General features: G+C 70.6%; 223 protein-coding genes, 6 tRNA genes and 2 pseudogenes (1 of these 231 cut by a window edge). 165 read left to right on the forward strand and 66 right to left on the reverse strand.

The window, feature by feature from the left end; genetic code table 11:
* Positions 1–17: 17 nt before the first annotated feature.
* From HCT63_RS16135 to HCT63_RS16145, 3 genes are all read right to left on the reverse strand, one after another.
* Entirely contained in the window at positions 18–641 is a 624-nt protein-coding gene (locus HCT63_RS16135; protein WP_167007275.1) for a hypothetical protein, read from the reverse strand.
* Positions 642–743: 102 nt separating this feature from the next.
* Positions 744–1,445 carry a hypothetical protein gene (locus HCT63_RS16140; protein ID WP_167007278.1) on the reverse strand — a complete coding sequence of 234 codons (702 nt, stop codon included), beginning with the start codon at positions 1,443–1,445 and terminating at the stop codon, positions 744–746.
* A 20-nt stretch (positions 1,446–1,465) separates the two neighbouring features.
* On the reverse strand, positions 1,466–1,684 hold the full coding sequence (locus HCT63_RS16145; RefSeq protein ID WP_167007280.1) for a hypothetical protein: 219 nt from the start codon (positions 1,682–1,684) through the stop codon (positions 1,466–1,468).
* 240 nt (positions 1,685–1,924) lie between these two features.
* Here HCT63_RS16145 and HCT63_RS16150 point away from each other — a divergent pair, with 240 nt between their 5' ends.
* Positions 1,925–2,731 (forward strand): hypothetical protein, encoded by an 807-nt coding sequence (locus tag HCT63_RS16150; protein WP_167007282.1) that lies wholly within the window; start codon positions 1,925–1,927, stop codon positions 2,729–2,731.
* Between the two features lie 101 nt (positions 2,732–2,832).
* Here the strand turns inward: HCT63_RS16150 and HCT63_RS16155 are convergent, their stop codons facing one another.
* Entirely contained in the window at positions 2,833–3,462 is a 630-nt protein-coding gene (locus HCT63_RS16155) for a hypothetical protein (RefSeq protein ID WP_167007283.1), read from the reverse strand.
* A 696-nt stretch (positions 3,463–4,158) separates the two neighbouring features.
* Between HCT63_RS16155 and HCT63_RS20725 the strand changes: the two are divergent.
* The 11 genes and pseudogenes from HCT63_RS20725 to HCT63_RS16210 form a co-directional block, all read left to right on the forward strand.
* A pseudogene (locus tag HCT63_RS20725) lies at positions 4,159–4,647 on the forward strand (ATP-binding cassette domain-containing protein); the annotation flags it as partial.
* A gap of 537 nt (positions 4,648–5,184) precedes the next feature.
* The gene (locus tag HCT63_RS16165) at positions 5,185–5,934 is read left to right on the forward strand and encodes an ABC transporter permease (RefSeq protein WP_243843143.1); all 750 of its coding nucleotides are present in this window, start codon (positions 5,185–5,187) and stop codon (positions 5,932–5,934) included.
* Between the two features lie 5 nt (positions 5,935–5,939).
* Positions 5,940–6,794, forward strand: coding sequence for an ABC transporter permease (locus HCT63_RS16170; RefSeq protein WP_167007284.1), 855 nt, complete (start codon positions 5,940–5,942; stop codon positions 6,792–6,794).
* Positions 6,791–8,080: an MCE family protein gene (locus HCT63_RS16175; RefSeq protein WP_167007285.1), complete on the forward strand. Its 1,290-nt coding sequence runs from the start codon at positions 6,791–6,793 to the stop codon at positions 8,078–8,080. Before HCT63_RS16170 ends, HCT63_RS16175 begins: the two co-directional genes overlap by 4 nt.
* Positions 8,077–9,084 carry an MCE family protein gene (locus HCT63_RS16180; RefSeq protein WP_167007286.1) on the forward strand — a complete coding sequence of 336 codons (1,008 nt, stop codon included), beginning with the start codon at positions 8,077–8,079 and terminating at the stop codon, positions 9,082–9,084. The genes HCT63_RS16175 and HCT63_RS16180 overlap by 4 nt, the downstream gene beginning before the upstream one ends.
* The gene (locus HCT63_RS16185; protein WP_243843082.1) at positions 9,084–10,115 is read left to right on the forward strand and encodes an MCE family protein; all 1,032 of its coding nucleotides are present in this window, start codon (positions 9,084–9,086) and stop codon (positions 10,113–10,115) included. The genes HCT63_RS16180 and HCT63_RS16185 overlap by 1 nt, the downstream gene beginning before the upstream one ends.
* Positions 10,112–11,146 (forward strand): MCE family protein, encoded by a 1,035-nt coding sequence (locus HCT63_RS16190; RefSeq protein WP_167007288.1) that lies wholly within the window; start codon positions 10,112–10,114, stop codon positions 11,144–11,146. Before HCT63_RS16185 ends, HCT63_RS16190 begins: the two co-directional genes overlap by 4 nt.
* Positions 11,147–11,232: 86 nt before the next feature.
* Complete coding sequence (locus HCT63_RS16195) at positions 11,233–12,543, forward strand: MCE family protein (RefSeq protein ID WP_208322487.1); 1,311 nt, start codon at positions 11,233–11,235, stop codon at positions 12,541–12,543.
* Complete coding sequence (locus HCT63_RS16200; RefSeq protein ID WP_167007291.1) at positions 12,543–13,709, forward strand: MlaD family protein; 1,167 nt, start codon at positions 12,543–12,545, stop codon at positions 13,707–13,709. The genes HCT63_RS16195 and HCT63_RS16200 overlap by 1 nt, the downstream gene beginning before the upstream one ends.
* A complete protein-coding gene (locus HCT63_RS16205) occupies positions 13,706–14,317 on the forward strand; it encodes a nuclear transport factor 2 family protein (protein WP_167007294.1) in 612 nt (203 codons plus the stop codon). The genes HCT63_RS16200 and HCT63_RS16205 overlap by 4 nt, the downstream gene beginning before the upstream one ends.
* Positions 14,314–14,838 carry a hypothetical protein gene (locus HCT63_RS16210; RefSeq protein WP_167007297.1) on the forward strand — a complete coding sequence of 175 codons (525 nt, stop codon included), beginning with the start codon at positions 14,314–14,316 and terminating at the stop codon, positions 14,836–14,838. The genes HCT63_RS16205 and HCT63_RS16210 overlap by 4 nt, the downstream gene beginning before the upstream one ends.
* Here the strand turns inward: HCT63_RS16210 and HCT63_RS16215 are convergent.
* On the reverse strand, positions 14,825–17,635 hold the full coding sequence (locus HCT63_RS16215) for an FAD/NAD(P)-binding protein (RefSeq protein ID WP_167007300.1): 2,811 nt from the start codon (positions 17,633–17,635) through the stop codon (positions 14,825–14,827). The genes HCT63_RS16210 and HCT63_RS16215 overlap by 14 nt on opposite strands.
* Positions 17,636–17,789: 154 nt before the next feature.
* Between HCT63_RS16215 and HCT63_RS16220 the strand changes: the two genes are divergently transcribed.
* Positions 17,790–19,064 carry a chloride channel protein gene (locus tag HCT63_RS16220; RefSeq protein ID WP_167007303.1) on the forward strand — a complete coding sequence of 425 codons (1,275 nt, stop codon included), beginning with the start codon at positions 17,790–17,792 and terminating at the stop codon, positions 19,062–19,064.
* Between the two features lie 50 nt (positions 19,065–19,114).
* Positions 19,115–19,188, forward strand: a tRNA-Met gene (locus HCT63_RS16225).
* A 234-nt stretch (positions 19,189–19,422) separates the two neighbouring features.
* Here HCT63_RS16225 and HCT63_RS16235 read toward each other — a convergent pair.
* Positions 19,423–20,310 (reverse strand): SGNH/GDSL hydrolase family protein, encoded by an 888-nt coding sequence (locus HCT63_RS16235; RefSeq protein WP_167007306.1) that lies wholly within the window; start codon positions 20,308–20,310, stop codon positions 19,423–19,425.
* A gap of 217 nt (positions 20,311–20,527) precedes the next feature.
* Between HCT63_RS16235 and HCT63_RS16240 the strand changes: the two genes are divergently transcribed.
* The 5 genes from HCT63_RS16240 (at position 20,528) to HCT63_RS16265 (ending at position 25,974) form a co-directional block, all read left to right on the forward strand.
* Complete coding sequence (locus tag HCT63_RS16240) at positions 20,528–21,652, forward strand: helix-turn-helix domain-containing protein (RefSeq protein ID WP_208322488.1); 1,125 nt, start codon at positions 20,528–20,530, stop codon at positions 21,650–21,652.
* 242 nt (positions 21,653–21,894) lie between these two features.
* A tRNA-Met gene (locus HCT63_RS16250) sits at positions 21,895–21,968 on the forward strand.
* A gap of 88 nt (positions 21,969–22,056) precedes the next feature.
* A complete protein-coding gene (locus HCT63_RS16255) occupies positions 22,057–22,698 on the forward strand; it encodes a TetR/AcrR family transcriptional regulator (protein ID WP_167007309.1) in 642 nt (213 codons plus the stop codon).
* Between the two features lie 36 nt (positions 22,699–22,734).
* On the forward strand, positions 22,735–24,444 hold the full coding sequence (locus tag HCT63_RS16260) for an NAD(P)/FAD-dependent oxidoreductase (protein ID WP_167007312.1): 1,710 nt from the start codon (positions 22,735–22,737) through the stop codon (positions 24,442–24,444).
* Positions 24,445–24,480: 36 nt separating this feature from the next.
* On the forward strand, positions 24,481–25,974 hold the full coding sequence (locus HCT63_RS16265) for an SDR family NAD(P)-dependent oxidoreductase (protein ID WP_243843083.1): 1,494 nt from the start codon (positions 24,481–24,483) through the stop codon (positions 25,972–25,974).
* On the opposite strand, the gene HCT63_RS16270 is transcribed toward HCT63_RS16265, so the two are convergent.
* A complete protein-coding gene (locus tag HCT63_RS16270; protein ID WP_167007315.1) occupies positions 25,953–27,200 on the reverse strand; it encodes a sigma-70 family RNA polymerase sigma factor in 1,248 nt (415 codons plus the stop codon). The two genes, HCT63_RS16265 and HCT63_RS16270, sit on opposite strands and share 22 nt — an antisense overlap.
* Complete coding sequence (locus HCT63_RS16275) at positions 27,197–27,565, reverse strand: YciI family protein (RefSeq protein WP_167007318.1); 369 nt, start codon at positions 27,563–27,565, stop codon at positions 27,197–27,199. The genes HCT63_RS16270 and HCT63_RS16275 overlap by 4 nt, the downstream gene beginning before the upstream one ends.
* A 143-nt stretch (positions 27,566–27,708) precedes the next feature.
* Here HCT63_RS16275 and HCT63_RS16280 point away from each other — a divergent pair, with 143 nt between their 5' ends.
* Both HCT63_RS16280 and HCT63_RS16285 read left to right on the forward strand, forming a co-directional pair.
* Positions 27,709–29,220 (forward strand): MFS transporter, encoded by a 1,512-nt coding sequence (locus HCT63_RS16280; protein WP_167007321.1) that lies wholly within the window; start codon positions 27,709–27,711, stop codon positions 29,218–29,220.
* Complete coding sequence (locus HCT63_RS16285; RefSeq protein ID WP_167007324.1) at positions 29,217–30,230, forward strand: beta-propeller fold lactonase family protein; 1,014 nt, start codon at positions 29,217–29,219, stop codon at positions 30,228–30,230. Before HCT63_RS16280 ends, HCT63_RS16285 begins: the two co-directional genes overlap by 4 nt.
* Positions 30,231–30,248: 18 nt before the next feature.
* On the opposite strand, the gene cls is transcribed toward HCT63_RS16285, so the two are convergent.
* The 4 genes from cls to HCT63_RS16305 form a co-directional block, all read right to left on the reverse strand.
* Positions 30,249–31,691 (reverse strand): cardiolipin synthase, encoded by a 1,443-nt coding sequence (gene cls / locus HCT63_RS16290; protein ID WP_167007327.1) that lies wholly within the window; start codon positions 31,689–31,691, stop codon positions 30,249–30,251.
* A 98-nt stretch (positions 31,692–31,789) separates the two neighbouring features.
* A complete protein-coding gene (locus HCT63_RS16295) occupies positions 31,790–35,179 on the reverse strand; it encodes a S8 family serine peptidase (RefSeq protein ID WP_167007329.1) in 3,390 nt (1,129 codons plus the stop codon).
* Between the two features lie 111 nt (positions 35,180–35,290).
* Positions 35,291–36,289: a helix-turn-helix domain-containing protein gene (locus tag HCT63_RS16300; RefSeq protein ID WP_167007332.1), complete on the reverse strand. Its 999-nt coding sequence runs from the start codon at positions 36,287–36,289 to the stop codon at positions 35,291–35,293.
* Positions 36,290–36,343: 54 nt separating this feature from the next.
* A complete protein-coding gene (locus HCT63_RS16305) occupies positions 36,344–37,300 on the reverse strand; it encodes a calcium/sodium antiporter (RefSeq protein ID WP_167007334.1) in 957 nt (318 codons plus the stop codon).
* 74 nt (positions 37,301–37,374) lie between these two features.
* On the opposite strand from HCT63_RS16305, the gene HCT63_RS16310 reads away from it, so the two are divergent.
* Complete coding sequence (locus HCT63_RS16310; RefSeq protein ID WP_167007337.1) at positions 37,375–37,962, forward strand: TIGR00730 family Rossman fold protein; 588 nt, start codon at positions 37,375–37,377, stop codon at positions 37,960–37,962.
* Between the two features lies 1 nt (position 37,963).
* Here the strand turns inward: HCT63_RS16310 and HCT63_RS16315 are convergent, their stop codons facing one another.
* Positions 37,964–38,947 carry a helix-turn-helix domain-containing protein gene (locus HCT63_RS16315; protein WP_167007340.1) on the reverse strand — a complete coding sequence of 328 codons (984 nt, stop codon included), beginning with the start codon at positions 38,945–38,947 and terminating at the stop codon, positions 37,964–37,966.
* A gap of 94 nt (positions 38,948–39,041) precedes the next feature.
* On the opposite strand from HCT63_RS16315, the gene HCT63_RS16320 reads away from it, so the two are divergent.
* Entirely contained in the window at positions 39,042–39,863 is an 822-nt protein-coding gene (locus HCT63_RS16320; RefSeq protein WP_167007344.1) for a dienelactone hydrolase family protein, read from the forward strand.
* Between the two features lie 12 nt (positions 39,864–39,875).
* On the opposite strand, the gene HCT63_RS16325 is transcribed toward HCT63_RS16320, so the two are convergent.
* Positions 39,876–40,511, reverse strand: coding sequence for a maleylpyruvate isomerase family mycothiol-dependent enzyme (locus tag HCT63_RS16325; protein WP_167007347.1), 636 nt, complete (start codon positions 40,509–40,511; stop codon positions 39,876–39,878).
* 43 nt (positions 40,512–40,554) lie between these two features.
* On the opposite strand from HCT63_RS16325, the gene HCT63_RS16330 reads away from it, so the two are divergent.
* Both HCT63_RS16330 and HCT63_RS16335 read left to right on the forward strand, forming a co-directional pair.
* Complete coding sequence (locus HCT63_RS16330; RefSeq protein WP_243843084.1) at positions 40,555–41,814, forward strand: multidrug effflux MFS transporter; 1,260 nt, start codon at positions 40,555–40,557, stop codon at positions 41,812–41,814.
* A gap of 58 nt (positions 41,815–41,872) precedes the next feature.
* Complete coding sequence (locus HCT63_RS16335) at positions 41,873–42,415, forward strand: dihydrofolate reductase family protein (protein WP_167007353.1); 543 nt, start codon at positions 41,873–41,875, stop codon at positions 42,413–42,415.
* Here HCT63_RS16335 and HCT63_RS16340 read toward each other — a convergent pair.
* A complete protein-coding gene (locus HCT63_RS16340) occupies positions 42,412–43,035 on the reverse strand; it encodes a TetR/AcrR family transcriptional regulator (RefSeq protein ID WP_167007356.1) in 624 nt (207 codons plus the stop codon). The two genes, HCT63_RS16335 and HCT63_RS16340, sit on opposite strands and share 4 nt — an antisense overlap.
* A gap of 73 nt (positions 43,036–43,108) precedes the next feature.
* Here HCT63_RS16340 and HCT63_RS16345 point away from each other — a divergent pair, with 73 nt between their 5' ends.
* Positions 43,109–44,509: a cytochrome P450 gene (locus HCT63_RS16345; protein WP_167007359.1), complete on the forward strand. Its 1,401-nt coding sequence runs from the start codon at positions 43,109–43,111 to the stop codon at positions 44,507–44,509.
* Positions 44,510–44,516: 7 nt separating this feature from the next.
* Here the strand turns inward: HCT63_RS16345 and HCT63_RS16350 are convergent, their stop codons facing one another.
* Entirely contained in the window at positions 44,517–45,449 is a 933-nt protein-coding gene (locus HCT63_RS16350) for a DUF808 domain-containing protein (RefSeq protein ID WP_167007362.1), read from the reverse strand.
* A 129-nt stretch (positions 45,450–45,578) separates the two neighbouring features.
* Between HCT63_RS16350 and HCT63_RS16355 the strand changes: the two genes are divergently transcribed.
* On the forward strand, positions 45,579–46,793 hold the full coding sequence (locus HCT63_RS16355) for a dipeptidase (protein WP_167007365.1): 1,215 nt from the start codon (positions 45,579–45,581) through the stop codon (positions 46,791–46,793).
* Here HCT63_RS16355 and HCT63_RS16360 read toward each other — a convergent pair.
* Entirely contained in the window at positions 46,741–48,063 is a 1,323-nt protein-coding gene (locus HCT63_RS16360; protein WP_167007368.1) for an LssY C-terminal domain-containing protein, read from the reverse strand. The two genes, HCT63_RS16355 and HCT63_RS16360, sit on opposite strands and share 53 nt — an antisense overlap.
* 84 nt (positions 48,064–48,147) lie before the next feature.
* Between HCT63_RS16360 and HCT63_RS16365 the strand changes: the two genes are divergently transcribed.
* From HCT63_RS16365 to HCT63_RS16375, 3 genes are read left to right on the forward strand one after another with little or no spacing between them, the layout of a single operon-like run.
* Complete coding sequence (locus tag HCT63_RS16365) at positions 48,148–49,533, forward strand: AAA family ATPase (protein WP_167007371.1); 1,386 nt, start codon at positions 48,148–48,150, stop codon at positions 49,531–49,533.
* 16 nt (positions 49,534–49,549) lie between these two features.
* Positions 49,550–51,571, forward strand: a complete 2,022-nt coding sequence (locus tag HCT63_RS16370; protein WP_167007374.1) for a VWA domain-containing protein — start codon at positions 49,550–49,552, stop codon at positions 51,569–51,571.
* Between the two features lie 26 nt (positions 51,572–51,597).
* The gene (locus HCT63_RS16375) at positions 51,598–52,152 is read left to right on the forward strand and encodes a DinB family protein (RefSeq protein WP_208322489.1); all 555 of its coding nucleotides are present in this window, start codon (positions 51,598–51,600) and stop codon (positions 52,150–52,152) included.
* A gap of 4 nt (positions 52,153–52,156) precedes the next feature.
* Here HCT63_RS16375 and HCT63_RS16380 read toward each other — a convergent pair whose 3' ends face one another.
* Complete coding sequence (locus HCT63_RS16380) at positions 52,157–52,906, reverse strand: IclR family transcriptional regulator (protein ID WP_167007377.1); 750 nt, start codon at positions 52,904–52,906, stop codon at positions 52,157–52,159.
* A 171-nt stretch (positions 52,907–53,077) separates the two neighbouring features.
* On the opposite strand from HCT63_RS16380, the gene hutH reads away from it, so the two are divergent.
* The 5 genes from hutH (at position 53,078) to hutI (ending at position 59,910) form a co-directional block, all read left to right on the forward strand.
* Complete coding sequence (gene hutH / locus HCT63_RS16385; RefSeq protein ID WP_167007380.1) at positions 53,078–54,670, forward strand: histidine ammonia-lyase; 1,593 nt, start codon at positions 53,078–53,080, stop codon at positions 54,668–54,670.
* Complete coding sequence (gene hutU, locus HCT63_RS16390; protein WP_167007383.1) at positions 54,667–56,364, forward strand: urocanate hydratase; 1,698 nt, start codon at positions 54,667–54,669, stop codon at positions 56,362–56,364. The genes hutH and hutU overlap by 4 nt, the downstream gene beginning before the upstream one ends.
* The gene (locus tag HCT63_RS16395; protein ID WP_167007386.1) at positions 56,361–57,536 is read left to right on the forward strand and encodes an allantoate amidohydrolase; all 1,176 of its coding nucleotides are present in this window, start codon (positions 56,361–56,363) and stop codon (positions 57,534–57,536) included. Before hutU ends, HCT63_RS16395 begins: the two co-directional genes overlap by 4 nt.
* Positions 57,533–58,672: a formimidoylglutamate deiminase gene (locus tag HCT63_RS16400; RefSeq protein WP_167007389.1), complete on the forward strand. Its 1,140-nt coding sequence runs from the start codon at positions 57,533–57,535 to the stop codon at positions 58,670–58,672. Before HCT63_RS16395 ends, HCT63_RS16400 begins: the two co-directional genes overlap by 4 nt.
* A 107-nt stretch (positions 58,673–58,779) precedes the next feature.
* Entirely contained in the window at positions 58,780–59,910 is a 1,131-nt protein-coding gene (gene hutI, locus HCT63_RS16405) for an imidazolonepropionase (RefSeq protein WP_167009188.1), read from the forward strand.
* Positions 59,911–59,959: 49 nt separating this feature from the next.
* On the opposite strand, the gene HCT63_RS16410 is transcribed toward hutI, so the two are convergent.
* Positions 59,960–60,211 carry a DUF2000 family protein gene (locus tag HCT63_RS16410; RefSeq protein WP_208322490.1) on the reverse strand — a complete coding sequence of 84 codons (252 nt, stop codon included), beginning with the start codon at positions 60,209–60,211 and terminating at the stop codon, positions 59,960–59,962.
* Between HCT63_RS16410 and HCT63_RS20545 the strand changes: the two are divergent.
* From HCT63_RS20545 to HCT63_RS16435, 6 genes and pseudogenes are all read left to right on the forward strand, one after another.
* Positions 60,210–60,455, forward strand: a pseudogene (locus tag HCT63_RS20545) (AraC family ligand binding domain-containing protein); the annotation flags it as partial. The gene HCT63_RS16410 and the pseudogene HCT63_RS20545 sit on opposite strands and share 2 nt — an antisense overlap.
* A gap of 103 nt (positions 60,456–60,558) precedes the next feature.
* Positions 60,559–60,981 carry an AraC family transcriptional regulator gene (locus HCT63_RS20550; RefSeq protein ID WP_243843085.1) on the forward strand — a complete coding sequence of 141 codons (423 nt, stop codon included), beginning with the start codon at positions 60,559–60,561 and terminating at the stop codon, positions 60,979–60,981.
* Positions 60,982–61,121: 140 nt separating this feature from the next.
* Positions 61,122–61,259, forward strand: coding sequence for a hypothetical protein (locus tag HCT63_RS16420; RefSeq protein WP_167007392.1), 138 nt, complete (start codon positions 61,122–61,124; stop codon positions 61,257–61,259).
* Positions 61,260–61,310: 51 nt separating this feature from the next.
* Positions 61,311–62,264: a non-homologous end-joining DNA ligase gene (ligD, locus tag HCT63_RS16425; protein ID WP_167007395.1), complete on the forward strand. Its 954-nt coding sequence runs from the start codon at positions 61,311–61,313 to the stop codon at positions 62,262–62,264.
* A gap of 52 nt (positions 62,265–62,316) precedes the next feature.
* The gene (locus tag HCT63_RS16430; protein WP_167007398.1) at positions 62,317–62,622 is read left to right on the forward strand and encodes a hypothetical protein; all 306 of its coding nucleotides are present in this window, start codon (positions 62,317–62,319) and stop codon (positions 62,620–62,622) included.
* Between the two features lies 1 nt (position 62,623).
* The gene (locus HCT63_RS16435; protein WP_208322491.1) at positions 62,624–63,337 is read left to right on the forward strand and encodes a DNA alkylation repair protein; all 714 of its coding nucleotides are present in this window, start codon (positions 62,624–62,626) and stop codon (positions 63,335–63,337) included.
* Between the two features lie 69 nt (positions 63,338–63,406).
* Here HCT63_RS16435 and HCT63_RS16440 read toward each other — a convergent pair whose 3' ends face one another.
* Positions 63,407–65,347, reverse strand: coding sequence for a glycoside hydrolase family 3 N-terminal domain-containing protein (locus HCT63_RS16440; protein ID WP_243843086.1), 1,941 nt, complete (start codon positions 65,345–65,347; stop codon positions 63,407–63,409).
* Positions 65,348–65,772: 425 nt separating this feature from the next.
* Here HCT63_RS16440 and HCT63_RS20730 point away from each other — a divergent pair, with 425 nt between their 5' ends.
* The 3 genes from HCT63_RS20730 to gndA all read left to right on the forward strand — a co-directional run bounded on the left by HCT63_RS20730 (position 65,773) and on the right by gndA (position 71,058).
* Positions 65,773–68,652, forward strand: a complete 2,880-nt coding sequence (locus HCT63_RS20730; RefSeq protein WP_167007406.1) for an AAA family ATPase — start codon at positions 65,773–65,775, stop codon at positions 68,650–68,652.
* A 63-nt stretch (positions 68,653–68,715) separates the two neighbouring features.
* On the forward strand, positions 68,716–69,579 hold the full coding sequence (locus HCT63_RS16450; protein WP_167007409.1) for a class II glutamine amidotransferase: 864 nt from the start codon (positions 68,716–68,718) through the stop codon (positions 69,577–69,579).
* Positions 69,580–69,606: 27 nt separating this feature from the next.
* Positions 69,607–71,058, forward strand: a complete 1,452-nt coding sequence (gndA, locus tag HCT63_RS16455; protein WP_208322492.1) for an NADP-dependent phosphogluconate dehydrogenase — start codon at positions 69,607–69,609, stop codon at positions 71,056–71,058.
* A 382-nt stretch (positions 71,059–71,440) separates the two neighbouring features.
* Here the strand turns inward: gndA and HCT63_RS16460 are convergent, their stop codons facing one another.
* The 4 genes from HCT63_RS16460 to HCT63_RS16475 are packed head-to-tail and all read right to left on the reverse strand — an operon-like array spanning position 71,441 to position 74,308.
* Positions 71,441–72,115: a pyridoxamine 5'-phosphate oxidase family protein gene (locus HCT63_RS16460; protein WP_167007412.1), complete on the reverse strand. Its 675-nt coding sequence runs from the start codon at positions 72,113–72,115 to the stop codon at positions 71,441–71,443.
* A 4-nt stretch (positions 72,116–72,119) separates the two neighbouring features.
* Positions 72,120–72,557 carry a CBS domain-containing protein gene (locus HCT63_RS16465; RefSeq protein WP_167007415.1) on the reverse strand — a complete coding sequence of 146 codons (438 nt, stop codon included), beginning with the start codon at positions 72,555–72,557 and terminating at the stop codon, positions 72,120–72,122.
* Positions 72,558–72,617: 60 nt separating this feature from the next.
* The gene (locus HCT63_RS16470) at positions 72,618–73,367 is read right to left on the reverse strand and encodes a hypothetical protein (RefSeq protein WP_167007418.1); all 750 of its coding nucleotides are present in this window, start codon (positions 73,365–73,367) and stop codon (positions 72,618–72,620) included.
* A 38-nt stretch (positions 73,368–73,405) separates the two neighbouring features.
* Positions 73,406–74,308 carry an inositol monophosphatase family protein gene (locus HCT63_RS16475; protein ID WP_167007420.1) on the reverse strand — a complete coding sequence of 301 codons (903 nt, stop codon included), beginning with the start codon at positions 74,306–74,308 and terminating at the stop codon, positions 73,406–73,408.
* Between the two features lie 56 nt (positions 74,309–74,364).
* Here HCT63_RS16475 and HCT63_RS16480 point away from each other — a divergent pair, with 56 nt between their 5' ends.
* A complete protein-coding gene (locus HCT63_RS16480; protein WP_167007422.1) occupies positions 74,365–74,859 on the forward strand; it encodes a DUF2231 domain-containing protein in 495 nt (164 codons plus the stop codon).
* Positions 74,860–74,948: 89 nt separating this feature from the next.
* Here HCT63_RS16480 and rsgA read toward each other — a convergent pair whose 3' ends face one another.
* The 5 genes from rsgA to HCT63_RS16505 are packed head-to-tail and all read right to left on the reverse strand — an operon-like array spanning position 74,949 to position 81,210.
* Positions 74,949–75,941 (reverse strand): ribosome small subunit-dependent GTPase A, encoded by a 993-nt coding sequence (gene rsgA, locus HCT63_RS16485; protein ID WP_167007424.1) that lies wholly within the window; start codon positions 75,939–75,941, stop codon positions 74,949–74,951.
* The gene (gene aroA, locus HCT63_RS16490; protein ID WP_167007426.1) at positions 75,938–77,209 is read right to left on the reverse strand and encodes a 3-phosphoshikimate 1-carboxyvinyltransferase; all 1,272 of its coding nucleotides are present in this window, start codon (positions 77,207–77,209) and stop codon (positions 75,938–75,940) included. The genes rsgA and aroA overlap by 4 nt, the downstream gene beginning before the upstream one ends.
* Before the next feature lie 44 nt (positions 77,210–77,253).
* Positions 77,254–77,784, reverse strand: a complete 531-nt coding sequence (locus HCT63_RS16495; RefSeq protein ID WP_167007429.1) for a DoxX family protein — start codon at positions 77,782–77,784, stop codon at positions 77,254–77,256.
* A gap of 29 nt (positions 77,785–77,813) precedes the next feature.
* A complete protein-coding gene (locus HCT63_RS16500; protein WP_167007432.1) occupies positions 77,814–79,049 on the reverse strand; it encodes an FAD-dependent oxidoreductase in 1,236 nt (411 codons plus the stop codon).
* Between the two features lie 49 nt (positions 79,050–79,098).
* Entirely contained in the window at positions 79,099–81,210 is a 2,112-nt protein-coding gene (locus tag HCT63_RS16505; protein WP_167007435.1) for a sigma-70 family RNA polymerase sigma factor, read from the reverse strand.
* 101 nt (positions 81,211–81,311) lie between these two features.
* On the opposite strand from HCT63_RS16505, the gene HCT63_RS16510 reads away from it, so the two are divergent.
* From HCT63_RS16510 to HCT63_RS16540, 7 genes are all read left to right on the forward strand, one after another.
* Positions 81,312–82,049 (forward strand): hypothetical protein, encoded by a 738-nt coding sequence (locus HCT63_RS16510; protein ID WP_167007439.1) that lies wholly within the window; start codon positions 81,312–81,314, stop codon positions 82,047–82,049.
* Positions 82,050–82,150: 101 nt separating this feature from the next.
* On the forward strand, positions 82,151–82,939 hold the full coding sequence (locus HCT63_RS16515; protein WP_167007441.1) for an SOS response-associated peptidase: 789 nt from the start codon (positions 82,151–82,153) through the stop codon (positions 82,937–82,939).
* Complete coding sequence (locus tag HCT63_RS16520) at positions 82,939–83,595, forward strand: alpha/beta family hydrolase (protein WP_167007444.1); 657 nt, start codon at positions 82,939–82,941, stop codon at positions 83,593–83,595. The genes HCT63_RS16515 and HCT63_RS16520 overlap by 1 nt, the downstream gene beginning before the upstream one ends.
* Before the next feature lie 156 nt (positions 83,596–83,751).
* Entirely contained in the window at positions 83,752–84,399 is a 648-nt protein-coding gene (locus HCT63_RS16525; protein WP_167007447.1) for a sigma-70 family RNA polymerase sigma factor, read from the forward strand.
* On the forward strand, positions 84,396–84,698 hold the full coding sequence (gene rsrA, locus HCT63_RS16530; RefSeq protein WP_167007450.1) for a mycothiol system anti-sigma-R factor: 303 nt from the start codon (positions 84,396–84,398) through the stop codon (positions 84,696–84,698). The genes HCT63_RS16525 and rsrA overlap by 4 nt, the downstream gene beginning before the upstream one ends.
* Positions 84,695–85,081 (forward strand): hotdog domain-containing protein, encoded by a 387-nt coding sequence (locus HCT63_RS16535; RefSeq protein WP_167007453.1) that lies wholly within the window; start codon positions 84,695–84,697, stop codon positions 85,079–85,081. Before rsrA ends, HCT63_RS16535 begins: the two co-directional genes overlap by 4 nt.
* The gene (locus HCT63_RS16540) at positions 85,078–85,587 is read left to right on the forward strand and encodes a GNAT family N-acetyltransferase (RefSeq protein ID WP_167007457.1); all 510 of its coding nucleotides are present in this window, start codon (positions 85,078–85,080) and stop codon (positions 85,585–85,587) included. The genes HCT63_RS16535 and HCT63_RS16540 overlap by 4 nt, the downstream gene beginning before the upstream one ends.
* A gap of 310 nt (positions 85,588–85,897) precedes the next feature.
* Here HCT63_RS16540 and HCT63_RS16545 read toward each other — a convergent pair whose 3' ends face one another.
* Together HCT63_RS16545 and HCT63_RS16550 are read right to left on the reverse strand one after the other, a co-directional pair.
* Positions 85,898–87,592 (reverse strand): acetolactate synthase, encoded by a 1,695-nt coding sequence (locus HCT63_RS16545; protein ID WP_167007460.1) that lies wholly within the window; start codon positions 87,590–87,592, stop codon positions 85,898–85,900.
* 69 nt (positions 87,593–87,661) lie between these two features.
* A complete protein-coding gene (locus HCT63_RS16550; RefSeq protein WP_243843087.1) occupies positions 87,662–88,588 on the reverse strand; it encodes a DUF2785 domain-containing protein in 927 nt (308 codons plus the stop codon).
* Between the two features lie 101 nt (positions 88,589–88,689).
* On the opposite strand from HCT63_RS16550, the gene HCT63_RS16555 reads away from it, so the two are divergent.
* Entirely contained in the window at positions 88,690–90,171 is a 1,482-nt protein-coding gene (locus HCT63_RS16555; RefSeq protein WP_167007463.1) for a PAS domain-containing sensor histidine kinase, read from the forward strand.
* An 85-nt stretch (positions 90,172–90,256) separates the two neighbouring features.
* On the opposite strand, the gene HCT63_RS16560 is transcribed toward HCT63_RS16555, so the two are convergent.
* On the reverse strand, positions 90,257–90,508 hold the full coding sequence (locus HCT63_RS16560) for a WhiB family transcriptional regulator (RefSeq protein ID WP_167007466.1): 252 nt from the start codon (positions 90,506–90,508) through the stop codon (positions 90,257–90,259).
* 249 nt (positions 90,509–90,757) lie between these two features.
* Here HCT63_RS16560 and HCT63_RS16565 point away from each other — a divergent pair, with 249 nt between their 5' ends.
* The 3 genes from HCT63_RS16565 to HCT63_RS16575 all read left to right on the forward strand — a co-directional run bounded on the left by HCT63_RS16565 (position 90,758) and on the right by HCT63_RS16575 (position 93,549).
* A complete protein-coding gene (locus HCT63_RS16565) occupies positions 90,758–91,162 on the forward strand; it encodes a hypothetical protein (RefSeq protein ID WP_167007469.1) in 405 nt (134 codons plus the stop codon).
* 253 nt (positions 91,163–91,415) lie between these two features.
* The gene (locus tag HCT63_RS16570) at positions 91,416–92,528 is read left to right on the forward strand and encodes an NADP-dependent malic enzyme (protein ID WP_167009197.1); all 1,113 of its coding nucleotides are present in this window, start codon (positions 91,416–91,418) and stop codon (positions 92,526–92,528) included.
* A gap of 52 nt (positions 92,529–92,580) precedes the next feature.
* Complete coding sequence (locus tag HCT63_RS16575; RefSeq protein ID WP_167007472.1) at positions 92,581–93,549, forward strand: zinc-binding dehydrogenase; 969 nt, start codon at positions 92,581–92,583, stop codon at positions 93,547–93,549.
* A 69-nt stretch (positions 93,550–93,618) separates the two neighbouring features.
* Here HCT63_RS16575 and HCT63_RS16580 read toward each other — a convergent pair whose 3' ends face one another.
* The gene (locus tag HCT63_RS16580) at positions 93,619–93,795 is read right to left on the reverse strand and encodes a DUF6104 family protein (RefSeq protein WP_167007475.1); all 177 of its coding nucleotides are present in this window, start codon (positions 93,793–93,795) and stop codon (positions 93,619–93,621) included.
* A gap of 9 nt (positions 93,796–93,804) precedes the next feature.
* Positions 93,805–97,485, reverse strand: coding sequence for a multifunctional oxoglutarate decarboxylase/oxoglutarate dehydrogenase thiamine pyrophosphate-binding subunit/dihydrolipoyllysine-residue succinyltransferase subunit (locus HCT63_RS16585; RefSeq protein ID WP_167007477.1), 3,681 nt, complete (start codon positions 97,483–97,485; stop codon positions 93,805–93,807).
* Between the two features lie 197 nt (positions 97,486–97,682).
* Here HCT63_RS16585 and HCT63_RS16590 point away from each other — a divergent pair, with 197 nt between their 5' ends.
* Entirely contained in the window at positions 97,683–97,964 is a 282-nt protein-coding gene (locus HCT63_RS16590) for a hypothetical protein (RefSeq protein ID WP_167007480.1), read from the forward strand.
* A gap of 4 nt (positions 97,965–97,968) precedes the next feature.
* Here the strand turns inward: HCT63_RS16590 and HCT63_RS16595 are convergent, their stop codons facing one another.
* Complete coding sequence (locus tag HCT63_RS16595) at positions 97,969–98,571, reverse strand: hypothetical protein (protein WP_167007483.1); 603 nt, start codon at positions 98,569–98,571, stop codon at positions 97,969–97,971.
* 119 nt (positions 98,572–98,690) lie between these two features.
* Between HCT63_RS16595 and HCT63_RS16600 the strand changes: the two genes are divergently transcribed.
* Together HCT63_RS16600 and HCT63_RS16605 are read left to right on the forward strand one after the other, a co-directional pair.
* Entirely contained in the window at positions 98,691–99,551 is an 861-nt protein-coding gene (locus HCT63_RS16600; protein WP_167007485.1) for a 3-hydroxyacyl-CoA dehydrogenase, read from the forward strand.
* 25 nt (positions 99,552–99,576) lie between these two features.
* Positions 99,577–99,879, forward strand: a complete 303-nt coding sequence (locus HCT63_RS16605) for a DUF2510 domain-containing protein (protein ID WP_167007488.1) — start codon at positions 99,577–99,579, stop codon at positions 99,877–99,879.
* Between the two features lie 52 nt (positions 99,880–99,931).
* On the opposite strand, the gene HCT63_RS16610 is transcribed toward HCT63_RS16605, so the two are convergent.
* Positions 99,932–100,006: transfer RNA gene (locus HCT63_RS16610), tRNA-Arg, on the reverse strand.
* A 79-nt stretch (positions 100,007–100,085) separates the two neighbouring features.
* On the opposite strand from HCT63_RS16610, the gene HCT63_RS16615 reads away from it, so the two are divergent.
* From HCT63_RS16615 to HCT63_RS16735, 25 genes are all read left to right on the forward strand, one after another.
* On the forward strand, positions 100,086–100,499 hold the full coding sequence (locus HCT63_RS16615; RefSeq protein WP_167007490.1) for a response regulator: 414 nt from the start codon (positions 100,086–100,088) through the stop codon (positions 100,497–100,499).
* A gap of 30 nt (positions 100,500–100,529) precedes the next feature.
* Complete coding sequence (gene argS / locus HCT63_RS16620) at positions 100,530–102,191, forward strand: arginine--tRNA ligase (RefSeq protein ID WP_167007493.1); 1,662 nt, start codon at positions 100,530–100,532, stop codon at positions 102,189–102,191.
* A 3-nt stretch (positions 102,192–102,194) separates the two neighbouring features.
* The gene (lysA, locus tag HCT63_RS16625) at positions 102,195–103,592 is read left to right on the forward strand and encodes a diaminopimelate decarboxylase (RefSeq protein ID WP_167007495.1); all 1,398 of its coding nucleotides are present in this window, start codon (positions 102,195–102,197) and stop codon (positions 103,590–103,592) included.
* Positions 103,593–103,666: 74 nt separating this feature from the next.
* The gene (locus HCT63_RS16630) at positions 103,667–104,980 is read left to right on the forward strand and encodes a homoserine dehydrogenase (RefSeq protein ID WP_167007498.1); all 1,314 of its coding nucleotides are present in this window, start codon (positions 103,667–103,669) and stop codon (positions 104,978–104,980) included.
* A complete protein-coding gene (gene thrC / locus HCT63_RS16635; RefSeq protein WP_279587745.1) occupies positions 104,977–106,056 on the forward strand; it encodes a threonine synthase in 1,080 nt (359 codons plus the stop codon). Before HCT63_RS16630 ends, thrC begins: the two co-directional genes overlap by 4 nt.
* Positions 106,053–106,973: a homoserine kinase gene (thrB, locus tag HCT63_RS16640; RefSeq protein WP_167007501.1), complete on the forward strand. Its 921-nt coding sequence runs from the start codon at positions 106,053–106,055 to the stop codon at positions 106,971–106,973. The genes thrC and thrB overlap by 4 nt, the downstream gene beginning before the upstream one ends.
* Positions 106,974–107,486: 513 nt before the next feature.
* On the forward strand, positions 107,487–109,292 hold the full coding sequence (gene rho, locus HCT63_RS16645; RefSeq protein ID WP_167009203.1) for a transcription termination factor Rho: 1,806 nt from the start codon (positions 107,487–107,489) through the stop codon (positions 109,290–109,292).
* Entirely contained in the window at positions 109,292–109,771 is a 480-nt protein-coding gene (locus HCT63_RS16650; protein ID WP_167007503.1) for a glutathione peroxidase, read from the forward strand. Before rho ends, HCT63_RS16650 begins: the two co-directional genes overlap by 1 nt.
* A complete protein-coding gene (locus tag HCT63_RS16655; RefSeq protein ID WP_167007506.1) occupies positions 109,768–109,947 on the forward strand; it encodes a hypothetical protein in 180 nt (59 codons plus the stop codon). Before HCT63_RS16650 ends, HCT63_RS16655 begins: the two co-directional genes overlap by 4 nt.
* A 140-nt stretch (positions 109,948–110,087) precedes the next feature.
* A complete protein-coding gene (gene rpmE / locus HCT63_RS16660; protein ID WP_039342141.1) occupies positions 110,088–110,294 on the forward strand; it encodes a 50S ribosomal protein L31 in 207 nt (68 codons plus the stop codon).
* Between the two features lie 93 nt (positions 110,295–110,387).
* Positions 110,388–111,473 (forward strand): peptide chain release factor 1, encoded by a 1,086-nt coding sequence (prfA, locus tag HCT63_RS16665; protein ID WP_167007508.1) that lies wholly within the window; start codon positions 110,388–110,390, stop codon positions 111,471–111,473.
* Positions 111,470–112,321 carry a peptide chain release factor N(5)-glutamine methyltransferase gene (gene prmC, locus HCT63_RS16670; protein WP_167007511.1) on the forward strand — a complete coding sequence of 284 codons (852 nt, stop codon included), beginning with the start codon at positions 111,470–111,472 and terminating at the stop codon, positions 112,319–112,321. The genes prfA and prmC overlap by 4 nt, the downstream gene beginning before the upstream one ends.
* Before the next feature lie 60 nt (positions 112,322–112,381).
* The gene (locus tag HCT63_RS16675) at positions 112,382–113,023 is read left to right on the forward strand and encodes an L-threonylcarbamoyladenylate synthase (protein WP_243843088.1); all 642 of its coding nucleotides are present in this window, start codon (positions 112,382–112,384) and stop codon (positions 113,021–113,023) included.
* 3 nt (positions 113,024–113,026) lie between these two features.
* Complete coding sequence (locus HCT63_RS16680; RefSeq protein WP_167007517.1) at positions 113,027–114,148, forward strand: MraY family glycosyltransferase; 1,122 nt, start codon at positions 113,027–113,029, stop codon at positions 114,146–114,148.
* Between the two features lie 81 nt (positions 114,149–114,229).
* Entirely contained in the window at positions 114,230–114,664 is a 435-nt protein-coding gene (locus tag HCT63_RS16685) for a hypothetical protein (protein ID WP_167007519.1), read from the forward strand.
* A gap of 27 nt (positions 114,665–114,691) precedes the next feature.
* A complete protein-coding gene (locus tag HCT63_RS16690; RefSeq protein WP_167007520.1) occupies positions 114,692–114,892 on the forward strand; it encodes an AtpZ/AtpI family protein in 201 nt (66 codons plus the stop codon).
* A gap of 76 nt (positions 114,893–114,968) precedes the next feature.
* Positions 114,969–115,763 (forward strand): F0F1 ATP synthase subunit A, encoded by a 795-nt coding sequence (atpB, locus tag HCT63_RS16695; protein ID WP_167007521.1) that lies wholly within the window; start codon positions 114,969–114,971, stop codon positions 115,761–115,763.
* Positions 115,764–115,827: 64 nt separating this feature from the next.
* Complete coding sequence (gene atpE / locus HCT63_RS16700; RefSeq protein ID WP_149769333.1) at positions 115,828–116,037, forward strand: ATP synthase F0 subunit C; 210 nt, start codon at positions 115,828–115,830, stop codon at positions 116,035–116,037.
* 28 nt (positions 116,038–116,065) lie between these two features.
* Entirely contained in the window at positions 116,066–116,611 is a 546-nt protein-coding gene (locus tag HCT63_RS16705; protein WP_167007522.1) for a F0F1 ATP synthase subunit B, read from the forward strand.
* Positions 116,611–117,420 (forward strand): F0F1 ATP synthase subunit delta, encoded by an 810-nt coding sequence (locus HCT63_RS16710; protein ID WP_167007523.1) that lies wholly within the window; start codon positions 116,611–116,613, stop codon positions 117,418–117,420. Before HCT63_RS16705 ends, HCT63_RS16710 begins: the two co-directional genes overlap by 1 nt.
* Before the next feature lie 66 nt (positions 117,421–117,486).
* Entirely contained in the window at positions 117,487–119,124 is a 1,638-nt protein-coding gene (atpA, locus tag HCT63_RS16715) for a F0F1 ATP synthase subunit alpha (RefSeq protein WP_167007524.1), read from the forward strand.
* A gap of 6 nt (positions 119,125–119,130) precedes the next feature.
* Positions 119,131–120,063 (forward strand): F0F1 ATP synthase subunit gamma, encoded by a 933-nt coding sequence (locus HCT63_RS16720; RefSeq protein WP_167007525.1) that lies wholly within the window; start codon positions 119,131–119,133, stop codon positions 120,061–120,063.
* A 3-nt stretch (positions 120,064–120,066) separates the two neighbouring features.
* The gene (gene atpD / locus HCT63_RS16725; protein ID WP_167007526.1) at positions 120,067–121,506 is read left to right on the forward strand and encodes a F0F1 ATP synthase subunit beta; all 1,440 of its coding nucleotides are present in this window, start codon (positions 120,067–120,069) and stop codon (positions 121,504–121,506) included.
* Positions 121,507–121,528: 22 nt separating this feature from the next.
* Positions 121,529–121,921 (forward strand): F0F1 ATP synthase subunit epsilon, encoded by a 393-nt coding sequence (locus HCT63_RS16730; RefSeq protein WP_167007527.1) that lies wholly within the window; start codon positions 121,529–121,531, stop codon positions 121,919–121,921.
* Positions 121,922–121,969: 48 nt separating this feature from the next.
* Entirely contained in the window at positions 121,970–122,434 is a 465-nt protein-coding gene (locus tag HCT63_RS16735; protein WP_167007529.1) for a DUF2550 domain-containing protein, read from the forward strand.
* Positions 122,435–122,462: 28 nt separating this feature from the next.
* Here the strand turns inward: HCT63_RS16735 and HCT63_RS16740 are convergent, their stop codons facing one another.
* Both HCT63_RS16740 and HCT63_RS16745 read right to left on the reverse strand, forming a co-directional pair.
* Positions 122,463–123,035 carry a cob(I)yrinic acid a,c-diamide adenosyltransferase gene (locus HCT63_RS16740; RefSeq protein WP_167007531.1) on the reverse strand — a complete coding sequence of 191 codons (573 nt, stop codon included), beginning with the start codon at positions 123,033–123,035 and terminating at the stop codon, positions 122,463–122,465.
* Between the two features lie 55 nt (positions 123,036–123,090).
* Entirely contained in the window at positions 123,091–123,405 is a 315-nt protein-coding gene (locus HCT63_RS16745) for a hypothetical protein (protein WP_167007533.1), read from the reverse strand.
* Between the two features lie 95 nt (positions 123,406–123,500).
* On the opposite strand from HCT63_RS16745, the gene HCT63_RS16750 reads away from it, so the two are divergent.
* The 3 genes from HCT63_RS16750 to HCT63_RS16760 all read left to right on the forward strand — a co-directional run bounded on the left by HCT63_RS16750 (position 123,501) and on the right by HCT63_RS16760 (position 127,092).
* On the forward strand, positions 123,501–125,513 hold the full coding sequence (locus HCT63_RS16750) for a methylmalonyl-CoA mutase family protein (RefSeq protein WP_167007535.1): 2,013 nt from the start codon (positions 123,501–123,503) through the stop codon (positions 125,511–125,513).
* 99 nt (positions 125,514–125,612) lie between these two features.
* The gene (locus tag HCT63_RS16755) at positions 125,613–126,137 is read left to right on the forward strand and encodes a ferritin (RefSeq protein ID WP_167007537.1); all 525 of its coding nucleotides are present in this window, start codon (positions 125,613–125,615) and stop codon (positions 126,135–126,137) included.
* Positions 126,138–126,165: 28 nt separating this feature from the next.
* A complete protein-coding gene (locus HCT63_RS16760; RefSeq protein WP_255490715.1) occupies positions 126,166–127,092 on the forward strand; it encodes an FAD-dependent oxidoreductase in 927 nt (308 codons plus the stop codon).
* 24 nt (positions 127,093–127,116) lie between these two features.
* Here the strand turns inward: HCT63_RS16760 and HCT63_RS16765 are convergent, their stop codons facing one another.
* On the reverse strand, positions 127,117–127,680 hold the full coding sequence (locus HCT63_RS16765; protein ID WP_167007541.1) for an SLATT domain-containing protein: 564 nt from the start codon (positions 127,678–127,680) through the stop codon (positions 127,117–127,119).
* A gap of 113 nt (positions 127,681–127,793) precedes the next feature.
* Between HCT63_RS16765 and HCT63_RS16770 the strand changes: the two genes are divergently transcribed.
* On the forward strand, positions 127,794–128,318 hold the full coding sequence (locus HCT63_RS16770; protein WP_167007542.1) for a hypothetical protein: 525 nt from the start codon (positions 127,794–127,796) through the stop codon (positions 128,316–128,318).
* Between the two features lie 4 nt (positions 128,319–128,322).
* Here HCT63_RS16770 and HCT63_RS16775 read toward each other — a convergent pair whose 3' ends face one another.
* Entirely contained in the window at positions 128,323–128,832 is a 510-nt protein-coding gene (locus HCT63_RS16775) for an O-acetyl-ADP-ribose deacetylase (RefSeq protein WP_167007544.1), read from the reverse strand.
* 99 nt (positions 128,833–128,931) lie between these two features.
* On the opposite strand from HCT63_RS16775, the gene HCT63_RS16780 reads away from it, so the two are divergent.
* On the forward strand, positions 128,932–129,795 hold the full coding sequence (locus HCT63_RS16780) for an SDR family NAD(P)-dependent oxidoreductase (RefSeq protein ID WP_167007546.1): 864 nt from the start codon (positions 128,932–128,934) through the stop codon (positions 129,793–129,795).
* Positions 129,796–129,907: 112 nt separating this feature from the next.
* Here the strand turns inward: HCT63_RS16780 and nucS are convergent, their stop codons facing one another.
* Both nucS and HCT63_RS16790 read right to left on the reverse strand, forming a co-directional pair.
* Positions 129,908–130,585, reverse strand: a complete 678-nt coding sequence (nucS, locus tag HCT63_RS16785; RefSeq protein WP_167007548.1) for an endonuclease NucS — start codon at positions 130,583–130,585, stop codon at positions 129,908–129,910.
* A 19-nt stretch (positions 130,586–130,604) separates the two neighbouring features.
* Positions 130,605–131,147, reverse strand: a complete 543-nt coding sequence (locus HCT63_RS16790; protein WP_167007551.1) for a hypothetical protein — start codon at positions 131,145–131,147, stop codon at positions 130,605–130,607.
* Positions 131,148–131,305: 158 nt separating this feature from the next.
* Between HCT63_RS16790 and HCT63_RS16795 the strand changes: the two genes are divergently transcribed.
* From HCT63_RS16795 to HCT63_RS16830, 8 genes are all read left to right on the forward strand, one after another.
* Positions 131,306–133,087, forward strand: coding sequence for a 3-hydroxybutyryl-CoA dehydrogenase (locus HCT63_RS16795; protein WP_167007554.1), 1,782 nt, complete (start codon positions 131,306–131,308; stop codon positions 133,085–133,087).
* A 20-nt stretch (positions 133,088–133,107) separates the two neighbouring features.
* Positions 133,108–133,389, forward strand: coding sequence for a hypothetical protein (locus HCT63_RS16800; RefSeq protein ID WP_167007557.1), 282 nt, complete (start codon positions 133,108–133,110; stop codon positions 133,387–133,389).
* A gap of 63 nt (positions 133,390–133,452) precedes the next feature.
* Positions 133,453–134,331, forward strand: a complete 879-nt coding sequence (locus tag HCT63_RS16805; RefSeq protein WP_167007560.1) for a YihY/virulence factor BrkB family protein — start codon at positions 133,453–133,455, stop codon at positions 134,329–134,331.
* On the forward strand, positions 134,328–135,137 hold the full coding sequence (locus HCT63_RS16810; protein WP_167007563.1) for a tyrosine-protein phosphatase: 810 nt from the start codon (positions 134,328–134,330) through the stop codon (positions 135,135–135,137). The genes HCT63_RS16805 and HCT63_RS16810 overlap by 4 nt, the downstream gene beginning before the upstream one ends.
* A gap of 98 nt (positions 135,138–135,235) precedes the next feature.
* Positions 135,236–135,673, forward strand: a complete 438-nt coding sequence (locus tag HCT63_RS16815; protein WP_167007566.1) for a DUF6325 family protein — start codon at positions 135,236–135,238, stop codon at positions 135,671–135,673.
* 13 nt (positions 135,674–135,686) lie between these two features.
* The gene (locus tag HCT63_RS16820; RefSeq protein WP_167007568.1) at positions 135,687–136,040 is read left to right on the forward strand and encodes an SHOCT domain-containing protein; all 354 of its coding nucleotides are present in this window, start codon (positions 135,687–135,689) and stop codon (positions 136,038–136,040) included.
* Between the two features lie 126 nt (positions 136,041–136,166).
* Positions 136,167–136,574 (forward strand): hypothetical protein, encoded by a 408-nt coding sequence (locus HCT63_RS16825; protein WP_167007571.1) that lies wholly within the window; start codon positions 136,167–136,169, stop codon positions 136,572–136,574.
* A 26-nt stretch (positions 136,575–136,600) separates the two neighbouring features.
* Entirely contained in the window at positions 136,601–136,831 is a 231-nt protein-coding gene (locus HCT63_RS16830; RefSeq protein WP_167007573.1) for a hypothetical protein, read from the forward strand.
* Here the strand turns inward: HCT63_RS16830 and HCT63_RS16835 are convergent.
* The 4 genes from HCT63_RS16835 to HCT63_RS16850 all read right to left on the reverse strand — a co-directional run bounded on the left by HCT63_RS16835 (position 136,828) and on the right by HCT63_RS16850 (position 142,011).
* Positions 136,828–138,165: a hypothetical protein gene (locus HCT63_RS16835; protein ID WP_167007575.1), complete on the reverse strand. Its 1,338-nt coding sequence runs from the start codon at positions 138,163–138,165 to the stop codon at positions 136,828–136,830. The genes HCT63_RS16830 and HCT63_RS16835 overlap by 4 nt on opposite strands.
* The gene (locus HCT63_RS16840) at positions 138,162–139,244 is read right to left on the reverse strand and encodes an AI-2E family transporter (RefSeq protein ID WP_167007577.1); all 1,083 of its coding nucleotides are present in this window, start codon (positions 139,242–139,244) and stop codon (positions 138,162–138,164) included. Before HCT63_RS16840 ends, HCT63_RS16835 begins: the two co-directional genes overlap by 4 nt.
* A gap of 67 nt (positions 139,245–139,311) precedes the next feature.
* On the reverse strand, positions 139,312–139,530 hold the full coding sequence (locus HCT63_RS16845; RefSeq protein ID WP_167007580.1) for a hypothetical protein: 219 nt from the start codon (positions 139,528–139,530) through the stop codon (positions 139,312–139,314).
* Between the two features lie 60 nt (positions 139,531–139,590).
* Positions 139,591–142,011 carry a LuxR C-terminal-related transcriptional regulator gene (locus HCT63_RS16850; protein WP_167007583.1) on the reverse strand — a complete coding sequence of 807 codons (2,421 nt, stop codon included), beginning with the start codon at positions 142,009–142,011 and terminating at the stop codon, positions 139,591–139,593.
* Between the two features lie 122 nt (positions 142,012–142,133).
* On the opposite strand from HCT63_RS16850, the gene HCT63_RS16855 reads away from it, so the two are divergent.
* Positions 142,134–142,943: an alpha/beta hydrolase gene (locus HCT63_RS16855; protein ID WP_208322493.1), complete on the forward strand. Its 810-nt coding sequence runs from the start codon at positions 142,134–142,136 to the stop codon at positions 142,941–142,943.
* Here HCT63_RS16855 and HCT63_RS16860 read toward each other — a convergent pair.
* The gene (locus HCT63_RS16860) at positions 142,931–144,271 is read right to left on the reverse strand and encodes a hypothetical protein (RefSeq protein ID WP_167007586.1); all 1,341 of its coding nucleotides are present in this window, start codon (positions 144,269–144,271) and stop codon (positions 142,931–142,933) included. The two genes, HCT63_RS16855 and HCT63_RS16860, sit on opposite strands and share 13 nt — an antisense overlap.
* A 97-nt stretch (positions 144,272–144,368) precedes the next feature.
* On the reverse strand, positions 144,369–145,706 hold the full coding sequence (gene ccrA / locus HCT63_RS16865; RefSeq protein WP_167007589.1) for a crotonyl-CoA carboxylase/reductase: 1,338 nt from the start codon (positions 145,704–145,706) through the stop codon (positions 144,369–144,371).
* 230 nt (positions 145,707–145,936) lie between these two features.
* Here ccrA and HCT63_RS16870 point away from each other — a divergent pair, with 230 nt between their 5' ends.
* From HCT63_RS16870 to HCT63_RS16880, 3 genes are read left to right on the forward strand one after another with little or no spacing between them, the layout of a single operon-like run.
* Positions 145,937–146,695 carry a 5-oxoprolinase subunit PxpA gene (locus HCT63_RS16870; protein WP_208322494.1) on the forward strand — a complete coding sequence of 253 codons (759 nt, stop codon included), beginning with the start codon at positions 145,937–145,939 and terminating at the stop codon, positions 146,693–146,695.
* Positions 146,696–146,708: 13 nt separating this feature from the next.
* Positions 146,709–147,338, forward strand: coding sequence for a 5-oxoprolinase subunit PxpB (gene pxpB, locus HCT63_RS16875; RefSeq protein WP_243843090.1), 630 nt, complete (start codon positions 146,709–146,711; stop codon positions 147,336–147,338).
* Positions 147,335–148,189, forward strand: coding sequence for a biotin-dependent carboxyltransferase family protein (locus HCT63_RS16880; RefSeq protein ID WP_167007592.1), 855 nt, complete (start codon positions 147,335–147,337; stop codon positions 148,187–148,189). The genes pxpB and HCT63_RS16880 overlap by 4 nt, the downstream gene beginning before the upstream one ends.
* A gap of 15 nt (positions 148,190–148,204) precedes the next feature.
* On the opposite strand, the gene mce is transcribed toward HCT63_RS16880, so the two are convergent.
* Positions 148,205–148,645 carry a methylmalonyl-CoA epimerase gene (mce, locus tag HCT63_RS16885; protein ID WP_167007595.1) on the reverse strand — a complete coding sequence of 147 codons (441 nt, stop codon included), beginning with the start codon at positions 148,643–148,645 and terminating at the stop codon, positions 148,205–148,207.
* 166 nt (positions 148,646–148,811) lie between these two features.
* On the opposite strand from mce, the gene HCT63_RS16890 reads away from it, so the two are divergent.
* The 4 genes from HCT63_RS16890 to HCT63_RS16905 all read left to right on the forward strand — a co-directional run bounded on the left by HCT63_RS16890 (position 148,812) and on the right by HCT63_RS16905 (position 151,792).
* Positions 148,812–150,002 (forward strand): acetyl-CoA C-acetyltransferase, encoded by a 1,191-nt coding sequence (locus HCT63_RS16890; protein WP_167007598.1) that lies wholly within the window; start codon positions 148,812–148,814, stop codon positions 150,000–150,002.
* A 40-nt stretch (positions 150,003–150,042) separates the two neighbouring features.
* A complete protein-coding gene (meaB, locus tag HCT63_RS16895; protein WP_167007601.1) occupies positions 150,043–150,999 on the forward strand; it encodes a methylmalonyl Co-A mutase-associated GTPase MeaB in 957 nt (318 codons plus the stop codon).
* 96 nt (positions 151,000–151,095) lie between these two features.
* The gene (locus HCT63_RS16900; RefSeq protein ID WP_167007602.1) at positions 151,096–151,254 is read left to right on the forward strand and encodes a hypothetical protein; all 159 of its coding nucleotides are present in this window, start codon (positions 151,096–151,098) and stop codon (positions 151,252–151,254) included.
* Positions 151,255–151,267: 13 nt separating this feature from the next.
* Positions 151,268–151,792, forward strand: coding sequence for a PH domain-containing protein (locus HCT63_RS16905; RefSeq protein WP_167007605.1), 525 nt, complete (start codon positions 151,268–151,270; stop codon positions 151,790–151,792).
* Between the two features lie 333 nt (positions 151,793–152,125).
* Here HCT63_RS16905 and pepN read toward each other — a convergent pair whose 3' ends face one another.
* Entirely contained in the window at positions 152,126–154,672 is a 2,547-nt protein-coding gene (gene pepN / locus HCT63_RS16910; protein WP_167007608.1) for an aminopeptidase N, read from the reverse strand.
* Between the two features lie 56 nt (positions 154,673–154,728).
* Positions 154,729–155,520: a helix-turn-helix domain-containing protein gene (locus tag HCT63_RS16915; RefSeq protein ID WP_167007611.1), complete on the reverse strand. Its 792-nt coding sequence runs from the start codon at positions 155,518–155,520 to the stop codon at positions 154,729–154,731.
* Positions 155,521–155,587: 67 nt separating this feature from the next.
* Between HCT63_RS16915 and HCT63_RS16920 the strand changes: the two genes are divergently transcribed.
* From HCT63_RS16920 to HCT63_RS16950, 7 genes are all read left to right on the forward strand, one after another.
* Positions 155,588–156,025, forward strand: coding sequence for a DUF3224 domain-containing protein (locus HCT63_RS16920; protein ID WP_167007614.1), 438 nt, complete (start codon positions 155,588–155,590; stop codon positions 156,023–156,025).
* Positions 156,026–156,055: 30 nt separating this feature from the next.
* Complete coding sequence (locus tag HCT63_RS16925; RefSeq protein WP_167007617.1) at positions 156,056–156,505, forward strand: hypothetical protein; 450 nt, start codon at positions 156,056–156,058, stop codon at positions 156,503–156,505.
* Positions 156,506–156,544: 39 nt separating this feature from the next.
* Positions 156,545–157,684: a glutamate--cysteine ligase gene (locus HCT63_RS16930; RefSeq protein ID WP_167007620.1), complete on the forward strand. Its 1,140-nt coding sequence runs from the start codon at positions 156,545–156,547 to the stop codon at positions 157,682–157,684.
* Positions 157,685–157,740: 56 nt separating this feature from the next.
* Positions 157,741–158,346: a DsbA family protein gene (locus HCT63_RS16935; RefSeq protein ID WP_167007623.1), complete on the forward strand. Its 606-nt coding sequence runs from the start codon at positions 157,741–157,743 to the stop codon at positions 158,344–158,346.
* A gap of 136 nt (positions 158,347–158,482) precedes the next feature.
* Entirely contained in the window at positions 158,483–159,331 is an 849-nt protein-coding gene (locus HCT63_RS16940) for an alpha/beta hydrolase (RefSeq protein WP_167007626.1), read from the forward strand.
* Positions 159,332–159,335: 4 nt separating this feature from the next.
* Complete coding sequence (locus tag HCT63_RS16945) at positions 159,336–159,818, forward strand: ribose-5-phosphate isomerase (RefSeq protein WP_167007629.1); 483 nt, start codon at positions 159,336–159,338, stop codon at positions 159,816–159,818.
* 3 nt (positions 159,819–159,821) lie between these two features.
* Complete coding sequence (locus HCT63_RS16950; RefSeq protein ID WP_167007631.1) at positions 159,822–160,691, forward strand: Fpg/Nei family DNA glycosylase; 870 nt, start codon at positions 159,822–159,824, stop codon at positions 160,689–160,691.
* A 3-nt stretch (positions 160,692–160,694) separates the two neighbouring features.
* Here the strand turns inward: HCT63_RS16950 and HCT63_RS16955 are convergent, their stop codons facing one another.
* On the reverse strand, positions 160,695–160,871 hold the full coding sequence (locus tag HCT63_RS16955) for a hypothetical protein (RefSeq protein ID WP_167007633.1): 177 nt from the start codon (positions 160,869–160,871) through the stop codon (positions 160,695–160,697).
* 302 nt (positions 160,872–161,173) lie between these two features.
* Between HCT63_RS16955 and HCT63_RS16960 the strand changes: the two genes are divergently transcribed.
* The gene (locus HCT63_RS16960) at positions 161,174–161,665 is read left to right on the forward strand and encodes a hypothetical protein (protein ID WP_167007635.1); all 492 of its coding nucleotides are present in this window, start codon (positions 161,174–161,176) and stop codon (positions 161,663–161,665) included.
* A gap of 52 nt (positions 161,666–161,717) precedes the next feature.
* Here HCT63_RS16960 and HCT63_RS16965 read toward each other — a convergent pair.
* Positions 161,718–161,791: transfer RNA gene (locus tag HCT63_RS16965), tRNA-Gly, on the reverse strand.
* A 181-nt stretch (positions 161,792–161,972) separates the two neighbouring features.
* Here HCT63_RS16965 and HCT63_RS16970 point away from each other — a divergent pair.
* The 7 genes from HCT63_RS16970 to clpX all read left to right on the forward strand — a co-directional run bounded on the left by HCT63_RS16970 (position 161,973) and on the right by clpX (position 168,073).
* Positions 161,973–162,046 (forward strand) — tRNA-Pro (locus HCT63_RS16970).
* Between the two features lie 62 nt (positions 162,047–162,108).
* Positions 162,109–163,470 carry a trigger factor gene (tig, locus tag HCT63_RS16975; RefSeq protein ID WP_167007637.1) on the forward strand — a complete coding sequence of 454 codons (1,362 nt, stop codon included), beginning with the start codon at positions 162,109–162,111 and terminating at the stop codon, positions 163,468–163,470.
* A 112-nt stretch (positions 163,471–163,582) separates the two neighbouring features.
* A complete protein-coding gene (locus HCT63_RS16980; protein WP_167007639.1) occupies positions 163,583–164,818 on the forward strand; it encodes an alpha/beta hydrolase in 1,236 nt (411 codons plus the stop codon).
* A complete protein-coding gene (locus HCT63_RS16985; RefSeq protein WP_167007641.1) occupies positions 164,815–165,291 on the forward strand; it encodes an SRPBCC family protein in 477 nt (158 codons plus the stop codon). The genes HCT63_RS16980 and HCT63_RS16985 overlap by 4 nt, the downstream gene beginning before the upstream one ends.
* Before the next feature lie 108 nt (positions 165,292–165,399).
* The gene (locus HCT63_RS16990) at positions 165,400–166,005 is read left to right on the forward strand and encodes an ATP-dependent Clp protease proteolytic subunit (protein ID WP_167009215.1); all 606 of its coding nucleotides are present in this window, start codon (positions 165,400–165,402) and stop codon (positions 166,003–166,005) included.
* Between the two features lie 44 nt (positions 166,006–166,049).
* Complete coding sequence (locus HCT63_RS16995; RefSeq protein WP_255490699.1) at positions 166,050–166,685, forward strand: ATP-dependent Clp protease proteolytic subunit; 636 nt, start codon at positions 166,050–166,052, stop codon at positions 166,683–166,685.
* Between the two features lie 113 nt (positions 166,686–166,798).
* The gene (gene clpX, locus HCT63_RS17000; protein WP_167007643.1) at positions 166,799–168,073 is read left to right on the forward strand and encodes an ATP-dependent Clp protease ATP-binding subunit ClpX; all 1,275 of its coding nucleotides are present in this window, start codon (positions 166,799–166,801) and stop codon (positions 168,071–168,073) included.
* Between the two features lie 34 nt (positions 168,074–168,107).
* On the opposite strand, the gene HCT63_RS17005 is transcribed toward clpX, so the two are convergent.
* Positions 168,108–169,103, reverse strand: a complete 996-nt coding sequence (locus tag HCT63_RS17005) for a putative sulfate exporter family transporter (RefSeq protein WP_167007645.1) — start codon at positions 169,101–169,103, stop codon at positions 168,108–168,110.
* 70 nt (positions 169,104–169,173) lie between these two features.
* Between HCT63_RS17005 and HCT63_RS17010 the strand changes: the two genes are divergently transcribed.
* Both HCT63_RS17010 and HCT63_RS17015 read left to right on the forward strand, forming a co-directional pair.
* Entirely contained in the window at positions 169,174–170,070 is an 897-nt protein-coding gene (locus HCT63_RS17010; RefSeq protein WP_167007648.1) for a LysR family transcriptional regulator, read from the forward strand.
* A 50-nt stretch (positions 170,071–170,120) separates the two neighbouring features.
* Positions 170,121–171,260, forward strand: a complete 1,140-nt coding sequence (locus tag HCT63_RS17015; RefSeq protein WP_167007651.1) for a saccharopine dehydrogenase NADP-binding domain-containing protein — start codon at positions 170,121–170,123, stop codon at positions 171,258–171,260.
* An 88-nt stretch (positions 171,261–171,348) separates the two neighbouring features.
* Here the strand turns inward: HCT63_RS17015 and HCT63_RS17020 are convergent, their stop codons facing one another.
* From HCT63_RS17020 to HCT63_RS17030, 3 genes are read right to left on the reverse strand one after another with little or no spacing between them, the layout of a single operon-like run.
* Entirely contained in the window at positions 171,349–171,801 is a 453-nt protein-coding gene (locus HCT63_RS17020) for a GNAT family N-acetyltransferase (RefSeq protein ID WP_243843091.1), read from the reverse strand.
* Positions 171,798–174,443, reverse strand: coding sequence for a valine--tRNA ligase (valS, locus tag HCT63_RS17025; protein ID WP_167007654.1), 2,646 nt, complete (start codon positions 174,441–174,443; stop codon positions 171,798–171,800). Before valS ends, HCT63_RS17020 begins: the two co-directional genes overlap by 4 nt.
* Positions 174,444–174,497: 54 nt before the next feature.
* Positions 174,498–176,639, reverse strand: coding sequence for an MMPL family transporter (locus HCT63_RS17030; protein ID WP_167007657.1), 2,142 nt, complete (start codon positions 176,637–176,639; stop codon positions 174,498–174,500).
* Positions 176,640–176,726: 87 nt separating this feature from the next.
* Here HCT63_RS17030 and HCT63_RS17035 point away from each other — a divergent pair, with 87 nt between their 5' ends.
* The 5 genes from HCT63_RS17035 to HCT63_RS17050 are packed head-to-tail and all read left to right on the forward strand — an operon-like array spanning position 176,727 to position 179,472.
* Positions 176,727–178,070: a folylpolyglutamate synthase/dihydrofolate synthase family protein gene (locus tag HCT63_RS17035; RefSeq protein WP_167007659.1), complete on the forward strand. Its 1,344-nt coding sequence runs from the start codon at positions 176,727–176,729 to the stop codon at positions 178,068–178,070.
* Complete coding sequence (locus tag HCT63_RS17040) at positions 178,070–178,408, forward strand: DUF4233 domain-containing protein (protein WP_243843092.1); 339 nt, start codon at positions 178,070–178,072, stop codon at positions 178,406–178,408. The genes HCT63_RS17035 and HCT63_RS17040 overlap by 1 nt, the downstream gene beginning before the upstream one ends.
* Before the next feature lie 36 nt (positions 178,409–178,444).
* The gene (gene ndk / locus HCT63_RS17045) at positions 178,445–178,855 is read left to right on the forward strand and encodes a nucleoside-diphosphate kinase (protein ID WP_167007662.1); all 411 of its coding nucleotides are present in this window, start codon (positions 178,445–178,447) and stop codon (positions 178,853–178,855) included.
* 9 nt (positions 178,856–178,864) lie between these two features.
* Entirely contained in the window at positions 178,865–178,987 is a 123-nt protein-coding gene (locus tag HCT63_RS20735; protein ID WP_255490700.1) for a hypothetical protein, read from the forward strand.
* Between the two features lie 8 nt (positions 178,988–178,995).
* Complete coding sequence (locus tag HCT63_RS17050) at positions 178,996–179,472, forward strand: hypothetical protein (protein ID WP_208322495.1); 477 nt, start codon at positions 178,996–178,998, stop codon at positions 179,470–179,472.
* 24 nt (positions 179,473–179,496) lie between these two features.
* On the opposite strand, the gene HCT63_RS20295 is transcribed toward HCT63_RS17050, so the two are convergent.
* Complete coding sequence (locus HCT63_RS20295; protein WP_208322496.1) at positions 179,497–180,186, reverse strand: NIPSNAP family protein; 690 nt, start codon at positions 180,184–180,186, stop codon at positions 179,497–179,499.
* 107 nt (positions 180,187–180,293) lie between these two features.
* On the opposite strand from HCT63_RS20295, the gene HCT63_RS17060 reads away from it, so the two are divergent.
* The 7 genes from HCT63_RS17060 (at position 180,294) to HCT63_RS17090 (ending at position 188,502) form a co-directional block, all read left to right on the forward strand.
* Positions 180,294–181,328 (forward strand): rod shape-determining protein, encoded by a 1,035-nt coding sequence (locus tag HCT63_RS17060; RefSeq protein WP_167007665.1) that lies wholly within the window; start codon positions 180,294–180,296, stop codon positions 181,326–181,328.
* Positions 181,329–181,332: 4 nt separating this feature from the next.
* Positions 181,333–182,184: a rod shape-determining protein MreC gene (mreC, locus tag HCT63_RS17065; RefSeq protein ID WP_167007668.1), complete on the forward strand. Its 852-nt coding sequence runs from the start codon at positions 181,333–181,335 to the stop codon at positions 182,182–182,184.
* Between the two features lies 1 nt (position 182,185).
* On the forward strand, positions 182,186–182,701 hold the full coding sequence (gene mreD / locus HCT63_RS17070) for a rod shape-determining protein MreD (protein ID WP_167007671.1): 516 nt from the start codon (positions 182,186–182,188) through the stop codon (positions 182,699–182,701).
* Between the two features lies 1 nt (position 182,702).
* Positions 182,703–184,820, forward strand: a complete 2,118-nt coding sequence (gene mrdA, locus HCT63_RS17075; protein WP_167007674.1) for a penicillin-binding protein 2 — start codon at positions 182,703–182,705, stop codon at positions 184,818–184,820.
* Positions 184,817–186,025 (forward strand): rod shape-determining protein RodA, encoded by a 1,209-nt coding sequence (gene rodA, locus HCT63_RS17080; protein WP_167007676.1) that lies wholly within the window; start codon positions 184,817–184,819, stop codon positions 186,023–186,025. Before mrdA ends, rodA begins: the two co-directional genes overlap by 4 nt.
* Positions 186,026–186,088: 63 nt before the next feature.
* On the forward strand, positions 186,089–188,041 hold the full coding sequence (locus HCT63_RS17085; protein WP_167007679.1) for a TIGR03960 family B12-binding radical SAM protein: 1,953 nt from the start codon (positions 186,089–186,091) through the stop codon (positions 188,039–188,041).
* Entirely contained in the window at positions 188,038–188,502 is a 465-nt protein-coding gene (locus HCT63_RS17090; protein ID WP_167007682.1) for a GNAT family N-acetyltransferase, read from the forward strand. The genes HCT63_RS17085 and HCT63_RS17090 overlap by 4 nt, the downstream gene beginning before the upstream one ends.
* Here the strand turns inward: HCT63_RS17090 and HCT63_RS17095 are convergent.
* Complete coding sequence (locus HCT63_RS17095) at positions 188,447–189,670, reverse strand: MFS transporter (RefSeq protein WP_167007685.1); 1,224 nt, start codon at positions 189,668–189,670, stop codon at positions 188,447–188,449. The genes HCT63_RS17090 and HCT63_RS17095 overlap by 56 nt on opposite strands.
* Before the next feature lie 176 nt (positions 189,671–189,846).
* Here HCT63_RS17095 and HCT63_RS17100 point away from each other — a divergent pair, with 176 nt between their 5' ends.
* The 21 genes from HCT63_RS17100 (at position 189,847) to HCT63_RS17200 (ending at position 210,905) form a co-directional block, all read left to right on the forward strand.
* Complete coding sequence (locus tag HCT63_RS17100) at positions 189,847–191,388, forward strand: ABC transporter substrate-binding protein (protein WP_167007688.1); 1,542 nt, start codon at positions 189,847–189,849, stop codon at positions 191,386–191,388.
* Between the two features lie 2 nt (positions 191,389–191,390).
* A complete protein-coding gene (locus tag HCT63_RS17105; protein ID WP_167007691.1) occupies positions 191,391–192,383 on the forward strand; it encodes an ABC transporter permease in 993 nt (330 codons plus the stop codon).
* Complete coding sequence (locus tag HCT63_RS17110) at positions 192,380–193,255, forward strand: ABC transporter permease (protein WP_167007694.1); 876 nt, start codon at positions 192,380–192,382, stop codon at positions 193,253–193,255. Before HCT63_RS17105 ends, HCT63_RS17110 begins: the two co-directional genes overlap by 4 nt.
* The gene (locus HCT63_RS17115) at positions 193,252–194,256 is read left to right on the forward strand and encodes an ABC transporter ATP-binding protein (protein WP_167007697.1); all 1,005 of its coding nucleotides are present in this window, start codon (positions 193,252–193,254) and stop codon (positions 194,254–194,256) included. Before HCT63_RS17110 ends, HCT63_RS17115 begins: the two co-directional genes overlap by 4 nt.
* Positions 194,253–195,194: an ABC transporter ATP-binding protein gene (locus HCT63_RS17120; RefSeq protein ID WP_167007701.1), complete on the forward strand. Its 942-nt coding sequence runs from the start codon at positions 194,253–194,255 to the stop codon at positions 195,192–195,194. The genes HCT63_RS17115 and HCT63_RS17120 overlap by 4 nt, the downstream gene beginning before the upstream one ends.
* A gap of 34 nt (positions 195,195–195,228) precedes the next feature.
* Positions 195,229–196,002 carry a TIGR03936 family radical SAM-associated protein gene (locus tag HCT63_RS17125; protein ID WP_167007704.1) on the forward strand — a complete coding sequence of 258 codons (774 nt, stop codon included), beginning with the start codon at positions 195,229–195,231 and terminating at the stop codon, positions 196,000–196,002.
* A gap of 197 nt (positions 196,003–196,199) precedes the next feature.
* Complete coding sequence (locus tag HCT63_RS17130) at positions 196,200–199,085, forward strand: Rne/Rng family ribonuclease (RefSeq protein WP_167007707.1); 2,886 nt, start codon at positions 196,200–196,202, stop codon at positions 199,083–199,085.
* Positions 199,086–199,239: 154 nt separating this feature from the next.
* A complete protein-coding gene (rplU, locus tag HCT63_RS17135; RefSeq protein WP_167007710.1) occupies positions 199,240–199,548 on the forward strand; it encodes a 50S ribosomal protein L21 in 309 nt (102 codons plus the stop codon).
* Between the two features lie 21 nt (positions 199,549–199,569).
* Positions 199,570–199,824, forward strand: a complete 255-nt coding sequence (gene rpmA, locus HCT63_RS17140) for a 50S ribosomal protein L27 (protein ID WP_139085531.1) — start codon at positions 199,570–199,572, stop codon at positions 199,822–199,824.
* A 137-nt stretch (positions 199,825–199,961) separates the two neighbouring features.
* Positions 199,962–201,455 (forward strand): GTPase ObgE, encoded by a 1,494-nt coding sequence (gene obgE / locus HCT63_RS17145; protein WP_167007713.1) that lies wholly within the window; start codon positions 199,962–199,964, stop codon positions 201,453–201,455.
* Between the two features lie 24 nt (positions 201,456–201,479).
* A complete protein-coding gene (gene proB, locus HCT63_RS17150; protein WP_167007716.1) occupies positions 201,480–202,565 on the forward strand; it encodes a glutamate 5-kinase in 1,086 nt (361 codons plus the stop codon).
* Between the two features lie 81 nt (positions 202,566–202,646).
* Positions 202,647–203,009 (forward strand): hypothetical protein, encoded by a 363-nt coding sequence (locus tag HCT63_RS17155; RefSeq protein ID WP_208322497.1) that lies wholly within the window; start codon positions 202,647–202,649, stop codon positions 203,007–203,009.
* A gap of 17 nt (positions 203,010–203,026) precedes the next feature.
* Complete coding sequence (locus HCT63_RS17160; protein WP_182397152.1) at positions 203,027–204,286, forward strand: glutamate-5-semialdehyde dehydrogenase; 1,260 nt, start codon at positions 203,027–203,029, stop codon at positions 204,284–204,286.
* A gap of 50 nt (positions 204,287–204,336) precedes the next feature.
* A complete protein-coding gene (locus HCT63_RS17165; RefSeq protein WP_167007260.1) occupies positions 204,337–204,495 on the forward strand; it encodes a hypothetical protein in 159 nt (52 codons plus the stop codon).
* On the forward strand, positions 204,495–205,169 hold the full coding sequence (nadD, locus tag HCT63_RS17170; RefSeq protein WP_167007721.1) for a nicotinate-nucleotide adenylyltransferase: 675 nt from the start codon (positions 204,495–204,497) through the stop codon (positions 205,167–205,169). The genes HCT63_RS17165 and nadD overlap by 1 nt, the downstream gene beginning before the upstream one ends.
* Positions 205,166–205,627, forward strand: coding sequence for a ribosome silencing factor (gene rsfS, locus HCT63_RS17175; protein WP_167007724.1), 462 nt, complete (start codon positions 205,166–205,168; stop codon positions 205,625–205,627). The genes nadD and rsfS overlap by 4 nt, the downstream gene beginning before the upstream one ends.
* Positions 205,624–206,325 (forward strand): histidine phosphatase family protein, encoded by a 702-nt coding sequence (locus HCT63_RS17180; RefSeq protein WP_167007727.1) that lies wholly within the window; start codon positions 205,624–205,626, stop codon positions 206,323–206,325. The genes rsfS and HCT63_RS17180 overlap by 4 nt, the downstream gene beginning before the upstream one ends.
* A gap of 38 nt (positions 206,326–206,363) precedes the next feature.
* Positions 206,364–206,436: transfer RNA gene (locus tag HCT63_RS17185), tRNA-Ala, on the forward strand.
* 209 nt (positions 206,437–206,645) lie between these two features.
* Positions 206,646–207,407, forward strand: coding sequence for an MBL fold metallo-hydrolase (locus HCT63_RS17190; protein ID WP_167007730.1), 762 nt, complete (start codon positions 206,646–206,648; stop codon positions 207,405–207,407).
* A gap of 46 nt (positions 207,408–207,453) precedes the next feature.
* On the forward strand, positions 207,454–209,520 hold the full coding sequence (locus HCT63_RS17195) for an ATP-binding protein (protein WP_167007733.1): 2,067 nt from the start codon (positions 207,454–207,456) through the stop codon (positions 209,518–209,520).
* A 47-nt stretch (positions 209,521–209,567) separates the two neighbouring features.
* The gene (locus HCT63_RS17200; RefSeq protein WP_167007736.1) at positions 209,568–210,905 is read left to right on the forward strand and encodes an FAD-binding protein; all 1,338 of its coding nucleotides are present in this window, start codon (positions 209,568–209,570) and stop codon (positions 210,903–210,905) included.
* A gap of 11 nt (positions 210,906–210,916) precedes the next feature.
* On the opposite strand, the gene HCT63_RS17205 is transcribed toward HCT63_RS17200, so the two are convergent.
* Together HCT63_RS17205 and HCT63_RS17210 are read right to left on the reverse strand one after the other, a co-directional pair.
* On the reverse strand, positions 210,917–211,687 hold the full coding sequence (locus tag HCT63_RS17205; RefSeq protein ID WP_167007739.1) for an MBL fold metallo-hydrolase: 771 nt from the start codon (positions 211,685–211,687) through the stop codon (positions 210,917–210,919).
* Positions 211,687–213,042, reverse strand: coding sequence for a TrpB-like pyridoxal phosphate-dependent enzyme (locus HCT63_RS17210; RefSeq protein ID WP_167007742.1), 1,356 nt, complete (start codon positions 213,040–213,042; stop codon positions 211,687–211,689). Before HCT63_RS17210 ends, HCT63_RS17205 begins: the two co-directional genes overlap by 1 nt.
* 114 nt (positions 213,043–213,156) lie before the next feature.
* Between HCT63_RS17210 and HCT63_RS17215 the strand changes: the two genes are divergently transcribed.
* Both HCT63_RS17215 and HCT63_RS17220 read left to right on the forward strand, forming a co-directional pair.
* Positions 213,157–213,618: an ATPase gene (locus HCT63_RS17215; protein ID WP_167007744.1), complete on the forward strand. Its 462-nt coding sequence runs from the start codon at positions 213,157–213,159 to the stop codon at positions 213,616–213,618.
* Positions 213,615–213,938, forward strand: coding sequence for a metalloregulator ArsR/SmtB family transcription factor (locus HCT63_RS17220; RefSeq protein ID WP_167007746.1), 324 nt, complete (start codon positions 213,615–213,617; stop codon positions 213,936–213,938). The genes HCT63_RS17215 and HCT63_RS17220 overlap by 4 nt, the downstream gene beginning before the upstream one ends.
* A 42-nt stretch (positions 213,939–213,980) precedes the next feature.
* Here HCT63_RS17220 and HCT63_RS17225 read toward each other — a convergent pair whose 3' ends face one another.
* Both HCT63_RS17225 and HCT63_RS17230 read right to left on the reverse strand, forming a co-directional pair.
* Entirely contained in the window at positions 213,981–214,289 is a 309-nt protein-coding gene (locus HCT63_RS17225; protein WP_167007748.1) for a zf-TFIIB domain-containing protein, read from the reverse strand.
* A 39-nt stretch (positions 214,290–214,328) separates the two neighbouring features.
* Positions 214,329–214,517: a hypothetical protein gene (locus HCT63_RS17230; RefSeq protein WP_167007750.1), complete on the reverse strand. Its 189-nt coding sequence runs from the start codon at positions 214,515–214,517 to the stop codon at positions 214,329–214,331.
* A gap of 45 nt (positions 214,518–214,562) precedes the next feature.
* On the opposite strand from HCT63_RS17230, the gene HCT63_RS17235 reads away from it, so the two are divergent.
* A complete protein-coding gene (locus HCT63_RS17235) occupies positions 214,563–214,943 on the forward strand; it encodes a nitroreductase family deazaflavin-dependent oxidoreductase (protein ID WP_167007753.1) in 381 nt (126 codons plus the stop codon).
* 93 nt (positions 214,944–215,036) lie between these two features.
* Positions 215,037–215,573, forward strand: coding sequence for a DUF3060 domain-containing protein (locus tag HCT63_RS17240; protein ID WP_167007756.1), 537 nt, complete (start codon positions 215,037–215,039; stop codon positions 215,571–215,573).
* 7 nt (positions 215,574–215,580) lie between these two features.
* Here HCT63_RS17240 and HCT63_RS17245 read toward each other — a convergent pair whose 3' ends face one another.
* Entirely contained in the window at positions 215,581–216,459 is an 879-nt protein-coding gene (locus tag HCT63_RS17245; RefSeq protein ID WP_167007759.1) for a LysR family transcriptional regulator ArgP, read from the reverse strand.
* A 70-nt stretch (positions 216,460–216,529) separates the two neighbouring features.
* Here HCT63_RS17245 and HCT63_RS17250 point away from each other — a divergent pair, with 70 nt between their 5' ends.
* Positions 216,530–217,150 carry a LysE/ArgO family amino acid transporter gene (locus tag HCT63_RS17250; RefSeq protein WP_167007762.1) on the forward strand — a complete coding sequence of 207 codons (621 nt, stop codon included), beginning with the start codon at positions 216,530–216,532 and terminating at the stop codon, positions 217,148–217,150.
* A 78-nt stretch (positions 217,151–217,228) separates the two neighbouring features.
* A complete protein-coding gene (locus HCT63_RS17255; protein ID WP_167007765.1) occupies positions 217,229–218,866 on the forward strand; it encodes a serine/threonine-protein kinase in 1,638 nt (545 codons plus the stop codon).
* A 12-nt stretch (positions 218,867–218,878) separates the two neighbouring features.
* Here the strand turns inward: HCT63_RS17255 and HCT63_RS17260 are convergent, their stop codons facing one another.
* Entirely contained in the window at positions 218,879–219,133 is a 255-nt protein-coding gene (locus HCT63_RS17260) for a metal-sensitive transcriptional regulator (RefSeq protein WP_167007768.1), read from the reverse strand.
* A 77-nt stretch (positions 219,134–219,210) separates the two neighbouring features.
* On the opposite strand from HCT63_RS17260, the gene HCT63_RS17265 reads away from it, so the two are divergent.
* Positions 219,211–219,381, forward strand: a complete 171-nt coding sequence (locus tag HCT63_RS17265; protein WP_167007771.1) for a hypothetical protein — start codon at positions 219,211–219,213, stop codon at positions 219,379–219,381.
* Positions 219,378–221,033 carry an FAD-dependent oxidoreductase gene (locus HCT63_RS17270; protein ID WP_243843093.1) on the forward strand — a complete coding sequence of 552 codons (1,656 nt, stop codon included), beginning with the start codon at positions 219,378–219,380 and terminating at the stop codon, positions 221,031–221,033. Before HCT63_RS17265 ends, HCT63_RS17270 begins: the two co-directional genes overlap by 4 nt.
* A 181-nt stretch (positions 221,034–221,214) precedes the next feature.
* Here the strand turns inward: HCT63_RS17270 and HCT63_RS17275 are convergent, their stop codons facing one another.
* Positions 221,215–221,715 (reverse strand): MarR family transcriptional regulator, encoded by a 501-nt coding sequence (locus HCT63_RS17275; protein WP_167007774.1) that lies wholly within the window; start codon positions 221,713–221,715, stop codon positions 221,215–221,217.
* A 78-nt stretch (positions 221,716–221,793) separates the two neighbouring features.
* Here HCT63_RS17275 and HCT63_RS17280 point away from each other — a divergent pair, with 78 nt between their 5' ends.
* Positions 221,794–224,013 carry an LLM class flavin-dependent oxidoreductase gene (locus tag HCT63_RS17280; RefSeq protein WP_167007777.1) on the forward strand — a complete coding sequence of 740 codons (2,220 nt, stop codon included), beginning with the start codon at positions 221,794–221,796 and terminating at the stop codon, positions 224,011–224,013.
* Positions 224,014–224,064: 51 nt separating this feature from the next.
* Positions 224,065–224,383, forward strand: partial view of a DNA starvation/stationary phase protection protein gene (locus HCT63_RS17285; RefSeq protein WP_167007780.1) — the 5' portion only. 209 nt of this gene lie beyond the right edge of the window; only the first 319 of its 528 coding nucleotides appear in the window; its start codon is at positions 224,065–224,067; its stop codon lies beyond the right edge, outside the window.

A 224,383-nucleotide genomic window follows, 5' to 3' on the forward strand; every position in this document is an offset into this window, starting at 1 on the left:
TGACGCCTGGCTTTGTGTTAGCCGAGGATGCGGCCGTTGGTGACGTTGATGTTGAGGGTGTTGCCTGATCCGGGGACGAGGAGGTTGATGAGCCAGGTGTTGAGGCCGCAGTGCTGGAAGTCTCCGATGGTGTAGGTGCCGCCGAGGGTGCCGCCGGTGATGAGGTTGAAGTTGCCGCCGGCGGGGGTGTTGGCGGGGATGGTGACGGGGTCCTTGGTGCGGCAGAAGGGGCCGGCGAAGGTCGGGAAGCCGGCGATCTTGATGTTGGAGAGTTTGATGTAGTAGCTGGCGGTGGAGGTGACGGGGGTGTTGTTGTTGACGATGTCGATGCGGCCGGTGATGGGGGCGGCTTCGACGAAGGTGACGTCGGCTTCGACGGGGATGAAGCCGATGACTTCGAATTTGGTGCGGGTGCCGGGTAGGGGCATGTGGCCGGTGAAGTCGCCGGTGTTGACGTCGAGGTTGGTGGTCAGTGTGGTGGGTCCGACGTTGATGGTGGAGTCGGTGGAGTTGATGTAGGAGGTGCCTTCGGCGTCGTGTTCGAGGCCGAGGGCGTTGGCGGCGGCTGCGGGGGCGATGGTCAGGGCGGCGGCGGCGCTGATGGTGGCGGCCCGACGAACCCAACGTGCAATACCGTTCATAGTGTGCTCCTTTTCGAGTGGGTGGCGCGTCTAGCGGGATATGGGTGGAGGGTGTGCCGGGCAGCTGCCCGGCACACCCTCTGGTGTAACTCGTCTGAGTGATCAGAAGATGTTGATGTCCCGGTTTCCGGGGCCATTGGTGTCGACGTTGTAGACCCCGTTGAAACTGGCACCGTTTCCGTTGGTGATGGCGCCGAGGCAGCCGGCGACGCCGCTGACGGTCAAGTTCGTGCCGGGCTCGGCGACTGTCAGGTCTTGCGTGCCGTTGGCCTTCGCGGCCTCGTTGAAGGAGCCCACGGCGCGGCCCTGGACGTTGAAATTACAGATCGCACCGTTGGTTGCGGTGTCCTTGACGTTGGCCATCACGGCTGTGCCGTTGCAGTTCTTGATCACGCCATTGAAGACGTTGGTCAGCGGCGCGGTCGAGGCCTGCGAGTACGGGTTGAGGTAGAGGCACCAGGCCGAGCTCTGGGTGACGGTCATCGCCAGGCCGCCCGGACCGATGCAGCCGGTCCAGGTGGTCGTAGCAAGGACGGCGACGTCCTCACCGAGCGTGTCGGGAGCCACGGGAGCCGTGAGCGCGCCGGAGTCGATGGTGCCAGCGGCGGTCGCGCCGGTGCAGCCCATGTTGACGCCGTTCACGACGAAGGTGACGGCACCCTTCGACGTTCCTGTCACGTTGTAGACGGTGCCTGAAGAATTTCCGCCGACGGCGACTGTGTGGTTCGGGCCGGCGACGGCCGGTCCGCCGAGAATGACGAGGGCGGTGGCGCCGAGGAAAGCGGCTGTCTTCTTGAATCGCATGGTGCGATCCCCCTTCGAACTCATGTTGTGACGGGCGTCACAACTGAGGCCACCTTGGCGATCCGGGTTGAGCGGTGTCTAGGGGAGCGGACGAGAAGTTGGCCGAAGCCGGCGCCGATGCTCAGGGCGGTGAGCATCGGACGCCCGTGATGCGCATCGGTGATGCGCTCGGCGGTAGAGCGTGTTGGGTGTGAGCGCTCGTTGAGCGCGCAGCCGTGGATGTTCACATACGTGAACATCCACGGGTCACGGTGAGGTCGGGGAGGAGCCCGTTGTGCCGTTTCCTTGCCCGCCTCCCCGGGGCATGCGAGCCTGTCGCCGTGTGGAAGATGTCACGCCGTCGCGGCGTTCGCCTGGTTGTTGTAGCCCCAGTTCTCGCTGTGCTGCTCGGTGGTTTCGCCGCGCGAAGCGCCGCGGAGGTCCCCTACCCCGGCCTCCCAGATCAAGAGCCGGAATATCCCGGCGGGGGATGGATTGGGGTGGCCCAGACCGCCATGACCCACATGGTTCGAGCGAAGCAGTGGGTGCGGATTCCCACTGTTCCGACGGCCGCGTGGAGCCAGTTGTCGTTCTCGAACTACCCGCCCGAGCATCAATGGTCAAGCACGAACCATTTCAGGAACTTCGTGTATTTCGTGTCTCCGCCTGGTTCCAGGCACAATTACGGAGACATGGAGCCTGTGACGGTCAGGACTGTCGCTTTCGGTGCGATTCCCGTCGAAGCGGTCGTCCAGATCAGTCAGCGGCGAGGCCCGGACGGGCTGCCGATTGGGCTCACCTTCACGACCGACCATGATGTTGACACCGGCACGCCGGGGGTGGTCGTCAACTTCTACCATGACTCCCAGATCGACGACGTGCTCTGGGTGAAGGTGCTGGCCGTCAAGGTGGATGGCAAGGATCTCCGACTTGCCGGGCAATGCCGGACTGTGCGGCCAGCGAAACTCTCCGTGTTGGGCGATGGCGGCGGCGATCTATCGGAGACGGAGATGGACCTTAGCAAGCACTACCGAGTCGCCGTTGGTGGACGACTTGCCGGGACGGTCGACGTTCCTGCGTTCTCGGGTTGCGTAACCAAGAGTGGCGACGACGTGTCGCGACTTGTGACGGCAACGGTCTCGGGTCCTGGCAACCCGATCAAGCTCCAGGTCAGTGCGGGGATCTGCACGAAGAAGTCGCCACTGGGAGGTCTTCCGCCGGCGCCGGGAGAGTCGACACCAGAAGCGGCGGGCTGCGAGATGGATCAGCTTCCTGCGGAGTTTCCGTATCCGAAGCGTGGCGACTGAGGTCCACGGCCATGTCGTAGGTGCGCTCTCGTCTCAAGGAAGAGAGCCCGGGAGTCTGTCATCAGACTCCCGGGCTCTCCTTCGTGACGCCTGGCTTTGTGTTAGCCGAGGATGCGGCCGTTGGTGACGTTGATGTTGAGGGTGTTGCCTGATCCGGGGACGAGGAGGTTGATGAGCCAGGTGTTGAGGCCGCAGTGCTGGAAGTCTCCGATGGTGTAGGTGCCGCCGAGGGTGCCGCCGGTGATGAGGTTGAAGTTGCCGCCGGCGGGGGTGTTGGCGGGGATGGTGACGGGGTCCTTGGTGCGGCAGAAGGGGCCGGCGAAGGTCGGGAAGCCGGCGATCTTGATGTTGGAGAGTTTGATGTAGTAGCTGGCGGTGGAGGTGACGGGGGTGTTGTTGTTGACGATGTCGATGCGGCCGGTGATGGGGGCGGCTTCGACGAAGGTGACGTCGGCTTCGACGGGGATGAAGCCGATGACTTCGAATTTGGTGCGGGTGCCGGGTAGGGGCATGTGGCCGGTGAAGTCGCCGGTGTTGACGTCGAGGTTGGTGGTCAGTGTGGTGGGTCCGACGTTGATGGTGGAGTCGGTGGAGTTGATGTAGGAGGTGCCTTCGGCGTCGTGTTCGAGGCCGAGGGCGTTGGCGGCGGCTGCGGGGGCGATGGTCAGGGCGGCGGCGGCGCTGATGGTGGCGGCCCGACGAACCCAACGACGTGTGGTCTTCATGGTCATGAACGTGTCCTCCTGCGACAGGTGAAGGCAGCCTCATGCATGCCTTCCGAACTGGCGTAACTGGAGTTCACACTGGCGATACGGGGATTGACCTGTCCAGATGTGTGCAGCCCTGTCCGTGTGCCACGTCGGTGGATGTTCAGGTACCTGAACATCCACCGACGTGGCGGGTCGCGAAGGTAACGCGAAGCCCACGCGATGCCGTCAGCGATGCGGGGCGTGGTAGCGGTGCTGAGGGCAACCGCGCCTCAACAGGCAGAAATCTTCGTGAATCGCATCGAGACTCCTCGAGGTCGGTCCGGGCGCGTCCCCCCGCGCCCGGCTCCATTGTGACCATGCCGGGCGTACGACGGGCGTGTCGAGACTCGCGACGGTCGGATGCTTTCTGGTCGGCCTGGATGTTCAGTCCCATGAGCATCCAGATGGTCAGTTGAGGGCCAGTGTGGCGGGCTCGGCGGAGGGGCTGCGGAGCGTTGGAGCGGCGGGCCTCCGCACGGTTCGGAAACCTTGTGAGCCAGGTGACAAGAAATGGTCACGAAAGGGTCACGAAGGGGCCCTCTTTGGTCAACCCTCTGTTGCGTGACCGGGACCACACCTAACTTCATCGCAGGCGCCGGTCACCTGAGGGGGCGGCCCGGCGCCGCCTACTTATCAAGGGCGCGCCGTCGCGTGCTCAGGGAAACCGACGGAGGACGCATGGGTGGGACGGTCGAGGTCGAGGGCCTCACGAAGAGCTTCGGGAGCCAGAACATCTGGCGTGACGTGACCCTGACTCTCCCGCCCGGCGAGATCACCGCCTTGCTCGGCCCTTCGGGGACGGGCAAGTCGGTGTTCCTCAAGTCGCTGATGGGCTTGATCCAACCGGAGGCCGGTGTCGCCCACATCGACGGCGTCGACATGTGCCGCGCCAAGGAGTCGCAGCGCCTCGAGCTGCGCAAGAGCTTCGGCGTCCTCTTCCAGGACGGCGCCCTCTTCGGCTCGATGCCGGTCTACGACAACGTCGCGTTTCCTCTGCGCGCCCACACCAACAAGACCGAAAAGGAGATCAAGCAGATCGTCTCCGAGAAGCTGGAGATGGTCGGCCTCCTCGGTCAGGAGCACAAGCTCCCCGGCGAGATGTCCGGCGGCATGCGCAAGCGCGCCGGCCTCGCCCGCTCGCTCGTCACGGAGCCGTCGATCATCCTCTGCGACGAGCCGGACTCGGGCCTCGACCCGGTCCGTACGGCGAACCTCGCTCAGCTCCTCCTCGACGTCAACACGCAGACCGACGCGACGATGCTCGTCGTCACCCACAACATCGAGCTCGCGCGGACGTTGCCGGATAACCTCGGCATGCTCTATCGCCGCGAACTCGTCATGTTCGGCCCGCGCGAGGAATTCCTCCTGACCGACCATCCCGTCGTGTCGCAGTTCATGAGCGGCGACCCCGACGGGCCGATCGGGATGAGCGAAGAGGTCGACCACAGCACGGTCCACGAACGTCCGGAGGAGCCGGTCTACGGCTACCCCGACGGCGGGGGGACCGCGACGATGGTGCGCGCCGGGGCGCGCGCCATCGAAGTGCTACCGCGCCAGCTCGTCCCGACGTCGGGGGCGGTACGAGCTGGCGCGGTTCGCCACGGCGGGAGGGTCTCGTCTGGCAAGGCGCCCCTCATCGTCGCCGACGACGAGGAGACTGACCCAGTAGCCCCACTCCGCAAGAAGCCCGCCGTCGTCCGGGGTCTGGACGAGATCGGCAACCTCTTTGCCCTGGGCCTGGACACGATCCGCGCGACCTTCCGTCGCCCGTTCGCTGCCCGTGAAGCGCTCGAGCAGTTCTGGTTCGTGGTGTCGGTGTCGTGGGTCCCGGCGATGCTCGTCGCCATCCCGTTCGGCGCCGTCATCGCACTCCAGCTCGGCACACTGACCATCCAGGTCGGCGCGCAGTCGTTCACCGGCGCGGCGAGCGTCCTCGCGGTCGTTCAACAAGCGGCACCGATCGTCACGACTCTCGTGATCGCGGGTGCGGGCGGTGCGGCCATCTGTGCCGACCTCGGTGCACGGACGATCCGCGATGAGATCGACGCGATGAAGGTGACCGGGGTGTCACCGATCCAGCGACTCGTCGTGCCACGCGTGCTCGCCTGCATGGGGGCCGCGGTCCTGCTCAACGGTCTGGTCTCGGTCGTCGGTGTCCTCGGTGGCTACTTCTTCAACGTCGTCGTGCAAGGCGGCACCCCCGGGGCCTACCTCGCCAGCTTCACCGCCCTCGCGCAGATCTCCGACCTGTGGGTCGGCGAGCTGAAGGCCGTCATCTTCGGCTTCATCGCCGGCGTCGTCGCGGCGTACCGGGGCCTCAACACCCGCCCCGGACCCAAGGGTGTCGGCGACTCGGTGAACCAGTCGGTCGTCATCACCTTCCTCCTGCTCTTCTTCGTCAACTTCGTCCTCACCACGCTGTATCTCCAGCTGGTGCCCGGCAAGGGAGCCTGACCGTCATGACCTCCACCCCCGACATCGCGCCTCGTGTCCGCCGACGGCGGCCGTGGGACAAGGCACTGGACGCGCTGGCCGACACCGGGCAGGACATCCGCTTCCACGGGCAGGTGATCGCCGCCATTCCGACCGCGATCCGCCGCTACCCGAAGGAGGTCCTCAAGCTCCTCTCCGAGGTCAGCTTCGGATCCGGTGCGCTCGCCGTCATCGGCGGCACCGTCGGCGTGATGGTCGGGATGAGCCTGTTCGTCGGCACCGTCGTCGGCATGCAGGGCTACGCCGCGCTCGACCAGATCGGCACGTCCACCCTCAACGGGTTCATCTCGGCTTACTTCAACACCCGGGAGATCGCCCCGCTCGTCGCCGCACTCGCACTCTCGGCGACCGTTGGCGCGGGCTTCACCGCTCAGCTCGGCGCGATGCGGATCAGCGAGGAGATTGACGCGCTGCAGGTGATGGGTGTCGGTGCGGTCCCGTTCCTCGTCAGCACCCGGGTGGTCGCCGGATTCATCGCGATCATCCCGCTGTACGTGATCGGCCTGCTCACCTCGTACGCGGGCTCGCGGATCGTCACCGTCTTCTTCCGAGGGCAGTCGGCGGGCACGTACGACCACTACTTCAACCTGTTCCTGCCACCGATCGACATCTTGCTGTCGTTCGCCAAGGTGCTCGTGTTCGCGGTGCTGATCATCTTGATCCACTGCCGGCTCGGCTTCAAGGCGAGCGGCGGTCCGGCAGGCGTCGGCACGGCGGTCGGTCACTCCGTGCGCCGCAGCATCGTCACCGTCGCCGTCCTCGACCTCGTCCTGTCGATGGCGATGTGGGGCACGACGACGACGGTGAGGATCGCCGGATGAGGTCGACGCGACTGCTCGACAGCCTCCTCGGCGTCGGCTACTTCCTGCTCATCGCGGCGTTCGTCACTGCCGCGATGCTCGTGTACAACAAGGCGTTTGTGTCGAGCACCGACGTCCGGCTGACGACCGGGACGATCGGCAACGCCCTCCAGAAGGGGTCCGACGTCAAGCTCAACGGTGTGCCCGTGGGGACGGTGACGTCGGTCGAGGCCGCTGAGGAAGGGGCCACGCTCACCCTCGCGCTCGAGCCCGAGATCGCCGACGAGCTCCCGCCGGACACGGTCGCGCGGCTGCTCCCCAAGACACTGTTCGGTGAGCGATACGTGGCGCTCCAAGCACCCGAGGAGTCCCTTGGCGGCGCGCTCTCGTCGGGGGACACGATCCGCCAGGACACCTCAGACGAGGCGATCGAGCTGGAGGAGGTCTTCGACGAGCTCCTCCCGCTGCTCCAGTCGATCCAGCCCGAGAAGCTGTCCGCCACCCTCGGCGAGCTGGCCGCGTTCCTGCGCGGACGCGGCACCGAGATCGGCGACTCGATGTCGAGCTGGGCCGGCTACATGGACAAGATGAACCCGTTGGTGCCGCAGATGGCCGAGGACTTCGGCAAGCTCGGTGAGCTCGCGGTCGAGTACGAAGAGGCGCTGCCCGACCTCATCAACGCGCTCGACACGATGACGACCACCTCCAAGACCCTGACCGAGCAGCGCACCGAGCTCGGCGAGGTGTATGCGAACGTCATCGCCGCCGGAGACGAGACCACCGGCTGGGTCAAGGACAACAAGAAGACGATCATCGTCCTCTCGGAGGAGAGCCGCGTCGCGCTGAAGGCCACCGCCCCGTACGCCTCGCAGTTCCCTTGCCTGCTCCGGGCCACCAGCGCGTTCGTCCCGCAGATGGACGACGTGCTCGGCGCCGGGACGGACGAGCCGGGCATCCATGTCGTGCTCAACGTCGTCGAGTCCCGCGGCAAGTACCTGCCAGGCAAGGACCGCCCGCGCTACCGCAGCAACGGCAAGCCGCGGTGCCCGTACATGAACGGCCAGACCGGTACGACCCCCGTACGGGCCGCGGACGAGCCACCGGCGATCCCCGCGCCGCCGTCGAGCCGCCTCGAGCAGCAGTTCGCGGACGGCGGCGGGCTCGGTGAGGCCAACTCGCCCGGCGAGAACCAGCTCATCGCCGAGCTCGTCGCGCCGACCCAGGGCCTGGCGCCGGCCGAGTACCCGTCCTGGTCGAGCCTTCTCGTGGGCCCCACCCTCCGCCACACGAAGGTGACGCTCAAATGACCTCGACCCTGATCAAGAGCATCGTGTTCACGGTGGTCACGGTCCTGGCGACCCTCGCGCTCGCCGGCACGATCCGCAACAGCACGAGCGGCGAGTCCACGGTCTATACGGCGCTGTTCTCCGACGCGACCAGCCTCAACCGGGGTGACGACGTACGGATGGCGGGCGTCAAGGTCGGCACCGTCGAGACCATCGAGGTCGCCGACCGCAGCGTCGCCAAGGTGACCTTCACGATCTCCGACACCGTCACGCTGACGACCGGCGCGACCGCACAGCTGCGGTTCCGCAACCTCGTCGGCCAGCGCTACATCTCGCTGATGCCGGCGGAGACCACCGGCGCGCCGTTGCCCGAGGGGCACACCTTCACCGTGAGCGAGACCCGGCCGGCGCTCGACCTGACGATGTTGTTCAACGGGTTCCAGCCGCTGTTCAAGATGCTGAACCCCGACGACGTCAACCAGCTCAGCTCGGAGATCATCGCCGTCTTCCAGGGTGAGGGCGCGACCGTCGAGGGGCTGCTGTCGAGCACGGCCAGCCTCACGTCGACGCTCGCCGAGCGCGACGAGGTGATCGGTCAGCTCGTGACCAACCTCAACGACGTGCTGACGGTCGTCAATGACCGTACGGACCAGCTCGACACGACACTGGTGACCCTCCAGAAGCTCGTCAGCGGGCTGGCCGCCGACCGCGCCGCGATCGGCGACTCGATCGCGGGGATCGGGGCCCTGACCACGAGCGTCAGCGGGTTGCTCGAGGAGACACGGCCGCCGCTCAAGGGCTCGATCGCGGCGCTCGAGGACGTGTCGGCCGTGCTCGCCGACAACGAGGAGGTCGTCGACACCTTCCTCCAGCGGCTCCCGGCCAAGCTCGACAAGATCGGTCGCCTCGCGAGCTATGGCTCCTGGCTCAACTTCTACGTGTGCTCCATCGAGGGCCGCATCCCGATGCCGGAGGGCTACATGGGTGATCTCGGCGTGAAGCCGGTCGCAGGGAGGTGCCGCTGATGAGTCGGGTGAAGCGCAGATATCCCACGTCGTTCGCGGAGCGCAACAAGGTCGTCCTCGCGATCGTGGGCATGCTCTCGATGGCGCTGATCTTCCTCGTGACGTTCAACGCCGACGCCATGCCGGTGATCGGCGGCGGCGACATCCGCGAGGCGCGCTTCGCCGAGGGCGGCGGCCTCAAGAAGGGCAACGAGGTCAGGGTCGCCGGCGTCAAGGTCGGCAAGGTCACCGAGATCTCGCTCGACGGCGCCCAGGTCGTCGTGAAGTTCCGGATCAAGGACGTCGAGCTCGGCAGCGAAACGCGGGCCGCGGTCAAGGTCAAGACGATGCTTGGCCAGAAGTACTTGGCGCTCGAACCGGCCGGGACGACGCCGCTGGACGGAGCGATCCCGGTCGAGCACACGATGACCCCGTACGACGTCAACGCGGCGTTCTCCGACCTCTCGACGACGATCGACGAGATCGACACGGAGAAGATGGAGGAGAGCTTCCTGACGCTCGCCGACGCCTTCCGTGACACCCCGGAGTCGGTGCAGACCATGGTCGCGGGACTGACCGACCTGTCGCGGACGATCTCGAGCCGCGACGAAGAGCTCGCCGAGCTGTTCGCGTCGACGACGCAGGTCACGAGCACGCTGCGCAACCGCAACGATGAGTTCGAGAAGATCATCACCGACGGCAGCGACCTGCTCGGCGAGCTCCAGGCGCGGCGCGACGCGGTCAAGGCGATGTGGGAGGGCACGGCGTCTCTCAGCCGTGAGATGAAGGGGCTCGTCGCCGACAACGAGGAGCAGCTGCGCCCGGCGCTCGCCAAGCTCGACGAGGTCACCGAGATCCTTCAGCGCAACCAGGACAACCTCAACGCCGCGCTGGCCAAGATCGGCCCGTACTACCGGATGCTGGCGACTTCGATGGGCAACGGACGGTGGGTCGACTCGTACATCTGCGGCCTCTTCGACGCCCAGGGCAGGCCGGTCCTCGACAACGACGTCCTCCGCAACTGCTCGCCGAAGGCTGGAGGTGCCCGATGAGGATCAACCTCAAGCAGTGGACGATCGGTGCGGTCATCATCGCCGCGCTCGGGCTGTCCGGCTTCGCGTCCGACCGGGTGATCGCCGCGGGCGGCACCGAGGTGACCGCGTTGTTCGACGCCACGATCGGCCTCTATCCAGGATCGGACGTGCAAGTCCTCGGCGTCGCGATCGGCACCGTGACGGCGGTGGAGCCCGAAGGCGGTCAGGTCCGCGTGTCGATGAAGCTCGACCGGGGCCAGCACGTCGCCGCGGACACGAGCGCCGTGATCGTCGCGCCGACGCTGGTCAGCGACCGGTTCGTCCAGCTCACCGAGCCGTACGTCGGGGGAGCGAAGCTCGAGTCCGGCGACGAGATCACGAAGACCGCGGTGCCGGTCGAGATCGACGAGCTCTACGCGAGCCTCAACGACGTCGGCCAACGCCTCGGCCCCGAGGGCGCCAACCGCAACGGTGCGCTGTCCGAGCTGCTCACGGTCGCCGCGGACAACCTCAAGGGCCAGGGCGCCGACATCAACGAGATGTTCGGCGAGTTCGGCAAGGCCACCAAGACGCTGTCGAACTCCGACGACGACCTGTTCGCGACGATCGCGAACCTCAAGGAGTTCAACGACATGCTCGTCGAGAACGACACGTCGGTGGCCCAGGTCAACCGGCAGTTCGCCGAGGTCGCCGACTACCTCGCCGAGGACCGCGAGAGCATGGCCGGCGCGATCGCGAGCCTCGGTGACTCGCTGGCCGTCCTCGACGACTTCATCCGCGACAACCGGGGCAACCTCAAGACCAGCGTCGACAAGCTGAAAGGCCCGACCCGGGTGCTGGTCAACCAGCAGAAGTCGCTTGAGGAGGCGGTGCAGACCATCCCGCTGGCCCTCCAGAACTTCCTCAACGCGTACAACATCGAGACGAACACCGTCGACGGGCGCGGCAACCTCAATGAGCTGTCGCTGTGGTCGACGAACGGCCTCGACGCCCAGTCGTCCGACGACGCGCCGCCGGTGCTCCTGCCCGGGCTAGGGGAGGACCGATGAAGCCGCATCGCTGGTTGAGCTTGTCGCAGCCCCGCCGCTGGTTGAGCTTGTCGAAACCGAGCCTGTCGAAACCGAGCACCCGCTGGTTGAGCCTGTCGAAACCGAGCCTGTCGAAACCCGCTGTCCTCGCTGCCGTCGCGACGTTGACGCTCACCGGCTGCAGCGTCGGCAGCGTGTACGACGCGCCGCTGCCCGGCGGCGCGGACGTCGGCTCTGACCCGGTCACGATCACTGCCGACTTCGACGACGTGCTCGACCTGGTCCCGCAGTCGAGCGTCAAGGTGGACAACGTCGACGTCGGTCGTGTCTCCAAGATCGCGCTGAATCCCGGCGGCCGCAGTGCCAAGGTGACGCTCGTCGTCAACGACAGCGTGCGGCTGCCCGCAGGGACAACCGCCCGGCTCCAGCAGACCTCGCTGCTCGGCGAGAAGTACGTGGCGCTGGTACGCCCGGCCGCCGCCGAGCCAGGCGACCCGGTCGGCGACGGCGACGAGATCCCGCTCGCGGCGACCTCCCAGGCCGCGCAGGTCGAGCAGGTGCTCGGCGCGCTCTCGATGGTGCTCAACGGCGGCGGGATCGGGCAGTTCCAGGAGATCTCCCGTGAGCTGCAGGCCGTGAGCAAGGGGCGCCCGGAGGAGATCAAGGGTTTCCTCCGTGAGATGGAGGGATTCGTCACCGCGCTCGACGAGCGCAAGGGCGCGATCACCGATGCCATCGACGGGCTCGCCTCGCTGTCGCAGACGCTCGAGCAGGACACCGACAAGATCGCGTCGGCGCTCGACGGGCTGAGCCCCGGCATGGAGGTCCTGGTCGAGCAGCGGACGCAGCTCGTCGCGATGCTCGAGGCGCTCGACCGTCTCTCGGACGTCACGGTCGACACGCTGGACAAGGCGCAGAAGGACATCGTTGCCGACTTCGAGCTGCTCGAGCCGATCCTCGAACAGCTCGCGAAGGCGGGCGAGGACCTCCCGAAGTCGCTGGAGATCCTGCTGACGTACCCGTTCCCGGACTCGGTGCTCGGCGCGATCAAGGGCGACTACATGAACGTCTTCATCACGACGAACTTCCGGACGCTTCCGGCGGGCTGCAAGGCGGCCGGGTGCTCGTGGCCGCAGGTGCCGGGCAGCGCTCAGACCGGATCCGCGCCGAGTCCGGTGGACGCGGACCGCCTGACCGTACGGAACGACCCGCCGACGCTGCTGCCGCCCACGGACTCGCCGACGCCGGGTGCGCCCGGGCCGACGATCCCCGTACCGACTGACAGTCCGGCGTCGCCGTCGCCGTCGCCGTCGCCCTCACCCTCGCCGTCTCCGGAGTCGCCGTCGCCGACGGCCCCGGAGTCGCCGAGCGCGACGCCGGACGACCCCGCGACCCCACCGAAGGAGGGTGACGACTGATGCTGACCGGTCGTACGAAGACCCAGCTCGTCGCGTTCGTGGTGGTCGCGCTGCTCGCCACCACATACCTCGGGGCGAAGTACGTGGGGATCAACCTGTTCGGCTCCGGCTACACGATCACCGTGTCGCTGCCCGAGACGGGCGGCATCTTCACCAACGGCGAGGTGACCTACCGCGGGGTGCCGATCGGGCGCATCGAGAGCTTGAAGGCCACGGACGACGGCGTCGAGGCCGTTCTCAAGATCGACGCCGACGCGCCCGACATCCCGGCCGACGTCACCGTCAAGGTCGCGAACCGCTCGACGATCGGCGAACAGTACATCGACCTGCGGGGCGACACCGGGGGCGAGACGCTCGCCGCGGGCGCTCAGCTCAGCGCGGGCCAGGAGGCGATCCCGCAGCCGATCGACGTGCTCCTCCGTACGTCCCGCGACTTCGCAGACTCGGTGCCCCAGGAGGACCTGACGACGGTCATCGACGAGGGGTACAACCTCTCGCAGGGGGCCAGCGGAGACCTCACGCAGCTGCTCGACGCGTCGCTGGAGTTCCACGAGATCGCCGACAAGAACTTCCTCGTCAGCGCCGCGCTCATCCGCAACTCCGAGACGGTGCTCGACACGCAGCTCGCTGCCGCCGACAGCATCAAGAGCTACAGCGAGAGCCTCGACCTCCTCGCCACCACGCTCGCCGATGCCGACGGCGACCTGCGTGCGCTGATCGCCAGCTCGCCGGTCGCGGCCCAGGAGATCAACCAGCTCTTCAAGGACGTCGGGGTCCCGCTGGGCGTCCTCATGAGCAACCTCGTCTCGACGGCACAGGTCTTCGGCACGAACTCCCAGGGTGTCGAGGACGCGCTCATCCGCATCCCCGAGGCGATCAGCATCGGGTGGGCGGTCAACGGCTCGAAGGGCCTGAACCTCGGGCTCACTCCCACGTTTTTCGACCCGCTGCCCTGTGTGGCGGGCTACGGTGGCACCGAGCTGCGCGAGGGGACCGACACGAGCGCGGGCAAGCCCTTCAACAAGAAGGCGCGCTGCACCGCGAGCCCGAGCTCAGGGAAGAACGTCCGCGGACCTCACAGCTTGCCGAAGAAGAGCAACGGCTCGGCCGCGGCGAAGGTGACCGTCCCGTCGACGATGGGCGACCTCCTGGGAGGGAGCGAATGACCGTGGACCAGATCGAGGAGCCGGCCGACACGGACGAGGCGAACGACCCGTCCGACCCGTCCGACCCGTCCGAGGCGACGGCGGCGAGCGACACGACGACGGCGGCCGCGCCGCGTTGGCGACGGTTCGTCCTGCCGGCTGCGGCGGCCCTCGTCTTCGCCGTCGGCGTCTTCCTGTGGTGGAGCGCCGCCACGGACGAGCAGCTCAGCCAAGCCGAGGTTCGTGACGAGGTGCTGATCGCGGCGACCCACCACATCGAGACCATGAACACCCTCGACTACCGCGAGGTGGACGCTGGCCTCGAGGCATGGATGGACGTCACGACCGGCACGCTCCACGACCAGCTCGCCCAGGTCGGTGACGACGAACGCCAGCTGCTCGCCGACCAGAAGAAGATCTCGACGGGCAAGGTCGTCGACAGCGCTGTCTTCTCGCTCGACGGCGACACGGCGACCGTCGTCGCCTCGGTGGAGGTGACGGTCAAGGACGATGCCGACCCGGACGCCGAGCCGACCCTCAAGCGCAACCGGTTCAGCGCCGACGCCGTGAAGGTCGGGGACCAGTGGCTCCTCGAGAACCTCCAGCAGGTGGCGGTGAACCTCTCGTGACGACCGTGCGTACGCGGCTCTCCGTACTGCGCCCGCACCTCGTGCTGGCCCTCCTGGTCGCCCTGACCGTCTTCGGGCTCGTCGGTGTCTGGATGGCGTACGACATCCGTTCGACACCCGCCGCCCAGAACCTCGCCGTCGTCGACACGACCGCGACGGCCGAGGTCCAGTCGGAGGTGTCGCGGGCGCTCACCCGGGTGCTCAGCTACAGCTACGACGACCCGACGACGACCGAGCAGGCTGCCGACGAGGTGCTGTCCGGCGACGCGCGCAAGGAGTACGACACGTTGTTCGCGTCGCTCCAGGAGCGCGCTCCCGGTCAGCAGCTCGTGCTCACCGCCCAGGTCCAGATGGCGGCGGTCAAGGAGCTCACCGACGACACCGCCACGCTGCTGGTCTTCCTCGACCAGTCGTCTCAGCGCGTCGACGACAAGGAAGCGAGCGTCTCGGCGGCGCAGCTGGCGGTCGAGGCCAAGAAGGTCGACGGCGCCTGGACAGTCACGGGCCTCACCCCACTGTGACGGTGAGGTTGGCGCGACGGCGCTGGTCGAGCGGGTACGCCCGCCGGTCGAGGCGAGCGTCGAGCAGCGCGCACGCGCGCTCGGCCTGACCGGCGCTGACGAGGCAGAAGAGCAGCGTCTCCTCGACGACCTCGCGCTGCGCGGCAGAGCCACCCACCTGGACGAGCACGGGCAGGACGTCGTCGAGCAGCGCGATGGCGTCGGTCCAGCGCCGCTCGCCTGCCGCCAGGAGGGCGTCGCACACGGTCGCGACGGCCGTACGGACGGCGGCCTCGGGCGAGTTGCGGCAGTGCTGCGCGAGTGCGGCGAGCCGCTGGTGCTCCTCTGCGCTGGCGAGCGCGAGAGCGGCATGCAGCGCCACGAACGGCGTCTCGGGCCGCTCGAGGAGCGCGACGTCGACGGCGTCGAGCACCGGCTGGACGGGCGGCGCCGCCTCCGACATCGTCATGCGCCAGCGCCACAGCAGCGAGCCCGAGTCGATGAGCGCGCGGACCCCGGTCACGGTCGGCGGGGCGAGCTGCGAGTAGTAGCGCTGGCGTACGGCTTCGGTGTCGCCGAGCGCGAGCTCGTGCAGCGCGGCGTGCCACGAGAAGTGCGCGCGGTGGCTCGCGGAGCGTCCGCTCTCGGCGACCCAGTGATCGAGCCACACGCGTCCGCCCTCGTGCTGCCCCGTCTCGTACATGACGTGCGTCAGCGCGTGCACGGCGTGGCCTGACGACGGCTCGCACGACAGCGCGCTCTCCGCGAGCAGGCCGGCCTCCTCGAAGCGGCCCTGGTCCTGGCGGGTGAAGGCGAGCAGCGAGATGTACCACCAGTGGTCGCCGTACGCGGGCGCCAGGCCCTCGACGAGGTCCCACGCCTCCTGCTGCACGTCGGTGACGCCGGAGAACGCGATCGTCGGGACGGCGGCCGAGACCGCGAGGATGTCGCGCGGGTGCGTCGCGAGGTGGTTCATGAGTGCCCGCGCGCCCTTGTGCCGGACGTCGCGGACACGCTGCCCGACGACATCGACGAGGCTGCGCTCACGCTCGTCGCCGCGCTTGCGGACGGCGCGCCGGGCGGCCTCGAGTGAGGCCTGCACGTCGGCGTCGGCTCCGGCCTCGTGGCCGAGCAGCGCCAGCGTCGCGTGCCCGAGCGCGAAGTCGGGGTCGTGCGCGACCGCCTCGCGCAACGGCACCTCGACGTCGTCCTGCAGTCGCATGAGGCGCTCGAGACCGGCGTTGTACGCGGCGGCGGCCTCGGCCGTCGTCGAGAGGGGGAGGCCCAGCGGGTCACGAGGACGGGCCGCCGGGTGGTGACCGCTGACGAGCCGGCCGTCCGCGAGGCGACGAGGCTGCGGCGCGACCGCGTCGAGGACGGAGGTGGCGACCGCGAGCGCCTGGCTGCGGATCTCGGGCACCGCCGTCGACTCCCACAGCTCGCCGCGACGCAGCGCGCCGAGCGTCCAGACTGGAGCGTCGGCACGCCCCTCGGAGTCGACGAGGCGACCACCCTGCGTACGAAGGCCCATGCCGGCCGTCGCGACCTCGGCCAGCGCAGCGCCGCCGCGCGGGCGGAGGAGGTCGTCGAGGAACGGGTCGCCGACCGTCCGGATGTCGGCACGCGGCCCCGTACAGTTCACGACCCAGCCCACGTCGTACGAGGCCTCGCCGCCCCCTTCGCTGGTCGACCCTGTCCCTTCGCTGGTCGAGCCTGTCGAGACCCGCACCCGCAGCCCGCCGCCCGGCAGCGGCTCGGCGCCGAGGACGGAGCCGGTGCCGAGGACGAGCCGCCCCGCCTGGCGCAGGCCGCCGATCAGCGCGGCGCTCGACGGGGCCATGCGATGCCGCAGGACGTTCCAGGCGCCGGCGTGGTCGGCGACGAACGCGCGCTTGTCGGCCTCGCTCAGGCGCCCCCACAGCGTCGACACCTGGAACCGCAGCCCGTCGGCGCCCGGCCGCCAGTCGCCAGAGTCACGGCGCACGCTCGCGAGGTGGCGGGCCGCGGCGTCGAGGATCGATGCCAGGTCGTCGCCCCAGTCGGAGACGTCGGGGATGGCGGCGAGCTTGAGCTCGGAGGCGTGGCGGCGGGGGAGTCGGCCGTGGCGGGAGATCGCGCGGACCACCCGGTCGTCGCGGGACCCGGCGTCGGTGAGCGACAAGGTGACGTCGACGGCCGTTAGTCCCGTACCGACGAGCAGGACGTCGCCCGGGCCGGAGCGGTCTCGGCGGACGACGTCGACTGCGCCGGGTGCCCACGGGTCGGGGACGAAGAAGGCCGAGCCGGTCAGCGCTTCGGGCGCCCAGGCGTGCCCGGCGGCGGGCAAGCCGGTGGCGACGACGACCGCGTCGGCGGCGAGGTCACGTCCGTCGGCCGTGGCGACGACGGCGCCGGAGGGCGTACGGCGCAGCGCGACCGCGCGGGTCCGGAGGTGGCGCAGCGACGCGAACTCGCCGGGCGGGCCCTGGTAGGCCTCGGTCAGCGTCTCGTCGAGGTAGCGCGCGTACTGGCGGCGCCGGGCGAACGTCCCGGGATCGCTGCCGTGCTCGGCGTCCTCGCGGGTGCGCCACGCCACGAAGTGGGCGGGGTCCTGGGGGAGCGCGCTCATCCCCGCGGCGGGGACGTTGAGGAGGTGCTGGTCGTCGAGCGTCCCGAACGACGGGCCGCGGCCCCAGCGGTCGGCCGGGTCGACGAGGACGACGTCGACGCCGGTGGAGCGTCCGCCCGCGGTCCGCGCGAGATGCAGCGCGACCAACGTGCCGGATGCTCCCGCGCCGACGATGACGACGGTCGGGCGGGTACGGCGGGGAGCGGTCACGGGTCACCTCGGTCCGGACGGAGCGCTGACTCGGGTAACTATAGTGACCAAGTTGAGTTTGGCGAAGCATGCTGCTTCCGCTGGCCCGGCTCCGTACGCGGCGGTACGTTGCGCCCGACGCGTGTGCGCGACGTCGAGCGGAAGGCGGGGGCCGGTGGCGGACGAGACGGACACGCCCCAGATGGCGCCGCTCGCGCACTCGCGTGACTTCTGGCGTCTGCTCCGCGACGCTGTCGTCTTCGGCGTCACCCTCGCGTTCGGGGGGCTGGTGTTCCTCTTCGTCGTCGAGAACGGCGACTTCTGGAGCGACCCGACGAGCAACGGCTGGTGGGGCGGGCGGTGGTGGTGGGTCGCCGTCACCGCAGGCGCCGGGCTGGTCGTCGGCCTCATCCGTCACTTCCTGCGGATGCCGGCGCACGTCCCAGGGCTCGTCGACGAGCTGGCTGAAGAGCACGTCGAGCCGCGGAGCGTGCCCGGCACGGTCGCCGTGTCGACCGTCTCCCTCGTCGGCGGAGCCAGCCTCGGTCCGGAGGCCGCACTCGGCTCCATGGGCGGGGGACTCGGCACGCTCGTCGGCCAGCGCCGTACGGATCCGGACATGCAGAAGGCCACGATGCTCACCGGGACAGCGGCCTCGTACGGAGGGTTGCTCGCCTCGCCGATCGTGGCGACGCTGCTCGTGCTCGAGCTGGCCAAGCCGCACCGGCGTCGCTTCACGCACGTGGTGTTCGGGTCGCTGGTGTCGGCGACGGTCGCGTTCGCGATCTTCTACCCGATCGCGGGGACGACGTTCCTCGGCATCTACGAGGTCCCCTCCTACACGTTCGAGGACTGGCACATCCTCGCGGGCGTGGGCCTCGGGCTCGCTGCCGCGGCCGGCGCGCTCGTGCTCGCCGTCATCACGGGGGTGGTGCGCCGGCTCGTCGCTCCGCTCACGACGAAGACGGTCGTACGGCCGGTGGTCGGGGGAGTGGTGTTCGGCCTCGTCGCTGTCGCGCTCCCGCTGACGCTGTTCACCGGGAGCGACCAGCTCGAGACCGTGGTCGGGTCCGGGTCGAGCCTCGGTGCCGGGTTCCTGCTCGTGATCGTGCTGGCGAAGATGGTCACGTTCGCGGTCTGTACGGAGTCCGGCTTCATCGGTGGTCCGTTCTTCCCGATGCTGTTCATCGGCGGGACGTACGGCTATGCGATCCACCTGCTCGTGCCGGACATCCCGGTCGCGCTCGCGTTCAGCTGCGTCTTCGCCGCGCTGCCCGGGGCGATCGTCGCCGCGCCGTTCTCGCTCGTCCTGATGGCGGCGCTCATGATGGACCTCGGGGCGCTGGAGACGGTGCCGATCGCCGTCGCCGTCCTCACCGCGTACATCGCGGTGACGGGGTCGGGGGTGCTGGTCGCGATGGCGAGCCGCCGGCGGAAGGCGCCGGCGTGAGGGGCAGGGTTGGGCCTGCGGGAGGCGTCCTGTACTGTCTTACCTACCGACGCGGGGTGGAGCAGTTCGGTAGCTCGCTGGGCTCATAACCCAGAGGTCGCAGGTTCAAATCCTGCCCCCGCTACAAAGACTCAGGCCCGCAGATCAGTTGATCTGCGGGCCTGAGTGCGTGTGGCCGCGCGTCGACCCGCAGCCGGGCGGCGTCCTTGCGGGTGGAAGGCCGAACTGGGTCGCGTATCGGCGAGGGATCGGACGTGGGCAAGGTGATCGCGTTCCTCCTCTCCGAGGGCAGCGGCTGGATCACGGCCCAGGACATCGAGGCGTCAGGTGGCTTCGACCTCTGAGACCGCGAAGTCTCCTAGAGCGTCGCGCCGATGATCGAGGCGTACGCTGCCTCGCCCGCGGCATTCGGGTGAAGAGGAGATGCGGGGCTGGTGGGAACAAGTCCCTCGACCCATCGCGTGGCGGGTGCCTGGCACGCATCGTGCCCGACGCTCGGCGTCTCGACGTCGACATATTCCGCGTCGTTGGCCGCCGCTACCGCGGCGATCGTGACGTTGAGCTGGTGAACCTTTTCTTGCAGATAGTTCGCGTCCTTCGGCAACCACGGCTGCTTCGGCCAGCATCCGTTGCGTTTGATGTAGTACCCGTAGCCGGTGACGAGGACCCGCGCCTGCGGAGACAGCGCGTGAATGCGCTGGAGGGACGCGGCGAGATCAGGCGCGAAATCATTGATCCGGTTGGCGATCTTGTCGACACCGCCAGCGGTGAGCGCGTTCATGCACGGGGTGGCGAAGTAGTTGAGCCGGATGCAGTCCTGGGCGACGCCGACGAGGCCGGCGTCATTGCCGCCGATCGTGAGTGTGACGAGGGTGGTATCAGGCTTCAGAGCATCGAGCTGAGCGGGTGCGGTGCCGGCGTCAACGCCAGCGAGCGACAGTTTCATGGGAGAGAACAGGTCGCCCGTGTCGGCGCCGCTGCACGTCACGTCGGTGAAGGACGTGGCCTTGACCTGCGCGGCGAGCAGGCGCGCGTAGTTGCGGGTCGAGCGGCCGCACGCGATCGGCCCGGTGAACGGAAGGATCAGTGGTCCAGAGGCCATCGAGTCACCGAGGGCTACGTATTTGACGGGTTCGTCGGCGGTCGCCGGCGACGCCACAACCAGTCCCGCGAATGCCGAAATGCACGCCGTCGCGAGCGCGACGACGGCGGTCCGGCGACGGGAATTGATGAAGCGAAGTCTCATGCTGACACCTCGAAGTTCTCGGCGAATAGTTCGGGTGAGGAATATGCTGCCGAGGTGGTAACAGCGAGTTCATCATCATGTGACTTAGATTTATTAGGCGCGCTTTGTGACGAGCAACAAGGGGGAAACGGCGGATCCGTTGCGGATCGCCGGTGAGCCGATCGCGTCTCGACTGCGCATCGGCGCGCCTGAGCTTGCCCGAAATGTCGTCGCGCAGATGCTCGCGGAGATCCCCGCCTATTCCGATCTCCCCTTCGAGGAGCTCACCCACGACATCGTCGACATCGTCGAGCGCTGCCTGCGTATGACCGCAGACGTCGTCGAGCGTCGGTGCCCGGCGAGCAGTGGTGAGTTCGAGCCGCTGCGTGAGTCCGCGGCACATCGCGCGGATGAGGGCGTGCCCCTCGACTCGATCCTTTCCGCCTATCAGCTTGGACTGGCGATGTGCTGGGAGCGGATATCCACCGACGCCAGCCCTGATGATCTCGCCGATATGCGAGAGGCGTTGGGGCACATTCTGGACGTTCATCGCAAGATGGTGGTGGCTGTCACGAGTGCCTACATGGAGGCACGTCGGCTTGTCGACGGTGAGGAGCGCGAGGGTCGGCACGCGGCGATGAGTGCCTTGCTGGCCGGCGAAGCCGACGCGTCGACGGGGCTCACGCCGGCACCTGAATACGTCGCCATGGTGCTTGCTATCGCGCCCCACCCCGATGAGCAGGCGCCGGGTGCCAGCGCGGGGATCGCTGCGCGGCGCAAGCTTCGTCGTGTGCGCGAGCTGCTGGATCGTGTCGGTGCGGAGCAGGCTCTCGTACGTCTTGACTCGACTGGGGGCACGGTGCTGTTCCCCACGGAGGGCCCCGCCGACTGGGACGACTTGCGCAAGGTCGTCGCCGGTGCCGCCGAGTCAGCGGGCGTCGATGTCACGGCTGCGGCAAGCGTGGTGAAGCCCTCGCAGATCCCGAGCGCCGTCGCGCAGGACCGCGAGATCATCGACCTCGTACGCCGTACCGGTCGGCCGCCTGGTCTCTATCAGCTCGCCGACGTGCTGCTCGACTATCAGCTGAGTCGGGCGACGGCGGCGCTGCCGGGCCTCGCGATGCTTCTCGAACCGTTGGAGGCGCGGCCGGAGCTGCTCAACACGCTCGAGCTCTATCTGCAGCTAGGGCTTGATCGGAGGGCGACGGCGTCGGCGTTGCACGTGCATCCGAACACGGTCGACTACCGGATCCGCCGCATCGACACGCTCACCGGCCTGTCGCCGATCCGGCACCAGGATCTGCCAGGGCTGCGGGCGGCGCTGATCGCCCGCGCCCACCGGGCCGACGGCGCCAGTGGTTGAGGAACTCGGGCGCGTGGTCGTCGTGGAACAGATCCTTATCCGCAACCTTCCCGCAGGGGTGAGCGCGTCACCGAACGGCCGTCGCCCAGGCGGCGGAAATGACCGTCGTCTCACGCAACACGCGGCACTTCGCGGCCCTCGGCGTCCCCTGCATCAACCCGTGGCGGCCGGGAGGGATGTGACCGCACAGGCCAACCCGCGTGCGGGGTCGGAGATGGCGTCCGCTAGGCTCGTGTCACCGACGCGGGGTGGAGCAGCTCGGTAGCTCGCTGGGCTCATAACCCAGAGGTCACAGGTTCAAATCCTGTCCCCGCTACAAAGAAAGACAGGGCCCGATCTGCGGAAGCGCAGATCGGGCCCTGATGCTTTCTCGCGCTCCGTTCGCGGCCCTAGTGTGGTGTCTCGTGACCGACGCCCAGAAGCCCGTCGCGGGTGACGCCGCCGCGCGTGGGTCGCGTCGCAAGGAGCGCACCCGCGTGCTCCTGCTCGACGCGGCAGAGCTCCTGCTGTCGCAGCGGGCGCCGGAGGAGATCCGGGTCGAGGACGTCGCTGCTCAGGCCGGGGTCTCGGCCGCCTCGGTGTACGTGCACTTCGGGACCAAGGACGCGCTCTTGGCAGCCGTCACCGAGCGGGTCCTGGCCGTGGCCACGGACGCGCTCCGATCGGCGTACACGGCGGAGGTGCCCCCGCTCGAGCGTTTCGCCGGTGTCGGCACCGCCTACATGCAGTTGCTCCTCGAACACCCCGCGGTGGTGAAGTACCTGACCGTGACCGGTGAACGCGGTCCTCGCACGCCTGTCGAGGCCGAGGTCGTCGCGCGGTTCAGCCAGCTCCGGCGCGAGTTCGAGGAGAGCATCCGCGATGCCGTGGAGGCGAGCGCGATCCGCCGGGTCGATCCGGAGCTCATGTCGTACGTCCTGTTCGGCGCCTGGAACGGGATCGCCGCGCTGGCGCTGCGGCGCGATGACCTGATGCTGTCGCCCGAGCGCATCGAGCGGGCAGTGAGCGAGGCCGGGGTGGCACTTCTCGATGGTCTGATTAACTAGAGTCCGCCTCTAGGTTCCCTCGGAAAGCGGTCCACCATGACGCAGACAGCGACGTCCCTGCCCCTCGGCCGCGAAGCCGGCGACGAGACCTGGGACGCCGTGGTGGTGGGCGCCGGTCCGGGTGGCCTCACGTGTGCGGCGTACCTCGCAGCCAACGGCAAGCGGGTGCTCGTGCTCGAGGCCAACCAGGTCGTCGGTGGCAGCACCCAGGTCTTCCGCCGCGCGGGCAACAAGTTCGAGTTCGACGTCGGCACGCACTACGTCGGCGAGTGCGGTCCCGGCGGTCGGATGCAGACCGCGCTCTCCGGGCTGGCGCTCACCGAGCGCATCAACTGGCTGCGACAGCGCCCGGAGGGCCACTGCCAGGTGATGATCCCTGGCACCACGTTCCAGACGCCGACCGGCTGGGACACGTACCTCGACCGCCTGATCGCGGCCTTCCCCGAGGAGGAGGCGGGCCTTCGTCGCTGCGTCACGATCATGCGCACCATCGCCACCCGCGAGCGGCCGCGCCGCCGCCCGTTCGCGCTGCTGCGCTGGGGCGTACGACCCATCACGACGCTGATGGCCGCGTGCGGTCTGAGCCCCGACGCGCAGGCGGTGGTCCTCGCGGAGAACGGCGACTACACGTGGCCCCCGCACCGGACGCCCACGGCGATGCACGCGGGCTTCCTCCATCACTACCTCCAGGCCGGTGCCTACTACCCGCGGGGCGGCGGCCAGGTCATCGGCGCCCACCTCACCGACGTCGTCCAGACGCACGGGGGTCAGGTCCGAACCAAGGCCAGGGTCGACAAGATCCTGATCGAGGACGGGCGCGCCGTCGGTGTCCGCCTTCGCGACGGCGAGGAGATCCGCGCCGAGGCCGTGGTCTCCGCGGCCGACTTCAAGAAGACGTGGGCGGAGCTGGTCGGGGACGAGCACCTGACCCGACGGCTGCGGCGCAGGCTGGGGAGCCTGGAGATGACGCTGCCGATGTTCGCGGTGTACGTCGCCCTCGACGTCGACCTGCGCGAGCGGGACACCCCGCCGCTGGCCTGGGTGTGGCCCACCAACGACATCGACGGCTACTACCGCGAGGTCGCCGCGGGGCGCTGCCCCGAGCGCATGCCCGTGGGAATCAGCTGCCCCACCGCCAAGGATCCTGAGGGGACGCACTCGGCGCCCGCGGGCTACTCGACGCTCGAGCTCGTGAGCTGGGCGCCCAAGGACTACGCGTTCTGGAACGTCGAGACAGGGCCTGCGGACGGCGGGCGCTACGGCCGCGACGAGCGCTACCTCGAGCTCAAGGAGGAGCTCACCCAGCGTGTGCTCGACACCGCCGAGCTGATGATCCCGGACATCCGGGAGCGGATGGTCTTCTGCGAGGCGTCCACCCCGATCACCCAGGAGCGCTTCACCCTCACCACCGACGGCTCCTGCTACGGCATCGCCCCGCTCCTGAAGAACCTGGGACCGTTCCGGCCGCGCGTGACGACGCACATCCCGGGGCTGTTCCTCGCGGGGGGAAGCACGGAGCACATGTTCGGCATCAATGCCACGATCTACGGCGGCATGGGCACGGCCGGCGCCGTGCTCGGCCGCGACCTCGTCCAGGAGGTGCGCGAGGGCGCCGTCTTCGTGGACGAGGCACGCCTGACGGAGATCACGGACGACTTCGACCCGCTCCTCGCGTCGAAGCCCGGGTCCGGCATCCGTCGACCGGTGCGCCGCCGCCCCCGGGCAGCTGCCCCGACGAGCGGCTGAGGGGATCGGTTGCAGCGGTGACGTAGGATCCGCCGGGTGCACGATCAGCCCGGCATCGCCCCCGACGACCTCGCGACCACTCTCAAGGTCCTCCGACAGCTCTCCGACCTCCACCCCGACCACCCGGATCTCCGGACGGTCAAGCGGGAGGCGTCGTTCATGTACAAGCTGATCAAGAAGGCGCGTCGCGACGAGATCCGCCGGGAGCGGCAGCGACACGACCAGGACGTCATCGAGAAGACGGCCACCGGCTCGCCGATGCGGATCGACGACGAGACGGCCGGCATCCCGCTGGTCTCGCATGCGCCGGGCGCCTTCGCCGGCGAGCTCATCACCGCTCGCGGGTGCTACATCTGCAAAGAGGACTTCACCCTCGTCGACGCCTTCTACCACTGGCTCTGCCCGCGGTGCGCGGCGATGTCGCACGCCAAGCGCGACCAGCGGACCGACCTCACCGGCAAGCGCGCGCTGCTCACCGGCGGTCGGGCGAAGATCGGCATGTACATCGCGCTGCGCCTGCTCCGCGACGGCGCGCACACCACCATCACCACCCGGTTCCCCAAGGACGCGGTGCGCCGGTTCGCCGCGATGGAGGACTCGTCCGAGTGGCTGCACCGGCTCAAGGTCGTCGGCATCGACCTGCGTGACCCCGCCCAGGTGATCAGCCTGGCCGACGACGTCGCCGCCGCAGGCCCTCTGGACATCCTGATCAACAACGCCTGCCAGACGGTGCGGCGGACGCCGGGCGCCTACTCGCGTCTGGTCGAGATGGAGGACGCCCCTCTGCCGCCGCACATCGCGCTGCCCGAGATGGTCTCCTTCGACGGCATGTCCGAGGCTCACCCTGCCGCGATCGCCGGCGCACTCTCGACCACGGCCGTCGCTCACCATGAGGGCGAGTCGCTCGAGGTCGCCGAGGCCGCGCACACTGCCGCCTCGATCACCGCACTGGCGCTCCAGGCCGGCTCGGCATCCCTGGCCGCGCACCTCGACGGCACCGCCGTGGATGCCGGCGGGCTGCTCCCGGACCTGCAGACCACGAACTCCTGGACCCAGGTCGTCGACCAGGTCGATCCGCTGGAGCTGCTCGAGGTTCAGCTCTGCAACTCGATCGCGCCGTTCCTGCTCGTCTCCCGGCTTCGCCCGGCGATGCGCGCCGCGGTCGACGCGGGTGCGCGGCGGGCGTACGTCGTCAACGTCTCGGCGATGGAGGGACAGTTCTCCCGCCGCTACAAGGGCCCGGGCCACCCGCACACCAACATGGCCAAAGCGGCGCTCAACATGATGACCCGCACCAGCGCGGGCGAGATGTTCGAGACCGACAAGATCCTGATGACCGCCGTCGACACCGGCTGGATCACCGACGAGCGGCCTCACCAGGAGAAGCTGCGGATCGCCGCGGAGGGGTGGCACGCTCCGCTCGACCTGGTCGACGGCGCCGCCCGGGTCTACGACCCGATCGTGCTCGGTGAGCGCGGGGAAGACCTCTACGGCTGCTTCGTGAAGGACTACGAGCCGTCGCCTTGGTGACCGCGGCCCTTTCCGAGCGCTCGCAGTCGGTCGCGCAGGTGGCGCTGCTCGGCGACGTTGACGGTCGCGGCGATCGCGCGACGGTACGAGGTGGCCGCCTCGTCCGTACGGCCAGCGCGCTCGAGCAGGTGGGCGCGGACGGCGTCGACGCGCGCGAGCCGGGGATGGTGAGCCTCGAGGCCGTCCAGGTCACAGAGCGCCGCCTCGGGCCCTCGCACCATGCTCGCTGCCACGATCCGGTTCAGCGTGATCGTCGGGTTGCGGCCGCCGGTGGTGTGCTCGAGCACCGTGTAGAGCGCGTGGATCTCGTCCCAGTCGGTCGCATCCGTGTCGGGTGCGTGGGCGTGGACACCGGCGATGCACGCCTGGAGGAGGTACGGGCCGGGGTCGGCGCCGGGGACGACCGCGTCGAGCAGGGCGAGTCCCTCGTCGACTGCCGACCGGTCCCACCGGCTGCGGTCCTGCTCGTCGAGCGGGACGAGCTGCCCCTGTGCGCCGACCCGCGCGGGATGGCGCGCCTCGGTCAGCAGCGTGAGCGCGAGCAGCCCGGCGACCTCGGTGGAGTCGGGAGCCGCCTCGCGCAGCAGACGTGCGAGGTGGATCGCCTCGCCGGCGAGGTCGGTGTCGTGGGCCGGCGCACCGCTCGTCGTGTGGTGGGCCTCGGTGAACATCACGTACAGGACGTCCAGAACCGGAGCCAGGCGCTCGGCCACGTCGCCCGGACGGGTGAACCCGCTGCCGACCTCGGCGAGCCGGCGCTTCGCGCGGGTGATCCGCTGGGCGATCGTCGCCTCGGGCAGCTGATAGGCGTTGGCGATCTGCGCCGTCGACAGTCCCGCCACCGCCCGTAGCGTCAGCGCGACCTGGGCCGAGCGCGCGAGCGCGGGATGGCAGCACAGCTGGAGCAGCAGGAGCGCGTCGTCGCTCTGCACGCCCTCGTGGCTCAGCGGCGCGTCTAGGAGCGCGACGCGACCCTCGCGGTCACGGCGCCGCCGGTCGCTGCGTACCCGGTCGACGTACCGGCGACGGGCGGTCACCGTCAGCCAGCCCTGCGGGTCGTCCGGCGGGGCCTTCGTCCAGTGGACGTGTGCCTCGAGCAGCGCGTCCTGCACGGCGTCCTCGCACACCTCGAACTGGTCGCGACCGTACGTGCGCAGCAGCGTGGCGAGGGTCCGTGGTGCCAGCACGCGCCACGGGCCCTCGCCGTCGAGACCGGGTACGGTCACCCGTCGCCCAGGTCGGAGAACACGACCGGCCGGATCTCGAGAGCCAGGCCGGGGATGCGGGCGTCCGGAATGAGGGTGGCGAGCTCGATCGCGCGCGCCTCGTCCTCGACGTCGAGCAGGTAGAAGCCGCCCATGAACTCCTTGGCCTCGACGAACGGGCCGTCGGTGACCTCGGGCTGGTCCCCGTTGCTCCGTACGACCTTCGAGCGGCTCGGGTCGCCGAGCGCCTGGGTGGCGATGAACTCGCCGTTCTCCTTGGTCGTGGCCATGAACTGCGTGTGGCCGTCTCCGATCGCCTGCTGCTGCTCCTCAGTGAGGTTCTCCAGGACGGTCGGGTCGACGTGCATCAAGATCAGGTACTTCACGATTCCTCCTGCGGTGGGACCCCGGGGCGGGGTGTCGATCGGTGGTCGTCACCGTCCTCGCTGGTACGACACCACGTCGCGAGAATCTTCGCCAGATTCGGCTGGAGGTGTCGAGATCGGCGTGCCCGTGGCGACCAGGGGGCATGACCTCACCACGGCTGAGCCTGATGCTCCTCCTCCTGCCGACGGCTGTCGTCGCCGTCGACCTCAACGTCCTCTTCCTCGCCGTACCCGAGCTCACCGCCGACCTCGGCGCGTCGGCCACCCAGCAGCTCTGGATCACCGATGTGTACGGGCTGGTCGTCGGCGTGCTCGCCATCGTGGCCGGAGCGGTCGGCGACCGCGTCGGCCGGCGGCGTCTCCTGCTGATCGGCTGCGCGGGATTCCTGGTGGCCTCCGTGCTCGCCGCGTACGCGACGACCCCGGAGTCGCTCCTGCTCGCCCGTGTCCTCCAAGGAGTCGCCGGCGCCACCCTCATGCCCTCGACGCTCGCCCTGATCGGCGACGTGTTCCCCGACGACGCGGCCCGTGCGCGGGCGATCGGCACCTGGGCGACGTGCCAGTTCGCGTTCGCCTCGCTCGGTCCGGTGGTGGGCGGGGTCCTGCTCCACTGGTTCTGGTGGGGGTCGGTCTTCCTGCTCGCGGTCCCGACGTGCGCGGTGGTGCTCGTGCTCGGCCGACGGCTGCTCCCGGAGTCACGTCCGGCCGACCGGGCGCCGCGGGTCGACATGCTCAGCGCCGGTCTGCTCATGGCCGCTCTCCTGGCGCTGTTCACGGCGGTCAAGGCATGCATCCCCGGATCTGCGACGCCGGTGCCGAGCGCTGCGGTTGCGGTGGCGGTGGTGGTCGCGGCCGGAGTCGCCTTCGTACGCCGTCAGGGCCGCCTCGCCGTCCCGTTCCTCGACCTGGACCTGCTGCGCGAGCGCGTGATCGTCGTGTCCGTCACGAGCCTGACCCTCGTCGCGGTGGTTCTCGCGGGCACCGGGTTCTGGGTGACGCAGTACCTCCAGTCGGTGGTCGGCCTCTCGCCCCTGGCCGCAGCGGTGGTGTTCATGCCGATGGGACTGGGCATCGGGGCGGGGTCGTACGCCGCTCCGCTCCTCGCCCGGCGCGTCGACCCTGACGTCCTGATCCCGGCCGGTCTGGTCGTGGCAGCGCTGGGGGCGCTCCTGCAGCTGACGGTCTCGGCGGACTCCGCGCCCGGCTACGCGCCGATGGTCGTGGCGATCACGCTGACGGCCTTCGGATGCGGGCCGCTGTTCGCCTTCGGCACGCACCGCGTCGTCTCCAGCGCTCCGCCGGCCGCCGCAGGACGGGCCGCCGCGCTCGCCGAGACGAGCAACCACCTCGGCTCCTCCCTCGGCTTCGCCGCCGTCGGCAGTCTGGCGACGGCGGTGTTCGCGCTGTCGCTGCGGCCGCTGGCCTCGGGGTTCGACGTCGGTGCTGAGACGGTGACCATGGCGCAGACACGGGCGTTTGCTGAGGGATCGCCGCAACGTGATGCTGTCCTCGACGCGATCGCGGTGGCAGGGACGGAGGCGCTGCACGCCGTCGGTCTCGGCACGGCGGTCCTGCTGCTCTGCTGTGCCGCCCTCAACGTCCGGAGGCGCATGCCGCGACGTGCCTCGGCGTCACCGGTAGTGTCCCGTCCGTGACGACGACGCAGGCCCTCCTCGGGTGCTACACGACCGACGGTGCTCCCGGCCTGCGCGCGGTGCGCGTGCACGCGACCGGGGTGATCGAGCCGCTGGGCGCGCTTGCGATGGAGTCGCCGTCGTGCGTCGTCTGGCACCCGACGCTGCCGATCGCGTACGCCACGAACGAGACGCTCTCAGGAGGTGTCACGGCCGTCGCCGTCGACGTGACGGGGGAGATGACGGTCGTCGGCGTTGCCTCGACCGGTGCCGCTCCGTGCCACGCCGCCGTGACCCGTGACGGACAGTGGTTGCTCACGGCCGACTACCTCGGCGCCACGGTCACGCTCGTCGCGCTCGGGCCCGAGGGACGTCCGTCGGCGACGGTCGACACGCTCACGCTGCACGGCAAAGGGCCGCACCCCGCGCGGCAGGACGCGCCGCACCCGCACATGATCGCCGCCGACGTCGCGGGGGAGGCGTTGGTCTGCGTCGACCTCGGGACGGACCGGCTGACCTCGCTGACGATCTCCGGGGACGGGCGGCTGCAAGAGAAGGGCTCGTGGCGGCTCCCGCCGGGCACGGGGCCACGGCAGGTGGTCACCGCCCCCGATGGCGAGACGGCGCTCGTCGTCGGCGAGCTGTCGGCGACGTTGCTGCACGTACGCCTCGGCGCCTCGGGCGACGCTGTCGTGCTCGCCGAGGTGCCGACCACGGCGAGCAGTGAGACGACCTGGCCCGCGCAGATCGCGATCACCGCCGACGGTGGCCATGCCCTCGTGTCCAACCGGGGCCCCGACACGCTCGCGTTCTTCGACCTCCGGTCCGGCACGCTCGACCGGGTCGCCGAGGTCCCGGCCGGCGTCCGGTGGCCGCGCCACTTCACGCTCGCCGGCGTGCACCTCCTCGTCGCGGGAGAGCAGTCCGACACGATCGTGTCGTACGAGCTCGGCGGCGCCGACCTGATCGGCGGCTTCACGAGCCGGTTCTCGACGCCTGCCCCGACGTGGGTCGCGCTCGGACCGTCGTAGCCGCCCGCGCGCCGGGCCTCACTGCAGCGCGGCCGTGAGGCGCATGACGTTGTCGATGTACGCCGAGGTGCGTCCGCGGGTGAGCCACTCGTCGAGCGTGAGCTCCTTGGAGATGCGGCGGTACGCGTCCTCGACCGCACGCACCTTTGCCACGATGTCCGCCCCGAGCATCATCAGCGAGACCTCGTAGTTGAGCGCGAACGAGCGCATGTCCATGTTGCTCGATCCCAGGACCGCCACGTCCTCGTCGACGCTGAAGAACTTCGCGTGGAGGATCGCCGGCGCCGGGTAGAAGTAGATGCGGACACCGGCGCGCAGCAGCGCCTCGTAGTAGGAGCGCTGTGCGTGGAACACCATGAACTGGTCGCCCTGCTCGCTGACGAACAGCTCGACCTCCACGCCGCGCTGCGCCGCCGTCGTCACGGCGTACAGGAGCGATTCGTCCGGGACGAAGTAGGGGCTGGTGATCGAGAGGCGCTGCTGCGCGGAGTAGATGAGCGTCGTGAAGAGTCGCAGGTTGTTCTCGGTCGCGAAGCCGGGACCGCTCGGGATCACCTGCGCCTCGACGTCGCCGGCAGCCGGGGCGATGGTGCCGATCTCGTCCTCGAGCCGCTGGCCCGTCTCGCTGTACCAGTCGGTCGCGAAGAGGACGTTGAGAGCCGTCGCGGCCGGTCCCTCGACCCGCGCCATCAGCTCGACCCACTCGCGACCGGCCTGGTGGTTCTTGGGCTTGTTGTAGCCGGGCTCGGTGAGGTTCTGCGAGCCGGTGAACGCGACGCTGCCGTCGACGACCAGGATCTTGCGGTGGTTGCGGAGATCAGGTCGGCGCCACTGCCCCTTGAGGGGGTGGATCGGGAGCATGGCGTGCGCGTCGATCCCGGCGGCGTCGAGCCTCGCGAGGAAGTCCTGGTAGCCCGGGATCCCGCGCGAGCCGAGGTGGTCGAACAGGAACCGCACCGTCACCCCGCGCTCCTGCGCGCCCACCAGCGCCTCGAAGAACGGCGCGGTCACGTCGTCCCACGCGCAGATGTAGAACTCGACGTGGACGAAGGACTGCGCGCGTCCGATCTGCGCCGTCATCGCCGCGATGCTGTCGGCGTATCCGGGGAACAGCATCACCGCGTTGCCCGGCATCGCCGGAAGGGCGCCGAGCTTGCGGTTCAGCTCAGCGGCGGAGCGTACGTACGCGGGCCCGTCGAAGTCGTCGCCCAGCGTCGGGACCGGTGCCGTCCGCTCGACGACCTCGGCGTTCACCTCGGCCTGCTGCGCGTGGCGGCGACGCCCGAGCGAGGTCCGGCCCAGCATGAGGAAGAGGAGGAGCCCGACGAACGGGATCACCAGGATCAGCAGCAGCCACGCCATCCCACTCGACGGCCGCCGGTTGCGCGGTACGACACCGAGTGCGATCAGCTTGATCGTCAGGTCCGCGAGATACAGCGCGGTCGCAATCCATCCCGCCATGGAGCCACCCTGCACCAGCGAAGGGGCGGGCGGCGTCACACCGTGAGGGTGAGGCGGCCGCCCTCCGGGGGTAGGGCGGCCGCCGTCAGCTGGGGGCGCTATCTCACGGCGTACAGGGAGAACGTGACCTGCTCGGTCCGGCTCCCGTTCTCGTCCTCGGCCTGGATCCACAGCGAGGCCGTCTTACCGCCCTCGCCTGTGTTGTCGACGAGCGCGACCCACCGGCCGTCACGCTGGACGACGGGGACCTCGGTCCAGCTCAGGCTCTCGAGCGGACGGTCCATGCCGAGGGCGTCGACGTACGTCACCTCGTCGAACGTGACCTTCGCCGTGAACGACCCGATCGTGCCGGGGTCGTAGCCGTCCTGGCCTTGAAGGGTGACGCTGACGGGAAAGTCCGTCTCCGCCGGGGCCGTGTTGAGGGTGTCGACCGGGGCGTCGTAGCCGGGCACCGAGACCGGCAGCGCGGCGACCGCGTCGCCATCGGGGCGTGCGGTGTCGAAGGTGTACGTCGTGATCGTCCCTCGCCCGATCTCCCAGACCTGGTCGCGGCGCAGGCGTGCCTGCCAGACCTTCACGCTGAGCTCACTCGTCTCGTCGCCGATGGCGAACTGGCCGGAGGGTACGGCGCTCTCGTCCAGCAGCTCGCCGTTCTTCGAGACCTGCATCCGGCCGAGGTCGGCGAAGCCCTGGACGCCGATCCGACCGTCCGTGCTGTCCTGCCAGACCGGGAACGCGAACCCGACTAGTGAGCCCTGGCGCTCTGCGACCCGCGAGGGCGTGCCGTCCGCGTTGACGTTCATCGCCATCATGTGCGGCAGCTTGAACCACTCGGTCTCGCCCCGGGAGCCGGCCTCGTAGGTCCGAACGAGGTCGAACCAGGTCTCCGGCATGGTGCGCCAGCCGCTCCCGGACGCGAGCTGCTGCCAGGCGACCCCGGGCGTGTAGTACGCCGTACGGTCGCCCGGAGCTGCGACCGCGTCGCCGCTGGAGGCGAAGAACGGACCCGTGCCGTCACCGGGCACGACCCGCGTCCACTCCTCGGGAGCCCACTGCGCGCGCCGCTGTCCATACCAGTGCTCGGTGACGCTCGCCAGGTCGTCGTCGCTGATGACGTGGCTCTGGTCGGTGGAGACACGGCCCTCGTCGGTGAACGCGAGGTTGTAGACGTAGGCGCTGTCCTTCTCGGTCACCGCCGGGTCGTACGCCCGCAGATAGCTGCCGAACGTGAAGTCACCGTTGCGGACGCGGTCCGTCGCAGCGGCGTAGAACACCGGGTTGTTCGCCATGTGGACCGAGTTGCCGATGACCCACTGGGAGTCCCACGTGCGCTGGAAGCCCAGCGAGCCCGAGCGGATCGTCATCGGGCGGTCGCCGCTGACGGTGACGGGTTCGGCTGTCCGCGCGTCCAGGGTCACGGTGGTGTCGTTGGTCAGACGGGCCTCGGGGTCGCCGACGTACGAGTACGACCGCACACCGTCGCCGTCCGTGGTCTCGACGAACGCGTTGACCGCATAGCTGCCGGCCCGCAGCCGCAGCGTCAGGTCGGTGCCGTCGAGGTAGACCAGGCTCCGCGCGGGCTGGTGCACGTCGGTGATGTCCAGGGCACCGGACGTCGCAGGCTCGCCGTTGCGGTCGATCGTCTTGAGCGTCACGGTGACCGTCTCCGGCTCCAGCCAGACGCCCACGGCGGTGGTGACCTCCACGGCGCGGTGGCCGACCTTGCCGGTCGCCAGGATTCGCCCGCCGATCTCGCCGTACGCCCCGTCGCGCAGGGTGCCGACGTGGCCTCGTGCCGTCACGTCGACGGTCTTCGTGCCGTGCGCCGGCACCGTGATCGTGTGCGCGCCGAGCTTCAGAAGCGACTCAGGCACCGGACGGGCGTCGGCGCCGGTGAGGTCGTCGATGTCCAGCCGCAACCGGACGGGGCGGTCCGAGTCGTTGGTGTACGTGACCTGCTTCGTGACCTCCTGACCCCGGGTGTGCGGCCACGCCAGGGTGCCGAGGCTGACGCTCACGTCGCTGGTGAGGGTCGATCGGAGCGCGCCCGGCACCCAGAGCTCGCCGGTGCCCTGCTCATAGACCGTGCCCTGGTGGTCCTTCTTGACCCCGCCGACGAGAGCGGCACGGACCTGCTGTGCCGTCCAGTCGGGGTGCGCGTCGCGGACCAGTGCTGCCGCGCCAGCGACGTGCGGCGACGCCATCGACGTGCCCGACATCGTGGTGTAGGCGATGCCGCCGGGGCTGTTGCTGCCGGCGCCGGCGATCTCGACGCCCGGTGCGGCGATGTCCGGCTTGACTCGGTGCTCGCCGACCGTCGAGCCGCGGCTGGAGAACGATGCGGTCTCGCCGTCTGCGTCGACGGCCCCGACGGTGAGGACGCCCTCGGCGCACCCCGGCGACGACACGGTCTCGCGCATGCCCGCGTTGCCCGCGGCGATCACGAACAGCGTCTTGCTCTGCTCCGAGAGTGACTGTGCGGCCTGCGACATCGGGTCGGTGCAGTCGGTGGGGACAGTCGAGCCCAGGCTCATGTTGACGACGTCGGCCCCCTGCGCGACCGCCCACTCCATGCCGCCGATGATCCACGACTCCTGTCCGCCGCCCCAGCCGAGGACCTTGCCGATCAGCAGCTGCGTCTTGGGGGCCATGCCGACCTTGCTCGGGTCGGCCGAGCCGGTGCCGGCGATGGTCGAGGCGACGTGGGTGCCGTGGCCGTCGTGGTCGGTGGCGCCCTCGCCGGTGAAGTCCTCGGCGAGGACGACCTGGCCTGCGAGGTCGGGGTGCTCGGGATCGTAGCCGGTGTCGAGGACCGCGACCTTGGTGCCGGTGCCGTCGTAGCCGCCGCGCCATGCGTGCTCGGCGCCGGTCTGCGTGACTCCGGTGGCGGGATCCAGCGCGACCGCGGTGCCCTCGACCTTGGCATCCAGCCAGACCTTGTCGGCAGACGACGCCGAGCGGGCGTTACCTCCGACGAGCTGGGGGTACGCCGTGGCGAGGTTCTCCTTGTCGACCGAGACGGCTGTGGCGTCGATCGACTCCAGGTCGGCCCCGACGGTCAGCGGTGAGGCTCCACGGGGCTGGGGCAGAGGGCCCGTCACGATCAGCGGCAGGGTCTCGCTCTGCGCGTCGTCGTACCCCTGGTCGATCAGGCTCGTGACGTTGAAGAGCTCGGCATCGAGCCGGTCCGCGGCGAGCGCGCGCTGTGCCTGGGCGGGGATGACATAGAGGTCGTCGCCGACGCGGCGCGTGAAGAAGTCGTCGTCGGAGGAGACGACCGCGGAGGGCGTGCCGTCAGCGGCGCGGCTGACCAGGACACGGTCGCCGGTGATCAGCGTGACGGCGATGGGGTTGCCGTCGGCGCCGTCGGCGCCGATGAGGGGAGTGCCGGACGCGGCTGCGGTGGGGGGCGTCGTCAGCGCCACCGACGTGATCGCGAGGGCGGCGGCGAGGGTGACGCCGAGCCGCCGTGACGAAGCTGGTGCCATGGGGTCGTGCTCCGAATCTCGGTGGGGGAGGTGGAAGCACTGTCTCGGAGGTCGGAAGGCGGGGGCCAGGGCCCGCCGTGGCGGATCTCCGCCATGACCGCGGTGTGCCGGTCAGCGAGGGGTGCGGGTCACCCAACCCCGCGCGTGTGCCTCCCACCCGAGCTGCATGCGGCTGGTGACGCCGGTGAGGTTGAACAGTCCACGGATCCGGCGCTGGAGCGTCCGCAGGGAGATCTCGAGGTGCTTGGCGATGCTGTGGTCGGTGTGCCCGGCGATCATCAGCTCGAGGATCAGCTGGTCGAGCGGTTCCGGGGCGGGCTGTGTGGCGACCACCGTCTGGTCCTTCCCGGTGCCCGCGAGGCTGAGCGGCCAGGCGCGCTCCCACACCGACTCGAAGAGCGCACACAGCGCCGCGACCGTACCGCTGGCCTGAACGACCAGCGCGGCGGGGCGTGAGTCGTCGGCTGAGAGCGGCACCAACGCAGCCGCGCGGTCGGCGATCATCAGCTTCGTCGGCACCCTGTCGACCAGCCGCGTCTCCTCCTCGCGTCGGAGCGCCGCCGTGAGCTCGCGAAGAGCGTCAGCCTCGTCCAACGCGGCGCGTTCGAGGACGACTCGGTACGCCACACCGCGGGCCACGGCCTGCTCCTCGGCGTCGTTCGCGCTCGCACTGACCGCGACAGGCTTCCCTGACACCAGGGCGAGGAGCTCCTTGGACGCCCCGCGCTGGAGCTGGCGGAACCGGTGGGCCACAGCCTCGGCGCCCACCACCACCTCGACCAGGTCGTGGACGTCCGAGTGGGTGGCCTCGCTCCGGAACGTCTCGGCAAGCTGTGCGGCGGCAAGCTCGGCCTTCTCGAGCTCGTGCCGCTTCTGGGTGAGGAGAGCGCGCAGCGCCACCGCGGGTGGGGCGGCGACCCAGCAACGGCCAGACCGCGATGCGGCGCGAGACACGAGCCCTTCACGCTCCAGCGTCAGCATCAGGCGCTCGGCGCCCACGGCGTCGATCCCGAGCCGCAGCGCGAGGTCGTCGAGCTCCGCGGCTCCGAGGCTGACCAATGTCCGGTACGCCGACTCCTCGGCGTGGCCCAGTCCGATCGACGCGAGCATCCGACACCTCTTCCGTCCGGTGGCGAGCGACATTCTCGCAGCCGCGCGCGCTCGTCACGCCCGCGCGGCGATCAGCCATCCCAGATAGACCACGTACGCGAGGACGAACAGCGCGCCTTCGGGGCGGCTGATGCGGCGCCCGGTGACGAAGACGGGCACGCAGGCCAGGGCGACCACCGCCATCAGCACGAGGTCGGCGGTCAGCACCTCGTCGGGCACGGGGACGGCGCCTGGGGCGGCGAGCACGGTGACGCCGAGGATGAAGACGATGTTGTAGACGCTCGACCCGATGAGGTTGCCGAGGGCGAGGTTGCGGTCACCGCGGAAGGTCGAGAGCAACGTCGTGACGAGCTCGGGCGCCGACGTGCCGATGGCGATGACGGTGAGGCCGATGACGGCGTCGCTGACCCCGAGCGACGCCGCGGCGTCGATGGCACCGCTGACGAGAAGGTCAGCCCCGATGACGATGACCACGAGACCGATGACGAGGCTGAGCACGTCTCGCGCTGCGCTGCCGGTGGTCGCTGCGGAGCCGGCAGCGGTGTCGGCGGGGCGCTCGGCTGCGTCGGCGCGCCCCGCGCGGAGCACCCCGTACGTGTAGGCGACGCCGAGGACGATCAGGACGGTGCCTTCGACCGAGGTCAGCGTGCCGTCGCGTCCCATCACGAACACCACGAGCGCGACGGCCGTCATGACCGGCAGGTCGAACCGCAGCGTGCGTGAGGCGAGTGCGATAGGCCGGATCGCGGCGCTCAGGCCGAGGATCAGCAACAGGTTGACCAGGTTCGTGCCGATGATGTTGCCCACGGCGAGGCCGCCGCTGTCGCTTCGAGCCGCGTCGATGCCGATCGCGAGCTCCGGCATGCTCGTCCCGAGCGCGACGACGGTCAGGCCGATGGTGATCGGGGCGACCCCCAGCCGTGCAGCGAGACCGGAGCCTCCGCGTACGAGCAGCTCGGCGCCGACGACGAGAGCGGCGAGTCCGAGGACCATGACGAGCACCGTCGACATGAGGACACCATGGCAGGGTTCGGGCCCCGTGGGTGGTCAGCGGGCGCGGGTGACGCGCGCCGTACGATCCGGGGATGCAGCGATCCTCCTCCCGTCCGCTCGCAAACCTCGCCGTGTTCCTCGGCTCGCGCGACGGCAACGACCCCGCGCTCGTGGAGATGGCGTACGAGGTCGGTGCGCAGATCGCCGAGCGCGAGATCGAGCTCGTGTACGGCGGGGGTGGCAGCGGGCTCATGGGCGCGCTGTCGCGTGGCGCGCTCGACCACCGGGGGCGCGTGCACGGAGTGATCCCGTCGTTCATGGTCGAGCGTGAGTGGGGGCGCCGCGACGAGCCGGGCCTTGAGATGCAGGTCGTCGGCACGATGCACCAGCGCAAGGCGATGATGGCCGACCGTGCCGACGCGTTCCTCGTGCTGCCCGGCGGCCTGGGGACGCTCGAGGAGATGTTCGAGGTGTGGACCTGGCAGACGCTCGGGCTGCACACCAAGCCGCTCGGCCTGCTCAACCCGGGTGGTTTCTGGGACCCGCTGGTCGCGATGCTCGACCGGATCGCCGACAGCGACTTCATGAGCCGCGGCCTCGTCGACGCGCTCGTGGTCGACGACGACCTGCCTAACGTCCTCGACGGCCTCGCTGCACAGATCGTGGCAGCGCGGCGCTAGCTCAGGCGACCGACCGCCGGAACCCTGCCCGGTAGTCGCCGGGGCTGACGCCGACGTGCCGGACGAACAGTCGCGAGAACGCCGCCGGGTCGCGGTAGCCGACGTCGCGGACGACCTCCTGCCACGTCCGGTCGCTGTGCTCGAGGAGGTGCTGGGCGCGGCGCACCCGTACGCGCTGGAGGTAGGCGAGCGGCGTGCTGCCGGTGTCGGCCTTGTAGCGGCGCAGCATCGTCCGTGTGCTGGTGCCGAACGCCGCGGCGAGCGACGCGAGGTCGTACGGGTCGGCGAGCTGCCGGGTGAGCCAGCGCTCGACCTGCGCCGAGAACGCGCTGCCCGTCGACGGGAGCATCGCGCTGTCGACGTACGGCGCCTGGCTGACGCGCGCGTCGTCGACCAGGGCGACGCGTGCGGTGTGCCGAGCGACGGACGGCCCGCAGTGACGCCCGACGAGGTCGAGGACGAAGTCGTACATGGCGGTGAACCCGGCGGTGGTCGTGACACCGCCGTCGTTGACCACGAGCGCATCCGGCGTGACCGTCGTGCGGGGGAATCGCCGGGCGAGCAGGTCGGCGAACAACCATGACGTCGTCGCTCGTCGCGCGTCGAGCAGCCCCGCCTCGCCGGCGAGAAAGGCGCCGACGCAGATCGACACCACCGCGCGACCGGTCTCGGCGTGCGCGCGCATCGCCGCGACCTCCGGGCGCAGGTTTCGCAGGCGGTCGTCGAGGTCGAGCGACGGGACGAGCGCGAAGCCGGGAACGACCAGGACGTCGACCTCATGCACCGGTCGTATGCCGATCGGCACGTCGCCCGAGGCGAGGACACGCCGGCGCGGTGAGATCACGGAGGTCTCGAACGGCGCGCGGGTGCCGCCCTGCGCAGCAGACACGTGGGAAGCCATCGTGAGGAGGTCGACGACGCCGAAGACCTCTGAGGCGAAACAGTCCGGGTAGGCGAGCACACCGACCCGCAGCGCTTCCGTCATGTGGCGAGATTAGCCCGGATCGTGGCGTTCTCGCCCCTACGTGCACCGGCCCACAGCGGCGAGGATGGGGCGACACCGAGGAGAGGGAGGCACGATGACGAACGCTGAAGCGAGCACGGAGACGCTCGAGGGGTTCGTCCGCCGACGGTTTGCGGCGGAGGGCAGCGAGAAGGACGTACACGTCGCGGGGAGCGGACCCGCCGTCGTGGTGATGCCGGAGATGCCGGGGATCAGCCCGGACGTGCTGCGCTTCGCGCGGTGGGTCTGTGACGCCGGGTTCACGGTGTACGTCCCGTCGCTGTTCGGTGTCGACGGGGCGTACCCGACGGCCGAGGACGGCGCTGCGGTGATGAAGCGCGCCTGCGTGAGCGCCGAGTTTCGTGCGTTCGCCGGTGGCGGCACCAGCCCGGTCGTGACGTGGCTCCGCGCGCTGGCACGACTCGCGCACGACGAGTGCGGAGGGCCTGGGGTGGGGGCGATCGGGATGTGCTTCACCGGCAACTTCGCGCTGACGATGACGCTCGAGCCCTCCGTCATCGCCCCCGTCCTCAGCCAGCCGTCGCTCCCGCTCGACGACCCGGCCGCGCTCGAGATGTCCGCGGAGGACGCCGACGCCGTACGAGAACGCTTCGTACGCGACGACTTGCGCGCTCTTGCGTACCGTTTCGCCGACGACCGCTGGTGCACGGGACAGCGGTTCGCGGCGTACGAGAAGCTGCTGGGCGACCGGTTCGACGGCCGCGTCCTCAACGGCGATGCCGCCAATCCGGAACCGCCGCCCTTCTTCCGGGACGTCGTCGGCACGCCGCACAGCGTCGTGACCGCGCACCTGGTCGACGAGGCCGGGCACCCGACGGTGACCGCGCGGGACGAGATCCTCGCGTACCTGGCGGAGCGATTGCTGCCCGACGCCTGAGCGGCGGCGCGCTCAGCGGAGACGTCGGCGAAGCTCCTCGACGCCGTCGCCGTCGAGCGCCGCGCAGGAGTCCGGACGGCCCGCCATCGCCATCACCAGATCGAGGAGGTGGCCGCGGAGGAGCGGGCCCCTCCCGCTCCGGAACGAGGTGTCGTCGGCCTCCAGCGCCAACCCCTTCACGAGTCGTCGGCTGTTGACCGCGAAGTCCTTCGCCGCGAAGAAGCGGGCGACCTCGCCGACGGCCACAGGGTCGGGCGTGACGGGGACACCCAGCGGGCGCGCGATGTCCTGACCGTGGACGATCACCTCCCCGAGCCATGCGGCGTGGTCCTTCGTCGGTGCGGTGGTGCTCGTGGCCGCCCTGCGGAACGCCTCCAGCGTCGCCGCAGGGGTGGCGCCGCGGTAGCGGGCAAGGCGGCGATCGTTGTGCCTGCTCGCGTTGAAGCCCGCGCCCGCCATGCTGCGGATCCACGCCCAGGTCCCTGTGCTCGCGCCGGCGGTGAGGTGGGCGACGACCTGGTCGACGGTCCAGTCGGAGCAGAGGGTCCTGGCACGCCAGTCCTCGTCGCTGAGCCCCTCCAGCATGTCCACGAGCCGAACGCGCTCGGCATGGATCAGGTCCCAGAAGTGTGCGTCAGTGATGGTCATCGCACGCGAGCCTAGTGTCGGATGCGGGTCCTATACTCCGATGGTGCCGCGTTCCCCTGATGCCGGTCTGCCCGCGCGTGACGGTCTCCCGCTCCGCCTTCTCCTCGTTCTGGCGCTGTTGTCGGCGACCGCACCGCTGTCGGTCGACTTCTACCTCGCGTCGTTCCCCGCAATCGCAACGTCGTTGGAGACCGATGCCGGGGCGGTGCAGCTGACGCTCACCGCGTTCCTCGTCGGGCTCGGTGTGGGGCAGGTGCTCTGGGGTCCGGTGACCGACCACCTCGGCCGCGTACGCCCGCTGCTCGTCGGGTGCACGGTCAGTACGCTCGCGGCCGCGGTGGCGGTGCTCGCGCCGACGATCGAGGTGCTCATCGGCGCCCGCTTCGTCCAGGCGCTGGCGGGCGCGGCCGGCATCGTCGTCGCGCGCGCCGTGATCGCCGACCTGCTCGAAGGCTTCGCGGCCGCTCGGGCGATGTCGCTCATGATGACGATCAAAAGCATCGCGCCGGTCGCCGCACCCGCGATCGGCGGTGCGGTCGCCGGGCACGTGCCGTGGCGCGGTGTCCTCGGGATCGTGCTCGCGGTGACCGTGCTGCAGCTCGTCGGCGCACTCACGACGGTCCGCGAGAGCCTCCCGCCGCAGCGCCGTACGCCGCGGGTCCAGTACGCCTCGCTGGGACGGCTGTTCGGGCGCCCGGCGTTCCTCGGGTACGCAGCCACCGTGCTGTTCACCTTCGGCGCGCTGATGACGTACATCTCGTCCTCGTCGTTCGTCTACCAAGGCGTGCTCGGCACGACCGAGCTCGTGTACGGCCTGCTCTTCGCGCTGAACGCGATCGGCCTGACGATCGGCGGTCTGGTGTCCGCGCGGTTGGCCCGCCGCCGCGTCCACCCCGCCCGTACGGTCAGCCTGGCACTGCCCGTGACCGTCGCGTCGACGGCGGCCGTGCTCGTCGTCGCGGTCTCGCCGCTCCCCGCATGGGTGCTCGCGATGCCGCTGTTCCCTATGGTCACCAGCGCCGGGTTCGTGATGGGCAACACCAGTGCACTCGCGTTGCAGCAGAGCCGTGACGTCGCCGGAGCAGGCAGCGCGCTGGTCGGTGGGCTGATGTTCCTCTTCGGTGGCGTCGTCTCGCCGCTCGGCGGCATCGCCGGCGACGACACCGCGGTGCCGATGGCGCTCGTGATGGTCGTGTCGAGCGCCTGCGCGCTCGGGAGCTTCGTCCTGACCCGGCGCTACGTGCGCGGCCACCCCGCCGCCGAGCGGGCGTTCACGGCGGAGGTCGTCACCGCGGACCGATGATTCGAGGAGTCGCTGGCGGTCCACACCCTCGTACCCACCTGACCGTACGGAGGCACCTATGCGCCACGTCGTCGCCTATATGCTCGTCTCGCTGGACGGGGTCGCTGAGGGGCCCGATCAGTTCGTCTTCGACTTCGACGAGGTCATGGACGACAACCTGCGGCGGGTGATCGACGCGCAGGACACCGTGCTGCTCGGGCACCGCATGTATGACGAGTGGTCAGCTTATTGGCCGACGTCCGACCACGAGCCGTTCGCGACCTTCATCAACAGCGTGCCGAAGTATGTTGCCGCGTCGCGCCCGTTCACGCCGGACTGGGCCGACACGACAGTCGTCGACGGGTCGTTCGAGGACTGCGTGCGCGACCTCAAAGGGACAGAGGGTGGCGACATCGGGGTGCACGGAAGCCTGGCGCTGACGCGGTCGCTGCTCGCGGCGGACCTGGTCGACCAGCTACGCCTCGTGGTCACGCCCGTTGCCGTCGGTGAGGGGCGTCGACTGTGGGACGGCGTGCGCGACGTGCAGCGGTGGGAGCTCGAGCAGGTAGTCGGCGCGCCGACCGGGAGCCTGCTGGTCGACTACCGCCGTAGTGGCGCCTAACCCGAGATCAGCGACGCGAGCACAGCCGGTCGCCCCTCCGGCGGCAGGGCCTCGAGAGCGCCGACGAGCGCGCCCGCGCACATGTCGCGGACCTCGTCGACGGGGACGTCCGGAGCGGTGGTCGCCCACTCGTGCCCGACCGTGCGCAGGTGCAGGAGCCAGCCTCGTACGGCGAGGGTGAGCAGCGGGTGCGGCTCCTGGCCCGGCACGAGCACGGCGAGGATGCGCTCCTCGTGCAGCCGCGTCGACTCCTCCAGGATCGCCTCGATCTCGGGGTCGCCGCTGGCGGCGCCGCGGTGGATCGTGCTGACGCCGAGACGGTTGGCGGCGCAGTGCCGAAGGTAGCTCTCCACGCCGTCGAGGAGCTGCTCGCGCGGTCCGACGTCGGGCTTGGGCGTCGTGGCCTGAGCGAGCTGCTCGGCGGCCTGCGCGAGCAGCGCGGCGAAGAACGCGCGCTTGTTGGGGAAGTAGTGGTAGAGCAGTCCGCGGGAGACCTCTGCCATCTCGGCGACCCGCTCGATGTGGACGTCCTCGTACGGCTGCGTCGCGAACAGCTGCGCGCCGAGGTGCAGGAGCTGGGCGCGGCGCTGCTCGGGAGAGAGCCGGGTCCGGGTTGCCACGAGCAGAGACTACTTGACACGGGTTCAGCAACCGTTCAGGCTTGCTGAACCGACGTGCAACAAGGAGTTACCGATGCGCAACGCCTGGTCCGGACACACCTTCCCGCACCCCGCCGGGCGCCGCCGGTGGATGAAGGACGCCGGCAGCATGGACCCCGAGCGTCCCGTTCAGCACATCCTCGAGCACCACCGCGACCTCGGGCCGATCTTCGAGATCGTCGTCTTCGGCCAGAAGTTCGTCTTCGTCACCGATGCCGAGCTCGCCGCCGAGCTCAACGACGAGTCGCGCTTCGTCAAGGCCAACTCACCCGCGCTCGACGGCCTGCGCGGCATCGCCGGCGACGGCCTGTTCACGGCCTACAACCACGAGCCCAACTGGCAGCTCGCCCACGACCTGCTCGTGCCCGCGTTCACCAAGCAGGCGATGCAGCGCTACCACCCGGTCATGGCCGAGACGCTCGACGAGCTGTTCGCGGTGTGGGACGCCGGCTCCGGACGCGTCGACCTGGCGGCCGACATGACCCGCCTGACGCTCGAGACGATCGGACGTACGGGGTTCAGCCAGGCGTTCGGCTCGTTCACGACCGACGAGGTGCACCCCTTCATCGAGGGCATGGTCACCGCGCTCACGCTCGGGCGGCGCAAGGGCGTGCTCATGGCGCTGCCCGGGGCGAAGCTCCTCGAGCGTCGGCTGGACCGCAAGCACGCCGACCAGCTCGACTACGTCCGCCAGTTCCTCGACGACATCGTCGCCGCGCGCCGCCGCTCGGGCAGCACGGACACCGACGACCTGCTCGGCATCATGCTCGACCAGGCGCACCCCGAGACCGGCGAGCGGCTGAGCGACGAGAACATCCGCTTCCAGATCCTCACGTTCCTCGTTGCCGGTCACGAGACGACCTCGGGTGCGTTGTCGTTCGCGTTCTACTACCTCGCGCGCCACCCCGAGGTGCTCGCCAAGGCGCAGGCCGAGACCGACGCGATCCTCGGGGACGACCCTGACGCGACGCCGTCGTACGAGCAGGTGGCGCGCTTCCGCTACCTCCGCAAGGTGCTCGACGAGTCGCTGCGGCTGTGGCCCACCGCGCCCGGCTACGCTCGCAGCCCGCGAGAGACGACCACGCTCGGCGGACGCTGGACGATGACGCCCGACGACTGGGCGCTGGTCGTCCTGCCGCTCGTGCAGCGCGACCCGGCGGTGTGGGGCGAGGACGCGGACGCGTTCGACCCCGAGCGTCCGCGCCCCAGACTCGCGAGCACGGTGAAGCCGTTCGGCACCGGCGAGCGGGCGTGCATCGGACGCCAGTTCGCGGTGCACGAGGCGACGATGGCGCTGGCGCGCATCCTGCACCGGTACGACATCGCCGGCGACCCCTTGTACGACCTGCGCATCGACGAGCGCCTCACGCTGATGCCGGAGGGCATGGAGGTCACGCTCACGCGGCGCGAGGCGCTGACCGTACGGCGGGCCTGACCCTGCGTCAGTGCTTCTTGCGGCGTGGCACGACGTGCATGACCGCGACCGCGATCGCGCCGACGACGAGTCCGAGCAGCGCTGACGCGGTGGTGTTGACGAGCCACGGGAGCGTGCTGCCCATGGCCGGCACGGCGTCGTGCACGAGCTCCTCGAGGTGGTGCACGGCGTCGTACAGGCCGTGCCAGCCCAGCTCGTCCACTCCGACGAGCAGGATGTGCCCGCCGACCCACAGCATCGCGGCCACGCCGACGACCGAGAGCGTCGCGAGGACCACGGGCATGGCGCGGACGAGGAAGCGACCGACGGCCTGCGAGACGGCCGAGGTGCGGGTGGCCATCGAGAGGCCGATGTCGTCCATCTTGACGATGAGGCCGACCGCGCCATAGACGAGCGCCGTGATGCCGACCGCGACGAGGGCGAGGATGAGCGCGCGCGACACGAACGGCTCGTCGGCCACCTCGTTGAGCGCGATCACCATGATCTCGGCCGACAGGATGAAGTCGGTCGTGATGGCGCCGGAGATCACCTTGCCCTCTTCGACGGGGCCCTGCGACGACGAGGGGACCTCGGGCGCGTGGTGGCCGGACAGCTTCTCCCAGAGCTTCTCGGCGCCCTCGTAGCAGAGATACGTCCCGCCCAGCATGAGAATCGGCGTCAGCAGCCACGGCGCGAACTGGCTCAGGAGCAGCGCGACGGGAAGGATGAAGACCAGCTTGTTGCGCAGCGAGCCGATCGCGATCTTCTTGATGATCGCCAGCTCGCGCTCCGGGCGCAGGCCCTGGACGTAGCGAGGGGTCACCGCGGCGTCGTCGACGACGACCCCAGCGGCCTTGGTGCTCGCGCGTGCCGCGGCGGCGCCGACGTCGTCGACCGAGGCCGCCGCCAGCTTGGCGAGGGCGGCGATGTCGTCGAGGAGGGCGGCCAGTCCGGCGCTCACGCGCGGGGCCCCGTCGGCAGGCGGTGCAAGATCACGGGCACAGCGTACGGCCAGTGCCGGACCGGGCCGGATGACGCGGCCTTGTTACCGGCGGGTACGGTGTGACCTCCGTCTCGGAAGGACCCCTTCATGTCGTCAGCAGATGCCCCTGTTTCCCGGCGACGCCGGCGCTTCACCGTCAAGCGCATCCTCGTCGCGCTCCTCGCACTGGCCGTCCTCGCCGCGGTCGCGTTCTTCGCGCTCGCACCCGGGATCGTCGAGAAGGGCATGAACGAGATTGTGACCGAGCCGCTGCCCGAGGTCACCGACGAGACGCAGGCGCTTCACGACTCGCTGACCATCCTCGACATGCACTCCGACACGCTCCTGTGGAAGCGTGACCTCCTCGACCGCAGCGACCGTGGGCATGTCGACCTCCCGCGGCTGCAGGACGGCAACGTCGCGCTGCAGGTGTTCTCGTCGGTGAGCAAGTCTCCGAAGGGTCAGAACTTCGATTCCAACAGTGCCGACACCGACAACATCACGCTGCTGACATTCGCCCAGCTCCAGCCGCCGCGGACGTGGACCTCGATCTTCGAACGCTCGATGTACCACGCGGAGAAGCTCCAGGATGCCGAGGAACGGTCCGAGGGCGCGCTGCGCCTCGTCCGTACGAGCGACGACCTCCAGGGCCTCGTCGCTGACCGCGCCGCCGGCAACGACGTCACGGGTGCGCTGCTCTCGCTGGAGGGCCTGCAGCCGCTCGAGGGCGACGCCGACAACCTGGGGAGCCTGTACGAGGCGGGCTACCGCATGGCGGGCTTCACGCACTTTTTCGACAACGAGGTCGCGGGCTCGATGCACGGTGAGGAGAAGGAAGGCCTCACCGACCTCGGGCGCGAGGTCTTCGACGAGATGGAGGAGCTCGGGATGATCGTCGACGTCGCGCACGCGAGCCACACCGCTGTCGCCGAGATGCTCGCACGCGCCACGAAGCCGGTGGTGTCCAGCCATGGGGGCGTCCAGGCCACGTGCGAGGTCAACCGCAACCTCACCGACGACGAGATCCGTGGCGTCGCTGCCACCGGAGGCGTTGTCGGCATCGCCTACTTCGACGGCGCGGTGTGCGACACCAGTGTGAAGGCGGTCGTCGACGCGATGGTCCACGTCCGCAACCTCGTGGGCATCGATCACGTCGGTCTCGGCAGCGATTATGACGGCTCGGTCGCCGTCGGCTGGGACACGTCCGAGCTCGCCGTCGTCACGCAGGAGCTGGTCGACCGTGGCTTCAGCGACGCCGACGTCGCCGCGGTCATGGGCGGTAACGTGCAGCGCGTGATGACCGAGGTGCTGCCGAAGGGTTGACCGCGGGCGTCGCGTACGCCCGTGAGCGGGGGCTCGACAACGCGAGGATCACCAGGATGTTGACGCCGACCGTCGGGAGGTGGGTCAGCGTGATCGGGTCACCGCCAACGTCGGAGGCGAAGGCGGTCACCGTCGCCACAGCGCACAACGTCATGAGCACGAGCCGCGCGAGATTGCTGCCCCGCAGCACGGCGACGGCGAGCACGAGGTCGACGAGGCCGTACACCGCAAGCACGAGTGCACTCCCGCGCGCCGCGGCCTCGACGTCCCGGGTCGTCAGGTCGGCGCCGGCGTGAGTCACGGTGTCGGCGACCAGGTCGGGGGCCACCACCACAAGGACGACGGCGATGAGGATGCCGAGCGCGCGCAGCACGGCGACGCCGGCCCCGAAGACGGTCGGTGCAGGCAGGCGTATGCGGCCGTCGGCGGGCGGCGCCACCGGATCCGGCGGCGCGTCCACGGTGCTCAGGTCCACGACGGGCAGATCGCCGTCCGTCTCGATCGCGTCGCCCCCGCCGTTGCGCGCGTGGTAGCCGGTGGAGAAGTCCTCGATGACGTTCACGGTCACGGAGGGGTCGGCACCGGTGACCGTCGCGAGGACGAAGTCCCGTTCGACATCGGTGTCGCGGGCGATCTTGTGGGTGATCTGCAGGGTGAACGTGGACAGGCCCACGCTGCGGTCGTACGTGCCGGCGGCGAGCCAGTCCACCGCAAACCCGCCGGGTAGCTTCCACCCGTCCGGGCATCGCCAGAACCGGACGTGATGGCGCTGCGAGGGGCTGCCGTCCACCTCCCGCTCGTACGCGAAGTCCTGCTGCCGACCGAACAGCACGAGCGGGCTGACCGGTGCTCCGGTATCGCTGCGTCGCCGCAGGGTCGACGTGACGATGCGCATGCCGGACCGCAGGTCGAGATCGTCCGCGCGGGTCCAGCCGCCCTCGCGCATCGCGCGGTGGACTTGCTGCTCGCGACCGCGGAAGGCGAGGTTGACGGGATCGCCGAGGCGCCCGTCGGCGGTCCGCGCGCGGCCGATGAAGTAGCCGGGCACATAGATCTGCGTGAGGATCCGGTGCAGCCGGGGGAGCAGAAGATAGGCGACGAACAGCCAGAAGACGACCAGCAGACCCGACTGCCAGCCCCGGCGGGCCCCCTCGACGAGCAGCAGGTAGGCGAACCACGCAGCCGCCAACGCCGAGAACGCGAAGAACGCGTGGTCGATCCCGTTCGCGACAGACGCGCGGATCGTGAATCGTCGTCGCGTGACCCCCATGGGACCCAGTGTGCGCGACGCGGCTGTCCGCCGTCAGCGAACGACGGTCGGTGATCCGGGGTGCACCGGACTAGCGTGGAGCAGATGAATGCGCCTGCACCCAGCACGGTCGCCGAGCTCCGCGCCTCCGGCCACGTCCAGAAGTCCCTCCGCGAGGAGGTCCGCGACAACCTGCTCGCCGCGCTCGCCGAGGGGCGTGATCCCTGGCCCGGCCTGCACGGGCTCGACGACACGGTCATCCCGCAGCTCGAGCGCGCCCTGATCGCCGGGCACGACGTCGTGCTGCTCGGCGAACGCGGCCAGGGCAAGACCCGTCTGCTGCGCTCGCTCGCCGGGCTCCTCGACGAGTGGACCCCGGTCATCGAAGGATCCGAGCTCGGCGAGCACCCGTACGAGCCGATCACCCCCGCCTCGCGTCGGCGCGCGACCGAGCTCGGCGACGCGCTGCCGGTGGTGTGGCGCCACCGCGACGAGCGGTACGCCGAGAAGCTCGCGACGCCGGACACGAGCGTGGCCGACCTGATCGGCGACGTCGACCCGATGAAGGTCGCCGAAGGGCGCTCGCTCGGCGACCCCGAGACGATCCACTTCGGGCTCGTGCCGCGCTCCCACCGCGGGATCGTCGCGATCAACGAGCTGCCCGACCTCGCCGAGCGCATCCAGGTCGCGATGCTCAACGTGATGGAGGAGCGCGACATCCAGATCCGCGGGTACGTCCTGCGGCTGCCGCTCGACGTCATGGTCGTGGCGACGGCCAACCCGGAGGACTACACGAACCGCGGGCGCATCATCTCGCCGCTGAAGGACCGCTTCGGCGCGGAGATCCGGACGCACTACCCGCTGGAGCTCGAGGACGAGATCGCCGTGGTCCGGCAGGAGGCCGCGCTGGTCGCGCAGGTGCCCGACTTCCTGCTCGAGATCCTCGCCCGGTTCACGCGGGCGCTGCGCGAGTCGCAGGCCGTCGACCAGCGTGCAGGTGTGTCCGCACGGTTCTCGATCGCAGGTGCGGAGACGGTCGCGGCCGCGGCGCTGCACCGCGCGACCGTACGGGGCGAGGACACCGCCGTGGCCCGTGTCGTCGATCTCGAGACCGCCGTGGACGTGCTCGGCGGCAAGGTCGAGTTCGAGACCGGCGAGGAGGGTCGCGAGCGGGCCATCCTCGAGCACGTCCTCCGTACGGCGACCGCCGAGACCGTACGCCACCGGCTGCGCGGCATCGACTTCGCGCTGCTCGTCGAGGCGTTCGCGTCCGGTGCGACGGTGACGACCGGCGACCAGGTCACCGCGAGCGACTTCCTCGCGGGCCTCCCAGTGCTGGGAGAGTCGGCCCTGTACGACGAGGTGATGGCCCGGCTCGGCGCCACCGGCGACGGCGAGCGGGCGAGCGCGCTCGAGCTGGCGCTGGAGGGGCTCTTCCTCGCGCGCAAGATCAGCAAGGACTCCGGTGGCGGGGAGACGGTGTACGGATGAGCGCGGCAGGTGACAGATGAGCAGGCACGAGAGCCGGTACGGCCGGTACGCGGGCGGTGATCCGCTCGCGCCACCGGTCGACATCGCCGAGGCGTTGGAGGCCATCGGCGAGGACGTGATGGCTGGATACTCGCCCGAGCACGCGATGCGTGAGGTGTTGCGGCGCGGGACGGACGGTCAGCAGGGCCTCGACGACCTTGCACGTCGCGTCGCGCAGCGCCGGCGCAGCCTGCTGGAGCGTCACGACCTCGACGGCACGCTGCGCGAGGTGCGCGAGCTCCTCGACCGGGCGGTGCTCGAGGAGCGCAAGCAGCTCGCCCGTGATCTCGACGACGACGCACGCTTCGCGGAGATGCGGATGGAGAGCCTGCCGTCGTCCCCGGCGTCCGCCGTCTCCGAGCTGGCGGACTACTCCTGGCGCAGCACGCAGGCGCGCGAGGACTTCGAGCGGATCAAGGACCTGCTCGGTCGCGAGATGCTCGACCAGCGCTTCTCCGGCATGAAGCAGGCGCTCGAGAACGCCACCGACGAGGATCGCGAGGCCGTCGCCGAGATGGTGCGCGACCTCAACAGCCTGCTGGACGCGCACCGGCGCGGGGACGACACCGAGGAGCAGTTCCGGGAGTTCATGGACAAGCACGGGGACTTCTTCCCGGAGGACCCGCAGAACGTCGACGAGCTGATCGACGCGCTCGCCGCCCGCTCCGCCGCCGCGCAACGGATGCTCAACTCGATGACTCCGGAGCAACGCGAGGAGCTGATGGCGCTGTCGGCCCAGGCCTTCGGCAGCGCCGATCTCCAGGACGCGCTCGGGCAGCTCGACGTCAACCTCCAGGCGCTTCGGCCCGGCGAGGACTGGTCGGGGTCGGAGCGTTTCGACGGCGAGCAGGGGCTCGGACTCGGCGACGGCACCGGCGTCCTGCAGGAGCTCGCGGACCTCGACGCGCTCGGCGAGCAGCTCTCGCAGTCCTATCCCGGGGCGCGGATGAGCGACATCGACGTCGACAAGCTCGGCGACCTCCTCGGTGAGGACGCGGCCGTCGACGCGCGTGCGCTCGCCGAGCTCGAGCGGGCATTGCGCGAGAGCGGCGCCCTCAAGCGCGGGACGGACGGCGGGCTGCGCCTCTCCCCGAAGGCGATCCGCCAACTCGGACGGTCGCTGCTGCGCGACGTCGCGAACCGGATGTCCGGCCGCCAGGGTGCCCGCGACGTCCGGCGTGCGGGCGCAGCCGGCGAGCTCTCGGGCGAATCGCGCGAATGGGAGTTCGGTGACACCGAGCCGTGGAACGTCACGAAGACGCTCACCAACGCGGTCCTCCGTACGACCGCCGAGGGCGGCGACGCCGGTGCAGGGGTCCGGCTCAACATCCGAGACGTCGAGGTGAGCGAGACCGAGGCGCGCACGCAGGCCGCGGTCGCGCTCCTCGTCGACACGTCGTTCTCGATGGCGATGGACGGGCGGTGGGTGCCGATGAAGCGCACGGCGCTCGCGCTCCACACGCTGATCCAGAGCCGGTTCCGCGGGGACCACCTGCAGCTCGTCGGGTTCGGCCCGTACGCCGAGGTCATGGACATCGACCAGCTCACCGCGCTCGACGCGAAGTGGGACAAGGGCACCAACCTGCACCACGCGCTTCTGCTCGCGCACCGGCACTTCCGCAAGCACCCCTCCGCGCAGCCGGTGCTGCTCATCGTCACCGACGGCGAGCCGACGTCGCACCTCGAACCCGACGGCGAGGTCTTCTTCACATATCCGCCGTCGCCTCGTACGGTCGCGCACACCGTCCGTGCCCTCGACGACGTCGGGCGGCTCGGCGCGCAGACCACGTTCTTCCGCCTCGGCGAGGACCCCGGGCTCGCGCGGTTCATCGAGCAGATGGCGCGGCGCGTCGACGGACGCGTGGTCGCGCCGGAGCTGGAGGACCTCGGCGTCGCCGTCGTCGACAGCTATCTCGGGTCTCGTGACAGCGGCAGTGCGTACGGCGGCGGGTCGTACGGAGGGTGGTTCGGCGGTCGCGGATTCTGGGTGGACGAGTAGGCGTCTGTGCCTGAGAGACTGCCGAGATGAGCAGCGAACGGCAGTTCCCGGACATGTGGGTCGACCCCCAGGACGACCCGCGCGACTCCGACGCGCAGTCAGTCGGCGAGCGCGAGACGCTCCTCGACTACCTGCGCGTGTACCGGCTCACGCTGCGGATGAAGTGCGACGGTCTCGACGCCGAGCAGATGGCGCGCCGCTCGGTGCCGCCGTCGACGATGTCGCTGCTGGGCCTCGTACGGCACATGGCCGATGTCGAGCGGACCTGGTTCCGGCAGCGGATGGCGGGTGAGGACGCGCCGCGCTACTACCGGACGGCGGAGGACCGCGACGCCGACTTCAACGGTGCGGTCGCCGACGACGAGGTCGTGGCCGACGCGTGGCGCCGCTGGGAGGACGAAGTGGCGTACGCGGAGGCGTTCGTCGATGGCGTCTCGGACCTCGGCACGGTCGCGCGCGACACCGAGCGTGGCGAGATCCCGCTGCGCGACGTGCTGGTGCACATGATCGAGGAGTACGCGCGCCACGCCGGTCACGCGGATCTCCTCCGCGAGTGCATCGACGGGCGTACGGGGCAGTAGCCCGTCAGCGGGCGTGCAGGCGGCGGTCGAGCGTCGCGGCGGTGCTCCGTACGGCGGTGACGACCGCGTCGGCGGAGACGTCCGCCGACGACTCCCACGTGACGGCGACGGCAGCACGGACCGCAGGCGCGCTGAGCGCGACCGCGACGGACCGGAACCCCGGCGTCACCTCGCCGTCCTCGGTGGCATGCCCGCGGCGCCGGGTCTCGCCGAGCAGGTCACGCAGCTGGGTCGGCGTCGCGGGGCCAACGTCCGTACGGCTGACGAACGCGGCGGCATCCGGATAGAGGGCGCGCACCTGCGGCCGGGCGAGCGTCGACAAGATCGCGCGCCCGGATGCGGTTAGGTGCGCCGGAAGCCGTACGCCCACGTCGGTGACCAGCGACGGGCGGCCGGGCGCCCGCTCCTCGAGGACGTAGAGCACGTCCGAGCCGTGGAGGACCGCCAGGTGTGCGGACTGGCCGAGCGTGTCGACGAGGCGGGCGAGCGGGACCCGGGCGAGGCGGGCGAGCGGTTCCTGCTGCGCGAAGGCGAGCCCCACCTCCCACGCGCCGACCCCGAGCCCCCAGGTGCGGTCCTCGGGGTAGTGGACGACGAAGTCCTCCTCGGCCATCGCCGCGAGCAGGTGGTACGTGGAGGAGCGGGGCAAACCGATCTCGCTCGCGATGCGGCTCGCGGGGACCGGGACGGGCTGGCCCGACAGGAACCGCAACGCGCGCAGCGTCGCGGTCGCGGCGGGGACGGCACGGGACATGGGGTCAGTGTCTCGGATCCGAGATTGCCGCGCCGTGCTGCGGCGCTCTGCGCGGTCGATCGGTGTCACATGGCGGCACCGATCGACCGCAATGGCCGCTGTCTCGGATGCGAGACACGAGCCAGCGCGGCGCCGTAGCGGTGCGGCACGCCCGCGCCGTGGAATGGACCCATGCACACCGTCATCGTCGGCCCCGGGCCGCTCGCCCCCGAGGACGTCGTCGCCGTCGCCCGCGACGGAGCCCGCGTGGCCCTGTCCGAGGAGGCACGCTCCGCGATCAAGACCGCCCGTACGCACGTCGAGGCGTTGGCCGCCTCCGACGAGCCGGTGTACGGCGTCTCGACGGGGTTCGGCGCGCTCGCGACACGGCACATCCCGGCCGAGCAGCGCACGCAGCTCCAACGCAGCCTGATCCGCTCCCACGCGGCCGGCACCGGCCCGCAGGTCGAGGACGAGGTCGTACGGGCGCTCATGCTGCTGCGCCTGTCGACCATGGCCAGCGGGCACACCGGCGTGCGGCTCGAGGTCGCCGAGGCGTACGCGGCGATGCTCAACGCGGGCCTGACACCCGTGGTGCGCGAGTACGGCAGCCTCGGCTGCTCCGGCGACCTCGCGCCACTGTCGCACTGCGCACTCGCGGTGATGGGGGAGGGCGAGGTGACCGAGAACGGTGTCGTACGCCCTGCGGCCGAGGCGCTCGCCGACCACGGGCTGACCCCCGTCGTCCTTGCCGAGAAGGAAGGCCTCGCGCTCATCAACGGCACCGACGGGATGCTCGGGATGCTCGTCCTCGCGCTTCACGACGTGCGGGCCCTGCTCGACGCCGCCGACCTCGCGGCCGCGATGAGCATCGAGGGCCAGCTCGGGACGGACCAGGTGTTCTCCGCGGAGCTGATGGCCCTGCGGCCGCACCCGGGGCAGGCCACGTCGGCCGCGCACCTGCGGACGCTGCTCGCCGGGTCGGAGATCGTGGCGAGCCACCGGCACGGCGACGGGGTGGTCCAGGACGCGTACTCGCTGCGCTGCACTCCTCAGGTCCACGGCGCCGCCCGCGACACACTCGACCATGCGGCCCTCGTCGCGGGGCGCGAGCTCGCCTCCGCGATCGACAACCCGTCGGTCCTCGCGGACGGGCGGGTCTCGTCCCACGGGAACTTCCACGGCGCCCCGCTGGCGTACGTCCTGGACTTCCTGGCGATCACGGTCGCCGATGTCGCCGGCATCAGCGAGCGCCGTACGGACCGGTTCCTCGACGTCTCGCGCAACCGCGGACTGCCGCCGTTCCTCGCCGACGACCCGGGTGTGGACTCCGGCGCGATGATCGCGCAGTACACGCAGGCCGCGCTCGTCGCCGAGCTCAAGCGCCTCGCGGTGCCGGCCAGCGTCGACTCGATCCCGTCGAGCGCGATGCAGGAGGACCACGTCTCGCTCGGCTGGTCCGCGGCCCGCAAGCTCCGCAGGGCCGTGGACGCCCTCACCCGGGTGCTCGCGATCGAGATCATGGTCGCCGCGCGCGGGATCGATCTGCGCGCGCCGCTCGCGCCGTCGCCGATCACGGGCGCGGCGATCCGTACGCTCCGCGAGCACGTCCCCGGGCCCGGCCCGGACCGCTTCCTCGCCCCCGAGATCGATTCCACGGTCACCCTCGTCCGTACCGGCACGCTCCGTCCCCGATTTGGGCATTTCCCCACCGAATCACCAGTGCGAATCGGTGGGGAAGTGCCCGAATCGGGGACGGGACCTGAGCAGGAGGCACCACGATGAGCCACGAACCCGTACGGGCGCCGCGGGGCACCCAGATCACCGCCCGCTCGTGGCAGACCGAAGCCCCGTTGCGGATGCTGATGAACAATCTGGATCCGGACGTCGCCGAGCGCCCCGAGGACCTTGTCGTCTACGGCGGTACGGGACGCGCCGCGCGCAGCTGGGAGGCGTACGACGCGATCGTCCGCACGCTGCGCACCCTCGACGACGACGAGACCCTGCTCGTGCAGTCCGGCAAGCCGGTCGGCGTGTTCCGTACGCACGCGTGGGCGCCCCGCGTCCTCATCGCCAACTCCAACCTGGTCGGCGACTGGGCGACGTGGCCCGAGTTCCGGCGGCTCGAGGCCGAGGGGCTCACGATGTACGGCCAGATGACGGCCGGGTCGTGGATCTACATCGGCACGCAGGGGATCCTCCAGGGCACGTACGAGACCTTCGGCGCCGTGGCGCGGAAGCTGTGGGGTCTCGACAGGCTCGACCGACGGGGTGACCGACCGACCCTCGCCGGCACCCTCACCCTCACGGCCGGCTGCGGCGGCATGGGCGGCGCGCAGCCGCTCGCGGTCACGATGAACGAGGGCGTGGTCCTCGTCGTCGACGTGGACGAGACGCGGCTCGCGCGACGCGTCGAGCACGGCTACCTGGACGAGTACACCGCCGACCTCGACGACGCCGTCGAGCGCGTCCTCGCCGCCAAGAAGGACCGCCGCCCGCTGTCGGTCGGGGTGGTCGGCAACGCGGCGACCGTGTTCCCCGAGCTGCTCGCGCGCGGCGTCGAGATCGACATCGTCACCGACCAGACGAGCGCGCACGACCCGCTGAGCTATCTCCCCGAGGGCATCGACGTCGCGGACTGGAAGGCCGAGGCGGCGCGCGACCCGGAGGGGTTCACCGCACGCGCCCGCGCGTCGATGGCCAAGCACGTCGAGGCGATGGTCGGGTTCATGGACGCCGGCGCGGAGGTGTTCGACTACGGCAACTCGATCCGCGACGAGGCACGCCAGGGTGGGTACGCCCGCGCGTTCGCGTTCCCCGGCTTCGTCCCCGCCTACATCCGCCCGCTGTTCTGCGAGGGCAAAGGCCCGTTCCGGTGGGCGGCGCTGTCCGGTGATCCCGCCGACATCGCGGCCACCGACCGCGCGATCCTCGATCTGTTCCCCGAGGACGAGCACCTGCGCCGCTGGATCACGCAGGCGGGGGAGAAGGTCCACTTCGAGGGGCTGCCGGCGCGCATCTGCTGGCTCGGGTACGGCGAACGGCACCGCGCCGGGCTGCGTTTCAACGAGATGGTCGCGTCGGGCGAGCTGAGCGCGCCGCTCGTCATCGGGCGCGACCACCTCGACTCCGGCTCGGTCGCGTCGCCGTACCGCGAGACCGAGGCGATGGCCGACGGCTCCGACGCGATCGCGGACTGGCCGCTTCTCAACGCACTCCTCAACACCGCCTCCGGCGCGACGTGGGTGTCGCTCCACCACGGCGGTGGCGTCGGGATCGGCCGCTCGCTCCACGCGGGGCAGGTGATCGTCGCCGACGGGACCGACCTCGCGGCCGAGAAGATCGAGCGGGTGCTGACGAACGACCCTGGGACGGGCGTGATGCGGCACGTCGACGCCGGGTATGACCGGGCGCGCGACGTCGCGCACGAGCGTGGCGTGCGCGTGCCGATGGAAGAAGCGCCGATGGAGGAGGCGTGAAGCTTCTCGCCCCGATCGAGTGCGTCGGTCGCGATCCCCGTACGGGCGGCTATCGTCGCTTCGCGTGGAGCGACGCCGACATGGAGCTACGCGAGTGGTTCGCCGGTGAGGCGGCCGCGCGTGGCATGGCGTACGAGGAGGACGGCAACGGCAACCAGGTGGCGTGGTGGGGGGAAGGATCCGACGCGCTGCTGCTCGGCTCGCACCTCGACTCCGTCCCGGACGGCGGCGCATACGACGGTCCGCTCGGCGTCGTCTCCGCCTTCGCGGCGCTCGATCAGCTGCGCGCAGACGGCTTCACGCCCTCGCGTCCGATCGCGGTCGCGTGCTTCGCCGACGAGGAGGGGGCGCGCTTCGGGGTCGCGTGCGCCGGCTCGCGCCTCGCCGCCGGCACGCTCGACGCTGACCGTGCGCTCGCGCTCAAGGACCGCGACGGGCTCAGCCTCGCGGAGGTCCTGACCGCCCGCGGGCGAGACCTCCGTAGGGTCGGCCGGAGCGCGTGGCTCGGCCGTATCGGCGCGTTCGTCGAGCTGCACGTCGAGCAGGGCCGCGCGCTCGTCCACTCCGAAGAGCCGGTCGGCGTCGCGACGGCGATCTGGCCGCACGGGCGGTGGCGGCTCGACTTCGAGGGACGTGCGGACCATGCCGGGACCACGCCGATGGAGGACCGGCGCGACCCGATGCCCGCGTACGCCGCCACCGTGGTCGCGGCCACCCGGCGGGCGTACGAGGAGGGCGCGCGGGCGACGTTCGGGCGGATCACCGTCGAGCCGGGCGGCGCGAACGCAATCCCGTCGAGGGTCACCGGCTGGCTCGACGCCCGTGCGGACGACGAGGCCGCCCTAGCCCGGATGCTCGACGCGATCCTCATCGACGCACGCGAGGCGGCCTCGGCGTCACGCGTGCGGGTCGAGGTCGCGGTCGAGTCGTCAAGCCCGGCGGTCGCGTTCGACCTCGACCTGCGTGAACGCCTCGCGCAGGTCCTCGACGCCCCGCTGCTGCCGACAGGGGCGGGCCACGACGCGGGCGTGCTCAGCGCCTTCGTACCGACGGCGATGCTGTTCGTCCGCAACCCGACCGGCGTGTCCCACTCGCCGGAGGAGTACGCCGACGACGCGGACTGCGCCGCAGGCGTCGAGGCACTCGCACGCGTGGTGCGGGAGCTCGCATGAGCGCCTTCCCCGGGCTCGCCAACTGTCACAGCCACGTCTTCCACCGGGCTCTGCGCGGGCGCAGCGTCGGCGGCGACACGTTCTGGGCCTGGCGGGACCAGATGTACGCCGTCGCGGGCGTGCTCGACCCGGACCTCCTCCACGACCTTGCCGTGGCGACGTACGCGGAGATGCGGCTCGCGGGCATCGGCGTCGTCGGCGAGTTCCACTATCTGCACCACGGCCCGGACGGTGTCCCGTACGACGACCCGAACGCCACCGGCGAGGCGCTGATCGCTGCTGCGCGCGAGGTCGGGCTGCGGATCTGCCTGCTCGACACGTGCTATCTCGCGGCGGGGTTTGGGCGGCCTGTTGAGGGGGTCCAGCGGCGCTTCTCCGACGGTGACGCCGAGGCCTGGGCGCTGCGCGTGAGCGACCTCGCCGCCCGCCACGCCGGTGCGGACGACGTCGTGGTCGGCGCCGCGATCCACTCCGTACGGGCGGTGCCGCCGGGCCAGCTCGGCACGGTCGCCACCGCACTCCCGGAGGCGCCGCTGCACGTCCACGTCTCCGAGCAGCCGCGGGAGAACGAGGACTGCCTCGCCGCCACCGGCCATACCCCGGTCGCTTTGCTCGCCGACGCCGGCGCCTGGACGCCCCGCACGACGGCGGTTCACGCCACGCATCTCACCGAGGCCGACATCGCGACGCTCGGCGATGCGCGGGCGTACGTGTGCTTCTGCCCGACCACCGAGGCCGAGCTTGCGGACGGCGTCGGACCGTCGACCCGGTTGCGCGACGCCGGGGCGCGGCTCACGCTCGGGTCGGACAGCAACACAGTGATCGACCTGTTCGCGGAGGCGAGGGCGGTGGAGATGCACGAACGGCTGGTCAGCGGCACGCGCGGGGCGTGGAGCGCGGCGGAGCTGACGGAGGCGGCGACGCGGACGGGCTACGCCTCGCTGGGGTTCGCACCGGATCTCGCCGGCGCCGACGCGTCGACGCTGCGCGACTCCGTACGGCTCGCTGGCGCGGGCGAGCCGCTGTGGGCCGCGACGGCCGCGGACGTGGAGCCGCCCAAGGACCTGCCGTACGGGGCCGACGAGATCGCCGAGCGGATGCGCCGCGCGGTCGCCGCGATCTGGGGGCGCGTGTGAGCGGGGTTTCGACAGGCTCAACCGGCGGGGCCGAGGTTTCGACAGGCTCAACCGGCGGTGGCGGGGTTTCGACAGGCTCAACCAGCGGTGGCGGGGGTGCGCGAGCGCTGCTCCTCACCCACATCGGCGAGCTCGTCACGTGGGAGAACGAGCGCCCGCTCCGCCAGGACGCCGCGCTCGTCCTCGCCGACGGCGTCGTCGCGTGGGTCGGGGACGCGGCCGACGCGCCCGCCGCCGACGAGGTGCTGGACGTCGCCGGCGCCGCGGTCGTCCCGGGCTTCGTCGACTCCCACAGCCATCTCGTCTTCGCGGGCGACCGCGCGCCGGAGTTCGAGGCGCGGATGGCCGGGCGCCCGTACGCCGCCGGCGGCATCCGCACCACCGTTGCCGCCACCCGCGCCGCGTCCGACGCCGACCTCGAGGCGAACGTCCGCCGACTCGTCGCCGAGATGCAGCGCCAGGGGACCACCACGGTCGAGATCAAGAGCGGGTACGGCCTCACCGTCGACGACGAGGCGCGTTCCCTGGCGATCGCCGCGCAGCTCACCGCCGAGACCACCTACCTCGGTGCGCACGTCGTCCCGGACGGCACCACGCCCGAGGCCTACGTCGACCTCGTCACCGGCCCGATGCTCGACGCCTGCGCCCCGTACGCGCGCTGGGTCGACGTCTTCTGCGAGGACGGTGCGTTCGGCGCCGACGCCGCCCGCACCGTCCTCACCGCCGGACGCGACGCGGGCCTCGGCATGCGCGTCCACGCCAACCAGCTGTCGTACGGCCCGGGGGTGCAGCTGGCCTGCGAGCTCGGCGCGGCCGCAGTGGACCACTGCACCTACCTCAGCGACGCCGACATCGAGGCGCTCGCCACCTCCGACACCGTCGCGGGGCTCCTTCCCGGCGTCGAGTTCTCAACCCGCCACCCCTACCCCGACGCGCGCCGGCTCCTCGACGCCGGCATCACCGTGTCACTCGCGAGCGACTGCAACCCGGGCAGCAGCTACACGTCGTCGATCCCGTTCTGCCTCGCGCTCGCCGTGCGCGAGATGGGGATGACTCCGTACGAGGCCCTCGGCGCGGCGACGCTCGGCGGGGCCGCGTCCCTGCGTCGCGACGACATCGGCCACCTGCGGGTCGGGGCGCGTGCCGACCTCGCGATCCTCGACGCTCCCTCGGCGGTGCACCTGGCGTACCGGCCCGGCGTCCCGCTGGTCGCCCGCACGCTCGTCGGCGGCCGCTGACCCGGGTCGGCCAGGCGTCCGGTCCCTCACGCGTGCAGCGACGCGCCCTTCACCGTCTTGTCCACCCGTTGCGGGGCCCGTGCACCGCGACGGTCGCGAACAGCTCCCGCGTATAGATCGCCATCGGCATCTCCCGCCGCAGCGCCGCCCCGTGGATCCCACGCAACCCCTCCGCGTCGGCGGTGAAGACGAGCATCGGCTGGCGCATCATCGGCAGGTAGCGCTGCCCGTCGGCGTCCTCGTACGGCTCGCGGACAGCGTCGCCGCAGCACCTGGACCGGGTCTTGTACGTTCTTTGCATGGCTGATCGGGTCCGCGCGTGGCGACCCGACGTGCCGCACCTGCGTGAGGTGCTGCACGCCGAGTTCACCGAGCACGCCTACCCGAGCCACACCCACGGCGACTGGACGCTGCTGCTCATCGACGCCGGCGCCGTCTCGTACGACCTCGACCGTCATCCCCACACCGCCGAGCCGACGACCCTCACGCTCCTCCCGCCGCACGTGCCGCACGACGGCCGTACGGCGCGCGAGGGGCGGCCGTTCCGCAAGCGCGTGCTCTATCTCGACGCCGACCTGGCTGCCGCTCGGTGCCACCGGCCACAACGTCGACCAGCCGACGGTCGCGCGCCCCGACGTCACCGGCGGGGTGAGGCGTATCCATGCGGCGCTCGGCGGGGGCGACGCCTTCGAAGCGGAGTCAGAGCTGGTCCGGGTCCACGACCTGCTGCGGGAGCACCTCCACAGGCTCGCGCCGTCGACAGCCCCCGACGTGCCGCTGGCCCGCCGTCTGCGCGAGCTCCTCGACGAGGCGGTCGTCGCCGGCCTGACGCTCGATGAGGCCTCGCGGGTGCTCGGCGCACACCCGAGCCACCTCGTACGGTCGTTCTCAGCGGCGTACGGCCTCCCGCCCCACCGCTACCTCACGAGCCGCCGCGTGGACCTCGTCCGCCGGATGCTGCTGGACGGCCGTCCGGCCGCGGAGGCGGCGGTGGCCGCCGGATTTCACGACCAGGCACACCTCACGCGCCACTTCCGGCGGTCCTCGGGACGACGCCCGGCGCCTTCGTAGGTGCCCGACCCCGTCGTCTGAGGTAGCCCCGCCCACCAATCTGAGGCACCTGGTCAGCCAAACCTAGGGTGCGCACCCGATGTGAGCGCCTACCTCAGACGACGAGAGTGAGGGCATCAGGACGAGCGAAGGAGACCCTGATGTACATCGATCCCGAGCAGTCGGTCACGACCGAGATGAAGCACCGCATCGAGCGGCTCCCGATCCCTGGTGACGACCGTCGCGCCGACCTCGTTCGCGGGCCGCGCGCACGTCGCCGTCGGGGACTGCGACTCTGAGCCGTCGTGTTGCGCCTACCCGACCGCGTCGTCCCGTGCGAGTATCCCCGCATGGGCGACGCGGTCGAGATCGAGGTCGGGAACCGTGACGTCCGCGTGTCCAACCCCGACCGCGTCTACTTCCCCGAGCGGGGCGAGACCAAGCTCGACCTCGTCACGTACTACCTCTCCGTCGGCGACGGCATCGTCAACGCGCTGCGTGAGCGGCCCTGCATGCTCCACCGCTTCCCCAAGGGTGTCGCCTCGACAAAGGTCCACCAGAAGCGCGTCCCCGCGGGGGCGCCGCCGTGGCTGGAGACCGTACGCGTGGAGTTCCCGCGGTACGGCCGCCACGCGTACGAGCTGTGCGTCACCGAGCTCGCGAGCGTGATCTGGGCGGTGCAGATGTCGACCGTCGAGTTCCACCCGTGGAACTCACGCCGCGCCGACACCGAGAAGCCCGACGAGTGGCGCATCGACCTCGACCCGGGCCCGGAGTGCGACTTCTCGACCGTACGGAGGGTGGCGCACGTCGCGCACGAGATCCTCGACGAGCTCGGGGCGGTCGGCTGGCCCAAGACCTCGGGTGGTTCCGGGATGCACATCTATGTCCGTATCGCGCCCGAGCATGGCTTCCCCGACGTCCGTCGCGCCGCGCTCGCGTTCGCCCGCGAGGTCGAGCGCCGCGTCCCTGACGAGGTGACGACGACCTGGTGGCGCAAGGACCGCGACCCGGCCAAGCTCTTCGTCGACTACAACCAGAACACCCGCGACCACACCATTGCCGCCGCCTACTCCGTACGAGGCGTCCCTGACGCACGGGTCTCCGCGCCGATCCGGTGGGACGAGGTCGACGACGTCGAGCCCGCCGCACTGACGATCGCCACGATGCCCGCCCGCTATGCCGAGCTGGGCGACCTGCACGCGGGCATCGACGAGGCCGTGTTCTCGATCGCGCCCCTGCTGGAGTGGGCGGCGCGCGACGAGGCCGAAGGGGCGCAGGTGCCGCCCGAAGAGGGTGGCTGACGGGGCGCGGGCACGCTAGCGTCGAGGGGAACGCTCACCGAGAGGAGTCCTCATGCGCAAGCTCTCCCTTCTCGTCGCTGCCGGCGTCGGATACGTCCTCGGGGCCAAGGCCGGACACGAGAGGTACGACCAGATCGTCACGCAGACCAAGAAGCTCCTCGGGAGCCAGCCGGTCCAGGACGGCTTCTCGAAGGCGACCGACACGGTCAAGGACCAGGCGCCCGTGGTCAAGGACAAGGTCACCGATGCTGCTCACAAGGTCGCTGACAAGGTGACACCGGGTTCGTCGAGCGACCATGTCGAGGTCGAGGAAGAGCTGGCCTGGACGACGTCCACCGACGACAAACCGAAGCCCTGAGGTGGCGCCCGTACGCGAGGACGTTTCCGCGGCACAGTTCGTCGCGGCGCTGCTCCCGATGGCGACGGACGAGCAGCGGGTGAAGTACCAGCGGTTCTTCCCCGGTGACGACACCTTCGTCGGCGTACGGATGGGCGCGATCTTCGGCCTTGCCAAGGAGTTCCTCGCGATGCCCGTCGACGAGCTCGAGGTGCTCCTCGACCACGACGTGCGCGAGGTCCGGGTCGGCGCCTGCTCGATCATGGGCAAGGCGGCGGCCCGCAAGCGGGTGACCGAAGAGCGGCACGAGGAGCTGTACGACCTCTACCTGCGCCGCCACGACCGGATCGACGGGTGGGACCTCGTCGACCTCGGGGCCTACCAGGTCGTCGGCAGCTGGCTCGTCGAGCGCCCGCGCGACCCGCTGTATGCGCTGGCGCGCTCGGACTTCTGGCCCGAGCGGCGTACGGCGATCGTGGCGACCGCGGCGTTCATCGGTCGCGAGGACGTGGCCGACACGTTCGCGATCAGCGCGCTGCTTCTCGACGACCCAGAGCCGCTGGTGCACAAGGGTGCCGGGTGGATGCTGCGCTACGCCGGCGACGTGGACCGGGACGCGTTGCGCGGGTTCCTCGACACGCACGCGGCCACGATGCCCCGCGTGATGCTGCGGACCGCCCTCGAGAAGTTCGACAAGCCCGAACGCGCCGCCTACCTCGCCCGCCCCGCGGTTTGACGCGTTCCCCACCGAGTTGCGTCCGAGATGGGTGGGAAACGCGTCAAATCAGGGGGCGGGCCCTCAGGGTCAGCGCGTGCGTAGGCCGAACCCGTACGGGAACAGCGGGTCGTAGTCCGCGTCCCCGACGTTGAGCGGCTGCTGCGCGACCGTACGAGGCCACGTCACCGGAAGCTTGCCGGTGAACCGCTTCTTGCCGAACAGCACGTCCGCCACGCCCGCACCCTCGCTGCCGGGCAGCCAGCCTGCGACGAGCCCGTCGATCTTGCTGAGCAGGTCCGGCGCGATCTCCAGCGGTCGGCCCGAGACCACGATCACGACGCACTCCGCGGCCTGCGTGCAGACGGTGTCCACGGCCTGCTGGTCGGCCTCGGACAGCTTCATGTCCTTGATCGGCCGCAGCACCCCGTTGTCACCGGGGTCGAAGCCCCAGCGCGGGCCACCGACGTCGCCGAAGCCCTCCGCGTACGGCGTCTCGCCGACCACCACGACACCCGTCGCGTCGCTCGGCACCGGCGTGGACGCGGTCTCGCTCACCGTGACGTCACCGCGCGAGGCGTCCTCGATGCCCTCGAGGATCGTCGTGCCCGGGAACTGGTGGTACGAGCCGCCCTGCCAGGTCAGCGTCCAGCCGCCGGCCTGGTTGCCGATGTTGTCGGCGTTGCTGCCCGCGACATAGAGCGACGAGCGCTTCGACAGCGGCAGGACGTCGCCACGGTTCTTCAGCAGCACCTGCGACTTCGCCACGGCCTCGCGCGCCACCTTGCGGTGCTGCGCGCTGCCGACCTCGTCGATGTTTCGACGGTCGGTATACGGCTTCTCGAACAGGCCGAGCTCGAACTTCTGGGCCAGGATCCGGCTCACCGCGTCGTCGATCCGCGACATCGGGACGCGTCCCGCCTCGACCTCCTGGGTGAGTGCGGTGATGAACTGCCGGAACTGCGCCGGCTCCATCGCCATGTCGATGCCGGCGTTGATCGCCGTACGGACCTGCGTGTTCCAGTCGCCCGGGATCTGGTGGATCGCCTCCCAGTCGCTGATGACCAGGCCGTCGAAGCCCATCCGGCCCTTGAGGACGCCGGTGAGCAGCTCGGTGTGCGCGGTCATCTTGAGCGGGTTGCCGACCCCGTCCTCGGTCCAGTCGACCGACGAGAACGACGGCATGACCGACCCGGCGCCGTACTTCTTGATCGCGGGCCAGTACGGGGCGAGGGCGAGGCGCGCGAACTCCTCACGGCTCACGATCGCGATGCCCTGGTCGATCGTGTAGTCGCCAGCGGACGTCCCGAAGGTCGTGAGGCCGTCTCCGGCGTAGTGCTTCGGCGTTGCGAGGACGCGGTCGGCGTTGTCGAGCTGGCCGGGTCGTCCCTGGAAGCCGCGGACGGCGACGGCCATCTCCGAGACCAGCCGCGGTGACTCGCCGAAGCTCTCGTACGTACGGCCCCACCGGTCGTCCCGTGCGACGCACAGGCACGGCGCGAAGCTCCACTGCGGACCCGTCGCGCGGGTCTCCTCGGCGGTGACGTGGGAGATCTTCTCGACCAGCTTCGGGTCGCGGGTGGCACCGAGGCCGATGTTGTGCGGGAACACGGTCGCGCCGTAGAGGTTCCCGTGTCCGTGCACGGAGTCGACCCCGTACAGGACGGGGATCTTCAGGCGCGTCGCGAGCGCGCCGTCCTGGAAGCCGTCGACCATGTCGGCCCAACCCTCGGGGGAGTTGTCGGCCGGTACGGAGCCGCCGCCGGACAGGATGCTGCCGAGACCGAGGGCGGTCACGTCGGCGGGCGTCGCGTTGCCCCGCTCGGCCTGAGTCATCTGGCCGATCTTCTCGGCCAGGGTCATGCGTGAGAGCAGGTCCTTCACCCGCTTCTCGGTAGGCAGCCGCGGGTTGAGGTAGGGCAGGGTGCCCCGGTCCTTGCCCGTGCTCGCCCCGCTCGGGGTCGTGGCCGGCGCCGAGGCCGCGCCGACGCCGACGGTGCCGGCGACCAGTGCCGTTACGGCACCGAGCACCAGCGTGGTGCGTCGGAATCGGGAACGAGGTGCTGCGTCGGTGCTTCGAGGTCTGGCATCCATGAGGTCCTCCACTCGAATGTGACGTACGTCATACTCAGGCCTCCGAATATTGCGTAACCAACAACAAATGGCAAGACCTGGGTTCGCGGATACGTCCCGGATCTGAGGTAGTCGTGGACCCTTACTAAGGAACTCGTCCGATGCCTGCGGCTACCTCAGACGACGAGCATTGACGTCATGATCCTGAATCCGGAGTACTACGTGGAGACCGAGATGCAGCGCCGTATCGAGGACGCCCACCCGCGCCCTCGTCGCCGTACCGTCCGGCGTCGCACGCGCCGGGCTCGGCGGTGACCCAGGGCGCGGTGCCGGCCCACGAATCTGAGTCGAATCCTGTCGGTGTCTTGGGCGATCATGGGTTCATGTCCGCCGAGTGGAGACCGACCGAGCCCCTGGTCGGGCGTGAGACCGAGCTCTCGCGCCTGCTCGCCGCAACCGGCGTCGCTGACCCGGAGGCCCGCGGGGGTGTCCTCCTCAGCGGCGACGCCGGCATCGGCAAGACTCGCCTGCTTCGCGAGCTCGCGGTCCTTGCCGCCGACGGAGGCCACCGCGTCATGGTGGGCCACTGCGTCGATCTCGGCGACAGCGCGATCCCCTTCCAGCCCTTCGCCGAGATGCTGGCGGGGTTGGACGACGCCACCCGCACGTCCATGTCCGACGCGATGCCCCCGCTCGGTCCGCTCATGTGGGGTGCCGCGGACGGCGCGGGCGTGGACCGCGGCGAGCTCTTCTCGTCGGTCGTGACCGCGCTCGAGCTGCTCGGCGCGAGCCGTCCCGTCCTTCTCATCGTCGAGGACGCCCACTGGGCAGACGCCTCCACACGGCACCTGATCCGCTACGTGCTCTCCCAGCGGTACGAGGGCGACGTCCGGGTGGTCGTCTCCTACCGTAGCGACGACCTGCACCGCCGCCACCCGTTGCGCGCCGACGTCGCGGAGTGGAGCCGGTTGCCCGGTGTCCAGCGTCTCGACCTCGGCCCGCTCGCCGACGACGAGGTTCGGGCGCTCGTGCGTTCGCGCGACGCCGGCGCGATCGGTGCGAGCGGGCTGGCCGCGATCCTCCGCCGCGCGGAGGGCAACGCGTTCATCGTCGAGGAGCTGCTCGACGTCGACGACAAGAACGGCCCGCTGCCTCCGACCTTGGCCGATCTGCTCCTCGTGCGGCTTGACCGCCTCGACGACGCTGGGCGACACGTCGTGCGTGCGCTCGCCTGTGCAGTCGGTGAGGTGAGCGACGAGCTGTTGTCCGCCGTCGTGGACCTGCCACCGAGCACGATCGAGGACGGTGTCCGCGCCGCACTCGACCACCGCATCCTCTCCCGGACCCGCAGCGACGGCTACGTCTTCCGACATGCCTTGCTCGCCGAGGTCGTACGAGACGACCTGCTGCCGGCCGAGCGACGTCGGATCCACGCGGCATACGTCAAGGTGCTGAGCGGCCGTGGCGACTCGGCCGACGTCGCGCGGCACGCGTTCGAGGCAGGTCTCGACGAGGTCGCGTTCACGGCCAGTGTCCGCGCTGCCGAGCGGGCGACCCGCGTCGCGGGCCACGACGAGGCCGCGGACCACTACGAGCGGGCGTTCTCGGTGGTGTCCGCTGCCCCTGAGGGCACCGACGTCGTCGGTCTGGTGATCGCCGCGAGCGAGGCCAAGACAGCAGCCGGATACGTACGCCGAGCCTGGGTGCTCGTCGGCGACTTCCTCGAGCAGGCCGACGACCTGCCTGTGGAGGACCGGGCGCGGCTCCTCGTCGCGTACGGCACGGCGGCGCTGATGGCCGATCGGATCGTCGAGCCGCGCCAGGCGCTCGAGGAGCTCTTCGTGCTCGTTCCCGAGCAGCCGACTGCGCTGCGGGCCTCCGTCGAGGAGCTCGCTGCCCGTGCCGCGTCCAACGAGAGGCACTTCGACGAGGCGATCCGCTGGGCGACCCAGGCGATGACACTAGGGCAGCGGCTGGGTCTCAACCGGCTCGTGGCCGACGCTGCCGCAACCAAGGCTAGGGCGCGTGCTCGGATCGGAGACGACCCCGAGGGCGACGAGCGCCGCTTCCTCGAGGTCGCAAAGATTGCGGCGACCGAGGGCGACGTCGTGGCAGAGCTGAGGGCTCGCCACCACCTCGCCTTCTACTACCACGAACGCGGCATGCTCGACCGCGCTGAGGCCGAGTTCCTCCGGACGATGAAGACCGCCGTGCAGGCCGGTCGCCAATGGGCTCCGTACGGGTTCGACGGCCGCTTCTTCGCGTCGGTCACGGCCTATCTCCTCGGTCATTGGGACCTTGTCCTCGAGCTCTGCGACGTCGGCATGCTGCAGCCGCCCAAGGTCCCCGCAGCTGATCTCGAGGCCGTCGGTCTGCTCGTCTCGGCAGGCCGGGGCGACGGCGCGGCGCTGCGCACGGCCGAGCGGCTGCGCGCCCTCTGGCACAAGGACATTGTCCTCGCCATCCACTGTGCGACGGCCGCCATCGACCTGGCCCGCGATGCGGGTGAGGCGACACGCTGGCACGACGACCTGGTCATGACACTGACCCAGGACTGGGACGGTGAGTTCGTCCCGGCTCGCCTGCGGATGGGGGGCCTGCTCGTGGGACGCCTCGCCGACGAGGCGGGCCACGCGTCGACCGCCGAGCGCAGCGAGTGGCTCACGCGCGCAGAGCAGCTGCGGGCCGTCGCCGACCACGTCATCGAGCAGCGCGGCCCGTTCGGTCCCGAGGGAGCCGCGTGGTCATTGCGCCTGGACGCCGAGATCCTGCGTCTGCGCTGGATCGTCGGGGGTGAGGTTGCGCTCCCCGCGCTGCTCACCGCGTGGCGCGAGACCACGCAGGCGTTCGCCGAGCTCGGACAGGTCTACGAGGAGGCCCGCTCCGCGTCCCGGCTCGCGGCAGTCCTGCAGGCCAGCGGCGACGTGGCAGGCGCCAAGGAGGTCGCGAGCAGCGCGCACGAGCAGGCCGTCGCGTTGGGCGCAGCACCGCTCACCCGCGTGCTCGAGCAGCTCGCGGGCTCGACCACGGCAGCGGCCACCTCGGCCGCTTCGAAGCCCCACGTCGCCGGCGAGAAGCCGCTGACTGCTCGTGAACGTGAGGTCCTCGAGCACCTCGTCGAGGGCCGTACCAACGGCGAGATCGCGACGCTGCTGTTCATCAGCACCAAGACGGTCTCGGTCCACGTCTCCAACATCCTCGCCAAGCTCGGGGCGTCGACCCGCACGGAGGCGGCAGCGATCGCGCGACGCCAGCGCGCCTGAGCGCAGGCGTCCGTAGGGCCCGCGTGACGAGCGGGATCGCCCGAGCGCTGAGACGCTGAGGGCATGTGCCGCTTGTTCGGTCTGCAGTGCGGTCGTCATCCGATGACCGCGACCTTCTGGCTGCTCGACGCCCCCGACAGCCTGCGGTCGCAGGGCCGTCGCAACCCGGACGGGACGGGCATCGGCGTCTTCGAGCCCGATGGTGCCGCGCGGATCGACAAGCAGCCGATCGATGCATGGGACGACACGGCCTTCGCGCGCGACGCGAAGACCATGCACGGGACGACGTTCGTCGCGCACGTCCGCTATGCCAGCACGGGTGCGCACACCGTCGCCAACACGCACCCGTTCGAGCTCGACAACCGGCTGTTCGCCCACAACGGCGTCGTCGGCGGGCTCGAGTCGCTCGACGCACGTCTGGCCGACGTCGGTGCCAGCGCGCTGGTCGAGGGCCAGACGGACAGTGAGCGGGTCTTCGCGCTGATCACGGCGGAGATCCGCCGCAACAGCGGCGACGTGGCAGACGGCGTGCACGACGCGATCAGCTGGATCGCCGAGAACCTGCCCGTGCTGGCCCTGAACTTCGTCCTGACCACCGCGACGGACCTCTGGGCGCTGCGCTACCCGGACGTGCACCCCCTGCGGTTCCTCGAGCGGGCCGAGCGCGTCCCGGGCACCGAGGGGTGGGACGGCGCCAGCGACCGCATCCATGCCCGTGTGGATCCTGCCGACGACGACCACCGGACCGTGGTCGTGGCGACCGAGGAGATGGACGACGAGCCCGGCTGGACGGCGCTGGAGTCCGGCGAGCTGCTGCACGTCGACCGCGACCTCACCCTCACCCGTACCCATCCGTTCGGCCCGCTGCGACATCCGCTTGCGCTCGCCGACCTCGAGCCGACCGCGGCCGCGTCGCAGCGCTCCTAGCCCGAGCCCCGACTACGAGGAGGACGCGTGAACGACGTCCCGAACGCCCGTATCGGCGTCACCGGCCTGGCCGTGATGGGCCGCAACCTCGCCCGCAACCTGGCCCGCCACGGCTTCCCGGTTGCGCTGCACAACCGCACCTATGCCCGTACGGAGTCGCTGGTCGCCGACCACGGAGACGAGGGCACCTTCGTCCCGTCCGAGTCGCTGGAGGACTTCGTGGCGTCGATAGCGAAGCCACGCCCGATCATCGTGATGGTCAAGGCGGGCGAGCCCACCGACGCGGTCATCGACGAGCTCGTCCCGCTGCTCGACGAGGGCGACGTGGTCATCGACTGCGGCAACGCGCACTTCCTCGACACCCGGCGGCGCGAGGCTGCGCTGCGCGAGAAGGGACTCCACTTCGTCGGCGCGGGCGTCTCCGGCGGAGAAGAGGGCGCGCTCAACGGCCCGAGCATCATGCCGGGCGGTTCCGCTGAGTCGTACGAGACGCTCGGGCCGATGTTCGAGACCATCGCCGCCCAGGTCGACGGCACCCCGTGCTGCACCCACGTCGGCCCGGACGGCGCCGGGCACTTCGTCAAGATGGTCCACAACGGGATCGAGTACGCCGACATGCAGCTGATCGCCGAGGCGTACGACCTGCTGCGGCACGGGCTCGGCGCGGAGCCGGCGCGGATCGCGGAGATCTTCGCGCAGTGGAACGAGGGCGACCTCGAGTCCTACCTCATCGAGATCACCGCCGACGTGCTCGCCCACACCGACGCCGCCACCGGGCGACCGTTCATCGACGTCGTGCGGGACGAGGCGGAGCAGAAGGGCACCGGACGCTGGACGGTCCAGACCGCGCTGGACCTCGGCGTCCCGGTCACGGGCATCGCCGAGGCGACGTTCGCGCGCTCGGTCTCGGGGCACACCGAGCAGCGCGAGCCGGCCCGTACGGCCTATCCCGACGCGCACGCGGACACCGGGTGGCGGCCGGACGACGACGACACGTTCGTCGACGACGTCCGCCGGGCCCTGTACGCGTCGAAGGTCGTCGCGTACGCCCAGGGCTTCGACGAGATCCTGGCCGGGAGGCGCGCGCACGACTGGGGGATCGATCCGGGGGCGATGGCGACGATCTGGCGTGGCGGCTGCATCATCCGGGCGCGGTTCCTCGACCGCATCCGCGAGGCGTACGACGGCGATCCGGACCTGCCGTCGCTGCTCGTCGCCCCGTACTTCGTCGACGCCGTGCAAGCGGGCCTAGAGTCCTGGCGCCGCGTCGTCGCGATCGCCGCCCGTACGAGCATCCCGGCACCGGCGTTCGCCTCGTCGCTCGCGTACTTCGACGCCCTGCGGGCCGAGCGACTGCCGGCCGCGCTGATCCAGGCCCTCCGCGACGACTTCGGCGCTCACACCTACCGGCGCGTCGACAAACCCGGCACGTTCCACACGCTCTGGGCCGGTGAGCGGTCCGAGGAGCAGCGGGGCTGAGCCTCCTGTCCCCTTCACGGGGTCGACACCGCAATTCTGAGGGGCCCCTCGGCCCGGCACCGCCGTCTCTGTCCTGCCTGCGGGCCAAGGCAACCCGATGATCGCCGAGGGCATCGCGATCGGTGCCAACACGCGGAGGCGCAGGGCATCAACGCGCTGCGCCGCCTCGGCGAGAACCTCGCGAAGCGGGTCTCTCGTACGACGACGTGATCACGATGCGGGGGTGTCCTCCAGAACCCGTCCGGCGCGGCCGCGGCGGACTTCGCCGGTGGAACCGTGCGTACCGGCAATACTTCGCCAACACGAGCCTGTCCATCGGCACGCCGGTGCTGGTGCCGCTCGGGACGGCAGCGCCCGGCCACGGCAAGGGGAAGGGCGGGCACTAGTCCGACGGTTCCGCGTCCGTACGGTGCCTTGCCTCGGCGAGGCCCCGTACGGATGGCGGCACCGTGATCCCCGTGCGCAGGTCGGGCGCGGGGACCGGAGCACCGGCGACCTCGCGCAGCGGGACCACTCCCGCCCAGGCCTCGCCAGCGATGTCGTCGTCCTCGTCCTCCGGCCACCCGTCGGACACCTTGAGCGACCAGCGCTCGATCGGCAGCCCGAGCACGAGCGTGGCCGCCAGCTCGCGGCGTGTCGACGGCCGCACCTCCGCCGCGCGGCCCGGGATCAGCGCATCGGTCAGCCTGTCCAACGCCGCGACCTGCTCATCGTCCGGCAGCACCGAAGCGGCGCCGAACAGCACCGCGCTTCGGTAGTGCAGCGACGACTCGAACGTCGACCGCGCCACCACGATCCCGTCGAGCGCCGTCACGGCCACGGAGACCGGCGCCCCTGCGGCCACCACGCGCATCCAGGGCGACCCTGTGGACCCGTGGAGGAGCAGCCGGTCGCCCTCGCGCGCGAACGCGGTCGGGACCACGAGCGGTGCACCGTCGACGACCACGCCGAGGTGGCAGACGCGCACGGAGTCGAGGAGCCGGTCTAGGGCGGCTCGGTCGCGGCGCTGCTTGCCCGGCAGACGGGTGACGTCGGTGCGCGGCGGATCGGGCGACACCGGGTCAGCGTGCGGACGCGACGTACTGGTTGAGCTGGTCGCGCTCGAACTGCAGCTGCTGCATCCGGAACTTCACCGCGTCGCCGATCGACAAGATCGCGACCAGCGCCTCGTCCTCGTCGACGACCGGCACGTGGCGGATGCGCTCGTTGGTCATGATCTCGAGGAGCGCACCGATGGAGTCATCCGGCCCGCAGGTGTGGACCTCGGACGTCATGATCGACGACACCGGCTGTGTCAAAGGGTCGCTCGTGCTGCGCAGCTTGCGCACGATGTCGCGCTCCGACACGATCCCGGCGACGTGGATGCCGTCCTCGCTCACGACCAGGGCACCGATGTTGCGTGCGTCGAGCTCGTCGAGCAGCGCGGAGACCGCTGCGTCGGGGGCGATGGTGAACACGTCGGTGCTGCCCTTCGACGTGACGACGTCACTGACCTTCATCGCTTCCCCCTGGGTTCACACGTGGCCGATGCGCTCAACCTAGCGTGATCCGGGCCACTCTCACCAGCCCGCGGGAGGCCCTTGCTGCCCGTACGTGCTCCCCTGCTGCCCGTACGAGGGGTAGCCGCCGCCTCCGCCGTACGGGGAATCCCACCGCGGACCGGAGCGCGAGAACCACTCGTTGGCACCCCCGCTGAACAGCAGGACGATCACGGCGATCCCCGCCACGAGCCACAGCACGGAGACGAACGACAAGATCATCACCAGACTCGTGATGATTGTCAGCGACGCCAGCACGACCAGGGCGATCCGAGCCCACGCCTGACGACGCAGCACGAAGACGCTGACCACGAGGGAGACCACCGAGGCCACCACGAACACCGCCACCATCGCGTAGACCGCGGGACGGTTGTCCTGGACGGACTGCACGTCGGAGGGGCTCAGGTCGAAGTCGGTCGGGTTCTCGGCCATCTCGTCGAGCATCCACCCGAGCGCCACCGCGACCAGGATCCAGCCGAGGGCCGTCAGCACCGACAGCGCGATCGTGATCCAGGCGGCCAGCGTCACCGTGACAGGACGGGCGTCGGGGTCGCGGGGGATCGGAAAGCTCGACTGCGGCAGCCCGCTCGCGTATGGGTCGTACCCGCCGTACTGCTGCTGCCCGTACGAGGGCTGTTGCGGATACTGCGGACCGTACGGAGGTTGCTGCGGGCCCTGCTGGCCGTACGGAGGGTGTCCTTGGCCGTACGGCGACGGGCCCTGGCCCGGTGGTGGGCCGGGGTCGGACGGTGGCGGAGTCGGCGTGGACATGCGGCTGATCCTACGGCTGGAGAAGTCCGCGCGGTCGCTCAACCGTCCGAGCGACGGTGCGAGGCGAGGTCGGTGACGTTCGTGCGGACGGGCTCGGTCGGCGGGGTGCGCTCGTCCTCGGGCTCGTGCGGCTCGGTGTCGGGGAAGTAGCCGAGGTAGGCCATCGCCGCCTCATGGAGCAGCGAGTTGGTCGCGAGCGCGTTGCCGTGCCACGGGCCGGGCTGGCCGTTGAGCGCGGTGAACGTGCCGCCGGCCTCCCGCACGATCGGGTCGAGCGCGGCCATGTCCCACAGCGCGAGCTCAGGCTCGGCGGCGATGTCCACGGCGCCCTCGGCGAGCAGCATGTACGACCAGAAGTCGCCGTAGCCACGCGTGCGCCAGCAGCGCCGCGTCAGTGCGAGGAAGCTCTCGAGCTTGCCGATCTCCTCCCAGCCGCCGAGCGAGGCGTACGACAGCGACGCGTCGTCCATCCGGTCGACCTTGGAGACCTGGAGGCGTGTCGCGGACATCAGCGACTTGCCGGTGTAGGCGCCGCCGCCCTTCGACGCCCACCAGCGGCGCCCGAGCGCGGGTGCCGACACGCAGGACGCGACGACCTCGTCCTCGATGGCGATCGCGATCAGCGTCGCCCACACGGGCACGCCGCGCACGTAGTTGGAGGTGCCGTCGATCGGGTCGATGATCCAGCGGCGGGTGGCGTCCTCCACGGTGCCGACCTGCTCGCCGTTCTCCTCGCCGAGCACGATGTCGCGGGTGCGGGCGCTGCGCAGCGTGCGTCGGATCGTCCGCTCGACGGCCTGGTCAGCCTCGGTCACCCACGTCATGTCGGGCTTCGTCGAGACCTTGAGATCGCCGGCGCGGAACTTCTCCATCGAGATCGAGTCGGCGTTGTCGGCGAGCACGTGGCACAGCCGAAGATCGTCGTGGTGGGAGTGCGCCATGGCCCCACAGTAGAGGTTCGCGCCCCTACGATGGAGGCCGTCCACGAGGAGGGCTGATGTTCGACATCATCGACGGAGTTCCGCTGCACCCGTTGTTCCTGCACGTGCCGATCGTTCTCATCCCTCTGACGACGTTGCTGACCCTCGCGTTCCTCGTCCCACGGTGGCGCTGGGCGCTGCGGTGGCCGCTCGCGATCGTCGCCGTGGCCGCGGCAGCGGGGACGTACGCGACGGTGCAGTCCGGCGAGGAGCTCAAGGCGCGCATCGGTGCGTCCGGCGAGATTGGCGCGGCGATCGACCTGCACCAGACCTGGGGCGACAGGTTGCTCTACGCGGCGATCGTGCTCGCGGTGCTGGCCGTGATCGCGGCCATCGTCGTCACCCGTACGGCCGGGACCGCGGCGACCGTGGTCGCCGTCCTGCTGGCGGTCGCCGGCGTCACCGCCGGGTGGATCACGTACGAGACGGGCGACCGCGGCTCGCGAGCGGTCTGGTGCGCGACGACCGTGTCGTCCAACGGCGGGTCGCTCGAGGAGTGCCTCCGCACCTGACGGACGTACGACCCGACATCACGTCCCGACATCGCACCTCTGATATCGGGGTCCAATGTCGGGACGTGATGTCGGGTCGTACGTCAACGTCAGTCGGCGCTGTCGCGCGAGGCAAGGAGGCGGCGGAACGAGTCGACGCGCGCGGCGTCCAGCGTCCCAGCAGCGACTGCGTCGTCCAGTGCGCACTCAGGGTCGGCCTCCGTGTGCTGACAGCCGCGGGGGCAGTCGACTGCCGCGTCGGCGAGGTCCGGGAACGCCGCGAGCAGCCGCTCCACCGACACGTGCGCGAGCCCGAAGCTGCGGATGCCCGGCGTGTCCACGATCCACCCGCCGAACGGCAGCGCGAGCACACGCGTCGAGGTCGAGGTGTGGCGCCCACGACGGCTCACCTCGTTGATGACGCCGGTCGTCAGCTCCGCCTCGGGGACGAGCGCGTTGACCAGCGTGGACTTGCCCACGCCGGAGTGGCCGACGAGCACGCTCGTACGACCGCGCAGCCGCTCGCGCACCATCTCGAGGTCGCCGCCGCGCTCGGTGACGACGACGTCGACTTCCAGCGGCAGCAGGGACGCGACCAGAGGCGCGGGGTCGCCGATGTCGGCCTTGGTGAGGCACACCAGCGGCGTCATCCCGGCGTCGAACGCGGCGACGAGGCACCGGTCGATGAGACGCGGACGTGGGGGAGGGTCGGCGAGCGCGGCAACCACGACCATCTGGTCAGCGTTGGCGACGATCACCCGCTCGATCGGGTCGTTGTCGTCTGCCGTGCGTCGCAGCAGGGTCGTACGGTCCTCGACCTCGACGATCCGCGCCAGCGTGTCGGGCGTCCCGGAGGTGTCGCCGACGACGCGGACCCGGTCGCCCACGACGACGGCCTTGCGCCCGAGGGGGCGCGACTTCATCGCCGTCACCACGCGCTCGTCCTGGCCGACGAGCAGCGTGTAGCGGCCGCGGTCGATGCCCACGACCCAGCCGTCGTCGGCGTCGTCGTACGAGGGGCGCTCCTTGGTCCGGGGACGCGTATGGCGACGCGGACGATCGAACTGCTCGTGCGGCCGGTGGGCGTCGTAGCGCTGCGTCACGACGCGAACCGCTCCCAGACCTGCGCGAACCCCGGGTACGTCTTGGCGGTGGTCGCGACGTCGTGCACCTGGGTGTCCTTCACCGCGAGTCCGAGCACCGCCGCCGCGTGAGCCATGCGGTGGTCCGCGTACGTCTCCAGCGCCGCGCCGTGCAGCGGGCGGGGCGTGATCGCAAGTCCGTCGTCGAGCTGCTCGACCTCGCCGCCCATGCGGGTGATCTCGGTCGCAAGCGCGGCGAGCCGGTCGGTCTCGTGGCCGCGCAGGTGCGCGATGCCGGTGAGTCGCGAGGGGCCGTCGGCGAGCGTGGCCACGGCCGCGACGACGGGGGTCAGCTCGCCTTCGTCGCGCAGGTCGAGGGTGACTCCGCTCAGCCGTCGCGGTGCGGTCACGACGAAGTCGTCGTCGTCGAACGCCACCTCGGCGCCGAACGCGGTCGCGATCTCGCGCCACCGGTCACCCGCCTGGTCGGTCGTACGGGGCCAGTGCCGGACCCGCACACGCCCACCGGTCACCAGCGCTCCGGCGATGAATGCCCCTGCGTTGGACAGGTCGGGCTCGATCGCGGCGTCGTACGCGGCGACCGGCCCGGGCGCGACGCTCCAGCGGCCCGGGACGGAGTCGTCCACGTGCACCCCGCGGCGGCGCAGCTCGGTCAGGGTCATCGCGACGTGCGGCATCGAGGGGACGGGCGGCCCGTCGTGGTGGATGTCGACGCCCTCGTCGTACCGGGCGCCGGCCAGCAGGAGCGCCGACAGGAACTGGCTGGAAGCGGACGCGTCGACCGTGACCGCGCCACCGGCGACGTGACCGGCCCCGACGACGGTGAACGGCATCGTCGCCCGCCCGCCGTCGTCGACCTGCACACCGAGCGCGCGCAGGCTCGTGATCGTCGTCGCCATCGGACGTTCCCGAGCACGCTCGTCACCGTCGAACGTCACCGCGCCGTCGACGAGCGCGGCGACCGGCGGGACGAAGCGCATGACCGTCCCGGCCAGCCCGACGTCGACGGTCACCGCCTCGCGCGCGGCGCTGGTGAGCGGCTCGACCGTCCACACATCGCTGTCAGCAGTCACCGTGGCGCCGAGCGCGCGCAGGGCGTCTGCCATCAGGGCGGTGTCGCGCGACTCCAGGGGCCGCGACAGCCGTGACGGGCCGTCCGCGAGCGCCGACAGGATCAGCGCGCGGTTGGTCTGCGACTTCGACCCGGGCAACGCCACCGTGGCGTCGACGGGGTCGGTCCGGAACGGGGCGGCCCACAGCGTTGACATCGGTGCGAGCCTATCCGACCCCCACCGACCCGCGACCCATCTGCTCAGTGGTGCTGCAGCGTCCGCTTCACCTGGTGGGCGGTGTCGTGCAGCGACTCCTGCACCGACTCGCTCGCCTCCACGACCTTGTCCTTCGCGCGCCGGGGCAGAATCTTCTTGTGGGGGTCGGGATCGAGCGTCGCCATCAGCAGGCCGCCGAGGATCGAGGCGTTCTTGACGAACTGTTTGCGGTGGCCGGCGGCCGCCTCGGGCTCGGTCTCCTTCCAGAACGGGTGGCCGATCACGGTGGTCGGTGCGAGGGTGCCGGCCAGAACGAGGGCCGACAGCCGCGGGAAGCGGCCCAGCGCGAGCGCTGTCCCAAAGGTCACCTGAACGGCCGCATTGATCCGCACCAACGTCACGGGGTCGGTCGGCAGGCGGGTGCCGGGTGCGACCGATTCGGCGAGCGCGGCGAGCCTGTCGGAGACGGGCTTGACTTTGACGGCGAGCGCAGGGGAGTTGCGGAGGGCGTTCACCCCACCGGACACGAACATCGAGGCGAGCATCGGACGGGCGGCGGTACGCAGGAGGGTCATGGCTCTTTACTACCCCGGCGCGGGCACCGCTACACCCCGACGGCGTCGAGCGGCACCGACGGGTCCGCGAGCCGGGCGGCGTCCACGCGCCTGCCGACCAGTGCCTCGAGCGGCGCGATGCCGGAGTCCCAGAGGTTCGCGTGCATCGCCGCCTCGACCACCCCGTCGCGCAGCCAGAACGCCTGGAACGCGAGCTCGCCGGTGGCGTCGGTGTCTCCTCGCAGCACGACCTCGGTCTGCGTGACGTCGGGGACGTGCCCCACGTACTCCATGCCGAGGTCGTACTGGTCGGTGTAGAAGAACGGCAGCTTGTCGAAGACGACGTCCTGGCCGAGCATCGCGCGGGCCGCGACGGGCCCGGAGTCGTTGGCCATCGCCCAGTGCTCGACGCGGACCCGGCGGCCCAGCGCCGGGTTGTCGACTGCAGCGATGTCACCGGCTGCCCAGATGGACGGGTCGGAGGTACGCAGGCTCGCATCCGTGTCGACGCCGTTCTCGCCGCGCAGGCCGCTGGCGAGGATCCAGTCGACCTGCGGCGCAGCGCCGATTCCGACCACGACCGCAGTGGCCGGGAGCACGTCGCCCTCGCTGGTGACCACGGAGGACACGGCTGCGCCGTCGCCCCTGATCTCGGCAATGCCCGTACCGAGGCGAAGGTCGACGCCGTGGTGGCGGTGCAGGTCGGCGAAGATCGTGGCGACCTCGTCACCGAGCACGCGTTGCAGCGGCAACGACGCCGTCTCGAGCACCGTGACGCCGACGCCGTGGCTGCGGGCGGCCGCGGCGATCTCGAGACCGATCCACCCGGCGCCGACGATGACCAGAGGACCGCCGGCGTCGAGCACAGCCTTGATCCGCTCGGCCTCGGGCATGTCCCGCAGGTACAGCACGCCGTCGAGGTCCGCTCCGGGGATGTCGAGCCGACGCGGCCATGAGCCCGTCGCGAGCGCGAGCCTGTCGTACGACAGCGTGCTGCCGTCCTCGAGGTCGAGCGCATGGTCCGCGGGACGCAACCCGGTCACCATCGTCTCGGTACGGACGTCGATGTCATGGTCGGCCCACCACGTCGCGTCGTGCAGGTAGGCGGCGGTCTCCGGCTCGGTCCCGAGCATGTAGCCCTTTGACAGGACCGGGCGCTCGTACGGAGGACGGTCCTCGACCGTCACCAGGACGACGTCGCCGGCGAACCCCTCCTCCCGCAGCGTCTCGGCCACTCGGCCGCCAGCCAGTCCGCCGCCCACGACGACATAGGTCTCTTCACTCATGCCCAGACCGTAGGCCGTTCCCGCGTAGATCGCCAGGGTGCTCCGGACGTCAGCTCGCTGGACCGCTCTCGAGGCCGACGGAGAAGGTGAAGCGCTGGTTGCGGTCGAGGTCGTCGTCGCCGATGCGGGGCGCGGTGAGCAGCGGGCCACCGACGCTCGCCACCGTCGCGTCGAGCACCTGACCTGGTCGCGCTCTGGCCGCGACCTGCTGAGCCGTGTCGTCGGTGGGGTCGAGGTCCCACTCCTGGCGTGCGTCGCCGGCCGCGCACTCGGTCATCGTGACGGTCGAGATCAGCGGCGTGGCCGCGGACGCGAGGCACGACCCGGTGAAGGGTCCAGAGACGGCCTTCAGGCCGACCCAGCCGTCAGCCTTGAGCCCGTCCCAGACCCGCCACGACGTCCCGGAGGAGCAGTCGGCCGTCAGGCGCACGGTCGCGGCGCCCGGGCGACCACGGACGTCGAGACAGCGGATGCCGAACCCGATCGGGCGTACGGAGAGCTGCCCCGTGCTCGGCAGGGTCAACGGGCCGATGGTCGCCGTCTCGGATCGGCCGCCACGTCCGACCGCGACGACCTCGTACAGGACCCGGCCGCCGTTCGGCGCGTCGACGTCGACGTACGACAGTGCGGTGAGCGGCTCGGGGCCGGAGATCAGCTCACCAGTGATGGCGGCGGCCAGTGAGAAGCGGCCGGCCCCGGCGCCGGTGTCAGCCGCACGGTAGACCTCGTAGCCGGTCGCGCGGGGGACCTCGTCCCAGCGCAGGGTGACCCCGTCGGACTCATCGCTGAGCGCGACGCCGGTCGGCGGCGACGGGGGATCCTCGGTCGGTGTGGGCTCGGTGGGCGTCGGCTCGGTCGGCTCCGGCGCGGTGGGAGTCGGCTCGGTCGGCTCCGGCGCGGTGGGAGTCGGCTCGTTCGGCGCCGGGTCCTCGCCGTCGCGCGGGCCGTCCGGCGTCTCGTCGGGAGCGGGCTCGTCGGGATCGGGCAGAGCCGTGTCGGGCTCATCGGTGCCGGGGTCCGTGACGGGGATGCTCGGGGCCGTCGGCAGCGGCCCGGGCAGGGTCAGACCCGGCGGAATCACGCCTGTGGGATCCGCGGGGTCGGCGGGAGCCGGCCGCGGAGCGGGAGTGCCACCTGTCGAGGGGGCAGGGAGCTGCTGCTGCGGGCCGTCGGAGGCCTCGTCGGACGTCGGTCCGGTCTGCATGTCCAGCGTCATCGCCAGGAGCGTGCCGGCCACGGCGGCGCCGATGATGCCGACGGTGACGCCGGCGGCGGCGATGCCGTGCGACGGAGCGGCCATCACCCAGTCGCGGGCGCGTCCGACCGCCGTGCCTGCGGTGCTGCCGCTCGCTGCCGTGCCCGCTGCGGTCTCGCCGCGGGTCGCCGCGACGTAGCCGGAGCCGGCGGCGCCGAGCAGGATCGGGGCGAGCAGGCCGCGCAGTCCCGAGTTGACCTCGACCAGCTCGAGATAGACGGCCGTGCACCGAGGGCACTCTTCGAGGTGCTCGCGGACCCGGGTGGTCTCGCGCTTGCCGAGGCCCTGGCGCACGTACGCGCCGAGGCGCTCGGTGGTCCAGCGGCACTGCTCCTCGGCGGTGTCGGCGAGGTGGAGCTGGAGATACGACTGACGCAGACCCTCGCGCGCCCGGTAGGCGAGCGCCGAGACCCCGTTGGCGGTCATGCCGAGCATCGGCGCGATGTCGGCAGGCTTGGCGCCCTCGACGTCGAGGTGCCACAGCACGAGCTGCCAGCGCTCGGGGAGCGAGGCGAATGCCCGGGCCGCCGCTGAGTTCTCGAAGGCGGCGACGGCCGTGTCGTCGAACTCGACACCCCCGTCGTACTTCTCGAGGTCGTCGGTGGGCTGGACCCGCCGCTCGGCGCGGATCCGGTCGACGTGCAGGCGGCGGATCGCCGTCAGGAGGTATGCGCGGAACGCCACGTCGGGGCCCGCTCCCGCGCGGAGCTGACCGAGGACCTTGATGAACGCCTCAGAGACCAGGTCGTCGCCGTCGGGGCCCGGGACCAGCTGAGCGGCCATCCTGCGTGCCGCGTCGCGGTGACGCTCGAAGAGCGCCCCGTACGCGTCGTTGTCTCCCGCGCGGACCGCCGAGATCAGCTCAGCGTCGCTCGGGACCGTGGGGTCGGCAGGAATGTCGGTCATTTCGCCTCCCACCGTAGGCGAGAACGCGTGGCCAAGGGCAGTCCGGAGAAAAAGATTGTCGAACCGGCGTCATGGTTCGTGGCGACCGTCGTCTCACCACCATGAAGCACAACGAGACAGCCTCCACCTCGGCGTACCGGGTTTCGACCGAGACGTTGTTCTTGGTCCCGATGCGCCACCTGGACGCGCTGCGCGACGTGCTTCGTCGAGGAGGGGACCCCGAAGGTGCTGCCGTCGAGCTGGGGACGGCGGCGGCGGCCGAGGGGATCGGGTGGAGCGAGCTGTTGCGCGACGTCGAAGACGTGAGCCGCAGCGTCTCGGGCTCGCTCCCACCGTACGAGATGGTCCGCGCGATGAGCATCGCGTGGACCGAGACCGCCCTCCAAGACGCGTACGCGATGTCGTGCGAGGACCCTCTGACCGGTCTGACGACGCCCGAGCACCTGCGAACCCGGCTCGACGATGCCTATCGCCTCGCCGAGCGCAACGGTGCGGCTGCCTCGGACCAGTGGGCCTTCGTGGTCGTCGAGCTGACGTCCACCGGGGGCCCCGAGATCGGACTGCTGCGATCGCTGTCGATGATCGCCGTGTCGGACCTCCTGAGGACCTGCTTCGACGGCGACGAGACCATCGCACGGCTCGGCGAGCGCCGCGCCGTGGCGCTGGTCCGCCGGTCGGACGCGACACGTGGGTACACGGCTCTGCGCGATCTCATCGCGCAGTCGCCCGACGTCCCTTCGACCCGGGTGTGGGTCGAGGGTGTCCCGGCGAGCTCGCAGGCAGCGAGCCGCCTGCTCGGTGAGCTCGGTCGCGGTTCTTCCGCGGACGAGCTCGGCTGACCGCACCGGCGTCCGCTCGCTCTCGGGTCGAGCGGACGTCGGTGCGTGACGCGTCAACAGGCGTCCTGCCCCGTGGCGGGCCGATGTGGAACGCTGGTCCCATGTGCGGCCGCTACGCCACCACCCGATCCACCGCCGACCTGAGCGCCGAGTTCGAGGCCGAGCCCGCCGAGGACCTGCCTGACCTGCGCCCCGACTACAATGTCGCGCCGACCAAGGTCGTGCCGCTGATCCTCGAACGACGTTCGTCAGAGGACCCCGACACCACACACCGGCTGGTCAAGGCCCTGACCTGGGGACTGGTCCCGAGCTGGGCCAAGGACCGCGCGATCGGCAACCGCCTCATCAACGCGCGCTCGGAGACGCTCGGCGAGAAGCCGTCGTTCCGCGCCGCGTTCGCCAAGCGGCGCGCGCTCGTGCCCGCCGACGGGTTCTACGAGTGGTACGAGACCGACCGGCTCAATGCCAAGGGCAAGCCGATCAAGCAGCCGTACTTCATCCACGCCCCCGACGGTGGCACCCTCGCGATGGCCGGCCTGTACGAGATCTGGCACGACAAGTCGCGTCCTGAGGACGACGAGGCCTCGTGGCTGTGGACCTTCACGATCATCACGACCACGGCGACCGACGAGCTCGGCCGCATCCACGACCGGGCGCCGATGCTCGTCCCCCACGACCAGTGGACGACGTGGCTCGACCCCGAGATGGACGACAAGGACCGGCTCGGAGAGCTCCTCGTCCCTGCGGCGCCTGGTGCGCTCGAGGCGTACCCCGTGTCCACGTCCGTCAACAACGTCCGCAACAACGGCCCCGAGCTGATGGAGCCGATCGCAGCCGACGGGGAGCCGGAGCCCGACGACGGGGGACAGCCCCGCCTCGGTGACCTCTGATGACGACGCTGTCCGAGGCCACGTACGACACCCCGTACGGGCCGGGTCGGATCGTGGCGCGACGTTCGGACCGCCCGTGGGCCGTGCTGGTCCTCACGCACGGCGCCGGCGGCGGGATCGAGAGCCACGACCTGGAGGTCCTCACCGCGGGCCTCCCGAAGCTGGGCGTCGGTGTCGTGCGGATCGAGATGCCGTGGCGGACCGCCGGCAAGCGCATCGCTTCTGCACCGAGCGTCCTCGATGCGTCCTTCACGTCGCTGGTCGACCACCTGCGGCCGCGGGTGCCGTTGTTCATCGGCGGGCGCAGCGCCGGTGCGCGGGTGGCCTGCCGGCGCGGGCGCGCGCTCGGTGCGGTCGGCGTCGTCGCGCTGGCGTTCCCCCTGCACCCGCCAGGCAGGCCCGAGCGCAGCCGCGCGGACGAGCTTCTCGGCGCCGGGGTCCCGACGCTCGTCGTCCAGGGCGAGCGGGACACCTTCGGCACCCCCGCGGAGTTTCCCCTCGGCACGTCGATGGTCGTGCTCCCCGGGGCCGACCACTCGCTCAAGGTCGCCAAGCGGGCAGAGCCCGACCAGGCAGCCGTCGACGCGCTGCTCGTCGAGGGCGTGCACGAGTTCCTCCATCATCGCGTCGGTCGCTCGGGCACTGCCGGGGAATGACGTTCCGCCGGACTGCGTTGACACCTGTCGTGCCGCCATCCGCGCGGCCTGGCAGCAACCGGAGGAGGATGCGTGCTCGCGACCCTGACTCGCCCCGCTGACACCGGCCCCGTCGAGCCGGACCGGACCGTGGCTCCGGAGGTAGGCTGGGCGGTGATGACCGAACCCACCGAAGCCCCTGTCGCGGCCGACTCCGAGGAGTCGACCGAGCGGGTCGAGGCGAGCGAGACCCCGGAGGAGCGCACCGCGCGCTTCGAGCGTGACGCGCTGCCGTTCCTCGACCAGCTCTACTCCGCTGCGCTGCGCATGACGCGCAGCCCGCACGATGCCGAGGACCTCGTCCAGGAGACGTTCGCCAAGGCGTACCAGTCGTTCCACCAGTTCCGGCCCGGCACCAACCTCAAGGCCTGGCTCTACCGGATCCTCACCAACACCTACATCAACTCGTACCGCAAGAAGCAGCGCCAGCCGCAGCAGCAGATGACGGACGAGATCGAGGACTGGCAGCTCGCCCGCTCCGCTGCGCACACCTCGAGCGGCCTCAAGTCCGCCGAGATGGAGGCGCTGGAGCACCTCCCTGACAGTGACGTCAAGCAGGCGCTGCAGCAGCTGCCCGAGGACTTCCGGTACGCGGTCTACCTGGCCGACGTCGAAGGCTTCCCGTACAAGGAGATCGCCGAGATCATGGAGACCCCCATCGGCACCGTGATGTCGCGGCTCCACCGTGGACGCAAGCAGCTGCGCGAGCTGCTCACCGACTACGCCCGCGAACGCGGCATGGTTTCGGCAGGTGACAAGGCATGAGTGACGAGATCAACCTCGGGCCGGACTGCCAGAGTGCCCTCGAGAACCTCTACCTCTTCCTCGACCACGAGATGGCCGAGGGCGACTGGGACGCGGTCCACGCCCACATCGCCGACTGCGCGCCGTGCCTCACGCAGTTCGACGTGGAGCGCATCGTCAAGGAGCTCGTGGCGCGCTCGTGCCGCGAGAAGGCTCCGGAGGTCCTCCGCGCGAAGGTCCTGACCTCGATCCGGACCACGGTCACCTACACCCGTACCGACGTCGTCGGCACCGACGCCCGCGGCGAGATGGACGCGTGAGCGGGCTCGAGAAGGGCCTGACCGCGTCGCTCACCAAGCATGTCACCGAGGCTGACACTGCGCGCGCCGTCGGCAGCGGCTCGCTCGAGGTGCTCGGGACGCCGCGGGTGCTCGCCTGGTGCGAGGAGGCGACGTGCGAGGCCCTCGCGCCCGTCCTCGAGGCCGGCGCCACCTCCGTCGGCACGCGCGTACGCCTCGACCACCTCGCCGCGAGCCCGGTGGGCTCCGTCGTCGCGGTCGTGGCGACCGTGAAGGCCGTCGACGGACGCATGGTGACGTTCGAGGTCGTCGTGACCGACGCGGACGGCCGGATGCTCGCCGAGGGCGAGGTGCGCCGGGTCGTCGTCGACGTCGACCGGTTCCTCGCCCGCGTCGGCGCATGAAGACGGTCCTGGTCCGTCCGGCCGCACCCGCCGAGCACGCGCTGGCGGGTGAGATCGTCGTGGCCGCCTACAGCGCCGAGGGGTACCTCGTCCGCGCCGACGGCTCGTACGACGTGGACTACGCGGCGAAGCTCGCTGACGTCGCGCATCGCGCGGAGGACTCGGACGTCCTCGTCGCCGAGCTCGACGGCGAGGTCGTCGGCACCTTCACGTGGTGCGGCCCCGGCTCGTCGATGCGTGAGCTCGCGACGCGCGACGACCAGGGGGAGTTCCGGATGCTCGGCGTCCGGCCGGACGCCGCGGGGCGCGGCGTCGCGTCCGCGATGGTGCGCTGGTGCCTCGAGCGCGCGGCCGTCGACGGCCTTCGGGAGATCGTGATCAGTTCGCTGCCCGAGATGGTGCCCGCGCACCAGGTGTACGAGCGGCACGGCTTCGTCCGTCACCCGGACCTCGACTGGTCTCCCGTGCCCGGCACCGAGCTGGTCGCCTTCACGCGCTCCGTCTGACCGCCTTCACTCTCCGTGGGGCCCCACGGAGACGTGCTGCCCCACCGGAAGCTTTCAGTGGGGCAGCGACTTTCGGTGGGGCCCCACGGAAAGTGGCGACGGCTGATCGGCGAAGCGCGCAGACAAAAAGAGCCTCGTACCGGTCTGGTACGAGGCTCTTTGGGTGCTGCTCAAGCGTTGGGACGCTTGCCGTGGTTCGCGCCCTTCTTGCGACGCGCCCGGCGCTTGCGGCCAGTCTTGCCCATGGGTCCTCCTCGAAAATGTGCTCGTTCCATGGTCGCATGCGTGGGCAACTGCCCCGTACGCGACCTCAGACGCCGGTGGTGCTGCGCGGGTACTGCGCGTTGACGTCCGTCATCACGTTGACGAGGTAGGGGATGCCCGAGGCGAACGCGCGGTCGAGAGCGGGGCCGATGTCTTTCGGGTCGGTCACGGTCTCGCCGCCGCCCCCGAGGGCGGTGACGACCTGGTCGTACCGCGTGTGGGGGGCGAGGTCGGCGGCCACGTCGTAGCCGTACAGGAATTGCATCGGTGCCTTCTCGAGGCCCCAGGCGGAGTTGTTGCCGACGACCATGACGACCGGCAGGTTGTGGCGGACGAGCGTGTCGACGTCGATGAGCGACATGCCCGCTGCCCCGTCGCCGAACAGCACGACGACCTGGCTGTCGGGCCGTGCGATCCGCGCCGCCATCGCCGCGCCGAGACCCGCACCCAGGCACCCGTACGGGCCGGGGTCGAGCCAGCAGCCGGGGCGCGCCGGCTCGAGGAACTTGCCGGCGAACGAGACGAAGTCGCCGCCGTCACCGATCACGACGGCGTCGTCGGCGAGGCGGGGGATGAGCTCGCCGTAGATCCGTGCGGGGTGGATCGGGTCGGCCTCGGCTCCGAGCAGTGCGGCGTCACGGGTGGCAGCCGCCGCGACCGCTTCGCGCAGCTGCTGGGTCCAGTCGGTCCACGACGGGCGGGAGCCGGACGTCGAGAGCAGCGCGTGCAGGACCTGGTCGAAGCACGTCGTGAGGTCACCGGCCAGCGACGCCGCGAGGTCGGCACGGGACGAGACCTGGCTCGGGCTGTCGGCGACGTGCACGACCTTCGCGTGCGGGGCACCGTCCTTGCCGCCGAAGACGCCGTAGCCGAGTCGGAAGTCGAGCGGGGTGCCGACGACCACGACGAGGTCGGCCTTGCCGAGCGCCTGCGAGCGGGCCTTGGTGACGAGCAGCGGGTGGCCGCCGGGGATCACACCGCGGCCCATGCCGTTGGCGATCGCGGGGATCCCCGACTCGTCGACGAAGCGCAGCGCCGCCTGCTCGGCGCGATCGGCCCACACGTCGGTGCCGAGGACGAGCACGGGACGCTGGGCCTCTGCGAGGAGCCGGGCGACCTGGGCGACCTGGTCACCGTCGGGCTCGAGCGCGTCGGGCAGCACGCCGTAGGCGGCGCCGGTGGCCGTCGTCCGGCTGAAGAGCTGGTCCATCGGCACGTCGAGGAACGTCGGCCCACGGTGCGAGGAGCCGGCCAGCGCGAACGCGTGGTCAACCATCGGCCCGACCTCGTCGACCGTCGGTGCCGTGCCGGCCCACTTGGAGACCGTGGAGATGATCGGCGGGTGGTCGAGCTCCTGGAGACTCCCCATGCCCCACGTGTGAGTGGCCGCGCGGCCACCGATCGTCACGAGCGGCGAGCCTGCGAAGTGCGCCTGCGCGATCGGGCTCACGCCGTTGGTGATGCCCGGGCCCGCGGTGAGGACGGCCAGGCCCGGCGTACGGCTGAGCTTGCCGGTGGCCTCTGCGGCGAAGACCGCCGAAGGCTCGTGGCGGACGTCGACGATGCGCATCGGCGTCTCGGCCTTGACGGCGGCGTCGTACAGCGGGAAGACGTGCGCACCCGAGAGCGTGAACATGGTCTCGACGCCGTGGGCCTTCGCGGCATCGACGGCGTGGTCACCGCCGTGTCCCTCGCGGCCCTCGGGAGCGGCATCGGTGGCAGTGGGGGTCTCTGCGGTCATGTGACCCAGGTTACCCAGCGGTAGGTGACCCGTACAGAGGAACCTGGACACCCGCCCAGTCGGAACGGGTCAGCGCGACGACGGGACGGGACGCCGGACGTTCGGGGTGGTGAACAGCCAGGGGCTCTCCGCGCGGATCTGCTCGATCGCCGCGAGGAGGAGGTCGGCGCGGTGCGGCGAGGGCCCCGCGAAGAGCGTGTCGTCGCCTGCCACCCCCGAGCGTCCCTTCACGCCGAGTGCCAGCTGGAGGTGGAGCGCACGCAGGAAGCGCGAGGTGTTGTAAGCGGTGGGGGACGGCCACTGGCCAGAGGACTTGCCCCGGGTCCGAGGGCGCCGCGTCCCCGCTCCCAGGCGGGCGATCCAGGGCTCGACGACGTTGGGCGCGACCGCGTCGCGGTGCAGCACCGCCATCGCGGCGTACGCGAGCCGGTCGTCCTCACCGTGGTAGAGCACGTGGTCGGTCGGGGCGAGGAGCCGGTCGGCGATGACGTCGAGCAGCACCATCAGCTCGAGCTTGTCGAAGTGGGGGGAGCGGGCCAGCGCGCCGAGGAGATCGGCCCCGTTGGCGACCGCGTGCGCCCAGCCCACGTCCGGGATCCAGCCGCGGAGGTCCTTCTCGCGGATCAGCCAGGACGTCGCCTGGTCGCCCCAGCCCATCACGGTCCCGGCGGGAAGCAGCTGCATCTCGTTGTCGCGCGTGACGATCTCGGTGAGCACGAGCGCGGTGTACGAGCGTCGGAGCACGGTGAGGTCTCCGGAGTTGCCGAGGCCGTTGCTCAGACCGGTGACGACCCCGTTGCCGAATCCGCGCAGCAGGGTGTCGTACTCGCCGGAGTGAATCCACGTGGCGAGCAGCGGGAAGGCGATGCCGTCGCGCTGCTCCGGATCGGGGCTCGCGAGCATGTCGATGAGCTCGAGCGTCAGGTCGTTGAGCGACCGATCGCTCGGCACCTGCATCCCGGCGCCGATCACGGACTGCCAGTACGACTCGGACACGGGCCTATGGTCGCACGTACCACGTCCGCAGGGAGACCCACCCCACACCCTTTTCCGCCGGGGCGTGCTGGAGGGCGATCCGGGCTGGATACGCTGGCCGCGTGCCCTCCCTCGACGACGTCGCCAGTCACCAGACGAGCCTGTCGCGCGAGGACATGGAGTGGCTCCACCAGCTCGTCGCCGACTGGCAGATCCTGGCCGACCTCTCGTTCGCCGATCTCGTGCTCTGGCTGCCCGACGCCGAGGGCAAGGGCTTCTGGGCCGGCGCGCAGATGCGCCCGACGACGGGCGTGACGGCACACCTCGACGACATCGTCGGCGACTTCGTCCCGCGCAACCGCCGCCCGACGATCGACGCGGCGTTCCGCGAGGGTCGTGTGGTGCGCGAGGGCGACCCGGAGTGGCGCGACGACATCCCCGTACGCCTCGAGACGATCCCCGTACGCCGTGACGGCGCGGTGATCGCGGTGATCGCACGCAGCACCAACCTCCTGGGCGTCCGTACGCCGAGCCGCCTCGAGCTGTCGTACCTGGCGATGGCCGACGACCTCACCGAGATGATCAGCGAGGGCGATTTCCCGCTTCCCGGCGAGCAGTCCGACCTGTCGCACTCGCCGCGCGTCGGTGACGGTCTGGTCCGAACCGACGCCGACGGCAGGGTCACGTACGCCAGCCCGAACGGCGTCTCGGCGTTCCGGCGGCTCGGCGTGACCGGCGACCTCGAGGGCACCGATCTCCCTGAGGTCACGCGCGCGCTCATCGCCGCGCCCCACCGCCCGACCGACCAGGCGATGCAGCCGGCGCTCACCGGTCGTACGGGGTCGCAGGCGGAGCTGGAGAACGGCGACGCCTCGCTCAGCATGCGGGCGATCCCGCTGCGTTCGTCGGGCAAGCCGTCAGGCGCGCTCGTGCTCCTGCGCGACGTCACCGAGCTGCGCCGACGCGAGCGCGAGCTGATGAGCAAGGAGGCGACGATCCGGGAGATCCACCACCGGGTCAAGAACAACCTCCAGACCGTGCAGGCCCTCCTGCGCCTGCAGGCCCGCCGGATGGACACCGGCGCCGGCCGCGAGGCGCTAGAAGAGGCCGTACGCCGGATCGGCTCGATCGCCGTGGTCCACGAGACGCTCAGCCAGGCCTTCGATGAGATGGTGCAGTTCGACGAGGTCGCGGACCGGCTCCGCACGATGGTTGCCGAGGTGGCGTCGCCGGCGCGCAGCGTGAGCACCGAGCGGATCGGCTCGTTCGGCGAGCTGCCCGCCGAGGTCGCGACGCCGCTCGCGATGGTGCTGACCGAGCTCATCCAGAACGCCGCCGAGCACGCGTTTGGCGAGGAGGAGAGCGGGCACGTCGTGCTGGAGGTCCGGCGTCGTGACGACCGCCTGGAGCTAGCGGTGCTTGACGACGGTGTGGGGCTGCCGAGCGGGTTCGACCCGCGCGCGACGACGAGCCTGGGGGTCTCGATCGTCGCGACGCTCGTCGAGTCCGAGCTCGGGGGGACGCTGGCCTTCGGGCCCCGTCACCCGGCAACCGGGGGCGGCGGCACGCGGGTGCGCATCGAGGTCCCGCTGGAGCGTCGGTGACGCCTTGAGGGACGGGCAGGACGTACGAAGGTCCCGCCCCCGCGATGCGGAGACGGGACCTGGGTGTGCGTCGTTGCGAGACCGCTCAGGCGGTGCGGATGCGGGCGCGGGCGGTGCGGCGCTTGAGTGCGCGGCGCTCGTCCTCGCTCATTCCGCCCCAGACACCGTGGTCCTGTCCGGACTCCAGAGCCCACGTGAGACACTGGTCACGGACGTCGCAGCGGCGGCACACCATCTTCGCTTCCTCGACCTGAGAGATCGCCGGTCCCGTGCTCCCGATCGGGAAGAACAGTTCCGGGTCCTCGTCGAGGCAGGCAGCGTGGTGACGCCAGTCCATGGCGAAACATCCTTTCATCTGGTCGCTGAGGGGGGTGCGACCTTCGGCAGTTGTGAATCTCTTCACGAGCATGGGCGGAGGCATACGGATCCCGTACCGTTGAGGTGGGACTCGAACGTTCCGATCTGCCGCCCGTCGCCTGGAATCACAGCGATCTCTCGCCCATGAATCAGCGCCACACAGCAGACTATGATCGTCGCAAGAAACGCTGGTTAACACAAGGGCAATACGCCGGAAGGAGCCTGTTTCGTGGGTCACACCGCACCTGCGCCGACACTCAGGATCAAGGTAGCGGTGGTCATCGTCGCCGTCGAGGCCCTCGCCCTGATCGCCTTCGGCGTCCTCGATCTCCTGGACCTGCACGCCGACCGGGTGGTGCTCGCGATCGGGACGTCGCTGTTCTTCTTCGGGTACGCCGGCCTCCAGCTGGTCGCGGCACGCGCGCTGTGGCACCTAGCAGGGTGGGGGCGCGGCGCACTGGCGTTCACCCAGCTCATCCAACTCGGCCTCGCGTGGAACCTTCGCGAGGCCAACCCGCCCGTGGCGCTCGTCTTCGCGATCGCGGCCGGCGCGGTGATGTGGTGCATGTTCTCGCGGTCGACGCACCGGCTGTTCTCCGAGCTCGACGCGCAGGCGCGGGCCTCGCAGCAGTAGCCCGTGTGGTTGAATAGCCTGCGGGTCACCCCCTCTTGTGCGCTCCCGCGGCCAGACCGGCCGTGTGTGGGGCTCCGGTCACCGGTCCCGTTCTCGATCGGTACGCAGACGACGTCGCTCCACGCGACCGTTCGTCCCGTTCACCCTTTCGCTCAACAGTGAGGTTCTCGTGGTTGCCGAGTCAGTCGACCGTGTCCCGTTCTCGTCGCAGTTCGCGGGGGACCCGGTATTCGACGTACACCGCGGCGGCAAGATGCAGATCGCCAGCACCGCACCGCTGCGCGACGCCGACGACCTCTCCCTGTCGTACACGCCTGGTGTCGCCCGCGTCTGCGAGGCGATCGCCGCCGACCCGTCGGTCGCCGACGACTACACCTGGGTCCCTAACACGGTCGCCGTGATCACCGACGGCTCGGCCGTCCTCGGGCTCGGCGACATCGGTCCGACGGCGTCGCTGCCGGTGATGGAGGGCAAGGCGGTCCTGTTCAAGCAGTTCGGTGGCGTCGACGCGATCCCGCTGGCGCTGGACGTCCGTGACCCCGACACTTTCGTCGACACCGTCGCGCACCTCGCGCCGAGCTTTGGGGGCATCAACCTCGAGGACATCGCCGCGCCGCGCTGCTTCGAGATCGAGCGCGCGCTGCAGGCGCGCGTCGACATCCCGGTGTTCCACGACGACCAGCACGGGACGGCGATCGTCACGCTGGCCGCGCTGCTCAACGCGCTGGCGCTGACGGGCCGGTCGGTCGAGGACACCAAGGTCGTCATCTCCGGCGCAGGTGCGGCCGGGGTCGCCATCGCCCGCATCCTGCAGGCGAGCGGCATCCGCAAGCTTGCCGTCGTGGACCGTGGTGGCGTGATCCACCCGTCCCGTGCGGACCTCACGCCGATCAAGGCCGAGCTCGCGTACGAGACCAGCGAGTGGGGTCGTACGGGCCAGCTCTCCGACGCGCTCGTCGGCGCCGACGTGTTCATCGGCGTGTCCGGCGGCACGGTGGGGGAGTCGGCGGTCGAGCGGATGGCCGACGACGCGATCGTGTTCGCGCTGGCCAACCCGACGCCCGAGGTGCACCCCGACATCGCGCGCCGCCACGCCAGGGTGGTGGCGACCGGGCGGTCCGACTACCCCAACCAGATCAACAATGTGCTGGCGTTCCCCGGCCTTTTCCGCGGCGCGCTCGACGTGCGGGCGTCGCGGGTGACCGAGGGCATGAAGGTCGCCGCCGCACGGGCCCTGTCGGACCTGGTGGGCGACCGGCTCAGCGAGTCGTACGTCATCCCGTCGCCGTTCGACGAGCGGGTCGCGCCGGCGGTGGCGGGGGCGGTGATGGCGGCAGCGCGTCGCGACGGTGTCGCGCGTCGGTAGGGCGACGGTGTCGCGCGTCGGTAGACCGACGACCCGTGGATAGGGTGCGGTCATGTTTGCCGTGTACGCCGAATCCTTCAGCAACGACGACCCGCTCTCCGGCTTGGTTGTGGGCGAGCGCCCCGACCCTGAGGTTCCTGAGGGCTGGACGACCGTCACCGTCAAGGCTGCCTCGCTGAACCACCACGACATCTGGTCCCTGAGGGGGGTCGGCCTTCGTGAGGAGCAGCTTCCGATGATCCTGGGCTGCGACGCGGCCGGGCTAGACGTGGACGGCAACGAGGTCGTCGTCCACGCGGTGATCAGCGACCCGTCGTGGACCGGTGACGAGACCCACGACCCGAAGCGCTCGCTGCTCTCGGAGCGCTACCAGGGCACATTTGCGGACAAGGTCGTCGTCCCCAGGCGCAACGTCGTCCCCAAGCCGGCGGGTCTCTCGTTCGAGGAGGCGGCCTGCCTGCCGACGGCATGGCTCACCGCGTACCGGATGCTGTTCACGCAGTCGGGTCTCAAGCCGGGCGACTCGGTCCTCGTCCAGGGCGCCGGAGGTGGCGTCGCGACGGCGCTCATCACCCTGGCACGGGCCGCGGGCATCCGCGTGTACGCGACGAGCCGTGACGAGGCGAAGCGCTCGCGTGCGCTGGAGATCGGCGCCAACGAGGTCTTCGAGTCGGGTGCGCGGCTGCCCGCCCGCGTCGACGCCGTGATGGAGACCGTCGGTGCGGCGACCTGGTCGCACTCGGTCAAGTCACTCAAGCCGGGCGGCACGATCGTCATCGCCGGCGCCACCTCCGGCAACAACCCGTCGCAGGCCGAGCTGACCCGCATCTTCTTTCTCCAGCTGCGCATCCAGGGCTCCACGATGGGCACGCGCACGGAGCTGGCTCAGCTGGTCGAGTTCCTCGACGTGACCGGCGCCCGCCCGCTCATCGATCACGTGATCCCGATGACGCAGGCCCGTGAGGGCTTCGCGGCGGTCGCCGCAGGCGACGTGTTCGGCAAGATCGTCCTCACCCGCTGACACCCGCTGACGCGGAAGGCCCGCCGCTCCGGTACGGAACGGCGGGCCTTCTCGGGTCGCGCGTGTGGCTCAGTCGTCCTCGTCGTCGAGGCGCGCCAGCCAGGTGGCGAGCCGCTCGACCGGCACCTCGAACTCAGGATTGAGGTCGAGGAACTCCTGCAGCCGCTCCGAGAGCCACGCGAAGGTGACCTCCTCGTCGCCGCGACGCGAGTCCAGCTCCTCGATCCCTCTGTCGGTGAAGTACACGAGCAACCCTTAGGCGAACGCGCGCTCCATGAGCGCCTTGTTCTCCTCGAGGTGCCGCTTGTGGTTGCCGACCGACGGAGCGGCCGACGCGTCACGCGACACGGGTACGAGGGGCAGGGCGAGCTCAGGAGCCAGGTTGAGCGCCATGAACGGCCACGGACCTTGGTTGGCCGGCTCGTCCTGGACCCAGCGGACCTCGGTGGCGTTCGGATACTTCGCGAGCTCCGCCTTGATCTCCTCGAGGGGCAGCGGGTAGAGCTGCTCGACGCGGATGACAGCCGTCCGAGAGGCATCTGCCTCGACCTTGTCGCGCGTCGCGAGGACGTCGTACGAGACACGGCCGGACGCGAGGAGCACCCGCTCGACCTTGTTCGTGTCCAGCGACGACTCCGCCGGGTCGGCGAGCACCGGCTCGAACGTCCCGGTGGTGAAGTCCTCCGGCCGCGACATCGCGGCCTTCAGGCGCAGCAGCTGCTTGGGCGTGAACACGATGAGCGGGCGGTGCTCGCTCTCGAGGTTCTGGCGGCGCAGCAGGTGGAAGTACGACGCGGGCGTCGACGGTTGTGCGACCGTCATGGCGTCCTCGGCGGCGAGCTGGAGGAACCGCTCGATGCGTGCCGAGGAGTGGTCCGGCCCCTGGCCCTCGTAGCCGTGCGGCAGCAGCAGCACGACACCGGACTTCTGGCCCCACTTCGCCTCACCGGCCGAGATGTACTCGTCGATGACCGACTGGGCGCCGTTGACGAAGTCGCCGAACTGCGCCTCCCACAGCGTCAGAGCCTCGGGACGCGCCACCGAGTAGCCGTACTCGAAGCCGAGCGCGGCGTACTCGCTGAGCAGCGAGTCATAGATGTAGAACGTGCCCTGGTCCGGCGTCATCCGTGCCAGCGGCGTCCACTCGGCGCCGGTGTGGCGGTCGATGATCGTCGCGAACCGCTGCGAGAACGTGCCGCGGCGCGAGTCCTGACCGGCGAGTCGCACCGGGCGCCCGTCGAGCAGCAGCGAGCCGAACGCGATGATCTCGCCCGTGCCCCAGTCGATCGGGCCGGCCGTGATCGACGCGGCGCGGCGCTGCAGCTGGGGGAGCACCTTCGGGTGGACAGTGAAGCTGTCCGGGACGCTGGTGTATGCCTCCGCGATCGCCTTGAGGGTCTCGGGGGTCACCGCCGTCTCGACCTTGGCGAGCTCGGGCTTCTCCGGGTACTCCGGTGCGGTCTGGTAGTCGTCGTCGGCGGCCGTGCCGGCCTCGGCGAAGACCCGCTGGAGCTGGTCCTGGTAGTCCTTGAGCGCGCTCTCGGCCTCCTCCATCGTGATGTCGCCACGACCGACAAGAGCCGACGTGTAGAGCACACGGACCGACTTCTTCTTCTCGATGACGTCGTACATCAGCGGCTGGGTGAAGCTCGGGTCGTCGCCCTCGTTGTGGCCGCGCTTGCGGTACGTGATGAGGTCGATGACGACGTCGCTCTTGAACGCCTTGCGGTACTCGTACGCGAGCTGGGCGATGCGGATGCACGCCTCGGGGTCGTCGCCGTTGACGTGGAAGATCGGCGCCTGGATCATCCGGGCGACGTCCGTCGCGTACGTCGAGGAGCGCGACGAGCTCGGCGAGGTGGTGAAGCCGACCTGGTTGTTGACGATCACGTGGATCGTGCCGCCGGTGCGGTAGCCGCGCAGCTGCGAGAGGTTGAGCGTCTCCGCGACCACGCCCTGGCCGGCGAAGGCCGCGTCACCGTGGATGAGCAGCGGGAGGACAGGGAACTCCTCGCCGCGGTTGAGGCGGTCCTGCTTGGCACGCGCGATGCCCTCGAGCACGGGGTCGACGACCTCGAGGTGCGAGGGGTTCGCCGCGACCGAGACCTTGATGGTGTCACCGCTGGCGGCGGTGAACTCGCCCTCGACGCCGAGGTGGTACTTCACGTCGCCCGAGCCCTGGACCGTGCGCGGGTCGATGTTGCCCTCGAACTCGCGGAACACGAAGCCGGGGTTCTTGCCGGCGATGTTGACCAGGAGGTTGAGGCGTCCGCGGTGCGCCATGCCGATGCAGACCTCGTCCAGCGAGTCGGCTGCGGCGGCCTCGCAGATCTCGTCGACGAGCGGGATCGTCGTCTCCGAGCCCTCGAGGCTGAAGCGCTTCTGGCCGACGAACTTCGTCTGCAGGAACGTCTCGAAGGCCTCGGCCTGGTTGAGCTTGTGGAGGATCCGCAGCTGCTCCTCGCGGGGCGGCTTGGAGTGCTCGCGCTCGACGCGCTCCTGGATCCAGAGGCGCTGCTCGGGGTCCTGGATGTGCATGTACTCGATGCCCGAGGTGCGGGCGTACGAGTCACGCAGGATGCCGAGGATCTCGCGCAGCTTCATGAAGCGGCGCTCACGTCCGCCGAACGAGCCGGTCGCGAACTCGCGCTCCAGGTCCCACAGCGTCAGACCGTGCGAGGAGATCTCAAGGTCCGGGTGGCTGCGGGGGGAGTGGTCGAGCGGGTTGGTGTCGGCCATGAGGTGGCCGCGCACGCGGAAGGCGTGGATCAGCTCGAGCACGCGTGCCTGGCGGTGGACCTCGTCGTCGTGGCTGACGGCGATGTCGCGTGCCCAGCGGATCGGCTCGTACGGGATCTTGAGTGCGCGGAAGATCTCGTCGTAGAAGCCCTCCTCGCCGAGCAGCAGCGCGCTGACCCGACGCAGGAAGTCGCCCGACTGCGCGCCCTGGATGATGCGGTGGTCATACGTCGACGTCAGCGTCATCATCTTGGAGATGGCCTGGGTGGCGATCGTGTGGTCCGACGCGCCCAGGAACTCCGGCGGGAAGTCCATCGAGCCGACGCCGATGATGGCGCCCTGGCCCTTCATCAGACGCGGCACGGAGTGGTTGGTGCCGATCGTGCCCGGGTTGGTGAGACTGATCGTCGTGCCCTGGAAGTCGGCCACGGTCAGCTTGTTGTTGCGGGCCTTGTCGACGACGGCCTCGTACGCGGCCCAGAAGCCGGCGAAGTCCATCGTGTCGGCCTGCTTGATCGACGGCACGAGGAGCTGACGGGTGCCGTCGGGCTTCTTCTGGTCGATCGCGAGGCCCAGGTTGACGTGGGCCGGCCGCAGCAGCGTCGGCTTGCCGTCGACGACGTCGAAGCCGGCGTTCATCTCCGGCATCGCCTTGAGCGCCTTGACCAGCGCGAAGCCGATCAGGTGCGTGAAGGACACCTTGCCGCCACGCGCCCGGGCGAGATGGTTGTTGATGACGATGCGGTTGTCGATCAACAGCTTGACCGGGACCGAGCGGACGCTGGTCGCGGTCGGGACGCTCAGGCTGTCGTCCATGTTGGCGGCCGTACGGGCGGCGGCGCCGCGCAGCACGGTCTGCTCGACATCGGTCGGGACAGGCTTCGTGGCGGCGGCCTTCGCCACGGGCGTCGCTGCCTTAGCGGTGTCTGGCTTCGCTGCCGGCCTGGCCGCCGCGGGCTTGGCCGCGGGCTTTGCCGGAGCGGCCGACGCCGGGGCTGACGGCTTCGATGCGGACGCTGCTGGAGCCTTCGCGGGTGCGGGCGTCGGTGGACTGCTCGGCGTCGTTCCACCTCCCTCGAAGAGGCGGGACCACGACGCGTCAACTGACGCCGGGTCCGACTTGTAGCGCTCGTACATCTCTTCGACGAGCCACTGATTGGTGCCAAAATCTGGCAGGGGGCTGTCGCTCTCGGCCACGGCCTCGATCGCCTCTTCCGGATTGTCCGTTGTCTCCCACGCCCGTCAGGGCATACGCGTACCAGGGTAGACCCCATACGAAGGGTCGCCAGCGACGGGACCAGGGGGTGTCGTCCGTCACCTCGGCAGCGACGACGGGGGGCTGCTCAGGGTGGTCCCCGATCCCGCTGCCCTCGGTCGCGGTGCAGGCTGGGGGCATGCTCCTTCCGCTCGTCTCGGTGTCGCTGATCGGACTGCTGGTCGGCGTGGTGGTGCGGCCCCTCACGACGGCCGGGCGTCCGCTCGCGCCGAGGGTCGTCGTCGCGCTCGTGGGCGCGTGGGCGGGATTCGCCGTCCTCGGGCTGACCGGCGTGACGGTCGACGTCATCGCGGGAACCGGCGTGTGGGTGGCGGCGCTCGGCCACGCGGGGGCGGCGCTCGGGGCGGTCCTGGCGGCGAGGGGTGACGGGGTGCCGGGGCGTCGTCGCGGACGCGCCTGAGCGCTCAGGCGCGCTGCTGGTCGCGGGAGCCGAACCGGCTCTCGGCGGCGCTCCACGCAGCGCGTGCGGCCGCCTGGACGACCGGGACCAGCGGGGCGAGCGCCGCGGTGGCGCCGTCCGGCAGCCGGTCGAGGCCCCAGCGTCGCGCGTCGTCGAGGGCGTCCGCGCCGCGTGCACGGCGTTCGAGGCGGCGCCAGCTCTGCTCGAGCGCGAGGACGGCGTCGTCGTACGAGGCGACGCTCGGGTGGTCCCCAGGGCGTACGGCCGACCGCGCGTCGACGGCGTCGGCGGCGACGGAGACGAACTGGGCCGTCGGCTTCTTGGTCACGTCGTCGACGAGGCGTGCGGACGGTCGGGTCGCCGCCTCCTCGCGCATGTCCATCCAGCGGTCGAGGACGGTGTCGTGGCGACGCAGCGCAGAGCGGTGCAGGCGCGCGAAGTAGACCCGCGCACGGCGGCGGTAGCCGATCTCCTCGGCGCCCAGGCCGAACGCGCAGGCACCGACGAGGACGAGGATCATCACGGGTCCGACGGTGGCTCCGACCAGGCCCGCGACCGCGAGCCACACGAGCCACGACATGACTCGGTGCTCACGCTGGGCCTTCATGCCGTCCAGGGTACGACGGGAAAGGGTGCGCGGGTCCGCCTTCGGGCGGGTTTCCCGGAATGCGGAGCGGCCTCATCCGTGACCACGATGCTGATCGGATGCTCGAAAGGAGCGACGTCATGACCGACATCAGAAGCGTGACCGTGCTGGGGACCGGGGTCCTGGGGTCCCAGATCGCCTACGCCACCGCGTACGCCGGCTTCGCCGTGACCGCGTACGACATCGACGACGCTGCCCTCGAGGCCGGCAAAGCACGGTTCGAGGGTCTGGCGAAGACGTACGAGGCCGAGGTCGAGGGCGCAGCAGGAGGCAGGGCTGTCGCGGCTCTCGAACGGATCACGTACTCGTCCGACCTCGCCGACGCGGTCGCGGACGCCGACCTCGTCATCGAGGCCGTCCCGGAGAGCCTCGAGATCAAGCGGTCCACCTGGCAGAAGGTCGGCGAGGCCGCGCCGGAGCGCGCGATCTTCGCGACCAACTCCTCGACCTTGCTGCCGAGCGACTTCAAGGACGCCACCGGTCGCCCGGCCCGCTTCCTCGCGCTGCACTTCGCCAACCGCGTGTGGGTCCAGAACACGGCCGAGGTGATGGGGACCGCGGACACCGATCCCGCGGTGTTCGCGGCGGTCGTGGAGTTCGCGAAGGACATCAACATGGTCCCGATCGCGCTCAAGAAGGAGCAGCCCGGCTACGTCCTGAACTCGCTGCTCGTCCCGTTCCTCAATGCCGGCGCGGCGCTGTGGGTCAACGGGGTCGCCGACGTGGAGACGATCGACAAGACCTGGCGGATCGCCACCGGCGCCCCGATGGGCCCGTTCCAGATCTTCGACGTCATCGGCATGGTCACCCCGTACAACATCGCGAAGGCCTCGGACGACCCGACGCAGCAGAAGTTCGCCGAGATCCTCAAGAGGGACTTCATCGACGAGGGCAAGCTCGGCGTCGCGTCGGGGGAGGGCTTCTACCGGTACGGCGCGTGAGCCGCGGCGGTGAGATCCTCGCCACATGCGCAGCAGGGGAACGCCGAGGGCCGGCTGGTATCCCGACCCGAAGGACGAGGCGCTCTTCCGCTACTGGGACGGCGCGAGCTGGACGACACGCACGTCGTCCGAGCCGCGGGACCCGCACGCGCCACGGCGGCGCCCGGCCGCGCTGGTCGCCGCGGCACTGCTTGCGCTCTTTGCCCTCGGTGTCCTGGGGGCAGGGATCAAGAGCGGTCAGCTGCTCGATCTCGCTGTCGCGGCGGCGCTGCTCGGCGCGGCCGCGTGGCTGCTGCGGCAAGGAATCGGCAACCCCGCAGACTCGTGAGCGCGGCACGCAAAAGCCCCGACCTGTGACAGGTCGGGGCCCTCGTCTTGAGTGGTGCCCCCGGTAGGATTCGAACCTACGCTCCCGCCTCCGGAGGGCGGTGCTCTATCCCCTGAGCTACGGGGGCGAACGCCTCTCGGCGCCGCCTCGCTCGCGTTCCTGAACGAGCCGGACAACGGTACCGCACCCCAAGTACCGTTGCGCACATGCCCTTCCCGTCCGGCCGTCCGCCGCGCGTCCTCGTGGTGGACGACACCGACTCCATCCGCCTGCTGCTCCGGACCAACTTCGAGCTGGAGGGCTGGACCGTCCTCGAGGCGGCAGACGGCCTGGAGTGTCTCGACGTCGTGGTCGACACACATCCGGACGTCGTCACGATCGACGTGGTCATGCCCCGTATGGACGGGCTCGAGACGGTGCGCGCGCTACGCCGGTCGCCGAGCACGCGCGACATCCCGGTCGTGATGGTGACGACGCAGGCGCAGTCGCACGACCTGTTGCGTGGGCAGGAGGCCGGTGTGGAGGCGTACGTCACGAAGCCGTTCGACCCCGCTGTGCTGGTACGGACGGTGCGCGAGGTGCTCGAGGGCTCGGCGAGCCCGCAGGCCGGGCGGGGTTAAGTCGTTGACCGGCCTCGATACGATTCGTAGGTGACTCCCGAACAGCTGTCCGACGCGATCGTCGACGCCCTGAACGCCCTGGTGGCGGCGGGGACCGTCTCCCTGCCCGAGGTCCCGACCCGCGTGGTCGTCGAGCGACCGAAGGTCAAGGACCACGGCGACTATGCGACGAACGTGGCGCTGCAGCTCGGGAAGAAGGCGGGCATGGCCCCGCGCGACCTCGCCACCGCTCTCGCCGAGCAGCTCGCCCAGGCCGCCGGCGTCGGAGCCGTCGAGGTTGCCGGCCCCGGCTTCCTCAACGTCCGTGTCGACACGGGCGCCCAGGGTGTTCTCGCGGGCGAGGTCGTCCGCGCCGGGAGTGCGTACGGGCGCTCCGACGTCCTCGCCGGCCGCGCGATCAACCTCGAGTTCATCTCTGCCAACCCCACTGGTCCGCTGCATCTCGGCCACACCCGCTGGGCGGTCGTCGGCGACGCGATCGCGCGGGTGCTCACGGCGGCGGGGGCACGGGTCTCGACCGAGTTCTATGTCAACGACCGCGGCAGCCAGATGGACAAGTTCGGCGCGTCCCTCATGGCGGTGGCCAACGGCGAGGCCGTCCCCGAGGACGGCTACCACGGCGCGTACGTCGCCGACCTGGCCGCCGAGGTCGTCGAGGCCGTCCCCGGCATCCGTGATCTCCCGACCGACGAGCAGCTCGTCGCGTTCCGCGAGAAGGGCTACGAGCTCCAGCTCGCCCACCAGAAGGCCGACCTCGCGCGGTTCCGGACGATCTTCGACCTCTGGTTCTCCGAGCGCACACTCGTCGCATCCGGGGCGGTCAACCGCGCCCTCGGCGTCATCGACAAGGAAGGCCACCTGTACGAGGCCGACGGTGCCACCTGGATGCGGACCACCGACTTCGGTGACGACAAGGACCGCGTCCTGATCCGCTCCAACGGCGACATGACCTACTTCGCGTCGGACACCGCCTACTACCTCGACAAGCGCGCCCGCGGCTTCGAGCAGTGCCTCTACCTCCTCGGCGCCGACCACCACGGCTACGTCGGCCGGCTCCAGGCGATGGCGGCGTGCGCGGGCGACGACCCTTCGTACAACCTGCAGGTGCTCATCGGCCAGCTCGTGAAGATCCTGGCCGACGGAGAGGAGCTCAAGCTCTCCAAGCGGGCGGGCACGCTCGTGACCCTCACCGAGCTCGTCGACCTCATCGGCGTCGACGCCCTGCGCTACACGCTCGCGCGCCACCCGGTCGACTCGCCGCTGACGATCGACGTCGCCGAGGTGACGCGCCAGAGCGCCGAGAACCCTGTCTACTACGTCCAGTACGCCCACGCGCGGCTGTCGAGCATCCTGCGCAACGCCAGCGACCTCGGGCTCGCCCCGGCGCCCGACGCGGCCGACCTCTCGCTCCTGTCGACCTCGCGCGAGGGCGACCTGCTGCGGGCCCTCGCGGAGTTCCCGCGGGTCGTCGCGCGGGCTGCCGAGCTGCACGAGCCGCACCGCGTCGCCCGCTACCTCGAGGACACCGCCTCGGCATTCCACAAGTTCTACGACGTGTGCCGGGTGCTCCCGCAAGGAGACGAGGAGCCCGGGCCGATCCACGCCGCGCGCCTCGTCCTCGTCGACGCCAGCCGTACGGTGCTCGCCAACGGGCTCGAGCTGCTCGGCGTCTCGGCGCCCGAGCGGATGTGACCCGTGCGCGCGCACGAGGCCGGCGCCCTCCACGGGCAGGCCGGCAGCCGCGGACCCGCATGGCTCCGCGAGCCTGAGGACACCAACGCCCTGGTCGAGCACCTCTGGTCGGCCCACGTCGCCCGACGTGACGACGGGGAGCTCGAGGTCGCGGGCGTCTGCGCCACCGCGCTCGCGGCCGAGTTCGGCACGCCGCTCTACGTCGTCGACGAGGACGACCTGCGCGCTCGCGCACGGGCGTTCCGCGACGCCTTCGACGGCTGGGACGTCTACTACGCCGCCAAGGCCTTCTTATGCACGGCGGTGGCTCGCTGGATCACCGAGGAGGGCCTGCGGATGGACGTCTGCACCGGCGGCGAGCTGGCCGTCGCGCTGCGGGCCGGTGTCCCGGCAGCCAACCTGGGCCTGCACGGCAACAACAAGAGCGTCTCCGAGATCCGCCGCGCCCTCGAGGCGGGAGTCGGCAAGATCATCGTCGACTCGTACGTCGAGGTCGAGAGGGTCGCCGCCGTCGCCGACGAGCTCGGGGTGACCGCACACGTGATGGTGCGCGTGACCGCTGGCGTCGAGGCCCACACCCACGAATACATCGCGACCGCGCACGAGGATCAGAAGTTCGGCCTCTCGATCACCGAGGGCGATGCCTTCGAGGCCGTACGCCGGGTGCTGGCTCAGCCGTCGCTCCACCTCCTCGGGCTGCACTCGCACATCGGCTCGCAGATCTTCGACACGTCGGGGTTCGAGGTGGCGGCCCACCGGGTCGTGACCCTGCACGCCCGGATCGCCGAGGAGCTCGGCTACGCCGCCCCGGAGCTCGACCTGGGAGGCGGGTACGGCATCGCGTACACGACCCAGGACGACCCGGCGACGCCGCAGCAGCTCGCCGACGGCATGCGCGAGATCGTCGAGCGCGAGTGCCGCGGCCTGGGGATCGAGGTGCCGCGCCTGTCGATCGAGCCCGGTCGCGCGATCTCCGGGCCCTCGACGTTCACCCTGTACGAGGTCGGCACCACCAAGGACGTCGCGCTCGACGGTGGCGCGACCCGTCGCTATGTCGCCGTGGACGGCGGGATGAGCGACAACGTCCGTACGGCCCTGTACGACGCCGACTACTCCTGCACCCTCGCGTCGCGGGCGTCGTCGGCCGACGCGGTGCTGAGCCGGATCGTCGGCAAGCACTGCGAGTCCGGCGACATCGTGGTCAAGGACGAGTTCCTGCCGTCCGACATCGGGCCGGGCGACCTGGTCGCCGTTCCAGGGACAGGGGCGTACTGCCGCTCGCTGGCGTCCAACTACAACCACGTCCCGCGGCCTGCGGTCGTGGCGGTGAGGGCGGGCGAGGCGCGGCTGATCGTCCGGCGCGAGACCGAGGACGACCTCCTGCGGCTCGACGTCGGCTGACGGGCGCGTTCTGCCGCCTGCCCGACCTCCGAACACGCTGACCTGACCGCCGACGTGACGACTAGGCTGGACCGGTGACCTCCACCCAGCACGAGACCCGGACGCTCCGCGTCGCCCTGCTCGGCCACGGCGCCGTCGGCAGCGAGGTGGCGCGGCTTCTCACGCGCGACGCCGACGAGCTGGCCCAGCGTGTCGGCGCGCGGTTCGAGCTGGTCGGCGTGGCGGTCCACCGTGCCCGGGCCGACCGTGAGACGTCCTTCGACCCGGCGCTGCTCACCACCGACGCGATGGGCTTGGTGACCCGCGGCGACGTTGACGTCGTGATCGAGCTGATTGGCGGCATCGAGCCCGCGCGCTCGCTGGTCCTCGCCGCGCTCGACGCCGGTGCTTCGGTCGTCACCGGCAACAAGGCGCTGCTCGCCGAGGACGGCGAGACGCTCTTCGCGGCGGCCGAGAAGGCCGGCCGCGACCTCTACTACGAGGCAGCCGTCGCCGGGGCGATCCCGATCGTGCGCCCGCTGCGCGAGTCGCTGGTCGGTGACCACGTACGCCGTGTGCTGGGGATTGTCAACGGCACCACCAACTTCATCCTCGACGCCATGACCACCACCGGCCAGGGCTTCGACGAGGCCCTCGAGGAGGCGCAGCGGCTCGGCTTCGCCGAGGCCGACCCGACCGCCGATGTCGAGGGCTTCGACGCGGCGGCCAAGGCGGCGATCCTCGCAAGCCTGGCGTTCCACACACGGGTGACCATCGAGGACGTCCACCGTGAGGGCATCACCGAGGTGACCGCGGCCGATATCCGCTCCGCCGACGACATGGGCTGCGTGGTCAAGCTCCTCGCGATCTGCGACCAGAGCGCGGACGGCTCCTCTGTCGCGGCGCGTGTCCACCCCGTGATGATCCCCAAGGACCACCCGCTCGCGAGCGTCCGCGGCGCCTACAACGCCGTCTTCGTGGAGAGCGAGTCGGCCGGTCAGCTGATGTTCTACGGACCCGGTGCCGGTGGCGCGCCCACGGCGAGCGCTGTCCTCGGAGACGTGGTCAGCGTTGCCCGCAACCGTCTGCTCGGCGTCAGCGGCCCGCCCGAGCGGACGCACGCCCGGCGCGAGGTGCTCGGCATCGGCGACGCCCGTACCCGCTACCACATCGCCCTCGACGTGGACGACAAGGCCGGCGTGCTCGCGTCGGTCGCGCTGGCGTTCGCCGAGAACGAGGTCTCGATCTCGGCCGTCCGCCAGGAAGGCCACGGCGACGACGCCCAGCTCGTCGTCATCACCCACACCGCATCCGACGCGGCGCTCTCGCGCACCGTCCGGCAGCTGCGCGACCTCCCGATGGTCCGCGACGTCTCGTCGGTCATGCGGGTCGAAGGAGAAGGACTGTGACCCAGCTGCATGGCGCCCGCCCGTGGCGCGGCGTGATCGACGAGTTCCGTGACTGGCTCCCCATGGTCGGTGACACGCCCGCCGTGTCGCTGGGGGAGGGCGGCACGCCGCTCGTCCGGTCCGGTTGGCTGTCGGAGCTCACCGGGAGCGACGTCCGGCTGAAGGTCGAGGGCAGCAACCCGACCGGGTCGTTCAAGGACCGGGGCATGACGGCGGCGATCACCGTCGCCCTGGCCGAGGGCGCCGAGGCCGTCGTCTGCGCGTCCACCGGCAACACCTCGGCCTCGATGGCGGCGTACGCGGTCCGGGCGGGGCTGCGGCCGATCGTGCTCGTGCCGCAGGGCAAGATCGCGGCCGGCAAGATGGCGCAGGCGTTGATGTTCGACTCACTCGTCGTGCAGGTGCGCGGCAACTTCGACGACTGCCTCGACATCGCGCGCGGCCTCGCCGACTCGTACCCCGTTGCGCTCGTCAACTCCGTCAACCCCGTCCGGCTCCAGGGCCAGAAGACGGGCGCGTTCGAGGTCGTCGACGTCTTCGGTGACGCCCCGGACGTGCACGTGATGCCGGTCGGCAACGCGGGCAACATCTCGGCGTACTGGTTGGGCTACCGCGAGTACGCCGAGGCCGACCTCGCCACCCGTACCCCGAGGATGTGGGGCTTCCAGGCCGAGGGCGCCGCCCCGCTCGTCACGGGCTCGCCCGTGCCGGACCCGGAGACCGTTGCCAGCGCCATCCGCATCGGCAACCCGGCGTCGTGGCACCTCGCGGTCGAGGCGCGCGACACCTCCGGCGGCCGCATCAGCGCCGTGTCGGACCAGGAGATCCTCGACGCCCAGCGCGAGCTCGCGCGGCGCGACGGCGTCTTCGTCGAGCCGGCCTCGGCCGCGGGAGTCGCCGGGCTGGTGAAGGCGCACGCCGCAGGCGAGGTGCCGACGGGCGCCACCATCGCGGTCGTCGTCACCGGCAACGGCCTCAAGGACATCGACACGCCACTTCAGCACCTCGGTGCGATCGCAGACCACGTCGTCGATGCGGACGTCCGCAAGGCGGCCGAGCTCGCCGGCCTGGCATGAGCCCGTTCGTCGAGGGCCCGGTCACCGTCCGTACGCCTGCGTCGTCGGCCAACCTCGGGCCCGGTTATGACGCGCTCGGCCTCGGACTCAGCCTGTACGACGAGGTGACGGCGGAGGTCGTCGACGACGGCGGGCTGACCGTCACCGTGGACGGTGTCGGCGCGGCCGACGTCCCGCGCGACGAGTCGCACCTGGTCGTCCGCTCCTTGCGTGCGGTCTTCGACGAGCTGGGGATGACCCAGCCCGGGCTGCGCGTGCACTGCGTCAACCGGATCCCGCACGCCCGTGGGCTCGGCTCGAGCTCGGCGGCGATCGTCGGTGGGATCACGGTCGCGCGGGCACTGCTGTCCGGGTCCGCCTCGATCGCGCCGCTCGGCGAGGCTCGGTTCGACGACGCCGCGGCTCTGCGCCTTGCGACGCGCCTGGAAGGCCACCCCGACAACGTCGCCGCCGCGCTGCTCGGCGGGCTGACGATCGCCTGGATGGACGGCGTCGAGGCTCGGGCGGTCCGCCTCGACGTCGAGGCGGAGGTCGTCGTGTACGTGCCTGAGGACGGGGTCAGCACAGAGGTCGCGCGCGGACTCCTGCCTGCGCATGTCCCGCACGCCGACGCCGCGCTCAACGCCGGCCGTGCCGCCCTGCTCGTCGCCGCGCTCGATGGCCGTCCCGAGCTGCTCTTCGACGCCACCGAGGATGCCTTGCACCAGGCGTACCGCGCGCCGGCGATGCCCGCCTCGTACGCGCTGGTCGAGGTGCTGCGCGCTGACGGTATCCCGGCGATCATCTCCGGCGCCGGCCCGACGGTGCTCGCGTTCGCGACCGATGCGTTCGACGCGGCCCCGCTGGTCGGCCGCGCGCCCGAGGGCTGGGCCGTGCTTTCGCTGCCGGTCGACCGTGCCGGGGCGCGCCAGGTCTGAGTCGCCCGGACGCCCGTTCCCTCCGTCGGTGCCTGGGCGTCCATGGCGCGGGGCGCGTGGACGGTGAGTCACCGATGGGAGGGTCGGGGGGCAGAAGGTCTGTGCTGAACGTCGAAAGGTCACGATTGTATGACTCGCGGCACCAGCGGGGAACAGGTGGTCCGACGGGGGTGTTAGAGTCGCTGACAGGTGATCCGAGAGGGTCCGATCGATCGAACCCCTCTCGATCCCGTCTCTTCCCCGCATCCTCCTGAGTCGTGTACGCGCTCAGAAGTTCCAGGACCCGCGGCGGAAATCGCAATGCTTCGTCCGTTCGCACTGTATGCGGTCGGGCTTGGCGGTTCGCGACATCGTACGAACCGCTGACAACGAGCGGCGCCCGCGCGTCGCCTGACGTGGGAAGGACCTCACGTGACCGAAACACCCACTCTGCTCGACGAATCCGGCGAGCGCTCCACCGAGTCCGCACCCGCGAAGGCCCCGCGCCGTCGCAGCGGCACGGGACTCAACGCGATGGTGCTGCCTGAGCTGCAGCAGATCGCCTCCGGCCTCGGTATCAAGGGCTTCGGCAAGATGCGCAAGGGTGCCCTCATCGAGGCCATCCAGGCCGCGCAGGGCGGCGGCTCGTCCGCCCCCGCGCCCGCCGCGCAGACCAGCACCCCCCAGGCGTCGTCGGCCCCGGTCGCCGACAAGCCCCGCAACGAAGCTCCCGCGAAGCAGGACAAGCCCCGCGACGAGAAGCGCAACGACGCTCCCGCGCGGCAGGACAAGCCCCGCAAGGAGAAGCGCAACGACGACCGTGGCGAGAAGGCTCGCGACCGTGGTGAGAAGCCGCGCGAGGACAAGTCGCGTGACGAGATGCCGCGTGACGAGAAGCCGCGTGACGAGAAGCCGCGCGAGGACAAGTCGCGTGACGAGAAGCCGCGCGAGGACAAGTCGCGTGAGGACAACCGTGACCGTGCCGAGCGCAACAACCGCGACATCCGGGACGGCCGCGACCGTAGCGATCGGGGAGATCAGAAGAACGACGCCGAGAGCGACAACCGTGGCGACCGCGACGGCGAGAGCGGCGGCCGTCGTCGCAACCGCAACCGCAACCGCAACCGCAACCGTGACCGCCCGGAGCGCACCGGGCGCGAGGTCGAGCCGATGGTGAACGAGGACGACGTCCTCATCCCGGCCGCCGGCATCCTCGACGTGCTCGACAACTACGCCTTCGTCCGGACGAGCGGCTACCTCCCCGGCGAGAACGACGTCTACGTCTCCCTGTCGATGGTCCGCAAGTGGGGCCTTCGCAAGGGCGACGCGATCGTCGGCCAGGTGCGCCAGCCCCGCGACGGCGAGCGCAAGGAGAAGTTCAACCCGCTCGTCAAGATCGAGTCGGTCAACGGCATGACGATCGACGAGGCCAAGCAGCGCGTTGAGTTCTCCAAGCTGACGCCGCTGTACCCCTCTGAGCGTCTGCGCCTCGAGATCGACCCGGCCCAGCTGTCCGGCCGCATCATCGACATCGTGTCGCCGATCGGCAAGGGCCAGCGCGGCCTGATCGTCTCGCCTCCCAAGGCCGGCAAGACGATGATCATGCAGCAGATCGCCAACGCGATCACGACCAACAACCCTGAGTGCCACCTGATGGTCGTCCTCGTCGACGAGCGTCCGGAGGAGGTCACCGACTTCCAGCGCACCGTCAAGGGCGAGGTCATCGCCTCGACCTTCGACCGTCCGGCCACCGACCACACCACGGTCGCCGAGCTGGCGATCGAGCGCGCGAAGCGGCTGGTCGAGCTCGGCCACGACGTGGTCGTCCTCCTCGACGGCATCACGCGCCTCGGCCGCGCCTACAACCTGGCGGCCCCCGCCAGCGGCCGCATCCTGTCCGGCGGTGTCGACTCCTCGGCGCTCTACCCGCCCAAGAAGTTCTTCGGCGCGGCCCGCAACATCGAGGACGGTGGCTCGCTGACGATCCTCGCCACCGCGCTCGTCGAGACCGGCTCGCGGATGGACGAGGTGATCTTCGAGGAGTTCAAGGGCACCGGCAACATGGAGCTGCGTCTGCGCCGCGAGTTCGCGGACAAGCGCATCTTCCCGGCGATCGACGTCGAGGCCTCGGGCACCCGCCGCGAGGAGCTCTTGATGAGCCGCGAAGAGCTCGCGATCGTCTGGAAGCTGCGCCGCGTCCTCTCGGCCCTCGACGGCCAGCAGGCCCTCGAGCTGATGATCGACAAGCTCAAGAGCACCAAGAGCAACGTCGAGTTCCTGATGCAGATCAACCAGAGCACCCCGTCGACGGGGCGCCGCGGCGGCGGGGACGACGACTGATGACGAACGCGTACGAGTTCCGGGCCGTCGACATCGACGGGACGGAGCGAGGGCTCGACGAGTACCGCGGCAAAGCCGTCCTCGTCGTCAACACCGCCAGCAAGTGCGGCTTCACCCCGCAGTACGAGGGGTTGGAGGAGCTCTATCGCAAGTACCAGGACGAGGGGCTCGTCGTCCTCGGCTTCCCGTGCGACCAGTTCCGCAACCAGGAGCCGGGCGACGAGGCCGAGATCAAGGAGTTCTGCTCCCTGACGTACGACGTCACGTTCCCGATGTTCTCCAAGGTCGACGTCAACGGCCCGGACGCGCACCCGCTCTACAAGTGGCTGCGCGACCAGAAGTCGGGCGTTCTCGGTGACCGGATCAAGTGGAACTTCACCAAGTTCCTGATCAACTCCGACGGCGACGTCGTGGACCGCTACGCGCCCACGACCAAGCCCGAGGACATCGCCGACGACATCGAGAAGCTCCTGCGGTGAGTCCACTGCTGGTCGCGGTGGTGCTGCTCAACGCACTCGCCGCGGCCTCGGTGCTGTTCGCGCTTACCGAGGCCAACAAGGGCGTCGCGATCTCGGAGCTCGCGGTCTTCCTGACGGCGGCGGTGGCGATGATCGCGATCTCGATCCTGCTGGTGACCGGGTCCATGATCTCGTGAGCCGCGTCACGCCTGCGTGAGCGAGCGCGGGAATGCTCCACCCGCGATTCGTGTTTCACGGAGCGACGGTGGCACAATGCCTGAGGCACTGGTTCACGGCCCGACCGGCGGGCCGACCCAGAGTCGAGCGAGAGGACAACATGAAGAAGGACATTCACCCCACGTACGTGTCGACCGAGGTCTCGTGCACCTGTGGCAACACGTTCACCACGCGCAGCACCGCGACCGACGGCGTCATCCGCGTCGAGACCTGCGCCGCCTGCCACCCGTTCTACACGGGCAAGCAGCGCATCCTGGACACGGGCGGCCGCGTCGCTCGCTTCGAGAAGCGCTACGGCAAGAAGTAACGACGTCACGGCGCCGGCCACGCTCGATGCGTGTGCCGGCGCCGTTGTCGTGCCGGGTCCCGATCGGGTGGACCCGCGAACGAGGAGGAGCCGATGAGCAGGTTCGACGCGGTGGAGACGCTCGTACGCGAGCACTCCGACCTCGAGACCCAGATGGCCGACCCCTCGGTCCACAGCGACCCCGCGAAGGCGAAGCGGCTGGGCCAGCGCTACGCCGAGCTCAGCGGCATCGTCCGCACCTTCCGCGAGTGGCAGCGGGTCGTCGACGACGTCGAGGCTGCTCGCGAGCTCGCTGACGAGGATCCTGGCTTCGCTGCGGAGGTCGAGACCCTGACCGTCCGCGAGCATGAGCTCGCCGAGCGCCTCGAGCACCTGCTCGTCCCGCGCGACCCCGCCGACTCCAAGGACGCGATCCTCGAGATCAAGGCGGGGGAGGGCGGTGAGGAGTCCGCCCTCTTCGCCGGCGACCTGCTCCGGATGTACCTGCGTTGGGCGGAGTCCCGAGGCTGGAAGACCGAGCTCATCGATGAGAACGCCTCCGACCTGGGCGGCTACAAGTCCGTGACGGTCGGCGTCAAGGCGAAGGGCACCCCGGAGCCGGGGGAGGCCCCGTACGCCAAGCTGAAGTTCGAGGGTGGCGTGCACCGTGTCCAGCGGGTCCCTGTGACCGAGTCGCAAGGGCGCGTCCACACCTCCGCAGCGGGCGTCATGGTGTTCCCCGAGGCCGAGTCCGTCGACGTCGAGGTCAACGACAACGACCTGCGGATCGACGTGTTCCGGTCATCCGGTCCTGGCGGACAGAGCGTCAACACCACCGACTCCGCGGTGCGCATCACCCACCTGCCGACCGGCATCGTCGTGAGCTGTCAGAACGAGAAGAGCCAGCTCCAGAACAAGGAGCAGGCGCTGCGCATCCTGCGCTCACGGCTGCTGCAGGCCGCGCAGGACGCGGCGGACGCCGAGGCGTCGGACGCGCGGCGCTCGCAGGTCCGTACGGTTGACCGCTCTGAGCGGATCCGTACGTACAACTTCCCCGAGAACCGCATCTCCGACCACCGCGTCGGGTTCAAGGCGTACAACCTCGACCAGGTGATGGACGGCGCCCTCGACGACGTTGTGAACGCCTGCGTCGAGGCCGATCTCGCGGCGCGCCTCGCGTCGGTCGAGGCCGGTCGGTGACAGACCTGCGAGCCTTGCTCGCCGACGCCACCCGCCAGCTCGCAGAGGCGGGAGTGGCCTCGCCGCGCAACGACGCGGAGCTGCTGCTCGCGCATGTCCTCGGCACGGGGCGGGCGGGCCTGCTGCTGGTCGACGACCTCGACGGCGCTCAGGCGAGCGCGTACGAGGTCCTCGTCGCCCGGCGCGCCACGCGTGAGCCGCTCCAGCACCTCACCACCACGGCGGCGTTCCGCTACCGCGACCTCGCGGTCGGGCCTGGCGTGTTCGTCCCGCGGCCCGAGACCGAGTCCCTGGTCGAGTGGGGGCTCACCGTCCTCGACGGCGTCGAGGCCAAGCACCCCGTCGTGGTCGACCTCGGTACGGGATCGGGCGCGATCGCGGGGGCAGTGGCGTCCGAGCGCCCTCATGCCCGCGTGCATGCGGTGGAGCTCAGCGACGACGCGTTCGCGTACGCCGAGCGCAACCTGGCCGGGCTGGACGTCGACCTGCGGCACGGCGACCTGGCCGACACGTTCGCCGACCTCGACGGCACGGTGGACCTCGTGCTCGCCAACCCTCCGTACATCCCGCTGACCGCGTGGGAGTCGGTGGCCGTGGAGGCGCGCGACCACGACCCCGCGCTGGCGCTCTGGTCCGGCGAGGACGGGTTGGACGCGATGCGCGACGTCGCCGCGACCGCCGCGCGCCTGCTGCGTGACGGCGCGATGGTCGGCGCGGAGCACGCCGACGTGCAGGGGGAGTCTGCTCCAGCGGTGTTCGTCGCGCACGGCGGGTTCGTCGACGTGCAGGACCGTACGGACCTGGCCGGCCGGCCGCGGTTCGTGACCGCGCGGCGCGTCCGGCGCTGACACGGCCTCCCAGGCGAGGGCGCAGACGAGCGTGGGAGGCGGACTGGCACCATGGCCCTTGTGAGCGAACGGTTCTCTTGCGTCGGTGACGACGATGAGCGTGAGGCAGGCCTGGAGGCCGCCAAGGCGGCCCTCCAGAGCCAGAAGTTGGTCGTGACGCCGACCGACACGGTGTACGGCATCGCAGCGGACGCGTTCGACGCCGACGCCGTCGCCGCGCTCCTGGCGGCGAAGGGTCGTGGACGGCACATGCCGCCACCGGTCCTCGTGGGGTCGACGATGACGCTGGACGCCTTGGCGACGGGCGTCGAGCCGTACATCTACACGATGGTCGAGGCGCTCTGGCCGGGGCCGTTGACGGTCATCTGCCACCAGCAGGACTCTCTCGCCTGGGACCTGGGCGAGACCCGGGGCACGGTCGCTGTCCGGATGCCAGATGATGCCACCACGCTCGCCCTGCTTCAGCGCACCGGCCCACTCGCGGTCTCGAGCGCGAACCTCACCGGCCACCCTGCCGCGACGACGGTCGTCGAGGCCGAGGAGCAGCTCGGCGACTCGGTCGCGGTCTATCTGGACGGCGGACCCTCGGGCAGCGGCGTCCCGTCGACGATCGTGGACTGTACGGGGGAGCGCCCGCGGATCGTCCGTCCCGGCGCCGTCACCGCCGAGCGGTTGATCGAGCTGGGGCTCGAGGTCGCCTGAGCCATGCGCGAGTATCTCGTCGTCTTCCTGGTCGCTGTGGCGGTGACCTATCTGCTCGCCGTGCTGGCACGGGAGGGCGCGATGAAGGTCGGGGCGTACGCGCGCGTGCGCGACCGCGACGTCCACGCGGTGCCCATCCCCTACTTCGGCGGCGTGGCGATGCTGTTCGGCCTGCTGGCGGCCTATCTTGTCGCGGCGCGGATGCCGTTCTTGTCCAGCTCGGAGGACGCGGTCCTCGCGGACGCGGGCGCCGTCATGGTCGGCGCGACGGTGATCACGCTGGTCGGGGTCATCGACGACGTGTACGAGCTCGACGCGCTCACGAAGTTCGCCGGACAGCTCCTGGCGGCGGTGATCACCGTCTCCATGGGCGTGCAGCTCGTCTACCTCCCGCTGCCCGGCAACACCTGGGCGATCGACCCGCTGCAGTCGATCCTCTTCTCCGTCCTGACGATCGTGATCTGCGTCAACGCGGTCAACTTCGTCGACGGTCTGGACGGGCTGGCAGCGGGAGTGGTCGGGATCGGCGCGGTCGCGTTCTTCATCTTCGCCTTCGTCCTGGTCGCCGAGAACCGGCAGACCAACGCCATCGCGGCCGCGATGCTGTGTGCCGCGCTCGCGGGCGTGTGCGTGGGGATCTTGCCGCACAACTTCAACCCGGCGCGGATGTTCATCGGCGACGCCGGAGCGATGCTCATCGGCTTCGTGCTGGCCTGCTCGGCCGTCTCGCTGTCGGGGCGGTTCTCGGCGGCCGAGGCGATACAAGGCCTCGGCGGCGCGCAGGCGTCGCTGGTCCCCGCCCTGCTGCCGCTGTTGCTGCCGTTCGCGGTGCTGCTCGTGCCGTTCGTCGACCTGCTGATGGCGGTCGTGCGCCGGACCCGCGCGGGGCGCTCGCCGTTCGCGCCCGACAAGCTGCACCTGCACCACCGGCTGCTCGAGATCGGCCACTCCCACCGGCGGGCCGTGCTCGCGATGTACATGATCGCCGGCGTGGTCGCCTTCGGCGCTGTCGCGCTAGGCCTCGTCGGCGGCTGGCGGGCGAGCGCAGGGGTGGTGGTGATGGTGGTCGTGACGGCGTTCGTGGTGTTCTGGCTGCCCCGGGTCGGGCGTACGGGCCGAGCCTGAGAAGGCCCCGGGTTTGGGGCCCGTGAAGCGCTTGTGCTAGTTTTCACAAACACCCACCCGCACGTTTGGACGGCCGCCCCCATGACGACCACCCAGAGCTCGACCCGACGCCCCGTACGCGTGACCCGCGTGCTCGGTGGGGTCGTTCTCGCGGCGGCAGTGTCGTGCATGGCCGGCAGCGCGCTCGTGGCCGGTGGGCCAGGTGTCGTCGGGTCCTTGATCGGGGTCGCGCTCGTCGCGTTCCTGCTCGGGTTCACCGCCGTCGCTCTCAAGGTCCTCGCCAAGCCGGCGAACGGCGCGACGCTCCTCATCGCGCTCCTGCTCTACTCGACCAACGTGCTCTTCGTTGCCGCCCTCGCTCTCGTGCTCACGCAGTCGGGTGCGCTCGGCGATGTCGTGCACGGCGGAGCCCTCGGGATCACCCTTCTCGTGGGTGCTCTCGTGAGCACCGCACTGTTCGTCGTTGCCGCCGTGACGAGCCGCCAGCCGCTGTACGACCTGGGGGTCGAGTCGTGAGCCGGGCATGCTACCGTTCCGTTGGCAATGAGCGAATCCTCCCGACGTCCTCGACGCAGCCTGAGCCAGGCGATCAGCCGGATCGTCGGAGGGATCGTGGTCTACGGAGCCATCGGCTTCGGACTGGATCGCTGGTGGGGGACCTCGTTCATGGTGTTCGCCGGCGCAGCCCTCGGGGCAGCGCTCGGGATCTTCACCGTGTACGCGGCCACGCCGCACAAGTCCTGACCGTTCATCTGCTACCCGACGTACCCATGACGCCCGTGGAACCGCGGCGCGACCGTGCCATAGATGAGGTGATCGAGTGACCACCGAAGGACGGACTGTCCTCGCAGAGTTCCACCCGCCGGGTCCCTCCAGCTTCGAGCTGCCCCCGATTTTCACGATCTTCGGTGTGGACTTCACCAAGCCGATGGTGCTGGTGATCCTCTCGGGGTTCGTCGTCGTCGGCCTCACGTACGCGTTCTCGCGTCGTGCCGCGGTGGTCCCCGGGCGGATGCAGTTCGCCGGCGAGTACATCTACAACTTCGTCCGCAACGGCATTGCCCGCGACAACATCGGGTCCGAGCACTACATGAAGTACGTGCCGTACCTGTTCGCGTTGTTCATGTTCGTGCTGGTGAACAACTACTACGGCGTGATCCCGTTCATCCAGTTCCCGTCGTTCGCGCGCATCGGCTTCGTCGTCGCGCTGGCGGCGATCACCTGGGTGGTCTACAACGCGGTCGGCATCGCCAAGCACGGCTTCGTCGGATACCTCAAGCACGAGACGGTCCCCGGTGGCATCAAGGGCCCGATCCTTCTCCTGCTCGTGCCGCTGGAGTTCTTCTCCAACATCCTGATCCGGCCGATCACGCTGACGCTGCGACTCTTCGGCAACATGTTCGCCGGCCACCTTCTGCTGATCCTGTTCGCGACCGGCGGCGCCTATCTGCTGCTGGACTCGGGCAACGCGCTGTACGGCGTGGTCGGCGTCCTGTCCTTCCTGCTCGGCATCGCGGTCAGCTTTCTCGAGCTGCTGGTGATGTTCCTGCAGGCGTACGTGTTCACCTTGCTGACCGCGATGTACATCGGCGAAGCCATCGCCGACGAACACTGACCCACCCACCCCAAAGAGTTTCACCAGAAGCGCCGCCTAGGCGCTGACGACGAAAGGAAAAGCCGTGGAAGGCTCTCTGAACATGATCGGTCTCGGCCTTGCCGCGATCGGTCCCGGTGTCGGCATCGGCCTCATCTTCGCCGCATACATCGCCGGCGTCGCCCGTCAGCCGGAGGCGCAGTCGCGCCTGCAGACGATCGCGATCCTCGGCTTCGTCCTCGCCGAGGCGCTGTTCATCATCAGCGTCGCGCTCGCGTTCGTCCTGCCTATCTGATCCAGTCGAGACGTAAGGGTCCCACCACATGGACATCACACAGCTGGCCGCGGAGGAGGCGCACAACCCCATCCTCCCGGTCTGGTCCGAGGTCATCCTCGGCCTGATCGTCTTCGGGATCGTCGTCTTCCTGGTCGCGAAGCTCGTCGTCCCGAACTTCGAGAAGGCGTACGCCGAGCGTGCCGCCGCGATCGAAGGCGGCATGAAGGAAGCGGCTCAGGCCCAGGAGGAGGCCAAGGCGGCGCTGGAGCAGTACAACGCCCAGCTCGCCGAGGCCCGGCACGAAGCCGCACGCATCCGCGAGGAGGCGCGCGAGCAGGGTGCCGCGATCACTGCCGAGATGCGAACCCAGGCGCAGGACGAGGCTCAGCGCATCGTCACGGCCGCGCACCAGCAGATCGAGGCCGAGCGCGCGCAGGCGGTTCAGTCTCTGCGCCGCGAGGTGGGGCAGCTCTCCACCGAGCTCGCGTCGCGGATCGTCGGTGAGTCGCTGGAGGACGAGGCGCGTCAGCGCCGTACCGTCGAGCGCTTCATCGTCGACCTCGAGGGCTCGTCGAACGGATCGGCGAACTGATGCGGGGCGTTTCGGCGGCTTCGCTCGCCCAAGTCCTCGACGCCGTCAGCGGTGCTGCTGCCGACGGCGCTGAGGGCGTCGCCGTAGGCGAGGACGTGTTCGCGGTCGTCGGCGCGCTCGACGCCAACCCGGTGCTCCGCCGCGTGCTGTCGGACCCCGCCAGCGAGGGCGAGGCCAAGGCCGGTCTCGTCCGCAGCCTGTTCGGCGAGAAGATCGGCTCCGGTGCGCTGGAGATCGTGTCGATCGCCGCACAGGGACGGTGGGGTTCGGCGCGTGACGTCGCCGACGCGCTGGAGCAGGCTGGTGTCCAGGCGGTCCTCAGCCGCGCTGAGCGCGACGGTCAGCTCGACGTAGTCGCCGACACTCTCCTCGAGTTCTCGCGCGTCGTGGTGGCCGACCCCGATCTTCGGCAGGCCCTCGGCGACCGGGCGACCTCCGTCGAGGGCCGCAAGGTCCTCGTCTCACGTCTACTCGACGGCAAGGCGGACGACGTGACCCTCGCCCTGGCCCGACAGGCGGTCGCCGGACGCAACCACGGGTTCGAGCAGACGCTCGCCGGCTTCTCCGAGGACGCCATTGTCCTCGCAGGTCGCCTCCAGGCGCTGGTCACCGCTGCGTACGCGCTCGATGCCGACGAGAAGCAGCGTTTGGCCGGAGCATTGGCCCGCAAGTACGGTCGAGAGGTGTACGTGGACGTCACCGTCGACCCGGCTGTGATCGGCGGTCTGTCCGTCGAGATCGCCGGGGAGCGGATCGACTCCACGGTGTCGACCAAGCTCGCAGACGCGCGTCGCGGACTCGTGGGCTGACGATGGCCCTCACAACCCTGGACCAAGTACTTCCCCAGCACGATCGAGAAGAAGGTAGGCACTGACATGGCGGAGCTCACGATCCGTCCCGATGAGATTCGCGACGCGCTCCAGCAGTTCGTCAGCGACTACAAGCCGCAGGCGACCACCGAGGAGATCGGCGTCGTCTCGGAGGCGATGGACGGGATCGCCCGCGTCCAGGGCCTGCCGTCCGCGATGGCCAACGAGCTGCTCGAGTTCGAGGACGGGACGCTCGGTCTCGCACTGAACCTCGACTCGCGCGAGATCGGCGTCGTCATCCTCGGTGACTTCGCCGGCATCGAGGAGGGTCAGCCCGTCAAGCGCACCGGCGAGGTCCTCTCGGTCGCCGTGGGTGACGGCTACCTCGGTCGTGTCGTGGATCCGCTCGGCAACCCGATCGACGGCCTCGGCGAGGTCGCGACCAGCGGCCGCCGCGCGCTCGAGCTGCAGGCACCCTCCGTGGTCGAGCGCAAGAGCGTCCACGAGCCGCTGATGACCGGCATCAAGGCGATCGACTCGATGACGCCGATCGGCCGTGGCCAGCGCCAGCTGATCATCGGTGACCGTCAGACCGGCAAGACCGCCATCGCGATCGACACGATCATCAACCAGAAGCAGGCGTGGGAGTCGGGAGACCCCAGCCAGCAGGTGCGATGCATCTACGTCGCGATCGGCCAGAAGGGCTCGACCATCGCCTCGGTGCGCTCGGCGCTCGAGGAGGCCGGTGCTCTCGAGTACACGACGATCGTCGCGGCTCCGGCCTCGGACTCGGCGGGCTTCAAGTACCTCGCCCCGTACACCGGCTCGGCCATCGGCCAGAACTGGATGTACGACGGCAAGCACGTCCTCATCGTCTTTGACGACCTGAGCAAGCAGGCCGAGGCCTACCGCGCCGTGTCGCTGCTGCTTCGCCGCCCGCCGGGCCGCGAGGCGTACCCGGGCGACGTCTTCTACCTCCACAGCCGGCTGCTCGAGCGCTGCGCGAAGCTCTCGGACGAGCTGGGCGCGGGCTCGATGACGGGTCTCCCGGTCGTCGAGACGAAGGCCAACGACGTGTCGGCCTACATCCCGACCAACGTCATCTCGATCACCGACGGTCAGATCTTCCTCCAGTCGGACCTGTTCAACTCGAACCAGCGCCCCGCGGTGGACGTCGGCATCTCGGTGTCGCGCGTCGGCAGCTCGGCGATGCTGAAGTCGATGAAGGCCGTCACCGGCTCGATCAAGATCGAGCTCGCGCAGTACCGTGCGATGGAGGCCTTCGCGATGTTCGCCTCCGACCTGGATGCCGCTTCCAAGCAGCAGCTGGCGCGCGGCGAGCGTCTGATGGCGCTGTTCCGGCAGGGCCAGTACCAGCCGTTCCCGGTCGAGGAGCAGGTTGTCTCGCTGTGGGCGGGCACAACCGGCAAGCTCGACCCGGTGCCGGTTGACGACATCTCGCGCTTCGAGTCGGAGTTCCTCGACTACCTGCGTCGCAGCGAGCCGGCGATCCTCGACACCATCCGTGAGACGGGCAAGTTCGGCGACGACTCGGCGAGCTCGCTCGAGTCGGCGTACGACGCGTTCACGAACCAGTTCGAGACCAGCGACGGCCGTTCGATCAAGCCGGGCAAGGAAGAGCACGAGGCTCTCGCCGACGAGGATGTCGAGCAGGAGCAGATCGTCAAGCAGAAGCGAGGCTGACCTCTCGTGGCCACCTCACTGCGCGAGTACCGTGCGAAGATCAAGTCGACGCAGTCGATGAAGAAGATCACGCGCGCCATGGAGCTTATCGCGGCGTCGCGCATCGTCAAGGCGCAGCAGCAGGCTGCGGCGGCGACGCCGTACGCCCGTGAGCTCACGCGCGCGGTGTCCGCTCTTGCGACCTTCGGTGCCGTCGACCACAAGCTGCTCACCGAGAACCCGGAGCCCAAGCGCGCCGCGGTCCTGGTCATCTCCAGCGACCGCGGTCTCGCCGGGTCGTACTCGTCCTCGGTCCTCAAGGAGTCGGAGCGTCTCGTCGAGAAGCTCCACGCCGAGGGCAAGGAGGTCGACATGTACGTGACGGGCCGCAAGGCCGAGGCGTACTTCCGGTTCCGCCAGCGCCCCGTGGTGCAGGCGTGGAACGGCTTCTCCGACCGCCCGGGCTACGCGAACGCCCGCGAGATCGGTGACGTCCTCACGTCCGCGTTCCTCATCGATCCCGAGGACCCGGAGACCGGGGACCCGGCGCGTGCCGTGGACGAGCTCCACATCGTATTCACCCGGTTCCGTTCGATGATCAGCCAGACCCCCGAGGTCATCCGGCTGCTCCCGCTCGAGGTCGTCGAGGGGACGGAGGCGCCGGAGAACGGCGACGTCTACCCCCTGTACGAGTTCGAGCCGTCGGCGTCGGAGGTGCTCGATGCGCTCCTGCCGAAGTACGTCAACCACCGGCTCTACTTCTGCCTGCTCCAGGCGGCGGCATCGGAGCTCGCGGCTCGCCAGCAGGCGATGAAGAACGCGACCGACAATGCCGAGGACCTGATCCAGAAGTACACCCGAATCGCCAACCAGGCCCGTCAGGCCGGGATTACCCAGGAAATCAGTGAGATCGTCGGTGGCGCGAACGCCCTCGCCGACGCGACCGCCGGGAGTGAGTGAAACATGACTGCCACTGTCAACGAGACCACGACGACGGGCCGTATCGCCCGTGTCACCGGTCCGGTCATCGACGTCGAGTTCCCGACGGACCAGATGCCGGAAATCTACAACGCCCTGCAGGTCCACACGGCGCTCGACGCCGAGGGCCGCCCTCTCACGCTCGAGGTCGCCCAGCACATCGGTGACGGCATGGTCCGCGCGATCTCCATGCAGCCGACCGACGGCCTTGTCCGCGGCGCCGTCGTGCGCGACACCGGCAAGCCGATCTCGGTGCCGGTGGGCGACGTGACCCTGGGCCACGTCTTCAACACGATCGGCGAGTGCCTCAACCTCGAAGAGGGCGAGGTGCTCGACATCAAGGAGCGCTGGGGCATCCACCGCAAGGCTCCGTCCTTCGACTCGCTCGAGCCGAAGACCGAGATGTTCCAGACCGGCATCAAGGTCATCGACCTCCTCACCCCGTACGTCCTGGGCGGCAAGATCGGCCTGTTCGGCGGCGCCGGTGTCGGCAAGACGGTGCTCATCCAGGAGATGATCGCCCGTGTTGCCCGCGACCACGGTGGTGTGTCGGTGTTCGCCGGTGTCGGTGAGCGCACTCGTGAGGGCAACGACCTCATCGTCGAGATGGACGAGTCGGGCGTTCTCGGCCAGACCGCACTGGTCTTCGGCCAGATGGACGAGCCGCCGGGCGCGCGTCTGCGTGTCGCCCTGTCGGCGCTGACGATGGCGGAGTACTTCCGCGATGTCCAGAAGCAGGACGTGCTCCTCTTCATCGACAACATCTTCCGGTTCACCCAGGCCGGCTCGGAGGTCTCCACGCTGCTCGGCCGTATGCCGTCCGCGGTGGGCTACCAGCCGACCCTGGCCGATGAGATGGGCGTGCTGCAGGAGCGGATCACGTCGACGCGTGGCCACTCGATCACCTCGATGCAGGCGATCTACGTGCCGGCCGACGACTACACCGACCCGGCGCCTGCGACGACGTTCGCGCACCTCGACGCCACGACCGAGCTCAGCCGTGAGATCGCCTCGCAGGGCATCTACCCGGCCGTGGACCCGCTGACGTCGACGTCGCGAATCCTGGACCCGCGCTACATCTCGGCCGACCACTACCAGGTCGCGACCCGTGTCAAGCAGATCCTCCAGCGCAACAAGGAGCTGCAGGACATCATCGCGATCCTCGGTGTCGACGAGCTGTCGGAGGAGGACAAGACGGTCGTGTCCCGCGCCCGTCGCATCCAGCGCTTCCTCTCGCAGAACACCTACGTGGCGAAGCAGTTCACGGGCATCGAGGGCTCCACGGTCCCGCTCGACGAGACCGTGGATGCGTTCAAGCGCATCTCGGACGGCGAGTACGACCACGTGGCCGAGCAGGCGTTCTTCATGTGCGGCGGTCTGGACGACGTCGAGAAGAAGTGGGCCGAGATCCAGAAGAGCTCCTGATCGGGAGAGAAGGAGTCCTCTGATGGCAGGCACACTGCACGTCGAGCTCGTGAGCGCCGACCGGCTGCTCTGGTCCGGCGAGGCCACGTCCTTGATGACTCGGACGCTCGACGGTGACATCGGCATCCTCCCGGGGCACGCCCCGGTGATGTCGGTGCTCGCCGACGGGGTCGTCGAGATCGAGACGGACACGAAGGAGACCTGGGTGGCCGCGGTCGACTCGGGCTTCCTCTCGGTGGCCGCAAACCGCGTGTCGATCCTGGCGGAGAGCGCGGTCATGTCGCACGACATCGACCTGGAGCGCGCGAAGCACGACCTCGAGCGGATCAAGTCCGAGGGAAGCGACGACGAAGAGGCCGCTGAGACGGTACGCCGTCTGGAGGCCCGTATCCGCGCCGTTGAGCTCGCGTCCTAAGGTCTACACAGGAGATCTTGAGTCGCTCGTCGAGGGAGGAGGGCACACATGCCGATCTGGTTGTGGGTGCTCGACTCCCTCGGCCTGCTTCTGGCCCTGGTCGTTCTTGCGGTCATCGGGCTGGCAGCGCGTCGGCGAATCCTCGCCCGTGGCGGCAGTACGTTCGACCTCAGCGTCAACCGCAAGCGTGATGTTCCGCGCGAGGAGGGTGACCCTCGCGGGTGGACCCTAGGGATCGGTCGTTACGGCGACATCCATCTCGAGTGGTTCCGCACCTTCTCTTTCTCCCCGCGTCCTGTACTCCGGCTGGAGCGCGGCCACGTCGAGGTGCTCGGGCGCCGCAAGCCGGTCGGCTCAGAGACGTTTGCGCTGCACGCGGGCAACACGATCGTCCAGTGCTCGGTCGACGGCGAGACCGAGATCCAGCTCGCCCTCAGCCCGCAGGCGCTGACGGGCCTCCTCGCCTGGCTGGAGTCATCGCCTCCCGGCCGCGAAGTCAACAACGTCATCTGACGCCCCCCGCTGCGCCCGTACGGGCGGGTCAGCGCCCTCCGCCGGGGACCCACAGCACGTCGCCGACCTCGCGGTTGGCGTAGCGGGCGAGAATGAAGAGCAGGTCCGAGAGACGGTTCAGATACTTCGCGGTAAGGATGTTCATCGTGTCGCCGTGCTCCTCGATCGCTGCCCACGCGCTGCGCTCGGATCGTCGGCAGACCGTACGAGCGATGTGCAGGACCGACGCCGCAGGCGTACCGCCGGGCAGGATGAACGACCTCAGCGGTTCGATCTCGGCGTTGTAGTGGTCGCACCACTGCTCGAGCCGCTCGACGTACTCCGGCTCCACACGCAGCGGCGGGTACTCCGGGTTCTCGACGACCGGAGCGCCCAGATCGGCACCGACATCGAAGAGGTCATTCTGCACCCGCGCGAGCACCGCGTCGACGTCCTCGTCGAGCGTGCCCAGTGACCGGGCGTATCCGAGGTGGCTGTTGAGCTCGTCGGTGTCGGCGTACGCCTGGAGCCGGAGGTCGAGCTTCGACGTCTTGCTCATGTCGACCAAACGGGTCGTGCCGTCGTCGCCGGTACGCGTGTAGATACGGGTGAGGTTGACCATGGCGCCCACCCTATTCCTCGCGAACTGACTCTCGAGCGCGCAGTGACTCGCGAGGTCAGGGGTGGGGGTGGCGGGCGGCGACCCACGCGCGGGCGACATCCGCCTGCGCGGACCAGGCGAGCACGAGCCACCCACGGACGTCGTGCGTGACCGACGCCCGGATGCCTTCGGTCCGCAGTCGCGCCGCGGTGATCTCGGCACCGTGCTGGTCCTTGCACCGAGCGACGGGGACGAGCATCCCGTACGAAGGGAGCCGGACGCGCTTGCCGGGGGAGTGCGCCCACTTGAGGATCAGGGCCAGCCCGGCCACGGCGAGCAGACTGATGAGAGGCACGAACGCGTACCCGACGAGAGCCCCTCTGCCACCCATACCGTCAGTGTGCACCCGCGGGCTCCCGATGTGACCCTCGTGACTCCGATCACGTGGGTGTTACCGACCGGTCACAAGCGTCTAACCTAAGCCGCATGGCCGACAAGACCCCTCGCGATCGCCCCTGGGTGATGCGCACCTACGCCGGGCACTCCTCGGCGGCTGACTCCAACGCGCTGTACCGCCGCAACCTCGCGAAGGGGCAGACGGGTCTGTCCGTCGCCTTCGACCTGCCGACCCAGACCGGCTACGACCCCGACCACGAGCTCAGCCGCGGCGAGGTCGGCAAGGTCGGCGTGCCGGTCCCCGACCTCGGGGAGATGCGCCGCCTTTTCGAGGGCATCCCTCTCAACACGATGAACACCTCGATGACCATCAACGCGACGGCCATGTGGCTGCTCGCGATGTATCAGGTCGTCGCGGAGGAGCAGGCGCGCGAGGCCGGCGAGGACCCGCAGGAGTGGGTCGGCCAGCTCGCGGGGACCACCCAGAACGACATCATCAAGGAATACCTCTCGCGTGGGACGTACGTGTTCCCGCCGGCGGCCTCGATCCGGCTGACGACCGACATGATCGCCTACACGGTCGTCAACATGCCCAAGTGGAACCCGCTCAACATCTGCAGCTACCACCTGCAGGAGGCCGGCGCGACGCCCGTCCAGGAGCTCGCCTACGCCCTGTCGACGGCGATCACGATCCTCGACGCGGTCCGCGACGCCGGGCAGGTGCCGCCGGAGGAGTTCGAGAAGGTCGTCGGACGCATCTCGTTCTTCGTCAACGCGGGTGTCCGGTTCATCGAGGAGACGTGCAAGATGCGCGCCTTCGGCCAGCTGTGGGACGAGATCACGCGCGAGCGCTACGGCGTGCAGGACCCCAAGATGCGGCGCTTCCGCTACGGAGTCCAGGTCAACTCGCTCGGGCTCACCGAGGCGCAGCCGGAGAACAACGTGCAGCGCATCGTGCTCGAGATGCTCGGCGTCAGCCTGAGCAAGAACGCCCGCGCCCGCGCCATCCAGCTGCCGGCGTGGAACGAGGCGCTCGGCCTCCCACGTCCGTGGGACCAGCAGTGGTCCCTGCGTCTCCAGCAGGTTCTCGCGTACGAGTCGGACCTGCTCGAGTACGGCGACATCTTCGACGGCAGCCACGTCATCGAGGCCAAGGTCGCCGAGCTGGTCGCCGGCGCCAAGGAGGAGATCGACCGTGTCCAGGCGATGGGCGGTGCGGTCGCCGCGGTCGAGTCGGGCTACATGAAGCAGGCGCTGGTTGCCTCCCACGCAGCGCGTCGCGCGCAGATCGAGGCGGGCGACCAGCTCGTCGTCGGCGTGAACGCCTACAAGGAGACCGAGGAGTCGCCACTGACGGCCGACCTCGACGCGGCGATCCAGACCGCCGACCCGTTGGCCGAGGCGAGCGCCATCGAGCGCGTCATCGCGTGGCGCGGGCAACGTGACGAGGCGGAGGTCGCCGAGGCGCTGGAGCGGCTCCGCACCGACGCCAAGACCGACGCGAACCTGATGGACGCCACGCTGGCCGGTGCGCGCGTCGGCGTGACGACCGGTGAGTGGGCAGGCGCGCTGCGCGAGGTGTTCGGCGAGTTCCGCGCGCCGACCGGTGTGACGGGGGTGGTCGGAGTGGCCGAGGCAGGAGCAGAGCTCACCGCGGTACGCGAGCGTGTGAAGGCGACCGGGGAGGAGCTCGGCGGACGGTTGCGTCTGCTCGTCGGCAAGCCTGGCCTGGACGGACACTCCAACGGCGCCGAGCAGATCGCGGTGCGTGCGCGCGACGCTGGGTTCGAGGTCGTCTACCAGGGCATCCGCCTGACCCCGACACAGATCGTCGCGGCGGCCGTGGACGAGGACGTCGACTGCATCGGGTTGTCGATCCTCTCCGGGTCGCACATGGAGCTCGTCCCCGACGTGCTGTCGCTGCTGCGCGAGGCGGGGATCGGGGACGTGCCGGTCGTCGTCGGCGGCATCATCCCCGAGTCCGACGCACGGCGTCTCATCGAGGCGGGTGTCGCGGCGGTCTACACGCCGAAGGACTACGGCATGACGCAGATCATGGACGACATCGTCGACGTGATCCGCAGGGCCAACGATCTGGCCTGAGGCTAGCCACGCCTTGCTGGTATGCGTCCGTACCTCCGACTAGCGTCGGGGGTACGGACGACGACGCGGGCAGGGAGCCCGCAGCGAGGAGTGAGGCACATGGCATCCGACAAGTTCGCGGCGCTGCTCAGCGAGCAGGTGGGGCACGAGTTCGCCGCACACCAGCAGTACGTCGCGATCGCGTGCTACTACGACGCGCTCACCATGCCGCGCATGGCGGCGCTCTTCTTCCAGCAGGCGCTGGAGGAGCGCGACCACGCGATGATGATGGTGCAGTACCTCCTGGACGCCGACGTGCCGGTGCGCGTCCCGGGCGTCGCTGACCCGATCAACGACTTCGACGACGCGGTCGCGCCGGTGACATTGGCGCTTGCCCAGGAGAAGCGGGTCACCGACCAGATCAACGAGCTGACCCGCGTGGCGCGCGACGCGAACGACTTCGCGTCCGACCAGTTCATGCAGTGGTTCATCAAGGAGCAGGTCGAGGAGGTCTCCAAGATGAGCGACCTCCTCGCCGTCGTGACCCGGTCGGCGGACGACCTCGAGGCGATCGAGCACTGGGTCGCTCGCGAGGAGAAGGGCGAGGCGGCCGATCCGACCGCCCCGCCGGTCGCCGGGGCCTGAGGCACCCGGCGGACCCGTGCGAGTCCTGGTGGTCGGGGCCGGTGTCACGGGACTGACGTGCGCCGTGGTGGCTGCTGAGCGCGGCCACCACGTCGACGTCCTCGCGCGCGACCTGCCGCGCGAGACGACCTCGGCCGTCGCCGCGGCCTGCTGGTATCCGTACCTCGCGTTCCCCGTCGACCGCGTCCTCGGCTGGGCCCGCAGGTCGTACGAGGTGTTCGCCGCGCTCGCCGCGGACGAGTCGGACGGAGGTCCGGGCGTGCTCGTACGGCGCACTCAGGAGCTGCTGCCCGAGCGGTCGCCCGATCCGTGGTGGCGCGAGGCGGTGCCGGACCTGCGCCGGATCGCCTCGCCTCCGGACGGCTACGCCGACGGGTGGACGTTCGACGGGGCGGTCGCGCACATGCCGCGCTACCTCGACTACCTCGAGCGTAGGCTCGCTGCGTCCGGCGGCACGGTCACCCGCATGGCGCTGTCGGCCCTGCCACCCGGGGCGGACGCGGTCGTGAACGCTTCGGGTCTCGGCAGCCGGCTGCTGAGCAGTGACGAGACCACCAGCCCCGTACGAGGTCAGGTGCTGCGCCTCCCGCCCGTTCCCGGAGTCGACGAGGTGGTCCTCGCGGACCGGGACGACACCGTCACGTACGTCGTGCCGCGCGGCGACGACGTCGTGGTCGGGGGCACAAGTGAGCCCGGAGTCTGGGACCTCGCCCCTCGTACGCAGGACTCCGAGGCGATCCTGGCACGTGCCGCCGCGCTGGTCCCGGCGCTTCGCGGTGCACCGGTGCTCGGCGTCCGGGTCGGACTGCGGCCCGCGCGTCTGACCGTGCGGCTCGCGCTCGAGCGGCGCGAGGGCGCGAGCCCCGTCGTGCACTGCTACGGGCACGGCGGTGCTGGCGTGACACTGTCGTGGGGGTGCGCCGACGAGGTCGCCGACCTGCTCGACACCCTCTGAGCCGCCGGCGGCGCTGCCGGGTGATCAGCTCGCGGTGAGCTCTTTGAGGGGCTCGTCGATCTCGGCGTCCCGCGCCACGGTGGCCGGTGTCGCAGCGGCGGGCGGCGCCACGGTCTCGGCAAGAGCCTCGAGCTGCTGTGCCGCGCGCCGCGACGCACGCCCGGGCAGAGTCGGGGAGGCCTTCTCGACGCGGGTCCAGTCGGCGCGGATCTCGGAGAGGCGGTCGTCGGTGATGCGCTCGGACAAGATCGCCTGCTCGAGCTGGCGTCGGGCGTCGCCGTACTCGGCGCCCGCGCGCTGGTGCGCGGCGATCACGTCCGCGTCGTTGAGCAAGGTGTGCAGCAGCGCCGTGGCCGCTGTCGCGACGGCAAGCGCGCCGGCGGTGACCTGGAGCCACGCGCGCGGCTCCGACAGCAGGCTCGTGAAGCTGGCGGAGGCGGCGAGCGCCGCGAGGACGACCGCCGTCGCTCCGATGAGGCGGTGCCGCCGGCGGGCGGCCTTGGCAGCGAGCCGGTGGCCCTCGTGCCCGACCCGGATGGTGACCAGCCACTGCACGACGGTCGGTTCGTCACCGCGATACGTCCACATGCGCAGGACCGTAGCGGGACCGGCTGCCTTCTTGGGCGAGAATGCGGCGGTCGTCCCAGGGCCCGGGCGTAGACCCCTTGTCATTTCGGACAAACGGGCGTAAGACGGATTACATGATTACCGAGGCTGAGACGGACGAGGTGCGTGGGTGGTTCGCGGGTCGCCTGCCCGAGGGGCTGTTCGAGGAGCTCGTCAGCGTGACCGTCGACCGCGAGGAGATCGTGGTGATCGGACGCATCCCCGAGCCCGCTCTGCCTGAGGGGGCCTCCGACGCCGAGCGGGCAGGTGCGGTCGAGGGTCGGATCCGTGAGTTCCGTGCGCGTACCCGGGACGCGCGGATCGAGGTCGCGCGTGAAGCCCAGCACCGGTTCACCCGTACGGTGTCGTGGGGCGTGGAGTGCGGTGACACGCGAGCGCTCTTCACCCATCTCGCGTCCCCGGTGATGACGCGGCTGCGGCAGCCCGAGCGGCAGGTGCTCGACACGCTCGTCGCCGGCGGTGTCGCGCGCAGTCGCAGCGACGCGCTCGGCTGGTGCGTGCGGCTGGTCCAGCGGCACGCGGACACGTGGCTCGACGAGCTGCGCGACTCGCTCGCGCACGTGCAGCGCGTGCGCGAGCAGGGGCCGGACGCCGAGTGAAGGCTCAATCCACGGCAGCGCGCAGCAGCCGGTCGGCCGCCTCGCCGTAGGCGACGAGGACGACCCGCTCGACCTCGGTCGTGGCGCCGCGGATCGTCGAGACCGCGACGGCGACCGCATCGTCCAGGGGCCAGCCGTACGCACCGGCTGAGATCAGCGGGAAGGCGACCACGCGTGCCTGGAGCTCGTCGGCGACCGCGAGGCTGCGTGCGTACGCCGACCGGAGCAGGTCTGTACGGTCCTCGTGCCCGGACCACACCGGGCCGACGGTGTGGATGACCCAGCGGGCCGGGAGGCGGCCGCCCGTGGTCGCGACCGCGTCGCCCGTCGGCAGTCCCTCTCGATGGCTCGTCACCCGCAGCTCGCGGCACGCCTCGAGGATCTCCGGCCCGCCGGCGCGGTGGATCGCGCCGTCCACGCCGCCACCGCCGAGCAACGTGCTGTTCGCGGCGTTGACGACGGCGTCAGCCCGGACGGTCGTGATGTCGCCCTGGACGACCTCGATGCGGATCATGCCTCCTTGCATACCTGATGGCGGCGAGCGGGGCCATGCGTGTAGTCTCGTACGAGACGAGACGCATCGTCTCGCCACCCGACGAGGACAGGGAGTGCCATGACCCAGCAACGGACCTGGTTCGTGACCGGAGCAGGACGAGGGCTGGGGCGGGCTTTCGTCGTCGCCGCCCTCGAGGTTGGTGACAGGGTCGCGGCCACCGCACGCACGCCCGCCGTGCTCGACGACCTCGCCGCCGCGTACGGAGACCAGCTCGTCGTTCTCCCGCTCGACGTGACCGACCGGTCCGCCGTCGTCCGGACAGTCGCGGAGGCTCACGGCCGGCTCGGACGACTCGACGTCGTGGTCAACAACGCCGGGTACGGGCAGATCGGCGCGATCGAGGAGCTCGCCGAGGACGAGGTGCGCCGTCAGCTCGACACGAACCTGCTCGGCGCGATCTGGGTCTCGCAGGCTGCCCTGCCCTACCTGCGTGCGCAGGGCGGCGGCCACGTCGTCCAGATCTCGACCGTCGGTGCGGTCGGGACCGTTCCGTTGTTCGGGCTCTACAACGCGAGCAAGTGGGGGCTCGAAGGGTTCAGCAGCGCGATGGCCGACGAGGTCGCGCCGTTCGGCATCCACGTGACCATGGCGCAGCTGGGCGGCTTCGCGACCGACTGGGCGGGCACGAGCATGGCCTTCGCCGAGAGCGCGATCACGGCGTACGCGCCGGTGCGCGAAGCGGTGCTCGGCATGCCGTCCTATCCCGACGGTGCCGCCGACGACGCTGCCGTCGACGCCGACGAGCCCCCTGAGGTGGCCGCGGCGGCTCTCCTCGCGCTCGTCGCCCAGCCCGCCCCGCCACGTCGCGTGATCATCGGTCGCGGTGCCCACGAGATGGTGGCGATGGCACTGGCCTGGCGCCGCGACGAGTACGCGCGTGATCCCGCGTTCACCTGGCCCGCCGCTCCCGAGACGTCATAGCGGGCAGGCCGACGAGCGCCCGCCGTGGGTGGTCGTCGTCCTCTCTGAGGCGCGACTCCACCGTCGGCGGCCATGCGGGCGAGCCTAGGAGCCCCATAAGGGGCTCGCGCGCTCAGAACAGGCGCAGACTCGGGTCGTCGATGCCGCGCAGCGCGTCGTAGTCGACGACGCGGCACTCGATGCCACGGTCGGTCGCGAGCGTGCGGGCCTGCGGCTTGATCTCCTGCGCCGCGAAGATGCCGCGTACGGGGGCGAGCAGGGGATCGCGGTTCATCAGCTCGAGGTAGCGCGTGAGCTGCTCGACGCCGTCGATCTCGCCGCGTCGCTTCACCTCGATCGCGACCGAGGCGCCGTCGGGGTCCTTGCACAAGAGGTCCACGGGGCCGATCGCGGTCATGTACTCGCGGCGCACCAGGGTCATGCCGTCACCGAGCGTCGTCGGGTGCTCGGCCAGGAGCTCCTGGAGGTGCTTCTCGACGCCGTCCTTCTGGAGCCCCGGGTCGATGCCCAGGTCGTGGCTCGAGTCGTGGACGAGCTCGTCGATGAGGATCCGCAGCGTGTCGTCGGTCTTGGTGGCCGAGACCGTCCACTCGAGGGCGCCGTCCTCGGTCCTGACCTCGCGCAGCGTCGCCGGAGGGCTCATCCAGTTGAGAGGCTTGTACGCCCGGTCGTCGGAGTGGATCGACACCGATCCGTCCGACTTCACGAGGATGAGACGTGTGGCCATCGGGAGGTGGGCCGTGAGGCGACCTGCATAGTCGACCTGGCAACGGGCAATGACGAGTCGCACCCCGACAGGCTAGCGAGCCTCATCGGACGCGGACGAGCACGGTCCCCCTGATGGTGAGGGTCTTGGACTTGAGCCTGCCCCGGGTGGTCACGCCGTCGCCGCCCTTGAGGATCACCTTCTTGCCCTTGAGGCGCCACTTGCCGGAGCGGATGTTCTTGACGCCGGCGAAGTCATCGACAAAGCGTCCGTTCTTCTTGATGCGCAGCACCCACTGCAGTTCGCGGTTGCGCCACACGCCGACGGGACCGCGTCCCGCCTTGGCTGCGGCGAGCTCGCCGGTGCTGGGGGTGGAGCTGGTGTCGGAGGGTGGGGAGGGCGCCGGCGTCGTCGGTGTCTCGGGCGCGGGCTCGGGCGTCGGCTCGGTCGTCGGAGTCGTGGTGGGCGCCGTGGTCGCTGTCGGTGCGGATGAGGTGACCGTGCCCTCGGGTGTGCCTGCGCTCGTATCGCCTTCGCCACACCCGGCGACCGTGAGGACGAGCGCGAGGACCATCGCGGGGGCTGCGCGACGGCCGCCCGACGCAGCGGCGGGGGCGGAACGGAGTGCTTCCTCGAGACGGGGCATCCGGCCATGCTAGGTGCAGCCGAACGCAGCGGCACGGTTCTCCACAGGCACGGCGTGACCTGAGTCACGGCGCGAGGTGTGTGATCGCTGCGAGACTCCTGCCCACCCGGTAGTAACCTGCCGGTAACTTACGTCCTCCCCGAACACAGGAGACATCCGTGGCGCGCGAGATCAACTCAGTCGGAGTCGTCGGCCTGGGCACCATGGGTGCCGGCATCGCAGAGGTGCTCGCCCGCAACGGCATCTCGGTGATCGGCGTCGATCGCGACGAGGCGGGGCTCGACCACGGCCGCGGCACGATCGCGCACTCGACCCAGCGCGCCGCCGAGCGGGGCAAGCTGGCCGACGACGACCGTGCGGCTCTGCTCGGTCGCATCACCTACACCACCGACCTGACCTCCCTCGCCGACGTCGATCTGGTCATCGAGGCCGTGGTCGAGCAGCTCGACGTCAAGATCGACGTCTTCCAGCAGCTCGACAAGATCGTCCGTGACGACGCGATCCTCGCATCCAACACCTCGGCGCTCTCGGTCACCGAGATCGCGTCGGCCACCAAGCTCCCCAGCCGCGTCGTCGGGCTCCACTTCTTCAACCCGGCGCCGGTCCAGGACTTCGTCGAGGTCGTCCGGACGGTCGTCTCCGCGCCCGACGTCGTCGACGACGTCGTCGCCCTGGCGCAGCGTCTGGGCAAGAGCCCCGTCACCGTCGGCGACAAGGCCGGCTTCATCGCCAACGCGCTGCTCTTCGCCTATCTCAACCACGCGGCCTCGATGTACGAGGCGCAGTACGCGACGCGCGAGGACATCGACGCCGCGATGCGACTCGGCTGCGGCTACCCGATGGGCCCGCTCGCGCTTCTCGACCTCATCGGCCTCGACACCGCGTACGAGATCCTCGAGACGATGTACCTCCAGGACCGCAAGCGTGTCCACGCGCCGTCGCCGATCCTCAAACAGATGGTCACCGCCGGCCTCCTCGGCCGCAAGTCCGGCCGCGGCTTCTACACGTACACCGAGGAGTACGCGTCGGAGGTCGTCGCCGATGCCGCCACCCCGTCGGCCGATGTCGCGCCGCAGCTGCGCCGCGACATCGCCACCGTCGGTGTCGTCGGCACCGGCACCATGGCCGCGGGCATCGTCGAGGTCTTCGCCAAGGCCGGCTACGACGTCGTCTACGTCGGACGCACGCCCGACAAGCTCGACGGCGTCCGTGCTGCGATCACCAAGTCGCTCGACAAGGCCATCTCGCGCGGCAGGTCCACCGAGGAGAAGAAGGCCGAGGTCCTCGCGCGGCTGTCCGGCAGCACCGAGCGCGAGGCCTTGGCCGACGTCGACATCGTCGTCGAGGCGATCGCGGAGGATCTCGACGTGAAGGTCGAGCTGTTCAAGGACCTCGACCGCCTCTGCAAGCCCGGTGCGATCCTCGCCACGACAACGTCCTCGTTGCCGGTCATCGCGTGCGCCGCGGTCACCAGCCGCCCGGCCGACATCATCGGGATGCACTTCTTCAACCCCGCGCCGGTGATGAAGCTCGTCGAGGTCGTCTCGACCGTGGCGACCGCCGACGAAGTGAGCGAGACCGTCACGGCGCTGTGCGCCCAGATCGGCAAGCACCCCGTGTCGTGCGGCGACCGCGCGGGCTTCATCGTCAACGCGTTGCTCTTCCCGTACCTCAACGACGCCGTCAAGATGCTCGAGGCGCACTACGCCACCGCCGACGACATCGACGTCGCGATGAAGCTCGGCTGCCGGCTGCCGATGGGTCCGTTCGAGCTGCTCGACGTCGTCGGCAACGACGTGTCGCTGGCGATCGAGCAGACCCTCTTCCGCGAGTTCCGTGAGCCCGCCTGGGCGCCGGCGCCGCTGCTCGAGCACCTCGTGACCGCGGGCTACCTCGGGCGCAAGACCGGACGCGGCTTTCGCGACTACGCCCGCCGCTGAGCGGTCCGTACGCTGGAGCCATGTCTCGCCGACGTCGCACACCCCGTGGACCACGGGGTGCTCCTCCGCCGCTGAATGGCGGTCACCAGCGCGTCGAGGAGCGCGGCGACGGCGACTGGGTCGTCCGTACGATCACGGGGGCGACGTCCACCAAGACGTACACCTGCCCCGGCTGCGCGCAGCCGATCCGTCCGGCGACGCCCCACGTCGTCGTGTGGCCGCTCGAGCCGGGGCTCCTGAGCACCTCGGGCCTCGAGGAGCGCCGACACTGGCACAGCCCCTGCTGGCGACGCCGCCGCTGACCGCCCGCGGCCTCACCCGCCACGGGTGAGGCTCACCGCGAGGCACGCGGTGAGACTTGTGCGGTGGGACGGCGTGCCAGCACAGAGGCCTGGGTCGGGAGGGCCGTCGCCGTCAAGGCGTGGTTCGACGCGTCCTTCCCCGGCCGCTGCGTGCGTCACATGTACGACATGGACGGGCGGAACCGTGCGATCACCCTGTCCGGCCAGGCGTTCATCGCCCTGATCCCGCTCCTGGTCGTCGGTTCGAGCTGGTTGTCCAGCTCGGGCGACCAGCAGGTCGACGACCTGCTCATCGACTACTTCGGTCTCACCGGCAGCGCCGCCGAGGCCATGAGCCTGCTGTTCGCGTCGCCGCCGGACGCGACGGGCGGGTTCACCCTCGGGAGCTTCGTGATCCTGCTGCTGTCGATCGGTTCCTTCTCACGGACGCTCCAGCGGATGTACGAGCTCGCCTGGTCTCTCGAGGCCGCGCCACGGGTGAAGGCCGCCTCGGCCGGCTTCCTCGGCGTCTTCTTCATGCTCGCGATGTTCGTCGTGGTCGGTTGGGTCGGACACCTCCTCGGTCCCGCGGGCGTCCCGGTCCAAGTGGTGATCTCGGTGCCGCTGTGGATGATGCTGCTCCGGATCGAGCTGGCGGGGCGTGCCACCGTCGAGGCCCTGCTGCCCGCGGCGATCCTCACGACGGGCGTGCAGCTCGCGGCCGGCTGGTGGACCCATCTGTACGTGCCGCACCTCATCGCGATCGACGCCCAGCGCTACGGGGTGATCGGTGTCGCGTTCGCGATCGTCGCGTGGCTCGTCGTCGTGGCGTACGTGCTGGTCGGCACCGCCGTCGTCGGCTACGAGCTGTCGGTCTGGATGCGCGGCCGGGGCATCACCGCCACCATGATGGCCTGGGTGGGACGGGTGGCCCCGCGCCTGACTCGGCAGGAGGACCCATGATCGATCCCGCGACGTACCCAGGTGCGCCGATCCTCTTGGAGACGCTCCCCAACCTGCGCGGTCTCGGCGGGTGGAGGACCAGCGACGGGCGCCGTGTCCGCGACGGAGTGCTCTACCGATCGACGGACCTGAGCCGGCTGAGCGGAGCGGACTTGGACGCGGTCGCCGCGCTCGGCATCCGGACGGTGGTGGACCTGCGGACCCAACCCGAGCGCGCACTGCGCCCGGATGTCGTGGTGCCGGGGGCCGAGCACGTCGTGCTCGACATCCTCGCCGACGACACCGACGCCACACCCACCGACATGGCGACGATCCTCGAGGACCCGAAGCGCGCCAAGACGCTCCTCGGCGACGGGCAGGCGGAGGAGCTGCTCAGCCGGGCCTACACGCAGCTGGTCGCCCTCCCGAGCGCGCGTACGGCGTACCGGACGTTCTTCTCCGACCTCCTCGCGCTCGACCGCGGCCCCGTGCTGTTCCACTGCACCACGGGCAAGGACCGTACGGGGTGGGCCGCGGCGACGACCCTCCTGATGGTCGGCGTGCCGGAGGAGGACGTGGTGCGCGAGTACCTGCTCACCAACGACCAGCTCCTCCCGGCGCTCAAGCCCGTCTTCGACGAGTTCGCGGCGCACGGCGGCGATCCCGCACTGCTCCGCCCGGTCCTCGGGGTCCGTGAGGCGTACCTCGAGACGAGCATGGCGCAGGCGCGGACGCAGTACGGCGATCTCGCGACGTACTTCGCCGAGGGACTCGGCGTCGGCCCGGACCGCCGGGAGGCCCTTCGTGCCCTCCTGACCGAGTGCTGAGGCCTGTCCAGGCTCAACGTCACCCGCGAAGGGTGATCCCCAGACGGGGCGTTCACCGCAGAGTGGGACGAAAGCTCGTCGCAGAGAGGGGACATTCGATGGCGGACAACGCGAACCCGTCCGGCCCGGTCGACATCGCCGTGCTGGGGTTCCTGGAGGGGGCGACGCCTGACGGCAGCGTGGCCGCCGTCGTGGCCGACGCCGTCGCGAGCGGAGCCGTACGGCTGCTCGATGCGGTGATCGTCTCCCGCGGTGAAGACGGCAGCGTGACGGTGCTCGACATCGACGACGGGGACGCGATCCGCGAGGTCCTGGGCGTGGAGTCCGACGTGCCGGGCCTGCTGGGTGAGGAGGACATCCTCGCGATCGCCGAGGCGGTGCCGAACGGGACGTCCGCGGTGCTCGTCGTCTGGGAGAACGTGTGGGCCGCTCGCTTCTCCGCAGCGCTCGGCGCTGTAGGAGGCGTCGTCCTCGCGCACGAGCGCATCGACCGTTCCGACCTCGACGCCGTGGTGGCGGCGTGGGGATCTGAGTGAGGAGAGTACGACCATGATCGGTGGACGTGGGGGACGCCCGGGCCTCATCGGGCTGGCGGCGAGGACTGCTGTCGTGGCAGGGACCGCCGGCGCGGTGAACAACCGGATGCAGCGACGGCAGGACGCCCGGTACGAGCAGGAGGCGCAGTCGCAGGCGTACGAGCAGCAGCAACAGCAGGCAGCGATGCAGGCTGCGGCGCAGCAGGCGGCCGCGGCCCAGCAGTACGCCGCGCAGCAGCCGGCGCCAGCTGCCGCGGGGGGCGGCGACGTCGTCACCCAGCTCGAGCGGCTCGCGGCACTGCAGCAGCAGGGGATCTTGACGCCGGAGGAGTTCGCCGCCCAGAAGGCCAAGATCCTCGGCGGGTGAGGCACTCGCCGCGCGGCGGTGATCGCCCGCGGCGAATCACCCCGCGGGTGTGATGCTGCGGCGCCGTGGCGCCGACACGCTGACTGGTACGCGGCGGGGTGGCCGCCGCCTGATGAAGGAGACCGAATGTCCACCCGTTCTGCCACACGCACCAGCAACCCCTGGGCGCAGGGGCTCACGATCTTCGCAGCAGCGATGCTGGCGATCATCGGGTTCGTCCAGGTTTTCCAGGGGATCGCCGCCATCGCCAAGGACGACGTCTTCGTCCGTACCGAGGACTACGTGTACGCGTTCAACGTCACGACGTGGGGTTGGATCCACCTCGTGCTCGGCGTGCTCTTCATCGTGATCGCGTTCGCGATCATGTCCGGCAATGCGTTCGCGCGCGGAGCCGGCATCGGCCTGGCGGTCCTCTCGATCATCGCCAACTTCCTGTGGCTGCCGTACTACCCGATCTGGGCAGTCGTGATCATCGCGTTCAACGTGTTCCTCATCTGGGCACTGGCCAACTACACGCCAGACTTCGAGAGCTGACGATTCCTTCGTTGAACGGAGCGCGCATGACGAGCGCCTCGCCCGGCCGATCGACCTCGTACGAGATCCTCGTGCGAGGCGAGCTGAGCGAGGCGCTCGTCGCTGCGCTGGCCGCGCTGCGCCTGCGTGTGGAACCCGGAGACACTGTCGCGCTTCGGGGTGCCTTTCGTGACCGTGCCGAGCTCCTCGGCGCGCTGCAGGCCCTCGAGGAGCTCGGGGTGGAGCTCATCGAGGTCACCCCCACCCAGGACGACTAACCGGGAGTCCCTGGACCACTGGCCGGCTGTTCAGCCGGCTTCCGCTCCCGCGGCCCGGCCACCAGCTCCACCACGAGCAGGCCCAGCACGATCAGGACGACGATCACCAGCGCGTTGCCCCCGGTCGGATGGTCGAGAGAGACGTAGGCGAGCACCCCGAGCGCCACGACCGCGACGCGGGCGAAGGTCCGGTAGGTGGCGACGAACGTGGACACGGGGCCGCGGGAGATGCCGGAGCGCTCGCGCATCCGTCCCGCCGCGCCCACGATGCCCGTACGGATCGCGGCGCCGGCTCCCGTCGGGGCGAGGAGGAACGCGGTCACCGCGAGCGCGAGCGCGATGACGAGGACCGCGCGCAGCGCGGTACGGATGAACAGGACGAGCTGGTCGTAGACGACTGCAGCGGCATCAGCGGGCAGCACGTCGGACGGCACCGCGTCGAGGTAGAGCGGCCGGATGAGGTTGAGGACCAGCCCCAGGAGCACCATCGCGACGGCGACCGAGATCGCGACAGCGAAGAGCGCATGCCTGCGGTCTCGCGCGATGAAGACCGCCGTCGCGAGCAGGACGAGCCCGAGGATCGGGAGCACGCGCGAGGCCGTCTCGAGCCAGCTGAACCACGTCTGCGCCTTGCCGATGTCATCGGACTGGAAGAGCACGAAGCTCGCGTTGACCTCGGGGATGCGCTCGGCCAACGCGAACCCACGGTCGACGAGGAGCTGTTTGGCCGCCTCGACGAACGTCGCGATGTTGATGCTCACCGCATTGTCGGTGACCTCGACCTGGTCGGTGTCGGCGCCGGTGAGGACGGCGACTGCCTGGCCATGGGCTTCGCGGTTGGCGGTCACCCACGCCTCCTCGAACGTCTCGGAGCGGACCACGCGGTCGACGGTGTCGCGCACGAACCCCTCCACGGCGCTCGTCAACGGAGTGGCGAGGGCGGGCAGCAGCGGAGCCGCACGGGGCGGTACGAAGTCCTGCTGCGCCACTGCGTCGAGCGCCTCCTTCGTCACCGCGTCGATGTTGAGCTGCGTGACGATCACGTCGGTGATGAGGTTGGTGAGCGCGTCCTGCACCGCCGGGTCCGAGACCAGCGGCGCGACGGTCTCAACGTAGCGGTCGGTGTCGCCGATCTCGTCGTGCGCCCACGTCGCGACGACGGACAGCGGGGCCATGAGCGCGCCGAGGAAGACGAGCACGGCGACCAGCGGCGTACGCCACCAGCCGCTGCGTCCGCCGGGGGCGGCCGTGGCGTCGGGCTGATCGGACAGGCGCTGCCTGAGATCGGCGACCTCCGCACGGAGCCGTTCGACCTCCTCGTCGTTCGCACTCATGGTGTGGTCCTTTCCACGGCCTTCGGCACGGTGTCGCTGGACAGCAGCGGGCCGATCCAGCCCCGGTCGGGACTGACGTCGACGAAGACGGCCTTGACGAACAAGGTGAGGGGGATGGCCAGAATCGCCCCGATGCCGCCGAACAGCGAGGCCCAGAAGATGAGGGACAAGAAGGTCAGCGATCCTGACAGTCCGACCGTGTTGCCGACGACTCGGGGCTGCACGAGGGTCTGCAGCACGAAGTTCACCGCCGAGTACACGAGGATCACGGCCAGCGCCGTACCCCAGCCGTGATCGAGCAGCGCGATGATCGTCGGCGGAATGAGGCCGATGATGAACCCGATGTTGGGAATGTAGTTCGTGAGGAACGCGAGGATGCCCCACAGCCACGGGTCCCGGATGTCGAGCGCGTACAGCGCGACGACGTCGACGAGGGCGACGACGAGCCCGAACAGCGTGGACACGACCAGGTACGTCCGCGTCCCCTGGGCGAACCTCCCGAACGCCTCCGCCGTACGCGAGCCGCTCGAGGGGACCCTGCGCAGCTTCGAGGCGAATGCGCCCGCGTCCGTCGCGACGAAGAAGAGCAGGACGACGATGAAGAAGATGCTCGAGAACGCGCCTGCGACACCTCCGATGAGGTCTGTCGCGATCCCGACGAGGCTGCCCAGGTCGATCGATCTGATCATCTCCTGGACCTCCGCGCTACCGACGCCCCACGACTCGAGGAGGTCCCCGATGTCGTTGACGAACGCCTGGAACTGCGGCTCGTACTCGCCGAGCAACGTCGCGAATCTGCCCGCGGCGACCACCAGGGCGACTCCGAAGCCGCCCACGATGGCGTACACCGCAAGGAGGGTGGTCCCCGTCGCGAGCCACTCGGGGACGCCGCGCCTCACGGCGAAGTCACGGACGGGTTGGACCGCGACGACGAGGACGAGCGCGAGGATGAGCGGCGCGATGATGCCAGCGAACACGCGCAACCCGATCGCTGCGGCGAGGGCGCCGGCGCAGGTGAGGATGATGAGTGGCTCACGGGGGAGCGCGAGCCGCGTCGATGGCTCTCGATCGTCAGGCACGGTTCGACGCTAGGACAGCCCTGGGCTGCTGCGACTCACCCGTGCGGTGTGAGATCGGCGCGGACGCTCACGCGTTCTGGCGGACCGAGACGAGGGTGAGCCCGAGGTCGTCGAGGGCGAAGAGCAGGTCGTTCAGGGCGACCAGGCCGGAGAACCGACCGCGCAGCACGAGCCGACCACGCTCTTCGGTCACGTCCAGGCCCCTGGCGCGGGTGGCGCGTGCCACTGCGTCGGTCAACGCACCTGCGACGACGATGACGTACGGCGTGCCCTCGTCCTCGTCCATGCGCCCAGTCTGCGACGGAGCGGGTGGAGGCGACTCACCCGCTGCGGGCGAGATCGGTGCTCACAAGAGGCCGACGCGCTGCGCTTTGAGGACGGCCTCACGTCGTGACTCGACGCCGAGCTTGCGATAGATCGCCCGCAGGTGAGTCTTGAGGGTGTTGCGGGAGATGAACAGCGTCGCGCAGAGCTCGCCTTGGTCGAGGGACGTCGGGAGGTATTGGAGGATCTCCAGCTCGCGGGTCGAGAGCGCGACCACGAGCTCGTCGGTGATCTCCCGATCTTTACGGAGCTCGACGAGCAGGCGCGTGACCAGGTCGCCGTGCGCGCCCACGCGGCCGTGCTCGGCCGTGAGCAGGTCGAACGCCGACGGTCCCAGGGCGAGCCACGGCCGCCGCCACCCGTGGACCGCGGTGCTCTCGAGGGCCGGACGCAAGCGGGCCGAGGCCGCGGTGGCGTCGTCGCCCCTGTGCGCGAGCGCTGCTGCAGCGAGCAGCGTCCGTACGCGCAGGTCCTCGGGGACGTCGTGGGCGCAGTCGACCTGCTCGAGCAGCGGTCCGAGCTGCTCGCGGACACCGGTCCGCAGGGCGTCCGTGAGTGCGATCCACAACAGGTAGGGCGAGGTTTCGAGCCGCGGGTGAGCCGTACCGACCCGCTGCACCGCGTCGACCGCCGTCGTTGTCGCGCCGGCGGACAGCAACGCCGTCACTGCGCCAAGGAGGGTATGACGTGCCACGAGCCACGTGGTCGCCCGCTGGCACTCGGCCACCACCTCGTGCGCGGGGCGGGGCGGCTGCACCGCGCGATGACGGAAGTGCTCGGCGAGCAGGTCGAGCAGAGGCGACGGCAGCATCCCTGGGAGCTGGTCCGCCTGCCCCTGAGGGGGATCGACGCCCGCAGGGGAGCCGCGCTCGACGTCGAGCCACGCGCGGACGAGCGAGACCGATCGGGGTGGAGATCCGTCGCTGAGCCGCTCGACCTCGCCGGCGGCCTTGTGTGCATCCGCCGGGCGGCCGGCGGCGAAGGCCGCCCACATCGTCATCTCCGCGGCGGTCGCCCCCGCGCACGGTGCGTGGCGAGCCAGGCGAGAGGCGTACCGCCGGACGGCATCGACCTCGTCGAGCCTGCCGTCGGTGACCAGCAGCGCCCCGTAGACGCGCACCCACGCGCTGCGCAATCCTGCGGTCGGTGAGCCGGCGCCGAGGTCGACGGCAGGGTCCGCCGCCGCGATCCACTCCTGCGCGGCAGCGCCCTGGCCCTCGCCGAGCGCGAGCCAGCCGCGGCACAGGGCGGTCAACGTGCCGACTCGCTCGTGCGTGGGGATGTCGAGGCTCGTACGGCGTGCGGTGCGGGCGAGGGCGGCCGCCGCGCCCACGCTGTCGTCGTTGCGTGCCGCGCGCAGCGTCAGCAGGAGGCGCCCGCGCTCGTCGTCGCGGGCGAACACGGCCGGTACGGCGCTGGTCAGCGCATCCAGCGCGCTCCAGTCGTCATCGCCGAGACTTCGGCAGGCGAGCGCGACCGCAACGTCGGCGGCGAGGTCGTCGTCATGGGCCCGCACGGCATGGCCTGCGCTCGCCTCCAGCTGATCGCGTCCGAACGTCCAGCGTCCGGCGATCTGGTGCAGGGCGTGCAAACGCGCGACAGGCTCGCGCTCGAGCTCGCTCAGGAGCAGGTGGCGCAGCATCGGGTGGTAGCGGAGGCGGCCGGTCGCGCCGTCGCGCACGACGAAGCCGACCGAGTGCGTGATCTCGCCCAGCACGTCGTAGGCGTCGGACCGGCCCGACAGGCGGCACGCGAGGGCGACGTCGAACTCCTCGGGCACCGCAGTCGCCAAGAGGAACGCGCGCACTCTGGGATCGAGGTCGGCGACCACGTGGGCCATGAGATAGCTGCCACTCGGCGAGTAGGCACCGTCCGTCGCGAGTCCGTCGCGCGAGCGCATCGCCGTCAGCCGGACCCCGGCCGGCCATCCGTCGGTCTCGAGGTGCATCGCCTCGGCCTGGGCGTGGTCGAGCCGGCGGCCCGACCTGGCCACGACTCGAGACAGCTCACCCAGCGAGAACGCGAGCTCCTCCGCCCGGATCTCCGACACCCGCCCGGCGAGCCGGTCAGGGTGGAGCGCGACGAGGGGGTCGACACGCGAGGCGACGACGAGGGACGCCGACGGCCCTGCGGCTCCGCAGGCCGCGGCGAACGCACTGCCCCATCCCGCGAGGTGGGCATCGTCGACGAGGACGGGGCGGCCCTCGCGCAGTGCGCAAACGACCTGCTCCCACGGCCGTGCCCGCCCGCCATCGAACGACAGGGCCTCGGGATGCTCCTGCGCCCACTGACGGAGCAGGGTGGTCTTGCCGTACCCGGTCGGAGCCGCGACAAGCGTGATCGGTCGGCGTGCGGCCCGGTCGAGCGCGCTCAGGAGTCGGCGTCGAACGACGACGCCTGCATCGTCGAACGTCCGCGCGTCCTGGTCGGCCTGCAGCGTCACGGCCACACTCCCCGGTGTCACCCGTGGTGCGCACCCCCGTACGCACGTCGGCACTTGGAGGCTAGTGGCAGGTGGCCCGTCCCGCACGAGGTCTTGCACTCACGGAACGTAGGCTTGCCGGCGTGAACGACGCTCAGGTGATCCGCGGCAACTCCGTCCTCCCCGCTCGGCGCACGCCGATCACGCTCCACACCGCCGACGGGCTCGAGCTCGTCGGAGAGCTCGCGCTGCCGGAGTCGCGCCAGCCCGTGGCGACGATGATCTGCCTGCACCCTCTGCCCACGCACGGCGGGATGATGGACAGCCACCTCTTCCGCAAGGCGTCGTACCGCCTCCCCGCGCTGGCGGACATCGCGGTGCTGCGCTTCAACACGCGCGGCACCACCAGCATGCAGGGCACCAGTGGGGGAGCGTTCGACGCGGCCGTGGGCGAGCGGTACGACGTCGCTGCCGCGATCGAGTTCGCGGACTTCGAGGACCTGCCCGGCATCTGGCTCGTCGGGTGGTCGTTCGGGACGGACCTCACGCTGAAGTACGGGCTGGACGCCGAGGTGGAGGGGGCGATCTTGCTGTCGCCGCCGTTGCGCTACTCGAGCGACGCCGATCTCGACGCATGGGCTGCCGACGGCAAGCCGCTGACGGCGCTGGTGCCCGAACTCGACGACTACCTGCGGCCCGCCGAGGCCCGGGAGCGCTTCGCGCGGGTGCCGCAGGCCGAGGTGATCGCCGTCGACGGTGCGAAGCACCTGTGGGTCGGAGACACCGAGCGTGTCCTGGACGAGATCGTGGCGCGCCTCAACCCGCGTGCCACGATCCCGCTCCCACGGACGTGGGAAGGTCCGATGGAGCGGGCCGACGCCTCAGCGTACGCAGATCGTACGGTCGCGGCGTTCGAGTCGGCCCGCCCCTCGGAAGGGCCTCAAGAGGCCTGAGAGTCCTCGTCCTCGCCCTCGGCCAGATCAGCAGCCGCGGGGCCGCCGAGCTTGGCGCGACGCACCGAACGCTCGCGCGCCGGGCGCTCGATGGCCGTGTCGTCGGCCGAATCGGCGGAGACGATCGTTGTGGCGTCGTCGGCGTTGTCGTAGTCGTCCGACTCGACGACGGACGCGGCCTCCTCGACGACGGCCTCGACCTCCTCGACGACGGCTGCGACCTCAGAGCGCGGAGTCATCACGATCGACTTCTCCGGGTCCTTGTCGAGCGAGTCGAGCCCGGCGAACGAACCGATGACCTCACGCAGCTTGGTGAGCTGACCCTTGACCGCGTCGCGCTTGGCGACCAGCGAGTCGAGCTCGTGACGCACCTCGGAGATCTGCTTCTCGGCGTCGGCGCGAGCCTGGGCCAGCGAGTGCTCGGACTGCGTCCGGGCAGTGTGCATGATCTGCTCGGCCTCACGACGCGACCGCGCGACCATGCGCTCGGACTCGGCCTTGGTCTCCTCGCGGCGCTTCGTCGCGGCGGCGATCGCCTCGCGCGCCCGCGTCTCGGCGGCCGCGGCACGCGACTCGGCGTCGGTGATCATCTTGGTCGTCTGCTCGGTCGCCACGGCGTGCGACTCGGCGGCCTCCTTGGCCATCCGCTCCTTCTCGAGCGCGAGGACCCGGCGGGCCTCGGTGAGCTCGCGATCGGCGGCCGCACGGATCTGCTCGGCCGCGCGGGTCGCGGTGAGGCGCGAGGAGCTCGTCGACTGGTTGGCGGCGAGCTCGATCTGCTCCGCCTCCCGCTTGGCCTTGGCGAGGACGTCCTCGGCCTCGGCCAGGGCGAGCGCGCGCTCGCTCTCGGCCTCGGCGAGGAGACGCTCACGGGTCTCCTCGACGTCGGCGAGCTGTACGGCGCGCAGATCGTCGGCCTCCTTGGCCGCAGCCGCCTTGATCGCGGCGGCCTCGGACTCGGCGACGCGACGCACGTCCTCGGCTTCGCGCCTCGCGCGGTCGAGCATCTCGGCCGACTGCTGCTCGGCCAGGCCCAGGAGCTCTGCCGCGCGGCCACCGAGACCCGCGTAGCTCGGCTTGTTGGCCTCCGTGACCTTACTGCGGAGCTCCGCAACCTCGGTCTCGAGTGCGCTCAGCTTCTTCTCGGCCGCGGCGGCGGCGGCGTTGGCCCGCGCGAGGTCGTCGCGGTGCTGGGCCAGATAGGCATCGACAGCGTCCTTGTCGTAGCCGCCTCGCCGCACGAGCGGAAAACCGGCCCCCGGCGCCGGGTCGCCTGGGGTGCGCGAGAAGGAGTCGCCGTCGGAGTAGCTGCCGTGTGGGTCTGACATGAGGTGCCTTCGGTTGTAGTTCGGGGGGAGATCGCTTCGGGAAGCCTATCGCGACCTCCCCGCCGAACTCAGCCTGTCGGCGTCTCCTGATCAGCGATCAGACGCCGCGGAAGCGGTTGATCTGATCGACGTGACGCGCGCGCTTCTCCGCGTCGCGCACACCGAGGCCCTCCTCGGGCGACAGGCACAGCACACCGACCTTGCCCTGGTGTGCGTTGCGGTGCACGTCGAGGGCCGCCTGGCCGGTCTCTTCGAGGCTGTAGACCTTCGACACAGTCGGGTGGATCATGCCCTTATCGATGAGACGGTTGGCCTCCCACGCCTCGCGATAGTTCGCGAAGTGGGAGCTCTTGATGTTCTTCAGGTTCATCCAGAGGTAGCGGTTGTCGTACTGGTGCATGTAGCCCGACGTCGACGCGCAGGTCACGATCGTCCCGCCCTTGCGTGCGACGTAGACGCTGGCGCCGAAGGTCTCGCGGCCCGGGTGCTCGAACACGATGTCGGGATCGTCGCCACCGGTCAGCTCACGGATCTTCGAGCCGAGGCGCTTCCACTCCCGCGGATCCTGCTCGTGCTCGTTCTTCCAGAACTTGTAGTCCTCGGCGGAACGGTCGATGACCAGGTCGGCGCCCATCGAGCGGACGATCTCGGCCTTCTCCGGCGACGAGACGACACACACGGGGGTGGCGCCGCCGTTGAGCGCGAACTGCGTCGCGTACGAGCCGAGGCCGCCCGAGGCGCCCCAGATCAGGACGGTGTCGCCCTGCTTCATCGCGGCGCCGTTCTTGGAGACCAGCTGGCGGTAGGCGGTGGAGTTCACCAGGCCCGGGCTGGCGGCCTCCTCCCAGGAGAGGTGACCGGGCTTCGGCATGAGCTGGTTGGCCTTGACGATCGCGACCTCGGCGAGGCCGCCGAAGTTCGTCTCGAAACCCCAGATGCGCTGCTCGGGGTCCATCATCGTGTCGTTGTGGCCGTCGGGGCTCTCGAGCTCGACCGACAGGCAGTGGGCGACGACCTCCTGGCCGGCCTTCCAGGCGTTGACACCCGGGCCGGTGCGCAGGACGACGCCGGCAAGGTCGGAGCCGACGACGTGGTACGGGAGGTCGTGGCGCTTGGTGTACTCCGACAGGCGGCCGTACCGCTCGAGGAAACCGAAGGTCGGCACCGGCTCGAAGATCGACGTCCAGACCGTGTTGTAGTTGATCGAGCTCGCCATGACCGCGACCAGCGCCTCGCCCGGTGCCAGCTCGGGCATGGGGACCTCGTCGATGTGCAGACTCTTGCGGGGGTCCTTGTCACGCGTGGCGAGACCCTCGAACATGTCGATCTCGTCCTTGTGGACCGTGACCCCGCGATAGGTCTCGGGGATGGCGATGTTCGCGAAGTCCTCGCTCGAGGTGTCACCCGCCATGATGGCGTCGAGAATGTGCTGCACGTCGTCCTCCAGGATTGAGCGGCGCGGTTGCGTTACGCGGATATTACTCATCGGTAATCGGCCGGGGCGCGAAAAGGTGACCGACATCGCTCGCGGGCGTGGCGCGGCGTGCGTCGGTACGGCCCGGGCTTCTGGCCCTGAAGCGGCATCTCGCGCCATTATCGCTCTGCTCCGCCACCGTCCCCGGCAGGGGTAGCGTGGACCGCGCTCGTCCTCATTCAGGGAGTTCTGTGATCACACTCGACCTCAACAGCGACGTCGGCGAGTCCTTCGGGCGCTGGGAGCTCGGTGACGACACCGCGATCCTCCAGGTCGTCACCAGCGCCAACATCGCCTGCGGGTTCCACGCCGGCGACGCCCGTACGCTGCGCCGGAGCTGCGAGCACGCCGCCGAGAACGCGGTGGCCGTCGGTGCGCAGGTGAGCTATCGCGACCTCGCCGGCTTCGGGCGCCGTTTCATCGACATGGACCCTGAGGAGCTGGCGGACGACGTGCTCTATCAGATCGGGGCGCTCGACGGGCTCGCCCGCGCCTCCGGCACCCGCGTGCGCTACGTGAAACCCCACGGCGCGCTCTACAACGCGACGGTCCACCATAAGACGCAGGCACGTGCGGTCGCCGAGGCCGTCCGTGCGTACGACCCGGGACTCCCGCTGCTCGGGCTTCCCGGCTCGCAGCTTCTGGAGTGGGGCACCCGCCTGGGGCTGCGGACCGTCCGCGAGGCGTTCGCGGACCGCGCGTACACGCCTGAGGCCCACCTCGTGAGCCGTACGCAGCCCGGGGCCGTCTTGATCGACCCCGACGTCGTCGCGAGCCGGGTGGTCCGGATGGTCGTCGAGGGGCGGGTCGAGACCGTCGACGGGAGCGTCGTCGACATCAGTGCCGACTCGGTCTGCGTCCACGGCGACACGCCCGGCACAGTCGAGCTCGCGCGCCGAGTGCGTGCCGAGCTCGAGGCGGTCGGCGTGACGCTCGGCGCGTTCGTCTGAGAGGGCGGTCGACGTGTCTGTCCGGATCGTGCCGTACGGCGACCGCGCGCTGATGGTCGAGCTCGACGGGGCGGCGGAGGTTGTCGCGTGGGACGCAGCCGTGCGCGCAGCGGCACCCGACGAGGTCGCTGACGTCGTTCCCGCGGCGGCGACGTTGCTCGTGGTCGCGCGCGACGGCGCCGACCTCGCCGCGCTCACGGCCTCCTTGCGGTCGCTGCGCGTCCGGGCCGCCGACGTGGCGGCGGACGCGTCGAGGAGCGCGGAGGTCGAGATTCCCGTGCGCTACGACGGGCCCGACCTGCGCGACGTGGCGCGGATGACCGGTCTGAGCGAGGCGCAGGTCGTGCGCGCGCACACGCAGAGCGTGTGGCGGGTGGCGTTCGGGGGATTCGCGCCGGGCTTCGGCTACCTCACCGGGGGCGACCCGCGGCTGCACGTGCCGCGACGCGAGAGTGCCCGTACGGCCGTCCCGGCGGGCGCGGTCGGGCTGGCAGGGGAGTACACGGGGGTCTACCCCCGCTCCTCGCCTGGCGGCTGGCAGCTGATCGGGACGACGGAGGCGGCGATGTGGGACCTGTGTCGCGACCCGCCCGCCCTGCTGAGGCCGGGTGCGGTCGTCCGGTTCGTGGAGGACCGGTCGTGACGACGGTGCTGGAGGTGGTGCGCAGCGGCCCTCTCGCTCTCGTCGAGGACCTTGGGCGCCCCGGGCACGCCGCGATCGGCGTGGGCCGTTCGGGAGCGGCCGACCGCAGCGCGCTGCGCCTGGCCAACCGGCTGCTCGGCAACGGCGAGGAGCTGGCCGCGATCGAGGTGACCCTCGGAGGGCTCGCGCTCGCCGTACGAGGAGGCGACGCGTGGGTGGCCGTGACCGGCGCACCCGTCCCGCTCACGGTCGGGCGCCGCGCTGCCGCACCGTACGCCCCCGTGCGGGTCCGTTCCGGAGAGACCGTCCGGCTCGGGACGCCGACCAGCGGGCTCCGGTCGTACGTCGGGGTCCGTGGCGGTGTCGACGTCCCACCGGTCCTGGGGTCACGGAGCCGCGACGTGCTCGCGGGGATCGGCCCGGAGCCGCTGGCCCCCGGCACGGTGCTGCCGGTCGGTCCGCCCCCGCAGGCGTACCCGCGCGTGGACGCGGTGCCGCAGCGTGCGTACGAGGAGATCGTCCTGCGGGTGGTCCGAGGCCCGCGAGACGAGATGGTGCGCGACCCCGACGCGCTCGTCGCCGCGGCGTGGACCGTCTCGCCCGCTGCCGACCGCGTCGGGATGCGGCTCGACGGCCGTGCGCTGACGCTGCGAGACCCGCACACGGCGATGCCCTCGGAGGGTGCGTACCGCGGGGCGGTCCAGGTGCCGCCGAGCGGCCAGCCGGTGGTGTTCCTCGCTGACCACCCGGTCACCGGGGGATATCCGGTGGTCGCTGTCGTGACCGACGCCGACGTCGACCGTGCCGCGCAGGCGCGCCCCGGTCAGAGGGTCACGCTGCGCTGGGCCTGAGATGACGGCGGAGCGTCAGTGGGCGGTGTCGGTCTTGGCCGGCTCGACGAGCTCGACGAGGATGCCGCCGGCGTCCTTCGGGTGGACGAAGTTCACGCGGCTGTCGGACGTGCCGCGCCGCGGCTGGTCATACAGCAGGCGCATCCCGCGGTCGCGCAGGGTCTGGGCGACCGCCTCGATGTCGGTCACCCGGTAGGCGAGCTGCTGGATGCCCGGCCCGTTGCGGGTGAGGAACTTGGCGATCGTCGACTCGTCGGAGAGCGGCGCGAGGAGCTGGATGCGCTGGTCGGTGTCGCCGATGGCGAGCATCGCCTCACGCACCCCCTGCTCCTCGTTGATCTCCTCGTGCACCGAGTGCAGGCCGAAGACGTTCGCGTAGAACTCGAGGGCCTCGTCGAGGTCGGGCACGGCGATGCCGACGTGGTCGATGGCGATGAGGAGGTGTTCGGGAACCATGCGGGGCACGATAGGACACGAGGGCCCCGCGCGGCGCCTGGCCGTCCAGCCTGTGACCTTCCTCACCGAGGGGGTAGCCGATGTTACGGGCGGGTATCGTGCACCCCACCAGAGCACGCCGTCTCGGCCGCAGACATCGCGCAGTCGCGCTTCGTAAGGAGATCCCATGTCTCGTCAGTCCGTCATCGTCGCGGGGGCGCGCACCCCGATCGGTCGGCTCCTCGGGGGCCTGAAGTCCCAGTCGGCAGCCGACCTCGGCGGCGTCGCCATCAAGGGGGCGCTGGAGAAGGCTGGGATCACCGGCGAGCAGGTCGACTACGTGATCATGGGCCAGGTCCTCAGCGCCGGCGCCGGCCAGATGCCTGCACGCCAGGCGGCGTACAAGGGCGGCATCCCGCTGGACGTCCCCTCTGTCACGATCAACAAGGTGTGCCTTTCGGGCATCAGTGCGATCGCCACCGCCGACCAGCTGATTCGCGCGGGCGAGTTCGACGTCGTCGTCGCGGGCGGCCAGGAGTCGATGACCCAGGCGCCGCACCTGCTCAAGGGCTCACGCGAGGGCTTCAAGTACGGCGCGACGACGATGCTCGACCACATGGAGTACGACGGCCTGTGGGACGCGCTGACCGACCAGGCGATGGGCAAGCTCACCGAGGGCCGCAACGCCGATGTCGATGCGCTCTCGCGTGAGGAGCAGGACGCGTTCGGCGCGCGTTCGCACCAGCTCGCGGCCGCCGCGCAGAAGAACGGCCTCTTCGACGACGAGATCGTGCCGGTCGAGATCGCCGGACGCCGCGAGACGGTGACCGTCTCGGCCGACGAGGGTGTCCGTGGGGACACGACTCCCGAGTCGCTCGCCAAGCTGCGCCCGGCCTTCGCCAAGGAGGGGACGATCACCGCCGGCACCGCCTCGCAGATCTCCGACGGCGCCTGCGCGGTCGTCGTCATGGCCAAGGAGAAGGCCGAGGAGCTCGGTCTGACCTGGATCGCCGAGATCGGCGCCGCCGCGACCGTCGCCGGCCCCGACTCGACGCTGCAGCTCCAGCCTGCCAACGCGATCGTCAAGGCGTGCGAGAAGGAGGGCATCGCGCCCGCCGACCTCGATCTCGTCGAGGTCAACGAGGCCTTCGCCGCCGTCGGTATCGCCAGCCAGCGTGCCCTCGGCATCGACGAGGACAAGGTCAACGTCAACGGCGGCGCGATCTCGCTCGGGCACCCGATCGGCATGAGCGGTGCACGCATCGTCCTCCACCTCGCGCTCGAGCTGGCGCGCCGTGGCGGCGGCGTCGGAGCGGCGGCGCTGTGCGGCGGCGGCGGTCAGGGCGACGCCCTGATCGTGCGCGTCCCGCAGCAGTGACCCGTCCTTCGGTGCGCCGCAGGACGCGGATGCGATCCTGATGGCACGTCGTTCCGTCGCCGTCGGTGAGCTCGTCGAACGAGCCACCGGCGGCGACGCGCGTGCGGTCGCGCGCCTGATCTCACTCGTCGAGGACGCGTCGCCGCTGCTCCCCGAGGTCAGCGCGGCTCTCGCGCCGCACGCGGGGCATGCGCAGATCATCGGTCTGACCGGCTCGCCCGGGGTCGGGAAGTCGACGACGACGGGTGCGCTCGTCGCCGCGCTCCGAGCGCAGGGCCGCAAGGTCGGCGTCCTCGCGGTCGACCCGTCGTCGCCGTTCTCCGGAGGCGCGCTGCTGGGCGACCGGATCAGGATGCAGGACCATGCGGGAGACCCCGGCGTCTTCATCCGCTCGATGGCGACCCGCGGCCACCTCGGTGGGCTCGCCTGGGCCGCCCCGCAGGCGCTGCGTGTCCTCGATGCCGCAGGGTGCGACGTGATCCTCGTCGAGACCGTCGGTGTCGGGCAGTCCGAGATCGAGGTCGCCGGGCTCGCCGACACGACCGTCGTGCTGCTCGCGCCAGGGATGGGCGACGGCATCCAGGCGGCGAAGGCCGGGATCCTGGAGATCGGCGACGTCTACGTCGTCAACAAGGCTGACCGGGACGGTGCACGGCAGGTACGCCGCGAGCTGCGAGGGATGCTCTCGCTGACCGACCGTCCCGACGCGGCGTGGAAACCCCCGATCGTGCTCACCGTCGCGTACCGCGAGGAAGGGATCGACGAGGTCGTGGCAGCGCTCGACGCCCACTTCTCGCACCTGCGCACCAGCGGCGAGCTCGTGCGGCGACGCCAGCGGCGCACCCGCGACGAGATCGAGAACCTCGCGACGACCGAGCTGCGGACGCGGTTCGCGGCCCTCCACGGGGACCACCGGATCGACGCCCTCGCGGCCGATGTCGTCGCCGGCAAGAGCGACCCTTTCACGGCGTCGAGGCGGCTCCTCGACAGCCTGTGACGCTGATCACGGCGCGCCTGGCGACAGCGCCCAGTCCTTTCCGCTATAAACATCCGAGAGTGTGCCCGCAGCTTTCTGCCCCCGAGAAAGGCAGCCGTGGTGAAAAAGGCGATCAGCGTCGTCGTGGTGATCTTCGTGGTCTACTTCCTGCTCACAAATCCCACGGGGGCTGCCGACACCGTCGAGCTGATCTTCGGGTGGATCACCGACGCCCTCGGCCAGCTCGCGTCCTTCCTCCAATCACTGCTGACCTGACGGGGGGAATGTCGTGCTGCGCAGGGTCCTGAGGCTGGTACCCGATCGCAACATCGGCAAGCTCCTGCTCCTCGACGACGGCGAACGAGTCAAGGACGTCGTCCGCCACCACTGGGTCGTCTTCGTGATGCCGTACGCGATCGTGTCTGGCGGGGTGCTGCTCATCGCGATGTTTCCGCTGCTGCCGATCTCGGTCGCCGGGGTGCTTGCGCTGGTGGGGGTGGGGATCATCGGGTTCGGCATGTTCAGGGCCTCCGAGCAGCACCTCGACGTCTTCGTCATCACCAACCATCGCGTGCTCAAGATCCGAGGGGTCTTCGAGGTGAAGGTCGCGACGATGCCGATGGCCCGAATCCTCGACATCACGGTCGAGCGCACGCTGCTGGGACGGATCTTGGGCTACGGACACTTCGTCTTCGAATCTGCCGCGCAGGCCCAGGGACTGCGCGACATCAGCTTCATCCCGGATCCGCTCGAGCGCGACCGTACGATTCAGCGCGCCCTCGTCGCGGCCGGTCTGCGCGGCCCGGCGCGCTGACCGTACGCCCTCCTGCGGGCCCACCGGGGTGGACCGCGGCCTCGGTCACAGGCGTACGGTCGCCGGTGCATCACGATCGCATCTCCGGTCGCATGCCTCCGAGGCGCACCCGCCGGCTCATGCGTCACCGGTCGGCAGCCCGTTCTGGGTGGGCGTCTACCTGGCCGTGATGGGCGGGCTCACCCTGACCGCGCTCGTGTCGGCAAGGAGACCAAGGACGTCGACATCGAGGCCTGAGGGTCCCGTACGCGCGCGCCCCACGATTTGACCGGTTATCCACCGCATTCGGTCGGACCAAGGTGGATAGGCGGTCAAATCGTGGGGCGGCCAGGGTCAGACCGCGGCGTCGCGCTCCTGGGCGGCGAGGGCGCGGGCGAGGTCCGAACGGCCCTCGCTCACGTACCGGCGAGTTGTCGCGTCGAGATCGACCTCTGCCGCGAGCCACGCGTCGATCGTCGCGAGGTTCTCCGCGGACGGGTTGGCCCGAGGGAAGAAGCTCTCGAGGATCTCCGAGGCACGCCACACGCCCTTCTCGATGACCGTACGAGCGGTCTCGAGGTAGCGGTCGACGTACGGCTGCAGCAGCTCGGCCTGTCCGGGCTGCTGGAAGGCGCGAGCGATGCTGCGCTGCGTCTCGTTCGGCAAGTCGTCGCGGACGACGACCGCGTCCCACGCGACCTCCTTCGCGGCGGCGTCCGGACGGCCAGCGCGCGCGCCGGAGGCGTTCTCCTGGCCGGAGATGGTGTTGTCGCGCGCGAGCTCGGCGTCGATCTCGGCATCGCCGAAGGCGCCCGCACGGGCGAGCCCGGCGACCAGGGTCCAGCGCAGGTCGGTGTCGACGGCGAGACCCTCGGGCGTCACGGAGCCGTCGAGCAGCCCCTTGACGTACGCGATCGCGTCGTCGGACTCGGCGGCGCCGGCGTACGCGCGGACGAAGGCGAGCTGGTGGTCCGACCCCGGCGCGGCGGCGTCGAGCAGCGCACGCACACCCCGCTCCCACTGTGCGGCGAGAGCGTCGCGGTTGTCCGGCGCCGAGAACAGCGAGACGGCCGAGGCGCCCTGGCGCAGCAGCGTCTGCACCGCCGTCAGGTCGGACTCGGTGCCGACGCCGGCGAGCACGATCGGCACGAACTGGCGGGCGGGCAGCTCGGCGTCGCGGAGCATGTCCCACGCGGCACCCCAGCACAGCGCGCGCGCCAGCGAGTCGTCGATGTCGGCGATCGAGGTCGTGAGTGTCTGGAGGGACTGCTCGTCGAGGCGGATCTTGGCGTACGTCAGGTCGTCGTCGTTGAGCAGCACCAGGTCGGGCTGCTTCTGACCGATCAGCGCGTCGACCTCGGTGAGCGCTCCCTCGATGTCGGTCTCGACACGGGTGCGGCGCACGAGGCCGGCATCGGTGTAGTCGTAGAGGCCGATCGCGATGCGGTGACGGCGCAGCGTGGGGTACGCCTCGATGGCGGTCTGCTCGACCGCGAACGACGTGAACCCGCCGCTCGCGTCGACGACGAAGCGCGGACGCAGCGTGTTGACGCCGGAGGTCTGCAGCCACTCTTGCGCCCACGTGGTCAGCTCGCGGCCGGACGCCGTCTCGAGCTCGGCCAGCAGGTCCTTGAGCTCGGTGTTGCCGTAGGCGTGCTTGGCGAAGTACGCCCGCAGACCGGCGAAGAAGTCCTTCTCGCCGACCCACGCGACGAGCTGCTTGAGCGTCGAGGCCCCCTTGGCGTACGTGATGCCGTCGAAGTTCGCCTCGACCGCGTGCAGGTCGTAGTTGTCGGCCGCGATCGGGTGCGTCGAGGGCAGCTGGTCCTGGCGGTACGCCCAGTTCTTGCGCTGGTTGGTGAAGCCGGTCCAGGCGCCGGTGTACTTCGTGGCGTTGACCTCGGCGTGGTGCGAGGCGAACTCCGCGAACGACTCGTTGAGCCAGAGGTCGTCCCACCACTTCATCGTCACGAGGTCGCCGAACCACATGTGCGCCATCTCGTGGAGGATCGTGTTGGCGCGGCTCTCGTACGCGGCGTGGGTCTGGCGGCTGCGGAAGATGTACTCGTCGCGGTACGTCACCGCGCCGGCGTTCTCCATCGCGCCCATGTTGTACTCCGGCACGAACGCCTGGTCGTACTTGCCGAACGGGTAGCCCATCTCGAAGGCACCCTCGAAGAACCCGAAGCCCTGCTTGGTGATCTCGAAGATCTCGTCGGCGTCGACGTGCTCGCGCAGGCTCTTGCGGACCTGGATGCCCAGCGGGATCGTGCCGTACTCACCCTTGTAGGTGTCGGTGATCGTCTCGTACTCGCCGGCGATCAGCGCGGTGATGTAGGTCGACATGCGCTTGGTCTCGGCGAATGCCCAGCGGTCGACCCCGTCGCGGACCGAGGTCGGCTCGGGGGTGGGGGAGTTCGAGACGACGGTCCAGCCGCTCGGCGCGTCGATCGTGAACGTGAAGGTTGCCTTGAGGTCCGGCTGCTCGAACGTCGCGTACACGCGGCGGGCGTCGGGCACCTCGAACTGCGTGTAGAGATAGACGCGGTCGTCGGCCGGGTCGACGAAGCGGTGCAGGCCCTCGCCCGTACGGGAGTAGGGGAGCCGTGTCTCGACCCGCAGCTCGTTCTCGCCCTCGACGAGAGCGGTGAGCGCGATGCGGTGGTCCTCGTACGCCGACGCGTCGATCTCGGTGCCGTTGAGCCAGATCTTGGGCTCGCGTGCCTCGACCAGGTCCGCGAACGTCGACGCGCCCGCCTGGTTGCTCGAGAACCGGACGACGGTGGTCGACGCGAACTCGGTGTCGGAGACGGTCAGATCGAGGTCGACGGCGTAGTGGTGGACGTCGAGGAGCGCAGCCCGCTCCTGCGCTTCGTTGCGCGTGAGGTTGGTTCCTGGCATGGGGTCCATCCTGTCATTGGGCTGGTCCCAGGGGCCACGAGCGGGGGGCGACAGGCTCAACCGGCGGGGTCGCCCACCTCGCGGGCGTACGTCGCGGGAGGCGTGCCGACGACCTCGGTGAAACGCCGTACGAGGTGGGCCTGGTCGGTGAAGCCGAGCGCGACCGCGAGCGCGGCCCAGTCCACGGCCTCGCCCGAGCGCGCTGCCGCGGCGGCGTCGAGCAGCCGGAACCGCTGCAGCACCCACTTGGGTCCGATGCCGACGTACGTCGCGAACTCGCGCTGCAGCGTCCGCAGGCTCACGCCACCTCGTGCCGCCAACGCGTCAGCGCGCACGAGCGTCCGGTCACGCTCAGCCTCCGTGACGAGGGACCCGACCTCCTCCGCCCGAGGATCAGCTTCGTACCCGACCTCGGCCAGATAGCCCGTCAGCACGTCGACCATCGCCTCGTCCGTCGCGTCGGGTGTGAGGATGCGCGCGGCGTACGGGCGGTCGTCGACACCGAGCACCTCGCCGGCGGGCCGGACCACGTCTGACAACCCGCCTACCGGCCCTCGCAGACGGCCGTGGAACCCGCCGGGCAGGAACGACGCCCCGAGCACGTGCCCGCGTCCGACGAGCCGTCGCGAGAACGGCCGCCGGGTGACGCCGTGCACGAGCAGCCGCCCGTCCTCGGCTGCGAGGTGTACACGCGGCTGCGGGACGACCGCCTGCTCGTACGGCTCGGCGATGTCCCAGCGCACACGCCAGAGATAGTCGACACCCGGCGACGCCGACTCGATCCGGCGTACGCCGATCGGCTCGGCACGCCCGACGATCGCCTGCGGATACCCCCCGGGGTCGTGCATGCCCTCAGCCTAGGCATGTCGCGTTCGTACAAGACCTGCCATGCGCTCCGCGACGAGCATGGCAGGCATGACACACGACAAGAAGGCAGAGACCACGTTCACCGTCGCGGGCTGGGAGGAGTCGGTCGTCGAGGACATCGACGGGACCGGGGCCGAGCGGAACGGCACCTACTACCCCGACCGCGGCATCACCCGCGCCACCGTCCGCTACACCTACTCCGGCGACATCGAGGGAGAAGGCGTCGTTCACTACCTGATGACGTACAAGCAGGGCGATGCGCCCGTCCTCGCCGTCGAGCGCTTCACCGGCTCGATCGGCGGCGCCGAAGGCACGTGTGTCCTCCTGCACCGTGGTTCCCACTACGAGATGGACGTCGCCGACGCCGTCGAGGTGGTCGAGGGCATGGGGACCGGGGCGCTCGAGTCGCTGCGTGGCGAGGCGACGATCACCCTCGGGGGTCACAGCGACGACGGGTACGGGTTCGTGCTCGACTACACGCTGTGAGTGACCCCGCGGCGCACTAGCGTCGCTCGCATGTCCGTCGACACCGCCACGCGCAACCGCCCTCGCGGCGCCACGGTCCTCCTCTGGCTCGTCGGTGCCGCGTTCGTGGTCTCGGTGATCCACTACATCGACAACGTCGCGAACTACTCCTCATACCCCCAACCGGGCTCGGACGGGCTGCCGGCGCCGTCGGCGGAGGTGATCGCGGCGTCGTGGTTCGTCTTCACCCTGTGCGGAGTCCTCGGGGTGATCGCGTTCTTCCGCCACCGGCGCGCCGCGTGCGTCGTCGGACTCGCGTTCTACTCGGTCAGCGGCCTCATCGGCATCGGCCACTACACGGTCGAGGGGGCGACCGACATGGTGTGGTGGCGCCAGACCCACGTGGTCGTCGACATCCTGGTCGGCGTCGCCCTTCTCGCGTTCGCCGTGTGGGTCGCCGTCGTACGCCCCGCGCCGTGGGACCCGTCACAGCGGTCCTGACGACGAGATCCTGACGGCCGGCTCGGGCAGGATGGAGCCATGGCCCTGCCCTTCGCGACGTCGCGACGTTCCACGGTCGGCATCGAGTGGGAGCTCGCGCTCGTCGACGCCGACACCGGCGACCTCCGCCAGGTCGCCCGTACGGTGCTCGACGCACTGGCCGGTCCTGACGGGACGCCGCACCCGCACGTCCACCAGGAGCTGCTGCTCAACACCGTCGAGATCGTCTCCGGCGTCCACGAGCGGATCGCTGATGCCGGCCGCGACCTGCGCCGCAGCATCGACGAGGTGCGCGACGTCACGGGCCCGCTGCGCGTCGAGCTGATGTGTGCGGGCACGCACCCGTTCGCACAGTGGGACCACCAGAAGGTCACCGACAAGGAGCGTTACAACACGCTCATCGACCGTACGCAGTGGTGGGGCCGCCAGATGCTCATCTACGGCGTCCACGTCCACGTCGGCATCGAGGACCGCGCCAAGGTGCTCCCGATCATGCGGGCCGTCCTCGCCTACTTCGGCCACCTCCAGGCGCTGTCGGCATCGTCGCCGTTCTGGGGCGGCAAGGACACCGGGTACGCGTCCAACCGCGCGCTGATGTTCCAGCAGCTGCCGACGGCCGGACTGCCGTTCCGGCTCGAGGAGTGGTCCGACCTCGAGCGCTACACCGACGACATGCTCCACACCGGCGTCATCGATGACTTCTCCGAGGTTCGATGGGACATCCGGCCGTCGCCGCGCTTCGGCACGCTGGAGGTCCGGATCTGCGACGGCACGCCGGCGCTCTCCGAACTGCTCGCGATCGCGGCGCTCACGCAGTGCCTCGTCGAGCACTTCTCGTCCGAGCTCGATGCTGGCCGCGATCTGCCCGACCTGCCGCAGTGGTTCCTCCAGGAGAACAAGTGGCGCTCGGCCCGGTACGGGATGGATGCGATCCTCATCCTCGACGCGAAGGGCGACGAGGACCTCGTCACGACGGACGTACGACGGCTGCTGCGCCTCCTCGAGCCTGTCGCGGAGCGCCTGGGATGCGCTGCGGAGCTGGCCGACATCGAGACGATCCTCGAGGGCGGAGCCTCGTACCAGCGACAGCGTGAGGTCGCCCGCCGCCACGGCGGTGACCTCCAACCTGTCGCCTTCTCGCTGGTCGAGGAAATGCACGCCGGTCGTCCGTTGTTGTGATCTGCGAGACTTCCGATCCGTCGGCGTTTCGCCGACACCCCCGACGAGAGGTGAGCATGTCCGACACCGTTGACATGTGGTTCGATCCGCTGTGCCCCTGGGCCTGGATGACGTCGCGCTGGCTGCTCGAGGTCGAGCAGGTCCGCGACGTGGAGGTCCGCTTCCACGTCATGAGCCTGTCGGTCCTCAACGAGAACGCCGAGGACCTCCCCGAGCGCTACCGCGAGATGCTCGACCGCGGGTGGGGCCCGGTGCGCGTCGCGACGGCGGCCGCCCAGAAGCACGGTGCGCACGTCCTGCGCGACCTCTACACCGCGATCGGCACCCGCGTGCACCCCGGCGGTCGTCCGCTCGACGCGACCGTGCTCGCCGAGGCGCTGGAGGAGGTCGGGCTGGAGCCCGAGCTGGTCGAGGCCGCCGACACCGACGCGTACGACGACGCCCTGCGGGCCTCTCACGAGCGGGCGATGGAGCTCGTCGGTACGGATGTGGGCACGCCCGTCATCGCGGTGAACGGCATCGCGTTCTTCGGTCCGGTCGTGTCGCCTGCGCCGAAGGGCGAGGCTGCGGGCCGGCTGTGGGACGGCTGCCTCCTCGTCGCCGGGACGGACGGCTTCTTCGAGATCAAGCGCACCCGGACGCGCGAGCCGATCTTCGACTGAGGTCCACCCGCCTCCGCTCCGCCCCGACCACTTTCCGTTGGGGCCAACGAAGACGTCAGGCCCCACCGGATCCTTCCGTTGGGGCCTGCACTTTCCGTTGGGGCCAACGGAAAGTGCAGGCGCTAGGGTCCTCGGCATGGACCACGACATCGCCGCAGAGCGTGCCGCCGACCGTGCCGAGGCCCTCGCGGACTCGATCCGCATCGACGTCGCGCACGTCGCCGACCTCGACGCGGACGGGGTGCCGGTGCGCCTCTACCGGCCGGAGGACGACGTCCCGGTCCTCCTGTACGTCCACGGCGGCGGCTGGGTGTTCCACGACCTGGAGACCCACGACGCGTTCTGTCGCTACCTGGCGAACGCGACCGGCTGGGCGCTGCTGTCCGTGGACTACCGCCGCGCCCCCGAGGCCCCATACCCCGCGCCGCTCGACGACGTCGCGACCGCGCTCGCCTGGTTGCGCGCGCACGGCGACGAGTACGAGCTCGACACCTCCCTGATCGCGGGGATCGGCGACTCCTCCGGAGCCAACATGATCGCCGGGCTGTCCGTCCGCGATCCGGAGGCGCTGGCGTACCAGGTGCTCGTCTACCCGCCGGTCGACGCCTTCGCTGACACGGTGTCGCGGCGCGAGGAGGGGAGCGGCGCTTACGACTTCGTGACGTCGGACATGGACTGGTATTGGGACCAGTACGCCCCCACCGACGAGGCCAAGCGCAACCCCGAGGCCTCGCCGCTCCTCGCCCCCGACCTTGCCGGACAGCCGCCCACCCTCGTGATCACCGCCGAGCACGACCTGGTGCGCGACGAGGCCGAGGCGTATGCAGCGCGGTTGACCGATGCCGGCGTCCCGACCGTCGCCTGGCGGGCGCTCGGGATGGCCCACGGCTTCTGGCGCCGGCCGTGGGAGTTCGCCGAGTCGCGGTCGGCCGTGCGGCTCGTCTCGGGCACGTTGCGCGACCTGGCAGCGACGCTGGGACAATGACGTCATGCGCGTTCACCTCGGTTGCGACCACGCCGGCTTCGAGCTCAAGAACCACCTCCTGACCCACCTGCGCGATCAGGGGCACGACGTCGTGGACCACGGTCCCGCCACGTACGACGCCGAGGACGACTACCCGCCGTTCTGCTTCGCCGCCGGCGAGGCCGTCGTCGCCGACCTGGGCAGCCTGGGCGTCGTGATCGGTGGTTCCGGCAACGGCGAGCAGATCGCCGCGAACAAGGTCGACGGCGTGCGTGCGGCGCTCGCGTGGTCGCTCGAGACGGCGCAGCTCGCCCGCGAGCACAACAACGCCAACGTCGTCGGCATCGGCGCCCGCATGCACTCCACCGAGGAGGCGACCACGATCGTCGAGGCGTTCCTCGCGACGCCGTTCAGCGGAGTCGAGCGCCACGCTCGCCGGATCTCGCTGCTCGCTGCGTACGAGGAGTCGCGCGGCACCGAGGTCGCCGAGCGGCGAGAGGACTTCTGAGGCGTGCCCGAGGGACACACCCTCCACCGGCTCGCGCTCGACCTCGATGCGGCCTTCGGCGGTGACAGGACCTGGTCATCGAGCCCGCAGGGACGCTTCGCCGAGGGCGCCGCGCGGATCGGCTCGCGGGTCATGGAGGGCGCGGAGGCGTACGGCAAGCAGCTCTTCGTCCGGTTCGCCGGGCTAGAGGAGCAGGTCCGCATCCACCTCGGGCTGATCGGGGGCCTCGCGATCCATTCCGGGCTGCCCGACCCGAGCGCGATCGGTGACCTCTCGGCCCGCCCGGTGGTGGGGCAGGTGCGCTGGCGTCTGGAGTCCGTACGGGCGTGGGCCGACCTGCGGGGCGCGACGGTGTGCACGCTGATCACGCCGGACGAGAAGGCCGCCTACCTCGCCAAACTCGGCCCCGACCCGCTGCGCGACGACGCCGATCCCGAGCGTGCCTGGCGCCGGATCAACCGCTCGAAGATCACGATCGGGGCGCTGCTCATGGACCAGTCGGTCCTGGCAGGCGTCGGCAACGTCTATCGCGCGGAGGTGCTGTTCCGGCACGGCCTCGACCCCTTCATGGAGGGACGGTTCCTCCGGCGGGCCGAGTGGGACGCGATGTGGGGCGACCTCGTCGGGCTCATGGCGTACGGGGTCACGCACAACCGCATCGACACCGTACGGCCCGAGCACGAGCCGGAGGCGATGGGGCGCGCGCCGCGCAAGGACGACCATGGGGGAGAGGTCTATGTCTACCGGCGGACGCACATGCCCTGTCTCGTGTGCGGGACGCCGGTGCGTACGGAGGTGCTGGCCGGGCGCAACCTGTTCTGGTGCCCTCGTTGCCAGCCGCGAAGCCGCCGCCGTACTCCGGTCAGGGGCTGAGGATCAGCTCAGGTCGGGGAGGGCTCGCGAGGCCAGCATCGCGCTGATCTCCTCGCGTTCGCGGCGTGCGGCGGTGAGCTCGTTGGCGGAGTGGAGGGCGTTGGCGCACGACACGTCCGTCGAGGCGAGGCGAGCGAGTCCTGAAGCGGCGAACTGCCATGCGAAGCTGAGCGGTCTCATCGATCCCCCTGGGTCGTCCCGACGCGGCACCTGGTCCGCCTTCCCTGTCGAGCGGGCCAGGCGCCGCGTTGTGAGTGCCGTGTTGGTGATGCGTGATCACCGGAAACGACACGTTCCACGCTAGGCGGTCGAGGAATCCGAGCGGTTAGCCCGACATGACATGTGCGTTAACGCTGCCAGGACGGACATAGCGGGCCCCAATTCACTGGGCGCGGAGAAATCGATTGAGGTCCTCCGTGAGGGTCCCTAGGGTCGGGATGGCCGGTCGGTCCTGGCCGGCTTCCGATAGGAGGGGACCGTCCATGAGGAAGACCTTGGTACGCACGCTGGCCTCGGCGACAGCCGTCGCTGCCGTCACCGCGGGTGGCGTCGGTGCGTTCGCGAGCCCGGCGAACGCCACCGACTACCGGTGCAAGACCAGCGCGAAGGAGTTCCCGACCAACGGGTACAACGCCGACGTCAAGGTCGAGCTGTGCCTGATGAGGAACTGGGGCGGCTCCGGCGGGAGCTCGGAGATCAAGAGCGCCTACGCGAAGGTCAGCTGGGGCGAGTCGGGATCGGGCAAGTTCGAGAAGTTCGCCGTGCAGGTGCGGATCGAGCAGAACGACTCGATCATCAAGTCCAAGACCTGCGAGGTCACCAACATCAACAGCACGACGGGCTCGTACACGTGCTCGCTCGGACCGTACACCGGCATCTCGGGCAACACCGCCGACGGCACGGTCACGTACAACGTCAACGACGACGGCCTGGGCAACCAGACCTGGGGCCTGGCCGGAACGCCGAAGCTCTGACCTGCGACCACGCTGCTCGGCTCGGGCCGGGCGGCGTGGCTCGGGGGCGTGCTGGAGCGGACGACGGGAATCGAACCCGCGTAATCAGTTTGGAAGACTGAGGCTCTACCATTGAGCTACGTCCGCGCGCTGTGCCGCATGGCCGTACGCCCTGCGGTCAACCGCGACCATGATGCCACACTTGCCCTGCCGATCCGCGACGGGGGCGACCAGGTGGAGCGGACGGTGAGGATGCCCGCGATTCGGGGTCGTCCGCCATCGTCTACTACAGTGGTTCGGGCGCCCGCACCGCCCAAACGGTGCGTACCGGGATGTAGCGCAGCTTGGTAGCGCATCCGCTTTGGGAGCGGAGGGTCGCAGGTTCAAATCCTGTCATCCCGACTGCCGATGACACGTCACCACAGCGGTGACGATCTTGCACGACGACCAAGGAGAACGTACTCGTGAAGAGTGCCCAGGAGACACTGAGCCCCACCCGGGTCAAGCTGACCATCGAGGTGCCCTTCGATGAGCTGAAGCCGGCTCTCGACAAGGCGTACAAGGCCGTGGGGTCGCAGATCTCTGTGCCGGGCTTCCGCCGCGGCAAGGTCCCTGCGAAGGTCGTCGACCAGCGCGTGGGTCGCGGGACGATCCTCGACCAGGCCATCAACGACGCCCTCCCGGGCATCTACTCGCAGGCCGTCGCCGAGGCCGAGCTTCAGCCGCTCGGACAGCCCGAGGTCGATGTGACCCGCCTCGAGGACGGCGACCTCGTCGAGTTCACCGTCGAGGTGGACATCCGCCCGGAGTTCGAGACCCCTGACCTGAGCGACATCGAGGTCAGCGTTCCCGACGTCAAGGTCGAGGACAGCGACGTCGACGAGCAGGTCCAGGCGCTGCGCGAGCGTTTCGCCACCCTGACCGAGGTCGACCGCCCGGCCGCCGAGGGCGACTTCGTCACGATCGACCTGTCGGCCAGCAAGGACGGCGAGAAGATCGAGGCCGCGCAGGCCAACGGCATCGTCTACCAGGTCGGCAAGGACTCGATGCTCGACGGGCTCGACGACGCCGTGACCGGCATGTCCGCCGGGGAGTCCAAGACGTTCCAGACCCAGCTCGCCGGTGGCGACCTCAAGGGCGAGGACGTCGACGTCGACGTCACCCTGACCACGGTCAAGGAGCAGGAGCTCCCCGAGCTCGACGACGACTTCGCTCAGACCGCGTCGGAGTTCGACACCGTCGACGAGCTGCGTACGGACATCGCTGAGAAGCTCACCCGCGGCAAGCGCATCGAGCAGGCCGCCGAGGCACGCGACGCTGTGCTCGAGGCAGCCGTCGAGAAGATCGACGTCCCGCTGCCCGAGGCCGTCGTCGAGGCCGAGATCGCGAGCCGTCGCCAGCAGATCGAGCAGCAGCTCGCGTACGCCGGCATGACGATGGAGGCCTACCTCGACACCGAGGAGCAGACCATCGACGAGTTCGAGGCCGATCTTGAGAAGCGTGTGCGCGACTCGCTCGTCGCGCAGTTCCTCCTCGACCAGATCGCGACCGACTCGGAGGTCGGGATCGAGCAGGACGAGCTGACCGAGCACATGCTGCGTCGCGCCCAGCAGTCCGGCGAGGACCCGCAGTCGTTCATGCAGCACATGGTCGAGCACAACCACATCCCGGAGCTGGTCGCCGAGATCGTGCGCGGCAAGGCGCTGGCCACGCTCGTCGAGGACGCGACCGTCAAGGACGAGTCGGGCAACGTCGTCGATCTCAAGAATCTCCGTGGCGACGGCAGCATCGACGAGGCCGACGAGACCGAGTCCGCCGACGCCTGATCTGCGCCAGGTTCGTACGAAGGCCCCCTTCCGCCGCTGCGGGACGGGGCCTTCGTCGTCCCGCGTGCGAGGCGGGTAGCGGCGAAGGTCCGGATACCGTCAGTATGTGGTCATGACGATGGCGCCGCCCCGCACCGGGCACACCGCTGCGCTCGCGCTGTCGTACGCCGACGAGGTCGTCGTGCCGTGCGTCCGCGAGGTGCACCGTGCGGTGGCGCGCCGGGCGTTCGGAGCGGTGGTCGGCGGACGTGGCCCTCGGCTGGTCCACGACGCGGTGGCCGCGCTCGCCTACACCGGCGTCTCCCAAGGCCTCCGTGGAGCGAGCGCGGGACTGCGCCACCTCGCCGATCGCGGGCTCGGTACGCCGGTCGAGCGCACACCGCGCACTCGCTTGCTGCGCTCGGCGGTCAACGGTCTCGTCGGCGACCGTCTCGAGGCACGCCACGACCTGTACGCGCTCGCCATGTCCGTACGGAGCAGCGGTGTTGACGTGACGCCCGAGCGGCACGGCTTCGCCCTGGCGTACCCCGCCGCGACCAGCGAGCTCGTTGTCCTCGTGCACGGCCTCGGCGAGAACGACGACTCGTGGGACCTCGGCGCGCAGCGACGCGGCACGACGTACGAGGCGGCGCTTCACGCGCGCACCCGCGCCACGACGGTCCGGCTTCGCTACAACACCGGGCGGCACGTCTCCGACAACGGCGCCGAGCTGTCCGACCTCCTGACCAAGCTCGTCGACGGATGGCCCGTCCCGGTCGCGCGCCTCCATCTCGTGGGGCATTCGATGGGCGGGCTCGTGATCCGGGCGGCGACGTCGTACGGGGTGGCACGTCGTGCCCCGTGGACGTCGCGGGTGGCGACCGTGGTCTGCCTCGGCACGCCCCACCTAGGTGCCCCGCTCGAGCGTGCTGTCCAGGTCGGCTCACGCGTGCTTGCACTCGTGCCCGAGACGCTCCCGTTCGCGACGGTGCTGGGCATACGGTCGGTCGGCATCGTCGACCTGCGCCACGGCTACGTCTCGCCTGACGAGTGGTACGGCCGTGACCTGACCGCGCACTGGGGGGACGGCCGCATCGCGGCGGCCCCGCTCCCGCACGCGGCATACCACTTCGTCGCCGCGACCACCGACCTCGTCGTCACCGGGCGCTCCGCCACCGGTCGACCGGGTGCCGGGGATCCGGTCATCGCTCACGCCCACCCGGCACGTGTCGCCGGCGGCCACCTGGGACTCCTCAACCACCCTCAGGTCGGCGAGCTGCTCGTCGCCTGGGTCAACGGCCGGCCCTCGGCGCTCCCGTCGCCGGCCGCAGCCTCTCCCGCCCCCACCTCCCCGAAGGGACACCCATGACGCACGCCTCCACCGATTCTTACCTCCTCGAGGTCAGCACCGAGCTCGACGCCTCGCCCCGCGACGTCTGGGAGCTCGTCTCCGACCTGCGCAGGATGCCGGAGTGGAGCCCGCAGACCCGCAAGATGCTGATCCGCGGCCCGATCGGCGTGGGCACCCGCTCGCTCAACGTCAACAAGTACGGCTGGAAGGTGTGGCCGACGACGTCGGTCGTCGTGCGGTACGAGCCTCAGCGGGCGATCGCGTTCCGCGTCCCCGAGAACGGGATGGTGTGGACGTACGAGCTCGACGACCTGGGCGACGGGCGTACGCGCCTGGTCGAGCGGCGTGAGGCGCCGCGCGGGTCGACACCTATGTCTCGGATGCTCGTCAGGCGGTTCCTCGGCGGGATCGAGGAGTTCTCCGAGCAGATCGAGCGCGACATGGCCGCCACGCTGGCGCGCATGAAGTCCCTCGTCGAGCAGGACGCGTGACGCCGCCTCGCGCTGACCTGCGCAGGCTTGTGCGCCCGTAGCGAAATCGGACGGTTCCCCTCGGGTTCGTCCGTCTGCCCCGCTAGGGTCGAGGACGTGAACACAGAGATGACTCCTCGTATGGCCGGCGGCGAGGTCGGCCCGAACGATCTCGACGGCCACATCTACCAGCGGCTCCTCCGCGAGCGCATCGTCTTCCTCGGGTCGGAGGTGCGTGACCAGAACGCCAACGCGATCTGCGCGCAGATGCTGCTGCTCAACGCCGAGGATCCGAAGGCCGACATCCGGCTCTACATCAACTCTCCCGGCGGTTCGGTGGACTCCGGCATGGCGATCTACGACACCATGCAGTTCATCTCGAACGACGTTGTCACCGTGGGCATGGGGCTCGCCGCCTCCATGGGGCAGTTCCTGCTCGCCGCGGGCGAGCCGGGCAAGCGATACGCCCTCCCGCACGCGCGCATCATGATGCACCAGCCGTCCGGCGGCCTCGGCGGCTCCGCCTCCGATATCCGCATCCAGGCCGAGCAGAGCCTGCTCCTCAAGCAGCAGCTCAACGAGCTCCAGGCCCAGCACACCGGTCAGACGCTCGACGCGATCGAGCGCGACTCCGACCGTGACCGCTGGTTCACCGCCGAGCAGGCCAAGGACTACGGCTTCATCGACCACGTGATCGCCCGCGAGAACGACGTCACGCGAGGCGAGGCGTCGTGACCGCGTCCGCGCTGCCCCTCGGCGGCCCGACCCCAGGAGCCGGCATGACCATGCCCCACCAGCAGTTCGCCCCGTCGATGAACTACTACATCCCTCAGTGGGAGGAGCGGACGTCGTACGGCTTCCGCCGCATCGACCCGTACGCGAAGCTCTTCGAGGACCGCATCATCTTCCTCGGGACGCCGATCTCGGACGACGTCGCCAACGCGGTCATGGCCCAGCTGCTGTGCCTGCAGTCGATGGACCCCGACCGCGACATCTCGCTCTACATCAACTCGCCCGGCGGCTCGTTCACCGCGCTCACGGCGATCTACGACACGATGCGCTACCTCAAGCCGGACGTGCAGACCGTGTGCCTGGGCCAGGCGGCCTCGGCAGCGGCCGTGCTGCTGGCCGCAGGCACCCCGGGCAAACGGCTCGCGTTGCCCAACAGCCGCATCCTGATCCACCAGCCGTACACCGAGGGCACGTACGGACAGAGCTCCGACCTCGAGATCACGGCCAACGAGATCCTGCGCATGCGCGACCTCCTGGAGACGATGATCTCCGAGGCGTCGGGCAAGCCCAAGGAAGAGGTGAGCCGCGACGTCGAGCGCGACAAGATCCTCACCGCCCAGCAGGCCGTCGAGTACGGTCTGGTCGACCAGGTCCTGGAGACCCTGAAGACCCCGGCGGTCTGACCATCCACTGACACGCCCGACGCCGGGTCGGCCGCATGCCGGCCCGGCACAGGGTACGGTCGAGGGAAACATCGAGCGGGGGAAGCCCCGCTACGGCGAAGGGTGAGGAACCGGTGGCACGCATCGACGGCGGCGACCTGCTCAAGTGCTCGTTCTGCGGAAAGAGCCAGAAGCAGGTTAAGAAGCTGATCGCGGGTCCAGGTGTCTACATCTGTGACGAGTGCATCGAGCTCTGCAACGAGATCATCGAGGACGAGCTGCAGGAGACGTCCGAGGTCTCGCTCGAGGAGCTTCCGAAGCCCCGCGAGATCTACGAGTTCCTCAACCAGTACGTGATCGGCCAGGACGCGGCCAAGAAGTCGCTCGCCGTGGCCGTCTACAACCACTACAAGCGCGTGCAGGCAGGCGCGGCGGCCGGTCGCCACAAAGACGACCTGGTGGAGCTGGCGAAATCCAACATCCTCCTCGTCGGCCCGACGGGCTGCGGCAAGACCTACCTCGCTCAGACGCTCGCCCGGATGCTCAACGTCCCCTTCGCGATCGCCGACGCGACGGCCCTGACCGAGGCCGGCTATGTCGGCGAGGACGTCGAGAACATCCTCCTCAAGCTCATCCAGGCCGCCGACTACGACGTCAAGAAGGCCGAGACGGGCATCATCTACATCGACGAGGTCGACAAGATCGCCCGCAAGAGCGAGAACCCGTCGATCACCCGTGACGTCTCCGGCGAGGGTGTGCAGCAGGCGCTGCTCAAGATCCTCGAGGGCACGACCGCGTCGGTGCCTCCGCAGGGCGGGCGCAAGCACCCGCACCAGGAGTTCATCCAGATCGACACGACCAACATCCTGTTCATCGTGGGTGGGGCGTTCGCCGGCATCGAGCAGATCATCGAGAGCCGCAACGGCAAGATGTCGCTCGGCTTCAACACGCAGCGCGAGGAGCGCAGTGAGGAGCGGACCACCGGTCACGTCTTCACACAGCTGATGCCCGAGGACCTGCTCAAGTTCGGCCTCATCCCCGAGTTCATCGGCCGCCTGCCCGTGATCGCGACCGTCGAGAACCTCGACAAAGAGGCGCTCGTCGAGATCCTCACGCAGCCCAAGAACGCGCTCACCAAGCAGTACGCCAAGCTCTTCGAGATCGATCACGTCGAGCTGGAGTTCACCGAGGACGCGATCGAGGCGATGGCCGACCTCGCGCTGCTGCGTGGCACCGGTGCTCGCGGTCTGCGCGCGATCATCGAAGAGGTCCTGCTCAACGTCATGTACGAGGTGCCGAGCCGCGACGACGTCGCGAAGGTCGTCGTCACCAAGGAGACGGTCCTCGACAACGTCAACCCGACGCTCGTGCCGCACCGCGACGAAGAGCGCCGCGACAAAGCCTCCTGACGCGTCGTCGGCCGAGACTCGCTAGCGGGTCCGCCTACGCGACCAGCGAGGTGGTGACGACGAGGACGAGCGACGTCGTGGCCGCCACGAGGGTCGACGCCGTCGCGAGGACGAGCGCGCGTGCCGGGACCGGCCAGAGCTCACGCAGCCGCAGGCCCAGCCCGAGGCCGAACATCCCTGCTCCGAGGAGCAACGTGGCGAGATGGTCGCCGACGTCGAGGATGCTCTCGCCGAGCACGCCGGTCGACCGTAGAAGCACAGCCAGCACGAAGCCCGTGACGAACCACGGCACCAGCGGCGCCTTCGATGGCCCCGCCTCGCCGGCGCCGTCAGCGGCGTCACGCCGCGCTGCCACCACGTACACACCGGCGAGCGTCACCACCCGTCCGAGCTTGACCGTGGTCGCCAGCGCGACCGCAAGCGTGCCGCCGATGAGGGACCCCGTAGCGACGACCTGGGCGACCTCGTGGATGCTCGCCCCCGCCCAGACGGCTGCCTGCTCGGTCGACAAGCCGAGGAGGCGGGCGGCCGGGGGGAGGAGCACGATCATGGCGGTCCCATAGACCGTCACGAGCGCGACCGCGAGCGCGACGTTGCGCTGGCGGGTGCGGACGCCGTCCTGCACCGCGGCGATCGCTGCCGCGCCGCACACCGAGAATCCCGCCGCGATGAGGGTCACGAGCCCACGGTCGAGGCCGAGCGCATCCCCGAGCCGGCACGTGGCCGCGTACGTCACGGCGACGGTGGCGATCACCACGAGCGCGGCGCCCCAGCCGACGGAGAGCAGGTCGCTCACCGACAGCCGCAGCCCGAGCACGACGATCCCGAGCCGCAGGCAGGTACGGGAGACGTCGGCGAGGGCGTGCGTCGTCGCCTCACTCAGCGCCGGTGCGTTGGCGACGACCGCTCCCAGCGCGAGCGCGAGCATGAGCGGACCGAGGAGGGGGACCAGGTCACTCAGCAGGATCGCCACGAAGGCCGCGAACAGGGGCGTCGTGACCAGGACCGTACGGGAGAGCGGGGGAGGCACGTCTCCAGAGTCCAGCGGGGACGACCTGTCCGGTAGAGGGCGATTTCCTCCCAGGTCATAAGGTGAGGTGATGACCCCAGATGTCGACGTGCAGACCCTCCGCCTCCTCGTGGGGGTCGCGGAGCACGGCAGCATCGGCGCGGCCGCCCGGGAGCACGACATGACCCAACCCGCCGCGAGCGCTCGGCTGCGGGAGTTCGAGGCGCGCTGGCGGATCTCCGTGCTCGACCGGTCGCCTGGCGGGTCCCGACTCACCGAGGACGGGGAGGCGGTGGTGTCGTGGGCGCGGACGTTGCTCCACGAGCTCGACACCGTGCGGTCGAGCCTGCTGGCGCTCGGCGAGGAACGGCGGTCGGGAGTGGCGGTGGCGGCCAGCCTCACGATCGCCGAACTGATCCTGCCCCGGTGGCTGGCCGAGCTGCGCGCCCGCCGCCCGCAGGTGAGCCCGCGGCTGCACGTCGTGAACAGCGACACCGTGGCGACGATGGTACGGGGCGGCGAGGTCGACCTCGGATTCGTCGAGACCACCGACGTCCCAGGCGACCTTGCGCGCCAGGTGGTCGGGCACGACAGCCTGGCCGTGGTCGTTGCCCCGGCCCACCCGTGGGCACGGCGGCGCACACCGTTGACGCGCGAGGAGCTCCAGGCAGGGGCGTACGTCCTGCGGGAGCCGGGCAGTGGCACGCGCAGCACGTTCGAGAGGGCACTGCGGCAGGAGCCGCACGTGGTGCTGGAGGCGAGCTCGACGAGCGCGCTGCTCGGTGCCGCCGCCGCGGGGGTAGGTCCGGCAGTCGTGTCGCGGCGCGCGGTGGCAGCCGAGGTGGAGCAAGGGCGCCTCGTGGTCGTCCCGGCCGCGCTCGACATGCGGCGACCGCTGACGGCGATCTGGGCGAGACGGCGTCGCCTCTCCGACGCCGCTTCCGACCTCGTCCTCATCGCCACGGAGGCCTCCCGCGCGAGCGGGTGACCTGTAGCGATGTGCCTCACTGAGCCGTGACACACCCCTAGACTCCTCGCGTGACCTACGATTTCGCGCTCCTCGGCGCCACGGGATTCACCGGCGGCCTGACGGCGGACTACCTTGCCATTCACGCTCCGGACGGCGCGACCTGGGCGATCGCCGGACGAGATCGGGCCGCGCTGGAGACCGTGGCCGCGCGGATCGCGGAGGCCGGCGGAGTCGTCCCCGCGATCGAGGTGGCTGACGTCACCGACGCCGCCTCGCTGCGTCGCCTCGCGGAGTCGACCCGCGTGCTCGCCTCCACGGTCGGCCCGTACGCCCTGCACGGCGGGCCCGTGGTCGCCGCGTGCGCCGAGGCGGGCACGGCGTACTGCGACCTCACCGGCGAGCCGGAGTTCGTCGACCGGATGTGGCTCGAGCACCACGCGACGGCCGAGCGTACGGGGGCGCGGCTCGTGCACTCGTGCGGCTTCGACTCGATCCCGCACGACATCGGCGTCCTGCACACCGTGAGACAGCTGCCGTCCGACGTACCGATCGCGATCCGCGGGTACGTGCGCGCGAGCGCGGACGTCTCCGCTGGCACCTCTCACTCGGCCCTCGGCGCGTTCGCCGGGTTCCGGTCGTCGCAGGCGACCGCGAAGGAGCGCCGTCGCCTCGAGGGTCGTCCCGAAGGACGTCGCATCCGTGGCCTCCCGGAGCGGCCGGGGCGGGGCGAGTCGGGGTCCGGCTGGGCCCTGCCATTGCCGACCATCGACCCGCAGGTCGTGCTCCGGTCGGCGCGAGCGCTGCCGTCGTACGGGCCCGACTTCTCTTACGGTCACTACGCACAGTTCCGGCGGCTGCCGATGGCCGTCGGCGCCGCCGTCGGTGTCGGGGCCCTGGTGGTGGGTGCGCAGATACCGCCCGTGCGCAAGGCGCTGCTGCGCGCCAAGACCGCAGGGGAGGGGCCGAGCGAGGCGAAGCGGGCACGGTCGTGGTTCCAGGTGCGCTTCGCGGCGGAGGCGGGCGGGGCACGACTCGTCACCGAGGCGGCCGGAGGCGATCCGGGCTATACGGAGACGGCGCGGATGCTCGGCGAGTCGACGCTCGCGCTCGCGTACGACGACCTGCCCGACCTCGCAGGCCAGCTCACGACGGCGACCGCGCTCGGCGACGCGCTGCTGGCCCGCCTCCCGTACTTCCGCACCCTCTGACGGCAGGCCCGCACCCTCGCCCCGGGACGTCATACGTGTCGAGGTCTCTCGGCCACATTCGGTATGACGTCCGGGGAGAGCGGACGGGTCAGAGCGTGCGCTTGAAGCCGATGTGGCTCGCGGTGAACCCGAGCCGCTCGTAGAAGCGGTGCGCGCCCTCGCGGCTCGCGTCGGACGTGAGCTGGACCAGGGAGCAGCCCTGGCGCCGCGCCTCGTCGACCGCCCAGCCGATCAGCTGCGAGCCGAGCCCGTCGCCGCGCAGGTCGGACCGCACGCGGACGGCCTCGATCTGCGCTCGCGAGGCTCCGCGACGACCCAGTCCGCGGATGTACGTGAGCTGCATCGTCGCGATCACCTCGCCGTCGCGCTCGGCCACGAGCACGCGATTGTGCGGGTCGGCCGAGATGGCCGCGACGGCGTCGAGGTACGGAGTGAGGTCGTCGGGGGACTCGCGTGTGACTCCGAGCGGGTCGTCGACGAGCATCGCGACGATCGCAGGCACGTCGTCCGCAGTGACGTCCCGAACGTGCAGGGCGCTCACTCGGAGACGGTCTCCGCCGGCTTCGGCTCCGCCGGCTTCTTCGGCTCCGGCTCGGCGAGCTGTGCCTCGACCGCGAGGTCGCCACCCTGCTGCGAAGGATCGACCACGAACTCGACCTCGCCCGTGATGTTGCCTGCCGCACGGACGTCGCTCAGCGCACGCTTCACGATCCCGAGCCGCTGCTCCGAGCCGCGGACGACGAGCTTGGTCACCGCCGTGCGCTGACTCACCTTGGCCGTCGACTTCGCACCGCGCACACCGGCGAGCATCTGACCGGCCGCGACGAGCAGTGCAGGGTCCTGCGGCGTCGTCGTGATCTCGATCTCGGCACTCGGCCACGCCGCACGGTGGATCGAGCCCTCCTGCCACCAGGACCAGACCTCTTCGGTGACGTAGGGGAGGAACGGCGCGAGCAGCCGCAACTGCACCGACAGGGCGATCGCGAAGGCCGCCTTGGCCGACTGCGCACCTTCGTCCTCGCCGCGGGCACGCTCCTTGACCAGCTCGAGGTAGTCGTCGCAGAAGCCCCAGAAGAACCGCTCGGTGACCTCGAGGGCGGTGGTGTAGTCGTACGCCTCGAACGCCTCGGTGGCCTCCTTCGTCACCTGACGGAGACGGCGCAGCATCGAGAGGTCGAGGGGCTCGGTGACGCGGCGCGGCTCGACGTACGAGGCGTCGACCCCGAGCCCGTACGCCTCGGGGGCGGCGAGCACGAACTTCGATGCGTTGAGCACCTTCATGGCGAGCCGGCGCCCGACCTTCATCTGCGTCTCGTCGAACGGCGAGTCGGCACCCGGCCGTGCCCCCGCGGCACGCCAGCGCACCGCGTCCGCGCCGAACTTGTCGAGGATCTCGGTCGGGACGACGACGTTGCCCTTGGACTTCGACATCTTCTTGCGGTCGGGGTCGACCACGAAGCCCGAGATCAGCGCGTGCGACCACGGAGCGGAGTGGTTCTCGAGGTGGGCGCGCACGACGCTCGAGAAGAGCCAGGTGCGGATGATGTCGTGGGCCTGCGGACGCAGATCCATCGGGAAGGTCTTCTCGAACAGCTCCGGGTCGCGCTCCCAGCCGCAGACGATCTCCGGGGTCAGCGACGACGTGGCCCAGGTGTCGAAGATGTCGGGGTCGCCCATGAAGCCGCCGGGCTTGCCGCGCTGGTGCTCCTCGAAACCCTTGGGAGCCTGCGACTGCGGGTCGATCGGGAGCTCGGACTCGTCCGGCACGATCGGGTTGTCGTAGTCGGGCTCGCCCTCGCCGTCGAGGCGGAACCACACGGGGATCGGCACGCCGAAGAAGCGCTGGCGGCTGACGAGCCAGTCGCTGTTGAGGCCGTCGATCCAGTTGGTGTAGCGCGACTGCATGTAGGGCGGATACCAGGAGATCTCGTGGCCGCGGGCGACGAGCTGGCCACGCAGCTCGGGCTCCTTGCCGCCGTTCGTGAGGTACCACTGACGCGTCGAGACGATCTCGAGCGGCTTGTCGCCCTTCTCGAAGAAGTTCGCCATGCGGGTCGTCGGCTTGGGCTCGCCGTCGAGGTCGCCGGACTCCTTCAGCGCGGCCACGATCGTCTCGCGCGCGGAGAAGACGGTCTTGCCGGCCAGCTCCTCGTACGCCCTGCGGCCCTCGTGCGAGGAGATCCAGCCCGGGGTCTCGCGGATGATGCGTCCGTCGCGGCCGACGACCGTACGCGTCGGCAGGTCGTACTCGCGCCACCACTGGACGTCGGTCAGGTCGCCGAAGGTGCAGCAGTGGACGATGCCGGAACCCTTCTCGGGGTCGGCGGCGGGGTCGGCGAGGATCGGCAGTTCGACGTCGAAGAGGGGAGACCTGGCCGTCGTGCCGAACAGGTGCTTGTAGCGCTCGTCCTCGGGGTGCGCGATCAGCGCCACGGCCGACGGCGTCAGCTCGGGACGCGTCGTCTCCACGTGCACCTTGGTGCCGTCCGGCAGGGTGTACGCGACCCGGTAGTAGTGGCCGGGGTAGTCGCGCGCCTCGAGCTCGGCCTGCGCGACCGCCGTCTGGAACGTGACGTCCCACAGGGTCGGCGCATCGGACGTGTAGGCCTCGCCGCGTGCGAGGTTGCGGAGGAAGGCGCGCTGCGACGCCGTACGGGAGACCTCACCGATCGTGGTGTAGGTCTGCTCCCAGTCGACGGACAGGCCGAGGGTGCGCCAGAGGTCCTCGAACGCCTTCTCGTCGATCGCCACGAGCCGCTCACACAGCTCGATGAAGTTGCGCCGGCTGATCGGGATCTGCTGCGACCCCTTGCCGCTCCCTGAGCCCGTCGAAGGCTCGGGCGGCGTGAAGTCCTCGTCGTACGGCAGCGACGGGTCGCAACGGACGCCGAAGTAGTTCTGGACGCGGCGCTCGGTGGGCAGACCGTTGTCGTCCCAGCCCATCGGGTAGAAGACCTCCTTGCCGCGCATCCGCTGGAAGCGGGCGACGAGGTCGGCGTGGGTGTACGAGAAGACGTGACCGACGTGGAGCGAGCCGGAGACGGTCGGGGGAGGGGTGTCGATCGAGTACACCTGGTCGCGCGTCTTGGAGCGGTCGAACGCGTAGGTGCCCCGCTCCTGCCACAGCGCGGACCACTTCTGCTCGAGCCCCTCCAGGGCAGGCTTCTCCGGCACGTTGCTCATGCCTCCAGTCTAGGAGGGAGCGGCGCCGCGCCGTGACCCGGTTCTCGCCTGTCCTCACGGGGAAGGCGGGCCAGCCTTCGCGCCGGCCGTGACGGCCTCCTCGTACGGGTCGCGCGGGCCGGCGCCGACGGCGACGTCCTCCTTGTGGCCGAGCGCGCTCGGCCACCACATGTGGCGTCCGACATCGAGGTTCAGCGCCGTGACCAGCACCGACCGTACGACCAGGGTGTCGAGCAGCACGCCGAACGCGACGGCGAAGCCGATCTCGGCGAAGAACACCAGCGGGAGCGTGCCGAGCACGGCGAACGTGCCGGCCAGGACCAGGCCCGCCGACGTGATCACGCCACCGGTCGCGGCAAGCCCGATGAGCGCACCGCGGCGTGTGCCGTACTGCAGCGCCTCCTCGCGCACACGGGTCATGAGGAAGATGTTGTAGTCGATCCCGAGCGCGACCAGGAACACGAACACGAACAGCGGGAACGAGGTGTCCGTCCCTGCGAAGTCGAACACGTACCTGAAGACCAGTGCGCTCACGCCGAGCGCCGCCCCGAACGACAGCACGACCGTGCCGAGCAGGATCAGCGGTGCCACGACCGCCCGCAGCAGGAGCATGAGGATCAGCAGCACCACCACGAGGACGGCCGGGATGATCACCCGGTTGTCTCGTGCCGAGGCGGTCTGGATGTCGAGCGTCACGGCCGTCATCCCGCCGACGAGCGCGTCGGGGTCGGCGGAGTCGAGCTCGCTGCGCAGCGACTCGATGGCGTCGTACGCCGCGTCGCTGTCGGGCTCCGCCTCGAGCGTCCCCTCCATGTACGCCCAGTCGCCCTCGACACGCGGCTCGGTGACGCTGCCCGCCGCGATCCCGTCATCGGCCTGGAAGGTCGTACGGACCGCATCGGCGGCGTCGGGGCTCGCGACGACGACCACCGGAGCGCCCGCCCCGCCGGGGAAGTGCTCCGACAAGACCTTCTCGCCCTTGACCGAGTCGGGCGTGCCGAGGAACGCCTCCTCGGTGCTGAGCCCGGTCGCGTTGAGCTGGAGGATGCCGATGCTGGCGATGGCGAGGATCACGGAGGTCGTCACCCACACGCGGCGCGGAGCGCGGGCGATGCGGCGACCGACGCCGGCCCACAGCCCGTGCGCGGCCGGGTCTTCGTCGCCGAAGTGGGGGATGCGAGGCCAGAAGATCCAGCGCCCGAGGACGACCAGGAGCGCGGGCAGCATCGTCAGCATCACCGCGAGCCCGCACACGATGCCGATCGCCGCGACGGGGCCGAGACCGCGGGTCGAGGTCATCTGGGCGAGCAGCAGGCAGAGCATGCCGATCGCGACGGTCGCGCCGCTGGCGATGATCGCCGGGCCCGCCCGGTGCAGGGCGACCACCATCGCCTCGCGTCGGTTCTCGTGCCGTCGCAGCTCCTCGCGATAGCGGGCGACCAGCAGCAGCGCGTAGTCCGTGCCGGCGCCGAAGACGAGCACCGTGAGGATGCTCGCGCTCTGGCCGTCGACCGTGAGGTTGGCGTGCTTGGCGAGCAGGACGACGACCGCCTGCGCGACCGTGAGCGCGACGCCGGCCGAGATCACCGGGAGCAGCCAGAGCACGGGGCTCCGGTAGGTGAAGAGCAGCAGCACCGTCACCACGCCCGCTGCGGCGAACAGCAGGGTGCTGTCGATCCCCTCGAACACCGCCGCCGAGTCCGCGGCCTGCCCTGCCGGACCCGTCACGAACGTCTCCAGGCCGTCGGGCCCGTCGCCGGCGGTGTCCTCCAGCTCGTCGACGATGTCGGGCGCCTTGTTCCAGCCGTCCTCGCCGAGGTTGAGCGGCACGATGATCTCCAGCGCCTCGCCGTCCTCGGACGGGATCGGGCCGACGACCTCGCCGTCGATGTCGTCGCGCTGCCCGAACGTCGCCGCGTCCTCCTGGGCCGCAGTCATGTCCTCTGGCTGCAGGCCTCCGTCGCGTTCGTACACGATCACGGCGGGAATCATGTTGGGCGACGAGAAGGTCTCGGCGGCCTCGAGCGCCTTGGTGGACTCGGCGCTGCTAGGGAGCCAGTTCTCGGCCTCGTTCTCCTGGACGTCCATCAGCTGCCCGGCCGTCGAGCCCAGCACCCCGACGATGATCACCCAGAAGACGATGGTCAGTGCGGGCGTGAAGCGGTGGTTGATCCAGCTGGCGATCGATCGGTGCATGTCAGTCCCCCTGCGAGCGTCCTTCGACCGTACGACCGGCCGGGCGTCGCGAAGTCATCGCTTGCATCCCTGGAATACTGGACAGCGATGACGAATCCCACGTACGTCGAGGTCGAGCGGGCCCTGCTGGCGCGCTGGCCCGAGACCAAGCTCGAGCCCTCGCTGGAGCGCATCCGTGCGCTGTGCCGGCTGATGGGCGACCCCCAGAACGCCTACCCGGTGATCCAGCTGACCGGGACCAACGGCAAGACCTCGACCGCGCGGATGATCGACGCTCTCCTGCGTGAGCTCGCCATACGGACCGGACGGTTCACGAGTCCCCACCTGGTGTCGATGACCGAGCGGGTGAGCATCGACGGCAAGCCGCTGAGCGAGGAGCTGTTCGTCGAGGCCTATGCCGACGTCGCCGCCTACGCCCAGGTCGTCGACGACAGTCAGCCGATCCCGCTGTCGTACTTCGAGATGATGGTCGGCCTCGCGTACGCCGCCTTCGCCGACGCCCCGGTCGACGTGGCCGTCGTCGAGGTCGGCATGGGCGGCGCCTGGGACGCGACCAACGTGGTGGATGCCGCGGTCGCGGTCCTCACCCCGATCGACGTCGACCACACGCGCTATCTCGGGGAGACGCCGGGCGACATCGCGATCGAGAAGGCCGGCATCATCAAGGCCGGCGCGCAGGTCGTCACTGCCGTACAGCCCGACGACGCCGCCGCCGCGATCGCCGCCAGGGTGTCCGAAGTGGGCGCGACGCTGCACCGCGAGGGCATCGACTTCGGTGTCGTTGGTCGGACGCCTGCGATGGGAGGGCAGTTGCTCGCGCTCCAGGGGCTCGGCGCGACGTACGCCGAGGTGTTCCTCCCGCTGTTCGGGGCGCACCAGGCGCACAACGCCGCGTACGCGCTGGCCGCTTTCGAGGCGTTCACCGGCGGGCGCGAGCTCGATGCCGAGATCGTGCGTGCGGCGTTCGCGACGGTGACGTCGCCCGGGCGCCTCGAGGTCGTACGCCGCAGCCCGACCGTCGTGCTCGACGCGGCGCACAACCCCGCAGGGGCGCGTGCGACGGCGGAGGCCTTGCAGGAAGCGTTCGCGTTCACGCCGCTGATCGGCGTCGTGGGCGTGATGGCGGACAAGGACGTCGACGAGATCCTGCTGGCGTTCGAGCCGGTGATGGCCGAGATCGTCTGCACCCAGAACGCCACCGACCGTGCGATGCCCGCCGCCGAGCTGGCCGACATCGCAGAAGGGATCTTCGGGTCCGACCGGGTGCACGTGGCGCGCCGACTGCCCGACGCCCTCGAGAAGGGCGTCGCGCTGTCGGAGAGCGAGCGGTACGGAGAAGGCGTCGGCAGCGGCGGTGTGCTCGTCACCGGTTCCGTCGTGACGGCAGGTGAGGCGCGGGTGCTGCTCGCGCGTGAGGAGTCGGTGGACTGATGCGTGGCATGTGTGCCGGGGTGCTGTTCCTGGAGGCGATCGTCCTCGGGCTGGCGACGCCGGTGATGATCCAGGTCGAGGACGTGTCGCCGGGGCTCGCGCTGTTCTGCGGGCTCGGCCTGGCCGTCGTCGCCGTCGTCACGTCGGGTCTGCTGCGGCACTCGTGGGCGTACACGATCGGGTGGCTCGTGCAGGTCGGCGCGGTGGCGCTCGGGTTCCTGCTGCCGATCGCATTCTTCGTGGGCGGTATGTTCGCGGCGCTGTGGGCCGCGGCGTGGTTCCTCGGACGCAAGATCGAGGCCGACCGCGCGGCGAACCCGGAGTTCTACGCCCGCTGAACAGAGGGCCGCAGGCCCCTCGCTAGGCTTCGACGCATGTCCGAACGCACTCTGATCCTGCTCAAGCCCGACGCCGTCCGCCGTGGACTGGTCGGCGAGATCCTCGGTCGCTACGAGGCGAAGGGACTCTCGATCGTCGCCACGTGGTTCGGCACGATCGACGCCGCCCAGGCGGACGCACACTACGCCGAGCACGTCGAGCGCGACTTCTACCCGCCGCTGCGGACGTTCGTGACCTCCGGCCCGATGATGGCGCTCGTGCTCGAGGGCGACCAGGCGATCGAGGTCGTGCGGCTGCTCAACGGCGCCACCGACGGCCGCGTCGCCGCCCCTGGCACGATCCGCGGCGACCTTTCGCTGTCGAACCGTGAGAACCTCGTCCACGGCTCGGACTCGCCCGAGTCGGCCGCCCGCGAGACGGCGCTCTGGTTCCCCGAGCTGGGCTAACTGCTCGTCGTGAGGTACGTCGAGCCCGATCCGTCGCTTCCCGAGGTGCCGTTGGCCGGCGGGTACGTGACCGAAGGGCTCGTCCGGATCGGTGACACGGCGCGCCGTCCCCCAGCCGGCACGCTGCCCTGACGGCCGAGGTGCTGCGGTTCGTCGAGGCCGCCGGGTTCGATGGGGCTCCGCGCTGTCTCGGGACCGACCACGCCGGCCGGCAGGTCCTCTCGTACGTCCCGGGAGAGGTCGCGTCTCGTACGTCCCGCGAGGCGCACGCGCTCATCGACTTCGACATGGCGCGGCCCGCGACCCGTACGGAGGAGGTGCACAACCTCCTGCTGTGGTGGGCACCGCTGATGGCCCCCCGAGACCGCCCGGAGGCTATGGCCGGGGTCGACCCGTTCGCCCGCGCGCGCCTCATGGTCGACGCCTACGGCCTCGGTTCCGATGCCCGTTCGGAGGTGGTCGCCGTCGCAGAGAACACGGCGGCGCGGGCGTGGTTCCTCATGCGGGAGACAGAGCCGCGCGGCTGGGCGGCGGATGGGCCCGGATGTGGGCTGAGGGTGTGGGGGACACGATCCGTCGCCGCCGGGAGTGGCTCGCCGAGCATCGCGCCACGCTGACCGGCGCCGTCACGGCCTGACGGCTCAGCGCAGCACGGAGCGGTCGGTCGGTGTGAGCCTGAGCTCCTCACCGATGCTCGACTGCACGACCTGCAGCACACTCTCGGAGGCAGCCGCGGCCGTCACGCGGCGTACGTGGGCGGCGTGCTCGGCCTCCGTGGCGAAGCGCGCGACGCGGACGTACGCGCGGGCGTCCGCGCGTACCGGCAGGGCGGGGAACGTGTTGGCGACGTCGGCCGACACGTACGCCGCGACGCGGGCCGACCCGAGCGCGGTCAGGCGGTCCTCGCCGGCCGCCTCCATCAGCGCGACGAATCCGTCCAGGTCGTCCGGCTGATAGACGGTCGTGACCACCAGGTCAGGAGGGGACGGCTCCTGAGCCGAGGACAGCGTGAGGGCGCCGCCGGAGACCGGGCGAAGCAGCAGGACATCGTCGGACGAGATCATCGTCGCGTTGGCGGCGTCGCGGTTGCGAGCCCAGACCGGACCCCCGTAGAACGCCTGGAGCGACTTCCCGCGGCTCACCGCGTCGTCGAACCCGCGCATCCACACGAACTGGTCGGGGTCGTCGAGGTCGCGGAACTGGCCGAGGACCGACATCCCGGCATCCTCTTGCGGTGCGAGGAACTCGGAGTCGAACAAGGAGATCAGCGTCTCCCGCTGTCCGGGGTGCAGGGCGTAGCGGCGAAGCTCGAGGAGCGCGGTGCGCGGCATGCCGCCACCCTTGCAGGCAGGTCCGACACGGACGCGGCTCCAAGACTGAGCGGGCGCTCTGGCGTGTCTGACCGGGGACCGACGCCCACCAGACCTAGCCTGAGCCCATGTCCTTCCCCTTGCGCAGCCTGCTCGGGCGCGACATGGCGGTCGACCTGGGCACAGCCAACACCCTCGTCTACGTACGAGGCAAGGGTGTGTTGCTCGACGAGCCGTCGGTCGTGGCCCTGGCCGCGCAGACCCACGAGATCCTTGCCGTGGGTACGGAGGCCAAGCGCATGCACGGGAGGACTCCCGACGCGATCTCGGTGATCCGGCCGATGAAGGACGGCGTGATCGCCGACTTCGAGGCCTGCGAGCACATGCTCCGGCTGTTCATCCAGCAGGTGCACCGGCGTCGCTACTTCACCAAGCCGCGCCTCGTCGTCTGCGTCCCCAGCGCGATCACGTCCGTCGAGCAGCGTGCGGTCCGCGAGGCGGGCTACCAGGCCGGGGCACGCCAGGTCTTCATCGTCGAGGAGCCGATGGCCGCCGCGCTCGGCGCCGGGCTTCCGGTCCACGAACCGACCGGCAACATGATCGTGGACGTCGGAGGCGGGACGACCGAGGTCGCGGTGATCGCACTCGGTGGCATCGTCGCCAGCCGTTCGATCCGTACGGCCGGCGACGACATGGACGAGGCGATCGTCGCGTGGTTCAAGAAGGAATACGCGCTCCTGCTCGGCGACCGTACGGCCGAGGACCTCAAGGCCGAAGCCGGGTCGGCGTTCCCGATGCCGGATGAGCGCACCGTCCACGTCCGCGGACGCGACATGGTCGGCGGCCTCCCTCGTACGGTCGAGGTCACCGCCGCGGAAGTCCGCCGCGCCCTCGAGGAACCGGTCGCGGCCATCGTCGACGCCGTCCGCAGCACCCTCGACCTGACCCCGCCGGAGCTCGCCGGCGACATCATGGACCGCGGCATCGTGCTGACCGGCGGCGGAGCGCTGCTGCGGGGGCTCGACGACCGCATCCGTCATGAGACCCAGATCCCCGTCCACGTCGTCGAGGACCCGCTCCACTCGGTCGCCCTCGGTGCGGGCAAGTGCGTCGAGGAGTTCGACGCACTCCGACAGGTGCTGACCTCCGAGCCCCGGAGGTGATCGCGTGGCCCGGACCCGTACCCGTCCCGACCCCGAGCCGCGCCGCCCCCGCACGGTCCTGTTCGTGCTCCTGCTCGCCGCCGTGGCGCTCATCAGTGTCGACCTCTCCGGCGCGGGCTCGCCCGCTCGTACCGTCGCGTCCACGCTCCTCGGGCCGCTGGAGTCCGGGGCGCACCGGCTGCTGAGCCCGTTCGGCATCGACAGCTTCGCGACCCGTGACGCGCTGCGCGACGAGAACGCCGCTCTCGAGGAGGAGAACGCTCGTCTGCGCGGCCTCGTCGCGTCCAGCGGAGTCGACCGGACGCGGCTCGCCGAGTACGACCGCCTCGCGCGGTACGCGGACGCGGCCGGGCTCGAGACCGTCACGGCACACGTCGTCGGCCTTGGCTCGGCTCAGTCGTTCCGCCGTACGGTCACGCTCGACGCGGGCACGGCGCGGGGAGTGCGCAAGGACATGACCGTGCTCGGCCCGGACGGCCTCGTCGGCCGCGTCGTCAGCGCGACGCGGACCAACGCCGTGGTGCTCCTGCTCGTCGACGCCGACTCCGTCGTCGGTGCACGGGTGGGAGGGGACCACGAGCTCGGGATGGTCCGCGGCGACGGGAGCCTGTCGGGGTCGGGCCGCCTGACCCTGGACGTGCTCGACCGCCAGGTGGTGCCCAAGGAGGGCGACACGATCGTCGCGTGGGGCTCGCGCGACGGCGTCCCGTACATCGCGGGCGTCCCGATCGGACGGGTCGAGAAGGTCGTGGAGTCGCCGCGCGACGAGACGGCCGAGGTTACGGTCGCTCCGTTCGTCGACTTCTCCGCGCTCGACGCCGTGTCGGTCGTGGTCGGCGCCCGGACGGGGTCGTGACGTGAGCGTCCGGCGCGCGGGCACCGTGCTCGTGCTGCTCCTCGCCGCCGTCGTCCTGCAGGTGAGCCTGCTTGCACCCCTCGTCCCGACCGGTGTCGCGCCCGACCTCGTGCTCGTGGTCGTCGTCGCCGTCGGTCTGTGCACGGGGGCGGCCGATGGTGCCGTGACGGGTTTCGTCGGGGGGCTCCTGCTCGATGCCGCGCCACCGGCCGACCACGTCCTCGGGCAGTGGGCGCTGGCGTTGACGGTCGTCGGCTACCTCGCCGGGACCGTCGACCGCGGCAGCCGGCCGTCGTGGGTGAGCGATGCCGCGACTGTCGCCGCCGGCGCGTTCGTCGGCACGTCGCTGTTCGCGCTGTCCGGGCTGCTGCTCGACCAGCCTGGTGTCACGGTCTCCGGGGTGCTCCCCGTGGTTGCGCTGGCGACCGCGTACGACGTCGTCCTCGGCCTCGCAGCGGTGCCCGGGGTCCGCGCCCTGCTCGTCCGGCTGGAGCCGGCGCCCCGGGTGGGGTGGTGACGTGAGGCGCGGTCATGCCCGGCTCGTCGTCGTGCAGGTGCTCGTCGTGGCGCTGTTCGCGACGCTCGTCGCACGGCTCTGGTACGTCCAGGTGGTCGGCGGCGAGGAGTACCAGGCGCGCGCGGCGAGCAACGCCACCCGCCAGGTCGTGGTCCAGCCCCAGCGCGGGCTCGTCGTCGATGCAATGGGGCGGCCGCTGGTCACCAACCGCTCCACGTGGGTCGTCACCGTCGACCGCTCGCGCCTGACCCGCCTCGACGCCGACGAGCAGGCCGATGTGCTCGGGCGCCTCGCGAGCCTCGTCGACCTGAAGTACGACGCGCTGCTCGACCGCATCAAGCTGTGCGGCGAGGAGGGTGCTCCCGAGCCGCCCGCCTGCTGGAACGGCTCCCCGTACGAGCCCGTGCCGGTCGCCCAGGACGTGCCGCGCGACGTCGCCCTGACGATCTCGGAGCGGGCGGAGGAGTTCCCCGCGGTGGCGGCGCAGCAGCGCTACGTCCGTGCCTACCCGTCGCCGGAGGGCGTCAACGCCGCCCAGCTCCTCGGGTACGTCAGCCCGATCACCGCCGACGAGTACGCCGCGGCGCGCGAGTCCGACGACGACACGCGCAGCGCCGCCTCGATGGTCGGCCGTGCCGGGATCGAGCGGGGGTACGACGCGGACCTGCGCGGCGTGCCGGGCACTACCGGCAAGGCGGTCGACTCCCGTGGGCGCGTGATCGCTGAGGGCGCGGCCGTCGACCCCGAGGCCGGCAAGACGCTCGTGACGAGCATCGACGCGCGGGTGCAGGCGTTGGCCGAGTCCCAGCTCGAGAAGGCGATCAAGAAGGCCCGCACGACTCACGACGACGTGACCGGTCGCGACTACGAGGCCACGGCGGGTGCCGTCGTCGTGCTCGACCCGAACGACGGACGCGTGATCGCCGCGGCCAGCAACCCCACGTACGACCCCGAGGTGTGGGTCGACGGGATCTCCGACCGCAAGCTCAAGGAGCTGTACGACGACGGCTCCGGCACCCCGCTCCTCTCGCGGGCGACCCAGGCGCAGCTCGCCCCGGGCTCGACCTGGAAGCCCTTTGTCGCCGCGGGCGCGCTGGAGGACCGTTGGGACACCGGCTCGCGCCTGGACTGCTCGTCAGGGCTGCAGGTCGGCACCCGGTGGTTCAAGAACTACGAGTCGGCCTCGTACGGCTCGATCGGGTTCGACCAGGCGCTCTCGGTCTCGTGCGACACCTTCTTCTACCGGATCGCGTACGCCGCCTGGATGGACCAGGGCGGGGCCGACGCCGACGAGGGCGTGCACGACCCGCTGGTCGAGATGGCGCGGGCCTTCGGGTTCGGTGCGCGCACCGGCTTCGACGTGCCGGGCGAAGCAGCCGGGCGGCTCGGCGACCGCCCGTGGCGGCAGGACTATTGGGACGCCAACAAGGACCGCTACTGCAAGATCGCCGAGAAGCCGGAGAAGGTCGACAGCGCCTACCTTCGGCTGTTCGCCCGCGAGTTCTGCGCCGACGGGTACGTCTACCGGGCCGGGGATGCGGTCAACTTCTCGATCGGGCAGGGCGAGACGCTCGTGACCCCGCTCCAGCTCGCCGTCGCGTACGGGGCGCTGTCCAACGGGGGGACGCTCTACGAGCCGCGCGCGGCCAAAGCCGTCCTCGACGCCGACGGCCGCGTGGTGCGCGAGATCGCGCCGAAGAAGGCCGGGCGTGTCCCCGTCTCGAAGTCCCACCTGCGCTACATCGACCGCGCGCTCCTCGACACCGCCAAGAGCGGCACGATGGCGTGGAAGATGGGCGGCTTCCCGCTCGGCGAGGTGAAGATCCGGTCCAAGACCGGCACTGCCGAGGTCACCGGACGCCAGACGACCGGCTGGGTCGCCTCGTACGACGAGAACTACGTCGTCGTGATGATGATGGAGCAGGCCGGCACCGGCTCCGGATCGTCGGGCGACGCGGTGCGCGCGATCTGGGAGGGCCTGTACGGGGTGAAGGACGGCAAGGTCCGCCGAGATGAGGCGCTGATGCCGAAGGCCCGTCCGCCGAAGGGTCTGCCGCGCGTCGCTGTTGACGGCCGGGTGCTCGCGCCCCGTACCGCCACGAAGGGCGACGGCCGATGAGCACGCGAGGCACCGTACGTCCGGCACGTCCACCGGGTGCGCCGGCGCGGCGGTGGTGGGGAGACGTCGATCTGCCGCTGGTCGGCTCGGCGCTCGCGCTCGGCCTGATCGGGATGCTGCTGGTGTGGTCGGCGACCGCGTCGCGCGACGATCTCACCGGCGGCGACCCGACGGCGTACCTCGTCAAGCAGGGCACCAACGTCCTCATCGCCCTGGGGCTCGGTGCCGTGATGGCGGCGACTGACCGGCGCTGGATCCGACTGTGGGCGCCGGTCGTGTACGGAGCAGCGGTCCTCGGGTTGGTGCTGGTGTTCGTCCCGGGGGTAGGTGCGGTCGTCAACGGGTCGCGCTCGTGGCTCCAGGTCGGGGGGCTGTCGTTGCAGCCGGCCGAGCTCGCGAAGCTCGGCGTGGTGCTCGTGATGGCGCTGCTGTTCGCCGAGCGGACAGAAGGGGCGATGCGCCGCGTCGTCCGCTCGTCCGATGTCCTGCTCGCGCTCGTCTGCGCCGCGGTGCCCGCCGTGCTGATCCTTGCGCAGCCCGACCTCGGGACGTTGATGGTGATGGTCGCGATCGTGCTGGGCGTGCTGGCGGTCGCGGGGGTTCGGCTCGGGTGGCTGGTCGGGCTGGTCGCCGTCGGCATCGGCGCGATCGTGCTGGCGGTCGCGACCGGGCTGATCGAGGACTACCAGGTCCTGCGTTTCGAGGCGTTCACCAACCCCGACCTCGATCCGCGCGGCGCCGGATACAACACCGTCCAGGCGCGGATCGCGATTGGCAACGGCGGCATCTGGGGTCAGGGGCTCTTCGACGGCACCCAGACGCAGGCGGGCTTCGTGCCCGAGCAGCACACCGACTTCGTGTTCACGGTGGCGGGGGAGGAGCTCGGGCTGCTGGGCGCCGGACTCGTCGTCGTGCTCCTGGGCGTGCTCGTCTGGCGGTGCCTGCGGATCGCTCAGCGCGCCGACGACCTGTTCGACCGGCTCGCCGCCGCCGGGATCGCGTGCTGGTTCGGGTTCCAGGCGTTCCAGAACATCGGGATGTCGCTCGGGATCATGCCGGTGACGGGGGTGCCGCTGCCATTCGTCTCGTACGGGGGGACGGCGATGTTCGCCTCCGCGATGGCAGTCGGACTGCTGGTCGCGATCGGTCGCCGCAGCGCGACGCCCGCCGTGGTCGTACGCTCCCGCTCTGCCCGCTCCCGCTGACGGTTTGCCACGGGGGTGGCGACGGATTCGGTCCTTGGGGGCACGCTCGTTACCCTGGGGAGCATGCCCGTGCAGCACCTCGACACCAGCGTCGCGTCGGTCTTCGACCGGCTCGAGCCGCTCCTCCCGACGATCAGCAAGCCGATCCAGTACGTCGGCGGTGAGCTGAACTCCGTCATCAAGGAGTGGAGCTCTATTGACGTGCGCTGGGCCCTGATGTACCCCGACGCCTACGAGGTCGGCCTGCCCAACCAGGGTGTCCAGATCCTGTACGAGGTCCTCAACGAGCGTGACTGGCTCCTTGCCGAGCGCACGTACGCGGTCTTCCCTGACATGGAAGCCCTCATGCGAGAGCACGCGATCCCGCAGTTCACGGTCGACACCCACCGCCCGGTGCGCGCGTTCGACCTGTTCGGCATCTCGTTCTCGACCGAGCTCGGCTACACCAACATGCTCACCGCCCTCGATCTTGCGGGCATCCCGCTGCGTGCCGTCGACCGCACCGACGACGACCCGATCGTCCTCGCCGGCGGGCACGCGGCGTTCAACCCGGAGCCGATCGCGGACTTCGTCGATGCCGCCGTGCTCGGCGACGGCGAGGAGATCGTCCTCAAGATCAGCGACGTCGTCCGCGAGTGGAAGGCCGAGGGAAAGCCCGGCGGCCGCGACGAGGTCCTCATGCGCCTCGCCCGCTCCGGCAGTGTCTACGTGCCGAAGTTCTACGACGTCACCTACCTCCCCGACGGCCGCATCCAGCGCGTCGCGCCCAACCGGCCGGGCGTCCCGTGGCGGGTCACCAAGCACACGCTGATGGACCTCGACCAGTGGCCGTACCCCAAGAACCCGCTGGTCCCGCTCGCCGAGACCGTCCACGAGCGCTACTCCGTCGAGATCTTCCGCGGCTGCACCCGCGGCTGCCGGTTCTGCCAGGCCGGCATGATCACGCGTCCGGTGCGCGAGCGCAGCCTGCAGACGATCGGTGAGATGGTCGACAACGGGCTGAAGAAGTCAGGCTTCGAGGAGGTCGGCTTGCTCTCGCTGTCCAGCGCCGACCACACCGAGATCGGCGAGGTCGCCAAGCAGCTCGGCGACCGGTACGAGGGCTCCAACACGTCGCTGTCGCTGCCGAGCACCCGTGTCGACGCCTTCAACATCACGCTCGCCAACGAGTTCAGCCGCAACGGGCGCCGCTCGGGCCTGACGTTCGCGCCCGAGGGCGGCTCGGAGCGTCTCCGCAAGGTGATCAACAAGATGGTCACCGAGGAGGACCTGATCCGTACGGTCGCCGCCGCGTACTCCCACGGCTGGCGTCAGGTGAAGCTCTACTTCATGTGCGGGCTCCCGACGGAGACCGACGAGGACGTCATGCAGATCGGCGAGCTCGCCAAGAAGGTCATCGAGACCGGGCGTGAGGTGTCGGGCCGCAAGGACATCCGGTGCACGGTGTCGATCGGCGGGTTCGTGCCCAAGCCGCACACGCCGTTCCAGTGGGCGGCGCAGCTCGACCACGAGACCACCGACGACCGCCTGCGCAAGCTGCGCTCCTCGGTGCAGTCCGACAAGCGCTTCGGGCGTGCGATCGGTTTCCGCTACCACGACGGCAAGCCCGGCACGATCGAAGGCCTGCTCTCGCGCGGCGACCGGCGCGTGGGGCGCGTCATCGAGGCGGTCTGGCGCGACGGCGGCCGTTTCGACGGCTGGAGCGAGCACTTCTCGTACGACCGCTGGGAGCGCTGCACCGCCGAGGCGCTGGCCGGCGAGCCGGTCGACCTCGACTGGTACACGACGCGCGAGCGCGAGTACGCCGAGGTGCTCCCGTGGGACCACCTCGACTCCGGGCTCGACCGCGACTGGCTCTGGGAGGACTGGCAGGACGCGATCGACCCCGACGGTGCGCTGGAGGTCGAGGACTGCCGCTGGACGCCGTGCTTCGACTGCGGCGTCTGCCCGCAGATGGATTCCGAGATCCAGATCGGCCCCACGGGTCGGCAGCTGCTGCCGCTCAGCGTCGTGTGACGCGGGTCCGTCAGGCGACGGCCGCCGACGCCTCAGCGCTCGCGGACCTGCGTGTCCGGTGGACGCAGGAGCAGCGCGGCCCGGTCGATGACCCGACGTTCGCCGAGCGTTTCGACGCGTGGTTCGCGCGCGAGTCGGGACAGCGGGTCGCATGGCTCGCGCAGATCGACGACGCGCCGGTCGGGATGCTCAACGTGATGCTGTTCGAGCGGATGCCGCGACCGGGTGTGCCGGTGAGCCGGTGGGGCTACGTCGCCAACGTGTACGTCGTGCCGGAGCACCGCGACTCGGGCATCGGGGGAGACCTGATGGCTGCGGTGACCGACTACGCGGACGAGACGGGCCTGGTGCGCCTGGTCCTCAGTCCGACCGCACGGTCGGTGTCGCTCTACGAGCGGGTCGGCTTCACCGGGGGCCACGACCTGCTGCTCCGCCCTCGGGGAGCTGGTCCTCGAGCATGATCGGGCGGACGAGGTATGTGCCGAGCACGCCGATGAGAGTCGCGAGCACGACGAGCATCGCGATCGGCGCGCCCCAGCCGCCGGTCGCGTCGTGCAGGACGCCGGTGCCGAACGGGCCGAGCGCCGCGATCAGGTAACCGAGCCCCTGCACGAACCCGGACAGCGCCACCGTGCCCTCGTGGGTGCGTGAGCGCTTGGCGATCATCGTCAGCACCCACGGGAACGCCGCCCCGCCGAAGCCGAGCAGGAGCGCCCACAGCCACGGCGCCTGCGTCGGCCACCACAGCAGCCCGAGCCATCCGGCCACGGTGACCACGGCGAAGCCCCACGGCAGCCAGGCTCGGTCGCCGGTACGGGCGATCAGCAGCGGCAGGAGGAGCGCGGCGGGGATCCCGACGCCGGTCACGATCGCGAGCATGCTGCCGGCGTAGCCGTCGCTGAGGCCGGCGTCCTCGAGGATCGCGGGGAACCATCCGAACTGTGCGTACGCCTGCGCGGCCTGGGCGCCGAAGCACACGGCCATCACCCAGGCGAGGGGCGCCCGGGCCAGTCGGCTGACCCCGATGGGTGTCGCGGCGCCGGTCGTACGGACGTCGTGCCCGAGCAGCCGCAGCCACGGCAGCAGCGTGACGACCGCGAGCAGCGACCACGTGAACAGGCCCCATCGCCAGTCTCCGGCGGCCTCGGAGATCGGCACCGTGAGGGCAGCGGAGAGCGTCGCGCCTCCGACGATCGCGGCGCCGCCGATCGACGACACGAGCGCGATCCGATCGGGGAAGTGGACCTTCACCAGCGGCGGAAGGATGACGTTGCCGATCGCACACCCGGCGAGGGAAACCGCCGAGGCGACCAGGAACACCGTGGCGTCGTCGACGAAGGCGCGCACCCCGAGCCCCAGGGCGACGACGGCCATCGACGCGGCGGCCGTGGTGTGCAGGCCGATCGCCCGCACGATCGTGTTGGCGAGCGACCCGACCACCGCGAAGCACAGCACCGGCAGCGTCGTGAGCAGCCCGGCCGCGGTCGCGGACATCCCGAGGTCCTCGCGGACGGGCGACAGGACGACCCCGACGCTTCCGACGGAGGCGCGCAGGTTCAGCGCGAGCAGGATGAGGCAGACGAGGACGAACGCGCGCTTGCCGGCGGACTCGAGGATGGGGGACGTCACCCGGCCAATGTTTCACGCACGTGACGGTCGACCCCCTGCGGGTTCCGTGACGGTTCCAGGTCCACCCGGCCCCTTGACCGGAACCGAGGCGGCTCGCTAGCGTCCCGATATCGTATAGATTAGCCGCCTCGCGCCTTCAGGTCGTGGCGGCTCCGTGACGGATCGGTGGTACCTGCATGCGCGTGTTCCCCGGGGCCGACCTCGACCTCCGCAGGCGCGTGCGCGCCGCGGTGCTCGGTGCGACCTTCGTGACCCTCACCCTCTCGGCCTGCGGTGGGGGAGGAGGCGGATCAGCGAGCGGCGACACCGTCGACGACGCCCACGTCACCCTCGGAAGCTCGGCGATCAGCAACAGCCTCGATCCTGCCGCCGCACTCTCGTCGGTCGGGCGGACGTACACCAAGCAGGTCTTCGACCAGCTCGTGACGTTCGACGCGGAGGGCACGCTCCAACCGAGCCTCGCCACCGAGTGGAAGCGCGTCGACGACACAGCGATCGACTTCACCCTCCGCGAGGGGGTGACCTTCAGCAGCGGAGCCCCGCTCGACGCGGCCGCCGTCGCGGCGAACGTCGAGCGCGTGCTCTCGGGCGACCCTGCGTACGCGACGGTGGCCGGGCGCATCGCGACGGTGAAGGAGGCGAAGGCGGTCTCTCCCGACGTCGTACGGGTCGTCACCGCCGCTCCCGACGCGATCCTCCTTAACCGGATGACGCTGCTCGACATCGTCGACCCCGCGACGTTCGGCGATGACCGCCCGGCGGGCACGGGACCGTTCGAGGTCTCGGACTACGAGGCGGGCACAACGATCGAGCTCACCCGCAACGCCGACTCCTGGCGCGCGAGCGAGGCGGTGGAGAAGGTCACGATCAAGGCGATCCCCAACCCGACCACGCTCGCCAGCGCGCTGCGGACCGGCGACGTGGACGTGGCGTTCGGCCTGCCCGCCGACGTCGCCAAGCAGCTGGAGACGAACGGCTTCTCCAACGTCAACGAGCCAGCAGGATCCTCGGCGATCACCAGCCTCATCGCCGACGTCGAGCCGGCGCTCGAGGATCCGCGCGTTCGCGAGGCCATCAACCTGGCGGTCAACCGCGAGGAGTTCGTCGAGGCAGCGCTCGGTGGCTTCGGCACCCCGAACGGCAGCCAGCTCCTGCAGGAGGGCTACCTCGGGTACGACCCGTCGCTGCCCTCGTACGACTTCGACCTCGATCGGGTGAAGTCGCTGCTCTCCGAGGCCGGCGCTGAGGGCCTGGAGCTGCCGATCGCGACGACCGCGATGTTCAAGGCGCAGGCCGAGGCCGTCGCTGGCTACCTCAACGCGGCCGGGTTCAAGAGCGAGGTCGTGATCCAGGACCTCTCGGCGTTCATCCCGACGCTCCTCCAGAAGAGCGAGTACCCGCTGCTCTACTGGCAGACCGACTACTACGACCTGCGCGACATCTCGTCGGTGAGCCGCTTCGGACCCACGGCGCCGGGGCAGCAGGCCCACATCCCGGTGAACGACTACCAGAAGCTGTTCGTCCAGCAGGCGGGCCAGCTCGACGAGAAGGCACGCGAGGCCGACATCAAGGAGATGGCGAAGATCCTCAACGAGGAAGCCGGTGTCCTCTTCCTCGCCTGGACCGACAACGTCTACACGACGGCCCCGCGGATCTCGGACCTCCCGCTGTCCGGCGACAGCCTGATCCGCGCCGAGGCGATCGTCGTCACCGAGTGAGCGTGACCGGCGACGGGGCGGCGACTGCGGTCGTCGTCGCCCCGCCCCGGGCGCCTGGCACCCGTCGCCGGCGCCACGTACGGCGTGCGGGTGGCGCCGCCGCCCGGCTCGTCCTCACGCTCCTCGGCCTGCTGACGCTGCTCTTCTTCCTCGTACGGCTCAGTGGCGACCCTGCCGGAGTGCTCGCCGGGCCGTCCGCGACGCCCGAGCAGCTGGAGGCCGTACGGGCGGGTCTGGGGCTCGATCGCCCTCTCCCGGCCCAGTACGTGGCGTTCCTCGGCGACGCGGTCCGGCTCGACTTCGGCACCTCGGTGTTCACGGGAGAGTCCGCGCTCGGCACGGCGCTGGACGCCCTTCCTGCGACGCTCCTCCTGCTCGTGACGACGATGGTCACGTCGGTCGTCATCGGCATCCCCTGTGGCGTGCTCCTCGACCGCGGGGGCCGTGCGACGCGTGCGGTGATCGGATCGTGGATGACGCTGGCGCAGGCGGTCCCGACCTTCGTCCTCGGTGTCCTGCTCATCTACCTGCTGGCGGTCCGGCTCGGGTGGCTCCCCGCGTTCGGCAGCGGCACGCCTGCCACGCTGGTGATGCCGACGCTCGCGCTCGCCGCGTTCGCCGTCGCGCGGACAGCCCGCATGGTGGCCGCGGAGCTGGAGCAGGTGGAGGACCAGGACTTCCTCCGTACCGCCTCGGCCAAGGGCGCGTCGTCGCGCCGGGTCCTCTGGCGGCACGCCCTGCCCAACGCGTTCCCTGCGGTCGCCGCGGCGCTCGTCGTCGAGATGTCCTACCTGATCTCCGGAGCCGTCGTCGTGGAGGTCCTGTTCGCCTACGACGGCATCGGCAAGGAGCTCGTGGACGCGATCTTCGCCCGCGACTACCCGCTCGTCCAAGCCACCGTCTTCGTGATCGGAGTGTTCGTCGTGACCGTCAACATCCTCGGCGACGCGCTGCTCACGATGCTCGACCCGCGCACCGCGAGGGCCCGCACATGAGACGCCGCCGTCCCGACCTTCGCGTGTGGGCCCCGCTGGTGGTCCTCGCCCTCATCGTGCTCGCGTGCTTCGCGGGCCCGACGCTGCTCGGACCCGACGGTGCCCAGCAGGCGCTCGGTGAGCGGCTCGCGCCACCCGCCTGGCTCTCCGGGGCCGTCGACGGCAAGCCGCTCGGCACGGACGCCTTCGGCCGCGACATGCTCACCCGCACCCTGGAGGGCGGACGTGTGTCGCTCCAGGTCGGGTTCGGCGCCGCGACCGGGGCGGTCGTCATCGGCCTGCTGCTCGGGCTCGTGGCGGGCTACTGGGGCGGCTGGTGGGACCGGGCGATCATGACGGTCGCCGACGTCTGGCTCGCCTTCCCGTTCCTCGTGATCGCCCTGGCCGCCGTCGCCGTCGTGGGCTCGGACATCCCCGTCCTCGTCGCGCTGCTGACGCTCGGCGGCTGGGTGCTCCCCACCCGGGTGACTCGGACGATCGTCCAGCGGGTCCGCGGCGAGGACTACGTCGTCGCCGCGGCAGGTGCGGGCGCGAGCGACCTCTATCTCGTACGGCGCCACATCCTGCCGCAGGTGCTCCCCGCCAATCTCGTCGTCTGGTCCTTCACGGTTGGCGCGCTGGTCGTCATCGAAGGCGCGCTGTCGTTCTTGGGGCTCGGTGTGAAGCCGCCGACCCCGTCCTGGGGCAACATCGTCTCCGACGGCACCCCCTACCTCGAGACGGCGTGGTGGATCGTCGCCTGGCCTGCCCTGATGATCGTGGTTACGGTCATGTGCGCCAACGCGCTCGGCACGGGCCTGCGCAGGCGCTGGCAGGCCGGTGCCGGCGTCCTCGACCCGTCCGCTTCGCTCGACACGAGGGTGGCCCCATGACGCCGGCGCTGGAGATCGAGGACCTGTGGGTCGAGGCCGGCCCCGCAGACGATCCGCTCGTCCTGGTCAGAGGCGTCGACCTGGCTGTCGAGCCGGGGACGGTCGTGGGCCTGGTCGGCGAGTCGGGCTCGGGCAAGACCGTCACATGCATGTCCGCGCTGGGGCTCGCCGGCCGTGGTGTCCGGATCACCCGCGGGTCCGTCCGTGCGCAGGGCACGGAGCTGGTTGGCGCAGACGAGGCCACGATGCGCCGCGTCCGAGGCGGCGTGGTCGGCACCGTCTTCCAGGACCCGCTGAGCTCGCTCAACCCGCTCCAGCGCATCGGCGACCAGATCGCGGAGGCGCTCGTGCTCCACCGCGGAGGCAGGCGTCGCGCGCACCGCGAGCGGGTGGTCTCGCTCCTCGCTCACGTCGGCGTCCCGGCTCCCGAGCAGCGCGCCAGGGCCTACCCCCACGAGCTGTCGGGCGGCCTGCGCCAACGCGTCGCGATCGCGATGGCGCTCGCCAACGACCCGGCGGTGCTCGTCGCCGACGAGCCGACGACCGCGCTCGACGTGACCGTCCAGGCGCAGGTGCTCGACGTGATCCGAGCAGCGACGCGCGACGAGGGCCGCGCCACGCTCCTGGTGACTCACGACCTGGGCGTCGTCGCGGAGGCCGCCGACCGTGTGGCGGTGATGTATGCCGGGCAGATCGTCGAGGAGGGCCCGGTCGCGTCGGTGTTCGCAGCGCCCCAGCACCCCTATACCCGCGGTCTGCTCGCCAGTCGCCCCGTCGTCGCACCCGGCCGTCGCAGGCTCAGCGCCATGCCCGGGCGGCCGCCGCTCCCGGGTGCGTGGCCGCTCGGATGCGCGTTCGAGGCGCGGTGCCCGAGCGCCGACGACGCGTGCGGCGAGGAGCCCCCGGTCCACCGCGGCAACGACGGCTGGGCGCGCTGCTGGCGGCTCCCGAGCGACGGAGCCCCCGATGGCTCCGCTGAGACCCAGGAGAGCGCCGTATGAGTCCCGTCCTTGAGCTCTCCACCCTCGCCAAGGGGTACGACGTCCCGGGTGGCGGTGCTCGTCTGACCGCGGTCGACGGGGTGAGCCTCAGCATCGGCGCCGGGGAGACGTACGCCCTCGTGGGCGAGAGCGGGTGCGGCAAGTCGACGCTCGCCCGGATGGCCGCCATGCTCACCGCACGTGACTCCGGTGAGGTGTTCTGGTCGGGGCAGCCGGTGTCGGGGATGAGCCGCCGCGCCCTGCGGAGCGTCCGCGACCACACACAGGTCGTGTTCCAGGATCCCGCTGCGGCGCTGTCGCCGCGTCTGCGTGTGGCCGAGGCGATCGAGGAGCCGCTGCGGATCCGTGGCCGTACCGGCTCGCGCTCGGTCGCCGAGCTGCTCGACTCCGTCGGCCTCGACCGGTCGATGGGCGGCCGCTACCCCCGCGAGCTCAGCGGCGGCCAGCGCCAGCGGGTCGTGATCGCGCGGGCGCTCGCGCTCGACCCACGCCTTCTCGTGCTCGACGAGCCGGTCGCGTCGCTCGACGTCTCCGTCCAGGCCCAGGTCCTCAACCTCTTGGCCGATCTGCAGGCCTTGAACGGGCTCGCCTACCTGCTGATCGCGCACGACCTCGCCGTGGTGAGCAGCGTGGCGGACCGTATCGGGGTCATGTACCTCGGCCAGATCGTCGAGGAGGGCCCCGCTGACGAGCTCGTCACACAGCCTCGGCATCCGTACACCCAGATGCTGATCACCTCCGTGCCCGCCTTCACGCCGGGGGAGCGGGTCTCGCGGCCCCCGATCCTCGGCGACCCGCCGAGCCCGACTGCCCGTCGTACGGGGTGTGCCTTCGCTGCCCGCTGCGTGTCGGCGACGTCGGTGTGCCACGAGGAGGCTCCCGCGCCGCGTGACCTCGAGGGTGTCCTCGTACGGTGCCACCACGCGTCCGGCACCTGACCGGCGGACAGGGGGCCTCGGTTACGCTCGCACCGTGACGAGTCCCGACCGCACCCCGGCCAACCCCGAGGCGCCCAACCCGCAGCTCCCGACCGTTCAGAAGCTGCGGATCCGGTACGCGAAGCGGGGGCGGCTGCGCTTCACCAGCCACCGGGACTTCGGCCGGGCCTTCGAGCGGGCCGTACGCCGTGCGGGGGTCCCGATCGCACACTCGTCCGGATTCACCCCGCACCCCAAGATCTCGTACGCCGGCGCGTCCCCGACAGGGGCCGCCAGTGAGGCCGAGTACCTCGAGATCGGCGTGATCCGCCCGCTCGACCCCGAAAAGGTCGCCGGGGTGCTCGACACCGCTCTTCCGCCCGGTCTCGACATCCTCGAGGTGGTCGCCGTCAAGGAGGGGAGCGGGTCGTTCGCGGACCGGCTCGAGGCCAGCCAGTGGCGCCTCGAGCTGCCCGGTGTGGCGCCTGACGAGGCGCAGCGCGCCGTGGCCGCGTTCCTCGCGGCCGACGAGGTCCCGGTCGAGCGGATGACCAAGAAGGGGCTGCGCACCTTCGACAGCCGGAGCGCCGTCGTTCGCCTGGAGTGCCGGATGTCACCCGACGTTCAGGCGCCGTGTGCGATACTGGACCTGGTCGTACGTCACGGCACCCCGTCCGTACGACCCGACGATGTTCTCGCCGGGCTCCGCGCCATCGCGGGTCTTGCGCTGTCGGCAGCCCCTGTGGCCACCCGGCTGGTGCAAGGTCCTCTTGATGCGCAGGCCGGCACGGTCGGCGATCCGTTCGCGCCCGACCGCGACGCGTCGTAGGCGCAAGACGCCTGCGGCGGCGACCGCGGCGGCGGACGGGGCGCCAGTGACAGGCCGACAACAACGGAGGGCGTCGTCGAAGCCCGGTCACCCGGGCCGACCGCAGGCTTGCGTCCGCTGTGCGACCACCGGTTGCACGCGGCGACGACATCGCCTCGCGACCTGCTTCGGCGGCCGCGAGGCCGAAGGAGCGAACCATGCTCGACGAGCAGAATCCCTCGGCACCCTCCGCGGACGCCGAGTCCCACCCCGACAACGCCTCTGACTCGGGCGCGACGGTCACGACCCGCCGCCGTCGCGCGGCCTCACGCCCAGCCGGCCCACCGACGGCCGCAGTCTTCTCCGAGGCCCGCGAGCCAGCCAAGCCGGCGCGCGCCACCCGCACGCGCAAGGCGGCCGCGAAGGTCACGAAGGCCGACGAGCCGACCGAGCAGGCCGACACCGCCGATTCCACCCCTGCCGCTCCCACGGTCACCAAGACCACCCGGACGCGCAAGAAGGCGGCCTCCCGCTCCGCGGGCCCCGCCACCCCCGTCGCGGAGACGACCGACACGCACATCCCGGCCGAGGCCGCGGACGTGGAGGCTGTCGCGCAGGCACCTGCGGCTGAGGACGCCGAGGCTGAGACCCCGGCCGACGTCGTCGAGGTCCTCGAGACCGACGAGGCCGAGCCCGAGGCCGAGCCCGAGGAAGAGCCCGAGGCCGAGGCCTCCGCCCCGACCCGGCGCGCTGCGTTCGTCGCGCCACTGTTCCAGGCGCCGGAGCCCACGACGCCTCCCCGTCGCAAGCGCCGCCCCGAGCCTGTCGAGGCCGAGGACGACGACCACGAGGGTGTTGACGCCGAGCGTCCCGACGACCGCCGTACCCGGAGCGAACGCGACGATCGTGACGACGCTGACGTGAGCGACGACGACGCCGAGGATGGCGACGAGGACAGCGACGAGGGAGACGGCACCACGCCGGCCCGCCGCCGCCGTCGTCGCGGCGGCCGCCGCCGCCGCAAGCCGACCACCGACGAGGACGTCGACACCGACGACGAGGACGACTCCCAGGACGGCGAGCAGGATGCCGCCGAGGCGTCTGCCGAGCCCTCCGACGACGACGACGCCGACACCGAGGGCGCCGACGCGGGCGAGGATGCGGACTCGTCCAGCGGGTCGAGCCGTCGCCGTCGCCGTCGCCGTCGTCGCGGGGAGGACAGCGACGCCGCCACCACCACCGACGACCCCGAGAACACCGTCGTCCGGGTCCGCGAGCGCCGCAGCCCCGAGGACGAGATCACCAGCGTCGCCGGTTCGACGCGGCTCGAGGCCAAGAAGCAGCGCCGCCGCGAGGGCCGCGAGGCCGGCCGCCGCCGTACGCCGATCGTGTCCGAGGCCGAGTTCCTGGCCCGCCGCGAGTCGGTCAAGCGGGAGATGGTGATCCGCCAGCGCGACGAGCTGACCCAGATCGCGGTCCTCGAGGACGACGTGCTCGTCGAGCACTACGTGTCGCGCGAGTCTCAGAACTCGATGATCGGCAACGTCTACATCGGGCGCGTCCAGAACGTGCTGCCGTCGATGGAGGCCGCGTTCGTCGACATCGGCAAGGGGCGCAACGCCGTCTTGTATGCCGGCGAGGTCGACTGGAGCAAGCTCGGTGACGGCAAGCCCCGCAAGATCGAAGAGGTCCTCAAGTCCGGGCAGACCGTGCTCGTCCAGGTGACGAAGGACCCGGTCGGCCACAAGGGTTCGCGCCTGACCAGCCAGATCAGCCTGCCGGGCCGTTTCCTCGTGTACGTCCCGGGGGGCCAGAGCAGCGGCATCTCCCGCAAGCTGCCGGACACCGAGCGCAACCGCCTCAAGTCGCTGCTCAAGGGCATCCTCCCCGAGGACGCCGGTGTGATCATCCGCACCGCGGCCGAGGGCGCGACCGAGGACCAGCTCACGCGTGACGTCGAGGCGCTCGACGCCCGCTGGAAGGACATCGAGAAGAAGGCGGGCTCCGGATCCGCTCCGCAGCTGCTCTACGGAGAGCCGGACCTCACCATCAAGGTGGTCCGTGACCTTTTCAACGAGGACTTCGCTCGGCTCGTTGTCGACGGGGCCGACGCCTCGGAGATCATCGAGGGCTACGTCAGCCACGTGGCGCCCGACCTCAAGGACCGGGTCGAGACGTGGAAGGGCTCGGAGTCGGGCGACGCCTTCTCGGCGTACCGGATCGACGAGCAGATCGCCAAAGCCCTCGACCGCAAGGTCTGGCTGCCGTCAGGCGGCTCGCTCATCATCGACCGGACCGAGGCGATGACCGTCGTCGACGTCAACACCGGCAAGTTCACCGGGTCGGGCGGCAACCTCGAGGAGACCGTCACCAAGAACAACCTGGAGGCGGCCGAGGAGATCGTGCGCCAGCTCCGGCTGCGCGACATCGGCGGCATCATCGTCATCGACTTCATCGACATGGTGCTCGAGAGCAACCGCGACCTCGTGCTGCGCCGCCTCGTCGAGTGCCTGGGCCGTGACCGTACGCGCCACCAGGTCGCCGAGGTGACTTCACTGGGGCTCGTTCAGATGACCCGCAAGCGGATCGGTACGGGGCTCCTCGAGGCGTTCAGCGAGCCCTGCGAGCACTGCGCCGGCCGCGGCCTCATCGTCCACGACCACCCGGACGAGCCCAAGAAGTCGGCCGACGAGAGCAGGCGTTCTCGCGGCGGACGTGGCAAGCGCAACGACGGCGATCAGCCGAAGCAGGCGAAGGGTGGCGAGCCGAAGAGCAGGTCGGGCCGCAAGCCTCAGGACGAGGACGCGTCGAAGGACGAGTCCACGACCGAGGACGCGCCCGTCGACGAGGCGAAGCCCGATGAGAGCGCACCTGTTGCTGACGTCCCCGCGACGGAGGCGTCGTCGGCCGACGGCGAGACTCCGGCTCCCCGCAAGCGCCGTCGTCGTCGCTCAGGCGGGACCGACAGGTCCGCTGACCAGTCTGCGGAGCAGCCGTCAGAGCAGTCTGCGGAGGCCGCCTCGCAGGGTGGTGTGGAATCGCCCGGTACGCTGGACGGCGGAGTACCCGACCCCGTTTTGACCGGCGACGGGGAGACTCCGTAGACTAGATGATCGGCACGCCTGTGTGCGTGCCGGTCTGTGTGCCCAGCCGAGTGCCCAGCATTGTTGCTCAGCGCCTGGCGGTGGCACCACCCCTAAGTTTTGGACAGCCCAGCTCCGACAGTGGAGCAGCAACGAGTGAGGATGTGAGTCGGCGGTGTACGCGATCGTGCGCAGTGGCGGCCAGCAGCAGAAGGTCGCGGTCGGCGACGTCATCGAGATCGACAAGGTCAAGACCACGGTCGGTGAGTCGGTCGAGCTCCCCGCCGTGCTCCTCGTCGACGGCGACGCGGTGACCTCGGACGCTGACTCGCTCGCCAAGGTCTCCGTGACCGCCGAGGTCATCGGCGCGACCAAGGGCCCCAAGATCATCATCCAGAAGTACAAGAACAAGACCGGTTACAAGAAGCGCCAGGGGCACCGCCAGCACTACACCCAGGTCAAGATCACCGGCATCTCGAAGTGACGCGAAAGTAGGCTCGAGCACATGGCACACAAGAAGGGCGCCGCTTCTACCAAGAACGGCCGTGACTCCAACTCGCAGCGCCTCGGTGTGAAGCGCTTCGGTGGTCAGCAGGTGAGCGCCGGCGAGATCATCGTCCGCCAGCGTGGCACCCACTTCCACCCCGGCACCAACGTCGGCCGTGGTGGCGACGACACGCTGTTCGCACTCGCCGCTGGTGCGGTCGAGTTCGGCACGCGTCGTGGTCGTCGCGTGATCAACATCGTCCCGTCGGAGTGATCTGACGGACTTCGACGTAGACGAGGGGCGGGTCCGCAGCACGCGGGCTCGCCCCTCGTCCCGTCTCGTCGGGATTCTGCCGACCGGATCGGCGCGAGCACACCCGTACGAGAGACAATCCTGAGGAGGTGGCACGGATGGCAGTCCCGACGTTCGTCGACAAGGTGACCCTGCACGTCAAGGGCGGTGACGGCGGCAACGGCATCGCCTCGGTGCACCGCGAGAAGTTCAAGCCGCTCGGCGGCCCCGACGGAGGCAACGGAGGCCACGGCGGCGACGTCGTCCTGCGGGTCTCTCCTGACGTGACCACGCTGGTCGACTACTACCACGAGCCCCACCGCCGAGGCGGCAAGGGAACCCACGGCAGCGGCGGCAACCGCAACGGCGGGCAGGGCGACGACCTGGTGCTCCCGGTGCCGGAGGGCACCGTCGTTCGAGGCGCCGATGGCGAGCTCCTCGCCGACCTCGTCGGCCAGGGCACCGAGCTCGTCGTCGCGCAGGGCGGACGGGGCGGCCTCGGCAACGCGGCGCTCGCCTCGAGCAAGCGCAAGGCTCCGGGGTTCGCGCTCAAGGGCGAGCCGGGAGACGAGCGCTCGATCACCCTCGAGCTCAAGGTCGTCGCCGACATCGGCCTCGTCGGATTCCCCAGCGCGGGCAAGTCCAGCCTGATCGCGGCGCTGTCGCGCGCCCGTCCCAAGATCGCCGACTATCCGTTCACGACGCTCGTCCCGAACCTCGGGGTGGTCGTGGCGGGTGACACCACGTACACGGTCGCCGACGTCCCCGGCCTCATCGAGGGCGCGGCCGACGGCCGCGGCCTGGGCCACGACTTCCTGCGGCACGTGGAGCGGTGCGCGGCGCTCGTGCACGTCATCGACTGTGCGACCATCGAGCCCGGTCGCGATCCGCTGACCGACCTCGACGTCATCGAGGGCGAGCTCAGCGCGTACGGCGGCCTCGACGACCGGCCGCGACTGGTCGCCCTCAACAAGGTCGACGTCCCCGACGCCAAGACGATCGCCGAGTTCGTCCGGGGCGAGCTGGAGGAGCGTGGCCTGGAGGTCTTCGAGATCTCCGCGGCGAGCCACGAGGGCCTCAAGGCGCTGTCGTACGCGATGGCAGAGGTCGTCGCGTCGTCCCGCAAGGCCACCACGCCCGCTCCGGCCACACGGACGATCCTGCAGCCTCGCTCGGCCGACGGCGGCGACGACTTCACCATCACTCATGTGGGCGGTCAGTGGATCGTCCGCGGCGAGAAGCCCGAGCGGTGGGTGCGCCAGACCGACTTCACCAACGACGAGGCCGTCGGATTCCTCGCCGACCGCCTGAACCGGCTCGGTGTCGAGACGCGGCTGCTCGCGATGGGAGCCGAGGCCGGCGACGATGTCGTCATCGGCAGCGTCGACGATGCCGTGGTGTTCGACTTCGACCCGCAGATCAGTGCCGGGGCCGAGCTGCTCGGCTCGCGTCGCGGCGAGGACGACCGACTCATCGAGAACCATCGCCGTACCAACAAGCAGCGCCGCGACGACCTCGCCCGCAAGCGCGAGTTCGAGCAGACGGCGCGCGAGGTCCGCGAGGGGGACAGGGTCGTCCCCGACAACCTGTGGTCGGAGGACGACGAGGAGTGAGGCAGGCATTGTGGGGGTGACGTCGTGAGGATCGTCGTCAAGGTCGGCTCGTCGTCGCTCAGCTCGGCGGACGGGGGGCTCGACCTGTCACGCTTGCACACGCTCGTCGACGCGCTCGCTGCCGCCCGCGAGCGGGGCGACGAGGTCGTGCTCGTGAGCTCCGGCGCTATCGCGTCAGGGCTGAGGCCTCTCGGCCTTCCCGCGCGCCCACGCGACCTCGCGACCCAGCAGGCGGCGGCGAGCGTGGGGCAGGGGCTGCTGGTGGCGCGCTACACCGAACGGTTCGCGCGCCACGACCTCGTCGTCGGCCAGGTGCTGCTGACCGTGGACGACGTCGTCCGCCGCACCCACTACCGCAACGCCTACCGGACACTGGCCCGCCTGCTGGACCTCGGCGTCGTGCCCGTCGTCAACGAGAACGACACGGTCGCCACAGGTGAGATCCGCTTCGGCGACAACGACCGGCTGGCGGCGCTCGTCGCCCACCTCGTCCACGCCGACCGGCTCGTGCTGCTCTCGGACGTCGACGGACTGTACGACGGCAACCCGACGCTTCCGGGGACGTCCTTGATCCCCGATGTCCGCAGCGACGGTGACCTGGAGGGCCTCGACCTCGCCAAGCCGAGCCAGTCCAAGGTCGGTACGGGCGGGATGGTGACCAAGGTCGAGGCCGCCCGCATCGCCACGGGAGCCGGCATCCCCGTGGTGCTCACGAGTGCGGCGCAGGTGGGAGAGGCGCTCGAGGGCAAGCCGGTCGGCACGACCTTCCACCCGACCGGTCGCCGGCGGCCCACCCGCCTGCTCTGGCTCGCCCATGCGACCACGGGCAAGGGCACTCTGGTGCTCGACGCGGGTGCCGTGCGCGCGCTGGTCGAGCGCCGGGCATCGCTCTTGCCCGCCGGTGTGGTCGGGGTCCAGGGTGCCTTCGACTCCGGTGACCCGGTCGACCTCGCGGCCGAGGACGGCACGGTCGTCGCCAGAGGTTTGGTGAACTACGACGCCTCGGAGCTGCCGCGGATGATCGGTCGCTCGACTCACGACCTGGCCGCCGAGCTGGGTGCCGAGTACGAGCGCGAACTGGTGCACCGCGACGACCTCGTCGTGCTCTGAGCCAATCCTCGTAACTTCATCACGTGCCGAACACCTGCCGGATAGGGTGTTCCGCGGACATCCAAAGCCGAGGGAGGGCTCGTGGTCGGCCAGCACAAGCTGTGGCACGTCGCACTGACAGTGGCGGGGGCACCGCACGACGACGACGCCGTACGGACGGCGATGCTGCGCCTGCGTGACGAGCACGCTTTCCTCCACTCGCTGCGCTACGACGTCGACCGAGCCGAGATCTGCTACTGGGAGCAGGCGAGCGAGATGCTCGACGTCGCGGCCATGGCGATGCGCGTGTGGGGGGAGCACCGTGGCTCCGCCGGGCTGCCGCGGTGGGACGTGGTCGGGCTCGAGGTGCTCGACCAGCCGACGTACCACCTACGGACGCCCATGGGCGAGACGTTCGACGACCCCGGCGCGGGGATGGTCGCCCCGACTCCGGTCCACTTCTGAGTCACTATCCTGAAGTCGTGAGCCACGACCTCGAATCCCACGTCCACGCCGCCGCCCGGTCGGCCCGCGCAGCAGCCCTCGATCTGCGTGCGGTCCCACGCGCGGCCAAGGACGCGGCCCTCCACGCGATGGCTGACGCGCTCGTCGCGCACACCGACGAGATCCTCGCTGCCAATGCGACGGACGTGGAGAAGGGGCGCGCCTCTGGGCTCGGCGAGCACCTCATCGACCGGTTGCGTCTCGATGCCGATCGTGTCGCCGCGATGGCACAGGGCACCCGCGACATCGCGGCACTTCCCGATCCGGTCGGTGAGGTCGTCCGGGGATCGACGCTGGCCAACGGGCTCCAGCTTCGCCAGGTACGGGTGCCGATCGGTGTCATCGGGATGATCTACGAGGGTCGCCCGAACGTGACCGCTGACGCGGCCGCGATCTGCCTGAAGGCGGGCAATGCGGTGCTGCTGCGCGGCTCCGGCTCGGCCGCGGCCTCGAACGCTGCGATCACGGCGATCCTCCGTGACGCGGTCGCCTCCGCGGGACTGCCGGCCGATGCGATCTCGGCGATCGACCCCTCCGACCGCTCGAGCTCGACGGCGCTCCTTCGGGCACGTGGACTCGTCGACCTCGTGATCCCGCGAGGGGGAGCGGGCCTGATCCAGACGGTCGTCCGGGAGTCCCTGGTGCCGGTGATCGAGACGGGGACCGGCAACGTCCACGTCTACGTCGATGCCGAGGCCGACCTCGACATGGCGCTCGAGATCGTCGTCAACGCCAAGACGCAGCGCACGAGCGTCTGCAACGCGGCGGAGTCGCTCCTGGTGCACAAGGCGGTCGCCGACGAGTTCTTGCCGAGGGTCGTCGCCGCCCTTCTGGAGCGGGAGGTCACCATCCACGGCGATGCCGCGTTCCTCGCGGCCGACGAGGCGGTCGTGACGGCGACGGACGACGACTACGCGACCGAATACCTCTCGCTCGACATCGCGGCCCGCGTCGTCGACTCGTTCGAGGATGCGGTCGCCCACATCCGGACGTACTCGTCGGGCCACACCGAGGCGATCGTCACGCGCTCGCTGGCGACGGCCCAGCGGTTCACCGCGGCGGTGGACGCCGCCGCGATCATGATCAACGCGTCCACGCGCTTCACGGACGGCGGTGAGCTGGGCATGGGTGCCGAGATCGGCATCTCCACCCAGAAGCTCCACGCGCGGGGCCCGATGGGTCTGCCCGAGATGACCACGACCACCTTCGTCGTCACAGGTGACGGCCACGTGCGCTGAGCCCGGGGTCGTTCGTACCCGCAGCAGGCTCGGACGGTAGATTGGCGCTCATGTCGTTCACCGGATCCGTCTTCACCGACCTCCTGGCGCAGAGCGCCGAGCAGGAGGAAGCCCTGTCGCCGTACGTCGTCAGCGGTGCGGTGCTCCTTCTCTTCGTCCTCCTCCTCGTCGGGCTCTTCGCCTTCGGCAAGGGGCGCGAGCACTCCTGATGAGCCTGCCGCTCGAGGCCGGCCGGCGCCCCCGCGTGGGGGTGATGGGTGGGACGTTCGACCCCATCCATCACGGTCACCTCGTGGCGGGATCGGAGGTCCAGTCGTGGTTCGGACTCGACGAGGTCGTGTTCGTCCCGACGGGTGAGCCGTGGCAGAAGGCCGACCGCAAGGTCTCGCCCGGCGAGGACCGCTACTTGATGACGGTCATCGCCACCGCCTCCAACCCGAAGTTCTGGGTGAGTCGTGTCGACATCGACCGCTCGGGGCCGACGTACACGATCGACACCCTGCGCGACCTCCGCGCCCACTACGGCGGCGAGGTCGACCTCTACTTCATCACCGGCGCCGACGCCCTCGCGCAGATCCTCACCTGGCGCGACACCGAGGAGATGTTTGACCTCGCGCACTTCGTGGGGTGCACCCGTCCTGGGCACGTCATCGACATGAAGACGCTCGACGCCCTGCCCAAGGACCGGGTCACCATCGTCGAGATCCCCGCTCTGGCGATCTCCTCGACCGACTGCCGGGAGCGGGTCGGTGGGGGCGAGCCCGTCTGGTATCTGGTCCCTGACGGCGTCGTCCAGTACATCGCCAAGCACCGCCTCTACGTGGACGCCACCGGGGCGACCACTCCTCGCAAATCTCACCACCCGAACGGGAGACAGCCGTGACCGCATCGCCGCGTGCGCTGGAGCTGACGCAGGTGGCGGCAGCTGCCGCCGCCGACAAGCTCGCGCACGAGATCATCGCCTTCGACGTTTCTGAGCACCTCGTCATCACCGACGTGTTCGTGATCGCGTCGGCGTCCAACGACCGCCAGGTGCGTGCGGTGGTCGACGCCGTGCAGGAGAAGCTGCTCGAGCACGGCGCGAAGGTCGTCCGTCGTGAGGGCGAGCGTGAGGGGCGCTGGGTCCTGCTCGACTACGCCGACATCGTGGTGCACGTCCAGCACGACGAAGACCGCTCGTTCTACGCGCTCGAGCGGCTATGGGGCGACTGCCCGGCGATCCCGCTGTCCGGCCTCGGCGATGCCGCCGGCAAGGCACCTGCGACGTCGCAGGGCGTACGAGAGGGCGAGGACACCGACGGCGTGCCGTTGGCCGGCGAGCCGCCGGTCGCCGACGCATGAGTCGGCGGGTCATCGTCTGGCGCCACGGTCAGACCGACTGGAACCTCGCAGGTCGCCTGCAGGGCCAGACGGACACGATGCTCAACGCGACCGGGCGCGCGCAGGCCGCAGAGATGGCGTCGCGGCTTGCCGTGCTCAACCCGACGCGCATCGTCAGCTCGGACCTGCAGCGGGCGAGCGCGACCGCCGCGGCGCTCTCGAGGATCGTCGACGTGCCTGTGGAGACCGACGTCCGGCTCCGCGAGGTCGCCTTCGGCGAACGTGAGGGGCTGACGCGCCACGAGATCCACGCGCGCTACCCCGACCTCGAGGCGCGTTTCCGACGCGGCGAGGAGATCGTGTCGCCCGGTGGCGAGTCGCACGCCGACGCGGCCGAGCGGTTCGGCGCAGCGCTGCGCGAGCTGATCGCCGTCATGGACAAGGACGAGACGGTGGTCGTCGTCGCCCACGGCGCCGTCATCCGGGTCGGCGTGTGCGCCTTCGTGGGCCTCCCGCAGGAGCACTGGCGCTCGTTCGGCGGCTTCAGCAACGGCTGCTGGGCGGTGCTCCAGGAGGGCTTCGGGCGGTGGCAGGTCACCGAGTGGAACGCCGGCAACCTCCCGGTCCCGGAGATGAGCGACGACGCCGATGCCTCGGACGACGGGGCTCGTACCCGGGAGGGGGACCCCGATTTCGGTTCCCGTGGAGCGACCCGCTAAGATCGAGTCTGCTCGCTGAGTGAAAAACTGCTCAGCGCGGGGCTATGGCGCAGTTGGTAGCGCGCTTCCATGGCATGGAAGAGGTCCGGGGTTCGAATCCCCGTAGCTCCACCGATCACAGACCCTGTCCGCCAGACACCGGCGGACAGGGTCTTGTCGTTTCTGCCTCGATCCTCCCTCCGAGCCGAACAAAGTGCACCCTCGCGGGCGAGGTGATCGGCGGCGCCTTGATGTCCAGCCCCACGGCGACGACGTGGCCGCAGTGGCGGACCTGCCTCCGTCGCCCTTCGCGAAGAGCGGCTGAGTCGTAGAGTGCGCAGGTGAGCGGGCTCGCGGTGACCTGGTGGGGGCACTCGACCACGACGGTCGAGCTGGGGGCGACCCGAGTGCTCACCGATCCTGTCTTTGTGGACCGCTTCGTCCATCTGCGTCGCCACGCGACCTCGCCGACGGACGAGGCGACGGCCGCTGACCTCGTGCTGGTCTCGCACCTCCACATGGACCACTTCCACCTGCCGTCGCTGCGCCGGCTCGCCGCGGGCACGCCGGTCGTCGTCCCCGCCGGCAGTCGCGATCTCCTCGCCCGTACCGGGCTCGACGTCCATGAGGCGAGCCCGGGGGACCTGCTCACCGTCGCCGGCGTGCGTGTCGAGGTGTCGGCGGCCGACCACCCCGCGACTCGCCATCGATGGTCGCGCAAGGCCGCGCAGCCCGTCGGGTTCCGGGTCGAGGGCGCGGGGCGGTCGCTGTGGTTTCCCGGCGACACGGGCCCGGCCACGGACGTCTCCGACGTGAGGCCGGTCGATCTCGCGCTCGTCCCGGTGGGCGGGTGGGGACCGACGCTCGGCGACGATCACGTCGGCCCCGCCGACGCAGCAGACCTCGTACGACGCGTCGGCGCGCGGTGGGCGGTCCCCGTGCACTGGGGGACGTTCTGGCCACTCGGGATGGGACGGGTCGCGCCAGGTGTCCGTCGGCAGCTCTTCGAGACACCGGGCGAGCGGTTCCTCGATGCCGTCGACGAGGACGAGGTGCGCGGCGTGCTCGCCGAGCACGGCCGCCGGATCGCGCTCGACCGCTGAGCGCTGATGGGCGGAGAACGCGGCTCGCCCGTGCGACGATGACGTCGTGACCGGTACGGCACGCGACCTGTTCGACCGCGCTCGTCGGCACGCACTGGTCGGTCGTGACGACGAGCTGGCGGCCCTGCGCGCCTTCCTGGACGACGACAGCCGGATGCTGGCGTACCTGCACGGACCCGGCGGGGTGGGCAAGTCCGTGCTGCTCGATGCGGTCGTCACGGACGCGATCACCGCCGGGCGAACGGTCGTCAGCCTCGACTGCGCTGACCTGGACCCGGGATCTGTCGGGTTCAGGGAGCGGCTGAGCGAGACGTGCGGGTTGACGGACGGCTCCGCGGGCGACCCCGAGTCCGTCCTCGCGATCGATCGCTTCGAGCTCGCCGAGCAGACGGCGGGCTGGTTCTGGCGCTCCTTCGTCCCCGCTCTTCCCGCGGGTGCGCACGTCCTCCTCGCGGGGCGGCGACCTCCTCCGGCCTCGTGGCGTACGGACCCTGCCTTCGCCGCGTACGGCCTAGTCGTCCCGGTCCGGAACCTCGACCCCGAGGCGGCCGCGGCACTGGTGCGGTCACGAGGCGTGAGCGACGAGGAGACCGCCGCGGGAGTGGTCCGTGACAGCCGGGGCCATCCGCTGGCGATCGTCGTCGCGACCGACGCGCGCACGGGCGCGAGCAGCGCGGCCGGCACGAGCCCGCTGCGCTCCGACCCGGACGTGACCGCAGCGCTCCTCGGCCGGTTCCTCGACGAGGGCGTCACCCCGCTCCAGCGGGCCGCGCTGCACGTCTGCGGCCACGCTCGACGGGTGGACCGAGGCATGCTGCGCGAGGTCCTCGCGCAGGACGACGGCGACGCGGACGGGTTGCTGGAGTGGCTTCGGGAACGCCCGTACGCGGAGTCGCACCCCGACGGTCTGACCCTCCACGAGGTCGTGCGCGACGCGCTCGACAGGGACCTCCGGTGGCGTGACCGAGACGCGTTCGTGGACCTCCACCGCCGGATCCGCGCTGTCATCGTGGAGCGGATGAGCCGGCCGGAGGGCGCGGACCAGGACCGCCTCGCCGCCGATCTCCTGCACCTTCACCGCGGGAACCCTGAGGCGCAGGACCTGTACGCGTTCGACGACCTGGGCGCACTGATGGCGCGTCCGCTCGCGTCGGGCGATCTCGAGTGGGTCGTGGACGCGTTCGCCGCTGAGGCACGCGCGAGCGTGGCGGCGTACTGGCTGCGCGAGCAGCCCGAGGCGTGGACGGTGTTCGAGGACGCCACTGGCCGGCGCAGCGGCGTCTGCCTGGCCGTACGCCTCGACCGGGCTGCTCCCGACGTCGCGGACCACGACGTCGTCACGGGCTGGGCGCTCGCCGCGCTCGCCCAGCGTCGTCCGCCCGAGCCGGGGGAGGCGGTGATCCATCAGATCGGGCTCGACGCCACGGCCCCCGGGCGCATCGGGCCCGTGTCCGACCAGGTGGCGGCGCAGTCGCTGCGAGGATGGCGTCTCAGGGACCTCGGTTGGGTCGTCGTGTCGAGCGCCCACGAGTCGGCCTGGGCGCCGGTGTGGACGTACATCGGCTTCGAACGGTTCGGTGCGTGCGAGGTCGACGGTCGCGAGGTGGGCGTGTGGGCGCGTGACTTCGCCCGCAGCCCGTACGAGGACTGGCTGGAAGGGCTGGGCGCTCGCGAGCTCGACGACACCGGCGCCATCCCGCCCCCTGTCGCCCCCGCGGTGGCACTCTCGCGTGCCGACTTCCGCCACGCGGTGCGGGCACTCCTCAAGGACCTCACGGACGCCCCTCGGCTCCGAACCAACCCGCTCGTGGGCTCGCGCCTGGTCACGCCGGGTGAGGATCCGACGGCGACGCTCGTCGCGCGGGTCCGTGACGCCGTCGCGGTGCTCGCCCGGCGTCCACGCTCGGAGGTCGCCGTACGGGCGCTGGACCGCACCTTCCTGCGGCCCGCTGGGTCCCAGGAGAGGGCGGCCGAGGTGCTGGGCCTGCCGTTCAGCACCTACCGCCGGCACCTCGCCGCTGGCATCGACCGCCTCGACGAGATCCTGTGGGACTGGGAGCTGCACGGTCCGCCGAGCGGGCAGGAGCTGGACAGAGAACGGTCTGGAGAGTGAGCACCTGACGGCCTGAGGCTGAGGAGGTCCGGATCCAGGAGGTTCCCATGTCCACCACCCCAGCACGTCTCGGCACCGTGGTCGTCGCCGGCGGGAGCGTCGCGGGACTGCTCTCGGCGGCGGCCGTCTCTCGGCACGCCGACCGGGTCGTCGTCCTCGAGCGCGACTTCCTGCCCGACACACCCGCGCCGCGGCCCGGCACCCCACAGGCGATCCACACGCACGGACTCCTCCCTTCCGGGCGGTTCGCGATGGACGCGCTGCTCCCGGGCTTCACGGACGCGCTGGTCGAGGCTGGGGCACATGCCGACGGGGACGTCGGCATCGTGGGGCGCTGGTGGGTCGGAGGCGGGCTCGTCGCCGAGTGCGAGACCGGGGCCGGCGGCGTCGCCGTCTCCCGGCTCCTCCTCGAGCACACCCTCCGTTCCCGTGTCGCCGCGCTCCCGACCGTCGAGATCCGCACCGCCACGGATGTCGCACGGCTGACGGCGCACGACGGCCGGGTCACCGGTGTCGTCGCACGCGACCGCGACGCTGACCCCGCGGAGCGGGTGATCGAGTCGGATCTGGTCGTCGACGCGACCGGCCGCGCGGGACGGGCGCACCGGTGGTTGCCCGCGATCGGCGCCACGCCTCCGGACGAGGAACGGATCGAGATCGGCATCCGGTACGTGACGACCCACGTCAAAGCGGTCGACGGCGACGTCGGCGACCGCATGTTCGTGATCTCCGCCGCCACGCCCGAGGTGCCTCGGGGCGCGGTCGCGATCCGGCAGGAGGACGCCACGTGGACGCTGACGCTGTTCGCGTACGGCGACGAGCCTGTGCCGCTCGACGCCGACGGGCTCCGGCGCGCCGCCGAGAACGTGGTCGCGGCGGAGGTCGCCACCCTGCTCGACGACCGCGAACCCCTGCACGACGCGCTCGCCTACCGCTTCCCCGACTGCCGACGGCGTGCCTTCGAGCGCCTTCGCGACCTGCCCCTCGGGTACGCCGCCGTGGGCGACGCGATCTGCAGCCTCGACCCGACCTTCGGGCACGGGATGAGCCTCGCCGCGATGCAGGCCGTCGCGCTCGGTCGCGCGGTCGGCTCGGGTGGCCTCGACGAGGTGCGCGCCCGATACCCCCGGGAGGCGGCACGGATCGTCGACGGCGCGTGGACGATCGTCAGGGGAGCCGATCTGCAGCTGCCGGGAGTCGTGGGGACACAAACGCGTGCGGACGTGCTGATCGGGCGGTACGTCCGCCGGCTGCAGCGGGTGGCCCGCCGCGATCCGGTCGTCGCGGCCGCCCTCCTGCGGGTGACGGCGCTCGTCGCTCGACCGGAGAGCCTGCTGGCACCCCACGTCGCCGCGCGGGTGCTCGCGTCGCGCGGCGCGCGCTGACGGCCCGTCGCTCAGCGGCCGAACCGTCGTACGGCCTCGTCGTGCTCGTCGCGAAGCCAGTCCGCGGCGCCGGCGAGTCGGGGGTCCGTCGACGCGCCAGAACGGAGGTCTGCAAGGTAGGCGCGGTCGGCGGTGATCCGTCGTACGAGCGCGTCGTGGTCGCCGACGGTGCCGTGCCCGGGCACGACGATCGAGACGTCGGGCGCTGTCGTCTCGAACATCGCCAGCGCCGCCGCGTAGTCGTCCCACGGGTCGGCCGCCTCGAGGTCGAGCAGCGGCGGCTCGACGTCCGACAGCATGTCACCCGCCAGCAGGACGCCGACGTCCTCGACGAGCAGCGCTGCGTGCCCGACGGCGTGCGCGCGGTGCTCCAGCACCCGGCACCGGCGCCCCGTCCAGGGGAGCGTGGTCGCGCCAGGCGCGAGCGCGGTCACGCGGCTCAGGCCGCTCGGGTCGACACCCGCGAGCGCTTCTCGCGCCTTGCCGGCGTTGTCGCCCTCGACCGCGCGGGCCCGCTGCGCCCCGCGCGCCGTCGCCCACCGTGGGGCGTCGCCGAGCGCGGGTCGCCACAGGAGGTGGTCCCAGTGCGGGTGGGTGGAGAACGCCCCGGTGACCGTGAGCTCGCGTGACGCGAGCTCCGCGGCCAGGGCGTCGATCTCGGACGCCGTGACCGCCGGGTCGACGACAAGGCACTCCCGCCCGTCGGCCCCGACGACCACGGTGGTGGTCGTGGTGCAGAACGGGTGGGTCGCGACGAGGACACCGGGAGCGACCTCGATCATCAGAGCACCGGGACGGCCGCCAGGGACGTGGCGAGCGCCTCGTCGCTCAGTGGGTCGTCCTCGAGCCGCCCGTGGAGGTAGGAGTCGTACGCGCCGAGCTCGAGGAGCCCGTGGCCCGACAGGCCGATGACGATGACCGGCTCCTCGCCCGACTCAGCCGCGGTGAGCGCCGCGCGACGGGCCTGCGCGAGCGCGTGCGAGGACTCAGGCGCCGCGACGATGCCCTCCGTACGGGCGAACTCGGTCGCGGTCTCGAAGCACTCGCTCTGGTGGAGCGCGACCGCCTCGATCAGCCCCTCGTGCGCGACGTGCGAGACCAGCGGAGCCATCGCGTGGTAGCGCAGCCCGCCGGCGTGGATGGTGGACGGCACGAAGTCGTGGCCGAGCGTGTACATCTTCATCAGCGGCGTCATGCCGCCGGTGTCACCGAAGTCGTACCGGTACTCGCCGCGCGTGAGCGTCGGGCACGAGGACGGCTCGACGGCGACGATACGCGGCTGCTGGCGTCCGGCGAGCTTCTCGCGCAGGAACGGGAAGGCGAGCCCGGCGAAGTTGGAGCCGCCGCCCGCGCAGCCGATGACGAGATCGGCCCCGGACTCGCCAGCCTTCGCGAGCTGGAGCACCGCCTCTTCCCCGATCACCGTCTGGTGCAGGAGGACGTGGTTGAGGACCGAGCCGAGGGCGTACTTGGTGCCGTCGTCCTGCGCCGCGAGCTCGACGGCCTCGGTGATCGCGATGCCGAGCGAGCCGGGGTGGTCGGTGGGGAAGCCCTTGCCAAACTCGGTCAGCGTGCTCGGCGACCGGTGCACCTTGCCGCCGAAGACCTCGATGAGCGTGCGGCGCTGCGGCTTGGTGTCGTACGAGGCGCCGACCTGCCACACCTCGCACTCGAGCCCGAACAGCGCGCACGCGTACGACAGCGCCGTGCCCCACTGCCCGGCGCCGGTCTCGGTGGTGAGCCGGGTGATGCCGTTCTGGGCGTTGTAGTAGACCTGCGGGACGGACGTGTTCGTCTTGTGGGAGCCGGCCGGCGAGACACCCTCGTACTTGTAGTAGATCCGCGCGGACGTGCCGAGCTTCTGCTCCCAGCGGCGGGCGCGGACCAGGGGCGACGGGCGGTACTGGCGGTAGATGTCGCGGACGGCCTCGGGGATCTCGACGTAGCGCTCGGTGGTGACCTCCTGAGCGATCAGCTCGGGCGGGAAGAGCGGAGCCAGGTCGTCGGGCCCGACGGGCTCGTGCGTGGCCGGGTGGAGCGGCGGGGGCGGCGGCGTGGGGAGGTCGGCGACGATGTTGTACCAGTGGGTCGGCATCTCCGACTCGTCGAGCGTGAAGCGGATGCGGTCGTCGGTCATCGTTCCTCCTGCGTCGGGTGTCGCGCCAGCGTAGCGAGCGGTACTTGCGTCGGCGTGGGATGAGATGCAACTCTAGGGTTGCATGTTGGCAGATGACGCGAAGGGCGGCAGCAGATGGACGCGCACGACAGGATCGACAAGCGGCGGGAGATCGACGCATCGGCCCAGGAGGTGTGGGACCTGGTCTCGATCCCCGGCTGGTACATCAACGACGGCACGGCATACGTCGAGCACGAGATCGAGTACGAGGGCGACGTGGCGCTCGTCCGCGACCCGCAGCATGGAGTCTTCGCGTTCCGTACGGTCGCGCTGGAACCGCCTCGGTACGCGGCGTTCCGTTGGATCGCCGACCACACTGCGGCCGAGCCCGACGACGAGTCGACCCTGGTCGAGTTCTGGATCGACGAGCGCCCCGGCGGAGTGACGCTGCGAGTGGCCGAGAGCGGATTCGCCTCGCTCAGCGGCTCGGAGGACGAGCGGCGGGCCAAGCTGGCCGAGAACGCAGAGGGCTGGGAGATTGAGCTCGTCGTCGCACGGGACCACCTCACCGTCAGCGCTGTCACCGGCGACGCGTGAGCGCACCGACATCACCCGCACCGGTATTCGCCGCGCTCGGCGACGCGACGCGCTGGCGGATCCTCGTACGGCTCGGGCAGCGGGGCGCCTCGGCGTCGGCGCTCGCGGCCGAGCTCCCGATCTCACGCCAGGCCGTCGTGAAGCACCTCGAGGTCCTGCGCGCAGTGGGGCTCGTGACCTCCGAGCGACGCGGACGCGAGGTGGTCTTCCGTCCGCTCGGCGGCCCCCTCAGCGCGCTCGGACGGGACCTCCAGCGCCAAGCAGCGGCATGGGACCGGCGGCTCGCGACGCTCGCGGAGAAGGCCGAGCGGGACGAGTGACCGAGTGACCGTACGCCGACTCGTCCCACCCCACATCGGACCTCAGTCGAAGAGGTCGGAGAGCCAGTTCTCCTTCTTCTTCTTCTTATACGAGCGGTCGTCGTAACGGCGGTCGTCGCGGCGCTCCTCGTACCGCGGCTGCTGGTATGACTGCTGCGGCCGCTCCTGGTAGGTCGGGGCGGGCGCCGGCGCTGCTGCAGGTGCGGGCGCTGCCTGCGTCCCGGCGCGGTCGATGATCTTGTCGAGCTCACCGCGGTCCAGCCAGACGCCGCGGCACTCGGGGCAGTAGTCGATCTCGATCCCGCTGCGCTCGCTCATCACGAGGGTGGTGTCGTCGTTGGGGCATCTCATGGGTCAATCCTGCGGGGTCCGAGGTCCGCAGCCAAGCCCTCAGCCTTCTGTCCAACCCCTCGCGACGTGCGCAAGGAACGCCGGGTCGTCGGACGTCAGCCTGTCGACCTCCTCGCCGCCGTCGCAGCGGCACAGCGCAACGGTGGCGCGCCTCGCTGTCCGACTGACCACGCTCCACGTCCCGCCGGCACGCACCCAGCGCTCCAGCACCTCGAGATCGTCGGACATCTCCCCATCATGGCGCGTGAGCGTGGCGCGTGGCACCGTACGAGGATGCCGATCCCCAAGAGCGCGGGACGCCTCAACCGGGCGGGCCCCAACCGGCTCATCGTTCACGTCGCGCCGTGGATGCCTGGGTTCGGCGTCGTGAGCCACCGCGGCCGCCGGTCGGGACGGACGTTCCGCACGCCCGTCGCGGTCTTCCGACGTGGCGACGAGATCGCGTTCGCGCTCGTGTACGGAGCTGAGACCGACTGGGTGCGCAACGTGCGCGCGGCCGGCGGGGCGACCGTACGGACACGGGGTCGGGATCTCCGTTTCACCCACCCTCGGCTGGTCCACGACCCGGACCGGACTCGTGCCCCCGCACCGGTGCGGCTCGCCCTCGCCGCGCTCGGGGTTGAGGACTTCCTCGTCTGCGACGCCGCGGGATGACGGTTAGCGTGCAGGGGAGACCGGCCACGGGGGTGGCGCCGAGCGCAGGGGGTCTACATGCATCGCTCAACGAGACGTCGTAGAACCTCGGTGGTGGTGCTGTTCGCGTGCGCGGCTGTCCTCGGCGCGTGCGGCGAGGCGGCCGACGACGACCCGGATCCGACCGTGTCGACCCCGGCCGAGATGTCGCCGACCACCGAGGGATCAGCCACGCCGACGGACGGCACGTCCACTGCGACGCCCCGCAGGGTGACGGTGGGCAAGGGGCAGGAGCACCGGATCACGACCGCCGAACCGGCGCTCGTGGCGTGTGACGGCGGCGGCGAGGTGAAGGTGCTCGCTGCTGCCACGGTCACCGCCACCGGCCCGTGCGGCGAGATCGACGTCGACACCGACGGCGCTACTGTCACGTTCGAGACGGTCCGCGACCTTGGGGTCGACGGCTCCGACAACACGATCACCGGGGTGCGGACCCTCGAGCTCGACGTCGGTGGCAGCCGCAACGAGATCATGATCAAGCAGCTGCGGGCCGTCGACGTCGAAGGCTCTAACAACACGATCCTGCACGGGTCCGCGCTGACCCCGCGAGTCGACGACGAGGGGCAGGGCAACACCATCGGCGAGGGCTGAGCCGGCGTCAGCGCAGGTGCTGTCGCGCACCCTCGCGCACCGCATCGGACAGAAGGGTCAGCGCGGGGGAGTCGAGCTGGTACTGATGCCAGTGGAGCCGTACGTCGATCCTCCCGCGCTCACCGATCTCGCGCACCGCGTCCGACTCCTCGAGCGGGCCGGACTGGAGGTCGGGGAGCATGCCCCAGCCGATCCCGAGGGCGATCGACTCACGGAACGCCTCGGACCCGGGGACGTAGTGGCGGGGCGGGTCCACGCGGCGGCGCGTGACGCGGCGGACGAGTCGCTGCTGCAGCTCGTCGTCCCTGTCGAACTCGACCACGGGTGCCCGCGCGAGCGCGTCCGGTGTCAGGCCGTCGGGGAACCAGCGGGCGGCGAACGACGGAGCCGCCATTGCCCGGTAGCGCATCGTCCCGAGCACGCTCACCGAGCAGCCGGGGACCCGGTCGCCCACGGCGCTGACGGCTGCCATCGCCGAGCCGTCCCGCATCCGGGCAAGGGCGTAGCGTTCGTCCTCGCGCTGCACGTCGAGGAGCACCCGGTCGGCGACGCCCGCGACGGAGGGGAGGAACCAGGTCGCCAGCGAGTCGGCGTTCACGACCACCGGCACAGCGACGGGGACGCCGTCGCCGCTGACGGGGGTGAGCTCGCGGATGAGCAGGTCGACCTGCCGGGCGAGGCGAAGGACCTCTGCCCCCTGCTCGGTGACGGTCACAGGTCGCGTCCGGCGTACGAGGACCCGGCCGGTGGCGGCCTCGAGCGCCTTCATCCGCTGGCTCACCGCAGACGGTGTGATCCGCAGGTGGGACGCGGCGGCCTCGAAGCTGCCCTCGGAGACGACCGCAGCGAGGGTACGGAGCTGGTCCAGGGCCAGATCGCCTCTCATAAAGCTCTCCTTCATCGGATGAAGAAAGATTAGCTGGAATCAGCACGTGGAGGCGCCTAGCGTCGTGTCTGTGAACGACACCGACACGCTTGCCGCGCTGCTCGCCGGCCTTGCCACGGGCCTGTCCCTGATCGTGGCGATCGGGGCGCAGAACGCGTTCGTCCTGCGTCAGGGGCTGCGCCAGGAAGGCGTCGGCGCGGTCGTGCTGGTCTGTGCCGCGTCGGACGTCGTGCTGATCCTCGCCGGTGTCGCCGGGGTCGGCGCGCTGCTCGAGCGGGCGCCGGGGCTGGTCGAGGTGGCGCGCTGGGCCGGCGCGGCGTTCCTGGTCGCGTACGGGCTGATGGCGGCGCGACGGGCCGTCGTCGGCGGGCGGCTGGCCGTCGACGACCGAGGCACACGGAGGTCCCTCTGGCCGGTGGTCGCGACGGCACTCGCGCTGACGTGGCTCAACCCGCACGTCTACCTCGACACCGTGCTCCTCCTCGGCTCCGTCGCGGGTTCGTACGGCGACGCGCGGTGGGCTTTCGCGGGCGGCGCGGTGGTGGCGAGCATGGCGTGGTTCGCCGGCCTGGGGTACGGAGCACGGGTGTTGAGGCCGGTGTTCGCCCGGCCTGCAGCGTGGCGGGTGCTCGACGCCGCGGTGGCGGTCGTGATGCTCGCGATTGCGGCGCGGCTCACGTTTGGCGGGTGACGGCGGGCATGCCGCGGGTGTCGAACCGGACTCGTTGTTAGGCTTCCGAGACGACCAGTCGTAGCGGAAGGGGCCTCCGTGTCGGCATCAGACGGCGCATCGCCGACTCGTGCGCTCCCTCTGGCGCGCCCAGAAGTCCCCCAGGCGGGGCCGTACACGCTCCACACCCTGCTGGGTTCGGGCGGCTTCGGAGCGGTCTACGTCGCGAGCACCCAGGGCGGCCCGCGGGTCGCGGTGAAGGTGCTCACCTTCGAGGGACGCGGGGCACGCGAGCGCTTCGCGGAAGAGGCGCGGCTGCTCCACGAGCTCGGTGGGCGCGGGTTCCCCGCGTACGTCACGGGCGATCTCACCCCTGCCCGGCCGTGGTTCGCGATGGAGCTGCTCGAGGGCATCACGATCGACGAGGCTGTCCGCCATGCGGGGCCGATGGCGGTCCCTACGGTCGCCGCGGTCGCGCTCGACCTCGGGCGCTCGCTCCACCGGCTGCACGGCCTCGGCTTCGTGCACCGCGACATCAAGCCCGCCAACGCCGTCCTCGCGGGCCGCCGCGCGACCCTCATCGACGTGGGCATCGCTAAGGGGGAGCACGGGCTCGATCTCACCACGACCGGCGAGATGATCGGCTCCGCCGCGTGGGCCGCTCCCGAGCGCCTGCTCGGTGATCGCGCCACGCCGGCAAGCGACGTGTACGGGCTCGGGCTGTTGGTCGCCTACGCCTCGGCGGGGCGACGTCCGTTCCCGAGCGGCGACGACGCCCGGACGGTCGCGGCGGTCGTCGACGGCCGACTCGACCTCGCTGGGGTACCCGATGCCTTGCGCGACCTGGTCGTGCGGATGACGGCGCGCGAGCCTGCCGACCGTCCGACCATGCCGCAGGCAGCAGCCTCGCTCGCCGACCTCGCGCGTGACGAGCCGAGGTCCGACCAGGCGCCGCGCAGCGAGGCGCCACGTCGACCTGCGCCTGCGCCCGTCCCCGCACCTGCACCGGTCCCCACCCCTGCGCCCGTTCCCACCCCGCCACCGGCCACCGCGGACACCACACCGACCAAGGCCGCACCCGCTCCTCGGCCGCAGCCCGTTCCCACAGGTGCCGAGGAGGCCCTCCAGCGGCTGGCGGGCAACTCGAGTCTCGCGGCTTCTCTGCGGGTGGCGCACGAGCGAGGCTACGACCGCGCGGCGGTCGCGATCGTCGCGCGTGCCCAGCGGCGTTCCCACCGGCGCGCGGTGAAGGCGCTCGACCCGGCGCGCGTGAAGGCGACAGTGTGGCGCGCGCACGGCTGGTACGACGACCAGCACGCGGCGCGACGTCGCTTCGTCGACACCGACGAGGGATGGGCCAAGGAGCGTGCGCTCATCCGGCGCGGCTGGTGGCTGGACAAGGCCGCCGGCTTCACGGCGATGCTCGGCATCCTGCTCGTGGTCGCCGCCGGTGCGAGCACGGACGGCTCCGGGGCGAGGGCTCCGTTCGCGTGGCTCGACTCGATCTTGCCGTTCGTCGCCGTGCGTGACGGGCGCGGGCTCGCCTGGGATCTCCTCCTGGTGCTGATCGCGGTGGGGGCACTGCTCTTCGCGGGCGTGAAGTGGTCGGGTGAGGCGCGGCTCGCGCGGGGCCAAGGGGCGCCGCAGAGCATCCGGATCGGCCCGTCGCTGCTCGCCGCGGCGTACGCCGTGGTCGCCGTCGCGATGGTGCTCACCGTCCTCGGCTTCTTGTCCTGACCTCGCCCGGCGTCAGGCCAGGGACAAGAACACTCGCTCAAGCTTCTCGGCGTCGGCCTCTTCGCCGGCGGCGAGGCACTCCTTGAGGCCTGAGGCGACCAGGGCGAACCCCGCCCGGTCGAGAGCCTTGCTCACCGCGGCGAGCTGCGTCACGACGTCCTCGCAGTCACGCTCCTCCTCGAGCATGCGCAGGACGCCGGCCAGCTGCCCCTGCGCGCGCCGCAGGCGGTTGACGACGGGCTGGGTGGCTTCGGTGGAGAGCTGCATGCCTTGAACGATACCCCCCGGGGTGTAGGCTCGCACGCAGTCGACCGATACCCCCCTGGGTATCCGAGGAGGATCAGATGTGCCGAGCAGTCACGTGCCGTACGTGTGGCAAGACGACGTGGGCCGGGTGCGGCCAGCACGTCGCGACGGTGATGGGGCCCGTCCCGAAGGCTGATCGGTGCACCTGCGACCGGGCGGCCGCCAAGCCACGCTCGCTGGCGAGCTGGCTCCCGTTCGGGCGGCGGTGAGCGCTGTGGAGCCGCGTTGCACGATCGTCGTCGGTGGCGTCGCCGCGGGGATGTCCGCCGCGACGCGCCTGCGCCGGAACGACGAGCACCGCCGCGTCGTGGTGCTCGAACGAGGTGCCCACGTGTCTTTCGCCAACTGTGGGCTTCCCTACCACGTGGGTGGCGTGATCGAGAAGCGCGACGACCTGCTGCTCCAGACCCCCACGTCGCTGGCGGCACGCTTCGGTCTCGACGTGCGGACCCGGCACGAGGTCGTCACGATCGACCGCGATCGCCGCACGGTCGTCGTCCGCGCGTTCGACGAGGACCGCGAGTACGAGGAGTCGTACGACGAGCTCGTCCTCGCCACGGGGGCCCGTGCCGTACGGCCGCCGATCCCCGGTGCCGAGCGCGCCCACACGCTGCGCGACCTCGACGACATGGACGCGATCCTCGCCGTGCTCGATGGGTCGTCGGTGGCCGTGGCCCGCTCCGTGGTCGTCGTGGGTGCCGGGTTCATCGGGATCGAGCTCGCCGAGAACCTCACCCGTCGCGGGCTCGGCGTCGCCCTCGTCGAGCGCGAGGCCCAGGTGCTCCCGCCGCTCGACGTCGAGATGGCAGGACTTGTCGACGCGCGACTGCGGGCGCACGGGGTCGACGTGCGGACCAGCGCCGGCGTGGCCCGCATCGACGCCGACGAGGTTGTGCTCGACGACGGGACGCGGCTGGCGGCCGACCTCGTGGTGACCGCCGTCGGAGTGGTGCCCGAGTCCGGCCTGGCCGAGCGTGCCGGCCTCGCTGTCGGTGAGGGTGGGGGCGTCGAGGTGGACCCGCAGCAGCGGACCAGCGACCCCGCGATCTTCGCCGTCGGCGACGTCGCCGTGAAGCGCGATGCTCTGAACGGCCAGGCGACCCTCATCCCGCTCGCGCAGACCGCCAACCGTCAGGGGCGCCTGGTCGCCGACGTCATCGCGGGACGCGACGTCGTCGCGCCACCCGTGCTCGGGACCGCCGTCGTCGGTGCCTTTGGCATGACCGCGGCGACGGTCGGGTGGAGCGAGAAGCGCGTACGCGCAGCGGGGCGTCCAGTCCGCGTGATCCACACCCATCCGAGCGACCACGCCGGCTACTACCCGGGGGCGCGTGCGATCGCGCTCAAGCTCCTCGTCGATCCCCGTACGGACGCGATCCTCGGCGCGCAGGGCGTGGGGGAGGCGGGCGTCGACAAGCGCATCGACGTCATCGCGACGGCGATGCGCGGTGGTCTGCGTGCGAGTGACCTCGCCGACCTCGAGCTCGCGTACGCGCCGCAGTACGGATCCGCGAAGGACCCGGTCAACATGCTCGGCATGGTCGCCGACAACCTCGCGGCGGGCTTCACCGACACGGTGCAGTGGCACGAGGTCGACGAGGTGGCGCGCTCCGGCGCGACGGTCATCGACGTGCGGACGCCGGAGGAGTACGCGTCCGGGACGCTGCCCGATGCCGTCAACGTTCCCTTGGACGAGCTGCGTCACCGGCACCAGGAGCTGCCTGAGGGGCGTCTCGTCGTCACGTGCGCGGTTGGGCAGCGCGGGCACACCGCGACGCGGCTGTTGCGCCAGCTCGGGCGCGAGGACGTCGCCAACCTCGACGGCGGCTACCGGACGTGGAAGCAGGCGGTCGGCGTCTGAGCGCATGGGCGGGCGATGTCGACCGGACGGGAGGGAGCACGCGCGCCAGCGCCGCCCCCGAGGTCCGTGAGATTCCGGACGGGCCTGGGACATCGCGTGGATCGACTCCGGATGGCGCTCTACAGATCCGGCCTCTCCGGTGCTGCACTTCACGCGTGAGCGCTGAGGTCGGCGGAGGTCCTCAGTCGTCCTCGGCGAGGGCAGCCCGGCAGTGTGGGTCCTCCTCGGTGGCGCGCGCGAGACGAGCGGCGAGAAGCTCAGCGGTCTGCGCGAGCACGTCGACACGGTCGGTGCCGAGCGTGTCGAGCACCAGGGTGCGCAGCGACTCCTCCCGTATGGCGCGGGCGCGGGCCGCGGCCTGGCGGCCCGCCTGCGTGATCACGACGTCGGCGCTGCGGCCGTCGGCGGCACAGGTCTCTCGGGCGAGCAGGCCCCGCTGCTCCATGCGGCGCGCCTGGTGGGACAACCGGCTCTTCTCCCACTCGAGCGCGAGTCGTAGGTCGCGTGAGCGCATCCGGCCGTCCGGCGCCTCGACGAGCGCCTCGAGAACGATGTAGTCCGCATCGGACAGTCCCGTCTCGCGGGTGATCTCGCGGGCGAGGTGGCGTACGAGACGCTCGTGCGTCGACGCGTACGCGCGCCAGGCGTCCAGGCTCGTCGAGGTCGTGCTCGTGGCGGTCACGCGTCCAGCCTAGCCGTTGGTTGATGTATCATCCGCAGCCGAGTAAGGTTGATCCATCAACCTAGACGGAGGACCTTCATGCCCGACTACGGCCACGACCTGAGATTCGGCACGTTCCTCACGCCCCAGAACGCCGCGCCCGACCAGGTCGTCGCACTGGCGCAGCTCAGCGAGGAGCTCGGGTACGACCTCGTGACTTTCCAGGACCACCCGTACCAGCCCGCGTTCCTCGACACGTGGACGCTCCTCAGCTATGTCGCCGCGCGAACCACCCGCGTGCACCTGGCGCCGAACGTCCTCAACCTTCCGCTCCGCAACCCTGCGGTGATCGCCCGTTCCGTCGCGAGCCTCGACCTCTTGTCCGGCGGCAGGATCGACCTCGGTCTCGGCGCCGGAGCGTTCTGGGAGGCCATCGAGGCGATGGGCGGTCCGAAGCTGACGCCCGGGCAGAGCGTGGCGGCGCTCGCCGAGGCGCTCGACGTGATCCGCGGGATCTGGGCCGTCGACCAGCGCGGCGGCCTGTTCGTCCCAGGTGAGTTCCACTCCGCGACCGGCGCCAAGCGTGGCCCGGCACCTGCTCACGACGTGCCGATCTGGCTCGGCGCCTACAAGCCGCGGATGCTGCGGCTGATCGGCGAGAAGGCCGACGGGTGGCTGCCGAGCCTGAGCTATCTGCAGCCTGGCGACCTCGCGCGAGGCAACGCGGTGATCGACGAGGCGGCCCTCGCCGCGGGACGCGAGCCCCGAGACGTCCGGCGGCTGCTCAACGTCCTCGGTGGGCAGGAGATCCGGCGCCCGGAGGAGTGGCTCGACCAGCTGCTCCCGCTGGCGCTCGAGGACGGCATCAGCACCTTCATCCTCGGCACCGACGACCCACGCAGGATGCAGGAGTTCGCTGAGGAGGTGATCCCCGCGCTGCGCGAGGAGGTCGCTGCCGAACGGGTGGACGCGCCGGGGACCGCCATGGGCGGGCGGAGTGCGCGCGCCCTGTCTCGCCGCGCTCCGGGGATCGACTACGACGCGATCCCGCCGTCGCTGGCTGCCGACGCGGTCGAGCCCGCCGACCCGACGTACGGGCGTGTGCGCCACAGCTACGTCCACCGGGGCAGTCCGGGGCTCGTGCTCCGGCCGGCCGACACCGCGCAGGTCGCCGAGGCTGTCGCGTACGCCCGGCGCCAGCAGGTGCCTTTCGTCGCCCGCAGCGGCGGCCACGGCATTGGCGGGTCGTCGACCAACGACGGCGGGATCGTGGTGGATCTCGGACGGCTGAAGACCGTGGAGGTTCTCGACCGCGCGCGCCGGATCGTCCGGCTCGGCGTCGGCCTGCGATGGCGCGAGGTCGCCCGAGAGCTCGCGCCGTATGGGCTCGCGATCAGCTCGGGCGACTCCGGCGACGTCGGTGTCGGCGGCCTCGCGACGTCCGGGGGCATCGGGCTGCTCGCGCGCTCGTACGGGCTCACCGTCGATCACGTCGTCAGCGCTGACGTCGTGCTCGCAGACGGCACGGTCGTCCGCGCCGACGCCGACCACCACCCGGACCTGCTGTGGGCCGTGCGCGGCGGTGGCGAGTACGTCGGGGTCGTGACCAGTCTCGACATCGAGGCCATGGAGCTCTCCGACGTCGTGCTCGCGGTGATCGTGCATGAGGTGGACGACACGGCCGACTACCTCGCCCGGCTGGGCTCGCTGACCGAGTCGACGTCCCGCCTGCTCACCCCGTTCACGACCGTGTTCCCGGCCGGTGACAGCCAGACGTACGCGCGGATCATGCTGGTGTGGGCCGGCGACGACACCGAGACGGCAGTCGGATCGATCGAGCCGTTCCTCCACCTCGCGCCGGTCGTGCAGCAGCAGGCGCAGGTCGCGCCGTACAAGGGCATCATCGGCTCGACCGGCGACCCGACGGCGGGCCACGTGCAGCCGCCGACCCGGTCGGCGCTCGTGGCGCACCTCGACGACGAGGTCGTCCAAAAGGCGGGGCGGATGATGGACGACGGTCGCTTGCAGATGATGCAGGTGCGTGCCTTCCCCGGCGCGGCCGGTGACGTCACCGCCGAGGCGACCGCGTTCGCGCACCGCGACCGGGCGTACAGCGTGCTGGTGGTCGCCGCGGGCGACGACTCCGTCGACGCGGAGTGGGACGGGGTCGTCGACGCGCTCTACGGCAACTTCGAAACCGTCCTCACACCCGAGACGACCGCGAAGACCTTCCCCCCGGCGACGCTGGCACGCCTGCGCGAGGTCAAGGCGAACTACGACCCGGACGGTGTGCTCGGTCGCACATCGCTCGGTGATTGAGCGGGGGCGCCCTGGGCACCGTCCAGGTGAGTCGAAAGAAGGAGGAGCTCCATGAGCAAGACGATGAAGAGCGACAAGCACCCTACGGTCGAGGCGCCCTACCGGGCTTCGAAGCAGATGGCCGACCACCTCCAGCAGATCCACGTCGAGCTGATCGATCTCCACCTGATCGGCAAGCAGGCGCACTGGAACGTCGTCGGCAAGAACTTCCGCGACCTCCATCTCCAGCTCGACGAGATCGTCGACGCAGCGCGGGGATTCAGCGACGACGTCGCCGAGCGGATGCGCGCCATCTCCATCACGCCGGACGGACGTGCCGCGACGGTCGCCGAGCGCAGCAGCCTGCCGGACTACCCGTCCGACGAGGTCG

The organism is Mumia sp. ZJ430, from assembly GCF_011751845.1.
Classification (GTDB): domain Bacteria; phylum Actinomycetota; class Actinomycetes; order Propionibacteriales; family Nocardioidaceae; genus Mumia.

Excerpts from the sequence above, each read along its gene's own strand:
- HCT63_RS16135 (WP_167007275.1), bottom strand. The coding sequence starts at position 641 with ATGAACGGTATTGCACGTTGGGTTCGTCGGGCCGCCACCATCAGCGCC.
- HCT63_RS16140 (WP_167007278.1), bottom strand. The coding sequence starts at position 1,445 with ATGCGATTCAAGAAGACAGCCGCTTTCCTCGGCGCCACCGCCCTCGTC.
- HCT63_RS16145 (WP_167007280.1), bottom strand. The coding sequence starts at position 1,684 with ATGTTCACGTATGTGAACATCCACGGCTGCGCGCTCAACGAGCGCTCA.
- HCT63_RS16155 (WP_167007283.1), bottom strand. The coding sequence starts at position 3,462 with ATGACCATGAAGACCACACGTCGTTGGGTTCGTCGGGCCGCCACCATC.
- HCT63_RS16170 (WP_167007284.1), top strand. The coding sequence starts at position 5,940 with ATGACCTCCACCCCCGACATCGCGCCTCGTGTCCGCCGACGGCGGCCG.
- HCT63_RS16175 (WP_167007285.1), top strand. The coding sequence starts at position 6,791 with ATGAGGTCGACGCGACTGCTCGACAGCCTCCTCGGCGTCGGCTACTTC.
- HCT63_RS16180 (WP_167007286.1), top strand. The coding sequence starts at position 8,077 with ATGACCTCGACCCTGATCAAGAGCATCGTGTTCACGGTGGTCACGGTC.
- HCT63_RS16185 (WP_243843082.1), top strand. The coding sequence starts at position 9,084 with ATGAGTCGGGTGAAGCGCAGATATCCCACGTCGTTCGCGGAGCGCAAC.
- HCT63_RS16190 (WP_167007288.1), top strand. The coding sequence starts at position 10,112 with ATGAGGATCAACCTCAAGCAGTGGACGATCGGTGCGGTCATCATCGCC.
- HCT63_RS16200 (WP_167007291.1), top strand. The coding sequence starts at position 12,543 with ATGCTGACCGGTCGTACGAAGACCCAGCTCGTCGCGTTCGTGGTGGTC.
- HCT63_RS16205 (WP_167007294.1), top strand. The coding sequence starts at position 13,706 with ATGACCGTGGACCAGATCGAGGAGCCGGCCGACACGGACGAGGCGAAC.
- HCT63_RS16235 (WP_167007306.1), bottom strand. The coding sequence starts at position 20,310 with ATGAGACTTCGCTTCATCAATTCCCGTCGCCGGACCGCCGTCGTCGCG.
- HCT63_RS16240 (WP_208322488.1), top strand. The coding sequence starts at position 20,528 with ATGCTCGCGGAGATCCCCGCCTATTCCGATCTCCCCTTCGAGGAGCTC.
- HCT63_RS16260 (WP_167007312.1), top strand. The coding sequence starts at position 22,735 with ATGACGCAGACAGCGACGTCCCTGCCCCTCGGCCGCGAAGCCGGCGAC.
- HCT63_RS16280 (WP_167007321.1), top strand. The coding sequence starts at position 27,709 with ATGACCTCACCACGGCTGAGCCTGATGCTCCTCCTCCTGCCGACGGCT.
- cls (WP_167007327.1), bottom strand. The coding sequence starts at position 31,691 with ATGGCGGGATGGATTGCGACCGCGCTGTATCTCGCGGACCTGACGATC.
- HCT63_RS16295 (WP_167007329.1), bottom strand. The coding sequence starts at position 35,179 with ATGGCACCAGCTTCGTCACGGCGGCTCGGCGTCACCCTCGCCGCCGCC.
- HCT63_RS16300 (WP_167007332.1), bottom strand. The coding sequence starts at position 36,289 with ATGCTCGCGTCGATCGGACTGGGCCACGCCGAGGAGTCGGCGTACCGG.
- HCT63_RS16305 (WP_167007334.1), bottom strand. The coding sequence starts at position 37,300 with ATGTCGACGGTGCTCGTCATGGTCCTCGGACTCGCCGCTCTCGTCGTC.
- HCT63_RS16310 (WP_167007337.1), top strand. The coding sequence starts at position 37,375 with ATGCAGCGATCCTCCTCCCGTCCGCTCGCAAACCTCGCCGTGTTCCTC.
- HCT63_RS16315 (WP_167007340.1), bottom strand. The coding sequence starts at position 38,947 with ATGACGGAAGCGCTGCGGGTCGGTGTGCTCGCCTACCCGGACTGTTTC.
- HCT63_RS16320 (WP_167007344.1), top strand. The coding sequence starts at position 39,042 with ATGACGAACGCTGAAGCGAGCACGGAGACGCTCGAGGGGTTCGTCCGC.
- HCT63_RS16325 (WP_167007347.1), bottom strand. The coding sequence starts at position 40,511 with ATGACCATCACTGACGCACACTTCTGGGACCTGATCCATGCCGAGCGC.
- HCT63_RS16335 (WP_167007353.1), top strand. The coding sequence starts at position 41,873 with ATGCGCCACGTCGTCGCCTATATGCTCGTCTCGCTGGACGGGGTCGCT.
- HCT63_RS16345 (WP_167007359.1), top strand. The coding sequence starts at position 43,109 with ATGCGCAACGCCTGGTCCGGACACACCTTCCCGCACCCCGCCGGGCGC.
- HCT63_RS16355 (WP_167007365.1), top strand. The coding sequence starts at position 45,579 with ATGTCGTCAGCAGATGCCCCTGTTTCCCGGCGACGCCGGCGCTTCACC.
- HCT63_RS16360 (WP_167007368.1), bottom strand. The coding sequence starts at position 48,063 with ATGGGGGTCACGCGACGACGATTCACGATCCGCGCGTCTGTCGCGAAC.
- HCT63_RS16365 (WP_167007371.1), top strand. The coding sequence starts at position 48,148 with ATGAATGCGCCTGCACCCAGCACGGTCGCCGAGCTCCGCGCCTCCGGC.
- HCT63_RS16370 (WP_167007374.1), top strand. The coding sequence starts at position 49,550 with ATGAGCAGGCACGAGAGCCGGTACGGCCGGTACGCGGGCGGTGATCCG.
- HCT63_RS16375 (WP_208322489.1), top strand. The coding sequence starts at position 51,598 with ATGAGCAGCGAACGGCAGTTCCCGGACATGTGGGTCGACCCCCAGGAC.
- HCT63_RS16380 (WP_167007377.1), bottom strand. The coding sequence starts at position 52,906 with ATGTCCCGTGCCGTCCCCGCCGCGACCGCGACGCTGCGCGCGTTGCGG.
- hutH (WP_167007380.1), top strand. The coding sequence starts at position 53,078 with ATGCACACCGTCATCGTCGGCCCCGGGCCGCTCGCCCCCGAGGACGTC.
- hutU (WP_167007383.1), top strand. The coding sequence starts at position 54,667 with ATGAGCCACGAACCCGTACGGGCGCCGCGGGGCACCCAGATCACCGCC.
- HCT63_RS16400 (WP_167007389.1), top strand. The coding sequence starts at position 57,533 with ATGAGCGCCTTCCCCGGGCTCGCCAACTGTCACAGCCACGTCTTCCAC.
- HCT63_RS16410 (WP_208322490.1), bottom strand. The coding sequence starts at position 60,211 with ATGCAAAGAACGTACAAGACCCGGTCCAGGTGCTGCGGCGACGCTGTC.
- HCT63_RS16420 (WP_167007392.1), top strand. The coding sequence starts at position 61,122 with ATGTACATCGATCCCGAGCAGTCGGTCACGACCGAGATGAAGCACCGC.
- ligD (WP_167007395.1), top strand. The coding sequence starts at position 61,311 with ATGGGCGACGCGGTCGAGATCGAGGTCGGGAACCGTGACGTCCGCGTG.
- HCT63_RS16430 (WP_167007398.1), top strand. The coding sequence starts at position 62,317 with ATGCGCAAGCTCTCCCTTCTCGTCGCTGCCGGCGTCGGATACGTCCTC.
- HCT63_RS20730 (WP_167007406.1), top strand. The coding sequence starts at position 65,773 with ATGTCCGCCGAGTGGAGACCGACCGAGCCCCTGGTCGGGCGTGAGACC.
- HCT63_RS16450 (WP_167007409.1), top strand. The coding sequence starts at position 68,716 with ATGTGCCGCTTGTTCGGTCTGCAGTGCGGTCGTCATCCGATGACCGCG.
- HCT63_RS16465 (WP_167007415.1), bottom strand. The coding sequence starts at position 72,557 with ATGAAGGTCAGTGACGTCGTCACGTCGAAGGGCAGCACCGACGTGTTC.
- HCT63_RS16470 (WP_167007418.1), bottom strand. The coding sequence starts at position 73,367 with ATGTCCACGCCGACTCCGCCACCGTCCGACCCCGGCCCACCACCGGGC.
- HCT63_RS16475 (WP_167007420.1), bottom strand. The coding sequence starts at position 74,308 with ATGGCGCACTCCCACCACGACGATCTTCGGCTGTGCCACGTGCTCGCC.
- HCT63_RS16480 (WP_167007422.1), top strand. The coding sequence starts at position 74,365 with ATGTTCGACATCATCGACGGAGTTCCGCTGCACCCGTTGTTCCTGCAC.
- aroA (WP_167007426.1), bottom strand. The coding sequence starts at position 77,209 with ATGTCAACGCTGTGGGCCGCCCCGTTCCGGACCGACCCCGTCGACGCC.
- HCT63_RS16495 (WP_167007429.1), bottom strand. The coding sequence starts at position 77,784 with ATGACCCTCCTGCGTACCGCCGCCCGTCCGATGCTCGCCTCGATGTTC.
- HCT63_RS16500 (WP_167007432.1), bottom strand. The coding sequence starts at position 79,049 with ATGAGTGAAGAGACCTATGTCGTCGTGGGCGGCGGACTGGCTGGCGGC.
- HCT63_RS16505 (WP_167007435.1), bottom strand. The coding sequence starts at position 81,210 with ATGACCGACATTCCTGCCGACCCCACGGTCCCGAGCGACGCTGAGCTG.
- HCT63_RS16510 (WP_167007439.1), top strand. The coding sequence starts at position 81,312 with ATGAAGCACAACGAGACAGCCTCCACCTCGGCGTACCGGGTTTCGACC.
- HCT63_RS16515 (WP_167007441.1), top strand. The coding sequence starts at position 82,151 with ATGTGCGGCCGCTACGCCACCACCCGATCCACCGCCGACCTGAGCGCC.
- HCT63_RS16520 (WP_167007444.1), top strand. The coding sequence starts at position 82,939 with ATGACGACGCTGTCCGAGGCCACGTACGACACCCCGTACGGGCCGGGT.
- HCT63_RS16525 (WP_167007447.1), top strand. The coding sequence starts at position 83,752 with ATGACCGAACCCACCGAAGCCCCTGTCGCGGCCGACTCCGAGGAGTCG.
- rsrA (WP_167007450.1), top strand. The coding sequence starts at position 84,396 with ATGAGTGACGAGATCAACCTCGGGCCGGACTGCCAGAGTGCCCTCGAG.
- HCT63_RS16540 (WP_167007457.1), top strand. The coding sequence starts at position 85,078 with ATGAAGACGGTCCTGGTCCGTCCGGCCGCACCCGCCGAGCACGCGCTG.
- HCT63_RS16545 (WP_167007460.1), bottom strand. The coding sequence starts at position 87,592 with ATGACCGCAGAGACCCCCACTGCCACCGATGCCGCTCCCGAGGGCCGC.
- HCT63_RS16560 (WP_167007466.1), bottom strand. The coding sequence starts at position 90,508 with ATGGACTGGCGTCACCACGCTGCCTGCCTCGACGAGGACCCGGAACTG.
- HCT63_RS16570 (WP_167009197.1), top strand. The coding sequence starts at position 91,416 with ATGCAGATCGCCAGCACCGCACCGCTGCGCGACGCCGACGACCTCTCC.
- HCT63_RS16575 (WP_167007472.1), top strand. The coding sequence starts at position 92,581 with ATGTTTGCCGTGTACGCCGAATCCTTCAGCAACGACGACCCGCTCTCC.
- HCT63_RS16590 (WP_167007480.1), top strand. The coding sequence starts at position 97,683 with ATGCTCCTTCCGCTCGTCTCGGTGTCGCTGATCGGACTGCTGGTCGGC.
- HCT63_RS16595 (WP_167007483.1), bottom strand. The coding sequence starts at position 98,571 with ATGAAGGCCCAGCGTGAGCACCGAGTCATGTCGTGGCTCGTGTGGCTC.
- HCT63_RS16600 (WP_167007485.1), top strand. The coding sequence starts at position 98,691 with ATGACCGACATCAGAAGCGTGACCGTGCTGGGGACCGGGGTCCTGGGG.
- HCT63_RS16605 (WP_167007488.1), top strand. The coding sequence starts at position 99,577 with ATGCGCAGCAGGGGAACGCCGAGGGCCGGCTGGTATCCCGACCCGAAG.
- HCT63_RS16615 (WP_167007490.1), top strand. The coding sequence starts at position 100,086 with ATGCCCTTCCCGTCCGGCCGTCCGCCGCGCGTCCTCGTGGTGGACGAC.
- thrB (WP_167007501.1), top strand. The coding sequence starts at position 106,053 with ATGAGCCCGTTCGTCGAGGGCCCGGTCACCGTCCGTACGCCTGCGTCG.
- rho (WP_167009203.1), top strand. The coding sequence starts at position 107,487 with ATGGTGCTGCCTGAGCTGCAGCAGATCGCCTCCGGCCTCGGTATCAAG.
- HCT63_RS16650 (WP_167007503.1), top strand. The coding sequence starts at position 109,292 with ATGACGAACGCGTACGAGTTCCGGGCCGTCGACATCGACGGGACGGAG.
- rpmE (WP_039342141.1), top strand. The coding sequence starts at position 110,088 with ATGAAGAAGGACATTCACCCCACGTACGTGTCGACCGAGGTCTCGTGC.
- prfA (WP_167007508.1), top strand. The coding sequence starts at position 110,388 with ATGAGCAGGTTCGACGCGGTGGAGACGCTCGTACGCGAGCACTCCGAC.
- HCT63_RS16680 (WP_167007517.1), top strand. The coding sequence starts at position 113,027 with ATGCGCGAGTATCTCGTCGTCTTCCTGGTCGCTGTGGCGGTGACCTAT.
- HCT63_RS16685 (WP_167007519.1), top strand. The coding sequence starts at position 114,230 with ATGACGACCACCCAGAGCTCGACCCGACGCCCCGTACGCGTGACCCGC.
- HCT63_RS16690 (WP_167007520.1), top strand. The coding sequence starts at position 114,692 with ATGAGCGAATCCTCCCGACGTCCTCGACGCAGCCTGAGCCAGGCGATC.
- HCT63_RS16705 (WP_167007522.1), top strand. The coding sequence starts at position 116,066 with ATGGACATCACACAGCTGGCCGCGGAGGAGGCGCACAACCCCATCCTC.
- HCT63_RS16710 (WP_167007523.1), top strand. The coding sequence starts at position 116,611 with ATGCGGGGCGTTTCGGCGGCTTCGCTCGCCCAAGTCCTCGACGCCGTC.
- atpA (WP_167007524.1), top strand. The coding sequence starts at position 117,487 with ATGGCGGAGCTCACGATCCGTCCCGATGAGATTCGCGACGCGCTCCAG.
- atpD (WP_167007526.1), top strand. The coding sequence starts at position 120,067 with ATGACTGCCACTGTCAACGAGACCACGACGACGGGCCGTATCGCCCGT.
- HCT63_RS16730 (WP_167007527.1), top strand. The coding sequence starts at position 121,529 with ATGGCAGGCACACTGCACGTCGAGCTCGTGAGCGCCGACCGGCTGCTC.
- HCT63_RS16735 (WP_167007529.1), top strand. The coding sequence starts at position 121,970 with ATGCCGATCTGGTTGTGGGTGCTCGACTCCCTCGGCCTGCTTCTGGCC.
- HCT63_RS16740 (WP_167007531.1), bottom strand. The coding sequence starts at position 123,035 with ATGGTCAACCTCACCCGTATCTACACGCGTACCGGCGACGACGGCACG.
- HCT63_RS16745 (WP_167007533.1), bottom strand. The coding sequence starts at position 123,405 with ATGGGTGGCAGAGGGGCTCTCGTCGGGTACGCGTTCGTGCCTCTCATC.
- HCT63_RS16750 (WP_167007535.1), top strand. The coding sequence starts at position 123,501 with ATGGCCGACAAGACCCCTCGCGATCGCCCCTGGGTGATGCGCACCTAC.
- HCT63_RS16755 (WP_167007537.1), top strand. The coding sequence starts at position 125,613 with ATGGCATCCGACAAGTTCGCGGCGCTGCTCAGCGAGCAGGTGGGGCAC.
- HCT63_RS16765 (WP_167007541.1), bottom strand. The coding sequence starts at position 127,680 with ATGTGGACGTATCGCGGTGACGAACCGACCGTCGTGCAGTGGCTGGTC.
- HCT63_RS16770 (WP_167007542.1), top strand. The coding sequence starts at position 127,794 with ATGATTACCGAGGCTGAGACGGACGAGGTGCGTGGGTGGTTCGCGGGT.
- HCT63_RS16775 (WP_167007544.1), bottom strand. The coding sequence starts at position 128,832 with ATGATCCGCATCGAGGTCGTCCAGGGCGACATCACGACCGTCCGGGCT.
- HCT63_RS16780 (WP_167007546.1), top strand. The coding sequence starts at position 128,932 with ATGACCCAGCAACGGACCTGGTTCGTGACCGGAGCAGGACGAGGGCTG.
- HCT63_RS16790 (WP_167007551.1), bottom strand. The coding sequence starts at position 131,147 with ATGCCCCGTCTCGAGGAAGCACTCCGTTCCGCCCCCGCCGCTGCGTCG.
- HCT63_RS16800 (WP_167007557.1), top strand. The coding sequence starts at position 133,108 with ATGTCTCGCCGACGTCGCACACCCCGTGGACCACGGGGTGCTCCTCCG.
- HCT63_RS16810 (WP_167007563.1), top strand. The coding sequence starts at position 134,328 with ATGATCGATCCCGCGACGTACCCAGGTGCGCCGATCCTCTTGGAGACG.
- HCT63_RS16815 (WP_167007566.1), top strand. The coding sequence starts at position 135,236 with ATGGCGGACAACGCGAACCCGTCCGGCCCGGTCGACATCGCCGTGCTG.
- HCT63_RS16820 (WP_167007568.1), top strand. The coding sequence starts at position 135,687 with ATGATCGGTGGACGTGGGGGACGCCCGGGCCTCATCGGGCTGGCGGCG.
- HCT63_RS16825 (WP_167007571.1), top strand. The coding sequence starts at position 136,167 with ATGTCCACCCGTTCTGCCACACGCACCAGCAACCCCTGGGCGCAGGGG.
- HCT63_RS16830 (WP_167007573.1), top strand. The coding sequence starts at position 136,601 with ATGACGAGCGCCTCGCCCGGCCGATCGACCTCGTACGAGATCCTCGTG.
- HCT63_RS16835 (WP_167007575.1), bottom strand. The coding sequence starts at position 138,165 with ATGAGTGCGAACGACGAGGAGGTCGAACGGCTCCGTGCGGAGGTCGCC.
- HCT63_RS16845 (WP_167007580.1), bottom strand. The coding sequence starts at position 139,530 with ATGGACGAGGACGAGGGCACGCCGTACGTCATCGTCGTCGCAGGTGCG.
- HCT63_RS16860 (WP_167007586.1), bottom strand. The coding sequence starts at position 144,271 with ATGTCAGACCCACACGGCAGCTACTCCGACGGCGACTCCTTCTCGCGC.
- mce (WP_167007595.1), bottom strand. The coding sequence starts at position 148,645 with ATGGTTCCCGAACACCTCCTCATCGCCATCGACCACGTCGGCATCGCC.
- HCT63_RS16890 (WP_167007598.1), top strand. The coding sequence starts at position 148,812 with ATGTCTCGTCAGTCCGTCATCGTCGCGGGGGCGCGCACCCCGATCGGT.
- meaB (WP_167007601.1), top strand. The coding sequence starts at position 150,043 with ATGGCACGTCGTTCCGTCGCCGTCGGTGAGCTCGTCGAACGAGCCACC.
- pepN (WP_167007608.1), bottom strand. The coding sequence starts at position 154,672 with ATGCCAGGAACCAACCTCACGCGCAACGAAGCGCAGGAGCGGGCTGCG.
- HCT63_RS16915 (WP_167007611.1), bottom strand. The coding sequence starts at position 155,520 with ATGCACGACCCCGGGGGGTATCCGCAGGCGATCGTCGGGCGTGCCGAG.
- HCT63_RS16920 (WP_167007614.1), top strand. The coding sequence starts at position 155,588 with ATGACACACGACAAGAAGGCAGAGACCACGTTCACCGTCGCGGGCTGG.
- HCT63_RS16925 (WP_167007617.1), top strand. The coding sequence starts at position 156,056 with ATGTCCGTCGACACCGCCACGCGCAACCGCCCTCGCGGCGCCACGGTC.
- HCT63_RS16930 (WP_167007620.1), top strand. The coding sequence starts at position 156,545 with ATGGCCCTGCCCTTCGCGACGTCGCGACGTTCCACGGTCGGCATCGAG.
- HCT63_RS16935 (WP_167007623.1), top strand. The coding sequence starts at position 157,741 with ATGTCCGACACCGTTGACATGTGGTTCGATCCGCTGTGCCCCTGGGCC.
- HCT63_RS16940 (WP_167007626.1), top strand. The coding sequence starts at position 158,483 with ATGGACCACGACATCGCCGCAGAGCGTGCCGCCGACCGTGCCGAGGCC.
- HCT63_RS16945 (WP_167007629.1), top strand. The coding sequence starts at position 159,336 with ATGCGCGTTCACCTCGGTTGCGACCACGCCGGCTTCGAGCTCAAGAAC.
- HCT63_RS16955 (WP_167007633.1), bottom strand. The coding sequence starts at position 160,871 with ATGAGACCGCTCAGCTTCGCATGGCAGTTCGCCGCTTCAGGACTCGCT.
- HCT63_RS16960 (WP_167007635.1), top strand. The coding sequence starts at position 161,174 with ATGAGGAAGACCTTGGTACGCACGCTGGCCTCGGCGACAGCCGTCGCT.
- HCT63_RS16980 (WP_167007639.1), top strand. The coding sequence starts at position 163,583 with ATGACGATGGCGCCGCCCCGCACCGGGCACACCGCTGCGCTCGCGCTG.
- HCT63_RS16985 (WP_167007641.1), top strand. The coding sequence starts at position 164,815 with ATGACGCACGCCTCCACCGATTCTTACCTCCTCGAGGTCAGCACCGAG.
- HCT63_RS16990 (WP_167009215.1), top strand. The coding sequence starts at position 165,400 with ATGACTCCTCGTATGGCCGGCGGCGAGGTCGGCCCGAACGATCTCGAC.
- HCT63_RS16995 (WP_255490699.1), top strand. The coding sequence starts at position 166,050 with ATGACCATGCCCCACCAGCAGTTCGCCCCGTCGATGAACTACTACATC.
- HCT63_RS17010 (WP_167007648.1), top strand. The coding sequence starts at position 169,174 with ATGACCCCAGATGTCGACGTGCAGACCCTCCGCCTCCTCGTGGGGGTC.
- valS (WP_167007654.1), bottom strand. The coding sequence starts at position 174,443 with ATGAGCAACGTGCCGGAGAAGCCTGCCCTGGAGGGGCTCGAGCAGAAG.
- HCT63_RS17030 (WP_167007657.1), bottom strand. The coding sequence starts at position 176,639 with ATGCACCGATCGATCGCCAGCTGGATCAACCACCGCTTCACGCCCGCA.
- HCT63_RS17035 (WP_167007659.1), top strand. The coding sequence starts at position 176,727 with ATGACGAATCCCACGTACGTCGAGGTCGAGCGGGCCCTGCTGGCGCGC.
- HCT63_RS17040 (WP_243843092.1), top strand. The coding sequence starts at position 178,070 with ATGCGTGGCATGTGTGCCGGGGTGCTGTTCCTGGAGGCGATCGTCCTC.
- ndk (WP_167007662.1), top strand. The coding sequence starts at position 178,445 with ATGTCCGAACGCACTCTGATCCTGCTCAAGCCCGACGCCGTCCGCCGT.
- HCT63_RS20295 (WP_208322496.1), bottom strand. The coding sequence starts at position 180,186 with ATGCCGCGCACCGCGCTCCTCGAGCTTCGCCGCTACGCCCTGCACCCC.
- HCT63_RS17060 (WP_167007665.1), top strand. The coding sequence starts at position 180,294 with ATGTCCTTCCCCTTGCGCAGCCTGCTCGGGCGCGACATGGCGGTCGAC.
- rodA (WP_167007676.1), top strand. The coding sequence starts at position 184,817 with ATGAGCACGCGAGGCACCGTACGTCCGGCACGTCCACCGGGTGCGCCG.
- HCT63_RS17085 (WP_167007679.1), top strand. The coding sequence starts at position 186,089 with ATGCCCGTGCAGCACCTCGACACCAGCGTCGCGTCGGTCTTCGACCGG.
- HCT63_RS17100 (WP_167007688.1), top strand. The coding sequence starts at position 189,847 with ATGCGCGTGTTCCCCGGGGCCGACCTCGACCTCCGCAGGCGCGTGCGC.
- HCT63_RS17110 (WP_167007694.1), top strand. The coding sequence starts at position 192,380 with ATGAGACGCCGCCGTCCCGACCTTCGCGTGTGGGCCCCGCTGGTGGTC.
- HCT63_RS17115 (WP_167007697.1), top strand. The coding sequence starts at position 193,252 with ATGACGCCGGCGCTGGAGATCGAGGACCTGTGGGTCGAGGCCGGCCCC.
- HCT63_RS17120 (WP_167007701.1), top strand. The coding sequence starts at position 194,253 with ATGAGTCCCGTCCTTGAGCTCTCCACCCTCGCCAAGGGGTACGACGTC.
- HCT63_RS17130 (WP_167007707.1), top strand. The coding sequence starts at position 196,200 with ATGCTCGACGAGCAGAATCCCTCGGCACCCTCCGCGGACGCCGAGTCC.
- rpmA (WP_139085531.1), top strand. The coding sequence starts at position 199,570 with ATGGCACACAAGAAGGGCGCCGCTTCTACCAAGAACGGCCGTGACTCC.
- obgE (WP_167007713.1), top strand. The coding sequence starts at position 199,962 with ATGGCAGTCCCGACGTTCGTCGACAAGGTGACCCTGCACGTCAAGGGC.
- HCT63_RS17165 (WP_167007260.1), top strand. The coding sequence starts at position 204,337 with ATGTCGTTCACCGGATCCGTCTTCACCGACCTCCTGGCGCAGAGCGCC.
- nadD (WP_167007721.1), top strand. The coding sequence starts at position 204,495 with ATGAGCCTGCCGCTCGAGGCCGGCCGGCGCCCCCGCGTGGGGGTGATG.
- HCT63_RS17180 (WP_167007727.1), top strand. The coding sequence starts at position 205,624 with ATGAGTCGGCGGGTCATCGTCTGGCGCCACGGTCAGACCGACTGGAAC.
- HCT63_RS17200 (WP_167007736.1), top strand. The coding sequence starts at position 209,568 with ATGTCCACCACCCCAGCACGTCTCGGCACCGTGGTCGTCGCCGGCGGG.
- HCT63_RS17205 (WP_167007739.1), bottom strand. The coding sequence starts at position 211,687 with ATGATCGAGGTCGCTCCCGGTGTCCTCGTCGCGACCCACCCGTTCTGC.
- HCT63_RS17210 (WP_167007742.1), bottom strand. The coding sequence starts at position 213,042 with ATGACCGACGACCGCATCCGCTTCACGCTCGACGAGTCGGAGATGCCG.
- HCT63_RS17215 (WP_167007744.1), top strand. The coding sequence starts at position 213,157 with ATGGACGCGCACGACAGGATCGACAAGCGGCGGGAGATCGACGCATCG.
- HCT63_RS17225 (WP_167007748.1), bottom strand. The coding sequence starts at position 214,289 with ATGAGATGCCCCAACGACGACACCACCCTCGTGATGAGCGAGCGCAGC.
- HCT63_RS17230 (WP_167007750.1), bottom strand. The coding sequence starts at position 214,517 with ATGTCCGACGATCTCGAGGTGCTGGAGCGCTGGGTGCGTGCCGGCGGG.
- HCT63_RS17235 (WP_167007753.1), top strand. The coding sequence starts at position 214,563 with ATGCCGATCCCCAAGAGCGCGGGACGCCTCAACCGGGCGGGCCCCAAC.
- HCT63_RS17245 (WP_167007759.1), bottom strand. The coding sequence starts at position 216,459 with ATGAGAGGCGATCTGGCCCTGGACCAGCTCCGTACCCTCGCTGCGGTC.
- HCT63_RS17260 (WP_167007768.1), bottom strand. The coding sequence starts at position 219,133 with ATGCAGCTCTCCACCGAAGCCACCCAGCCCGTCGTCAACCGCCTGCGG.
- HCT63_RS17265 (WP_167007771.1), top strand. The coding sequence starts at position 219,211 with ATGTGCCGAGCAGTCACGTGCCGTACGTGTGGCAAGACGACGTGGGCC.
- HCT63_RS17280 (WP_167007777.1), top strand. The coding sequence starts at position 221,794 with ATGCCCGACTACGGCCACGACCTGAGATTCGGCACGTTCCTCACGCCC.